At 59.8% G+C, this 229,492-nt stretch carries 246 protein-coding genes, 7 tRNA genes, 1 pseudogene and 2 riboswitches (2 of these 256 cut by a window edge); of the genes and pseudogenes, 44 read left to right on the plus strand and 210 right to left on the minus strand.

The features are described from left to right. Together secD and TC41_RS10205 are read right to left on the minus strand one after the other, a co-directional pair. On the minus strand, positions 1-48 hold the 5' portion of the coding sequence (secD, locus tag TC41_RS10200) for a protein translocase subunit SecD (RefSeq protein WP_014464969.1). It extends 1,254 nt beyond the left edge of the window; only the first 48 of its 1,302 coding nucleotides appear in the window; the start codon lies at positions 46-48; its stop codon lies beyond the left edge, outside the window. Between the two features lie 71 nt (positions 49-119). Further along, positions 120-395, minus strand: a complete 276-nt coding sequence (locus TC41_RS10205; RefSeq protein ID WP_014464970.1) for a post-transcriptional regulator — start codon at positions 393-395, stop codon at positions 120-122. 140 nt (positions 396-535) lie between these two features. On the opposite strand from TC41_RS10205, the gene TC41_RS10210 reads away from it, so the two are divergent. Continuing rightward, positions 536-1,621: a putative polysaccharide biosynthesis protein gene (locus TC41_RS10210; protein ID WP_041695320.1), complete on the plus strand. Its 1,086-nt coding sequence runs from the start codon at positions 536-538 to the stop codon at positions 1,619-1,621. Between the two features lie 356 nt (positions 1,622-1,977). On the opposite strand, the gene TC41_RS10215 is transcribed toward TC41_RS10210, so the two are convergent. Next, a complete protein-coding gene (locus tag TC41_RS10215) occupies positions 1,978-2,817 on the minus strand; it encodes a DUF421 domain-containing protein (RefSeq protein WP_041695321.1) in 840 nt (279 codons plus the stop codon). Positions 2,818-2,876: 59 nt separating this feature from the next. Continuing rightward, on the minus strand, positions 2,877-5,039 hold the full coding sequence (locus tag TC41_RS10220) for a diguanylate cyclase (protein WP_041695322.1): 2,163 nt from the start codon (positions 5,037-5,039) through the stop codon (positions 2,877-2,879). Positions 5,040-5,178: 139 nt separating this feature from the next. Between TC41_RS10220 and TC41_RS10225 the strand changes: the two genes are divergently transcribed. Further along, complete coding sequence (locus TC41_RS10225; RefSeq protein WP_014464974.1) at positions 5,179-5,580, plus strand: TIGR04086 family membrane protein; 402 nt, start codon at positions 5,179-5,181, stop codon at positions 5,578-5,580. Positions 5,581-5,645: 65 nt separating this feature from the next. Here TC41_RS10225 and yajC read toward each other — a convergent pair whose 3' ends face one another. The 16 genes from yajC to tyrS all read right to left on the minus strand — a co-directional run bounded on the left by yajC (position 5,646) and on the right by tyrS (position 19,160). Further along, positions 5,646-6,062, minus strand: a complete 417-nt coding sequence (yajC, locus tag TC41_RS10230; protein WP_041695323.1) for a preprotein translocase subunit YajC — start codon at positions 6,060-6,062, stop codon at positions 5,646-5,648. A gap of 2 nt (positions 6,063-6,064) precedes the next feature. Further along, positions 6,065-7,204 carry a tRNA guanosine(34) transglycosylase Tgt gene (gene tgt, locus TC41_RS10235; protein WP_041695324.1) on the minus strand — a complete coding sequence of 380 codons (1,140 nt, stop codon included), beginning with the start codon at positions 7,202-7,204 and terminating at the stop codon, positions 6,065-6,067. Next, complete coding sequence (queA, locus tag TC41_RS10240) at positions 7,182-8,249, minus strand: tRNA preQ1(34) S-adenosylmethionine ribosyltransferase-isomerase QueA (protein WP_041695843.1); 1,068 nt, start codon at positions 8,247-8,249, stop codon at positions 7,182-7,184. The genes tgt and queA overlap by 23 nt, the downstream gene beginning before the upstream one ends. Positions 8,250-8,371: 122 nt before the next feature. Next, positions 8,372-9,238, minus strand: coding sequence for an anti-sigma factor domain-containing protein (locus TC41_RS10245; RefSeq protein WP_041695325.1), 867 nt, complete (start codon positions 9,236-9,238; stop codon positions 8,372-8,374). Between the two features lie 4 nt (positions 9,239-9,242). Further along, a complete protein-coding gene (sigI, locus tag TC41_RS10250; protein WP_041695326.1) occupies positions 9,243-10,004 on the minus strand; it encodes an RNA polymerase sigma factor SigI in 762 nt (253 codons plus the stop codon). Between the two features lie 76 nt (positions 10,005-10,080). After that, a complete protein-coding gene (gene ruvB, locus TC41_RS10255; RefSeq protein ID WP_014464981.1) occupies positions 10,081-11,079 on the minus strand; it encodes a Holliday junction branch migration DNA helicase RuvB in 999 nt (332 codons plus the stop codon). Between the two features lie 23 nt (positions 11,080-11,102). Continuing rightward, entirely contained in the window at positions 11,103-11,729 is a 627-nt protein-coding gene (gene ruvA, locus TC41_RS10260; protein ID WP_014464982.1) for a Holliday junction branch migration protein RuvA, read from the minus strand. Next, positions 11,726-12,280 carry a crossover junction endodeoxyribonuclease RuvC gene (gene ruvC, locus TC41_RS10265; RefSeq protein WP_014464983.1) on the minus strand — a complete coding sequence of 185 codons (555 nt, stop codon included), beginning with the start codon at positions 12,278-12,280 and terminating at the stop codon, positions 11,726-11,728. Before ruvC ends, ruvA begins: the two co-directional genes overlap by 4 nt. A 111-nt stretch (positions 12,281-12,391) precedes the next feature. Further along, entirely contained in the window at positions 12,392-12,736 is a 345-nt protein-coding gene (locus tag TC41_RS10270; protein ID WP_014464984.1) for a hypothetical protein, read from the minus strand. Positions 12,737-12,806: 70 nt separating this feature from the next. Further along, positions 12,807-13,550, minus strand: coding sequence for a YebC/PmpR family DNA-binding transcriptional regulator (locus TC41_RS10275; protein WP_041695327.1), 744 nt, complete (start codon positions 13,548-13,550; stop codon positions 12,807-12,809). An 18-nt stretch (positions 13,551-13,568) separates the two neighbouring features. After that, a complete protein-coding gene (locus tag TC41_RS10280) occupies positions 13,569-14,420 on the minus strand; it encodes an NAD+ synthase (protein WP_014464986.1) in 852 nt (283 codons plus the stop codon). Further along, positions 14,404-15,285 (minus strand): nitrilase-related carbon-nitrogen hydrolase, encoded by an 882-nt coding sequence (locus TC41_RS10285; protein WP_014464987.1) that lies wholly within the window; start codon positions 15,283-15,285, stop codon positions 14,404-14,406. Before TC41_RS10285 ends, TC41_RS10280 begins: the two co-directional genes overlap by 17 nt. 88 nt (positions 15,286-15,373) lie before the next feature. Then, entirely contained in the window at positions 15,374-16,315 is a 942-nt protein-coding gene (locus TC41_RS10290; RefSeq protein ID WP_014464988.1) for an aminoglycoside phosphotransferase family protein, read from the minus strand. After that, entirely contained in the window at positions 16,315-16,884 is a 570-nt protein-coding gene (locus TC41_RS10295) for a LysM peptidoglycan-binding domain-containing protein (protein WP_014464989.1), read from the minus strand. The genes TC41_RS10290 and TC41_RS10295 overlap by 1 nt, the downstream gene beginning before the upstream one ends. 260 nt (positions 16,885-17,144) lie before the next feature. After that, a complete protein-coding gene (locus TC41_RS10300) occupies positions 17,145-17,852 on the minus strand; it encodes a sporulation protein YunB (RefSeq protein WP_237699906.1) in 708 nt (235 codons plus the stop codon). A 66-nt stretch (positions 17,853-17,918) separates the two neighbouring features. Next, positions 17,919-19,160, minus strand: coding sequence for a tyrosine--tRNA ligase (tyrS, locus tag TC41_RS10305; RefSeq protein ID WP_041695329.1), 1,242 nt, complete (start codon positions 19,158-19,160; stop codon positions 17,919-17,921). Positions 19,161-19,417: 257 nt separating this feature from the next. Between tyrS and TC41_RS10310 the strand changes: the two genes are divergently transcribed. Further along, positions 19,418-22,213 carry a transglycosylase domain-containing protein gene (locus tag TC41_RS10310; protein WP_237700112.1) on the plus strand — a complete coding sequence of 932 codons (2,796 nt, stop codon included), beginning with the start codon at positions 19,418-19,420 and terminating at the stop codon, positions 22,211-22,213. Positions 22,214-22,226: 13 nt separating this feature from the next. On the opposite strand, the gene TC41_RS10315 is transcribed toward TC41_RS10310, so the two are convergent. Continuing rightward, the gene (locus TC41_RS10315; RefSeq protein WP_041695331.1) at positions 22,227-24,557 is read right to left on the minus strand and encodes an endonuclease MutS2; all 2,331 of its coding nucleotides are present in this window, start codon (positions 24,555-24,557) and stop codon (positions 22,227-22,229) included. Between the two features lie 100 nt (positions 24,558-24,657). On the opposite strand from TC41_RS10315, the gene TC41_RS10320 reads away from it, so the two are divergent. After that, positions 24,658-25,008: a phage holin family protein gene (locus tag TC41_RS10320; RefSeq protein WP_014464994.1), complete on the plus strand. Its 351-nt coding sequence runs from the start codon at positions 24,658-24,660 to the stop codon at positions 25,006-25,008. 48 nt (positions 25,009-25,056) lie between these two features. Here the strand turns inward: TC41_RS10320 and TC41_RS10325 are convergent, their stop codons facing one another. The 4 genes from TC41_RS10325 to pheS all read right to left on the minus strand — a co-directional run bounded on the left by TC41_RS10325 (position 25,057) and on the right by pheS (position 29,428). Further along, on the minus strand, positions 25,057-25,605 hold the full coding sequence (locus TC41_RS10325) for a CvpA family protein (RefSeq protein ID WP_014464995.1): 549 nt from the start codon (positions 25,603-25,605) through the stop codon (positions 25,057-25,059). After that, entirely contained in the window at positions 25,602-25,889 is a 288-nt protein-coding gene (locus tag TC41_RS10330) for a cell division protein ZapA (protein ID WP_014464996.1), read from the minus strand. The genes TC41_RS10325 and TC41_RS10330 overlap by 4 nt, the downstream gene beginning before the upstream one ends. Before the next feature lie 103 nt (positions 25,890-25,992). Continuing rightward, a complete protein-coding gene (gene pheT / locus TC41_RS10335) occupies positions 25,993-28,404 on the minus strand; it encodes a phenylalanine--tRNA ligase subunit beta (protein WP_014464997.1) in 2,412 nt (803 codons plus the stop codon). A gap of 25 nt (positions 28,405-28,429) precedes the next feature. Continuing rightward, on the minus strand, positions 28,430-29,428 hold the full coding sequence (pheS, locus tag TC41_RS10340) for a phenylalanine--tRNA ligase subunit alpha (protein WP_049784429.1): 999 nt from the start codon (positions 29,426-29,428) through the stop codon (positions 28,430-28,432). Between the two features lie 239 nt (positions 29,429-29,667). Here pheS and TC41_RS17075 point away from each other — a divergent pair, with 239 nt between their 5' ends. Further along, positions 29,668-29,802: a hypothetical protein gene (locus TC41_RS17075; protein WP_008337629.1), complete on the plus strand. Its 135-nt coding sequence runs from the start codon at positions 29,668-29,670 to the stop codon at positions 29,800-29,802. A gap of 48 nt (positions 29,803-29,850) precedes the next feature. Here the strand turns inward: TC41_RS17075 and purK are convergent, their stop codons facing one another. From purK to TC41_RS10405, 13 genes are all read right to left on the minus strand, one after another. Next, complete coding sequence (gene purK / locus TC41_RS10345; RefSeq protein ID WP_014465000.1) at positions 29,851-31,035, minus strand: 5-(carboxyamino)imidazole ribonucleotide synthase; 1,185 nt, start codon at positions 31,033-31,035, stop codon at positions 29,851-29,853. After that, positions 31,010-31,519 carry a 5-(carboxyamino)imidazole ribonucleotide mutase gene (gene purE / locus TC41_RS10350; RefSeq protein ID WP_014465001.1) on the minus strand — a complete coding sequence of 170 codons (510 nt, stop codon included), beginning with the start codon at positions 31,517-31,519 and terminating at the stop codon, positions 31,010-31,012. Before purE ends, purK begins: the two co-directional genes overlap by 26 nt. A 25-nt stretch (positions 31,520-31,544) precedes the next feature. Then, entirely contained in the window at positions 31,545-32,612 is a 1,068-nt protein-coding gene (locus tag TC41_RS10355) for a class I fructose-bisphosphate aldolase (protein WP_014465002.1), read from the minus strand. 47 nt (positions 32,613-32,659) lie between these two features. Next, a complete protein-coding gene (gene pfkA, locus TC41_RS10360) occupies positions 32,660-33,619 on the minus strand; it encodes a 6-phosphofructokinase (RefSeq protein WP_041695846.1) in 960 nt (319 codons plus the stop codon). 92 nt (positions 33,620-33,711) lie between these two features. Beyond that, positions 33,712-36,432: a phosphoenolpyruvate carboxylase gene (gene ppc, locus TC41_RS10365; RefSeq protein ID WP_014465004.1), complete on the minus strand. Its 2,721-nt coding sequence runs from the start codon at positions 36,430-36,432 to the stop codon at positions 33,712-33,714. Positions 36,433-36,554: 122 nt separating this feature from the next. Continuing rightward, complete coding sequence (locus tag TC41_RS10370; protein WP_014465005.1) at positions 36,555-38,321, minus strand: methyl-accepting chemotaxis protein; 1,767 nt, start codon at positions 38,319-38,321, stop codon at positions 36,555-36,557. 164 nt (positions 38,322-38,485) lie between these two features. Next, positions 38,486-38,749, minus strand: a complete 264-nt coding sequence (locus tag TC41_RS10375; RefSeq protein ID WP_012811408.1) for an HPr family phosphocarrier protein — start codon at positions 38,747-38,749, stop codon at positions 38,486-38,488. Between the two features lie 18 nt (positions 38,750-38,767). Then, the gene (locus tag TC41_RS10380) at positions 38,768-39,922 is read right to left on the minus strand and encodes an ABC transporter ATP-binding protein (protein WP_012811409.1); all 1,155 of its coding nucleotides are present in this window, start codon (positions 39,920-39,922) and stop codon (positions 38,768-38,770) included. An 86-nt stretch (positions 39,923-40,008) separates the two neighbouring features. After that, the gene (locus TC41_RS10385; RefSeq protein WP_237699907.1) at positions 40,009-41,076 is read right to left on the minus strand and encodes a helix-turn-helix domain-containing protein; all 1,068 of its coding nucleotides are present in this window, start codon (positions 41,074-41,076) and stop codon (positions 40,009-40,011) included. Between the two features lie 163 nt (positions 41,077-41,239). Further along, positions 41,240-42,664, minus strand: a complete 1,425-nt coding sequence (locus TC41_RS10390; RefSeq protein ID WP_014465007.1) for an NAD-dependent malic enzyme — start codon at positions 42,662-42,664, stop codon at positions 41,240-41,242. Positions 42,665-42,797: 133 nt separating this feature from the next. Next, positions 42,798-44,291, minus strand: a complete 1,494-nt coding sequence (mqo, locus tag TC41_RS10395; protein ID WP_041695334.1) for a malate dehydrogenase (quinone) — start codon at positions 44,289-44,291, stop codon at positions 42,798-42,800. A 246-nt stretch (positions 44,292-44,537) separates the two neighbouring features. Further along, entirely contained in the window at positions 44,538-45,797 is a 1,260-nt protein-coding gene (gene odhB, locus TC41_RS10400; RefSeq protein ID WP_014465009.1) for a 2-oxoglutarate dehydrogenase complex dihydrolipoyllysine-residue succinyltransferase, read from the minus strand. A 32-nt stretch (positions 45,798-45,829) separates the two neighbouring features. After that, positions 45,830-48,655 (minus strand): 2-oxoglutarate dehydrogenase E1 component, encoded by a 2,826-nt coding sequence (locus TC41_RS10405; RefSeq protein WP_049784358.1) that lies wholly within the window; start codon positions 48,653-48,655, stop codon positions 45,830-45,832. Between the two features lie 217 nt (positions 48,656-48,872). Between TC41_RS10405 and TC41_RS10410 the strand changes: the two genes are divergently transcribed. The 4 genes from TC41_RS10410 to TC41_RS10425 are packed head-to-tail and all read left to right on the plus strand — an operon-like array spanning position 48,873 to position 53,325. After that, on the plus strand, positions 48,873-50,054 hold the full coding sequence (locus TC41_RS10410; protein WP_041695335.1) for a mannosyltransferase family protein: 1,182 nt from the start codon (positions 48,873-48,875) through the stop codon (positions 50,052-50,054). Between the two features lie 43 nt (positions 50,055-50,097). Then, the gene (locus TC41_RS10415) at positions 50,098-51,081 is read left to right on the plus strand and encodes an AAA family ATPase (protein WP_014465012.1); all 984 of its coding nucleotides are present in this window, start codon (positions 50,098-50,100) and stop codon (positions 51,079-51,081) included. Beyond that, positions 51,078-52,154, plus strand: coding sequence for a DUF58 domain-containing protein (locus TC41_RS10420; RefSeq protein ID WP_014465013.1), 1,077 nt, complete (start codon positions 51,078-51,080; stop codon positions 52,152-52,154). The genes TC41_RS10415 and TC41_RS10420 overlap by 4 nt, the downstream gene beginning before the upstream one ends. Next, a complete protein-coding gene (locus tag TC41_RS10425) occupies positions 52,141-53,325 on the plus strand; it encodes a hypothetical protein (RefSeq protein WP_041695336.1) in 1,185 nt (394 codons plus the stop codon). Before TC41_RS10420 ends, TC41_RS10425 begins: the two co-directional genes overlap by 14 nt. On the opposite strand, the gene TC41_RS10430 is transcribed toward TC41_RS10425, so the two are convergent. Beyond that, a complete protein-coding gene (locus TC41_RS10430; RefSeq protein WP_041695337.1) occupies positions 53,304-54,293 on the minus strand; it encodes a type I phosphomannose isomerase catalytic subunit in 990 nt (329 codons plus the stop codon). The genes TC41_RS10425 and TC41_RS10430 overlap by 22 nt on opposite strands. After that, positions 54,281-55,282: a 2-hydroxyacid dehydrogenase gene (locus TC41_RS10435; RefSeq protein ID WP_014465016.1), complete on the minus strand. Its 1,002-nt coding sequence runs from the start codon at positions 55,280-55,282 to the stop codon at positions 54,281-54,283. The genes TC41_RS10430 and TC41_RS10435 overlap by 13 nt, the downstream gene beginning before the upstream one ends. A 104-nt stretch (positions 55,283-55,386) precedes the next feature. Here TC41_RS10435 and TC41_RS10440 point away from each other — a divergent pair, with 104 nt between their 5' ends. Continuing rightward, the gene (locus TC41_RS10440; RefSeq protein WP_014465017.1) at positions 55,387-55,902 is read left to right on the plus strand and encodes an anti-sigma factor family protein; all 516 of its coding nucleotides are present in this window, start codon (positions 55,387-55,389) and stop codon (positions 55,900-55,902) included. Between the two features lie 105 nt (positions 55,903-56,007). On the opposite strand, the gene TC41_RS10445 is transcribed toward TC41_RS10440, so the two are convergent. The 7 genes from TC41_RS10445 to TC41_RS10475 form a co-directional block, all read right to left on the minus strand. Continuing rightward, positions 56,008-56,991, minus strand: a complete 984-nt coding sequence (locus tag TC41_RS10445) for a DMT family transporter (RefSeq protein WP_014465018.1) — start codon at positions 56,989-56,991, stop codon at positions 56,008-56,010. Between the two features lie 202 nt (positions 56,992-57,193). Further along, positions 57,194-57,331, minus strand: a riboswitch (FMN riboswitch). A gap of 54 nt (positions 57,332-57,385) precedes the next feature. Beyond that, positions 57,386-58,549, minus strand: a complete 1,164-nt coding sequence (locus TC41_RS10450) for a Gfo/Idh/MocA family protein (RefSeq protein ID WP_014465019.1) — start codon at positions 58,547-58,549, stop codon at positions 57,386-57,388. 21 nt (positions 58,550-58,570) lie between these two features. After that, on the minus strand, positions 58,571-59,614 hold the full coding sequence (locus TC41_RS10455; protein ID WP_014465020.1) for a Gfo/Idh/MocA family protein: 1,044 nt from the start codon (positions 59,612-59,614) through the stop codon (positions 58,571-58,573). A 15-nt stretch (positions 59,615-59,629) separates the two neighbouring features. Next, positions 59,630-60,598: a sugar phosphate isomerase/epimerase family protein gene (locus tag TC41_RS10460; protein WP_014465021.1), complete on the minus strand. Its 969-nt coding sequence runs from the start codon at positions 60,596-60,598 to the stop codon at positions 59,630-59,632. A 24-nt stretch (positions 60,599-60,622) separates the two neighbouring features. Beyond that, a complete protein-coding gene (locus TC41_RS10465; RefSeq protein ID WP_014465022.1) occupies positions 60,623-61,348 on the minus strand; it encodes a sugar phosphate isomerase/epimerase family protein in 726 nt (241 codons plus the stop codon). Further along, on the minus strand, positions 61,349-62,191 hold the full coding sequence (locus tag TC41_RS10470; RefSeq protein WP_014465023.1) for a sugar phosphate isomerase/epimerase family protein: 843 nt from the start codon (positions 62,189-62,191) through the stop codon (positions 61,349-61,351). Between the two features lie 92 nt (positions 62,192-62,283). After that, on the minus strand, positions 62,284-62,856 hold the full coding sequence (locus TC41_RS10475) for a CBO0543 family protein (RefSeq protein WP_041695338.1): 573 nt from the start codon (positions 62,854-62,856) through the stop codon (positions 62,284-62,286). Positions 62,857-63,033: 177 nt separating this feature from the next. On the opposite strand from TC41_RS10475, the gene TC41_RS10480 reads away from it, so the two are divergent. Then, entirely contained in the window at positions 63,034-63,327 is a 294-nt protein-coding gene (locus tag TC41_RS10480; protein ID WP_041695850.1) for a hypothetical protein, read from the plus strand. Between the two features lie 36 nt (positions 63,328-63,363). Here TC41_RS10480 and TC41_RS10485 read toward each other — a convergent pair whose 3' ends face one another. The 13 genes from TC41_RS10485 to infC form a co-directional block, all read right to left on the minus strand. Next, a complete protein-coding gene (locus TC41_RS10485) occupies positions 63,364-64,152 on the minus strand; it encodes a TrmH family RNA methyltransferase (protein WP_014465026.1) in 789 nt (262 codons plus the stop codon). A gap of 104 nt (positions 64,153-64,256) precedes the next feature. After that, a complete protein-coding gene (locus TC41_RS10490) occupies positions 64,257-65,180 on the minus strand; it encodes a DMT family transporter (RefSeq protein ID WP_014465027.1) in 924 nt (307 codons plus the stop codon). 53 nt (positions 65,181-65,233) lie between these two features. Continuing rightward, complete coding sequence (locus TC41_RS10495; RefSeq protein WP_237699908.1) at positions 65,234-65,854, minus strand: GNAT family N-acetyltransferase; 621 nt, start codon at positions 65,852-65,854, stop codon at positions 65,234-65,236. A gap of 1 nt (position 65,855) precedes the next feature. Next, on the minus strand, positions 65,856-66,743 hold the full coding sequence (locus TC41_RS10500; protein WP_014465029.1) for a proline iminopeptidase-family hydrolase: 888 nt from the start codon (positions 66,741-66,743) through the stop codon (positions 65,856-65,858). Between the two features lie 18 nt (positions 66,744-66,761). Further along, the gene (locus TC41_RS10505; RefSeq protein WP_014465030.1) at positions 66,762-68,129 is read right to left on the minus strand and encodes an APC family permease; all 1,368 of its coding nucleotides are present in this window, start codon (positions 68,127-68,129) and stop codon (positions 66,762-66,764) included. A 154-nt stretch (positions 68,130-68,283) separates the two neighbouring features. After that, the gene (locus tag TC41_RS10510; protein ID WP_012811435.1) at positions 68,284-68,853 is read right to left on the minus strand and encodes a manganese catalase family protein; all 570 of its coding nucleotides are present in this window, start codon (positions 68,851-68,853) and stop codon (positions 68,284-68,286) included. Positions 68,854-68,876: 23 nt separating this feature from the next. Next, positions 68,877-69,152 (minus strand): spore coat protein CotJB, encoded by a 276-nt coding sequence (locus TC41_RS10515; protein WP_014465032.1) that lies wholly within the window; start codon positions 69,150-69,152, stop codon positions 68,877-68,879. Between the two features lie 15 nt (positions 69,153-69,167). After that, complete coding sequence (locus tag TC41_RS10520) at positions 69,168-69,380, minus strand: spore coat associated protein CotJA (RefSeq protein ID WP_374952852.1); 213 nt, start codon at positions 69,378-69,380, stop codon at positions 69,168-69,170. A 100-nt stretch (positions 69,381-69,480) separates the two neighbouring features. Next, positions 69,481-70,080, minus strand: coding sequence for a divergent PAP2 family protein (locus TC41_RS10525; RefSeq protein WP_014465034.1), 600 nt, complete (start codon positions 70,078-70,080; stop codon positions 69,481-69,483). Positions 70,081-70,092: 12 nt separating this feature from the next. Then, complete coding sequence (locus TC41_RS10530; protein WP_041695339.1) at positions 70,093-70,878, minus strand: TrmH family RNA methyltransferase; 786 nt, start codon at positions 70,876-70,878, stop codon at positions 70,093-70,095. A gap of 61 nt (positions 70,879-70,939) precedes the next feature. After that, the gene (gene rplT / locus TC41_RS10535) at positions 70,940-71,305 is read right to left on the minus strand and encodes a 50S ribosomal protein L20 (protein WP_014465036.1); all 366 of its coding nucleotides are present in this window, start codon (positions 71,303-71,305) and stop codon (positions 70,940-70,942) included. A 75-nt stretch (positions 71,306-71,380) separates the two neighbouring features. Next, positions 71,381-71,584 (minus strand): 50S ribosomal protein L35, encoded by a 204-nt coding sequence (gene rpmI / locus TC41_RS10540; RefSeq protein WP_014465037.1) that lies wholly within the window; start codon positions 71,582-71,584, stop codon positions 71,381-71,383. A 71-nt stretch (positions 71,585-71,655) separates the two neighbouring features. Further along, positions 71,656-72,177 carry a translation initiation factor IF-3 gene (gene infC / locus TC41_RS10545; RefSeq protein ID WP_081442640.1) on the minus strand — a complete coding sequence of 174 codons (522 nt, stop codon included), beginning with the start codon at positions 72,175-72,177 and terminating at the stop codon, positions 71,656-71,658. 313 nt (positions 72,178-72,490) lie between these two features. Between infC and TC41_RS16915 the strand changes: the two genes are divergently transcribed. The 3 genes from TC41_RS16915 (at position 72,491) to TC41_RS10555 (ending at position 74,469) form a co-directional block, all read left to right on the plus strand. Then, positions 72,491-72,796 (plus strand): hypothetical protein, encoded by a 306-nt coding sequence (locus TC41_RS16915; protein ID WP_014465039.1) that lies wholly within the window; start codon positions 72,491-72,493, stop codon positions 72,794-72,796. Then, positions 72,724-73,545 carry a YeeE/YedE family protein gene (locus tag TC41_RS10550; RefSeq protein WP_237699909.1) on the plus strand — a complete coding sequence of 274 codons (822 nt, stop codon included), beginning with the start codon at positions 72,724-72,726 and terminating at the stop codon, positions 73,543-73,545. The genes TC41_RS16915 and TC41_RS10550 overlap by 73 nt, the downstream gene beginning before the upstream one ends. Positions 73,546-73,641: 96 nt before the next feature. Then, the gene (locus TC41_RS10555; protein ID WP_014465041.1) at positions 73,642-74,469 is read left to right on the plus strand and encodes a class I SAM-dependent methyltransferase; all 828 of its coding nucleotides are present in this window, start codon (positions 73,642-73,644) and stop codon (positions 74,467-74,469) included. A 21-nt stretch (positions 74,470-74,490) separates the two neighbouring features. Here TC41_RS10555 and thrS read toward each other — a convergent pair whose 3' ends face one another. The 9 genes from thrS to TC41_RS10600 all read right to left on the minus strand — a co-directional run bounded on the left by thrS (position 74,491) and on the right by TC41_RS10600 (position 86,430). After that, positions 74,491-76,437 (minus strand): threonine--tRNA ligase, encoded by a 1,947-nt coding sequence (thrS, locus tag TC41_RS10560; RefSeq protein WP_237699910.1) that lies wholly within the window; start codon positions 76,435-76,437, stop codon positions 74,491-74,493. A gap of 359 nt (positions 76,438-76,796) precedes the next feature. Further along, positions 76,797-77,756, minus strand: a complete 960-nt coding sequence (gene ytxC / locus TC41_RS10565) for a sporulation protein YtxC (RefSeq protein WP_014465043.1) — start codon at positions 77,754-77,756, stop codon at positions 76,797-76,799. Positions 77,757-77,840: 84 nt separating this feature from the next. Continuing rightward, entirely contained in the window at positions 77,841-79,589 is a 1,749-nt protein-coding gene (locus TC41_RS10570) for a M3 family metallopeptidase (RefSeq protein WP_237699911.1), read from the minus strand. A gap of 87 nt (positions 79,590-79,676) precedes the next feature. Further along, the gene (locus tag TC41_RS10575) at positions 79,677-80,666 is read right to left on the minus strand and encodes an aldose 1-epimerase (protein WP_041695342.1); all 990 of its coding nucleotides are present in this window, start codon (positions 80,664-80,666) and stop codon (positions 79,677-79,679) included. A gap of 204 nt (positions 80,667-80,870) precedes the next feature. Then, positions 80,871-82,400, minus strand: coding sequence for a xylulokinase (gene xylB / locus TC41_RS10580; RefSeq protein ID WP_237699912.1), 1,530 nt, complete (start codon positions 82,398-82,400; stop codon positions 80,871-80,873). Then, a complete protein-coding gene (xylA, locus tag TC41_RS10585) occupies positions 82,400-83,725 on the minus strand; it encodes a xylose isomerase (RefSeq protein WP_041695343.1) in 1,326 nt (441 codons plus the stop codon). Before xylA ends, xylB begins: the two co-directional genes overlap by 1 nt. A gap of 160 nt (positions 83,726-83,885) precedes the next feature. Continuing rightward, positions 83,886-85,298, minus strand: a complete 1,413-nt coding sequence (locus tag TC41_RS10590; protein WP_014465048.1) for an MFS transporter — start codon at positions 85,296-85,298, stop codon at positions 83,886-83,888. A gap of 27 nt (positions 85,299-85,325) precedes the next feature. After that, positions 85,326-86,099: a metallophosphoesterase gene (locus TC41_RS10595; RefSeq protein WP_014465049.1), complete on the minus strand. Its 774-nt coding sequence runs from the start codon at positions 86,097-86,099 to the stop codon at positions 85,326-85,328. A gap of 259 nt (positions 86,100-86,358) precedes the next feature. Then, positions 86,359-86,430 (minus strand) — tRNA-Val (locus TC41_RS10600). Positions 86,431-86,582: 152 nt separating this feature from the next. Between TC41_RS10600 and TC41_RS10605 the strand changes: the two genes are divergently transcribed. Further along, on the plus strand, positions 86,583-87,308 hold the full coding sequence (locus TC41_RS10605; protein WP_014465050.1) for a TenA family transcriptional regulator: 726 nt from the start codon (positions 86,583-86,585) through the stop codon (positions 87,306-87,308). A 64-nt stretch (positions 87,309-87,372) separates the two neighbouring features. On the opposite strand, the gene TC41_RS10610 is transcribed toward TC41_RS10605, so the two are convergent. Then, positions 87,373-87,816, minus strand: a complete 444-nt coding sequence (locus tag TC41_RS10610) for an acyl-CoA thioesterase (protein WP_014465051.1) — start codon at positions 87,814-87,816, stop codon at positions 87,373-87,375. A gap of 64 nt (positions 87,817-87,880) precedes the next feature. Beyond that, the gene (locus TC41_RS10615; protein ID WP_014465052.1) at positions 87,881-88,243 is read right to left on the minus strand and encodes a hypothetical protein; all 363 of its coding nucleotides are present in this window, start codon (positions 88,241-88,243) and stop codon (positions 87,881-87,883) included. A 163-nt stretch (positions 88,244-88,406) separates the two neighbouring features. Here TC41_RS10615 and TC41_RS10620 point away from each other — a divergent pair, with 163 nt between their 5' ends. Beyond that, positions 88,407-89,132 carry a 3-ketoacyl-ACP reductase gene (locus TC41_RS10620; protein WP_014465053.1) on the plus strand — a complete coding sequence of 242 codons (726 nt, stop codon included), beginning with the start codon at positions 88,407-88,409 and terminating at the stop codon, positions 89,130-89,132. Between the two features lie 56 nt (positions 89,133-89,188). Here TC41_RS10620 and TC41_RS10625 read toward each other — a convergent pair whose 3' ends face one another. Then, the gene (locus TC41_RS10625) at positions 89,189-89,443 is read right to left on the minus strand and encodes a hypothetical protein (protein ID WP_041695344.1); all 255 of its coding nucleotides are present in this window, start codon (positions 89,441-89,443) and stop codon (positions 89,189-89,191) included. Positions 89,444-89,547: 104 nt separating this feature from the next. Here TC41_RS10625 and TC41_RS10630 point away from each other — a divergent pair, with 104 nt between their 5' ends. Next, the gene (locus tag TC41_RS10630; protein ID WP_049784360.1) at positions 89,548-90,711 is read left to right on the plus strand and encodes a uracil-xanthine permease family protein; all 1,164 of its coding nucleotides are present in this window, start codon (positions 89,548-89,550) and stop codon (positions 90,709-90,711) included. Between the two features lie 667 nt (positions 90,712-91,378). On the opposite strand, the gene TC41_RS10635 is transcribed toward TC41_RS10630, so the two are convergent. From TC41_RS10635 to TC41_RS10645, 3 genes are all read right to left on the minus strand, one after another. Continuing rightward, positions 91,379-91,558 carry a hypothetical protein gene (locus TC41_RS10635; RefSeq protein ID WP_014465056.1) on the minus strand — a complete coding sequence of 60 codons (180 nt, stop codon included), beginning with the start codon at positions 91,556-91,558 and terminating at the stop codon, positions 91,379-91,381. Positions 91,559-91,571: 13 nt separating this feature from the next. Then, positions 91,572-92,918, minus strand: a complete 1,347-nt coding sequence (locus TC41_RS10640) for an NRAMP family divalent metal transporter (protein ID WP_041695345.1) — start codon at positions 92,916-92,918, stop codon at positions 91,572-91,574. A gap of 209 nt (positions 92,919-93,127) precedes the next feature. Beyond that, positions 93,128-93,291, minus strand: a riboswitch (M-box (ykoK) riboswitch). A 202-nt stretch (positions 93,292-93,493) separates the two neighbouring features. Then, the gene (locus tag TC41_RS10645) at positions 93,494-94,756 is read right to left on the minus strand and encodes an NRAMP family divalent metal transporter (protein WP_237699913.1); all 1,263 of its coding nucleotides are present in this window, start codon (positions 94,754-94,756) and stop codon (positions 93,494-93,496) included. A 241-nt stretch (positions 94,757-94,997) separates the two neighbouring features. Here TC41_RS10645 and TC41_RS10650 point away from each other — a divergent pair, with 241 nt between their 5' ends. After that, positions 94,998-95,654 carry a helix-turn-helix domain-containing protein gene (locus TC41_RS10650; protein WP_049784361.1) on the plus strand — a complete coding sequence of 219 codons (657 nt, stop codon included), beginning with the start codon at positions 94,998-95,000 and terminating at the stop codon, positions 95,652-95,654. Between the two features lie 101 nt (positions 95,655-95,755). On the opposite strand, the gene TC41_RS10655 is transcribed toward TC41_RS10650, so the two are convergent. The 5 genes from TC41_RS10655 to TC41_RS10675 form a co-directional block, all read right to left on the minus strand. Then, positions 95,756-95,839 (minus strand) — tRNA-Leu (locus TC41_RS10655). 55 nt (positions 95,840-95,894) lie between these two features. After that, positions 95,895-96,413, minus strand: coding sequence for a hypothetical protein (locus TC41_RS10660; protein WP_041695857.1), 519 nt, complete (start codon positions 96,411-96,413; stop codon positions 95,895-95,897). Positions 96,414-96,433: 20 nt separating this feature from the next. Beyond that, complete coding sequence (locus TC41_RS10665) at positions 96,434-97,090, minus strand: DUF1003 domain-containing protein (RefSeq protein WP_014465062.1); 657 nt, start codon at positions 97,088-97,090, stop codon at positions 96,434-96,436. Positions 97,091-97,095: 5 nt separating this feature from the next. Next, positions 97,096-98,454, minus strand: a complete 1,359-nt coding sequence (locus TC41_RS10670) for a GrpB family protein (protein WP_041695348.1) — start codon at positions 98,452-98,454, stop codon at positions 97,096-97,098. Positions 98,455-98,547: 93 nt separating this feature from the next. Then, positions 98,548-98,772 (minus strand): DUF1540 domain-containing protein, encoded by a 225-nt coding sequence (locus TC41_RS10675; RefSeq protein WP_041695349.1) that lies wholly within the window; start codon positions 98,770-98,772, stop codon positions 98,548-98,550. 336 nt (positions 98,773-99,108) lie between these two features. On the opposite strand from TC41_RS10675, the gene TC41_RS10680 reads away from it, so the two are divergent. Next, a complete protein-coding gene (locus tag TC41_RS10680) occupies positions 99,109-99,309 on the plus strand; it encodes a cold-shock protein (protein ID WP_008340254.1) in 201 nt (66 codons plus the stop codon). Between the two features lie 109 nt (positions 99,310-99,418). Further along, positions 99,419-99,730, plus strand: a complete 312-nt coding sequence (locus TC41_RS10685; RefSeq protein WP_014465065.1) for a hypothetical protein — start codon at positions 99,419-99,421, stop codon at positions 99,728-99,730. A gap of 47 nt (positions 99,731-99,777) precedes the next feature. On the opposite strand, the gene TC41_RS10690 is transcribed toward TC41_RS10685, so the two are convergent. Further along, on the minus strand, positions 99,778-100,875 hold the full coding sequence (locus tag TC41_RS10690; protein ID WP_237699914.1) for a G1 family glutamic endopeptidase: 1,098 nt from the start codon (positions 100,873-100,875) through the stop codon (positions 99,778-99,780). A 217-nt stretch (positions 100,876-101,092) separates the two neighbouring features. Between TC41_RS10690 and TC41_RS10695 the strand changes: the two genes are divergently transcribed. Further along, complete coding sequence (locus TC41_RS10695) at positions 101,093-102,037, plus strand: aldo/keto reductase (protein ID WP_041695350.1); 945 nt, start codon at positions 101,093-101,095, stop codon at positions 102,035-102,037. Here the strand turns inward: TC41_RS10695 and TC41_RS10700 are convergent. From TC41_RS10700 to TC41_RS10725, 6 genes are all read right to left on the minus strand, one after another. Further along, positions 102,029-103,330: an arsenic transporter gene (locus tag TC41_RS10700; RefSeq protein ID WP_041695351.1), complete on the minus strand. Its 1,302-nt coding sequence runs from the start codon at positions 103,328-103,330 to the stop codon at positions 102,029-102,031. The genes TC41_RS10695 and TC41_RS10700 overlap by 9 nt on opposite strands. Positions 103,331-103,347: 17 nt before the next feature. Then, positions 103,348-104,070 (minus strand): ThuA domain-containing protein, encoded by a 723-nt coding sequence (locus TC41_RS10705; protein ID WP_014465069.1) that lies wholly within the window; start codon positions 104,068-104,070, stop codon positions 103,348-103,350. Positions 104,071-104,225: 155 nt separating this feature from the next. Continuing rightward, positions 104,226-104,423: a hypothetical protein gene (locus TC41_RS10710; RefSeq protein WP_014465070.1), complete on the minus strand. Its 198-nt coding sequence runs from the start codon at positions 104,421-104,423 to the stop codon at positions 104,226-104,228. Between the two features lie 23 nt (positions 104,424-104,446). Further along, positions 104,447-106,060, minus strand: coding sequence for a sodium:solute symporter family protein (locus tag TC41_RS10715; RefSeq protein ID WP_041695352.1), 1,614 nt, complete (start codon positions 106,058-106,060; stop codon positions 104,447-104,449). A gap of 373 nt (positions 106,061-106,433) precedes the next feature. Next, on the minus strand, positions 106,434-107,351 hold the full coding sequence (locus TC41_RS10720) for an aldo/keto reductase (protein ID WP_041695353.1): 918 nt from the start codon (positions 107,349-107,351) through the stop codon (positions 106,434-106,436). Between the two features lie 93 nt (positions 107,352-107,444). Then, positions 107,445-108,227, minus strand: a complete 783-nt coding sequence (locus TC41_RS10725; protein WP_041695354.1) for a sugar phosphate isomerase/epimerase family protein — start codon at positions 108,225-108,227, stop codon at positions 107,445-107,447. Positions 108,228-108,359: 132 nt separating this feature from the next. Here TC41_RS10725 and TC41_RS10730 point away from each other — a divergent pair, with 132 nt between their 5' ends. Next, complete coding sequence (locus TC41_RS10730) at positions 108,360-108,554, plus strand: hypothetical protein (RefSeq protein ID WP_041695355.1); 195 nt, start codon at positions 108,360-108,362, stop codon at positions 108,552-108,554. 20 nt (positions 108,555-108,574) lie between these two features. Here TC41_RS10730 and TC41_RS10735 read toward each other — a convergent pair whose 3' ends face one another. From TC41_RS10735 to TC41_RS10760, 6 genes are all read right to left on the minus strand, one after another. Then, positions 108,575-108,868 (minus strand): 4a-hydroxytetrahydrobiopterin dehydratase, encoded by a 294-nt coding sequence (locus tag TC41_RS10735; protein WP_014465076.1) that lies wholly within the window; start codon positions 108,866-108,868, stop codon positions 108,575-108,577. Between the two features lie 4 nt (positions 108,869-108,872). Next, the gene (locus TC41_RS10740) at positions 108,873-109,427 is read right to left on the minus strand and encodes an NUDIX domain-containing protein (RefSeq protein ID WP_041695859.1); all 555 of its coding nucleotides are present in this window, start codon (positions 109,425-109,427) and stop codon (positions 108,873-108,875) included. A 167-nt stretch (positions 109,428-109,594) separates the two neighbouring features. Next, positions 109,595-109,668 (minus strand) — tRNA-Cys (locus tag TC41_RS10745). A 58-nt stretch (positions 109,669-109,726) separates the two neighbouring features. Further along, positions 109,727-109,801 (minus strand) — tRNA-Gly (locus TC41_RS10750). A 5-nt stretch (positions 109,802-109,806) separates the two neighbouring features. After that, positions 109,807-109,882 (minus strand) — tRNA-Phe (locus TC41_RS10755). Positions 109,883-109,895: 13 nt separating this feature from the next. Then, positions 109,896-109,970: transfer RNA gene (locus tag TC41_RS10760), tRNA-Ala, on the minus strand. Positions 109,971-110,148: 178 nt separating this feature from the next. Between TC41_RS10760 and TC41_RS10765 the strand changes: the two genes are divergently transcribed. After that, the gene (locus TC41_RS10765) at positions 110,149-110,631 is read left to right on the plus strand and encodes a PepSY domain-containing protein (RefSeq protein WP_041695356.1); all 483 of its coding nucleotides are present in this window, start codon (positions 110,149-110,151) and stop codon (positions 110,629-110,631) included. Positions 110,632-110,714: 83 nt separating this feature from the next. On the opposite strand, the gene speD is transcribed toward TC41_RS10765, so the two are convergent. The 7 genes from speD to TC41_RS10800 all read right to left on the minus strand — a co-directional run bounded on the left by speD (position 110,715) and on the right by TC41_RS10800 (position 116,586). Next, the gene (speD, locus tag TC41_RS10770) at positions 110,715-111,098 is read right to left on the minus strand and encodes an adenosylmethionine decarboxylase (protein WP_041695357.1); all 384 of its coding nucleotides are present in this window, start codon (positions 111,096-111,098) and stop codon (positions 110,715-110,717) included. 249 nt (positions 111,099-111,347) lie between these two features. Further along, positions 111,348-112,052 (minus strand): rhomboid family intramembrane serine protease, encoded by a 705-nt coding sequence (locus TC41_RS10775; RefSeq protein ID WP_041695358.1) that lies wholly within the window; start codon positions 112,050-112,052, stop codon positions 111,348-111,350. Positions 112,053-112,069: 17 nt separating this feature from the next. Then, positions 112,070-113,212 carry a glycosyltransferase gene (locus tag TC41_RS10780; RefSeq protein WP_014465081.1) on the minus strand — a complete coding sequence of 381 codons (1,143 nt, stop codon included), beginning with the start codon at positions 113,210-113,212 and terminating at the stop codon, positions 112,070-112,072. Between the two features lie 19 nt (positions 113,213-113,231). Beyond that, positions 113,232-113,447 (minus strand): hypothetical protein, encoded by a 216-nt coding sequence (locus TC41_RS10785; protein ID WP_237699915.1) that lies wholly within the window; start codon positions 113,445-113,447, stop codon positions 113,232-113,234. Positions 113,448-113,637: 190 nt separating this feature from the next. Continuing rightward, positions 113,638-114,846 (minus strand): ABC transporter permease, encoded by a 1,209-nt coding sequence (locus TC41_RS10790; RefSeq protein WP_041695359.1) that lies wholly within the window; start codon positions 114,844-114,846, stop codon positions 113,638-113,640. Beyond that, positions 114,833-115,519: an ABC transporter ATP-binding protein gene (locus TC41_RS10795; RefSeq protein ID WP_014465084.1), complete on the minus strand. Its 687-nt coding sequence runs from the start codon at positions 115,517-115,519 to the stop codon at positions 114,833-114,835. Before TC41_RS10795 ends, TC41_RS10790 begins: the two co-directional genes overlap by 14 nt. Then, complete coding sequence (locus TC41_RS10800) at positions 115,516-116,586, minus strand: efflux RND transporter periplasmic adaptor subunit (protein WP_014465085.1); 1,071 nt, start codon at positions 116,584-116,586, stop codon at positions 115,516-115,518. The genes TC41_RS10795 and TC41_RS10800 overlap by 4 nt, the downstream gene beginning before the upstream one ends. Before the next feature lie 118 nt (positions 116,587-116,704). On the opposite strand from TC41_RS10800, the gene TC41_RS10805 reads away from it, so the two are divergent. Together TC41_RS10805 and TC41_RS10810 are read left to right on the plus strand one after the other, a co-directional pair. Further along, positions 116,705-117,097 carry a hypothetical protein gene (locus tag TC41_RS10805; RefSeq protein ID WP_014465086.1) on the plus strand — a complete coding sequence of 131 codons (393 nt, stop codon included), beginning with the start codon at positions 116,705-116,707 and terminating at the stop codon, positions 117,095-117,097. Positions 117,098-117,166: 69 nt separating this feature from the next. After that, entirely contained in the window at positions 117,167-117,604 is a 438-nt protein-coding gene (locus TC41_RS10810; RefSeq protein WP_008340229.1) for a CBS domain-containing protein, read from the plus strand. A gap of 112 nt (positions 117,605-117,716) precedes the next feature. Here TC41_RS10810 and TC41_RS10815 read toward each other — a convergent pair whose 3' ends face one another. The 18 genes from TC41_RS10815 to TC41_RS10900 all read right to left on the minus strand — a co-directional run bounded on the left by TC41_RS10815 (position 117,717) and on the right by TC41_RS10900 (position 137,781). Next, positions 117,717-117,935 carry an alpha/beta-type small acid-soluble spore protein gene (locus TC41_RS10815; protein ID WP_014465087.1) on the minus strand — a complete coding sequence of 73 codons (219 nt, stop codon included), beginning with the start codon at positions 117,933-117,935 and terminating at the stop codon, positions 117,717-117,719. A gap of 189 nt (positions 117,936-118,124) precedes the next feature. Beyond that, positions 118,125-119,258, minus strand: a complete 1,134-nt coding sequence (locus TC41_RS10820) for a citrate synthase (protein ID WP_014465088.1) — start codon at positions 119,256-119,258, stop codon at positions 118,125-118,127. A 153-nt stretch (positions 119,259-119,411) separates the two neighbouring features. Further along, positions 119,412-119,957: a manganese efflux pump MntP gene (locus TC41_RS10825; protein ID WP_041695361.1), complete on the minus strand. Its 546-nt coding sequence runs from the start codon at positions 119,955-119,957 to the stop codon at positions 119,412-119,414. A gap of 130 nt (positions 119,958-120,087) precedes the next feature. Then, positions 120,088-121,341 (minus strand): bifunctional folylpolyglutamate synthase/dihydrofolate synthase, encoded by a 1,254-nt coding sequence (locus TC41_RS10830; RefSeq protein WP_237699916.1) that lies wholly within the window; start codon positions 121,339-121,341, stop codon positions 120,088-120,090. A gap of 106 nt (positions 121,342-121,447) precedes the next feature. Next, a complete protein-coding gene (leuD, locus tag TC41_RS10835; RefSeq protein ID WP_014465091.1) occupies positions 121,448-122,056 on the minus strand; it encodes a 3-isopropylmalate dehydratase small subunit in 609 nt (202 codons plus the stop codon). Continuing rightward, a complete protein-coding gene (leuC, locus tag TC41_RS10840; protein WP_014465092.1) occupies positions 122,056-123,471 on the minus strand; it encodes a 3-isopropylmalate dehydratase large subunit in 1,416 nt (471 codons plus the stop codon). The genes leuD and leuC overlap by 1 nt, the downstream gene beginning before the upstream one ends. Beyond that, complete coding sequence (gene leuB / locus TC41_RS10845) at positions 123,471-124,550, minus strand: 3-isopropylmalate dehydrogenase (RefSeq protein ID WP_014465093.1); 1,080 nt, start codon at positions 124,548-124,550, stop codon at positions 123,471-123,473. Before leuB ends, leuC begins: the two co-directional genes overlap by 1 nt. Positions 124,551-124,634: 84 nt before the next feature. Beyond that, positions 124,635-125,669, minus strand: a complete 1,035-nt coding sequence (ilvC, locus tag TC41_RS10850) for a ketol-acid reductoisomerase (RefSeq protein ID WP_041695362.1) — start codon at positions 125,667-125,669, stop codon at positions 124,635-124,637. Between the two features lie 97 nt (positions 125,670-125,766). Then, positions 125,767-126,297: an acetolactate synthase small subunit gene (gene ilvN / locus TC41_RS10855; protein ID WP_014465095.1), complete on the minus strand. Its 531-nt coding sequence runs from the start codon at positions 126,295-126,297 to the stop codon at positions 125,767-125,769. Next, positions 126,294-128,024: a biosynthetic-type acetolactate synthase large subunit gene (gene ilvB / locus TC41_RS10860; protein ID WP_014465096.1), complete on the minus strand. Its 1,731-nt coding sequence runs from the start codon at positions 128,022-128,024 to the stop codon at positions 126,294-126,296. Before ilvB ends, ilvN begins: the two co-directional genes overlap by 4 nt. A gap of 36 nt (positions 128,025-128,060) precedes the next feature. After that, positions 128,061-129,734, minus strand: coding sequence for a dihydroxy-acid dehydratase (gene ilvD, locus TC41_RS10865; RefSeq protein ID WP_014465097.1), 1,674 nt, complete (start codon positions 129,732-129,734; stop codon positions 128,061-128,063). 147 nt (positions 129,735-129,881) lie between these two features. Further along, on the minus strand, positions 129,882-130,769 hold the full coding sequence (gene ilvE / locus TC41_RS10870) for a branched-chain-amino-acid transaminase (RefSeq protein WP_014465098.1): 888 nt from the start codon (positions 130,767-130,769) through the stop codon (positions 129,882-129,884). A 293-nt stretch (positions 130,770-131,062) separates the two neighbouring features. After that, on the minus strand, positions 131,063-132,352 hold the full coding sequence (locus tag TC41_RS10875) for a homoserine dehydrogenase (protein ID WP_012811495.1): 1,290 nt from the start codon (positions 132,350-132,352) through the stop codon (positions 131,063-131,065). Between the two features lie 103 nt (positions 132,353-132,455). Further along, the gene (locus TC41_RS10880) at positions 132,456-133,415 is read right to left on the minus strand and encodes a carbohydrate kinase family protein (RefSeq protein WP_014465099.1); all 960 of its coding nucleotides are present in this window, start codon (positions 133,413-133,415) and stop codon (positions 132,456-132,458) included. Positions 133,416-133,457: 42 nt separating this feature from the next. Then, positions 133,458-134,069, minus strand: coding sequence for a carbohydrate ABC transporter permease (locus TC41_RS10885; RefSeq protein ID WP_014465100.1), 612 nt, complete (start codon positions 134,067-134,069; stop codon positions 133,458-133,460). Positions 134,070-134,285: 216 nt separating this feature from the next. Continuing rightward, entirely contained in the window at positions 134,286-135,233 is a 948-nt protein-coding gene (locus tag TC41_RS10890; RefSeq protein ID WP_041695363.1) for a carbohydrate ABC transporter permease, read from the minus strand. An 88-nt stretch (positions 135,234-135,321) separates the two neighbouring features. Next, positions 135,322-136,722 (minus strand): ABC transporter substrate-binding protein, encoded by a 1,401-nt coding sequence (locus TC41_RS10895; RefSeq protein WP_041695364.1) that lies wholly within the window; start codon positions 136,720-136,722, stop codon positions 135,322-135,324. 36 nt (positions 136,723-136,758) lie between these two features. Then, the gene (locus TC41_RS10900) at positions 136,759-137,781 is read right to left on the minus strand and encodes a LacI family DNA-binding transcriptional regulator (RefSeq protein ID WP_014465104.1); all 1,023 of its coding nucleotides are present in this window, start codon (positions 137,779-137,781) and stop codon (positions 136,759-136,761) included. A gap of 253 nt (positions 137,782-138,034) precedes the next feature. Between TC41_RS10900 and TC41_RS15415 the strand changes: the two genes are divergently transcribed. From TC41_RS15415 to TC41_RS10915, 3 genes are read left to right on the plus strand one after another with little or no spacing between them, the layout of a single operon-like run. Then, complete coding sequence (locus TC41_RS15415; RefSeq protein WP_237699917.1) at positions 138,035-139,099, plus strand: substrate-binding domain-containing protein; 1,065 nt, start codon at positions 138,035-138,037, stop codon at positions 139,097-139,099. 10 nt (positions 139,100-139,109) lie between these two features. Beyond that, a complete protein-coding gene (locus TC41_RS10910) occupies positions 139,110-140,135 on the plus strand; it encodes an extracellular solute-binding protein (protein WP_041695365.1) in 1,026 nt (341 codons plus the stop codon). A 4-nt stretch (positions 140,136-140,139) separates the two neighbouring features. Further along, positions 140,140-140,922: an ABC transporter permease gene (locus TC41_RS10915; protein WP_014465107.1), complete on the plus strand. Its 783-nt coding sequence runs from the start codon at positions 140,140-140,142 to the stop codon at positions 140,920-140,922. A 79-nt stretch (positions 140,923-141,001) separates the two neighbouring features. Here TC41_RS10915 and TC41_RS10920 read toward each other — a convergent pair whose 3' ends face one another. From TC41_RS10920 to TC41_RS10935, 4 genes and pseudogenes are all read right to left on the minus strand, one after another. Further along, positions 141,002-141,655 (minus strand): peroxiredoxin, encoded by a 654-nt coding sequence (locus tag TC41_RS10920; RefSeq protein ID WP_193352804.1) that lies wholly within the window; start codon positions 141,653-141,655, stop codon positions 141,002-141,004. Positions 141,656-141,782: 127 nt separating this feature from the next. After that, positions 141,783-142,194 (minus strand): annotated as a pseudogene (locus TC41_RS10925) (Rrf2 family transcriptional regulator). 44 nt (positions 142,195-142,238) lie between these two features. Further along, positions 142,239-142,757 (minus strand): DUF1722 domain-containing protein, encoded by a 519-nt coding sequence (locus TC41_RS10930; RefSeq protein WP_014465111.1) that lies wholly within the window; start codon positions 142,755-142,757, stop codon positions 142,239-142,241. 28 nt (positions 142,758-142,785) lie between these two features. Beyond that, a complete protein-coding gene (locus TC41_RS10935) occupies positions 142,786-143,007 on the minus strand; it encodes a hypothetical protein (RefSeq protein ID WP_237699918.1) in 222 nt (73 codons plus the stop codon). 183 nt (positions 143,008-143,190) lie between these two features. On the opposite strand from TC41_RS10935, the gene TC41_RS10940 reads away from it, so the two are divergent. Continuing rightward, complete coding sequence (locus tag TC41_RS10940) at positions 143,191-143,502, plus strand: hypothetical protein (protein ID WP_014465113.1); 312 nt, start codon at positions 143,191-143,193, stop codon at positions 143,500-143,502. 39 nt (positions 143,503-143,541) lie between these two features. Further along, positions 143,542-143,844 (plus strand): hypothetical protein, encoded by a 303-nt coding sequence (locus TC41_RS10945; RefSeq protein WP_148260181.1) that lies wholly within the window; start codon positions 143,542-143,544, stop codon positions 143,842-143,844. A 42-nt stretch (positions 143,845-143,886) separates the two neighbouring features. On the opposite strand, the gene TC41_RS10950 is transcribed toward TC41_RS10945, so the two are convergent. The 5 genes from TC41_RS10950 to TC41_RS16300 form a co-directional block, all read right to left on the minus strand. Then, a complete protein-coding gene (locus TC41_RS10950; RefSeq protein WP_014465115.1) occupies positions 143,887-144,138 on the minus strand; it encodes an AbrB/MazE/SpoVT family DNA-binding domain-containing protein in 252 nt (83 codons plus the stop codon). Positions 144,139-144,356: 218 nt separating this feature from the next. Next, on the minus strand, positions 144,357-144,821 hold the full coding sequence (locus TC41_RS16920; RefSeq protein WP_014465116.1) for a hypothetical protein: 465 nt from the start codon (positions 144,819-144,821) through the stop codon (positions 144,357-144,359). Positions 144,822-145,153: 332 nt separating this feature from the next. Further along, on the minus strand, positions 145,154-145,624 hold the full coding sequence (locus TC41_RS10965; RefSeq protein WP_041695366.1) for a gamma-glutamylcyclotransferase family protein: 471 nt from the start codon (positions 145,622-145,624) through the stop codon (positions 145,154-145,156). Positions 145,625-145,712: 88 nt separating this feature from the next. Continuing rightward, complete coding sequence (locus TC41_RS10970; protein ID WP_041695367.1) at positions 145,713-147,371, minus strand: amidoligase family protein; 1,659 nt, start codon at positions 147,369-147,371, stop codon at positions 145,713-145,715. Between the two features lie 61 nt (positions 147,372-147,432). Next, entirely contained in the window at positions 147,433-147,759 is a 327-nt protein-coding gene (locus tag TC41_RS16300) for a hypothetical protein (RefSeq protein ID WP_014465119.1), read from the minus strand. Between the two features lie 248 nt (positions 147,760-148,007). Here TC41_RS16300 and TC41_RS16455 point away from each other — a divergent pair, with 248 nt between their 5' ends. Further along, the gene (locus TC41_RS16455; RefSeq protein ID WP_158306738.1) at positions 148,008-148,418 is read left to right on the plus strand and encodes a hypothetical protein; all 411 of its coding nucleotides are present in this window, start codon (positions 148,008-148,010) and stop codon (positions 148,416-148,418) included. Between the two features lie 402 nt (positions 148,419-148,820). Here the strand turns inward: TC41_RS16455 and TC41_RS10975 are convergent, their stop codons facing one another. From TC41_RS10975 to TC41_RS11225, 52 genes are all read right to left on the minus strand, one after another. Beyond that, positions 148,821-149,348, minus strand: a complete 528-nt coding sequence (locus tag TC41_RS10975; RefSeq protein WP_158306739.1) for a hypothetical protein — start codon at positions 149,346-149,348, stop codon at positions 148,821-148,823. Then, positions 149,293-149,856, minus strand: coding sequence for a hypothetical protein (locus tag TC41_RS10980; protein WP_041695368.1), 564 nt, complete (start codon positions 149,854-149,856; stop codon positions 149,293-149,295). Before TC41_RS10980 ends, TC41_RS10975 begins: the two co-directional genes overlap by 56 nt. An 84-nt stretch (positions 149,857-149,940) precedes the next feature. Next, positions 149,941-150,336 carry a hypothetical protein gene (locus tag TC41_RS10985; protein WP_193352805.1) on the minus strand — a complete coding sequence of 132 codons (396 nt, stop codon included), beginning with the start codon at positions 150,334-150,336 and terminating at the stop codon, positions 149,941-149,943. A 41-nt stretch (positions 150,337-150,377) separates the two neighbouring features. Then, complete coding sequence (locus TC41_RS10990) at positions 150,378-151,268, minus strand: type II secretion system F family protein (RefSeq protein ID WP_014465124.1); 891 nt, start codon at positions 151,266-151,268, stop codon at positions 150,378-150,380. Positions 151,269-151,286: 18 nt separating this feature from the next. Continuing rightward, entirely contained in the window at positions 151,287-152,675 is a 1,389-nt protein-coding gene (locus TC41_RS10995) for a CpaF family protein (protein ID WP_014465125.1), read from the minus strand. A gap of 10 nt (positions 152,676-152,685) precedes the next feature. Then, positions 152,686-153,531 carry an SAF domain-containing protein gene (locus tag TC41_RS11000; RefSeq protein WP_014465126.1) on the minus strand — a complete coding sequence of 282 codons (846 nt, stop codon included), beginning with the start codon at positions 153,529-153,531 and terminating at the stop codon, positions 152,686-152,688. Next, positions 153,521-154,687: a ParA family protein gene (locus TC41_RS11005; RefSeq protein ID WP_014465127.1), complete on the minus strand. Its 1,167-nt coding sequence runs from the start codon at positions 154,685-154,687 to the stop codon at positions 153,521-153,523. Before TC41_RS11005 ends, TC41_RS11000 begins: the two co-directional genes overlap by 11 nt. Continuing rightward, positions 154,671-155,171 (minus strand): hypothetical protein, encoded by a 501-nt coding sequence (locus TC41_RS11010; RefSeq protein WP_014465128.1) that lies wholly within the window; start codon positions 155,169-155,171, stop codon positions 154,671-154,673. The genes TC41_RS11005 and TC41_RS11010 overlap by 17 nt, the downstream gene beginning before the upstream one ends. Continuing rightward, positions 155,168-155,773 carry an EAL domain-containing protein gene (locus TC41_RS11015; RefSeq protein ID WP_014465129.1) on the minus strand — a complete coding sequence of 202 codons (606 nt, stop codon included), beginning with the start codon at positions 155,771-155,773 and terminating at the stop codon, positions 155,168-155,170. Before TC41_RS11015 ends, TC41_RS11010 begins: the two co-directional genes overlap by 4 nt. Positions 155,774-155,777: 4 nt before the next feature. Continuing rightward, entirely contained in the window at positions 155,778-156,788 is a 1,011-nt protein-coding gene (locus TC41_RS11020; protein WP_193352806.1) for a ParM/StbA family protein, read from the minus strand. Positions 156,789-156,812: 24 nt separating this feature from the next. Next, complete coding sequence (locus TC41_RS11025) at positions 156,813-157,271, minus strand: hypothetical protein (RefSeq protein ID WP_041695206.1); 459 nt, start codon at positions 157,269-157,271, stop codon at positions 156,813-156,815. Between the two features lie 39 nt (positions 157,272-157,310). Then, the gene (locus TC41_RS11030; protein WP_014465131.1) at positions 157,311-158,540 is read right to left on the minus strand and encodes an AAA family ATPase; all 1,230 of its coding nucleotides are present in this window, start codon (positions 158,538-158,540) and stop codon (positions 157,311-157,313) included. Between the two features lie 18 nt (positions 158,541-158,558). Further along, a complete protein-coding gene (locus TC41_RS11035) occupies positions 158,559-159,500 on the minus strand; it encodes a hypothetical protein (protein WP_014465132.1) in 942 nt (313 codons plus the stop codon). Next, complete coding sequence (locus tag TC41_RS11040; protein ID WP_014465133.1) at positions 159,500-159,772, minus strand: HU family DNA-binding protein; 273 nt, start codon at positions 159,770-159,772, stop codon at positions 159,500-159,502. Before TC41_RS11040 ends, TC41_RS11035 begins: the two co-directional genes overlap by 1 nt. An 80-nt stretch (positions 159,773-159,852) precedes the next feature. Next, on the minus strand, positions 159,853-160,794 hold the full coding sequence (locus TC41_RS11045; RefSeq protein WP_237699919.1) for an Ig-like domain-containing protein: 942 nt from the start codon (positions 160,792-160,794) through the stop codon (positions 159,853-159,855). 90 nt (positions 160,795-160,884) lie between these two features. Then, positions 160,885-161,349: a hypothetical protein gene (locus TC41_RS11050; protein ID WP_148260182.1), complete on the minus strand. Its 465-nt coding sequence runs from the start codon at positions 161,347-161,349 to the stop codon at positions 160,885-160,887. Positions 161,350-161,429: 80 nt separating this feature from the next. Next, complete coding sequence (locus tag TC41_RS11055) at positions 161,430-162,035, minus strand: replication-relaxation family protein (RefSeq protein ID WP_237699920.1); 606 nt, start codon at positions 162,033-162,035, stop codon at positions 161,430-161,432. Positions 162,036-162,151: 116 nt separating this feature from the next. After that, positions 162,152-162,472 (minus strand): hypothetical protein, encoded by a 321-nt coding sequence (locus TC41_RS11060; protein ID WP_014465137.1) that lies wholly within the window; start codon positions 162,470-162,472, stop codon positions 162,152-162,154. Between the two features lie 67 nt (positions 162,473-162,539). Beyond that, entirely contained in the window at positions 162,540-164,963 is a 2,424-nt protein-coding gene (locus tag TC41_RS11065; RefSeq protein WP_237700113.1) for an ATP-binding protein, read from the minus strand. Between the two features lie 2 nt (positions 164,964-164,965). Next, positions 164,966-165,583: a methyltransferase family protein gene (locus tag TC41_RS11070; protein ID WP_014465139.1), complete on the minus strand. Its 618-nt coding sequence runs from the start codon at positions 165,581-165,583 to the stop codon at positions 164,966-164,968. Then, complete coding sequence (locus TC41_RS11075; protein WP_014465140.1) at positions 165,580-166,038, minus strand: hypothetical protein; 459 nt, start codon at positions 166,036-166,038, stop codon at positions 165,580-165,582. The genes TC41_RS11070 and TC41_RS11075 overlap by 4 nt, the downstream gene beginning before the upstream one ends. Before the next feature lie 14 nt (positions 166,039-166,052). Continuing rightward, on the minus strand, positions 166,053-166,499 hold the full coding sequence (locus tag TC41_RS11080; RefSeq protein WP_041695371.1) for a hypothetical protein: 447 nt from the start codon (positions 166,497-166,499) through the stop codon (positions 166,053-166,055). Positions 166,500-166,585: 86 nt separating this feature from the next. Further along, positions 166,586-166,888, minus strand: coding sequence for a hypothetical protein (locus TC41_RS11085; RefSeq protein WP_081462326.1), 303 nt, complete (start codon positions 166,886-166,888; stop codon positions 166,586-166,588). Positions 166,889-166,913: 25 nt separating this feature from the next. Next, the gene (locus tag TC41_RS11090) at positions 166,914-167,126 is read right to left on the minus strand and encodes a hypothetical protein (RefSeq protein ID WP_041695373.1); all 213 of its coding nucleotides are present in this window, start codon (positions 167,124-167,126) and stop codon (positions 166,914-166,916) included. A 74-nt stretch (positions 167,127-167,200) separates the two neighbouring features. Beyond that, entirely contained in the window at positions 167,201-168,058 is an 858-nt protein-coding gene (locus TC41_RS11095) for a type II secretion system F family protein (protein ID WP_014465144.1), read from the minus strand. A 3-nt stretch (positions 168,059-168,061) separates the two neighbouring features. Next, the gene (locus tag TC41_RS11100) at positions 168,062-168,964 is read right to left on the minus strand and encodes an HD-GYP domain-containing protein (protein WP_193352807.1); all 903 of its coding nucleotides are present in this window, start codon (positions 168,962-168,964) and stop codon (positions 168,062-168,064) included. Next, positions 168,951-169,751, minus strand: coding sequence for a GGDEF domain-containing protein (locus tag TC41_RS11105; protein ID WP_014465146.1), 801 nt, complete (start codon positions 169,749-169,751; stop codon positions 168,951-168,953). The genes TC41_RS11100 and TC41_RS11105 overlap by 14 nt, the downstream gene beginning before the upstream one ends. A 5-nt stretch (positions 169,752-169,756) precedes the next feature. After that, positions 169,757-170,989, minus strand: a complete 1,233-nt coding sequence (locus tag TC41_RS11110; RefSeq protein ID WP_148260183.1) for a transglycosylase SLT domain-containing protein — start codon at positions 170,987-170,989, stop codon at positions 169,757-169,759. Between the two features lie 15 nt (positions 170,990-171,004). Beyond that, on the minus strand, positions 171,005-171,676 hold the full coding sequence (locus tag TC41_RS11115; protein ID WP_014465148.1) for a hypothetical protein: 672 nt from the start codon (positions 171,674-171,676) through the stop codon (positions 171,005-171,007). Continuing rightward, positions 171,673-172,287 (minus strand): hypothetical protein, encoded by a 615-nt coding sequence (locus TC41_RS11120; protein WP_237699921.1) that lies wholly within the window; start codon positions 172,285-172,287, stop codon positions 171,673-171,675. The genes TC41_RS11115 and TC41_RS11120 overlap by 4 nt, the downstream gene beginning before the upstream one ends. Positions 172,288-172,351: 64 nt before the next feature. Then, entirely contained in the window at positions 172,352-172,963 is a 612-nt protein-coding gene (locus TC41_RS11125; protein WP_014465150.1) for a TcpE family conjugal transfer membrane protein, read from the minus strand. A 66-nt stretch (positions 172,964-173,029) separates the two neighbouring features. Then, complete coding sequence (locus tag TC41_RS11130; RefSeq protein WP_049784363.1) at positions 173,030-174,229, minus strand: RNA-guided endonuclease InsQ/TnpB family protein; 1,200 nt, start codon at positions 174,227-174,229, stop codon at positions 173,030-173,032. Next, positions 174,201-174,470, minus strand: coding sequence for a recombinase family protein (locus TC41_RS15925; RefSeq protein WP_237699922.1), 270 nt, complete (start codon positions 174,468-174,470; stop codon positions 174,201-174,203). The genes TC41_RS11130 and TC41_RS15925 overlap by 29 nt, the downstream gene beginning before the upstream one ends. A 14-nt stretch (positions 174,471-174,484) precedes the next feature. Beyond that, the gene (locus TC41_RS11135) at positions 174,485-174,739 is read right to left on the minus strand and encodes a hypothetical protein (RefSeq protein WP_014465152.1); all 255 of its coding nucleotides are present in this window, start codon (positions 174,737-174,739) and stop codon (positions 174,485-174,487) included. A 13-nt stretch (positions 174,740-174,752) separates the two neighbouring features. Beyond that, positions 174,753-175,367 carry a metal-dependent hydrolase gene (locus tag TC41_RS11140; protein WP_237699923.1) on the minus strand — a complete coding sequence of 205 codons (615 nt, stop codon included), beginning with the start codon at positions 175,365-175,367 and terminating at the stop codon, positions 174,753-174,755. Positions 175,368-175,415: 48 nt separating this feature from the next. Further along, positions 175,416-176,180: a phage repressor protein gene (locus TC41_RS11145; RefSeq protein WP_014465154.1), complete on the minus strand. Its 765-nt coding sequence runs from the start codon at positions 176,178-176,180 to the stop codon at positions 175,416-175,418. Between the two features lie 95 nt (positions 176,181-176,275). Then, the gene (locus TC41_RS15420; RefSeq protein ID WP_014465155.1) at positions 176,276-179,569 is read right to left on the minus strand and encodes a hypothetical protein; all 3,294 of its coding nucleotides are present in this window, start codon (positions 179,567-179,569) and stop codon (positions 176,276-176,278) included. Between the two features lie 119 nt (positions 179,570-179,688). Further along, positions 179,689-182,175 (minus strand): ATP-binding protein, encoded by a 2,487-nt coding sequence (locus tag TC41_RS11165; RefSeq protein ID WP_014465156.1) that lies wholly within the window; start codon positions 182,173-182,175, stop codon positions 179,689-179,691. Next, positions 182,153-182,758: a sigma factor-like helix-turn-helix DNA-binding protein gene (locus TC41_RS11170; protein ID WP_014465157.1), complete on the minus strand. Its 606-nt coding sequence runs from the start codon at positions 182,756-182,758 to the stop codon at positions 182,153-182,155. The genes TC41_RS11165 and TC41_RS11170 overlap by 23 nt, the downstream gene beginning before the upstream one ends. Positions 182,759-182,888: 130 nt before the next feature. After that, the gene (locus tag TC41_RS11175; RefSeq protein WP_148260184.1) at positions 182,889-187,010 is read right to left on the minus strand and encodes a hypothetical protein; all 4,122 of its coding nucleotides are present in this window, start codon (positions 187,008-187,010) and stop codon (positions 182,889-182,891) included. Between the two features lie 120 nt (positions 187,011-187,130). Continuing rightward, positions 187,131-188,552, minus strand: coding sequence for a hypothetical protein (locus TC41_RS11180; RefSeq protein WP_014465159.1), 1,422 nt, complete (start codon positions 188,550-188,552; stop codon positions 187,131-187,133). Between the two features lie 203 nt (positions 188,553-188,755). After that, positions 188,756-189,226 carry a disulfide bond formation protein B gene (locus tag TC41_RS11185; protein WP_374952853.1) on the minus strand — a complete coding sequence of 157 codons (471 nt, stop codon included), beginning with the start codon at positions 189,224-189,226 and terminating at the stop codon, positions 188,756-188,758. Between the two features lie 23 nt (positions 189,227-189,249). Further along, entirely contained in the window at positions 189,250-189,498 is a 249-nt protein-coding gene (locus TC41_RS16925; RefSeq protein WP_237699925.1) for a hypothetical protein, read from the minus strand. Beyond that, positions 189,495-189,629: a hypothetical protein gene (locus tag TC41_RS17080; RefSeq protein ID WP_258165035.1), complete on the minus strand. Its 135-nt coding sequence runs from the start codon at positions 189,627-189,629 to the stop codon at positions 189,495-189,497. Before TC41_RS17080 ends, TC41_RS16925 begins: the two co-directional genes overlap by 4 nt. Before the next feature lie 134 nt (positions 189,630-189,763). After that, positions 189,764-190,717, minus strand: a complete 954-nt coding sequence (locus TC41_RS11195; protein ID WP_014465162.1) for a phosphodiester glycosidase family protein — start codon at positions 190,715-190,717, stop codon at positions 189,764-189,766. A gap of 224 nt (positions 190,718-190,941) precedes the next feature. Next, positions 190,942-191,475 (minus strand): site-2 protease family protein, encoded by a 534-nt coding sequence (locus TC41_RS11200; RefSeq protein WP_014465163.1) that lies wholly within the window; start codon positions 191,473-191,475, stop codon positions 190,942-190,944. After that, the gene (locus tag TC41_RS11205) at positions 191,469-191,891 is read right to left on the minus strand and encodes a hypothetical protein (protein ID WP_049784365.1); all 423 of its coding nucleotides are present in this window, start codon (positions 191,889-191,891) and stop codon (positions 191,469-191,471) included. Before TC41_RS11205 ends, TC41_RS11200 begins: the two co-directional genes overlap by 7 nt. A gap of 115 nt (positions 191,892-192,006) precedes the next feature. After that, the gene (locus TC41_RS15930; RefSeq protein ID WP_014465165.1) at positions 192,007-193,059 is read right to left on the minus strand and encodes a ParA family protein; all 1,053 of its coding nucleotides are present in this window, start codon (positions 193,057-193,059) and stop codon (positions 192,007-192,009) included. A 206-nt stretch (positions 193,060-193,265) separates the two neighbouring features. Then, positions 193,266-193,370, minus strand: coding sequence for a putative holin-like toxin (locus TC41_RS15935; protein ID WP_081462277.1), 105 nt, complete (start codon positions 193,368-193,370; stop codon positions 193,266-193,268). Between the two features lie 77 nt (positions 193,371-193,447). Then, positions 193,448-193,927 carry a hypothetical protein gene (locus tag TC41_RS11215; RefSeq protein ID WP_014465166.1) on the minus strand — a complete coding sequence of 160 codons (480 nt, stop codon included), beginning with the start codon at positions 193,925-193,927 and terminating at the stop codon, positions 193,448-193,450. Positions 193,928-193,961: 34 nt separating this feature from the next. Then, positions 193,962-194,435 (minus strand): hypothetical protein, encoded by a 474-nt coding sequence (locus tag TC41_RS11220; protein WP_014465167.1) that lies wholly within the window; start codon positions 194,433-194,435, stop codon positions 193,962-193,964. A gap of 100 nt (positions 194,436-194,535) precedes the next feature. Beyond that, the gene (locus tag TC41_RS11225) at positions 194,536-195,900 is read right to left on the minus strand and encodes a ParB N-terminal domain-containing protein (protein ID WP_014465168.1); all 1,365 of its coding nucleotides are present in this window, start codon (positions 195,898-195,900) and stop codon (positions 194,536-194,538) included. Positions 195,901-195,997: 97 nt separating this feature from the next. On the opposite strand from TC41_RS11225, the gene TC41_RS11230 reads away from it, so the two are divergent. Beyond that, complete coding sequence (locus TC41_RS11230; protein WP_445595378.1) at positions 195,998-196,225, plus strand: type II toxin-antitoxin system HicA family toxin; 228 nt, start codon at positions 195,998-196,000, stop codon at positions 196,223-196,225. 12 nt (positions 196,226-196,237) lie between these two features. Continuing rightward, a complete protein-coding gene (locus TC41_RS11235; protein WP_014465170.1) occupies positions 196,238-196,648 on the plus strand; it encodes a type II toxin-antitoxin system HicB family antitoxin in 411 nt (136 codons plus the stop codon). Between the two features lie 47 nt (positions 196,649-196,695). On the opposite strand, the gene TC41_RS11240 is transcribed toward TC41_RS11235, so the two are convergent. The 17 genes from TC41_RS11240 to TC41_RS11310 form a co-directional block, all read right to left on the minus strand. Continuing rightward, complete coding sequence (locus TC41_RS11240; RefSeq protein ID WP_158306740.1) at positions 196,696-197,235, minus strand: hypothetical protein; 540 nt, start codon at positions 197,233-197,235, stop codon at positions 196,696-196,698. Continuing rightward, positions 197,216-198,064, minus strand: a complete 849-nt coding sequence (locus TC41_RS11245; RefSeq protein ID WP_158306741.1) for an ImmA/IrrE family metallo-endopeptidase — start codon at positions 198,062-198,064, stop codon at positions 197,216-197,218. The genes TC41_RS11240 and TC41_RS11245 overlap by 20 nt, the downstream gene beginning before the upstream one ends. After that, the gene (locus TC41_RS11250) at positions 198,028-198,339 is read right to left on the minus strand and encodes a helix-turn-helix domain-containing protein (RefSeq protein ID WP_041695383.1); all 312 of its coding nucleotides are present in this window, start codon (positions 198,337-198,339) and stop codon (positions 198,028-198,030) included. The genes TC41_RS11245 and TC41_RS11250 overlap by 37 nt, the downstream gene beginning before the upstream one ends. A 107-nt stretch (positions 198,340-198,446) precedes the next feature. Beyond that, positions 198,447-199,754, minus strand: coding sequence for a ParB N-terminal domain-containing protein (locus TC41_RS11255; RefSeq protein ID WP_014465173.1), 1,308 nt, complete (start codon positions 199,752-199,754; stop codon positions 198,447-198,449). A 277-nt stretch (positions 199,755-200,031) separates the two neighbouring features. Beyond that, positions 200,032-200,262, minus strand: coding sequence for a hypothetical protein (locus TC41_RS15945; RefSeq protein ID WP_158306742.1), 231 nt, complete (start codon positions 200,260-200,262; stop codon positions 200,032-200,034). A 135-nt stretch (positions 200,263-200,397) separates the two neighbouring features. Continuing rightward, positions 200,398-201,522, minus strand: a complete 1,125-nt coding sequence (locus TC41_RS15950; RefSeq protein WP_014465175.1) for a Druantia anti-phage system protein DruA — start codon at positions 201,520-201,522, stop codon at positions 200,398-200,400. Between the two features lie 18 nt (positions 201,523-201,540). Further along, positions 201,541-202,770 carry a DNA cytosine methyltransferase gene (locus TC41_RS11265; RefSeq protein WP_014465176.1) on the minus strand — a complete coding sequence of 410 codons (1,230 nt, stop codon included), beginning with the start codon at positions 202,768-202,770 and terminating at the stop codon, positions 201,541-201,543. A 73-nt stretch (positions 202,771-202,843) separates the two neighbouring features. Continuing rightward, entirely contained in the window at positions 202,844-203,434 is a 591-nt protein-coding gene (locus TC41_RS11270) for a hypothetical protein (RefSeq protein ID WP_012810525.1), read from the minus strand. Continuing rightward, entirely contained in the window at positions 203,434-204,702 is a 1,269-nt protein-coding gene (locus tag TC41_RS11275; RefSeq protein ID WP_014465177.1) for a ParB/RepB/Spo0J family partition protein, read from the minus strand. The genes TC41_RS11270 and TC41_RS11275 overlap by 1 nt, the downstream gene beginning before the upstream one ends. 48 nt (positions 204,703-204,750) lie before the next feature. Continuing rightward, positions 204,751-204,948, minus strand: coding sequence for a hypothetical protein (locus tag TC41_RS11280; protein WP_014465178.1), 198 nt, complete (start codon positions 204,946-204,948; stop codon positions 204,751-204,753). Between the two features lie 530 nt (positions 204,949-205,478). Then, positions 205,479-205,865 (minus strand): gamma-glutamylcyclotransferase family protein, encoded by a 387-nt coding sequence (locus tag TC41_RS15955; protein WP_014465179.1) that lies wholly within the window; start codon positions 205,863-205,865, stop codon positions 205,479-205,481. A 388-nt stretch (positions 205,866-206,253) separates the two neighbouring features. Next, positions 206,254-206,326 (minus strand) — tRNA-Thr (locus TC41_RS11290). Positions 206,327-207,040: 714 nt separating this feature from the next. Further along, positions 207,041-207,670: a sigma-70 family RNA polymerase sigma factor gene (locus TC41_RS11295; RefSeq protein WP_014465180.1), complete on the minus strand. Its 630-nt coding sequence runs from the start codon at positions 207,668-207,670 to the stop codon at positions 207,041-207,043. Between the two features lie 39 nt (positions 207,671-207,709). Then, complete coding sequence (locus TC41_RS16305) at positions 207,710-208,594, minus strand: type ISP restriction/modification enzyme (RefSeq protein ID WP_041695881.1); 885 nt, start codon at positions 208,592-208,594, stop codon at positions 207,710-207,712. Beyond that, on the minus strand, positions 208,575-209,576 hold the full coding sequence (locus TC41_RS17085) for a type ISP restriction/modification enzyme (RefSeq protein ID WP_374952854.1): 1,002 nt from the start codon (positions 209,574-209,576) through the stop codon (positions 208,575-208,577). The genes TC41_RS16305 and TC41_RS17085 overlap by 20 nt, the downstream gene beginning before the upstream one ends. Beyond that, entirely contained in the window at positions 209,563-210,315 is a 753-nt protein-coding gene (locus TC41_RS11305) for a hypothetical protein (RefSeq protein ID WP_014465183.1), read from the minus strand. Before TC41_RS11305 ends, TC41_RS17085 begins: the two co-directional genes overlap by 14 nt. 1,048 nt (positions 210,316-211,363) lie before the next feature. Next, a complete protein-coding gene (locus TC41_RS11310; RefSeq protein ID WP_237700114.1) occupies positions 211,364-212,365 on the minus strand; it encodes a DEAD/DEAH box helicase family protein in 1,002 nt (333 codons plus the stop codon). Between the two features lie 292 nt (positions 212,366-212,657). Between TC41_RS11310 and TC41_RS11315 the strand changes: the two genes are divergently transcribed. Both TC41_RS11315 and TC41_RS15960 read left to right on the plus strand, forming a co-directional pair. Beyond that, complete coding sequence (locus tag TC41_RS11315) at positions 212,658-212,927, plus strand: hypothetical protein (protein ID WP_041695386.1); 270 nt, start codon at positions 212,658-212,660, stop codon at positions 212,925-212,927. Positions 212,928-212,940: 13 nt separating this feature from the next. Beyond that, on the plus strand, positions 212,941-213,396 hold the full coding sequence (locus TC41_RS15960) for a type II toxin-antitoxin system death-on-curing family toxin (RefSeq protein ID WP_258165045.1): 456 nt from the start codon (positions 212,941-212,943) through the stop codon (positions 213,394-213,396). Between the two features lie 37 nt (positions 213,397-213,433). Here TC41_RS15960 and TC41_RS11325 read toward each other — a convergent pair whose 3' ends face one another. Then, positions 213,434-213,775 (minus strand): hypothetical protein, encoded by a 342-nt coding sequence (locus tag TC41_RS11325; protein WP_041695883.1) that lies wholly within the window; start codon positions 213,773-213,775, stop codon positions 213,434-213,436. On the opposite strand from TC41_RS11325, the gene TC41_RS11330 reads away from it, so the two are divergent. Next, positions 213,710-214,567 (plus strand): Dam family site-specific DNA-(adenine-N6)-methyltransferase, encoded by an 858-nt coding sequence (locus TC41_RS11330; RefSeq protein WP_014465189.1) that lies wholly within the window; start codon positions 213,710-213,712, stop codon positions 214,565-214,567. The two genes, TC41_RS11325 and TC41_RS11330, sit on opposite strands and share 66 nt — an antisense overlap. A gap of 147 nt (positions 214,568-214,714) precedes the next feature. On the opposite strand, the gene TC41_RS11335 is transcribed toward TC41_RS11330, so the two are convergent. The 10 genes from TC41_RS11335 to TC41_RS11375 form a co-directional block, all read right to left on the minus strand. Continuing rightward, entirely contained in the window at positions 214,715-216,142 is a 1,428-nt protein-coding gene (locus TC41_RS11335; RefSeq protein WP_041695388.1) for an ArdC-like ssDNA-binding domain-containing protein, read from the minus strand. Between the two features lie 290 nt (positions 216,143-216,432). Next, complete coding sequence (locus TC41_RS17310; RefSeq protein ID WP_374952855.1) at positions 216,433-216,597, minus strand: DUF6011 domain-containing protein; 165 nt, start codon at positions 216,595-216,597, stop codon at positions 216,433-216,435. A 24-nt stretch (positions 216,598-216,621) separates the two neighbouring features. Beyond that, entirely contained in the window at positions 216,622-217,479 is an 858-nt protein-coding gene (locus TC41_RS15435; protein ID WP_049784368.1) for a hypothetical protein, read from the minus strand. Positions 217,480-217,705: 226 nt separating this feature from the next. Further along, positions 217,706-218,278 carry a site-2 protease family protein gene (locus TC41_RS11345; protein WP_158306745.1) on the minus strand — a complete coding sequence of 191 codons (573 nt, stop codon included), beginning with the start codon at positions 218,276-218,278 and terminating at the stop codon, positions 217,706-217,708. After that, positions 218,251-218,667, minus strand: coding sequence for a hypothetical protein (locus TC41_RS11350; protein WP_014465193.1), 417 nt, complete (start codon positions 218,665-218,667; stop codon positions 218,251-218,253). Before TC41_RS11350 ends, TC41_RS11345 begins: the two co-directional genes overlap by 28 nt. Before the next feature lie 211 nt (positions 218,668-218,878). Continuing rightward, on the minus strand, positions 218,879-219,049 hold the full coding sequence (locus TC41_RS16570) for a hypothetical protein (protein WP_193352808.1): 171 nt from the start codon (positions 219,047-219,049) through the stop codon (positions 218,879-218,881). 22 nt (positions 219,050-219,071) lie between these two features. Beyond that, a complete protein-coding gene (locus TC41_RS11360) occupies positions 219,072-219,401 on the minus strand; it encodes a HepT-like ribonuclease domain-containing protein (protein WP_202797556.1) in 330 nt (109 codons plus the stop codon). Next, positions 219,398-219,679 carry a nucleotidyltransferase family protein gene (locus TC41_RS11365; protein WP_014465195.1) on the minus strand — a complete coding sequence of 94 codons (282 nt, stop codon included), beginning with the start codon at positions 219,677-219,679 and terminating at the stop codon, positions 219,398-219,400. Before TC41_RS11365 ends, TC41_RS11360 begins: the two co-directional genes overlap by 4 nt. 205 nt (positions 219,680-219,884) lie before the next feature. Beyond that, positions 219,885-220,712 carry a transposase gene (locus tag TC41_RS11370; protein ID WP_014465196.1) on the minus strand — a complete coding sequence of 276 codons (828 nt, stop codon included), beginning with the start codon at positions 220,710-220,712 and terminating at the stop codon, positions 219,885-219,887. Positions 220,713-220,770: 58 nt separating this feature from the next. Next, entirely contained in the window at positions 220,771-221,541 is a 771-nt protein-coding gene (locus TC41_RS11375; RefSeq protein ID WP_258165046.1) for a metallophosphoesterase, read from the minus strand. 243 nt (positions 221,542-221,784) lie between these two features. On the opposite strand from TC41_RS11375, the gene TC41_RS11380 reads away from it, so the two are divergent. The 5 genes from TC41_RS11380 to TC41_RS16315 all read left to right on the plus strand — a co-directional run bounded on the left by TC41_RS11380 (position 221,785) and on the right by TC41_RS16315 (position 224,085). Then, positions 221,785-222,051: a hypothetical protein gene (locus TC41_RS11380; RefSeq protein WP_014465198.1), complete on the plus strand. Its 267-nt coding sequence runs from the start codon at positions 221,785-221,787 to the stop codon at positions 222,049-222,051. A gap of 19 nt (positions 222,052-222,070) precedes the next feature. Continuing rightward, positions 222,071-222,415, plus strand: a complete 345-nt coding sequence (locus tag TC41_RS15965; RefSeq protein WP_148260191.1) for a sigma-70 family RNA polymerase sigma factor — start codon at positions 222,071-222,073, stop codon at positions 222,413-222,415. A gap of 230 nt (positions 222,416-222,645) precedes the next feature. Beyond that, the gene (locus tag TC41_RS11390; RefSeq protein WP_014465200.1) at positions 222,646-222,843 is read left to right on the plus strand and encodes a hypothetical protein; all 198 of its coding nucleotides are present in this window, start codon (positions 222,646-222,648) and stop codon (positions 222,841-222,843) included. Between the two features lie 20 nt (positions 222,844-222,863). After that, complete coding sequence (locus TC41_RS11395; protein ID WP_014465201.1) at positions 222,864-223,232, plus strand: sigma-70 family RNA polymerase sigma factor; 369 nt, start codon at positions 222,864-222,866, stop codon at positions 223,230-223,232. Positions 223,233-223,518: 286 nt separating this feature from the next. After that, positions 223,519-224,085: a hypothetical protein gene (locus TC41_RS16315; RefSeq protein ID WP_148260192.1), complete on the plus strand. Its 567-nt coding sequence runs from the start codon at positions 223,519-223,521 to the stop codon at positions 224,083-224,085. Positions 224,086-224,928: 843 nt separating this feature from the next. Here TC41_RS16315 and TC41_RS11405 read toward each other — a convergent pair. Continuing rightward, positions 224,929-225,912: a hypothetical protein gene (locus TC41_RS11405; protein WP_148260193.1), complete on the minus strand. Its 984-nt coding sequence runs from the start codon at positions 225,910-225,912 to the stop codon at positions 224,929-224,931. A gap of 280 nt (positions 225,913-226,192) precedes the next feature. Between TC41_RS11405 and TC41_RS11410 the strand changes: the two genes are divergently transcribed. The 3 genes from TC41_RS11410 to TC41_RS11420 are packed head-to-tail and all read left to right on the plus strand — an operon-like array spanning position 226,193 to position 228,098. Beyond that, positions 226,193-226,450 carry a hypothetical protein gene (locus TC41_RS11410; RefSeq protein WP_014465204.1) on the plus strand — a complete coding sequence of 86 codons (258 nt, stop codon included), beginning with the start codon at positions 226,193-226,195 and terminating at the stop codon, positions 226,448-226,450. Further along, positions 226,447-227,703 (plus strand): DNA polymerase IV, encoded by a 1,257-nt coding sequence (locus tag TC41_RS11415; RefSeq protein ID WP_014465205.1) that lies wholly within the window; start codon positions 226,447-226,449, stop codon positions 227,701-227,703. Before TC41_RS11410 ends, TC41_RS11415 begins: the two co-directional genes overlap by 4 nt. Continuing rightward, positions 227,700-228,098, plus strand: coding sequence for a YolD-like family protein (locus TC41_RS11420; protein ID WP_014465206.1), 399 nt, complete (start codon positions 227,700-227,702; stop codon positions 228,096-228,098). The genes TC41_RS11415 and TC41_RS11420 overlap by 4 nt, the downstream gene beginning before the upstream one ends. A 101-nt stretch (positions 228,099-228,199) precedes the next feature. Here TC41_RS11420 and TC41_RS17405 read toward each other — a convergent pair whose 3' ends face one another. Together TC41_RS17405 and TC41_RS15970 are read right to left on the minus strand one after the other, a co-directional pair. Beyond that, a complete protein-coding gene (locus tag TC41_RS17405; protein ID WP_445595379.1) occupies positions 228,200-228,436 on the minus strand; it encodes a DUF7309 domain-containing protein in 237 nt (78 codons plus the stop codon). A 188-nt stretch (positions 228,437-228,624) separates the two neighbouring features. Further along, positions 228,625-229,492: the 3' portion of a G1 family glutamic endopeptidase gene (locus tag TC41_RS15970; protein WP_014465207.1), read on the minus strand. Its footprint extends 587 nt past the window's final position; 868 of the gene's 1,455 nt are visible here — the last part of the coding sequence; the start codon falls outside the window, past its right edge; it ends in the stop codon at positions 228,625-228,627.

The following is a 229,492-nucleotide window of genomic DNA, read 5'->3' on the forward strand; positions in this document are numbered from 1 at the left end:
CACGACAACCACCATCGCGAGAAACGCCAAGAGGCGCCCCCATTTCATGATAAGTCCTCCTTGTCCGCCACTTCCACGCGCATAACATGAACCAGTATACCGATGGACGTTTTTCGAGGTCAAACGTCATCCGGCATACCGAGGTCCCCACGAAAGGCGCCGAGTGTCACATAGGTCATATAATCGTTAGGTTTGGCTGACAAAATCACGTCCACCAGGCGATGCAGCGACAGTGGCCTGGGCAGTCTTGTGCAGACGTAGGCCCAAAAAGAGTCGACGTCAATTGAATCGTAGCCCATCAAGCGGAACTCTTCGACCTTCGCCTCGCAAAGCCATCTCACCTGATCCGCGTAGGGCTGAAGCTCAGGGTGCATCAATGGATCGTCCACCGCCATCCCTCCGATGCGTGCGGAATAACAATTCCATCTCGCGCGTGAAAAATCCTGTCGGACCGCAAAAGTGGACTACCGTCATGCCTCTCGGCATAGGCAATAGCGTAGGCCACTTGCGGGCCATGGACGGGAGGGAAGGTCGCTTGAGCCGCCAAACGTTCCTGCAAGGCGCGCTGGTGCTCATGATAGCCGGCATCGTGACGCGCATCATGGGATTTCTATATCGAATCGTGTTGACGCGTCTCATCGGCGCGGAGGCGATGGGCCTATTTCAAATCGTGTTTCCCATTTTGGGACTTGCGCTCACCTTGGTCACGATGGGGTTTCCGCTCGCCATCGCGAAATTGGTGGCGGAGGCGGTGGCCAAGCGGGACGTCGACCGCGTTCGCCGCGTCATGCGCATCTCCGCCGCATGTGTCCTGACGTCCGCCGTCCTCTGCATGAGCCTCATGTACGCGTTCCGCGACGTCGTTGCGCAATACTGGCTCACGGATCCTAGAGCGTATCCGACCTATCTCGCCATGATACCCGTCGTAGGCGTGATCGCCGTGGCCAGCCTCTATCGCGGCTACTTTCAAGGCATTCAAGACATGACCCCGACCGCCTGGGCGTCCATTCTGGAGCAATCCGTGCGCATCCTCAGCATCTGGGCCTTGGCTGCGTACTTCGTGCGGTTCTCGTTAGGGTATGCCGCGATGGCGGCGATGGTCGGAATGGTGCTAGGGGAGTTGTCTGGCCTCTTGTTTCTGATTTGGCAACAGCGGAGGCGCGCGCGGATGGATCAGATTGTGCCGGAGCCTGCGCCCACGCGCACATCGGAGCCGATGCGAGCGACGCTACGGGCCATCACCCAGCTGTCGCTGCCGGTCACCGCGAGCCGTCTCATCTGGTCGCTCTTGTCTGCAGCCGAGCCCATCCTTGTCCTTCGCGCGCTGGAAATGGCCGGTGTGCCACTCAAGCAGGCCACGGCGCTGTACGGCGCATATTCGGGCATGGCCATTCCCCTGCTCGTGTTTCCGACCGTGGTGACGTCATCGCTCGCAACGAACCTGGTCCCGGCCGTGGCGGAGGCTCAAGCATCGGGGAACGTGGAACGGATTCGACATCGACTGTCGCAGAGCATCACCGTGACGACTATGGTCTCGTTTCCGGCCTCCATCGTGTTTACCTTTTTGCCGCGCCGCTCACCAGGGCCATCTATGGAGACGCGCACGTCGGCCCGATGCTAGCCATCATGGCACCTTTCGTGTTCATGCTTTGCCTTCAGGCGCCTTTGACAGGGATTTTACAAGGACTCAACCGCGCGGGAACAGCCATGATCAATTCCATCGTGGGCGGTGTGGCGCGTCTGGCCGTCATCCTAGTGCTCGCCACGCGTCCGTCACTCGGCATTCTCGGTGTGAGCATCGCTACCGCGTTTTCGTTTACCCTCACCACCGCGCTGCATCTCACCGCCGTCGTGCGGGAAATCGGGTTTCAAATGCGGACCTCTTCCGTCGTACGCATTGGCGTGGCGTCCGCCGCAATGCTCGCCTACATGCTCCTCATCACGTTCCGGGCAAGATCGTCCCTGTCTGGATCGGCGCTATTGCTGGCGGTCGTGGGCGGACTGATGCTTTACTTCGCGCTGCTGTGCTCGCTCCGCGTCCTCACCTCGCATGCCGTCCAGCGCGTGCCCAAGGTGGGGCCCTGGCTCGCCGCTGTCGTCCGGCATCTCCCTTTTGCCATCTAACCGCGCGGAGGCGTCCATGTCATCGATCCACCACTCTCCGCGCCCGTTGACGCGCGCGTAAAACACGCGCTCCAATTCACGCCCGCGAAGCCGAAGCTGTTCGCGCAGCCACGCTTCGTCTTGCCCCAATTGTTCGAGCGCACTCTGAACCGGTTTGCCGTCTACCACCACCGTGAGCGAGGGCCCACCGTCTTCAGCTCGTATGCCGAGATCGCGCGGCGTCAGCGGACGCGCTTCTGGCTTGGGCACGACGCTCAATTGGCCGGACGTCTCTAGGATGGCGAACTCCACGTCCGCCACATCCGCGTAGCCTTGTTCGCGCAACTGGGTTAGAAGGTCGTGTACGGTGTACCGGATGCGGCGCATTTCTCGATCGCAAATACGGCCATGCGCAATGAGCACGGAAGGTTCTCCTTCAATCCAGTGGCGAAACCGGTGACTTTTCATTTGAAGAAGGGCGACCGCAAGCTGAAAGCACACGAGCGAGCCGATGGAAATCACCGCTTCCCAAATCGGAACCCGCCGATCCTCCATGGGCAAGGTGGACAGCTCCGCGATCATGATGGAAACGACGAGATCGAAGACGGACAACTGGCCAATCTCGCGCTTGCCCATGATGCGGAGGGCCACCATCACGATCAGATAAAGAACCAAGGCGCGCAACGGGAACTGCCACAAAGGAATGTGCGGCATGGAGAAAAGCCCCTCCTCACTTTGGCAGTATGCCCGGAGAAAAGGCTTTTCCATGCCGCCTAGATGGTATGCGAGGGAGATTCGGGTTCACTGACATGCAGCGGGGCGTGAAGACGCGCAAACAGTTCCTCAATCCGGTTGAACAGATCTGCGCCGTCCTGAACGACGTCGTACACCTCCATACCACAGGCCACGCGAACGGAGAGGGTGTTCTCGCCGACGTGAAAGGGGTGTTGCTCAATCACCTGCGTGACTCGGCGGCAGATCCCCGCGAGCTCCAATTCCGAGACATTCGGGATAATGATGAGCATCTCATCTCCGCCATAGCGACAAGCCAGCTCGGAGTGCCGCAGCACCTGGCGAATCACGACCCCGGCCTGGCGGAGCACCTCGTCTCCAGCTTCAAACCCGTACGCGGCGTTAATCTCGCTAAACCTGACGAGATCGAGACAAATCACCCCCCAACACGTCGTGCCATGCGCCATCTCGTCCCGCACGCGAATGTTCACGAAGTGATGGGTGTACAGGCTTGTCAGCGGATCCACGAACAGCTGCGTATCAAACTCAGGGGCGTACATCGCCGTTCGATTGCGTCCGCGCTGTTTAGCACCCCAATACATGGCGCTGTCCGCCTTCACGAGAAGATCGCGGTCCGACTCGCTGTGATCCGGGCACGTCGCCATGCCGATGCTGACCGTGATGCCTTGGAGATGATATCCTTCGAAGTCCACGGCGAGCTTCCACACATCCTGTCGGATGGCTTCCGCAATTTCGTAGGCCTCGTGCGCACTGGCCCACAGGAGCACGGCGAACTCCTCTCCGCCGTACCGCGCCGCCACGCCGTCTGGTGCAGCGTGACGCTCAAGGATACGGCCGACTTCGCGAAGCACCACGTCTCCCGCGAGGTGCCCGTAGGTGTCGTTGAATCGCTTGAAGAAGTCCACGTCCACAATCAGCACGGAAACCGGGCGGTTTTCCCGCAGGGACGCCTGGACACGCCGAGCGAGTTCTTCGTAGAAATACCGGTAGTTCAAAAGCCCTGTGGCTTCATCGCGGAACGAGCGATCTTGAAGCTCCTGGTACAGTTTGGCGTTCTCAAGCAGCACGGAGACCTGATTCGCCAAGGCGTCCATGTATTCGTGCATGTGATTGAATGCCTTGGGGCGCTTCGCGTAGCAGACGATGGCGCCGTGCGCCTTCTGATGGGCGTGCATCGGAAAGATGGCCATGCTCAAAAAGGTGGGCGTTTCACCAAGAAAGCGCACGCGGGCGTCTTTGCGGACGTCAGGCACAATGACGTGATCGCGCTGGTGGATGGTCTTCCAAATCACGCCGCCCTCCGACTCCGGCCAGCCTTCCATCGAGAACTCGGCCTCGTACGAACGCGGGTAAACGGCGGCAGGGGCGAGACACCCTCGGCCATCGATGACGAACACCGCGACGCAGTCGGCCAAGGTCATCCTCTTCGCGAGGTGCGCGGCTTCGAGGGCAATTTGCCGCATGTCAAATTCAGTCGCGAGGTTCGCGAGGCACTCGTGAATCTCCTGCAAGTCCATGGCTTGCCGATGGGAGCGGAGCATGTAGGCCAACATGAGCAGCGGCAGCACCATGATAGGCGCGAGCCACGCGCTCGTGGAATCGAGCATGACGACGAGCAACGCAAACGGGATGCAGAGCGCGAGGTTGATGAGATCCGTGACGAGCGCGGTCCAAACAGATGACCAGAACAGCGCTCCCCGGAGCCACTGAATGATTTGCACAAACGCGTGATTGACCACGAGAAACACCGCCGCGGACAAAACCAGCGCGCCCACGGCGAGCGCATCGATGCGGCTCAATGGCAGGGAAATGAGCTGATGTAGTACCCACCACATCGCGAGCGTCGAGAGCGCATATTGCCCGGCATTGAAAAATACCGTCTCGAAGTCCCAATGGCGCCTCATCGCAGGGACGAAAGCGGCTGCAATGGCGCACAACATCGCCTCTTCTCGCCCATTCAGGGTCACATAAGAAAACAGGACCGCTGGGGTCAGACTGGCGGATCCGAGCCGGAGAGGCACCGGCATCGCCTCAACGAGGCAGGCGAGCACCAGCATGGCGATGAAAAACCAGAGATTCGCATGTCGGAGTTCCGGGAGTTCCACGAGCGCCGTTCCACACCCGAAGATTCCGACGATCAGACTGTACACGGTTTGTCGCTTGAGCGGTATGCCTTCCGCCATACCGACACCCCACCCAACCCGCGCCCGTTCGAATTCTTCAAGTTTCCAGTATAAACAGTTCATATCTCACCGGACAAGATCATAATCGCAGATCTCGCCGAATATCGTGTAGAGAAACTTGGACCAGGAGTGATGCGCCTTGTCGAGATGGAACGAAGGCCATCGATTCGACGTGCTGCGCGCCATCCCCGTGGTGTACGGCACCCTCTGGAGCCTGTGCGTCGCCCTTTGCGGCACGGTCGTCGTCTTTTTGATGGCGCACTATGGCGAATGGGGCCCCGAGCGGATCACGACAGCGGCGTACGTCATCCACTGCCTTGCCGTCCTGTTTGGCGCCATGGCAGCCGCGCGCCAAGGCCAGGGGCACGGATGGTTTCACGGCAGCGCCACCGGACTCCTCTACGCCGTCATCATGGTCGCCATTGGCCTCTTTGTCGACAACACCTTCACCTTCGACGCTGGAGGACTCTTTCGCATTCTTCTCATGTCGGTCATCGGCGCGTTTGGCGGCGTCATGGGGAGCGCGTGGGTTCGCTCGTAACACCCCCGCGGGGGATGCGGGAGGCCGACGGGCTGCAGACGCGCAACGACCTCCCCATCCAGCTTTTACGCCCCGCCGTGTTCTTTGTGATGCTCTCCGAATTCCCGCTCCGCCTCCGAAGGACCATCGTGACCCTCATCGGTCGCCTCGACATCGTGGTCCACGCCGCGATCCTCGGCCTCGTCCGCCTCATCCTCGGCTTCGTCGTGTTCCGCGCCATGGCCTTCTTCCACGACGCGGACAATGGCGCGCTGGTCCATCTCCACGTCCACGCCATCTGCGATGCGAACAATCGCGATGTCGCCCTGCATCGCGACGATCTCGCCGTACAATCCCGCGGCCGTCATCACGCGCGCACCCGGCCCCAGTTTCTTCATCATCTCTGCGCGGCTCTTCTGCTGGCGCCGCTGCGGCAACAGAATGAGCACGTAAAACACCACAATCAGGAGAATCAAAAACAGAATACTGCTGCTACCCTTCAAACTCACACGTCCTCTCGCTCGGATGTATAACCGTACCTACTGTAGAATTCGCGCTTGAACGCCAAAAACCTGTCCTCCTCGATAGACTTTCGAATTTCCCTCATCAGGTTGAGCAAAAAGTGCACGTTGTGATACGTGGTAAGCCGCACGCCGAGGATCTCTTCCGCCTTCAGGAGGTGCCTGATGTACGCGCGGGAAAACGTCCGGCACACGCGACACGAACACGACGGGTCGATCGGGAGAAGGTCGTCCCTGTACTGCGCATGTTTCATGACCATCTTGCCAGTCGATGTGAACACAGTTCCGTTGCGCGCAATGCGCGTAGGAAGGACGCAATCGAACATGTCGACGCCCCGTTCCACACCCTCGAACAGATCGTCCGGGCTGCCCACGCCCATCAGATACCTGGGCTTCTCTTCGGGAAGGAGCGGCGCCACGTGCGACAGAATCTCGTACATGAGGGACTTCGGCTCCCCGACGCTGAGCCCGCCGATGGCGTAGCCGGGCAGGTCGAGCTCTACCAGCGCCTCGACAGCTTGACGCCGGAGATCCAAATGCTCTCCGCCTTGCACAATCCCAAACAGCGCCTGCTCTTCCGGGCGCGCGTGCGACTCCTTGCATCGCTTCGCCCACGCAAGAGTCCGCCGAAGGGAGGTCTCTAAATACGATCTCGTCGCACCGTAGGGCGGACATTCGTCGAGCTGCATGATGATGTCCGCTCCCAACGCATTTTCGATGGCCATCACCGTCTCGGGGGAAAAGAACCGCGGACTTCCGTCGATGTGGGAACGAAATTGCACGCCCTCGTCCGTAATCTTTCGCAGGCTCGCCAGGCTAAACACCTGAAACCCGCCGCTGTCCGTCAGGATGGCGCCTTTCCACTGCATGAACCCATGCAGCCCTCCGGCGCGCTGAACAATGTCCTCTCCGGGGCGCAAGTGAAGGTGGTACGTGTTCGCCAGGATGATGCCCGCGCCGAGCTCCTCAAGCTCCCAAGGCGCCATCGTTTTCACGGTGGCCTGTGTGCCAACCGGCATAAACACCGGAGTGTCGATCACGCCGTGCGGCGTGTACAGCCTCCCCCTCCGCGCCTCCGTGCGGGAGCATCGCTTGAGGAGTTCATACCTCACGGGTACCTGCAATGTCGGCCCTCCTCTTGATGAACATGGCGTCGCCAAAGCTAAAGAACCGGTACGAACGCTCCACGGCCTCGCGGTACACGGCCTTCGCGTAGTCCGTGCCCATGATGGCGCACACCAGCATGAACAGCGTCGACTTGGGCAGGTGAAAATTCGTAATAAGCCCGTCCATGATGTGGAACTTGAAACCCGGATAGATGAAAATGTCGGTCTCTCCCTGCTTCGCCTCCAGCACACCGGACTGACCCGCCGCCTCGAGCGTCCGCAGCGCCGTGGTGCCGACGGCGATGACCGGCCTGCCGTCGGCCTTGGCGCGGTTCACCATCTCGGCCGTCTCCGGACTGACTTCGTACCACTCGCTGTGCATCCGGTGTTCTTCCACGTTTTCCACCTGCACGGGGCGAAACGTCCCGATTCCCACGTGCAGCGTCACGTGGCATAGCTGAACGCCCTTGTCCCGAAGTCTCTGCAGCAATCGCTCCGTGAAATGGAGACCCGCCGTGGGTGCGGCCACCGATCCCACGCGTTTCGCGTACACGGTCTGGTACCGCTCCTGGTCCTCCAGTTTTTCATGAATGTAAGGCGGAAGGGGCATCTCACCCAGCCGATTCGCGATGTCGATCACGGACTCCGTTGTGTCGAATCGCACAAGCCGTATGCCTTCGTCCTCCTCGCCCACGACTTCCATCTCGACGACATCTCCACCTTCGCCGAGCACCAGCCGGTGACCGACGCGAACCCGCTTCGCGGGGCGAGCCAGGCATTGCCATGTATTCGGCTGATGGTCGATCGGACGAACCAGCAAAAGCTCGACGTGTCCGCCCGTGTCGGGCTTCACAGCATGTAAACGCGCAGGCAGGACGCGCGAGTCGTTCATCACCAGGACATCGCCCGGATTCAACTCCTCGACAATGTCCGCAAAGATGCGGTGCCGAACGACGCGATCCACCGGATCGACCACAAGCAGCCGGGATTGGTCTCGCTCCGGCAGCGGCTGTTGCGCAATCAAATGCTCAGGAAGTTCATAATCAAAGTCTTCGACGCGCACGAACATTCCTCCCAACGCGTATCACAGGGTCAAAGCGAAAAAAGCTGCCCCATCACTGGGACAGCCCGTTTCGTCTCATGGTTTCGTGGCCCACGGACGATGTCGTGTGGGACGAACGAGCATCACCCATTATACCGAGGCTCACCGCGGGAATTCAAAGGCTGGCTCAAGGCCGCTTCCACGATGCTGGCGACTTCCTCGTAGTTGCCGGTGTTCAACCCTTCGAGCGCCGTGTGAAGGTCGTGGGCCTGCGCGACTACGGTCTGGACGTTGGCCGAGCTCAAATCGCTCAGGTGGACGTGCACGCCTACCTCTTGCGCCAGGAGATAGCTCGCGTACTGCGCAGGCGCCACGTGATTCGCCAGCGCCTGGTCCCACACGCTCCGCGACAGGGCCATGCTATAGACATTGCCCTGGCCCTGCGTCGCGCCCTGAACGGCGCTCGTCACAGCGCGATTGATGTCGGAGCCGACGTCGTCGCCGTCGAGCGAGGTGGTGGCCACCACGACACTGTCGTTTCGCGGCATCTTCCCCTCGGCCGCGAGCTCACCAACGAGCGATCGGACCGCGTCCGCGAGCGGTTTGCCCTTCACGCGCACGTGCGCGAGGATGGACTGGCCGACTGCGTTATACGCGCTCGCCGACACCACGCGCATGTGCTGGTCGACGGCAAGGCTCCACTCGGCATTGGCATCGACCGACACGAGCGCCTGGGGCCGCGCGCCCCACCCGGCCACGGACAGTGCGCCCCCTCCCATCGCGGCGCAGAGGGCGCAAGCCGCAACGGCCCCAATCGCCACACGGCGTCGGGCCCAAGCGCGCAGCAACCCTCCGCCCGCCCGTCCTCCGACGCCCATGTCGATCACGTCGCCGACCGACATGCCGGGCCTCGCGGTCACGTTCACAAAGGCTCCGTCGTCCGTGAGCAAAATGGCGCGATTGCCCTGGAGCTCCACCACGACGGCGCGACCCCGGACTCGCACACTCATGACGTCAATCCCCTTCCGCCCTGAGAAGAAACGACTTCAACATCGGAAAGTCACCGGACAGCAAGAGAACCATCGCAAGGATGTACTTGCGCTGGCGTTCGAGCGTCTTGCGCGACACGCGGACCCGTTCCTCCACTTGACGAAGCGGCAGCGCCTTGCGCCGATAGACGTACGTCACAAGTTCGGGATCAGACGCAATCGCATGGGCGCACAAGAGCGCGTTTCGGCGCGCGTCTTCGTGCTTGGGCGAAAGCTCCACCAACTCCCGAAAGGACAACCCAAACTCCTCGAGCCGACGGGCATACTCTTCGATCTCGTACGCCCGCATCGCGGCCTCTTCCCGGCGCTGATGCTCCGCGATGGAAGACGCCACCTCGACCCAGTTCGAGACGTGATCGTCCTCGTCGGCTTGATCGAATTCGCTCCACGGGCGCAGCCGCGCGCGATGCTGACGCTGCGCTCGAAAGAAATCGACGAGGCGCCGCCGGATCACGGTTTCCGCAAACGTCAGAAACGACGCCGCGCGCTCATCTTGATACCGATCGATGGCCTCGTTGAATGCCGCCAGCGACACGCTGTATTCGTCGTCCGCGTGTGGATCGATATATCGCTTGGCCGTTTGCGACGCGATTCGCAGGATAAAGGGTATGTACAGGGCAATGAGCTCATTGCGCGCGTGCGCATTTCCGGCTTTCGCACTTTGGAGCAGGCGGGCCAACTCGTTTCGTTCGTCTAATGACCTTCCGCGAAACGGGAGAACGCCCACGCTCCCACCTCACCTCATGAATTCGTTCCCGGCCCCACGTTTACGGGGGTGCGGATGGATAAGCCGGCGTTCTGCTTCAGCCTGAAGGCACGGAGCGCCCCAGGTGGCGATAGGCGGACGGCATGACGACGCGCCCGCGCGGCGTCCGCTTCAAGAAGCCAATTTGAAGCAAGTACGGTTCGTACACGTCCTCCAGCGTCGACGGCTCCTCGCCGACTGCGGCCGCGAGCGTGTCGAGCCCGACAGGGCCCCCGCCGAATTTGTCCATCGCCGCCTCTAGAATCCGCTTGTCGGTGGCGTCGAGCCCCAGGGGATCCACGTGCAGTTGCGCGAGCGCCTCGGCGGCCCGCGCCGCATCAATTTCCGGCCAGCCTGCGACCTGCGCGATATCGCGCACCCGCTTCAACAGCCGGTTCGCGATGCGCGGCGTTCCTCGCGCTCGGCGGGCAATCTCGGCGCATCCGTCCTCCGTGATGGCCAGTTGCAGAATCCGCGCATTGCGCTTGACGATCTCGGCGAGATCGCGCACCGGGTAGTAGTCCAGATGCAGCATCACGCCGAAGCGATCGCGCAGGGGGTGCGACAGGAGCCCCGCGCGGGTCGTGGCGCCAATCAGCGTGAACGGCGGAAGGTCCAGCCTCACGGAGCGGGCACTCGGACCTTTGCCAATGACGATGTCAATCGCAAAGTCCTCCATAGCCGGATAGAGGACCTCTTCGACGCTCGGCGACAGGCGGTGGATCTCGTCGATGAACAGCACGTCGCCCGGCTGCAGATTCGTCAGGATGGCCGCGAGATCGCCGGCGCGCTCAATGGCCGGACCGGAGGTCACACGGATTTGGACGCCGAGCTCGTTGGCGATGATCATCGCAAGAGACGTCTTGCCGAGACCGGGCGGACCGTACAGCAGGACGTGATCGAGCGGCTCTCCGCGCTCTTTGGCGGCCTGAATGAAGATCCTCAGGTTCTCCACGACAGCGCGCTGGCCGATGTAATCGTCGAGAAAACGGGGGCGAATGGTGTCAAGCTGCGCGTCCTCGCGCATCCATTCGGCAGAAATCAGTCGCTCGTCCATCCGGCCACCTCCTCATCCCTCGGCTACGGCTGCGACAGCGGCTCGGTCCGCGCGTCTCGCGCATACAGATACGTCAGCGCCGCCTTGATGGTGTCTTCGACGGACTGGCGACCTCCGCCGACCGCGGACACCGCCTCTTCGGCCTCCCGAGGGCGGTACCCGAGCGCGACAAGTGCTGACACCGCGTCCTGTGCCGCTGAAGCCTGCGGGCCAGAAACAGGAGCGGGAGCGCGCAAGGCAACGGGCGCCAAGTCGTCGAGCTTCTCGCGCAGTTCTACGACCAGCCGACTGGCGAGTTTGCGGCCAATGCCGGGCAGGCGACTCAGGCTGTCGGCGTCCTCCGCCAGGATGGCTGCGACAATTTCGCCGACTCCTGCAGCCCCAATGACCTGAAGCGCCAGCTTGGGCCCAATCCCCGACACCGCAACCATGCGTTCAAACAGAGCCCGTTCCTCGACGGTCTCGAAGCCGTAGAGCGCCCAGCCGTCCTCGCGCACATGATGGTGTGTATACAAGAATGCGGTGTCGCCGAGGTTCAGCGCCGCGTGCGTGCGATCGCTCACATGTACGCGATAGCCCACGTCTCGCACGTCGAGATCGACATACCCTGGCCCGAGGAACGTCACGCGCCCCCGCAAGAAAGCGATCACCGAAAACGCCCCCGTTCCCACATCCATCCCGTCCGCTTGCCTGCGGCCAGTCTCGCCTCCAGCTCGCCGATCCGTCCGGCATGCGCATGCGCGATGGCGACTGCCAGCGCGTCGGCCGCGTCATCGGGCTTCGGGACGCTCGTCAGCCTCAAAAGGAGTCTCACCATCTCCTGAACCTGCCGTTTGTCCGCTCGTCCGTACCCTGTCACCGCCTGCTTGACCTGCATGGGCGTATACTCCGTCACCGCAAGCCCCGCTTGCGCGCCCGCCAAGAGGGCAACGCCGCGCGCCTGGCCGACCGTGAAGGCGGTCGTGGCGTTGCGGCTGAAGAACAGCTCTTCCACCACCATGACCTCAGGACGATACGTTCGGCAGAGCTCCGTCAGTTGTTGAAAAATATGCTGAAGCCTCTCGGGCAAAGGCGTGTCTGCACCCGTCTCGATACAGCCGTGCGACACATGGCGGAGCGAATCACCCGGCCCTCGCTCAATGATGCCGAATCCCAGCCGGGCCAAGCCGGGGTCCACGCCAAGGATGCGCAAGGACTCCACAATCGCTCCTCCTCGTGTTCTCTATTTGTCATTCGCCACGAACCCTCGAAACTCCTACCCATACAGATATGGAAAATAGAAGGACAGGATGACAACAGGGCGATCGCTGCGTCACACCGAGCGATCGCCCGGAATCCGCCCACCGGGATCGCGCATATACACGGGCGTGAGGAAGTAACAGCTGAGGGGAATGTCAAGTCGCCACGCGGGCCTCGATCCGGCAAACGCCACCACCGCATCGTCCTCGACCCGCCGACGCTCGATCATCATCGCACCTGTGTTCGTCTCGTTGACGAGAATCACGCGGCGCGCAGGATGGTGGACGCGATGATGCGATCCGAAGTCCGTGCTCGCCGACGCTGCCTCGTGGGCCTCCACCGAGGCCCCCCACGCCATCGCGGCGCAGGCGGACAAGGCCGCAAGCACTGCGCGCATGCCACCCTTTCGCATGGCCATCTGAACCTGCCTCCCGCCTCATCGAGAAGGTTCAGAAGTTAGCGTGCGCACATGCGAGACCATTATGCGCCTACTCGTCTTCTTCCTCCTCGTCGCCCGTGTCGAGATTCGTGTACACGGTCTGTACATCGTCCAGCGACTCGAGGGCCTCGACGAGATCGTACACCTGTTCCAACGCCTCCTCGGGCAGATCCATCTTCGTCGACGCCTCGTACGTGAGGGACGCTTCCTCGTAGGGAATCCCTTTCTCCTCGAGACTCATTCGCACGGCGCGGAAGTTGTCCGGGGTCGTCTTCACGACGTACGTGCGGGATCGCTCGATCACGTCCTCAGCCCCCGCCTCGAGCGCCACCATCATCAGATCATCCCCGTCCACCTTGTACTTGGGGACGACGATCTCGCCGAACCGCTGGAACATCCACGCCACCGCGCCGGATTCGGCAAGATTCCCGCCGTGCTTGCGAAACAGGTGCCGAACCTCCGCGGCGGTGCGGTTGCGGTTGTCGGTGAGGATTTCGAGCAGAAGGGCCACCCCATGCGGGCCGTACCCTTCATAGAGCAACTCTTCGTAGGTGGCGCCTTCGATCTGCCCCGTGGCCTTCGCGATGGTGCGCTGGATGTTCTCCATGGGCAGGTTGTTCGCCCTCGCCCGTTCGATGGCGACGCGCAGCCGGAAATTCGTCTCGGGATTACCGCCGCCCTCGCGCGCCGCCTGGTAGATATCCTTGGACAGCTTGGTGAACAACTGCCCGCGAATGGCGTCCTGCTTGCCCTTTCGCCGCTGAATATTGTGCCACTTCGAATGTCCCGCCATGTCCATTCACTCCAAGCATCAAGTTCCCCAGTCGCGCAGATACCGAAAGTCGAGGCCAATGGTTCGCCCCGACAGCTTGGCGATGATCGGCATGCGCCGCTTGTACTGATTGTGTCGAACGCGCTCGACGATGGCCCGCACCAGGCGCTCTGGATAACCGCGGCTCACGATCTCGTCCGGCGACATCCGGAGATCCACCCACTGGTACAAGATCTCGTCTGCCTCGTCGTACGAGAAGCCGAGTTCCTTTTCATCCGTCTGATCCGCCCACAAATCCGCGCTCGGCGCTTTCTCGAGGATGCTGCTCGGCACGCCCAGATGCGCAGCCAACTGCCGCACCTGGCATTTGTACAAATCCCCAATGGGATTGAGCGCGCTCGCCATGTCGCCGAACTGCGTGCCGTAGCCGAGCAAGAGCTCCGTCTTGTTACTCGTGCCAAGCACAAGTGCGTTCATGGCGGCCGACAGATCATAGAGCGTTACCATCCGCTCCCGCGCCATTCGGTTGCCGCGCCGGAGCGCGTTCGCCTCGTATCCGAGGACCCGATCCACCTGCTCGAAATACGCATCCACGGGGGCGGTGATGTCGATGATCGTGTGCGGAATGCCGAGCGCCTCGACGACCTTGAGCGCATCCTCGAGGCTCTTCGGATGGCTCGTCCGGTACGGCATCAGCACCGCGTGCACCCGATCCCGCCCCAGCGCCTCCGCCGCCAAAAACGCCGTAAGCGCCGAATCGATCCCGCCAGACAGGCCAAACACGGCCTTTTGGAAGCCCACTTTCGTCACCTCGTCGCGGAGAAACCCCGTCAACACCGAGGTGACGAGCGAGGGATTCAACGCAAGCTTTGCCTCAATCTCCGGCCTCATCGGTCGACCTCCTGCGCACAGCCTCCTGCATCTCGGCGAGCACGAGGCGAACGCGCTCGTCGCGCAAGAGGGGCGTCGTGTAGCGCGCCCGCCGCACCATTCGAAAGTCGAGATCGGCCACGACCAACGCGCTCTCGGATGCGGGCCCTTCGGCCACCCACTCCCCATCCGGCCCCATCACGCCGCTGCCTCCGTAAAAATGGACGCCGTCCTCGTAGCCGACGCGGTTGGCGAAGACAAAAAAGCAGCCACACAGCTGCGCATACACCTGCAGCAACTGCCGCCAGAAAGCATGCGAACCGAAATCGGAAGCGGCCATGGTGTTGCGCCATGGGCTAGAAGCCGGAACATAGATGATGGACGCGCCCTGCACCGCGAGCAGATAAGGACTTGAAAGGTGCCAGGCATCCTCGCAGATCAAGACGCCAGCTTGTCCTCCCTGCGCGGAAAAGGTGCGGATTCTGTCGCCCGGCGCAAAGTAGCGACGTTCGTCGAACATCCCGTAGGTCGGAAGGTACAGCTTCCGGTGCCGGTGCACGAGGCGGCCGCCGGATGCGTAGGCCGCCGTCACAAAAAAGCGGCAGTCGTCCGCCTCCTCGACGAAAGAGAAGATCACATCCAGTTCCTGGCTCGCCTGAATGAGGCGTTGAATGTCGGGGTGACTCACATGGCGCGCCACCTCGAGCGTGAGATCCTGCGTCTGATACCCGGTGAGCCCGAGCTCGGGAAACACGAGCACCTGCGCGTTGACTTGTTTGGCCTCGTTCACATATTCGAGATGCCGGCTCAAATTCGCGGACACGTCGCCCAGTTTGGGCGCAAACTGCGCAATGGCGACGCGGAACGCCGACCAAGCCACGTCCATTCCCCCACCCGTCGACTTCGTACCCAAACAGTATACATGGTGCGCCGAGCAAACGGAAGAAAGCGCCTGGCGGCGGTCCGGACGCGTATCAGGCTTCGAGCTCGCGCAACCAGGCTTCGTGCAGGCGAGCGCGCTCCTCTTCGCGCCTGAGCGCATAGCGAAGCCGCCACATCCGGCTCGCGGATTGACCTCCGCGAAACGCTTCCGCGAGCGCGCGCAGCGCCATGTCCGGCCACGCACCGAGCCTCACGAGCGACACCAGGTGCTCCTCATGCAGTTCCGCCTCCTGCGCGTAGGCGAGCCAGAGCCGTTGATACGAGCGGGAACACAGAGGAACCAGGTATGCGACGTGGCTCACCCACTGAATGGGATCGGCAAACGGATCATCGTAGCCGGCGTGATCGAAGTCGATGAACATCACAGTCCCGCCTGGACCGACGAGCACGTTGTGGGGCGCGAGATCGCGGTGACAGAAGGCGAGCGGACGCGCTCCCTCCACGTAAGACGCGTACACCGCGCGAGCGCGAGCGGCGATGCGGCGGAGCAACTCGGCCATCTCGGCATCGGCCGTCACGGCCTTGAGCCGTTCGAGGAGCTGGAGTTTCGCCCGCCATTTGTCTCGCAACGTGGCGGTTTGCAAAGCGCGAAGGACCCCTTGGGTCGGCGCAGCGCGCTGGGCCCGCGCCAGCGCACGCGTGACCGCAAGGCGCTCCGATTCGTCGCTCGCGTCGACATGCCGGCCTTCGAGCCAAAGCTGGAGATAATACCACGCGCCGCGCCCGTCGGAGACGCGCATTGTCCCGCGCGCCGTCTCGAGCGGACTGGCGGCGGCAACGCCAAAGCGCGGATAGTGACGGAGGACGTCGGCGAGCGCCCGAAGGCGCTCCTCGCTGTCCTGGGGACGTGCGCGCTTTAAGATATACCGCGACGTCCCCGCGACAATCCCCCAGACCGTGCGCTTATGCACGATAGCCTCCGCTTCGATGCCGTACGCGCGGCGGACGAGGTCGGCCATTTCGCCGGCATCCATCACGCATCGTTCCCTACGCGCACGACAAACGGCTTGGACCAACCCTCTTCGTCGGTCTCCGGCAGCATCGACTCCGCCCACCTGTACAGCTGATGCATATGCGGGCCTCCGTCGCCTTCGGGACCAGGCAGCGTTTGTTCCGCTATCTCGCCCACAGGCCCACCATTCTCGTACGCCGACGCTTCTGCGTCAGGCGCGTTCCACGGCTCAACCCCTTCATCGGGCATCACTTCGGGCGGCTGCTGCAAGTGCCCCTGATGGCCCTGACCGCCGAGGAACACGTCGGGCGAACCTTCCGTGAGCGCCCCTTGAGATGGCGCAGCCCCAACGCCAGGAGCGGGCATCCAGGCGCCTGGAGACAGTTCGGGTGCCTCCGCAGGCATTTGCGGCTCGCTGCCGAGCGGCACATAGACGACAAGCCCGGGTGTCAGCTCGCGGGAAGCGAGCGCAGGATTCAGGTGCTCGAGGTCCTCCACGGTGACGTTGTAGCGATCCGCAATGCTGGCCCAGGTCTCACCAGGCTGCACCGCATGCGGCCACACGTAGCCGAAATAAGGTTTTGTGACCACCTTGCTCGACTTCGGCTGCGCTTTTTCGCCTTCGGCTTGGACGAGGTTCCTTTGCCTAGTTCAGGAATGATGATGGTCATGCCTGGCGTAATGTCGTTGGCGTTCTTGATCTGCGGATTCGCGGCGAGAATGAGCGGCAGGCGCACGCCTGTCTTGCGGCTGATTTGGTACAGCGACTCCCCTGGTTTGACGACATACTTTTTCATCCTGGCTCCAACCTCCTAGGCTTTCGCGGAAGCTAGAGCAGTATATGCGCAAGCCTACGAGGTGGCACTGGTTCCGCCGGGAAAGACGACATTCGGCACAGGACCGCTCATGACGATGTACACGACGGGCGATCTCGCCGTCACATGCACGGGCGATCGGACGAGCGGGGTGATCGTCATGACGTCGGCAGTGAGGTCAAGGTAGACGATGTGCACCACTTGATTCACGCCTTTCGAGGCCACGTCCGCGTCGAGGCGCGCATGAACAGCTCCGACGAGGGAAAAAGACACTGGGACCGTGGCGGTGTAGCCCGCAAGGATAGACCCCGAAAGCGCCTGGAGAACGGGGAGCGTGAGGGTCTGTCTGCGAAGCGTCTCGAGGCGGGTTTCGCTTGCGTGGATGGCTTCACTCTGAAGCTTGGCGAGCTTCGCCATGTTCAACGTGACGATGGAAAACGCCTGGCCGTTTACGCCGCGTTCCATGCGGATGCTGACCAAATCTTTCCCATCTGGGTAGGATGAGAGCACCTCTCCCATGGCCTGGTTCAGCGCTTCGGTGGCGACGCGCGTGGCGAGCGACGCCGATGCGGTGCGCACCATAGGCGCGAGCCTCCACTCCAGCCAAAACACCAAAAGACCGATGGCCGTAAAGCTCACGAGAGCAAAGCCGAACCATCTGCGCGCTGGCTGGCGCCGTCCCAGGGCGCGCACCGCTGGGGTCCGTCCGGTTCGCCCAGGGCGCGGCACAAACCATCTCGGCACCGCCCTCACCCCCTCGTCCATACGTACGCGGGTGTGAGGCGGCGAATGCCTCGCGATGCCGATATCTCATCCTTTCGTACGCAGTCGAACAAACTGCCGCTTGCCTCGCTGAAGGACGTCACCGTCCTGTGGGCAGTACTGCATATCCGTGTCGGTCACTTTCGTCCCATTGATTCGAACGGCGCCCTCCTGAATGGCGCGGCGAGCGTCGCTGTTCGACTGGGCAAAGCCGAGGTCCACCAGCCACTTGACAATCCATTGCGCCTCGCCGGTTACCCGCCGCTCGGGCATGTCCTCCGGCAGACCACCTTTTTGGAAGACGGTGCGCCAGTGTTCCACGGCTTCCCGCCGCGCCTCTGGCCCAAGAAATCGCTCGACGAGCTCTTCGGCGAGCTGCATTTTGGCGTCGCGCGGGTTCATCCGCCCGGCCTCGACCTCCCTGCGCATCGCCTCAATCTCATCCTGCGGCCGAAGCGATAGCAGCTCATAGTATTTAAACAACAAGCTGTCCGGCACGGACATCAGCTTGCCGAACATGTTGTTGGGCTCCTCATTCAAGCCAATGTAGTTGCCGAGGCTCTTCGACATCTTGTGGACGCCGTCTAACCCCTCCAATAGGGGCAACATCACCGCCACCTGCATGGGCTGGCCAAATTCGCGCTGAAGGTGGCGACCCATGAGCAGGTTGAACTTCTGATCCGTTCCGCCCAGTTCCACGTCCGCGCGCAGGTGAACCGAGTCGTACGCCTGCATGAGGGGATAGAATTCATGGACGTGAATGGGACGATTGTCCTGGAATCGCTTTTGAAAATCCTCTCGCTCGAGCATGCGGGCCACGGTGATGGTCGACGCGAGGCGAATGACCTGCGCGAAATCGAGCGGCGCGAGCCAATCTCCGTTGTACACGACCTGCGTCTTCGCCGGATCGAGGACCTTGTACAACTGTTCCACGTACGTCTTCGCGTTCTCGGCCACTTCTTCCGCCGAAAGTTGCTTGCGTGTCTCGGCCTTGTCGGTGGGATCCCCAATCTGGCCCGTGAAGCTGCCAATCACGAGGAACACCTGATGACCAAGGTCCTGAAACTGGCGCAACTTGTGCAGCACCACGGTGTGCCCCAGATGAATGTCGGACGATGTCGGATCGATGCCAAGCTTCACGCGCAGCGGTCTTCCGGTCCGCACGGATTCCCGCAGCTTCTGCACCAATTCGTCCTCCGGGACGATCTCGGCCGTCCCGCGCCGAATGATAGCCAGTTGGCGTGCCACTTCCGCCTCCTGGTCCGGAGTCAACACGGTCTCCACTGCCACCTGATTCGCTCCTCCTGCGTCCGTTCGATAGAGTGTCCCATCCTCGGCGCCTGAAGCGCCAAGACTCGGTGTCCCCACAATAGCATATCGCCGCCTGTTTTTCACCGGCCGGAGCGCCCCTGAGACCTGGTATGGTCCGCTTCGCTGCGCACATGCTAACGATACATAGACGCGGCCAGAGCGCCGTTCCCGGCGCGAACGACCGAGCATCATGTCTAAATTTGTCGTGTGATATAATCGTGCCACAAAGGAGGGCGATGGGTGTGCACGGCAAAAATCGCCGTCCTACGGACCGCGCCGAAAAGCCACCAGCGCAAGCGCGCTCCAAGCGCAGACATCCGGTTGTGCGCCACACGGTAAGGGCTGTCATGCTCGCCGTCGGCAGCGCGTGCGGCTTCGGTGTGGCCTTCGGCGTCGGGTACGTGGCGTCCATGCTTCGCGGACTGCCGAAAGTGAGCGCCGCGACGTTTACCAACAACAGCGCAGGTTCGGTGGTGTACGACGACGAGGGGCGCGTCATTGGCCAGTTTGCCGGCGACGGCGACCGCCAGCCCATCGCGTCCCTCCATCAAGTTTCGCCCTACCTCGTGCAGGCCTTTGTCGCTGCCGAGGACAAGACATTTTTCACTAATATAGGCGTAAATCCCCTGGCCATGGGACGCGCCTTCCTTCAGGATCTGCTTGGTCACCGCATCGAGTCGGGCGCGAGCACCATCACGCAACAAACCGTCAAGCTCGCGGTTTTCCCGGAGCAGGAGCGGACCCTAAAGCGAAAAATTCAGGAAATCGCGCTGGCACTTGAAGTTTCCCACGTCCTCAGCAAAGACGAGATCCTGACAGACTACATGAATTGGGTCTACATGGGGCGCATGGGCACCGATACGGTGTACGGGGTCAAGCGCGCATCCGAGATCCTGTTCGGCAAGGAGCCAGATCAGCTCACCCTAGCGCAGGCCGCCCTGCTCGCGGCTTTGCCCAACAACCCGTCCTACTTCTCGCCCTACCAGTTCCCACAGCACGCGCTGATGCGGCAGCACTACATCCTGGACCAAATGTTGGCCAATCACATGATCTCCAAAGCGGAGTATGACGCGGCGTATCGAGAGAACGTGCTGAAAACGCTCAAGCCTCCGCCGATGAGCGGCCTTCCGGCGCATCCGTACCTGCTCCTGGACGAGATCAAGCCGCTCGTGATCCAGGATCTTGTGCGCGCAGGCATTTACGACAACGCCCAGGAGGCGGAGTCGGCGCTTCCAGTGGCGGGGCTCAAGATCTACACGACCATCGATTTGCCGATGCAGGAGGACGTCGAGCGCGTTCTGAGCAACAACCAGCTCTTCGCGGGCACGGACAAGACTTATCGGCTGCCAAACGGCAAGACCGCTACGGACCTGTACGAGGCGGGCTTTGCCATCGTGGACAATCACACTGGCGCGATTCTCGCGGTGGGCGGCGGACGCGATTATCTCCGCGACGCCATCGATCACGCCGATCTTCCACGGCAGCCGGGATCGTCCATCAAACCGCTTCTCGACTACGGCCCGGCCATCGATACTGGGCTTATCACAGCCGCGTCCGAAATGTACGACGCACCCACACGCTTTCCCGGCGCAGCCGGTCAGCCGCCGTACGAGCCCCACGACGACGAACCCGGCTTCGCAGGGCTCATGACGGCGCGCGTGGCGCTGTACGAGTCGAGGAACGTGCCGGCCATCGACGTGCTCTCTGTGCTCACACCGCAGGTGGGATTCTCCTATCTCAGCAAGATGGGCCTCGGCCCAAGAGCTACCACCTGGCTCGGCCAGCCCACGGTCGTCGCCGACGACGAGCATCACCTAGCCGCGGCCATCGGCGGACTGGACAACGGCGTGACCGTCCTGCAGATGACGAGCGCGTACTCGACGTTCGCAAATCAAGGCGTGTGGCATCAGAGTTATCTGATTCGGCAGATCACGGACGGATCGGGCCGTGTCCTGTACCAGGTGGATCCGGCCACGCATCAGGTGTTCACGCCGCAGACGGCGTACATCCTCACGAACATGCTGCACGACGTCGTGTACCATCCCGGAGGCACCGCGACGGCCATCGGCGCGCGCTTCCCGGGCCAGTTCATCTCCGGCAAGACGGGCACCACCGATTCCTTGGGAGACGGCTGGTTCATCGGTTACACGCAGGATTACACAGCGGGCATCTGGATGGGATACAACAACCACGAGCCCATCGATCCGGCCAATTACAACCTGAAGTTCACGCTCTGGAGCGAAATCATGGCGCCCATCCTCGCGGCCCATCCAGCTAGAAAACCGTGGCCCGTTCCGCCAGGCATCGTCTTCCGCACCGTGTCGTCGACCAGCGGCCTCCTGCCGACCCCGCTGTCGAGAGCCTTCGGCGGCACAGAGACGGATCCCTTCGTGCAAGGGACCGAGCCCACGTCATACGACGATGTCGCGGTGGAAGCCAAGTACACCGTGGTGGGCGGAAAAAAGGTGCTGGCGACCACGCGCACGCCGGTCGCGGATGTCGAGGTGGGTACGTTCATGAAGCTGCCCACGTCCCGAATCGTGGACTGGGCGCATAAAATCCCAAATGGCGTGACCGCGGATACGCCCTATCTCCTCCCATCAGCGCTCGATCCGCGGGGCGGCACGCCGCTCGACGCCGGCACGGCGCCGGACATGTTCAGCCCTTCCCAACTCCAGCCTCCCACGGGCCTATTCGGGTACTTCGACGGCGCGGAGGTATGGCTCGGCTGGAACAGCGTTCCCGGCGCGACCCAGTATGCCATCTACCGCTCGACGGGCGTGGACAAGCCGTACCAGAAGATTGGCACGAGCGCGTCGACGAGCTTCGAGGATTCGACGCCGCCTCAAGGCGCGTCGGTGGTGTATTACGAGGTCATCGCCGAGTCCAATCTGTCCCTGTCTCCTCCGTCTCGGGCCATCGCAGTTTTTCTCCTGCCGCCGGGCGAGATGGGCGGGAATCAGAGCGCCAACGACCCTGGTGCAGCCCGTGGATCGAACCCGCCCGACACAGGGTCCAACGAGTTGCCGTGATGCGGTACGCCCGTCACGTTCGCACGTGGACGACGGTCGCGCCATCGCCACCCTCGCCTGGCCCGGCGGGCTCGCTCGATTTCACGTGCGGATGATCGCGCAGGTACCGGCGGATGGCGGTGCGTAGCGCACCCGTGCCCTTGCCGTGGATGATGACGACGCGCGAGATGCCGGCGACCACGGCGTCGTCCAGATACTTGTCGATCCGGCTGATGGCGTCGTCCACGCTCTCGCCGCGCACGTCGAGTTCCATCCGCACGTCTTTGGCGCCACCAAGCCGCGTCACCGAAGGGGCCGCCGCTGGCTGCGCATCGCCCACCACTTCCAGGTCGCTGGCATCGACTTTCATCCGCATGGCGCCCAATTGCACCACCGCCGCTCGGCCGTCCTGCGCCACCTCGACCACGTCGCCCTTTTGCCCCAACGACAACACGCGCACCCGCTGACCAGGGCGCACCTCGGCCCGCATTCGCCGCCGCGCTGGTGTGCGCTTCTCCCCCGGCTCCGCGGCCTCCAATCGCTTCCTCAACTCGACCAGCTCGTGGTCCTTGACGGCGGCTCTATCGCGCAGGCTCCGAATCTCCCGGATGACGGCATCCGCCTCCCGCCGGGCCCGCTCGATGACCTCGCGCGCTTCGCGCGCGGCCTGTTCCCGCATCGAGTCCTTCGAAGCCTCCCACGCCGCCTTCTGACGCGCGAGATCGGCCGCTTGGTCGCGAGCCTCCCGGAGCGCCCGCTCGGCTTCGTCCCTCATCCGCTCCGCTTCTCGGCTTGCGGCCTCGAGCTTGCCGATGAGGTCTTCCACGTGGATGTTCGATTCTGCCACGTGCGATCTCGCCCGCTCGAGGATCTCCTTCGGCATCCCCAGCCGTTCCGCAATGGCAAGCGCGTTCGAACGGCCCGGCACCCCCATCAGCAGCCGGTACGTCGGCCGCAGCGTCTCCACGTCAAATTCCATGCTCGCGTTTTCGGCCGCCGGATTGCGGAAGGCGTAGCCCTTGAGTTCGGCGTAGTGCGTCGTGGCCACGACGCGGGCGCCGACCGACGTGAGGTGATCCAAGATGGCGATGGCGAGTGCAGAACCTTCGGCCGGATCGGTTCCCGCCCCGAGCTCGTCCAACAGCACGAGGCTGTCTGGCGTCACGCGCTCGAGCATGTCGATAATCCGCCGCATGTGGGACGAAAACGTGGACAGATTCTGCTCAATGCTCTGCTCGTCCCCGATGTCGACGAACACGTGCCGGCAGAAGCCAATGTCGCTCTCCCGCTTGGTCGGCAAAAACAGCCCCGACATGCCCATCAGCGTGAGAAGACCGATGGTCTTCAACGTGACCGTCTTCCCGCCCGTGTTCGGCCCCGTGATGATGAGCAGTCGGAACCGATCCCCGAGCTCGACGTCGATGGGCACGGCATCTCGATGAAGCTTGGGATGCCGAGCGCCGTAAAGCCGCCATACGCCTTCCGTCAGCCGCGGCCGCTTTCCGTCCACACGCCGCGCATAGGCCGCCTTCGCGAAGACAAAGTCCACTTCAGCGGCTACGTCGAGCGTGCGCAAGAAGTCGTCCGCCACCTGCGCCACAGCCGCCGCCAACTGGTACAGGAGCCGCTCGACCTCGCGCTCCTCGAGCACCTCGAGCTCGCGCACCCGCTCACTCAATTCCACAATGGTGCGGGGCTCGATGAACACGGTCGATCCCGACGAGGACACGTCGCGCACGATCCCGGGGATCTGGCTCTTGTGCTCGACGCGCACCGGCAGACAATAATGTTCACCTCGCATCGCAATGACCGGCTCCTGCAGATATTTGGCCTGTGTGCGGAGCAACCGATCGAGCGCGGCGCGGATCTCCGCCTCGCGGCGCCGCTTCTCGTCGCGCAAGCGGAGAAGCGTCGGGCTCGCGTGATCCACCACCTGACCATCCTCGTCCACCACTTGCCGGATTTCCTGTTCGGTTCTGCGCAGATCCGCCATTGGCGCGACGGTGCTCGCCAAAAGGGGAAAATCGCCACCTTCGGCCGCTCGCTCCACGAACTGCCGCATCGCCCGCATTCCAGCAATGCATCGGGCGAGTCGATTCGCTTCGTCAGCCGACAGGGTCCCTCCACGTTGAGCGCGCTTGACCACTTCGGCCAGCGATTCAATCCCCGCAAACGGGGGCGCCCCGACGCGATACAGCATGCGCACCGCCTCGTCCAGACGGGCGAGCTCCGCTTCCGCGTCGGCGCGCACGGGAAAGGGCTCCATGGCGCGCGCCCGAGCCTGCCCAAGCGAGGTCTGCGCACACTTGGCGATTTCGTCGCGCACAGCTTCGTACTCCAACGCGTCCAGCGCGCGTTCGTCCATGTCCCGCACTCCTATACACTCGAATCCAAAATTCCCATTGATCTTACCACATAGGGTGGCGTCTCCCGAACGATGCTATAGGTCAGAAGGGGGGATATCCATGAACGTGCTTGGCCACGTCGTCCGTTTCATTGTGTCCGCTCTCGTGCTCCTGTTCGTCGGCCACATCGTGCCTGGATTCCGAGTGATGGGATTTTGGCACGCGATTCTCGCCGCCATCGTCATCACGTTGCTCGGCATGGCGATGGAGGCCATCTTCGGCCGCCGCATCTCGCCCTACGGCCGCGGCATCATCGGGTTCATCTGCGGCGCGGTCGTCATTTATGTCGCGCAGCTCATCGTCCCCGGCATGCATGCGAGCATCCTCGGCGCCCTGCTGGCATCGCTCGTCATCGGCATCATCGATTTGTTCGTGCCGACGAGCCTGCGCGGCAGTCGCCACGAGGAGTAAAGCTCGGATCGACGACGTCGGGCGCAGGTCCTGTCGCCTGCGCCCGCATCATGCGTTCATCTTCTCTTTTCCAGGCAAGACAGCCGCGAGCCACGCCGCCACCGATCGATCCAAAGCGCGGTTGTCGAACGCGCGGCAAATGGCGGATCTCGCCACTTGTCGTTCCATCGCGGGGGTTCTCACGTACGGCAACACCAGCGCGATCACATAGACAAACACGGCCGACAGGAGCAAACCCGCGAGGAGACCTGCCATCCGATTCAACGCCGAAAGCACCGGCAAGCTGAACAGCGCATCGACAAGCCCCGCCGCATACCGCAACATGAGGAACACGACCAGAAACACGACGGCAAACGAAATAGCGCCCGACAGGTTGCCTAATACGAACGAAGCGAGCGGAGACGGCGCCGCGCCAGAAGGAAGGCCCAGGTGGGCGATGGCGGGGGCGACGTACGGCCGAGCCCAATACGACACCAGGTACGCGATGACGCCGCCGAAAAGCCGCATCACCTGTCGAACGAAGCCGAGGCGATACCCATTCACCGCGCCAAGCAAGAGAACCGCCGCCAGGGCGACATCGAGCGCGTCCCACGTCACGATGACGAACGGCCTCCCGTCTGCTCTTCGAGCAGCGCCAACAGCTCCTTGTAATCCTTCCGCAACTGGTAAAGCTCGTCAGCCAAATTGAGGGCGGCCAGCACCGCGATTCGCCGCTCATCCATGTAGGAGGCCGTCGCGGCAATCTCATTCATCGTCCGATCCACCATTTTAGCCACTTCCTGGATTCTCTCCTCCGGACTCGTCCCGCGCACCGTGTATTCGACGCCATGGATGACCACCTTCACGCGATTGACCTTTGCGCCTTCTTGGTTGTTGTCCATCCATGTCCCGCCTTTCCGTCATGGCAGCGCAAGAACGGCCGCCGGAATCCTTTCGACAACATTTCTCGCCGAAATCCCAATCTCCTGCTTGTGACCGCCACGGTTAGGCGCGAAGCTTCGCGCCGAAAGCGTCCTCCCAAGCTCGGAGCACCGCCTCCACCGCTTCGTCGATCTCGGCGTCCGTCAATGTGCGCTCATCGCGCTGGAACCAGAGCGCGATGGCCAGGCTTTTGTACCCTTCCGGCACGCCCGCACCCGTGTACACGTCGAACACGCGGACCAGCCGCAGATCGCCGCGCTCGCGAAGCGCCCGCCACGCCGCATCGATCAGTGCCTGCGACTCGAGTTCCCGCGGCACCACGACGGCGAGGTCTCGGCGGCTTGCAGGATGGCGCGGGATGGGCAGCACACGCACGTCCGAAGAGGCGAGCGAGAACAGGCGGCCAAGATCAAACTCCGCGTACACAGCGCGCTCGACTTCGTAGGCTTCGCCGACGTCGGGATGCAGTTCCCCGACGAGCCCGACGGGCTCGCCGTTCACTTCGATGGACGCCTGACGGCCTGGATGGAGATACCCATGCTGACTGACCCGATACGCGGCCTGAATCCCAAGGCGCGCCAGAAGTGCGTCGCAGGCGCCCTTGGCGTCGTAGAAGTCGTAGCGGCGCGGGCGCTCGAAGGGATCGCCTTCCGTCTCGCCGAACCACAGCATGCCGAGGACAGCGCGCTCTTCCGGCAACACCTCCTGGGGCCAGGAGGCCGCCAGGAACACCTTCCCGACCTCAAAGATGGCGCCACCCGGAACTTGATGCGCCAGATTGTGCCGCGCCACCTCCGCGAGGCTTGGCAACAGGTGACGGCGCAAGGTGCGGCGATCGTCGGACATGGGCCGCAGGAGGGATACCGGGGCGCCGCTCGGCGAGACTGGTGCTTCGGCCTCGGGCGATGTGAGCGCGTACGTCCGCACCTCGCAAAGCCCCCAGTCGACGAGCGCACGCCTCACCTTGCGCACGAGCATGAGGTGGCCGGACGACTCTGGCGCTTCCACCGGCAGTCGCATGGACGTGGCGGGGATATGGTCGTACCCGTAGAGCCGAGCCACTTCCTCGTACAAATCGGCCGGCATCTGCACGTCCGGGCGCCGCGACGGCACCTCCACGCGCCACTCGTTTTCTCCTTCCGCAACGCCAAAGCCGAGGGCCTCGAAGCACGCGCGCATCTCTTGCTCGGGCACATCCACGCCGAGGAACTGAGCGCACAGATGCGGGGAGAAGGAGATGATGGTCGGCTTCAGCACGTCGGTTTGCGCCTTGACGCGGCGCGGCGCGCCGACGGGGTGCGATCCCGCCAGTTCAACGAGAAGCTCGGTCGCCCGGTGCAATGCGCTCGAGACGGCTGCCGGATCGACACCCTTTTCAAAGCGCTGCTGCGCCTCCGAGCGAAGCGAGAGGGCCTGGCCCGTTCTCCGGATGGAGGCGCCGTCAAAACAGGCGGATTCGAGCGCAATTCGCCGCGTCGAGGGGCCGATTTCACTATTTTCGCCGCCCATCACGCCCGCGAGCCCAATGGCCTTCTCCGGATCGGCAATCACGATCATATCCGACGTCAACACCCGCTCCTGGCCGTCGAGCGTCACGAGCCGTTCGCCGTCCCGGGCCTGCCGAACGACGATGGTCCCGTGCGCAATGGCGTCAGCATCAAAGGCGTGCAGAGGCTGGCCCCATTCCAGCATTACGTAGTTCGTCACATCGACGACGAGATCGATGGAGCGGACGCCCATGGCCAACAGCCGCATCTTCATCCAAAGCGGCGTCTCCCGGATATCGGCGCCGTCGAGAAGTTGAGCCTCGTAGCGGGGGCACCGGGGCGTCTCAAGGCGCACTTGGAGCGGAGATTCGCCGTCAGCCTCCGGCGCCGCAACCGATGCGGGGAACCGATGCGGCCGCCGCAGGATGGCGGAAAGCTCGTGCACCAGGCCCCGGATGGACAGGCAATCGCTCCGGTTGGGCGTGAGGTCGAGATCCAGCACCACGTCGTCCAGGTGAAGATGCGGGATAACGTCTGCGCCGAGCGGCAGGTCCGCGGGCAGGACGAAGAGCCCCTCTGCATCTCGCTTCGGCAGGTACCGCGTCTCGATGCCGAGCTCGTCCGCCGAACACAGCATGCCGTGCGACCTAACGCCGCGAAACTCGGCAATCCGGATCTCCACGCCGCCCGGCAGCTTCGCCCCGGGCAGTGCCACCGGCACCACGAGCCCCGGCGCGGCATTGGGCGCCCCGCAGACAATTTCGAGTTGTGGACCGCCCACGTCCACCTGACAGACCTTGAGCCGATCCGCCTGGGGATGCGGCCGCACATCGAGGATCTTGCCGATCACGACGCCCTCCACGCCGTGATTCAAGGGATCGACCGCGTCCACAGCCAGGCCCGCGCTCGTCAGGCGATCCGCGAGGTCAGCTGGCGATAGGCCCGCGAGATCGAGATATTCGGCCAGCCACTTGTACGATGCTCTCACATTGCCACTCCCTTATCGGCACGCGTCAGGCGTGACGGAACTGTCGTAAGAAACGCAGGTCGTTCTGGTACAGCATGCGGATGTCGGAAATGCCGTACCGCAGCATGGCGATGCGCTCGGCGCCGAGGCCAAAGGCGAAACCGGTGTAGCGCGCGCTGTCGTACCCCGACATGTCGAGCACGCGCGGGTGCACCATGCCCGCGCCGAGAATTTCAATCCACCCGGTCCCCTTGCACATCCGGCATCCTTCGCCTCCACACGAGATGCAGACGAGATCGACCTCGCAGCTTGGTTCCGTGAACGGAAAGTAGCTCGGGCGCAGGCGAACGCGCTGGGACGGGCCAAACAGCGCTTTGGCGAACGCCTCGAGTGTGCCCTTCAGATCCGACATGCGGATGCCCTCGTCCACGACGAGCCCCTCGATCTGCGTGAACTGGTGCGAATGCGTCGCATCGTCCTCGTCGCGGCGATAGACGCGGCCCGGCACGATGACGCGAATGGGCGTCCGCCCCCGCATGCGTTCCATGGTCCGAACTTGCATGGGAGACGTGTGCGTCCGAAGCAGCCATTCCTCCGTCAGATAAAACGTGTCCTGCATGTCGCGCGCCGGGTGATCTTTCGGAATGTTGAGCAGTTCAAAGTTGTAGTGGTCGGTCTCGACCTCGGGACCCTCGACGACGGAGAATCCGAGGCTCGTGAAGATGTCCTCGATCTCCTCGATCACGCGGGAAATGGGGTGCATCGCGCCGAGCGGCACGACTCGCCCCGGCAGGGTGACGTCGATCCGTTCGCGCTCGAGCCGCAGGGCCTTCTCCTTGGCTTCCACTTCGGCCTGCCGGGCGCGCCACGCCTGTTCGAGCTCCTGCCGCACGCGATTCAGTGCTTCACCGAGCGCGCGCCGTTCCTCGGGCGCAAGGCTCCCCATCGCTTTCGACATCTGGCCAAGCGCGCTCTTCTTGCCAAGGACCTCCACCCGCCAGTCGCTCAGCGCTTTCGAGTCCGAAGCCAGCGCCAGAGACGCCATGGCCTGCTCGCGGATGGCCCCCAACTGATGTGTCCAAGTGTCGCTCAACCCGTCATCCTCCTCACGCCGCTCATCGAGCCGCCTGACCTCACAACACAAAGAAGCAACTCGCCTGTGCGACGAATTGCTCCGCGCCATCTGGGTGAACGCCGTGGTGATTTTTCTACCCAGCCATATCGTAACATTGACCGGCCGCCCGCCTTGGGGCAGCCGCCAACGTTCAAAGGAGGCGCATGCGCATGTACGGGATCTTCGGCGGTTACACGCAGTGGGCAGTGGTGTTTCTGATCATCTTCGTGCTCTTCTTCCTGCTCGTTCCTGCTTACGGCGCCGTGGCAACCACCACCAGCACGGCTCCTGCTGTCGTGTACTGAGGCTCACGCCATCGCCAAGGGAAGCGCCCCCGCTCCCCTTGGCGCTCCTCACACGTCGGCCCACACGCCGGACAACTCGACCCACTGAAGCGCCCGCGCCACCTCATCCACCACGATATTCACGTGGCCCATTTTCCGATCCCGCTTCGCCTCCGCCTTGCCGTACAGATGCACCTTCACACAGGACGGAAGGTCGCTCATCCGCGCGAGCAGAGGTTCCACATGTTGGCCGAGGACGTTGACCATCACCACCGGCGAATACAGGGTCACGTCTCCGAGCGGGAGGTTACATATCGCGCGCACATGCTGCTCAAACTGACTCGTCGCGCACGCATCGAGCGTGTAGTGACCCGAGTTGTGCGGGCGAGGCGCGAGTTCGTTGATCAGGATCTCCCCGCCCTGAGCCACGAACATCTCCACTGCAATCAGGCCAACGACGCCGAGCGCCTCCGCCACCTGCCGAGCGACGTCTTCCGCGCGCGCGATCACGTCCTTCGGATACCGGGCCGGAACGATGGACATGTGCAGGATATGCCGCTTGTGAATGTTCTCGGCCGGCGGAAAGGCCCGAACCTCGCCGCGCCGGTTGCGCGCAACAATGACGGACAGCTCGCCCTCGAACGGCACATACGCCTCCGCGATCAGCGGCTGGTCGTCAAAACCCGCGGCTCGGTGGTGGTCGATGGCCTGAGCCCAGTCCTGCGCGTACCTCTCCAGGTCTTCTCGCGACCGGACCATCCACTGGCCCTTGCCGTCATACCCGCCCCGACACGTTTTGACCACCATCCGCCCGCCGAATTGCTCGAACGCCCCGTCGAGATCGCCCATGGAAGAAATGGGCGCAAAGGGCGTGACCGGAAGGCCGTGCTGCGCAAGGGTCGATTTTTCTCGCACGCGGTGCTGACAAATCGCCAACAGCTCGCTGCCCTGCGGCACGTCGCAGGTCTCCGCCAGCGCGGCGGCGACTGCGGCGCTCACGTTTTCAAACTCGTACGTGACGAGATGGCACTGCGATGCGAGCCTCCGCGCGGCGTCCACGTCGTCGAAGGCCGCGACGACCTGACCGTCCGCGACCTGGGCCGCGGGCGCATCCAACGTCGGATCCAGCACGCGAAACCGGTACCCCATGTGCCGACCGGCGAGGGCGATCATCCGGCCCAACTGGCCACCCCCGAGAATGCCGATGGTGGCAGGCGGCAGGACGGCGTCAGCGGGTTTCGGTCGCTTCGGCACCCGGATCGCCCCCCTGAAGCACCTGATCTCGGATGGACTGCCGCCGCGCTTCCAATCGAGCGGCGATCTCGGCATCCGTCACCGCGAGAATGCGCGCCGCCATGAGCCCCGCGTTGATGGCCCCTGCGCGGCCGATGGCCATGGTGGCCACCGGCACGCCACCGGGCATCTGCACGATGGACAGGAGAGAGTCGAGGCCGCCGAGCGCCGACGTCTGCACAGGCACGCCGATGACGGGCAACGTCGTCTTGGACGCCACCATGCCGGGCAAGTGAGCGGCGCCGCCCGCTCCGGCGATGATGACCTGAATGCCGCGCTCTCGCGCGGAAGCCGCATACTCGAACATGAAATCCGGCGTCCTGTGCGCCGAGACCACCTTGCGCTCGTGCGGAATCCCGAGCTCGTCCAACACGGCGCACGCGTGGCGCATCGTCTCCCAGTCGCTCTGGCTGCCCATGATCACGCCTACGCGCGGCTGTGTCATACCCATCCTCCTCGCGCTCGCTGCATCAGGCAAGGGTGACGTCCTTGCACAGATACACGTCCTGAATGAGATTCAGCAGCTTCACGCCTTCCGCCATCGGGCGCTGGAACGCCTTGCGTCCGGAAATGAGCCCCATGCCGCCCGCGCGCTTGTTGATGACGGCCGTGCGCACGGCCTCGGCGAAGTCGTTTTCCCCCGAGGCGCCGCCGGAGCTGATGAGGCCAATCTTGCCCATGTAGCCGTTCGCCACCTGATAGCGCGCGAGATCGATGGGATGGTCGCTCGTGAGTTCCGTGTACACGCGCTTGTCGATCTTGCCGTAGCTCGACTGGCCCATATTCAGCGCCTGATAGCCGCCGTTCACCTCGGGAAGCTTCTGCTTCACAATGTCCGCTTCGATGGTCACGCCCAGGTGGTTGGCCTGGCCCGTCAGGTCAGCCGCCGTGTGATAATCGACGCCGTCTTTGACAAACGCGGGATTGCGGAGATAACACCAGAGCACCGTGAACATGCCCAGCTCGTGCGCCAGCTGGAACGCCTCGCTGACCTCCTGGATCTGGCGCGTCGACTCGGGCGAGCCGAAGTAAATGGTGGCCCCCACGCCCGCGGCGCCGAGATTCCACGCCTGCTTGACCGACGCAAACATGATCTGATCGTACTTGTTCGGATAGGTCAGCAGCTCGTTGTGATTGAGTTTAACAATATAAGGAATTTTATGGGCGTATTTGCGGCTGGTCAAGCCCAGCACGCCGAGCGTGGATGCCACGGCGTTACAACCGCCCTCAATGGCGAGCTTGACGATGTTTTCCGGATCGAAGTAGTCCGGATTCTTGGCAAACGAGGCGCCCGCCGAATGTTCGATGCCCTGATCCACCGGCAGAATGGACACGTAGCCCGTGCCGGCGAGCCGCCCGGAGGACAATAGCCACTGCAAGGAACGAAGAACCTGATTGTTGCGGTTCGAATACAGGAACACGTCGTCCACCATGGTCGGCGACGGCGGCGTCAGCCGCTCCTTCGGAATCGTCTTGCACTCGTGATTCAACAGATAGTCCGCTTCAGCGCCCAGATACTCGCGAATTTTTTCAATCACGCAATCGACCCCCTGGCGTTGGTTGGATGCCCATTGGGCTATCCCGCTTAGTTGGATAGAATCTCGGCCAGCTCGCAAAGTTCCTGCGCAGGCTGGCGCACGGACGCGAACACCTCGTCAAACGGCACCGCCACGAGCGCCCCGTTCTGCGTGGCGGCCATGACCGCGGTCTCGCCTTTGAGGAGGAGTTCGACTGCGAAAGCGCCCAAGCGGCTCGCAAGGACGCGATCCGACGCGGACGGCGCGCCGCCCCGCTGCACGTGCCCGAGCACAGTCACGCGCGTGTCGAACCCGGTCTTCTCCTCGATATAATGGCCGACGTCCACGGCGCGCGCCGCGCCTTCCGCGACCACGATAATGGAGTGTTTCTTGCCCCGGGCCACACCGCGCTGCAGCTTCGCCACCACATCCTCGAGGTTGAATGGAACCTCGGGGATCAGCACGCTCTCGGCGCCGCCCGCGAGCCCAGCCGCCAGCGCGATATGCCCGGCGTGCCGGCCCATGACCTCGATGACGTACGTCCGCTCGTGCGACGTGGCCGTGTCGCGAATTTTATCGATGGCCTGAATGACCGTCTGCACCGCTGTGTCGAAGCCGATGTTCGCGTCGCACGCGCCGATGTCGTTGTCGATGGTGCAGGGCACGCCGACCGTCGGAATGCCCAATTCGCTCAGACGCTTGGCGCCTCGAAACGATCCGTCTCCCCCGAGAACGACGAGACCTTCGATCCCGGCCTCGACGAGCCGCTCATATCCGCGTCGCTGCCCTTCCTCGGTCATGAACTCCTTGCAACGCGCCGTAAACAGGCAGGTTCCGCCGCGCTGAATGATGTCGCCGACGGATTCGATAGGCATCGGACGAAAATCTCCGTCCAACAAGCCCGCGTATCCCCTGCGAATGCCGACGACCTCCAAGCCGTGGTAGATGGCCGTGCGGACCACGGCGCGGATGGCCGCGTTCATGCCAGGCGCGTCGCCCCCGCTCGTCAAAACGCCTATCTTTTGAATGGCCAACACCCCCAACGAGGACACCTTCATGGTAGACGACGATCGCGATTTGCGCAATGAACTGCGCTCGAGTGCGGTACCGCCTCGCCCACTCAGCCGGTATTCCGCAGTCCCGCGGCGATGCCGTTAATGGTCTGGAGCGCATCGGCCAGTTCCGCCTCTCGCTCTTCGGGCGAAAGGTCATCCCTGCGCAGCTCGGCCAAGAGGCGCACCTGGAAAAATGACAGGGGATCGACGTACGGATTGCGAAGCGAAATCGAGTCCCGGATCACCGGCCTGTTGTCGAGAAGCTGCCGGTAGCCCGTGATATCGAGTACGGCTCGCTCCGTCCGCGCGTACTCCTCTTCAACCAGCGGGAAAATGGCCTCTCCTGCCGCCCCAGCCAACTGCGCATATTCCCGTGCCACGAGCATGTCCGCCTTCGCAAGCGCCATCTGCAGATTATCGACCAGCGTGCGAAAGAACGGCCACACCTCGTACATGCGCCGCAGATCGTCGAGCGCGTGGGGATCTTCCCGCATCACGGCCTCCATCGCGCTCCCGAAGCCGTACCACGCGGGCAGCAGATGGCGGCTCTGCGTCCACGAGAAGACCCATGGGATGGCCCGGAGGTCCTCGATGCGCGCCGACTGCGAGCGCCGCGACGGCCTCGATCCAATGTTCATCCTGCCAATCTCGTCAATGGGCGTCGCGCGATGGAAGTACTCGAGAAATACGGGATGCTCGAACACCAGCTTCCGATAGGCGCGAAAGCTGATTTCCGACGCTCGGTCCAAAAGCTGAAACCACCTCGGGTGGCGCTCCGCCCACTCCTCCGTGTCCTCTCGCGTCGCGCCCACCAGCACGGCCGCCGCCGACGACTCGAGCGAGCGCTCGGCGATGCCGGGATGCCCATACCGCTGCGAGATGACCTCGCCCTGCTCCGTGATCTTCACGTGGCCTCGAAGCGCCTCCGTGGGCTGGGCGAGGATGCTCTGTTCCACGGGGCCGCCCCCTCGCCCCAGCGCGCCGCCCCGGCCGTGGAAGAACTTGATGCGCACGCCGTACGCTTCCGCCAGGCGAATGAGGTGCTTCTGGGCCATGTACAGCGACCAGTTGGCGGTGAGATACCCGCCGTCCTTGTTGCTGTCGGAATACCCGAGCATGATCTCCTGCTGCCAACCGCGCATCTCCAGGTGCCGCCGATACACGGGGTTTTCAAAGAGCGACCGCATGATGCCCGCCGCCGACTCCAGGTCTTCGATGGTCTCAAACAGCGGCACGACGTTGAGGTCGCTCTTAGGCGGCGCCTTCGGCCCGTCCGGCCAGCCGAACAAACCGGACTCCTTCGCCAAGAGTAACACCTCGAGCAAATCGCTCGCGCCTTGCGTCATGGAGATGAGATAGTCCTGCACGCAGCGAGGCCCGAAGGTCTCGTGCCCTCGCCGCACGCAATCGAAAACCGCGAGCGCCTCCGTAGTGAGGTCGGAGTACACGTGATACGGATTGCGAATGGGGCGCGGCGACGCGAGGCATTCAGACAGGATGCGCACGCGCTCTTCCTCGCCGAGTGACGCGTAGTCGTCCACGAGGCCCGCCGTCTGCAAGAGCTCCGCCACCGCCTGCTCATGGACGCCGGAGTGTTGGCGAATGTCGAGCGTCACCATGTGAAAACCGAAGATGCGAAGCTGCAGCAAGAACGGGCGCAACCAGGCATCCACCATGCGCTGGCCCCGGTGATGCGCGAGCGATCTCGCCATCCGCTCCACGTCCTCCATCATTTCGTCGGGGGACGCGTAATCGGGACCGTCCACCCGTTCCCCGTGCAGTCGCTTCCGCGTGTTGGAAAGTCGTTCCAACATCCGGTTGATGAGCGCGCGGTATGGCTCGTCGTTTTCGTGTCCCAGGGAAGCCAGGAGATCCTCGTCCGCGCCCGCCCGGTCCACGGACACGCTAAGATCGCGCCCGAGTTCTCGCAACTTTTGCTCATATTTGTTGAGGGCGAGATCGCAATGGAGGACGAGGGTCTGCCAGGTGATGTCGGACGTGACGTTGGGATTGCCGTCGCGATCGCCCCCCATCCACGAACCGAAGCGAATCAACGGCGGCAATTCGAGCAACTGACGGCCGAATTGTTCCTCGACCGCCTGTTCGAGCTTCTGATGGACGCGAGGAAGAACGTCAAACAGGATCTGGTCCAGAAAGTAGAGCCCGTTTCGGACCTCATCCAGGACGGTGATGCGCTGCTTACGGACGGATCGCGTCTGCCACAACGCGACAATCTCCGTGCGAATTCGTTCGCGGAGCACGTCGAGCTCTCTCGGCGTCTTGCGCGGATCGTCCATTTCCTCGAGGAATGCGGCGATCTTCGTGTGTTTGTCGAGTACCGTGCGGCGCAGCGCCTCCGTGGGGTGCGCGGTGAGCACGAGCTCAATCCCGACTTCCTGAAGCAGCGCCTCGATGTCGTCGGCGGTCATGCCGCGATGAGCTAGCGTGCGCATGGCTTCGCGAAAGGAACCGCGCAACACCTGTTGCGAGCGGTCGTAGTCGCGGTGCCGCCGGAGTCTGTGATTCTGTTCCGCCAGGTTGACCAGCTGAAAGTAGACCGAAAACGCGTGAATCACGTCATTCCGGTGCTCGGGCTCGACGGCGGACACGGCCGCCTGCAGCGCCGCGCGCGTTTCGGGCGACGGGTCGGCGCGAAAGGCCTTGGCCGCGAGGCGAATGGATTCGACGTGATCGAAGACGCGCCGGCCACACTGCTCGACCAGCACTTCTCCCAACAAATCCCCGAGGACGCGTATGTCCCGGTGCAAGGGTGCGTCGTTCGCCAACGAGATACCCTCCTGTCCTCTCCACTCCGAGTGTCGGTTTTCTCTATCGGTCTCCGTATCAGGTTACAACGGGCCGAAGCTTCGCGCAACGAACGCTCGTCCCAAAACTGAGAAACTTCGGCCTAGATCAGAAAACGGCCGATGAGAGATTGAAGATCCTGTGCTCGCGAACTGAGTGATGCAGCAGTAGATGCAATTTCCTGCATCGAACTCGCTTGTTGCTGAGAAGCGGCCACCACGCTCTCCGACTCGCGGGCGGCCTGTTGCGCCAGTTCCACCACCACGGCCATGTCGCTCGACATGTGATCCGCCTGGGCGACGATGGTTTTGGTGGCTTCTGCAACCTCTTCGGCGCCTGATGCCACTTCCGCCATGGAGGTCCTGATTCGCGCGAACGTCCGCTTCGTCTCGTCGGCAACGGACGCGCCGGCGTCCACTTCCGCGGTGACCGCCTGAATGGATTGGGCCACCTCGTTCATGGAGCGAACGACGCGATCGACAATGCCGTGAATCTCGCGCGCCGCGTCGGCGGACGCCTTGGACAGGCTCCTGACCTCCTCGGCTACGACGGCAAACCCGCGGCCGTGATCGCCCGCGCGGGCGGCCTCGATGGCCGCGTTCAGCGCCAAGAGGTTGGTCTCGTCGGCGATGTGCATGATGGCCGCAACAATCTGCCGAACGCTTTCCGAAGCCTCCGCCGTCTTACGCATGACCTCCGCAGCATCGGTGGCGCGTTGCCGGATGGCCTCCATCTGGCGCGCCATCGCGTCCATGACCTGCGTTCCCGCCTCCGCTTCGCCATCGGTCCGCTCAGCGGTCTGATGCAGACCTTCTGCGAGGCGCGACACCTTGCCGATCTCGGCCTGAACCTGGGACACGGCGCTTGACGTGTCCTCAATCTGTTTCATCTGTTCCTCGGCGCCAGCCGCCACCTGCTCGATGGACCGCGCGATCTCGGTCGTCGTGCGCATCAGTTCGTCCGAACTCGCCGATAGCTCTTCGGCGCTCGTCGCCACGTGTTCAGAAGCGCCCGCGATGGCGCCGATGAGCGCCCTGAGATTGCCGACGAGGTCGTTCCAGACGCGCGCGAGATCTTCGATCTCATCGCGTGTGCGCGCTTCGACGGGCCGGACGCGCAGGTCGCCCTGCGACACTCTGAGCGCCATCTGGCGGAGCCGCACGATGGGGCCCGATATCGTGATGGCGAGCGTCGCACTGCCGGCGAGACCTATGGCGATGGCGACCAGCGCCACGACCGTGCTCCAGACGAAGGTCTGCACGAGCAGGCGATTGACGTTCGCGGCGGCCGCGTTTTTGACCGCCTGCTCGTCCTGTGTGAACTCCGACAGGCTCTGGATCAAGGGCTGCAGCGTGTTGTTGGTGAACATCGCCTGCGCGTCGGACAGGCTCGTCGACGCTAGGCGGAAAGCGGTCTCATTTTGATCCAAGATCTGCTGCCACTCCGACTGGAACAGGTCGAGGATGGCCTTGTCGGTGGCATTGACGGGTTCGCGCTGCAAGACGCTCAGATCCTGTTGCACGCGCGCGAGATCGTTCTGGTAATCCTGAAGGTTGAACTGGGCGTTGTCGCCGTTCGGCGTGAGCAGATAAAGCGCCGCGTCGTTGTCCGCGGTCACGATGTCGTCATCAAACTGCCGAATGAGGTTTAGCACCGTGTCCGCCTGCTCGAGCTTTCGAACCGACTGGTGCAGTTGGCTGACCAGGATGCCGTTCACGACGCCGAGGGCGACGAGAAGGAGGGTCACGAGGCCGGTATTGACGAGGAACTTTTGACGAATGTTCAGCGTCGGCAACAGATCCACGAACCGCTGACCGAGCTTGCGAAGGCGCGTGTCTGCGCGCGCTGGGATGTCGTCATAGGTGGACATGGCGGACCTCCAACCGAACGATTCGTCGACGCCACCGGACCGATGCCCGGCGTGCCATCGAGCCCTCTCCACCTATTCGGGATGACCGCCGAAATTCCTCCTCACCGCCTCACACGATTCAAGCCCGACGCCGCGTGGCGCCGGGCTCGGATCCGTCAAGGCGTTCACTCGAACGTATCGCGCGACAGCAATTCCGCGAGTGTCTCTACCGCCCGCTCTGCGTCGCTCCCCTCGGCCTGCAGGGTGACCGATTCCCCGCGCGCAATGGCCATGGACATCACGCCGAGGACGCTCTTCGCATCGACGAAATGACCGTTTTTCCCAATCCGAATCTGACTGGAAAACGATGACGCCCGCTTGACAAACTCCGCCGCTGGCCGCGCCGCGAGCCCCTGAGGAAGATTGACGGTCAGGACCTTTTCCACCATGTCATCAACACCTCGACATCACACCAAAGCTTCTTGACGTTCACCCGCAGGACCTGCGGCGAAGCCGATGGACTCCTCCGTCTCCGCGTCGAAGATGTGGATCTTGTTCAAGTCAATCGCGAGCTTGACCGAGCTTCCGACGTGGTAGACGTGGCGCGGGTTCACGCGCGCGACGATCGTGTTCGGCCCGATGCTCGTGTGCAGATAGACCTCCGAGCCCATGTGTTCCACGACTTCCACCTGCATCTGCAGCACGGAGTCGGGATACGTCGTCATGAACACTTCCTCATCGTGCAGGTCTTCCGGCCGCACGCCGAGCACGACCGGCTTCCCAATGGCCCCCGACGCCTTCAGCACGCCGTAACGGCCCTCCGGCAGGCGCAGCGAAATGGAAGGCGCGCGGAAGTAGAACGCATCACCGTCCTGCACGATCTCGCCGCGAATAAAGTTCATGGCAGGAGACCCAATGAAGCCGGCGACAAACATGTTCTTCGGCTGGGAGTACACGACCTGCGGCGTATCCGCCTGCTGGATGACGCCGTCGCGCATGACCACGATGCGATCGCCCATCGTCATGGCTTCCGTCTGATCATGTGTAACGTAAATGACGGTCGTTTGCAAGCGCTGATGGAGCTTGCGGATCTCCGCGCGCATCTGCACGCGCAGCTTCGCGTCCAGGTTCGACAGCGGCTCATCCATCAGGAACACCTGCGGCTCGCGCACAATGGCGCGACCCAACGCCACGCGCTGGCGCTGACCGCCGGAGAGCGCCTTCGGCTTCCGGTCGAGCAGGTGCGCAATGTCGAGGATCTTCGCCGCCTCCTGCACCCGCCGGTCGATCTCGGCCTTCGGCACCTTGCGCAGCTTCAGGCCGAACGCCATGTTCTGATACACCGTCATATGGGGATAGAGCGCGTAGTTTTGGAACACCATCGCGATGTCCCGATCCTTCGGCGGCACGTCGTTCACGCGGCGATCGCCGATATACAGGTTGCCCTCCGTGATGTCCTCGAGTCCAGCGATCATGCGAAGCGTCGTCGTCTTACCGCAGCCAGAGGGGCCGACGAACACGGTGAATTCCTTGTCCTGAATGTCGAGGTTGAAGTCCTTCACCGTCGGCTCCGTCTGGCCGGGATAGGTCTTGTAAATGTGCTCGAGCAACACGCGAGCCACGCTATCAACTCCCTGTCAGAATGCTCATACCGAGCGTAGCAAAACGCTTTCACGATGGCCATGTGCAACTTGTACAGACCCTTGGCCTATTCGAGTGCAGATTGCCCCCGAAGAAGGGTCGCCGCGGCCAAGAGCGCGAACGCATCGGTGCCCCGGCGAACGTCGAACCCCGACACATCCCGCAGTTTCTCGATTCGCGCGAGCAGCGTGTTCCGGTGCATGTAGAGCGATCTCGCCGCTTCGCTGATGTTCAGATTGGATCGCACCATCGCCTCGGCGATCTCACCCCAGCCTGCGGGCCAGTCCTGGGTTTCTTCCTCCGAAATGGCCGACACAGCGCGCAAATAAGCCCTTCTCGACGGCTCGTCCAGCCATAGAAGGGCCATCCGCACAGGGTCGTCGCCAAACACTGCGGCCTCCGTGTTTCGCCGGACCGCCTCTCGCCGCGCTAGCTCGAGCGTCGCCACGCCGGCCGCTGCCTCCTGCGGTGTCCGAATGACGCCCGAGACGGCCACGCGCGCGTCAACCATCGCCTCACTTCGCAACGCGCTCGCGATTTGTTCCGCCAGCGCCGAAATTCCGCGGACGTCCATCTCCGCGTGCCCAAGGGACAGCCAGGCGTGGCGAAGCGCGGCTCGTGGAACCGAAGCGATGGCCATCGAGAGGTGGGAAGACAGGTGCCAAGCCCCGACCTCGACGTACGCCTCGGTGACCTTCTTCACCATTTCGGCGCTCTCTCGGTGCTCCGCTGCGCCGCCGACGCGGGTCGTCCACTCGATGGCCACGAGGTGAGCCGGGCACGCGGAGAGAGGCAAGGATGCGGCGACCTGCTCAATCGGCTCGGCACACGCCAGCCCTGCGGCGGCTGCGACGAGATCCTCCGCGGCGCATTGGCGAAGGCGTGCCACGGGCTCGGCATCCCCTTGCCCACGAGACGAAGACAGCACCCAGGTCAAAAACGCCCGTTCGCCGGGCGCGAGCGGCGTTCCGTCGACGCCGAGACGGTCCCCGACGCGCAAGTAGAGCGCGCCCTCCGGACTTTCCACCCATTCGCCGAGAGGCGCGTTGGGGAGCGACGGTGTCCACGAGATCCACGCGCAGGGTTTTCCCAAGGCAGCAAAGAACCGCGACACCAACTCTGCTTCGAATTCCATGTTCATCTTAGCTCCCACACGTCGAACGTTGGCATTTTCATCGATTCTAGCACGCCTGCGTTCAGCCGCACACATCTCCGAAAGCACGACGAGCGGGGCTCTCGCACCCCGCTCGCGCCCGTTCGTCTCTCGACAGGCTCCGTCCGCTCGATGCTGGAAGGAATCAATAGTTGTCCTTCGGCATGACTTCGCGCCGCGCCACGCCCGTACGGCGTGCGGCCTCGGCTACCGCGTCCGCGACTCGTTGAACAACCGCTTGGTTAAAGACAGACGGAATAATGTAGTCCTCGCGCAACTCGTTCTCGCGGATGATAGACGCGATGGCCTGTGCGGCTGCGAGCTTCATCTCCTCGTTGATGGTCGACGCGCGCGCCGCCAACGCCCCCTTGAACATGCCCGGGAAGCAGAGAAGGTTGTTGATCTGATTGGGGTAGTCGGATCGACCCGTGGCGAGCACGCGCACGTGCGGCGCCGCCAGTTCCGGTTCGATCTCCGGCGTCGGGTTGGCCATCGCGAAGACAATCGGATCCGGCGCCATCTTCTTGATGTGATCAACCGTCAGCACGCCAGGTCCCGACACGCCGATGAACACGTCCGCTCCCACGATGGCGTCGTCCAGGGTGCCCGTGATGTTGTCTGGATTCGTGTGCTCCTTGTACCAGTTCCAGATCTCGTTGTCGTACTGCTTGCCGCGGTGCAGAATGCCCTCGAGCGTGACGCCGATGATGTTCTTCACCCCGGCGGACAAAAGCATCTTGGTGCAGGCCACACCCGCGGCGCCGATGCCGACGATCACGACCTTCATGTCCTCGAGCTTCTTCCCGACGAGCTTCGCCGCGTTCATCAGACCAGCCAACATGACGACTGCCGTCCCGTGCTGGTCGTCGTGGAAGACGGGGATATCGAGTTCCTGTTTCAGACGCTCCTCGATATAGAAACATCTCGGAGACGAGATATCCTCCAGATTGATGCCGCCAAACGCTGGCGCGATGCGCTTCACCGTCTCGACGATTTCGTCTGGATCCTTCGTGTCGAGGCAGATGGGGAACGCGTCCACACCCGCAAACTGTTTGAACAACATGGCCTTGCCTTCCATCACCGGCATGGCCGCATACGGGCCGATGTCCCCGAGGCCCAGCACCGCCGTGCCGTCCGAGACGACGGCCACCGTGTTGCGCTTGATGGTGAGCTGAAACGCCTTGGAGGGATCCTCGTGAATCGCCTCGCACACCCGCGCTACATGCGGCGTGTACACGCGCGAAAGATCCTCGCGGTTCTTCACCTGGATCTTCGGCACGACTTCGAGCTTGCCGCCCAAGTGAACGAGGAAGGTCCGGTCGGACACCGCCACCACGTGGATCCCCGGCTCCGCGTCGAGCAACTCGGCGATCTGGCGGCCATGTTCGCGACTCGCCACGTTGATGGTCACATCTCGCACCACCACGTCCTGCGTCACGCGGATCACGTCCACCGCCGCGATATCGCCGCCGGCGTTCCCGACCAAGCTCGCCACCTTCGCAAACGTGTTGCCCTTGTTGGCGATTTCCAGTCGGTAAATCAGACTAATGCCACTCCGCTGAAACTCCATGCGCGACCTCCTCTTCGCCGTCTCGGCTGGATACGCCTAGTGTAACAGACGCTTGATTTTCAAGACAACGCGCCTTCCCGCCCGATCACAAAGGACGCGCCAGACATGCTGGCGCGCCCTCCTTGAGCATGGATCACGCGTCCGTCCGAGCCTCCATCTGATGGAGCCCCAGGACCTCGGCCGTTTCGGCCTGGATGGAGCGCATCAAATCGGGCCTGTCGCGCAGCGTGACGCCGTACGACGGGATCATTTCGCGGATTTTGTTCTCCCACTCCGGCAGCCGGTCCGGGAAACACTTGCGAATGACCTCCAACATAATCGACACGACGACGGAAGCGCCCGGCGACGCGCCGAGCAGCGCTGCGATGGACCCGTCCTTCGCGCTCACGACCTCGGTGCCGAACTGAAGCTCGCCGCGCGGATGGCGCTTGATGACCTGAACGCGCTGCCCCGCGACGACGAGGCGCCAATCCTCATCGCGCGCCGTGGGCACGAACTCGCGCAGCTCGTCCATGCGCTGCTTTTTCGTCAGCATAAGCTGTCGGATGAGATACAGCGTCAGAGAAGCGTTCTTCGCGCCCGCGGCGAGCAGCGTCGACAAATTGTGAAGCTTGACCGACTTGAACAGGTCGAGCATGGAGCCCGTCTTCAAGAAGCGCGGCGAAAACCCGGCAAACGGTCCAAACAACACGTACTCCCGACCGCCGATGACGCGAGAGTCCAGATGTGGCACGGACATGGGGGGCGCGCCCACAGGAGCCTTGCCATACACCTTGGCGCGATGCTGGCGGACAATCTCGGGATTCTCGCAAACCATGAAAAGGCCGCTCACTGGGAAACCGCCGATGCCCTTCCCCTCTTCAATTCCGGATTTCTGCAGAAGCAGTAGACTCCATCCCCCGGCCCCGACGAAGACGAACTTCGACACGTGCTCATAGGTGGTGCCGGTCTTGACATCGCGCACGCGGAGCTGCCACATGCCATCGCGCGTGCGCTTCAGGTCCTGGACCTCTTTCCCGCACTGCACGTCTACGCCTTCGCGCTCCAGGTAGTGGAACAGCATCCGGGTGAGCGCGCCAAAGTTCACGTCCGTTCCGGATGCAATCCACGTAGCGGCAATCGGGCGGTCCAGCTTCCGATCCTTCATCATCAGCGGAATCCATTCCCGGAGGCGCTCGGGATCCTCAGAGTATTCCATCCCTTGGAAGAGAGGGTGCTGAGACAACAACTGATGCCGTTTCTTCAAAAACGCCACGTTGGTCTCGCCCTGCACGAAGCTCATGTGCGGCACAGGCACGATAAAATCTCTCGGATGTTCGATGATGCCCTGTCGCACGAGGAACGACCAAAATTGGCGAGAAACGAGGAACTGCTCGTTCACCTGAATGGCCTTGGAGATGTCGATGCTTCCATCTGGCTTTTCGACGGTGTAGTTCAGCTCGCAGAGCGCAGAGTGGCCTGTACCCGCGTTGTTCCACTCGTTGGAACTTTCCACAGCCACCTCGTCCAGGCGTTCGAACACGGTGATGGTCCATTCAGGCGCAAGCTGTCGAAACAAGGTACCCAGCGTGGCACTCATGATGCCGCCACCAATCAGGGCGACATCCGATCTCGTCTTTCCGTCCATGTCGATCCCATCCTTATGCTGATGCGAGCCCGCCTTGACACGCGGCGCAAACCAAACTGTCCGACCTTCGGCGCTGCGACACCTTCGCGCCGAAAACAAGCGGTTTCCGCGCCATTCAACGGATTTCGACAATCCGTATAGAGTATAAATCATCAGCGCGCGATTCGCGAATGCGCGGCATCCTTGGAGGCGCCATAGAAACGGCGGGGTGCGGCCTGAGCCGCCCCCGCCGTCCAGGTTGGCATGTCAGCCTTCGAGCAACAGGGACTCGGGATCCTCGATCAGCCGCTTCACGGTCACCAAGAAGCTCACAGCCTCGGCCCCGTCGACAATGCGGTGATCGTACGAAAGCGCGATGTACATCATCGGGCGGATCTCGACCTGCCCATTCACCGCCACCGGGCGCTCTACGATGTTGTGCATCCCAAGGATGCCGACCTGGGGCGCGTTCAGAATCGGCGTCGAGAACAGCGAGCCAAACGTGCCGCCGTTCGTGATGGTGAAGGTCCCACCCTGCAACTCCTCGAGCGTCAGCTTGTTCGCGCGAGCGCGCGCGGCGAGATCGGCAATCTGCTGCTCGATCTCGGCAAACGTCAGGCGATCCGCGTTCCGAACCACCGGCACGACGAGGCCGCCCTCCGTCGCCACCGCGATGCCAATGTCGTAGTGGTGTTTCACAATCATGTCCTCGCCCTGAATCTCCGCGTTCAGGAGCGGGAACTGCTTCAGCGCGCCCACGACCGCCTTCGTGAAGAACGACATGTAGCCAAGCCCCACGCCGTACTTCTCGCGGAACGCGTCCTTGCGCCGCTTGCGGATCTCGATGACCCGGCTCATGTCCACTTCGTTGAACGTCGTCAGCATGGCCGCGGTGTGCTGCGCCTCCACCAGGCGCTTCGCGATAGTCGCGCGGCGACGCGACATCCTGATCCGTTCCTCATCCGGGCGCAGCGCCGACGGTGTCGCGGGCTGAGCGCTCGGAGCGGAAGTCGCCTGAGGCGCCGCAGGTGCCGATGGTTGGGCGCCCAGGCCCAAAGCGCCGGCCTGCACCTGACGGAGATCAATCCCCTGCGCGGCCGCAGCCCGCCGCAGCGACGGCGTCGGGCGCACCAGAAGTTCGCCCGGCACGGAGACCTGAGGCTGCGCCGAGGATGGCGCAGATGACGCGGACGGCGCCTGTGGTTGCACCTGCGGAGCGCTCGGCGCCGACGGCTTGACCTCCTGCGCCTGCGCTGCCGGAGCCGACTCCGAGGCAGGCGCAGACGGCGCCTGGCCCTCCGCAATCACAGCAATGACATCCCCTATCGCCACGGTATCCCCGACCTGCTTGAGGATCTGCGCCAGGACACCCGACTCCTCCGCTATGACCTCCACGTTGACCTTGTCCGTCTCCAGTTCCGCGATAGCCTCGCCCGACTCAACCGCATCCCCTTCGCGCTTGAGCCACTGTCCAATCGTCGCTTCCACAATCGACTCGCCTAGCGATGGAACCTTGACCTCTGCCACAATGGCTTCCTCCCCGTATTCGGCATGCGCCCTTAGTGGATATCGTTTGCCAACGCCTGCGCCAAAATTTCAGCTTGCACGCGGTTGTGCACGTCCGGCGATCCTTCCGCCACGAAGCCCTGCTCGGGACGGCCGATATAACGGAGTTTCACCGACGCCGGAAGAAGTTCCTGCAACCTCGGCCGCATGAAGTTCCACGGCCCCTGGTTCTCGGGCTCCTCCTGGAGCCACACCACCTCTTGCAGGTTGGGATACGACGCGATCACGTCCTTCACGCGATCCGCCGGGAACGGGTACAACTGCTCGACGCGCGCGGTAGCCACGTGCGCGCACGCCTCCTCGCCCCGCTTGGACATCTCCGCGGCGAGATCGACGCCCACCTTGCCACTCGAGAGAATCAGGCGGCGAACCGCCTGCGCGCCCTCCCCGATCTTGGCGAAGTGAAGAACCGGCTGGAACCGGCCATTGGTCAGATCTTCCGGCTTCGAGGCCGCAAGCGGGTTCCTGAGCAAGCTCTTCGGCGTCATGATGACGAGCGGACGCGGGTTTTTGAGCCGTGCCGCCTGGCGCCGCAGCAGATGGAAGTACTGCGCGGAGGTCGTCACGTTCGCCACGACGATGTTGTTGCGAGCGGCGAGCTGCAGGAAGCGCTCCACGCGGCCACTCGAATGCTCGTGCGCTTGCCCCTCGAACCCGTGCGGCAAAAGCAGCACCAGCCCAGAGGTCTCCCCCCACTTCGACCGCGCGGCCACGATGAAGTTGTCAAAGAGGGGCTGACCGACGTTGGCGAAGTCGCCGTACTGCGCTTCCCACAACACGAGCGCGTCCTTGGCTTCCACCGAATAGCCGTATTCGAATCCGATCACGGCCGTCTCCGAGAGCGGACTGTTGTACACGACGAAGCTCGCCTTGGCTCCCGGCAGATGCTGGAGCGGAGCGTAGCGAGCATTGGTGTTCGCGTCGTGGAGCACGAGGTGGCGCTGACCAAACGTTCCGCGCTCCGAATCCTGGCCGGACATGCGGATGGGCGTGCCGGATCGCAGGATGGTTCCAAACGCCAAGGCTTCGGCGTGCGCCCAGTCGATGTCGCCTCCGTCGAGCGCGTCTCGGCGCCGCTCCAGGATACGCTTCAGCTTTGGGTACACGGTGAAGTCGGGCGGCGTCTCCAGGAGAGCCCGGTTGATCTCCTTCAGTTCCTCCAGAGGTACGGGACTTGCGTCCTCCGTGGGCTCCGAGAAGTCCGTGATGGCCGCAGGCGTGTGGATCTCCGGGTATTTCTTGTAGGCCTGCAGCAATTCCTCGTCGATGGCCTGATCGATTTTCTGCAGATCCGCTGCCGTGAACGCGCCCCGCGAGACGAGCTCGTTTGCGTAGATTTCCATCACAGTCGGATGGGAGGCGATTTTCGCGTACATCACCGGCTGCGTCATCGCGGGATCGTCCGACTCGTTGTGGCCCCAACGGCGATACCCGACGAGGTCAATCACGACGTCCTTCTGGAACGTCTCGCGATACAGGAAGGCGAGGCGTACCGCACGCAGGCAGGCTTCCGGATTGTCCGCGGAGACGTGAACCACCGGCAGATCGTAGCCTTTGGCGATGTCGCTCGCGTAACGCGTCGACCGGCCCTGCTCCGGGTCCGCGGTGAAACCGAGGTGGTTATTGGCGATGATGTGCACCGTTCCGCCGGTGTAATAGCCGGGGATCTTCGAGAAGTTGAGCGTCTCAGCCACGACACCCTCGCCAGTGAACGCGGCGTCCCCGTGAACCAGGATGGGAAACGCCTTGTGCACGTCCTGGACGGGCTGCCCGGGACGCGTGCGGTCGTCCTGCGCCGCGCGCGTCATGCCTTCGACGACGGGATCGACGAATTCCAGGTGGCTTGGATTGTTCGACAACACATACCGCGCCTTTCGGCCGTTCGCAGTCTCGAAAGTGCGCGTCCAGCCCATGTGGTACTTCACATCGCCGCCCCAGCCGAGCATGTACTCCGCGAGTTCCTCGTCCGAAGCCATGCCATTGCCGGCGTGGAACTCGGAGAAGATGCGCTCGTAGGGCTTCTTCAGCACGTGAGCGAGGACGTTCAATCGGCCGCGGTGTGCCATGCCGATGAAGACGTGATCGAAACCGGCGTCTACTGCCATCTTCGCAAGCGCATCCACCATGGGAACGAGCGCGTCGACACCTTCGACCGAGAACCGCTTCTGGCCTACGAAGCGCTTGTGCATGAACCGCTCGAACAGCTGCGCGCGCGCCAGCAACTCGTAAAGCGCCTTCGCTTCGTCCAGCGTGAGCGGCTGATGGAAACGCCGATTTTCAATCTGATCCTCGAACCACGCCCGTTCTTCGCGGCTCGAAAGATGGGCAAACTCGTAGCCGAGGTCACTGCAATACGCCTTCCGCAGCGCCTCGATGGCCGCGAGTGCGTTAGGCGCGGTTTGCGCGATGGGGCCTCCCACCACCGAAGCGGGTAGAGAGGCGAGATCGGCTTCCACAAGGCCGTACGTGGACGGCTCCAATTCGGGAGAACCTTCGGGAGCAAACAGCGGATCCGTATCCGCCGCAAGATGGCCGTTCGCGCGGATGGCTTGCGCCAGCTGGTAGGCCTTTGCCGCGGCCTCCAGCGTGCGAGGCGACAAAGCGGAAACCTGAGGTCCGAACACCGGTTGTGTCTCTATCGGTGAAGCAGATACCGCCTGAGCCGGATCCCCGTATTGCGCGAATAAGCTGCGCACGTCCTCCGGCACGGCGTTGGGATCCGCGAGATACTGTTCATACTGCTCAAGCAGGTAGGCCAAGTTCGGCCCTGAGAACTGATGCCAGAACGTCTGCAATGATCCAGGTTGTTCGTTCGCCATTGTGAACCCCTCTTCCACGCGCACTGGGCATGACGGAGCACCCGCTTGGGGCGCCTTGGGACACCCGGGGATCCCAAGCAGGAATTCCGGCCTGGTGTCAGAGAATGAATAGACGGGTAGGACAAACCCTATCCTTTTCCGATTTCTATGTATACCACAGTCGGAATTCCCGCGCAAAACTTCGCGCGCAAAGCACACAGACGGGAGCGAAGTTTCATTGAACGTTCAAGAGCGGCTCTCTCGAGTCCCCCTCGTCCGGCACGTCCTCACCGCTTGGGCGACGCACTGGATCATTGTGCTCATTGGGCTCCTCGGCCCGATTGGCGACGCGCCGGCCAGGCTCGCCGTCACTGGCACGTGGCTCGACAACTTCGTCCAGTGGGACAGCCAGTGGTTCGTGGACATCGCCCGCTACGGGTACGTGTTTCCCTTGACCGTGCAGAAGACGTTCATCCCGACGGGGAACTCCGTGCCCTTCGTCCCCTACGACAAAGCGGCTGCCTTCCTGCCCGGGCTGCCCATCCTCGTTCACGCGCTCGGCATCGAAGGCGCGTGGGTGCTCACCAATCTGCTGTTTCTTCTGGATCTCGTGCTCGCCTACACCATCGCGGAGCAAGAATGGAAGGGCGCGGGGTTTCCAGCGGCCATGCTGCTCGCCGCCAACCCGTGCGCCATCATCTTCAGTTCGCTTTATACCGAGACGTACACGTTGACGGCATTTCTTGTCATCCTCTGGGGCCTTCAGCGCCCACGGGACAAGCGGCGCCTGGCCGCGGCCTGCCTCGGCGCCTTCCTCGCCCCATCCTTTCACGATCTCGGCGCATTCGCCATTCTGTTTGTCCTGAGACTGGTCAGATTCCGCCGCTTCCTCGCGGCCATGGGCTTCACGGCCTCCTTCTGCATCACGCCCGCAGCCTATGCGCTCTATATGTGGCACCGGTTTGGCACGCCATTCGCAATCTTCGCAGCCGAATCGAGCTGGCACCGCCATTGGACTTGGCCATTTGTCAACGTGCGGGACGCCCTGGCCGAGCGCGCGTTCACCTCGGTGGGCCTCGTCACCGTATTCGTCGTAGGACTCCTCTGCGTGCAAGGCGGACTGGCCATCTGGCGAGATCGCTTTCTTTTGGCGCCCCAAGATGGCAGAATTATCGATAGTCTGGAAAGCGGTCTGTGGATGTGGGGCTTGGCAGTCATCGATCTTTGCGCCAACATGCCGCACAATCCGCTCGAGAGCACGCTCCGCTTCGCTGCCGTCGCGTATCCCGCGGCCGCCGGCATCGCCCGCAGCTTCGTCCAGCGCCCCACTGCGCCGCTCTATTGGATGGTGTTTTCGGCGTTCGCCACGGTGGGGACGCTCGGCGCAGGGTTGTTCAGTCACGGATGGTTCTTCCAGTGAGCGTGGCAGGCGCCATCGAAGGATACAGAAAGGAAGGAATGACATGCACGAGACGTGGACGTCGGAATCGGTCGCGCAGGCAAAGCCGGACCTCGACGCCGTCATCCGAGAAGTGTGCCATTGCGTCGTGGGCCAAGATCAGGCCGTGAAGTTGCTCGTCGCCGCGTGCCTTGCCGGAGGCCACGCGCTCCTTGAAGACGTACCCGGAACAGGCAAGACAAAACTCGCCTCCTCCCTCGCTGCTGCGCTCGGGCTGTCGTTCGCCCGGGTGCAGGGTACGCCGGATCTCCTCCCCGCGGACGTCATCGGAACCACGGTGTACCATCCGCGCGAGGAGGCGTTCCGGTTCCACCCGGGTCCCATCTTCACGCAAGTCCTGTTGTTTGACGAGATCAACCGGGCCACTCCCCGTACGCAGTCGGCGCTTCTTCAGGCGATGGCCGAACGCGCGGTGACCGTCGACGGCGAAGAGAGACCCCTGCCGCGGCCGTTCTTTGTCCTCGCGACCGCGAATCCCGTCGAGTCGCAGGGCGTCTTCCCCCTCCCCGAGGCGGAACTCGACCGGTTCCTCGTGCAGGTATCCCTCGGGTATCTGCCGGAATCCCTCGAGATTGAGATGGTCAAGCGCGTCATGGCCGAAGGGGCGGACGGCCCTGCCCCGGCCCCCGTCCTTGGCGCCGACCGGCTTGTCAAGCTGCAACACATGACCCAGAGGGTCTTCGTGCACGACGACGTGGTGCGCTACGCCGTATCGCTCGCCAGGCGCACGCGCGATCACGACCAAATCTCCCTCGGTGCAAGCCCTCGGTCGGCTGTGTGGCTCGTGCGGCTCTCGCAGGCGCTCGCCCTCCTCGCGGGGCGGCACTTCGTCACTCCCGACGACGTTCAAGAGGCGTTTGTTCCTGTGATGCGCCACCGACTCGTGTATGACATCGCGTGGGCGGATCGCGGGGAGCGAGATCGTCTCCTCGAATCCATCCTCGGCGACACGCCGGTGCCGCACGAACGCGAAGTGAGTTCGCCGTGATCTGGCTGTGGCTTCCCTTGCTCATCGTGATGGCCCTTTGGCTATGGCCGCGCGCATTTGCTCGCGCAGTCTCGGGGCGCGTCGAGGGCTTCCTGACCGCCAGCCGCGCGGAGATGAACCCCGGTGATGAAGTGAGTCTCTGCGTGACGCTCGTCAATCGGTCCTGGATGCCCATCCCCTTGGCCGAGGTCGAGATCGAGCTGCCGCCACAGCTGTCCTTTCATTGCGAACAAGCGTCGCGCCTTGGGCGTGTGGCGCTCTCCGTCCTCCCACGTCGCCAAGCAGACATCGAGTTCCGCGCGTACGCTTGGCGTCGGGGCCCAGCCCACCCCGTTCAGGCGCGCGCGGCACTCAGCGAGGGATTAGGCCTCCTCGACACCCACATCGCCCTGGACAACCGGGTGTCCCTCGCGGTGCGGCCCCGCCAACTACGCGTGGGACCACACTTTCCATTCGCCCCTTCCGGGTGGATGACCCGCGAATCCCGCGCGTTTCCTGATGAGACCGCGCTGCGCAGCGTGCGACCCTACGTCATGGGCGATCCTGTCCGCCACATCCACTGGCGCGCATCGGCGCGGCTCGGCCAACTGATGGTCAAGGAATTTTTCACCACCGAGGCGCCGGACTGGGCCATCGTCCTGAGCGCCCAGGCGACCGATCCTTATTGGGCGGGCGCGCTCCATCCCGACACGTTTGACGCCATGTGCGAGCAGGCGCTCGCCATCGCGCAGTGGCTCACGCGCGGCGGCGGGCGCGTGGATTTCGCCACCAACGCCGCCTGTGGGAATCGGCAGCGGGCGACCATCGCGTGGCTCTCTGCAGAGGGCGTCGCATCCCTGCTCGCGCACGCCCAGCCCATCGCGACGTGCGATCTCGACGCGCTGGCGACCGCATTGGCGCGATCCCCTTCGTCGCCGCGGCACTGGATTGTCCTGAGCCCACGCGCAGAGGGCGCCGCAAAAAGCTGGACGTCCCGTTTTGGGGTTCAGGTCACATGGATTTCGGCCCGTCCATCCGCGGAAGAAGATCGTCAAGACGCAACCGTGGAGGCTTCACACGATGCGAACAGGTAATCGCGGCAGCTTTCAATCAGGGAGGCGGTCGTACATCGGCCTCGCGGACGCGCCTCTCACCTTTCGCGCGTTGATGAGTGGATCTCAGGGGATGATGGCCGCGTGGGCCATCGCGAGCTTGTTCTGGAGTCGCTCGGGTGACTTCGGGGATCTCATCTGGCTCACCGTTTCGGCATGGGCGTCGAGCGCCTGTGCGGCCGCCGCGGCGCGGCGCCCCGCTCCACAGGCCGCTGCCCTTGGCGCCGTCGCAGGAGCGGTGTGCAGCGCAGCGGGCTTTGTTCCGCTTCACCGGCCGGGCTGGCTCGCCGCAGGCATCGCTGCATCCATCCTCGCCGCAGCACTGTGGCTCCCCTTCGCGACCTACGGCGACATCGCCCTCGCGAGTCGCGGCTTAGTTCGCGCCGCGACCGGGATCGTCGTGACGGGCTGGGTGACCTACCTCGTCTTCGTACGGCCGCTGGCCGCGCCGACCCCTGCAGGGCAAGCCGTGGCCACGGCTTATCCGTGCCTCACCATGCTCGCAGCCGTGGCGACGGCGCGGGCCGCGCATCGGCTGACTTACGGCTCGCGCTTGGAACGCGCATGGTTTGCGCCCATCGCGCTCGCCGTGGCCTTCCGCGACGTGCCTGTCCGGTTGCTCAAGGCGGTCGTCCGCCTGTCCATCACGACGGCCGGCCTGGTCGCAGCGGGTGCGGCGCTCGTGGCCATTTTGCCCCGAATCGCTCGACCACGCGCCGTGACAGGCAGGCCGACCGCGGCAAACCACCCGCCGCTCGGGCTCCGGCAGCCCGCGGCCGCGGCGCACACGGCCGTCCCCATGCCGCTCGTGTTGACCGCAGCCGCCGTCGCCGTGGCCCTGCTCGTGGCGCTAGGGTGGATGGCGCGCGGGCTCGTTCGAAACCGCGAGCTTTCGCGCACCCCAGAGGCTGTTCCTTCGCGCATCACCCAGCGGCGAATTGAAGATGGGTTTCGGCTCGTGCCCACATCCGAGCCCGTGCGCGTCCGCATGCAGCAGCGCTTGCGCGCCTGGCACCGCACAGGGCACACCCTCGCACGAGCCGAGACCATCCGCTCGTTGGTCGGCCGCCTGCCCGACGAACTTCGGGATCCGGGCGATCCGGCCCTACTCCGCGCGTATGAGCAGATCCGTTACGGCCCGGACGAGCCGTAGAACGCGCGGATGACCGTGAGCGCCTCGTCCGCCTCCCACGCGTACCGAGGCACGTCCGCCGGGATGACGAGCGCATCCCCCGCCTTCACGGGCAGACGCATCTCCTCGCCCTCCGCGACACAGCGAAGGTGCCCCGATCCTTCCACCACCATCGCGCAGTCCGGATTCCCGCGCACGCCCTGTTCCATCTCGGCGGCTCGTTGCGCCACGCGGACGCGATCGATCGTGAAATACGGGCACGAGACCAGTCGCACCATTTCAAACCCGGGTTCGTCCACCACCGCCATCGGCTTTGGCTCGGGCGGCTCTGTGCCGTAGGCGATCACGTCCGCCGCCTTTTCGATGTGCAGCTCGCGCGGTTTGCCGTTGGCATCGACCCGATCCCAGTCGTACACGCGGTACGTCACGTCGGAGGTCTGCTGCACCTCGAGCACCTTGGTGCCCCGGAGCAACGCGTGCAGCGTGCGGGACGGCACAAAGACGAGATCGCCCTTCCGAATGGGGCGATAGGTCAAGTAATCGCGCACCCGGCCCTCCCGCACGGCGCGAAGGTAGGTCTCCCGGTCGGGGAACGAGTGGCCGAGAATCACCCGCCCGTCCGGCGGAGCGTCGAGCACGTACCAGGCCTCCGTCTTGCCGGCGTCGCCCTCGTGGGCTTCCGCGTAGGCGTCGTCCGGATGGACCTGAACCGACAGATCATCGTGGGCTTCGATGAACTTGACGAGCAGCGGAAACCGCTTCTGGGGCGAGTGCCGGCCGAGATAGGCTTCCGGATAGGTCTCGACCAACTCCTGCAGCGTCTTGCCATCGAGCGGGCCGCCATCCACCACGCTCATGCCGTTCGGATGTGCGGAGATCACCCAGTATTCGCCGATGGGGCGATCCGTCGTTACCCCAAACATCGGCTTCAACTCATCGCCGCCCCAGATCCGCTCCATGGCGACCGGCTTACATTTTACAGGCCACATGTTGATCCCTCCTCTTCCAGGCCTTTCAGTTCCGGCACGATATACGCATCCTTCGGCCGGCCCTCTAGCACGGCAATCAAGTTGTCGATGGCGAGATCGAGCATGGCGGTTCTCGTCGCTTGCGTCGCCGAGCCGATGTGAGGCACACAGACGACGTTGGAAAGAGAGAGGAGAGGGTGATCCGATGGAACGGGCTCCTGGCGATACACGTCGAGCCCAGCGCCGCGGATCCAACCTTCGCGCAAGGCTTGAACCAATGCGTCCTCATCCACCGTCTTTCCACGCGAAAGGTTGATGAAGATGGCGCTTGGTTTCATCAACCTGAATCTATCCTGGTTCATGAGGTTCTCGGTCTCCGGTGTGAGCGGCGTCAGCAAGACCACGAAGTCTGAAGCCTGAAGGAGATCCGGCAGGTCCGCGTAGCGCGCGCCGAACGCCTGCTCCACGTCGTCGTGGCGGGATCGCGCGTGGTATAGGATGTTCATGGAGAATCCGAACTTCGCGCGTTTGGCGAGCGCGCGGCCGATGCGGCCCATGCCCACGATGCCGAGCGTCCGGTGATGCACGTCGACGCCGTAGAGGACCTCTTCGTCGCCCTTCTTCCAGTCGCCTCTGCGGACGTAGGCGTCCAACTCGACAATGCGGCGGGCCACTGCGAGCATGAGCGCCATGCCGAGATCGGCGACGGTGTCGTCGAGCACATGCGGCGTATGTGCGCCGAGGATGCGCCGCCTCCGCATGGCGGCGAGGTCGAAATGATCATAGCCCACGGAGGCCGTGGATGCCACCTTGAGATGCGGCGCCTGTTCGAGGAGCGTCTCGTCGACGCGCGTGCCGAATGTGATGAGCCCCACGGCGTCGTGAAGCGCAGAGAACAGTTCGGCCTGCGAGAACCGCTGACCTTCCTGCGGGCAAGCCACGTCGCCGAAGCGGGACAGCTTCTCGCGTTGCGCCGCGCTGAGCGGCTTGGTGGAAACAATGCTTGCCATATGCGCCCTCCCTTTGAATGCCGTTGCCAGTTTCACTGTACCTTGAACGGCGACTCGAAGAAAGGGCTTCTCAATCGCGCTGGATCGTGGTTTACTGAAAAACGATGGGGTATGGATTCCGTCAAGAGGGTGAGAACCATTTGGACAACCCGTCCATCTGTTCCTATTGCGTCGATTACGCGCTGAACGAACTGAAAGACGAGCTGGTGAAGAAGCGATTCGAACGCCACCTCGCCACGTGCCCAGCGTGTCGCCGCGATGTCGCGGAGTTTCGCGAGCTCATCACAATGTTTCAGCCGAAGGGACAGGCCGATGAAGAACACGCATCGAAGAAGACGACCGTGAGGAGCGCGCAGATTATTGCCTTTCCCGCGCAACCCAAGGAGGACTTGCAGCCTATCTCGGCCAAGGGGTATGTGCGGCGCAAACGGCTCACCGCCCTCAGCCTGAGCTTTGCGCTTCTCCTCATGAGCTTCGTAAGCCTCGCGGGCGATCACGGCCGATACTCGAAGGCGTTTGGCACCTCTGCGTGGCACAGGATTTCGCACGTGTCTCGGGCCATCGTGCATCGAGGCGAGGAAATCACGGACAAGTGGCATTGGAAGAAGGGCCTGTTGTAGTCAGCGGCGGCGGATCTCCTCAAGGGAGAACCGCCGCCTTTGCTCTCGATACTCGCCCTTCCTCGGTGGAACGTGCATGGACCGGCGGACGATGACATCTTCCGCTCAGGCCGCCGTGCCCGCCGACGCCTCCCGAACGCTCCTCTCACCGAGATCCGAGCTATCCGCCATGCGCGAGAGCGCGTACACCGCCATCCACACGAGCGCAAAGCCCACCCACTGGGCCGCATGCACCGTCTGATTCAAGAATAGCGCGTTCACCGCGAGTCCCGTGGCCGGAAACGCGAGCTCCGCCAACGTGGCATACGAAGCCTTGACGCCACCAAGCCCCCGATAGTACACCAACAGGCTGAGCAGGCTCGGCACCACCGTCTGGTAGATCAGGTTGCCCATCACAGCCCAGTGCCCCAAGCCGTCTGCCACCCGGGACCAGTTCGGGTGACCGAAGAGGGTGAGCGCCACGAGAAGCGGCAGCGCGGATCCGAAGCGAAGGGCCGTCATCGTGGGAAACGAAACCTTTCGCATCACGCGCTTGCCCATGACGGTGGATCCGCCCCACAGAAACGCCGCCCCGAGCGCACACAAGCCGGCCCACGCGCTCGCATGGGTCAAGGAGGGCCATGTGAAGCCGAAGGTCAGGATGTACGCGCCTATGAGAGCCACCGCGAACCACGGCCAATACGCGCGCCGGACCCGCTCGCCCAGCACGATGGCGGCCAACAACAGCGCGAACACCGGCTGAAGCTTCTGCAAAAGCAGGACCTCATTCACGGCGTCGGATCGGATGCCCACGGCGAGCCCGACGTTGAACAGGATGGAGGCCACGGCCGAGCCGCCCCACGCGACAAACAGGACGGCGAGCCAATCCGCGGCGCCGAGCTCCAGCCATTCCCGCCGCCTGCGGACGAGCACCGGGATCGCGTAAAGCGCGAGCAACACGTGCTCGAAGCAGACGATTTCAATCGACGTGAACCAGTGCTGAAGCGCGAGAATGAAAAGCGCGTCGAGCCCCCACAGCGCGGCTCCGCACGCGATGAGCCAGAGCGAACCGTGGTTGCTCGCGCGAGACGAAGTGGATAAGTCCTTCACAGGGCGTCCCTCCGCGTTCTATCGTTTCTCCGGAGGAACCCTGGGAGCACATGGAGAACTGGGTGCCGCAAACGCGCGAAGCCCCGAGGAACCTTCGTCCCCCGGGGCTGTTGGACCGCAACAAGACACGGCGTACGCCACGAGCGCACACCGAAGGCTGTCTCTCACAGCCATGACGGCGCACCTGCGCGCTGCGACCACCGCGAACCTTCTCCCATCCGGACTTTCACCGTCGGCTTTGGAATCTCACCAAATCCGTCGCCACAACGTGGCGAGTCGCGGGCTTAGGCCAAAGGCCATCACCGCCGGTCGGGAATTTCACCCTGCCCCGAAGGTTCCTGTTCACTTGTCGCCATTGTACTGCAAATTCGTAAGTCCGTGCAAGGCCGTCCGCTCAGCGGTACTCCACGTTTTCCCACGACCTCGACGCCGCGGCCTTCTCGACTGCCTCCAACACACATTGATTGCGAACGCCGTCCTCGAAGTCGGGCTTCACAGGCTGGTCTTCGACCAAACCCTTGAAAAACGCGCCAAACAGGTTCAAAAACGTGTGCTCGTAGCCGATGATGTGCCCCGCGGGCCAGTACCGCTCCGCGTACGGGTGTAAGGGTTCCGTGCAGTTGATGCGGCGGAACCCTTGCAATCCCGGCTCGTCGCTGTGGAAGTAGACCTCGAGCCAGTTCATGTCCTCGAGGTTCCAGCGAAGAGATCCCTTCTCGCCGTTAATCTCGAACTGATTGCCGTTTCGATGCCCGCCCGCGAAGCGCGTGGCCTCGAACACGCCCATCGCCCCGTTGTCGAAGCGGGCGAGGAAGGCCACGGCGTCGTCCACGTCGACGTGCCCCGTGCCGCCAGACGCTCTCGCCTCAAGCCCGCCGGCCATCTCGCCCAGGGGCCGCTCCTTGATAAACGTCTCCATGCAAGCCGCGACTTCGCGGATTTCGCCGACCAAAAACCGGGCGAGATCCAGAATGTGCGCCGCGATGTCGCCGAGCGCTCCCGATCCCGTCACGTCCTTGCGCAGGCGCCACACGAGCGGAAAGTCGGGGTCCATGATCCAGTCCTGCAGATACTGCGCCCGCACGTGGTAGATCCGCCCCAGGCGCCCGTCGTCGATCAGCCGCTTCGCGAACTGTACAGCCGGCGCGTACCGGTAATTGTGGCACACGAGGTGACGGACACCTGCCGCCTGCACCGCGTTGCGCATGCGGACAGCCTCGTCCACCGTCATGGCGAGCGGTTTCTCGCAGATCACGTGCTTGCCGTGCTCCGCCGCGGCGATGGCGATCTCGGCGTGCGCGTTGTTCGGCGTCACGATGTCGATCACGTCGATGTCGTCGCGCTCCACCAACCGCCGCCAGTCCGTCTCGTACGACGCGAAGCCGTACGCCTCGGCCGCCCGCCGAAGCGGCTCCTCACTCCGCCCGGCGATGGCCTGCAGCACCGGCGTGACGGGGAGCTCGTCGAAAAAGAAGTCGAGGTCTCGATACGCGTGGCTGTGGGCTTTGCCCATGAATTGATAGCCCACCATGCCGATTCGAATCGAACGCTTCGGCATCCCGATTCCTCCTATCCCCGCCTACAGCCTCACGGGTTCGCCCCGCTCCGCGGATTCGTAGAGGCCGTTCAAGATGCGCTGCAGCTTGACCCCCTGCTCGGCCGTGGACAGCGGCGGCTCGCCCGTCAGGCACGCGTCAACCCAGCGGCGGATCTCGCGCTCATAGGGCGAGATTTCCGGCAAGTACGCAGGCGTGACGTCGATGAGCGCGCCGTGCTTCTCCTGGTAGATTTCGAGCGGGAAGACGTTGGCGCCGCCCACATCGCCCATCAACTTCACATTCATGACGTCGCGCTCCTTCACGTTCGCCGCGAACGCCGACTCGATGACGAGCGTCGCCCCATTCGCGAATTGAATCATGCCGCGCGCCATGTCTTCCACGGTGAAGTGTTCCCAATCCCAGTCGCCGAGAAGCCCGACGCCCTTGCGCGTGCCGAGCTTTTGATACGTTGCCCCCCACACCATCGTCGGCTCGGGGTAGCCCATGAGGTACAGCGCCGTGTCGAGCATGTGGCAGCCGATGTCGATGAGCGGCCCGCCGCCCTGCAGCTCCTTGTTCGTGAACACGCCCCAGCCCGGGATGCCGCGGCGCCGCACCGCGATGGCCGTGCCGGCGTAGATCTCGCCGAGCTCCCCTGCGTCGATGAACCGCTTCAGGCAGTCCACCTCGCTCGTGTGCCGATAGTGGAACCCGTACGACAGGTGTCTCCCGCTCTTCTTCGCCGCTTCCGCCATCGCCTGCGCCTCTTCCACCGTCATGGCCGGCGGCTTCTCACACAGCACGTGACAGCCCGCCTCGAGCGCCTTCACTGTCGCATCCTTGTGGAATTTGTTGGGTGTGCAGACGCTCACCACGTCGAGCTCTGCCTTTTCCAGCATCTCATCCACGGTCTTGAAAAAGTGCGGAATGCCCCACCGCTTGGCCGCCTCTTCCGCGCGATCTACCGCCACATCGCAGACGGCCACGATTTCCACCTGTTCTCCGCACTTCTTGTAATTGGGGATATGCACCTGCTGGGCAATGCCGCCCGCCCCCACGATACCGACGCGAATCTTGTCTGTCACTTCGATGTCCTCCTCTTAGGCCCACCACATCTGCTGAAGTTTTTCGCGGATCACGAGCGGCCGCAAAAACGCGACGGCCTTCTGGAATCCCTCTTCGATGGACATGAGGCTGTCCTCGTGCTCGATGGAGATGACACCGTCGTACCCGTTCATCTGCAGGGCGCTCAAAAGATCCGCCCAGGTCTGCTGATCGTGTCCATAGCCTACCGTGCGGAAGATCCAGGCCCGTTTCAGCTCCTCGCGGTACGGCTTCGTGTCGAGCACGCCGTCGCGCGCCACGTTGTGCTTGTTGAAGCCCGTGTCCTTCGCGTGCACGTGGAAGATGCACCGGTGCGGCGCGAGGGCATGCACAGCCTCGACGGGATCAATCCCCTGCCAGAACATGTGGCTCGGATCAAAGTTGATGCCGATTTGCTCGCCGCACGCCTCGCGCAGGCGCAGGAGCGTCTCTCCGTTATACACCACGAACCCAGGGTGCGCCTCGATGGCGATGCGCACGCCGTGATCGGCCGCGAACCGGTTCATCTCCGTCCAGTACGGAATGACTTTCTCCTTCCACTGCCACTCGAGCACGCGCGAATACTCCTCTGGCCACGGGCAGGTGACCCAGACGGGATTCTCCGAGCGCTCCGATTCTCCGGGGCAGCCGGAGAACGTGACGACCGTCTTCACGCCGAGTTCCGCGGCCAACCGGATGGTCTCGCGCAGCTCCTGATCCGCCTTCTGGCGCACCTCCGCGTTCGGATGGAGCGGATTGTTGTGGCACGAGAGCGCCGAGATCTCGAGCCCGCGCGAGGTGATGGCGTTGAGGAATGCGGACCGCTTCTCCGGAGAGGCTAGGAGCGCTTCCCGATCGCAGTGCGCGTTTCCGGGGTAACCGCCTGTGCCGATCTCGACCGCATCCACGCCCGCCGCGGCGACGTGATCGAGCATCTCTTCGAACGGCATTTGGCTGAAGAGCACGGTGAAAATGCCGAGTTTCATACAACAGCCTCCCTTCGTGCCGCGTCACAGACGCGACTGCAAAAATTGGAGCGAGGTGGCGATGGCCTCGAACGGATCGCCCGGACAGACGTCCTGTTCGACGATCACGTACCGCACCCCTGCTTCCGCGGACGCCTGGAAGATGGCATCCCAGGGGAGCACGCCCGTCCCTACCGCCGCGAAGTGCCCATCCGGCGTGGCGTCTTTCGCGTGCAGGAGATCCAGGCGTCCGCGATAGCGCCGGATGATCTCGACGGGATCGAACCCCGCGTGATGCGCCCAGTACACGTCGAGCTCGAGGCCCGCATCGGGCACGCGCCCAAGCAGCCAGTCGAGCGCCGTCTGCCCCTCGTAAGGCACGAATTCGAAATCGTGGTTGTGATACGAGAAGCCAAGCCCTGCCGCGCGCAGGCGCTCCGACGCGCGGGCGAGCACGTCGGCCAAGGCCGCGTAATCTTCGCGGCGCTCGGCGGGAAGCCACGGACAAACGACGTACTCGAGGCCAAGCGCCCGCGCTTCTTCGAGCACGCCATCCATCTCGGACTCCAGGCGAGCCAACGGGACATGGGCGGAAATCGCGCGAAGCCCCAACTCGTCGAGGCGGCGACGCAAATCCCCCGCGGTATAAGGCCCGTAGTGGTGAAGCTCAATCAGGCGGAAACCGATTTCGGCCACGCGGCGGAGCGTCCCGTCGAAATCGTCCTCCAGCGGTTTGCGCAGCGTGTACATCTGCAGCGCGATGTCGGGCATTCAGTTCTCTCCCTTCGCCAACGCGATGAACTGTTCCAGGCGCTCTCGGACGAGGCGCACCCGCGACTCCCCTGTGCCGTCAAGCGGCGCCTCGTGCAACACCTCGGCCGCCACCGGCCCGCGGTAGCCGGCGCGATACAGCCCGCGCAAAAAAGGCACGAGCGGAATTCGGCCATCGCCCGGCAGGAGGCGCCTGCCGTCGTGCGCGTCCTCCGGCGCGTCCTGGGTGTCGTTGATATGCACGTAGACCACCTTTTCCGGCGGAAGCTGGGCGAGATCGTCTTCGTGCTCTCCCGCGGTGTACCAGTGGTAGCTGTCGACGAGCGCGCCGACGTTGGGCGCACCGATGGCTTCCCAAAACGTTTTCAGGTCCGCGAGCGACTGCACGAACGGATACCTCCGGTGGCGCAAGTGGTGCGGGCCGACGTACTCCAGGCCCACGCGCATGCCGAGCGGCAAGAGCTCCACCGCCACCTGGCGGATGCGGCGCGCGAGCTGAGAAATGTAGCGCACCGGCTCCTCGTCCATCGAAGGCCACAGAAACGCCGTCACGCTGCGCGCGCCAAGCCTCAGGCACAGACGGGCCCGATCCGGCAGAAGCGAGAGATCGCGCAGGAACGCCGGTTCTGCGTCGTACAGATTGAGCGGGAGGCCGAGGTTGGCGAGCACGAGGCCGCGCTTTTGAAACATGGCTTCCACGGCCGCGTCGCCGCGTCGCTCCGCCTCGGCTTCCAACCAGTGAAACGGGACGTCGACGTAACGGTAACCGGTTTCACGCGCGAGGTCAAGATACGGGACGAGCGAGGTCTCGTCAACGAGGGTCGGATGCAGACAGGGTTCCATGTGGGAATGGGCTCACCTCTTTGTCTGGGGGTCAAAGTCCAATCCCATTGAACCACAATGTGGCCTCGAGGGCCATCACCAATGTGGTCACGTTATTTCGGATCTGGCTGCGACGTTCGCAACCGATGGCGCCGCTCCGATGCCGTCAAGGCGTCCAACATGAACTTCGCGGCTGACGCGAGCGCCAGATAGATGGGGATGGAATAGAGAAGATTCCAGTGATATGAGACGTAGATGTCGAAGCAGTGAAAAACGGGTTCCATCAGGGCGTCCAGGATGCTGAAAACAAGCGTGACCGGCGCGAACGTCCACCAGCGCCTGCACGCCTGGTAGATGAGCGCGAACGTGACCGGAATGATGGTCATGTCCGTACAGAGCAGCGTCGGATACACAAACCAGAGGAGGCGGACCTTGTAGCCCCAGAGCATCAGATCGGAGCCGATGATGTCGAGCACGGAACTTACCAGGCCTACCACCAGCGCGTAGAGGAGCACCTCGGTCAGCCGGGCGCGATCGACAAATCGGACAAACACCAGCCATGGTACGATGGCGAGGCTGACAAAGAGCCACCACTGCCAGGTACCCAAATTGTGCTCCAGCCAGTACACGCGCGTCATGTCCGTCAATTCGCGCCTCAGACTCTCCATCAGGTCGAAACTCGTCACGAAGGGCCCTCTTCCTCTCCCGCGGGATTCGCGCGTCTCGTTTGGGATCACCCGGGTTCTTCGCACGCGACGCACCCTGCTTCGATCAACTTGCGCAGTTTGGGAGGAATTATGTCTTGGCGCCGCGAAGATCGGGGTGAGCGCCCCATGCCGATGGGCGCCGGAGGGGAGAAGATCATGGGGTTTTTTGATATGTTGCGCCGCGCAGCGGAAGGCCTCGGCCAGGACGGCCAGTATCACCACGACCATCTCTGCGTTCGCTGCCAGGTGCCCATGCAGTACCACGGGGCGCACGCGCTTCGCACGGGCGGCCTGAGCCGCGGCGCAGGTCTCTTGACCGACCTGTTCCTCGGCGAGCGCGACGAGGAGTTGCTCAACACCGCTTTGGAGCGAAACGTCGCCGTGCACGTCTTTGTGTGTCCCGAATGCGGATCCATCGACTTCATCAATGATCCGCGCCACGGCTTCTGACCAAGCGAAACGGCCCGGGCTTCTCGCGGCCCGGGCCTAGACACGCGCCCCATCCGGTTCGCTTTCGCTGAAGTCCCTGGTATCCTCGTCGAATAGGTCCTCGTCGAGCGCAAATCCGCTCGCCTCCAGCCTGCGGCGCGCCTCTTCACGGGTGGCGCCATGAAGAGAACGAAGGCACCACGTCACATACAGCTTGTGGCGCTCGTCTGCGCCGAGCGCGTACCGGTCGCCGGCTGCCTCCCGAGCCCTCCGCGTCAGTTCGTACAGGGCGATGGCCGCAGCCACCGACACGTTGAAGCTCTGAACGAACCCTGCCATCGGGATATAAAATCGCCCGTCGGCCCGCTCGCGCGCCTCCGCCGACACGCCGTCCTTCTCGTTGCCGAACAGGATGGCCGTCGGGCGGGCGAGATCGACCGCGTCAAGAGGCTGTGCGCCCTCGCCGAGATCCGTGGCGTACACCTGGAATCCGCGCGCGTGCAGCAAGTCAATGGCGCGGCCGATGTCCGGCATGCGGTGAAGGGTCAGCCACTTGTGCGCGCCCTGCGTCACGCCCTTCGACGGCTGAAATGGCTGCTTTCCCTCGATCACGGCTACATGTTGCACGCCAAACGCCTCGGCGCTCCGCAGGATAGCGGCTTGATTGTGCCCGTCGTCCACCGCTTCCAATGCGATGGCAAGATATCCCGTTCGCCGCAAGAGCACGTCGCGCAGCCGGAGCAGTCGCTCCGGGCGAAGCCAATCGGCGAGCCAGAGCTCACGTTCGGAAAGCAAGCCCTCGGCCAGGAGCATCTGTTGGATGTCGGAATGCACGTGTTGATGCACCTCCCGCTCCTCGTCTTCGGTCGCGGGCTCGGACCCGTCTCCCCATCATAGCCGATTGTCCCGTAAAATGCAGCGTTCTGGGGACGAGTGCCGGGTAGGTGCTCTCACTCCCCGCCGTCGGATGAAACATGCCGCGCCGCCATGGCCAGCCCGTGAATCACCAAGCCGACGACGACAGTCGCCACGCCCAGGGCGCCAAGCAGTCCGACGCGATCGCCCGGGAGCACAGCGAGTTCGAGGATCAGCGCGAACACCACTTCGCCAGCCTGCGTAGCCTCGACCGCGGCCAACGCTCGCGGGGACTCGCGCGCCATGTCCGTGGCCCGAAAGAAGAGCGCTGTGGCGATCACGCCCGAACACACGGCGACCAGGAGCGCACCGGCGATCTGCCGCGGTGTGGGCCACCCGACCGCTGCGGCGCTCACCGAAGACCAGGCGAGCCAAAACGGCAGGCTTCCGAGGGTCATACCGAGCATCCGCTCCAGCGCGTCGAACTCCCCCGCGTAGGCGCGCATGGCCATCCGGTTGCCGGCAGGATATGCCGTGGCCGCTATCAAAATACTGGCCGCACAAAGCGCCGCCCGCCCCCACGACATCTGGGAAGCGTCCGCCATCTCCATGAGCATGGCACCAGCCACGATGCCGAGCGAAGTCACGAGCTCCCGGACGGGGATAGGGGCGTGGCGCCCGTCGGGCCTGCGCGCGCTCAGCCAAGGCGTGAGCAATACGCCGCACACGATGGTGGTTTGCCAGACGCCCGCCACGAGCCACGCAGGCCCGTACGCGTTCGCGAGGCAAAGCGGGGCGTAAAACAAGCCGAATCCGAGTGTTCCGAAGGCCACCCAGCGCCAGAAATCGCCCCGAAGGGACTTTAAGAGCGCGCCCAAGCGCCCCTTCCAGGCGACGTAGGTGAACAGAATCGGCAGTGTAAGAAAGTATCGCAGCGGCGCATTCCAGGCCCACGATCCGCCCGTGCGGCTCACCACCTCGTTCGCCACAAACGTCACCGCGAAAAACAAAGAGGCCATAAGCCCCAGGAACCATGGCCGCCATCGTGCAGTTCTGAAGGTGGCCAGCCAAGTCATCCGGAGTTCCCCCTCGATCTACCGCACGGCCCTAGCGGCACACAACTGTCGATCTCGCCACGTAGGGCGCCTCGCTTCGCCCGCTCGCGAAGCTCCTCGACGTCCGACCAACAATACACGACTTCCGGCAGGGCCACGCCATCGACTTCGAACGTCTTTTCCCCGGCGATCCTCCCACCCAGTCGCTCATAAAATCGCCGCCATGGATTGGCCCGGAAGGTGACCACGGCGACCGACTGATGCCCCTGCTGCTTAAACCAATCGGCGAGTTGGCCCACGAGGCGCCGCCCGATGCCCCGCCCTTGCCATGAAGGACATACGTACAGCGTGTAAATCTCCGCATCCGCCTCGAAATCCGCCAAGCGATTCGGGCCACCGCTCGCAAATCCGACGACGTCCTCACCCGCAAGCGCCACCCAGAAAGCCTGCTTCGGATCTGACAGGCGCTTTCGAAATCGTTCGGCACTCATAGCTGGATCCATGCGAGCGAGAAACGAGGATGGCACGACACCGCGATACGCCTGACGCCACGTCTCCACGTGCACACGCCCCACGCCTTCGAGGTCCGCCGGGCGGGCGGCTCGAAAGGTGATCACGTCCATCTCCCAAGAGGACACCTCAGACCCGCCCCTCCTCTACGTCGCGAACGAAGCCCACGATGGCGCCGAAATACGCGCCGCTGTCGTCCCACATCGACATGTGGCTTCCGTTGGGACAGATGGCTGAACGCGCACGCGGGATCCGACGAGCCATCTCCTCGATGTCGGCAGGGTCCATCGTGTCGTAGCGAGCGCCAATGACGAGGGTCGGCACGCTGACCTGGCGGAGATGGGCCCAGCGGTCCCAGTCCTTGAAGTTGCCGGTCACCACAAATTCATTGGGTCCCTGCATGGTGTGGTATACCTGCTGGTTCATGTGCGCGAACGTCCGCACCACGGCGTCCGGCCACGGATCCAGGCGGCACAGGTGCTTTTTGTACAGGTGTTCAATCAGAAGCTCTTGGTAAGCCTCGGATTCGTAGTCTCCGCGCTGTTCGTGCGCCAACAGCTGTTCTTGAATCTCCTTCGGAAGCTGTTGGCGCAACCCCTGGATATATCGCACATACGAAGGAATGCTCGCCGTCATGTTCGAAATGATGAGCCCCTTCAACCCGTGCGGATGGGCGAGCGCGTATTCGAGTGCCAGCATGCCACCCCAGGACTGTCCCAACAGGTAGAAGTCCCCCAAACCGAGCGCACGTCGCACTTCTTCCACTTCACGGCGGAAGCGGTCGAGCGTCCATAGGGACGGATCGTCAGGTTGATCTGAAAAGTACGAGCCTAGTTGGTCGTAGAAGTATAGCTCGATCCCGGCCTTCGTGAGATATGGCTCGAAGATCTCGAAGTACTCGTGGCTCGCACCGGGCCCGCCGTGTAACAGAAGCATTCGAATGGGGCTCGTCCCCACTCTGCGCGTCCACACGTGGTGTCCCGTGGACAGCGTGATGATTCGCGTCTGCGCCTCCATGTTTTCTCCTCCGCTTCGTCACATGTCCTTCAAAACGGGCGGAACTTCCCGATAGCCTTTCGATTTGACGGCCCCAATCAGGATCCCGAGCGCCATCCAGCTCAAGCCGAAGATGAACGTGGTCCGATCAAATCCGAGCCACACATAACCGATGACCACAAAACCGCAGAGAGGAAACAACAAATACCTGAACACGTGCCGAAAACCCCGCTGCCGAATGGAAAAGTACACGAACACGGTTGCGTTCAACATTAGGAAAGCAGTCAGTGCGCCAAAGTTGACCAGCGTCGTGATGGTCTCTTGAGGCACGAGGCTTGCCACCAACAGCGAAATCACCGCGACCAACAGCGTCGCATTGACCGGCGTTTGGAATCTCGGACTTACACGGGAGAAGAACTTCGAAAAGGGCAGCAGATTGTCGCGGCCCATGGAATACAGAATTCGTGAGATGGCCGACTGCGCGGCCAGTGCATTCGCAATGCCTGACGCCACCGCGTTGACTAACAGGAGGACGACGTAGAGGAACGTGCCTCCCGCTTCTTTCGCAATTTGGAAGAACGCCATGTTCGGATTCAGGTCCGCGTAGTTCGGATGGACGAGCGCCGCCATGTACGTCTGTACAACAAACAGGAGGCCGATGATGACAAGCGACGCGATGGTGGCATTCCCCACCGTCTTCTCCGGTCGTTCCGTTTCCTCTGCCAAGGTGCTAATGGCGTCGAAGCCGAGGAAGCTTAACACCGCGATAGAAGCGGCGTTTTCGATGAACTTCAAGTTGAAGTGACCGGGTTGGTCAAACGGCTGAAACGAAAGATGCCCCGCTCCGTGACCCAGAACAAACACAAACCGCACGGAAGCGATGAGAAAGATGAGAAGACAGACGAGCTCAATCGCCAGAAGAATGAAGTTGGTTTTCGCCTGCAGCGTGATGCCCAGGACGTTGACTACGGTGTTGAAAAGGACGAAGAAAAGAAGCCATACGAAGGTAGGAACGCTCGGCACGAGCCCGTGAAGCCAACCCGCCGAGAACGCGTACAACAGGGACGGTGCGAGGAGGTAGTCCGCGAGGATCATCCATCCGGCGACGAAGCCGACGTGCGGATTCAGGCCTCGTTGCACATAAGAATACACGGATCCTGCGATGGGAAATTGGGCACTCATCTGCTTGTAACTGAGCGCGGTGAAGACCATGGCGACAATCCCGATGATGTACACGAGGGGAACCATGCCAAAGCTCTGTTGCGCCACATAGCCATAAATCGCCATAGGCGCAATGGGAACCATGAAAATCATGCCGTAGACAATGAGATCCCGCAAGTGAAGGGATCGCTTCAATTCCTGGCGATAGCCGAACGTTGAGGGGTCCCGATGCCCTGGAGCTTCCATGCGCCACGCTCCTCTCCTGGATGTCAACGAGGCTATTATCCTGAAACTCCTCGAGCAACGTCAATGAAATAAGAAATCGCCCTCAGCCAGCGGCCGAGGGCCAAGGAGAAGGGGACAATCGCCTGAGCGTCGTGGCATCGGGTCAAGCTGCGCTTCAGAACACCTTCTTGCTACCCTGATACTCTTTGAGAATCTCAACCGCCTCGCGAAACCGAAGCGAGTGAATCACCTCCCGCTCGCGCAGGAACCGAAGGCTGTCCTTGATGTCCGGATCGTCCGTGTTGTCGATAATCCACTGGTAGGTAGCCCGCGCCTTTTCCTCCGCTGCGATGTCCTCATACAGGTCGGCAATAGGATCGCCTTTCGAGGCGATGTACGCCGCCGTCCAAGGATTCCCCGCCGCGTCGTGGTAAAACAGCGAGTAGCCGTGATTGACGTAGTGATCGCCGAGCCCCGCCTCCCGGAGCTGCTCGGGCGTCGCATCCTTCGTCAACTTGTAGACCATCGTCGCAATCATCTCGAGATGTGCGAATTCCTCGGTGCCGATATCGGTCAAGAGGCCAATGACCTTGTCTGGGATCGAGTACCGCTGGTTCAAGTACCTGAGTGCGGCGGACAGTTCCCCATCGGCTCCGCCGTACTGCTCGATGAGCATCTTGGCGAGCCTGGGATCGCACTTGCTCACGCGAACCGGATACTGGAGCTTTTTCTCATAGATCCAGATGACCGCCTACCCCCCACTCCGAGCTAGACCTGCCACGGCCACGGCGTCTCAGACCAAGCCCAAGACGCCCCCGTGGCGGGGCTCAAGCCGTACTGATGCAGAGGACCGAACGCGGACTCGAACTGGGTCATGAGGTTGTGCTTCCGTTTCTGAAACTGCTTGAATTGGGCGAGCGCCTGCTCGTCGTCCGGGTGCGTGTCCAGATACAGCGTCAAATCGACCAGCACGAAGTCGATTGCCTGAAGCTCCTGAAGATACTGATAGTAAGCCTTGGGAAGAGGCTCTGCCGTCTCACTCACGCCATCACGTCCTCCTCACGCCGGCGGATATGGGCTGTCGTATTCCGGCCACAAGGTGCCCTTCCGAAGCGCTTCCTGTGGTGCGAACTGCTTGCGCGCGCTCTTCTGCACCGGATGCATCACTTCAGGCGGGACGTCGAACCATTTCACCCGCGGGGAGCACGGGTCAAATGGGCTGCGATAGTTCACATACGAGCGCCACTCGGGCGAAGTTCCATCCACCGTCACCCCATCCCTCCTTCAGCACGATTCGAGAACATCTATATGCGCCGCTGCACCGTTTCAGACGTTTGGACAATCGGGAAATTCCGGGGAACTCGCCGCCGCTTCAATGGTTCAACGCAAGCGCCACGAGGATGCCGACAATCGCGCCGCCCGCAATCTCGCTTGGCTTGTGGCCCACTTGTTCGTTCAGCACAGGCCAATCGACGAGCCACCATGGCCCCTTGGCGACGCGAAGCGGCTCCACAGCGCGCGATGGACCTTCGGGCGGGATGGCCGAACGGGAGGCCGCACGCAGCGAAGCCTGCGCTTCTTCCGCTGCACCTTCGGACGACCCTTCGGAGGACGCCGCCTCTTCCTGGGGTTGCATCAGCAAGTGTTGACCGCGCAGGTCGTGCAGCAGGCGATTGAGGACCGCGGCCTGCCGTCCGGTCTGCCAGCGGACGCCAGCTGCGTCGTACATCACAACGGCAGCGAGGAACAGGCCAATGGCGACGACCGGATCCGAGCCACCCAGATGTAGCCACAGCTGCACGGCGAGCGCGACCACCGCGGCCGTATGCGAGCTCGGCATGCCACCCGAGTTTTTGACCTGGCTCCAGTCCCACGATCGCATCTGGATCATGACGAAGATGGGCTTCAGCCCCTGGGCGACCACCATGGCGAGGAGCGGTGCCGCCCACAAACTCGACACGATGTGAAGCAACGCGCCCCCTCCTCAGATCGCGCCGTTCGAAGCCTGCCGATAGGCTTCATACAGAAGGATGGTTCCGGCCATCGCCGCGTTCAAGCTCTCGGCCTTGCCCGCCATGGGGATGGCCACGCACCGCTGTGCCCATTGGCGCACAGCGTCGCTCACGCCGCGGGCCTCGTTGCCAATGACCACCGCGACTTCGCCCGCCATTGGCGCCTCGTCGCACCGCTCCCGCGCATCCGCAGCCGTCGCCACGACGACCCCATCGGGATGGCGATCACGCCACGCCCTGAGATAAGCCTTCGCATCGCCCGCGACGGCATTGACGCGAAACAGCCCCCCCATGGAGGCTCGGACGACCTTCGGTGCGTACGGATCAACCGTTCCCGTGCCAAATACGATTTCCCCAAAGCCGAACGCTTCAGCGCTGCGCACGAGGGTGCCCACGTTCCCCGGATCCTGGATGGCATCGAGGACGAGGACGCGAGGACCATATCGTGGCTCAGCTTGCGGAATCGCCGCCACTGCCATCACGCCCTGAGGCGTCTCGGTGTCGGCCACGGCCGCAAAAGCCTGAGGCGACAACTCGTACCGACGGCCGTCCGCCTTCGGATGGCGCCACAGGGGCCCTGGAGGCTCGTCCGATGCGACGTTCCACAGGAGCGCCTCGAGGCGAAGGGGACTGTGCAGCAGTTCCGCCACGAGGCGCTCGCCCTCCACGAGGAACAGGCCCATCCGTTCGCGACCTCGACGCGTCTTGAGCCGCGCCCATGCCCGAACACGGTCGTTGTGGGCAGATTCGATGTACACGATGACAACCTCCGAGGACGAGATCGACAAAAAAGCCCGGTCATACGACCGGGTGTGTCTGTCACGCGTGGGCGTTCAGGCGCTCGCGAGCAACGGAGACCAACTGCGAGAACGCCTCCTTGTCCGTCACGGCGAGATCCGCGAGCATCTTGCGGTTCACTTCGACGCCCGCCAGCTTCAAGCCGTGCATGAAGCGGCTATACGACAGCCCGTGGGGCCGAACCGCTGCGTTGATGCGCTGGATCCACAGCCGGCGAAAGTCGCGCTTGCGCTGCTTGCGGTCCCGATACGCATACATCAGCGACTTCATGACCTGCTGCTTCGCCGTGCGGTACAGCGTGTGCTTCGAACCAAAATAACCCCTTGCCAGCTTCAAAATCTTTTTATGACGACGGCGTGTCACCACGCCACCCTTGACGCGAGCCATGTCCAACAGCCTCCTCGAATGGTGTTCCCGTCACGGTGCCGCACCGCGCATCACCGGGTGCGAAAGACCAGTTCGTCACTTATAGGCGACGAGCTGCTTAATCCGCTTCAAATCGCTGCGCGACACAAGCGTCATGCCGCGCAGGCGGCGCTTGCGCGCGGGCGACTTGTGCTCTGCCTTGTGGTAGGCAAACGCCTGGGTACGCTTGAGAAGCCCAGTTCCCGTGCGCTTGACGCGCTTCTTCAGACCGCTGTGTGTCTTCATTTTCGTCTTGGCCATCTCTTGTGTCCTCCTGTCTCCAATCGCCGTTCCCGCAGTCGACGACAGCCAACCGCACCAGGTCACGAGGTTCACGCACTCGGCTGTTTCGGCGCTAAGATCATCACCATGTGACGACCTTCGAGCTTCGGCGCCCGTTCGACAATCGCGTGCTCCTCCGCAGACTTCGCCAGCCGTTCAAGCAATTCCTGACCGATGTTCTGGTGGGTGATCTCTCGTCCGCGAAAGCGCACAGACACTTTCACCTTAGAACCTTCGCTCAGGAATTTCAGGACGTTCTTGAGCTTGACGTTGAGATCATGTTCATCGATATTGGGCGTCATCCGAACTTCCTTGAGCAGAACGACCTTCTGGTGCTTGCGCGATTCCCGCTCGCGCTTGCTCTGCTCATACTTGAACTTGCCGTAATCCATGATGCGGCACACTGGCGGCTTCGCGTTGGGCGCAACGTTAACCAAATCGAGATTGCGCTCCTCGGCCAATCGCAGCGCTTCGCGCAAGGGCATGATGCCCAACTGCTGGTTGTCCGCGTCCACGACGCGCACTTCTCTGGCGCGAATGCCCTCGTTGACCTGATACCCTTCTTTGCTTATGGGGTGTCACCTCCACCGATCTGCCCCACCACACCAATACGCAAAAAACGCAGGCAACGCCTGCGCTCGATTCGCCTTCGCCCAGCCTTGGTTTGACCGTCCGGCAACCACACGCTGGATTCGGGACCCGTCAGCTTTCGCCGACCAGGTGAGAAGCGGCAGGCTTCTGCTTGGTGTGCAACGGAACGCTTTCATGGTAGCGACACAGCGTGGAAATGTCAAGGGATGAGGACGATGCACAAAAAACGTTGTATTCCGATATGTTTTATACTAAAATCATTTTTCGATCGCGACATTCTCTGGAGGTGATTCCATGGCCAGTTCCGAGGTTCGCATCCTCGATCTCGAAGCGCGCACGCGCGCACGCCAACCCGAGCAGGCGCAACGAGCGTGGACGGCGGCCGCACTCATCGTCTTCGTTCTCGGCTTCGTCTATCTATGGAATTCCGTTTCGCCGACCCACGCCGTCCTGTTCCTCGTGACGGGCGTGCTCGGCGTCGCGCTCTATCACGCCCACTCGTGGGCTCGTTCCTTTTCGGCGTCGGCATGCAGCTTGGCGACGGGTGCGCCTCAGGCACCTTGTACCATACCGGCGGCGGCGATGCCCGCGGCATCCTGACCCTCGTCGGGTTTATTGTTGGGTCGTTCATCGGGTCCATTCACTATGCGTGGTGGATGAACACGCCGAGCCTCGGCAAAATTTCGCTCATTCAGTCCTTCGGTCCGGTCGGAGGCCTCGCTGTGAACTTCGCCATCATGGCGTTCATTTTCGCCGTCGCACTTTGGCTGGAGAGACGGCGCAACGGCGACGTGGAGCCTCTCTTCAGCCGTCAGCCGTGGAATCTGAGCCGGGTGGTCAAGGGCCCTTGGTCGTGGGTAGCAGGCGGCGTCGTGCTCGCCGCCGGCAACTTCGTCGTGCTGGCGCTCTCCGGCAAACCTTGGGGCATTACGTCGGCGTTCGCGCTGTGGGCCGCGAAGCTGAGCGCCCTCGTGGGTTATCCTGTGCAGTCGCTGCCGTACTGGCAGACGCCGCAGAACGCAGCCGCCCTGCATCACAGCGTGCTGCAAAACCTCGAGACCACGGATGACATCGCCATCATGCTCGGGGCCCTCCTCGCCGCAAGCCTCGCGGGCGCACTGACCAAACGGTACCTGCGCCCCATGCCGTGGCAGATGATCGTCGGCGTGCTGGCCGGAGGCATCCTGATGGGCTACGGCGCGCGCATCGCTTTTGGCTGCAACATCGGCGCCTACTTCTCCGGTGTCGCTTCGTTCAGCCTGCACGGTTGGGAGTGGTTCCTCGGCGCGCTGCTCGGCAGCCTTCTCGGGGTGCGTCTGCGACCCGTGTGCCGCCTGCAGAATCGTTGACACGCACCCCTCGCAAGTCCGGCGCCTCTGGACCCTGAGATCCCCGGGGCGCCTTTGTTGTAGAATGAGGGCAGTTCCATCGCGAGGGGGACGCCTGTGGACGACGTGGTGCGCAACAACATCGAGCGGTTTTCGGGTTTCGCCAGCCTCTATGATACCTACCGGCCCGAAGCGCCGGAAACGGTGCGCGCGCTGCTCATCGCCTATCTCGGGCACGAGCCCGACACTGTGATCGATCTCGGCAGCGGCACAGGTCTCTCGACCTTCCCTTGGCGGCACGAAGCCCGGCGCGTGATCGGCGTCGAGCCGAACGACGACATGCGCGCTCGGGCCGAGCGCCGTGCGAAGGACCTTGGCGCCGACAACGTCGTCTTCCTCCCCAGTGTATCCACCGCCATTCCCTGTACCGACGCATCCGCCGATCTCGTCACGTGCTCCCAGTCCTTTCACTGGATGGAGCCCCAGTCCACGCTCTGCGAAGTGGCACGCGTACTTCGGCCAGGCGGCGTATTCGCCGCGTACGATTGCGACTGGCCGCCCTCCTGCTGTCTGGAGACCGACGTGGCCTACGACGCACTTTTGCGGTGCGCGGAGGCGTCCATCGAGCGGCACGTACCGAAGCAAGATCAGGCGCGCAAGTGGCCGAAGGAGCAACACCTCGACCAAATCCGCGCCTCAGGAGTCTTTTCATTCGCCAAAGAAGTGGTCTTCCACGTGGAAACGCGCCTTGGGGCCGACGCGTTCATCGGCATCGCGCTCAGCCAGGGACAGGTGCAAACCGCGTTGCGGCGCCGCCTCCCGGACATCGAGCAGGAACTGTTGGCATTTGAAACGCGCGTCCGCGCCGCCTTCAGAGATGGCGAGAAGCCCGTCTGGTTCTCCTACCGCCTTCGCCTCGGGGTGAAGGCCGCCGCCTCGACGTGACGACGGCCGAGCGTGATCCATTCACGCCTCCACAAGTTTTGCCTTCCGCGCGATCTCGTCCTGGATCTGCCGCACGAACTGATCGAGCGGCATCGCGCCGAGATCGCCCGCGTGGTACTTGCGGACGGAGACCGAGCCCTCTTCGCGCTCGCGCGCGCCGACGACGAGGGTGTACGGGATTTTGTGCGTCTGCGCTTGGCGGATTTTGTACCCGATTTTGTTGTCGCTCACGTCCGCTTCGGCGCGGATGCCTAGCTCGCGCAGTTTGGCTGCGACTTCTTCGGCGTATCCCGCGAATTCATCGGCGACGGAGGCCACCACCACCTGCGTCGGCGCGAGCCACGTCGGGAACGCGCCCTTGTACTGCTCGATGAGAAACGCCACGAACCGCTCCATCGTGCCCACGACGCCCCGGTGAATGACGACTGGCCGATGCCGTTCGCCGTCCTCCCCCACGTACTCGAGGTGAAACCGGTTCGGGAGGTGAAAGTCGAGCTGAATCGTGGACAAGGTCTCGTCCTTCCCGAGCGCCGTGCGCACCTGCACGTCGAGCTTCGGCCCGTAAAACGCCGCTTCGCCCTCCGCTTCGACGAACTCAAGGCCGAGATCGAGCATGACCTTGCGCAACGTGCTCTGCGCGAGCTCCCACATCTCGTCGTTCTGGACGTATTTCTCCGTGTTCTTCGGGTCGCGGTAGCTCAGGCGATGATAGTAGTCGTCGATCCCGAAGTCCTTGTACACGCGCTGGATCAGGCGGACGACGCCGGTGAACTCTTGCTCGATCTGATCCGGGCGGCAGAAGATGTGCGCGTCGTTCAGGGTCATGGCGCGCACGCGCTGCAGGCCGGCGAGCGCTCCGGACATCTCGTACCGATGCATGGTGCCGAGTTCAGCAATGCGAATGGGCAGTTCGCGATAGCTGTGCAGGCGATGCTTGTACACCATCATGTGGTGGGGGCAGTTCATCGGCCGCAGGACCAGTTCCTCGTTGTCAATTTTCATCGGCGGGTACATGTCGTCCTTGTAGTGCTCCCAGTGCCCGGAGATCTTGTACAGCTCGACATTCGCCAGATGCGGCGTGTACACGTGCTGATAGCCGAGCGACTCCTCAAGATCGACGATGTAGCGCTCGATGATACGGCGGATCTTGGCCCCGTTTGGCAACCAGAGCGGCAGGCCCTGGCCCACCTCGGGCGACAGCGTGAAGATCTCGAGCTCCTTGCCCAGCCGCCGATGATCCCGCTCGCGAGCTTCCTGCTGGAGGCGGTTGTACTCGTCGAGATCGGACTTCTTCGCGAAGGCGACGCCGTACACGCGCGTGAGCATTTCGCGCTTCGAATCGCCGCGCCAGTACGCGCCCGCGAAGTTCTGCAACTGGAACACCTTGATGCGGCCGGTCGACGGCAGATGTGGTCCGCGGCAGAGATCGACGAATTCGCCCTGTCGGTACAGTGTGAGCGTCACGTCCTCCGGGAGATCTTCAATGATTTCAACCTTGAACCGGTCGCCGCGATCGCGGAAAAACCGAAGTGCCTCCTCGCGCGAGATGACCTCCCGTTGAATGGGCAGGTCCTCGGCGACAATCCGCCTCATCTCTTCCTCGATGCGCGGGAGATCCTCGGGATGGAAGTCGTGATCGGCGAAATCATAATAGAACCCGTTTTCGATGACGGGCCCGATGGCGCACTTGGTGCCTGGGAACAGGCGTTGCACGGCCTGCGCCATGACGTGCGCACACGTGTGGCGCATGACGTATAGCCCCTCGGGATCCTGCAAGGTGAGCAGCTCGACCTGCGCGCCATCCTCCACTTCGCGGCTGAGATCGACGAGAACCCCGTTCACGCGGGCGACGACGGCTTCCTTGCCGAGCCGAGGACTGATGGACTGCGCGAGTTCCGCATAGGTCGATCCGGCCGGCACCTGCCGCTCGGATCCATCTTTCAACCGCACGGTGATCGCTTGTGACACGGAACATCCCCTCCACATCGTGGTTCTTGGGCATACAAAAACGCCACCGCCCCAATGGGACGACGGCGCTCGCCTCGTGGTTCCACCCATCTTCCCCGCGCTCCATCAGCGACCAAGCGCGGGCTCAACGCCTTAACGCGGCGGACACGGTTCGCGTTGTGACCCGCGAACGGCTTGGGAAGTGGTGTCTTTTGCGCCATCGCGGAGGTGCTTTCAGCCACGGCATCCTCTCTCTGGGCACGACGTGACCGCAAAAGCGCGTCTTCCCGCATCGCCTGAGCTTTGTTCCATGTGACGGGCCCGCCGACGCCGGCGCGCCTTCCCTTATGTATGAAACTACACAACGATTCGGGACGATGTCAAGCGAGCGAACCACCCTGACCTTCTCCCAGTTCGTTCTCCACCGGGGCGTCCGAAGTCCGCTCCGCTTCGGGCGTCAGGCGTCGCCGCACGGCGCGCGGCGACCCAAGGTCGGACGCAAATCCTTCGCAACACGCGGCAGGTGACCAATTCGGGCGACAGGTGGGGCAACCGGGGCACGGGACTGCGCGATGGCCGAAGACGCGGGTCACCGTTTCGGAGAAGCTCGGCCACGGCGCCTCGGGATACGCGTCGTGCACGACAATCCGCCACGGCGACTTGGTGATGAGAAGGGTCATCGCGAGATCTTCGCTCGTCACATCGTCATCCTGCAGCGCCACCAGTTCAATCTGTTCATCCGTGACGATCCCGCCCTCCGCATCGGTAATCCAAACGCCGTCCGGCGTGACGTACACATGCATCTCGGCTTCGCAGAGCGGATGTTCGTCCAGCATGTACCGCAGCATGGAGAGCGACTCCTCATACTCGTCCTCGAGCGCAGAGGCCATCATGCGATCCCGCACGCGATGCGCCAGGTCCACAACCACCCGATGCAGGCGGAAGCGGACAAACGGTTCCAATGCAATGCAGACGGATCGCCGGAAATGGCTCACGAGCGCACGAGCGAGACTCGCCTGCCACTCGTCAAGCGTATGACCCGCCACCGGGCGGCTCTTCAGGCGCGACTCGCAGATCTCAACGAGCGCATGAAACTGGACTTCTTCCGCGGGCCAAAGCGGCTCCATGCGGCACACGCGCTCGACCACGCGCGCCTGAAGCCACTCGCGAGTCAGGACACCCGCGACGAGCTGCGCCACGCGCGAATGAAGCGCGGGCCCGCACTCGCAGACGACGCTCGGGCCAGGGCTCGACACCACGTAGCTTGCCGCACCGCATTCGGTCAAGCGCCCCGCGAGACCCAGACTGTCCATATCGGCTGTCAGTTCGAAGATGAGCAACGCTCCCGCCCCCGGACAACAGATTCCCATTTACATCCATTGTTCCTTCGGGTCGGGAGCTCTATACGCCGGGTACGTCTCCGGTCAGGAGAACGCGCGCTCCAACTCGTCGACGATTTCGCCCACTTTGCGAATGGCTTCGCGGTACGGCTCGGGTTGTCCCATATCGAGGCCGACGTGCGCGAACAGCTCAAGCGGCGTCTTGCCGCCTCCCACGCGCAACACCTCGATCCAGCGCGCCAGGACCTCGCCGTCCCCCGCGAGGATTCGATCGGCGAGGAGGGTGGACGCCGCGAGCCCCACCGCGTACGTATACGAATATAAACCCATGTAGTAGTGTGGCTGGCGCATCCAGTAGAGATCCGCCCCTTCGTCGAGATCGACCGCGTCCTGCCAGAAGTCGGTCAGCACCTCGCGCGAGACGCGGCGAAAGACGTCGGTCGACAGCGGCTCCCCTCGATCCGCGATGGTGTAGAGCCGCCGCAGAATCTCGGCCTCCGTCTGGTGCGTGACGAAGTCGTGGTGGAACGTGAACATCTGCATCATGCGCACCTTGGCGCGGGCGGCGTCGTCCTCCGCACGCCGGATAAGCGCGTTGGCCACCATGTGCTCCATGAGCGTGGACGGCGTCTCGATGAACAGGTTCGAGAACGACAGGTTGGAGGGGCGCGCGTTCTGACACGCGAGGCGGAGGTGAACGGCGTGGCCGAGCTCGTGCGCCATCACGAAGACGCCATACATGCCGCCTTCAAACGGCGAAAACACGTACGGATGGACGCTCGACTCCCCGCAAAACGCGCCGTTCCAGTTGCCGCGGTTGCGCGCCCAGTAAATCCACCGTTCCTCAAACGCGCGCCGCAGAATGTCGCTGTATGTGTCCCCAAGCGGGAGGGATGCCTCCAAGATCAACGACCGCGCGTCGTCAAACGTGAGTTCTGCGTCCGTCAGGCGCACGAACGGAGCCTTCGTGTCGCACAACCTCACCTTCTCGAGGCCCATCACCCTTTTGCGAAGGTGCGCCAGGCGGCGCATGTGAGGGGCGAGTTCCTTCATCATGACGTCCTGGACCATGAAGTAGTGCTCCGGAGGCACCTGATTAGCCGCCATCGTGCCGCCGAGCCTCGTGCTCTGCAACATCTCGAACACACTCGAGAAGCCGCGCAATCGCGCCGCCACCACGTCGTTTCGGATTTTCGCCCCAAGCGACCGCGCGAGCGTATGCTGATACGGCCGGAGCCCATTCACCACGCTGTCGTAGGCTCGATGGCGGAGCACCGTATCGTGAGACGTCTCGATGTGCATGAGAAGCGCGGATGGCGTCACCCCCACTTCCCGCCCGTCGCTGTCCAGGACCGGCTCAAACCGCATATCCCCGCCCGTCGCCGCTTCGTAAATGCCGGAAGGCAGCGAAAAGGCCGACGAATTGGCGGCAAGCACCTTCTCTGCTTCATCGGCGAGCCGATGTCTGCGCTCGCGGTCGATCTCGCCAAAATACGGGGCATACGGCCGCAAGGCTTCGTCCTCCCGCCAAGCGGCGAGGCGGTCCTCAGGAACTCGGCATAGCGCTGCCACCAGCGATTCCGCCGCTTCCCCTGCGCGATCCAGTGCGAGCTGGGCCATCGACATCAGCCGCTGCGCCCCCTGGTCGGTGGCGTCCTCCGCGAACTTGCTCATGGCGTACCGTTCCACGTCGGTGCCGATGCGCAGCATGTCGTCGTGCAGCGCCAACGCGTGAGCCACGTCCGCCGGGCCACCGAATGACTTCGAGGCCACTTCGACAAGATCATCCGCCAACTGGCGCACGCGCCGGACCGCCGCTTCCCACGCCTCCACGCTGGCGAAAAGGGGCGTCAAATCCCACGTCTCATAATCCGGAACTTCACTTCGCGACCTCAGCGCCATATTCGCTTTGCGCTCCCTTCAGTGGCTGACCTCTTCCACGTACATGCGGCTTCGCGCCGAGAACGATTCCCCCGGCGCAAGGACAATAAGGCCGGTCACATCCTGTGGCAGATCCATGTTCGGCGCGTTCACCATGTTCGTCTGCGGCTCCGGGCAGAAAAACGTGCCGCAGCAGTTGTTGTTCCACACCATCCAGTGCCGGTACTTCAGATCCACGTCGTACACGAACGCGAGCCCGAGACGCGCGTCCGTCAGGACCATGCGGTTGTGCCCGTCTCGCGGGCGCGCGGTGTAATGGTTGTCCATCGGCTCATAGAACGGATCTGCGCCGCCTGTCGGCATCTTTTGTTCGTTCTCGTTCAGTGGCTGAAACCGCCCCGTCGGCAGCTTGCGCTCGTCGAGTTCCCAGCGCTCGCCGATAGTCAGCTGAATGGAGCAGGCGTCGGCCGACGACGCTGCGGAGAACGGCACATTCACCGCGGTGTGGAAGCCAAGCATCACCGGCATCGGCTCGCCGCCGCGGTTGTCAATGTGGACGCGCTGCACGAGGCCCGCGCCCGACAGCTCGTAGCGGATGGCGAACCGGAACGTGTGCGGCCAGTGCGCGTACACTGGATGGCCTTCTCCCACCTCGTGGGCCATCTCGACGTACGCGCCCCCTTCGTCTTCGCCCATGTCGACGACAGGCCATTCAATCCGCATGAAGAAGCCGTGCAGGTGATTGTGCGTGGCCTCCTCATTCACCGGGAGGTGATACGCCCTGCCTGCGATGGTGAATTTGCCGTCCCGATATCGGTTTGGCGGGTACAGCACAGGAATGCCATATCGGCCAGGTGCCTTGCGAAACTCGTCCATCTCCGCCTCCGGCTCGCGCAGAAACCGAAAGCCGCGCGCGGTGTCGCGCAGCGCCACGAGATTGCCCCACCCCGGCAACAGGTAGGCCTCATATGGGCCGTGCGTCAGGCGGATTGCGCGCTCACCGCCGTACGTCGTCTCGACTGCGGGCATGTTCGCCACCCTTTCTCATGATGTTCCCTTCGTAGCTATACGCTTTCAAGTCGCGAGATCCTTCTTCTCCGCGTGCCATCTTGCCCGCTCATGCGCGCCCGCTAGAACAAAGACGACGCCCACGCGAACCCCGGAGGGCCGGGGCGCCATGGGCGTGATCGCCAAACCCTATTCTGCTCCGAATCCATCAATCGGCGTCATCGTTCAGGCCCGGTACAGGGACCATACAGCCGGATACAACGCCTGGTACAGCCGATATGCACGCTGGTAGGCGGCCTCGTCCTCGACGACCGGGGGCGTGGTGGACTCGACGCGCACCCACGCGTCCACCGCGGTCACCACGTCGTCGAAAAAGCCCGCGGCGACGCTCGCCAGGATGGCCGCGCCAAAGGCGGGCCCCTCGTTCGCCTCGATCACGGCGACGGGACGTCCGAACACGCCCGCCTGAATCTCGCGCCAAACCTCGCTCTTGGCGCCCCCGCCGGAGACCCGGATTTCTTCCACCGGGAGCCGAAGATCCTGCATGAGCGAGAGCCCGTCAAGCAGGCTGAAGGCCACCCCCTCCATGATGGCGCGGACGAAGTGCGCGCGCGTGTGGCGCGGCGTGATGCCAAAAAAGACGCCTTTCGCCTGAGGGTCGAGGTGCGGCGTGCGCTCGCCCATCAGGTACGGGAGAAACACGAGCCCCTCGCTGCCGGCTGGAACTCGCCGAGCCTCCTCGCTCATGAGGTCATACACATCTCTCCCGGTTTGTGCCGCCACCGCGCGTTCCGCGTCCGCAAACTGGTTGCGGAACCACTGGAGCGAGCCCCCGGCAGACTGCGTCACGGCCATCACGTGCCACTTGCCGGGCACGGCGTGGCAAAACGTGTGCAACCGCCCCTTCTCATCGCGGACGATCTCGTCCGCATGTGCGAACACCACGCCCGACGTGCCGATGGTGCTCGACACAACGCCTTTGCGCACAATGCCGTTGCCGACCGCGCCCGCGGCTTGATCGCCGCCGCCTGCCGCGACAGGCGTACCTGGGCGGAGTCCCGTCCGCGCCGCGGCCCCCTCGCTCACCCGCCCCGAAACCTCGGGCGACTCATACACCTCGGGCAGCCAGGACCGCGGCACTTCGAGCGCCGCCAACATCTCGTCGGACCATCCGCGCCGCTTGACGTCAAACCACAGCGTTCCAGACGCGTCCGACACATCCGACGCAAATTCGCCCGTGAGCCGGTATCGGATGTAGTCCTTCGGGAGAAGCACGTGGCGAATGCGCGCGTAGTGCTCGGGCTCACGTTTCCGGACCCACAGGAGCTTCGTGGCCGTGAAATTCGTGAGTGCCGGATTCGCCACCCACTCGATGGTCTGCTCGAATCCGACAGTCTGATGAATCTCCTCGCACTCCTCCTCCGTGCGCTGGTCCGACCAGAGAATCGCCGGCCGGATGACCTGCCCCGCCTCGTCGAGCAGGACCAGGCTGTGCATCTGGCCCGTGAGGCCGATGCCCGCGATGTCCTCGCCGCGCCGGTTGCTTCGCGCGAGCGCGAGCTGGATGGCCGCGCACGTCGCCTCCCACCAATCCTCCGGGTTCTGCTCCGCCCAGAGCGGCTGCGGCTGTGACAACTCGTAGCCCACGGTGGCCTGGCCGAGCGTACGGCCCTCGCGGTCAATCACGACCACCTTCACGCCGGACGTCCCGACATCGATGCCAAGGAGCGCGTTGCGGTCTGTCGCCATCGCCATCATTCCGTTTCCAGCAGATACTGATTCAATTTCGCCAAAAGGACCTCCTGGCGGCCGGATCGCGTCGCCGTCACGCGCTTATCCAGCACGTAAGACTCAAGGGTTTGCAGGGTCGCGCGCCCTTCCACAATGTCTTTCCCGATGCCGGCCCGATAGCTCTCGTATCGCTCCTCAATTTCCCGCTCGAACACGCGGTCCTCAAGCAGTTTAGCCGCCACCTTGAGCCCGCGCGCGAAGCTGTCCATTCCGGCGATGTGGCCATAGAACAAATCGATGGGCGTCATCGACGCGCGGCGAACCTTGGCGTCAAAGTTGAGGCCGCCCGGCGCCAGTCCGCCATTCAGGAGGATCTCGTACATCGCGAGCGTCGTCTCGTACAGGTTGGTCGGAAACTCGTCCGTGTCCCAGCCGAGCAGCGGATCGCCCTGGTTCGCGTCGACAGACCCAAGAAGGCCGTTGATCCGGGCGAAGCGAAGTTCGTGTTGGAACGTGTGGCCCGCGAGCGTGGCGTGATTCGCCTCGATGTTGAACTTGAAGCGGTCCTTGAGCCCGTAATGATAGAGGAACGCGAGCCCCGACTGAACGTCGAAGTCATACTGGTGCTTCGTGGGCTCCTTCGGCTTCGGCTCAATCAGGAATTGCCCGGTGAAGCCGATCTCGTCCGCGTAGTCCACCGCCATCTGCAGAAGGCGCGCGTAATTGTCGAGCTCAAGCTTGAGATCCGTGTTGAGGAGCGTCTCGTAGCCCTCGCGGCCGCCCCAGAACACGTAGTTTTCCGCCCCGAGCTCCTTCGCAATTTCCAGGCTCTTCTTCACCTGCGCGGCAGCGTACGCGAATACGTCCGCGTCCGGAGCCGTCGCGGCGCCATGCGCAAACCTTGGATTCGAGAACAGGTTCTGCGTATTCCACAGGAGCTTGATGCCCGTCGACTGCATGTATTCCTTGATGAGCGCGACGATCTCGTCCAGATTGCGATTGGTCTCGCGCAAGGTGTCACCCTCGGGCGCAATGTCGCGATCGTGGAAACAGAAGTACTCGACGCCGAGCTTGGTCATGAACTCGAACGCCGCCTCCACGCGGCGCTTGGCCAGATCCATCCCCGTCGCCCCGTCCCACGGCCGGATCATGTTCGGCAATCCGAACGGATCCGCGCCGGACAGCGTGAACGTGTGCCAGTAGGCCACCGAGAAGCGGAGATGTTCCTTCATCGGCTTTCCCAACACTGTCTCTTCGGGGTTGTAGTACTTGAAGCAGAGCGGATTGTCGGATCCCTTGCCTTCGTATGCGATGCGCGTCACTTCGGGAAAATACGTCGCCACGTCCATCACCTTCGCCTCAAGTTCGTTTGCCCAACAAACATATTCTGATCCTAGCAGAGCCCTGTTGGCTTTGCAAGGGGTTTCAATACACCCTCGCATGGCGAGCACAAAGCCCGAGAATGAAGAAAAGGCGCGGAACGACCGCGCCTGGCACGGACTAGCTTACTCAGTGACGCGACAGCCTGGGCCGAACCCGTTTGAGTGGCAGGACGCTCGAGGCGTATTCCAACTGCAATTGGGCGGTCTCTCGCCCAAACGCCACAAACGGAGCCGTGAACGCGAGCAGCACAACCGCAATCCCCAGAAACACGACGCGATCGCCCCCCACGGAGATTACGAACGGGATGAAATAGGTGGTGACGATGCCGCTCATCCCGCGCGCGATCATCTCGGCCAGATACACGCCTCGTCCACGCACCTCGGTCGGATACTGTTCCGCGACGGACAGCTTGGACACGGGGAAAATCCCAAGCCCAAAGAAGGCGGTGAGGAATCCAGCCACGAGCGTCGCCTCTCGCGTCTGCACCCACGCGAAGAGTAGGCAACCGAGCGTGGCGAGCGCAGCGTAGGCGGCGAGCACCCGCTTGCGCCCAAATCGATCCGACAGATACCCCTGGCACACCGAGCCGAACCCCGCGAGGAGCATCATGAGGCCGGTGTCCAGAATGGAATTGGACACGCCGAGTCCCCGCTTCGCCAAGAGCGCTGGTCCAAACACCTGTAGGATGTAGAACAGGATGAGGGCAGCCGTCAGATGCAGAATGACCATGGCACTGCGAGCCAAAAGTGGCGGCCGAAAGATGGCTCTAAGCGTCCGAAGCATGTCGTGTGGCGTCTCGTCCAGCGTCTCCGCAATCACTTCGTCATACAGCGATTCGTCGTGCGGCAACGCCGCCTCTTGCTCCAGGGCCTCCACGAGGCGAGCCACCGGGCCTTGACGCCCCTTGTCGAGCAGATATCGCGGTGACTCCGGGAGCCAAAGGGCAATCGGAACGAGCATGAGGAGGGGCACCCCGCCGAGCAGGAATGGGACACGCCACGCCACGTCCTGTGCATAGTGGTGAAGGGCCCAGACGGACACGAGACTGGGTACGACGTACGCGGCCGTCAGGATCCCGTTGGCGTACCCCACGCTGACGGCGCGCCGACGGTGATTGGTGAATTCGGACAGGATGAGATACGGCATCGGCAACACGGCGCCCTCCCCGATGCCCGCCACCAGCCGCACGAGAAAGAGATCCGCCACGTTCCGCGTGAGCGCACCGAGCATCGTGACCACCGAAAACCACGCGATGCCCATCAGGATGACGCGCCGTCTCCCAAAGCGGTCCGCCATCATGCCGGCGGGGATCATCCCAATCACAATCCCGATGGTCGAGGCGATGGCCAAAAGCCCCGTCTGCCACGTGGCAAGGTGCCACGCCTTTTCGAGCGTCGTTAACACAGGCCCCACAATGCCGATATCAAACGCCTCCGCAAGCCACACGAGCGAGAGGAGCGCGATGATTCCCACCACGCGCGGCGTGATCGGCAAGCGATCCAGCCTGGTCAGGAGATTCACGTCACGAAAATTCGCCATGCTTGTCCCTCCTCGGCAGCGCCGTCATCAGAACCGGTGGACCGTCACTTCGCTCCGCACGAAAAAGCGCAGATTGATGCCTGACTGACCTACACCTTTCGAGATATAATAAGGCCCGGCCTCCGCACGATGCATCCCGGCGTAAATGCCGCGTTTGGCCAGCGGTCCCATCGGTTTCAGATAGTAGAAAAATGGGAGTTGAAACTGTTTGCCGTGCAGATGCCCAGCCATCAGAGCGTCGAACCGCCGCTTGGCCGTCAAGACAAAGGTCGGATCGTGCGTCATCACGATGACGGGCAGATCCTTCTTCACACGCCGGTACGCCGCCCGTTCATCGCTGTTTCGCGTCTGATAGTCGTCGATGCCAACCAGGTTAAACCCGTCGAGCACCACCGATTCATTGCGCAACACCACTACGCCGTGCGCCTGAAGACAGTCGATCAGGGCACCAATCCGGTTGCGGAGCTTGTAATCGTGGTTGCCAAGCACAGCGTACATGGGCACCCCCGCCGTCTGCAGAGCACAGAGAAACGGCAAGAGACGCGCGATAGCCCGCTCCGAATCGACGTAGTCTCCGGTCAGGCAGATATAGTCCGGTCGCTCGGAACGGCAAAGGGCAGCCAATCGCTGCGGCGAGACGCGGTTCCGTTCCACGTGAAGGTCACTCACCTGGAGAATGGTGCGCTGCAGCCCGAGCTGCCAGTTCACCCGCTCCACCTTGAGCCACTGCGTCGGAAGCACGGTGCACGCATAACCCAAGCCGCCAAGTACCGCAAGACCTGCGGCCGCCCACGTCCACATCGGAAGCGTCCCTCCAGCACGAGGAAAAGTCTGTCTTTGCCCAGTGTATACGCCTCCGATGCCAAGCGCTACTCGCGCTCCAGCGGATGGCGCCGCTGTGTTCCGCTTCACGCCTCCACCGAATTCGACGCGCGCTGCCGCTCTCCCTCTATGGATCTCAAAGAAAGTTCAAAAACCGCTTGAATTCTGCCAACAAGGGTCATGGAGATGCGCAGATAGCAAAAGCCGCCAGACCCAACGCCCGGCGGCTTCCAACGAATGCGGCTGACAGGAATCGAACCTGTGACCCCTACCGTGTCAAGGTAGTGCTCTCCCTCTGAGCTACAGCCGCGCACAGCGCTCCCATTGTAACAATCGGAAGATCGGGTGTCAATTCAAAAAGACGTTGATCGCCTTTGCGGGATTCTCGTATGCTATCGACGCGACTCGGATGCTGCCATGAGGCTGGCACATCGGACCGCGACAGCGCAAAGGAGGATCCTTGTGACGACACGCCACAGCTTTTCTTGTTACGCCGACGTGGAGCAGGCGATGCTCGAACTCGTTCAGCGTCATTTCTTTGAGGGGCACTTTCTCCAGACCCTTTGCAGCGGCGGATACAGGGAACCGCAAATTCGATATTTCGCGCTCCAATACGGGTACTACAGCCGCCATTTTCCGCGCGTACTGGGCGCTGCCGTCGCAGCGATGCCGCCCATTGACACGTGGTGGGTTCCCATCGCCGACAACTTGTGGGACGAGGCCGGCCGAGGTCAGCCGGGCCGAGCACACGAGAAGCTTTACCTCACTTTTCTGCGCACCGTCGCCCCGGACGCACGACTGGATGAGCACGGCATTCCCGACGTTCCTATGTCGAGAGCCGTGGAAACCGCCATTGATACATTCATTCAATTTTTCCGGCAAGCCACGCCGCTCCAGGCCATGGCCGCGGTTGGTCTCGGATCCGAGCTGTTCGCCGGTCAGGTGATGGCGCGAATCGGCGAAGGTTTTCGCCATCCCCAGTATCAGCGGTGCGGCCCGGTCAACACCTTGTTCTGGGATGTCCATGCGGACGAGCACGAGCCACGCCATTATCAACTTTGCAAGCAGATCCTGGAGACCTTCACTTCGCCGCGCGATCTCGACGACATGTACGAGACCGGTCGATACATCGCGCTCTCCGAAGCCCGAATGTATGAAGAACTGCACGAGGAAATGATGTCCCTGTAAGAAAACCTTCGCAAAGAAGGGGTGCGCGAATCCGCTCACGGATGCCGCGCCCCTTGTCTTGGGATCACGCCGTCGAATCCCCTGACGTGACCGGCAGGTCCGCTACGCGACCCCAGAGTTCCGGCGCAAACTTCGCGAGATTCACCGGACGCAACGTGTCTCGATCGACAAACGCGTGCCGAGTCTCTCCCCACGCGCACAAGTCGCCCGCCCCATCTGTGACCTCGTAGCGGAAAGCGAGCCGCGCTCGGCTCATCTCCACAAGCCTCGCGGTCACGTGCGCTGTATCCTCAGCGCGCAACGCCTTTTGATAGTGGCACGCGACATCCGTCACGACGACCGTGACCCCGCGATCGTGAAAGTCGTTCATGTAGTGGATGCCGTTTTCCTTTAAAAAGTGCATGCGAGCGATGGAGAACCAGTCAATGTACGACGGGTGATACACGATCCCAGCCGGATCGCACTCTCCCCAGCGGACTTCTAGGGTGGTGACGACGCGCTCTGGCATTACGCATTCCTCCAGGCCTATCGATGCCCTTCGATTCTACCAGACGCGCGTCGCAGGCTCTACGTCACGCCCCCGGAGGACGCGCGAACCCATCGGACGCCTGTTGCGGCGACTGGACAGGACTGGAGCCCTCCGTCCCGGCTCCCGCCACCGAACCGGCCGACGAAGCTCCGGATCCACCCCCGGCTGCGCTGCCGCTCGACGGCGAGGCAGGTGGCCCAGACGTCGCTTTATTGTGCGTCATGAAGATCGCGATCACGGTGACGACCGATGCCACCGCGTTGGCGATGGCGTTGATCTCAGGATCCGTGATGAAAGGAAGGCCGAGTGCGTCCGTGATGAGCTTGGCCGACGCCAATAAGCCGATGATGAGCGTGCTCAGCCGTTTGGTCTGAGCCAGTTGGACCAACGTGTTCCAAACTCTCATCGCGCTTCACCCCCTTTGCCATGTTCTCGTGTATGTCACATGCGCTTTCGGGGTGCAGGCGTTGACACGAGGCGCCGGCACATCTTGCGCTCTCTTTTTGAAAGTGGCTTACGCATCTTCTATAATGAGGTCGCGCCGAGATATACAGGGGAGGGAATCAGACATGGCACAATCGCTCAAGGGATGGAGCGCCATCGTCACGGGCGCTGGCAAAGGCATTGGCAAGGCCATCGCGGAGCACCTCGCGAAAGAGGGCGTGCACCTCGGGCTTATCGCCCGAACAGAAAGCGACTTGAACCGCGTGGCGGATGCCATTCGCAGCGCCTATGGGGTTTCCGTCTACACGCAAGCCGCCGACATCGCTGACCGCGTATCCATCGAATCGGCCATCGGCCGCCTCAAAGAACAATTGGGATCGGTCGACGTCCTGGTCAACAACGCGGGTACAGCGAGCTTTGGCACTGTCGTGGACATGCCCGTGGAGGAATGGGAGCGCATCATTCGCGTCAACCTGCTGGGGACGTATTACGCGACGCGCGCCGTGTTGCCGCACATGATGGAGCGCAATCGCGGCCACATCGTCAACATCAGCTCGACGGCAGGCGAAAAGGGCTCTGCCACGACGTCGGCGTACTCGGCATCCAAATTTGGCCTGCTTGGTTTCACGGAATCGCTGATGTATGAGGTGCGAAAGCACAACATTCGCGTCATCGCCCTGTTGCCGAGCACCGTGAACACGGATTTGGCCCGCAATGTGGGTCTCAAACTGGGGGACGAAGATCATCAGATGCAACCGGAGGATGTCGCCGAACTCGTGGTCGACGCGCTCCGCTTGCCGAACCGCGTGCTGCTGAAATCGGCGACGCTCATCATGACCAACCCACAGTAAAGCGACCCCCCGCCTCAAACCTGAGCGTTTGAGCGGGGGCTCTGCGTCTTTTTAGCCTAACCGCGCGACGTGCCGCTATCGCTTGTAGGTTGATGCTGACTTCCTCCCAGCGCGTTGCCTGTCTCTGCACTGTTACTTCCCAATGCCCGATTGCCGAGATCGGTCCGATTGGTGCCGGAAGCGGCCTCGGAACCGTTCACGGATTGGTTGGTGCTCTCGCCAATGAAGTTCCCGCCGTGCTCGCTGACGGTGTCACACCCGGCGAGGGCGACGGCCACAAGCAACGATAGCCCCGCAACTCCCCAGCGCACGCCATCACACTCCTTTGAGTTTTAGCGAGATCGTGGTTATACTTGCCACGGATTGCTCCGCACATGCGGATTCCGCGCCATTCATCACACAGGAGGTCATCCCATTGAGCGCTGTCCTGCGAAAGCTTCCGCTGTCTCTGCAGCACGTCTTCGCCATGTTTGGCGCAACGGTGCTCGTGCCGATTTTGACGGGATTGAGCCCTGGTGCAACTCTCGTGGCGAGCGGCCTGGGGACGCTCGTGTTCCACGCCATCACACGCGGCAAGGTGCCTGCGTACCTGGGATCTTCCTTCGCCTTCATTGCGCCTCTCACGCTTTACGTCACGCGGCACCACGCACCTGGGCAGGCGGTCACTGGACTTGTGAGCGTGTCCGTCGTGTACTTCCTCTTTGCCCTCATCGTTCGCCTGGTGGGTTTCGATCGCGTCCGCCGCGCCATCCCGTCCGTCGTCGTGGGCCCTGTCGTGTCGATTATCGGCCTGTCGCTGGCGACGACAGCCGTCACAGTGGATGCGTCGACCCACTGGGACGTCGCCATCGTGACGCTGGCCGCGGCCGTGGCGTGCGCCATTGCGGGGCCGCGCGCCTTGCGCATCATTCCCATTCTCGTCGGCATCGTCATCGGATACCTGTACGCCCTGGCCCGCGGATTGGTTCACCTCGGACAAGCCGCCGCGCAAACGAAGTGGATTGAGTTCCCCACCTTCCACGTCCCAGAGTGGAGCCTGGCCGCGATTGCCAGCATGGCGCCCATCGCGCTTGTGACCATGGTGGAGGATCTCGGCCACATGTTCGTCCTGAACGAGATCATTGAGCGAGACGTCACGCGCGATCCGGGGTTCGGCTCCATCTTGTTTGGCAACGGACTCGCGACCCTGATTTCCGCGCTTCTCGGCGGACCTGCCGAGACGACATACGCGGAGAATCTGGGCGTCCTGGCCATGACAAGGAACTTCTCAAGCCGCATCATTCAGGGCGCAGCCGTGATCGCCATCCTTCTCGGCCTTGTCGGCAAGGTAAGCGCGGTGATTCAGTCCATCCCGCCAGCGGTTGTCGGAGGTGTCGGTATCCTGCTGTACGGCATGATCGCGGCGATGGGCATCCGGCACATGATTGAGGCCAAGGTAGACTTGACGAAGACCAAGAACCTCATCGTGGTGGCGGTCATCTTCATCATCGGAATTGGCGCACCTCAAAACGGAATTGCGATGGCAACGGTCGCCGGCCTGTTGATCTACTGGCTGCTGCCCGACCGCACAGCATCCTAAGAAAAGAAAAACCGCCGTATTGCCACGGCGGCCACAATGAAACCCAGGGGGAATGGAAGGGTTCAATATGTAGCATACGCATTTTCGCTTGAAAGTCCATTGAAATTTTGTGACGTCGCACGACAGGGCAGGACAAGTACGCACGAATGCGCCAGGCATATTGGGAAAAAGTTGCCACCGCGTGTGCGGTGGCCAAGATCTTCAGGGGGTTTCAGGGGGGTTCCGCACTTTGACGATATCACCTTCAGCTTGAAGAACGCTCGAAATCCGATTGGGTATCCCGAGATGGTTGCAGCCAACGCCAATCGCCACGCAGACACCCTTCACCTTTTGCACGCATACCCTACAACAAAGTTTTGCCTTGAGGAAACGAAGTGTCCTCCAGGAAACTCATGGACATCACGGGCATCTCAGCGAGGGGGTCCTAGCGATGAAATGGATCTTAGGCGCAGCTGCCGTCGGTGCCGTACTCGCAGCCCGCTCCGCAATCCTGCATGCCACAGGGCCTAGAGTCCGCGTCAGCGGCCGTCGTCGAGAATCCATGCGCCACAAAGGCCTGTGAAATACAAGAGGCCTGCTTCCCACACCCACGCGAGTTGGAGAAGCAGGCCTATGAACTGTGAGGCTGCATTCGTGGCTTCACTCCCTCGATGGATCCAGCGACGCCTCAGAAGCTTCCTTTCACCAGACCGATGACGACCAGGACAAGCATGATGGCGATGTACACCCGGAGTCCCCAGAACACCGCCTTCACCCACCCTTTCACCTGAGCGCGCGCCAGTGGCTCTGTGGGCGAGATCGGCGCTCGAGAGGTGAAATCCATCATCACGTTTTCCTTCCGGTTCATGATTCACACCCCCTCAGAATAAGTGCGGAAAGATCACCGTCAGGCCATACAGACCGTTCAACACGACCAGAAGGCCAATGATGACGAAGCCAGAGACGTTCTGCCACGTGCGGTTGACGTGTTGGCCCATCACCTCGCGGTCATTCAGCAGAAGCATCAGGAACATGAGCGCCGCCGGCATGAAGATGGACGCGATGACCTGCACAATCATGTTCAAGAAGCCAAGGGGCGCGTGTGGAATGAGGACAATCGCGGCCGCAATCACAGCGCTCGCGATGCCGGGCACATAAAATTTCCAGGCCAGGCGCGCCGGCATATTGATGCTCTTCGGCCAGTGGAAGGCCTCTCCCATTGCCCAAGACGTGCTTGCCGTCAATGCGATGGCGGCGATGAGCCCCGCTTCGACCAGCCCGAGCGCGAACAGGCGTTCTCCGACTGGGCCAATCTTGGCGCCAAGCAGATTCAAAATGCCGGTGATGTCCAAGTTCATGCCGTGCGAGCCGTGCATGACCGTGCCAGTGAGGACCATGATGGCGCAGGCCACCACAATCATCGCCAGTGTGCCGAGCGCCGTGTCCAGCTGACCGTGCCGAATGTCCCGCTCGGTGAGCCCTTTGTCGACCACGGACGACTGCTGGAAGAACAGCATCCACGGCGCAATGGTGGTGCCGAAGTTAGCCAACACAATGAACAAAAACGAAGCCGTGAACCCACCGGGTATGTTCCAATTGACAAAAGCATCAGCCACAGCCGACCAGTGCGGCTTTGCCATAAACATGAGCGGGATAAAGATGAGGTTCCCCGCCGCAATCCACAGCGCGATGCGCTCCCACGTGTAGTACCGCAAGACGAGGAGCGCGAACACATCGATAGCGAGCGCAATGGATTCGCTGAGCCAGCCCGGTACACCAAACACGCCCATCCCGATTTTAATCCCGATGAACTCGGTCACGAGCGTGAGCACGTTCGCCACGACGAGATCGATCAGGGAAAACCAGCCCCAGAAGGCCCCGTACCGCCCCCAGATCATCTCCGCATGGCCGCGGCGCGTCACGGCGCCCAACCGGACCGTCATTTCCTGAACAACGTAGGCGATAAACCCTGCGATGATCAGCGACGGGATGAAGAAGCCAATGCCGTACGTGGCCCCTGTCTGCGCGTAGGTAATGACGCCGCCAGCGTCGTTATCGGCTATCATCGTCAACACGCCCGGGCCTATCAGCACCAACAAAAGACGAAGGCGCGCCCAAAAGCCGCGCTTGCTGTAGAGGCGGGCCACTCTGGCCATATCCTTTGCCCGGAGCTCGCGCTCCAGTTCATGCAAATCCTGAGTTGCGTACACATTTGCGTTGCGAGCCATGACAATCCCCCCTGGACGGGCGATGGGCAGGAAGTCCCCACGCCCCAATATGATGCAATCCATAGAAAACCACACAACCACCTGTTTCCAGCACTGCGAACATGGGGCGACTACTCGACGGACTGTCCATACCCATCACCTCCTCCAAGGTTTTGATCATGGCCCAATGAAAAACCCCCTGGCGAACCAGGGGGCACACGCAGCCGTATGCACATCCCCCTGGTTGAGCTTTGGCACTATACGACGTAGGGATCACCCAGCCACGTTAGGTAAAGCCTTAAGCCGGCCATACCTGTTCTACCCATTGGCGTGTCTCCACGTTTCCGGGCAGTGGCTTGTGTTCGTATAGTAGCCTCGCCTAACGAGGAACGCATCTTCACGATTTAGCGTATGTTTCACGCGGTGCGCTGTCTGGACGAACGTCCATCACCGACAACCGCAATTCCTCTGCTTTTGTATCATTCGCCGTCCCATCTGTCAAGATTTCAGCGTGTCAAGAAAGCGTTCTCCCGAAAAAATTCTTTAGGAAACGCTTCAGTAGCACGAACCGAGTCCGTGAAGACAAGACGACGCCATCACGCCTGAAGAGCCGTCTGAACGAGCGTGGCCAGCGTGAGTGCGACGAGCAACCCTACCATCGCCCATCCCCAGATGCGCCCCCACCATTTCGTGCGATACGGCCCCATCAGATCCCTATCACTGGTCATCAGGACCAGAAAGATGAGGAGCGGCGTCATCAGCACACCACCCATGACCTGCGTGACGATGGAAATCAGATTGAGGGGCAGGTGCGGAACCAAAATGGCTAGTGCGGCGATCACCAAACTTCCTGCGTAGATGGCATAGAATTTGGGCGCTTGCCGTACTTTGTCATTGAGGCTCTTGGACCAGCCAAACAGTTCCGCGATGCTCCAGGACGACGAGAGCGACACCGTGATCGAAGCTAAAAATCCCGCGTCAAACAATCCAATTCCAAAGAGCGTTGCACCCACACGCCCCACCGTATGCGTCAGACCGCCGATAATGTCCGAAGGTCCAAGGCTCGTGACATGCTGCAGATGGCCGTACAGAGACGCACCACAGACAATGATGGCAGCGGCAATCACGGCCTGCATGATACAACCGAACGCCGTGTCGATCCGGCCCAACCTGAGCTCGCGGGCGCTGACCCCTTTGTCGATAGCCCCGCTGCCCTGGAAGAAAATCATCCAAGGCGCGATGGCGTTCCCCACCGTCGCAATCACAAACCAGGTCACATCCCCCCTGAGGGAACCAGGGACGTTCCAAGTCGCAAACGCCCTCCCTATCGCCTCAAGACTTGGATGCGTCATCCCCGCTACCACAAGAAAGACGACGTTCAACGCGCCAATGACGAGGGCGATGCGCTCTTTCGTGAAGTAGCCGGTGAACACCACGAACGAGATCACAAAGATCAAGCACAGGAGGTCGGCAATCCACATGGGAATTCCAAGCATCTCAAGCCCCGCGGACATGCCGATGAATTCAGTGATGAGCGTCAACAAATTTTCCAACGCGAGGGTCGTCACGTGATAGTATCCCCAAAACTTTCCATACCTTCGTTGTGCGAGTCGCGAGATGCCTTCCTGGGTCACCGCGCTGAGGCGCATACTCATCTCCTGAACGGTGAACGTGAGGACCGCAAGACACAACACCAGGGGCACAAACAGCCCGATGCCAAACTGGACACCTGTGGCCGTGTAGGAGATGACGCCACCTGCGTCGTTGTCCGCCAATGCGGCTAGAAATCCAGGGCCCAAAAGGATCCAGAACGACCACAGATACCGCCGTACCCCCTTTTTCGGACTCGCTAAGGACATCTGCTGGCCTCTGGACGCGGCATCCGATCGCGCCTCGGCACGCGATGTTGCAGAGCTTATCTCCATACTTGCCAACCCCCTGCTGTTCGCTCCACGTCCACTGGATTGCGTGGTCCATTGAACGGTCTGCCGACGTATCCTATGCACAGGAGAAACATCGCGTGATCCTTCCGTTGCGAAATTCGAAACAAGCGAAACAAGAAGGACCCATCTTCTCTGACATGGTGGATGAAGGTGAAGCATGATGACATCCCTGGAAGAGGCCGTGAAGACCTTGCTGAGACGCCGCTCGATGTCCATGCGCCAGTTGGCCGCCGCTACGGGGATCAGCGTCAGCACGATTTCGAAGATGATCACCGGGAAACAGAGAGTGAACTTGGACTACCTGCGGCGCATCGCAGAGGCACTCGGCGTGCCACCGCTCTCCCTGGCGGAAGCCGCTGGGCTCCCCCTCATCACGGAGCCAATGGCGCCAGCCGATGGCGATGGCCAGGCCTTGATGAACGCGCTTCTCGAGTACCTAGGTCTTGGGAATCTGAATGTTCTACGGACAGAAATCGAACGGGAGCTTGAAAAATATGAAGCATACGCGCAGACGGAGGAGGGGCAACAATTCATTGCAGAAAAATACGATGCCAAACGAGGTCAAATTCAAGGCATCGGGCACTTTCTCCGCGATCTCGACGACATCTACGATCGATTTTCTCGGCCGGACACACCTGAGGATGAAAGGCGAATCTTGGCGAGCGGCATTCTATACTTCTTGCTCGCCACAGACGCCATTCCGGATTATCTGTTTCCTGCGGGATATTTAGATGACGCGATCGCCATACAAATGGTGCGCGAACGACTTGTGCGCCGCCGGGAAATGAAGAGCCAGGGCTCAGACGGATCCTGAAGAGGTTGTCACGAAATGAAAGAAGTTTGAAAGAAAGCCGGCGCTTCACAGAAGCAAACGCGAGTTCCCAGACAGCGTGGAAACCCGCGCCACACAAGGAATGCCGGGAGCGGGACTCGAACCCGCACGGGGATACCCCCAGCAGATTTTAAGTCTGCTGCGTCTGCCTGTTCCGCCATCCCGACAGCTATCGAATGTGTCTCCATTATCCGACGCTCGGGCGAAATGCGCAAGTCCTGGTCAACCTCTGGGTCGCCCGTTGAAACTCCGAAGGCCGGAGCATTCGTCTTGCTTCTCCAACAGCGCGTGGAGGCGTTCGGCATGGAGCAGGAGTTCTTCCGCAGCTTCCATCTCCTGCTCGCTCTGGTCCCGCAGGGCCCGAAGCCCGTCCTCCAATTGTCCAACCGTTTGTTGCACTTTCGCCAACAGACTTGCCATAGAACGCGCCGATTCGGCCATCCGCTCCGACCATGTCCACAGATCGCGAGCCACCGTTCCCACCAAATTCTCATCGAGGCGATGGCGGCTGATCTCCACGCTCAACGTGACCGCCATCTTCCGCAAAGCGTTTGACGCGCTCGCAATCGCCTGACTGCTTTCCCGAACGGAGGCGGAGAGCGGAGAGAGACGCTCCCACAAGCCCCACAGATCTTGCAAAGCGGCTTCAGTCGTTCGGCGGCGCTCAAGCAGAGGCTCCAGGGCCAAAACGAAATCCCAGACGGCCGCGTCGAACGCCCGACAATCCATGGAGGGTTCCATGCCCATCCCGCCCTTTGGGCTCAAGTGTTTTCCTGTTCCGAATTCTTCACCTCGTTTTGACTTCCTTCTTCAACCCTTTGTCCGCTTCCAACCACTGCACGTTTCGCATTCGATCGTTCCTCCTGTTGTTGGAGCACCACGGCATCCAAACGCTTCAGCAGGCGCTCCAACTGCAGCAACTTACCTTCAATTCGGTGCAAATGGCTCTGCATATCATCAATTTCTTGTTCAGCCTTATAGTTAATCGCGAAGTCGATGATGGCTTCGTGTTTGTCACGAGCAGCCTGTCGATTCTGACTCATCATGATGATGGGCGCTTGAAAGGCGGCCAAGAACGACAGGCAAAGGTTCAGGAGAATAAACGGAGGCGGATCGAAGTGAAATCTCCGCGTGCCCGGTACCGCGTTCCACACCATCCACGAAACGAGCAGTGTCGCAAAGATGATGATAAATGTCCAACTTCCTCCAAATGCCGCGATGCGATCCGCCAACTTGTCAGACCACTTCGTCTTGCGCTGATACTCCTCGTCCAACATGGACAGGATGTTTTCTTCGTATAAGTTGACCAGCCGCGCGATGCGCTTGGCGTCGCCCTCATTAATCGGGATGTCGAAACCTTCCAAGTTGGCGTTGTCGTCATCGTGATCCGTGTATACGTAGTAATACCGCTTGGCCATCCACCTCACCTCCATCGTTGAGAGCGGTTCATACGCTTCCAGAGCGCATAAACCGTCCGTTTGCCTTCCATATATTGATCAAGCTGCACGCGGTGGTACTGGTGGACCCATCGCTCCTTATGAGATTCCCAATGCCGCAAAGCATCCGGCTGTGCCTGCAGGCGCCTCGTCCACGCGATGGCGGCTCGGCTATATCGATTTCCCGACTTCGCAATCTGCAAATGCACCGCAGGCCACGAATCCTCCGCCTCGCGCACCCAAAGCAAACGCCCTTTGACCCCGGCATTTCCGCAGAATTGATAGCCGCATTGCTCGAGCGCTTGCCACTCTTCCCTGTGCAAGACGGGTCTGCGTAGCAAGACCAAGACATCGATGGCGTCGTTCGCCATGGCGCCCTCGATCGCGGTCGTGCCGATGTGCCGGATCGAACAATACACGCGCCGATGAAACACGCGGGAGATCAACTCCCGCTCCCGTTCGAACGCCAAAAGGTGCCTCGTGCTGACTACCGTGAGCTCAACGGGCACGCGAACAGCGCCCGGCGCGCGAAACCCGAATTGACGACGGACGAGCGCAACGCCGAGCCACGATAGAAATGCGACAAACGAAGCCGTGATGAACGCCGCGGAGACCGTCTCGTTCTGCGTCGACAGCCACGTGACCCAGGCGTCGTACACGCTGTGCACGACCATGATCAGAAGAATGCGGCCCGTGAGAATGGCCATGAGCGCCAAGATCAAGCCCAAACTGCTAAACATGTACCACGCTTGAAGGCGTTCTTGGGTAAACTCGAGGATGTGGCCGCTTCCGAACGCCAGAGCACTCAGCAATAACGCGGTCACCAGCGCTGACATTCGGACGCTTGGCGTGTCCCACCACCGCCTTAACACAGCGCGGAAGAGCGCGATCACGGCAATCACGCAACTCCAACGCCACATCTCCTCGAGGCCAGCCACCACGCTCACCGCGTAGTCCACCCATGTCACATGGGACGTCACGTTGCTTTGATTGAACCTTAGCGCTGCGCTCGCAGCATCTGCGGTTAGCTCCAAACACCCCATGAATGCAAGGGGAGTCAAACCGTACAAGTAACACCGCGTGATCATGCGCGCAAGGGGGCGCCTGAGTAAAATGCGAGATCGCAGCGGATCCCATGTGCGGAACAGAGCGCGCCGAAGGGAGGGGAGCAAGATCAACAAGCTCAGCACGCTGAGCCCGAGATACACCTCAGCAATCCACAGCACCTGGCCGCCGTCAAACAGATTGGCGAACGTTGCGAACGACGCAAAGAGGATGGCGTAACCCACCTGCCACCCACGCATCTCCGCGACCAAACGTTCGCACAACTCATATAGGCGAGTCACCCAGTCATCCTCCAGCCTCCCCCGCACCCGCGAGGGAGGTTCAACCAGTCTCCGCAACCCATTATACAAGAGCACGCCCTTGCATGTCGCCTGTCACGAGTTCCACTGATGCCTCGGTTTGAACGTCTCGCAACACGTTTCCCTGGACGATCGCGCGTAACTCTCACGCTCCATAACGGCGAAATCGCGGCCGAATTCCTCCCGGAATGATGCGTCGCCGCGCCGACCCACGGACACCATGATGGATGGAGCCGCGCATTCGTCCCCTTCGTGCCAAAAGAGACAGTTCGCAACCGTACACTTTACATCGACCTTCATCTTGCGTTCCCTCCTTCAATTCACTTTCACGCTTAGTCTGGCGCGCATCCCGGCCCCATCATCCGCACAGTGATTGACAAGCGATCCACAAGAAGCGATGCTTGACAGGCATGACGTGGAGACGTCTGCAACCTTTCTCCTCAGAACGCTTGACATCCCGAGTGAAGGGTGTATAATAACCTCAACACCGAACTCCATACGATGGAAGTCTGGATCTTTGAAGCCGGTCGTTCGGCCTCAACGGGTCGGGCGGCTGGCTTTTTCGTTCAGCGTCAGCGCACGGGAGTTCGGAATCTAAAGCAAGTGCTTCTGGTAAGCACCATGGAGGAATTTCGGATGTACGAAGGTACGGTCAAGTGGTTCAACTCGGAGAAGGGCTACGGTTTCATTCAGGTGGAGAACGGGGACGACGTGTTCGTTCATTACAGCGCCATCCAAGGCCATGGCTTCAAGACGCTGGACGAAGGGCAACGCGTGACGTTCGACATCGTTGAAGGGCCCAAGGGTCCGCAGGCAGCGAATGTCGTGAAATATTAATCGGTCACTCAAAAGCCCATGTTGCGACATGGGCTTTTTTTGTGCCATCATTTAGGCGTTGGACAGCTGAATCGTCCCTCAAGGGACGAGAAGTGGGGAGAATGAGCCGATGATCACGATGTTGCTCGGCATTGTGGCCGGCATGATCGGCGTGTTAGAAACGTTGCTCGACGTGGTTTCCCAGCAGGGCTATACGCCAACTGCCGACTGGCATGCGTACGGCGCCATCGCGGTGTCCGCGGTGGGCATCGTGGTTTCGCTGTTCGCTCGTCGTCACCCCAGGATCGCGGGTGTGCTCCTGTACACGTGCGGGGTTCTTGGGTTTATCTTTGCGAAGTGGTCCTATATTCCACCGGGCATCGTGTTTTTCATCGCCGCTACCATCGCGCTCTTTTTTGATATGCGCGAACAGCCGTCGTGACATCAACTCTGATGTAAAACGGGCGGCTTCACCCAGCCGCCCGTTCCTTACCATATCCAGGAAAACTGAACCTCGAGGCTGGATCCGTTCCCCATCGGGATGTCGATGGCCCATTGGTGATGGCCCTTTGGCCAAATCCACTGCGTCCAACCGGAAGTGTCGCCAGGAATCGAAATGGACCACGTAGTTTGGTTTTGCCACCCACTTCCGTTCCCCAAACCCCAGTTCTGGTCCGTTGGAAAGGGGAAACCTGATGCCCCTGGCCACGCACTGGATGGACCCGTGGAATTCGACCATCCGCCACTCGATCCCGGCCACGACGGAGACTCTCCTCCGGAATACGTGGTCGTTGTGAACGACTCGCCGTCTGACCCGATGGAAGATGGTGCGATGCGGACATTCCCGAAGGCGTCCACCATCGCGACCGGCTGAACCTGATTCGAAGACGCATCCAAAGGTTGCCCGTTCACGGTAGCGTCCGTGAATTGAACCGTGCCCGAATCTGCAAGAGGGTACAACCCGCCCCGCACCGTTGACGGATCCTCGCTGATCCATTCCGCGGATGTCCCTATCTTTTGCGCATATACGCTCGAGAGATTCACCGAGATACGCTTGGACAACGTTTGACCCGACGGCGTCACAGCCTGTAGGGTCAGCAGCCACATGGAACCGGTTTGCTGCTGAATGGCTGCCGAGATCTTCGATCCCACAGGGACCGTCATGACCGTGTTGGCCGCAGCAGGGAGCTTCTCCCAAAAAACTTGCACCTGTGTCTGGCCATTTTCGATTTGTTCCAGCGTCCCAATCTGCAACAGGTCTTCCGTCTGGACACCGCCCAAGCCTATCCACTGCGCCGCCATCGAGCCATCGCGGCCTGTGAGGCTGGGCACCGTCCATGCGCCCGTGATGCTCGTGTACAGTTGCGATCCGGCCGGCGTATCGATGTAACCGCCCCAATTCTCCGATGTCTGCGTTCCTGCCGGCATGCTCGTCTCGCTGGTCAAAAACACGTCGCCAGCCTTTTCAGATGCGCCGTCGACCGCATGAACGTGTGTCCAAGCCGCGCCGACGCCCCCCAACAACACGAGGGCTGCCATCCAGCGCCCACGGCGCGGCCGCCGAAAAGCGCGTTTTCTTGCCCCCATGGTACTCACATCCCCTTCGCGAAATCGTTTCTCCTTGGAGCCCTGTCATCTTCAGTCTAAGTCATCTTCCTCGAAAATTGCTAGAAGTGCGAGCCTCTCACCTCGGCGGATCACGAAGGTCTCCGTTGAACGTTAGAAGCGTTGAAAGAAGGATTCCAACCGTTCTTGTTGAAAACGTTTTGATGATGTGAGTCCGCGGGAGGAGGAACGGAAGGTCATGAACTATCGTCTATTGTCCAATGGTATTCGAGTCTCCGAGATCACGTTTGGCTGCTGGGAACTGGGAGGCGGTCAATGGGAAAAGAAGGATGATCACGTGAATATTCGTGTGCTGCAGCGCGCCTATGAACTGGGCATTCAGTCGTTCGACACGGCCGAAGGATATGGACAAGGCCATTCTGAAGAAATCGTGGGTCAAGCACTCGAAGGCGTTCGCAAGGATTGCGTGATCGCCACGAAAGTTTCACCCGGTCATCTACGAAGGGACGACATCCTTCGTTCAGTCGAGCAAAGCCTGAAGCGCCTGCGGACGGACTACATCGACATCTATTATGTCCATTGGCCGAATCGCGACATTCCTCTGTCGGAAACGATGACCACCTTTTCCGAACTGCGAGATCAGAGCGTCATCCGCAGCGTCGCGGTCTCGAATTTCTCGCGGGAACTTCTTGAGGAAGCCATGAGCTACACGCGCGTGGACTGCATTCAGCCCGAATACAGTCTTTTGGAGCGGAGTATCGAAACCGACGTACTTCCCTACTGCCGCGAACACGGCATTGGCGTTCTCACGTACTCGTCCGTGGCAAAGGGAATCTTGACAGGAGCCTATCACTTCGGCGGCTTGAAGCTTTCGCCGAACGACTTTCGTCAGGGCCGCCGCCTGTTCAAGCCCGAGCACCTTGAAGCGGAGAAGCCCCTCGTGCAGTGCGTGAAGAAGATAGCCGATCGCCACGGCGTGAAGCCCGCAGAGGTGGCCATCGCCTGGATCCTCCACCAGCCCGGCATCACGAGCGCAATTGTCGGAACCCAAAGCATCGCGCACCTAGAGGAAAACGTTCGCGCGGTGGACCTCCACCTGAACGAAGATGATCTCCGCGAACTAGATGAAGTGAGCCGCAGCGTGTTGGCGCAAATCGACGGGCCGGCCTCTAGCTCACGATAGGTGGCGGACGAGCCACAGCCAACCATACATGCTTGCCAAGACCGTCAACAGCGTTGGCCACGTGAAGGCAAGCCCCGAGCGCATAAACGCGGAGACCGTGATTCGCACGCCGCGGGACTCCAACACATGCAACCATAGCAACGTGGCGAGTGAACCGATGGGCGTCATCTTCGGGCCGAGATCGCACCCGACCACGTTTGCAAGCGCGAGCGCCACTTGGTCGGAGACGGGCAGTCCAGTATGCTGAATCGCCAAGAGCCCGAGCATCACGCTCGGGAGATTGTTCATCACGCAAGATAAGCACGCCGAGAGCACGCCCATAGCCATCACGCCCCAGAACAGGTTGGCGTGCGACGTCATCTGGACGAGGCGGGTCAACCAATCGGTCAGATGAGCGCGTTCCAGCCCATACACCACCAGATACATGCCCACGGAGAACACGACGATCGACCACGGCGCTTCTCGAAGGACGCGCCGTGGATCGGCCGTCCGCGTGCGCCAACCGGCAATGAGAAACGCAATGGCGATAGCGCCCTCAACGGCGGACACCGGAACATGCGCAATCTCGCTCGTGACATAACCCACCATCATGAAGCCTAGCATCCACCACGAAAATCGGAACATGGTCCTATCGCGGATGGCGCTAGACGGGGCGGGTAAAACCTCGACATCGTAGGACAGGGGAATCTCGCGGCGAAAGTAGAGATAGGTCACGCCGAGACTCGCCCCGAAGGAGATGAGATCCGGCACAAGCATGCGGAGCGCATACCGCAAGAAACCCAGGTGATAGTAATCCGCGGAGATAATGTTGACGAGATTGCTGATGATGAGGGGAAGAGAAGTCGAATCGGCGATGAAGCCGCCGGCGAGCAAAAACGGGATCATCTGCCGCGTGGAGAACCGCAACCGTTTCATTTTCTCGAGCACGATGGGGGTGAGAATGAGCGCTGCTCCGTCATTCGAAAAGAACGCCGAAACCATGAAGCCAAGTGCCAAAATCAAGACGAATGCAAGCCGACCGCGCCCCCCGGCTCGATGCGCGAGGGTCAGTGCTGCCCACTCAAAGAATCCCGAAGCGTCGAGGACGCTGGATACCACGAGAATACCCACAAATGTGAGCGTGGCATCCCACACGATATTCCAGACAGTCCACACGTCGTGCAGCCGCACCACCCCGGCGGCAAGAGCCAAGAGCGCGCCGAGAAGCGCGCTCCAGCCCACGGGTAAACCTCGAGGGCGCCACACGACAAGGACCAAAGTGACGAGGAAGATCGCCAGCGCCATGAAAGCCACGTGTGTCCTTCATCTCCTCATCGAGCACCCTCGGGGCTTGGCGCGTGACCGTACGCTGGAACAGGGCCGCGGCTCGGCGCTGCCCACCGGCAAGCGTTCACAATCACCCGCTGGATGTTCGAGTCGTAATACGTGGGATACGTCTCATGTCCGGGTCTGAAGTAGAAGATTTTCCCTCGCCCTCTCCGAAATGTGACGCCCGAGCGGAATACATCCCCACCCGAAAACCACGATAAGAAGACGATCTCGTCGGGGACCGGAATGTCGAAGTGTTCCCCGTACGTTTCCTCCTTCGGGAGCTCGAAATTCGGCGGAAGTCCTTCGGCAATGGGATGTGTGGGATCGATCACAAACAGCCGTTCCTTCTCATCTTCTTCACGCCAGCGCAGGTCGCAGGTCGTGCCCATAAGGGTTCGAAACACCTTCGAAAAGTGTCCCGAGTGGAGGACAACGAGCCCCATGCCTGCATGAACGCGGCGTATGACGCGATCGACGACGGCGTCCTGCACCTCGTGATGCGCCACGTGGCCCCACCACACGAGCACATCGGTCTCGCTCAGCACAGCCTCGGTCAACCCATGGTCCTGCTCATCCAACGTCGCGGTGCGCACCTGCATCCCCGCGTCGGACAGTGGTTTCGCGATGGCTGCGTGAATGCCGTCCGGATACACCTTGCGAACGGCCTCATCCCGTTGTTCGTGGCGAAATTCGTTCCAGACCGTCACTCGAATGCTGTCCAACAGAAAGCCCTCCCTTGACCGATACCCTCCCCATGATACCGAAACCCTGATCTCGGGACAAAGCCACGAAGTCCCAGAATCCCCGCGAACGGGCCTGAAACCATCGAAGGGCAGCTGGGTAGAAACCCAACTGCCCTTTCATTTTCTTCGCGCCGTCACTCACTCGGTTTGGCGAACGACGCGATGAGGAACAAGATTCCAAACAAGAGGCACACGCCCCCCCACCAGAGGTCGATGTTGGTGTGCAAACTCGGCGTGTGTGGATCGGCCACAGCGCCGTAAAGCCCGAGCACGACCCCATACACGATGAACAGGACGCCAATCATGAACCGAAGATCCAAAAAGCGATTCATCTCATCATCTCCCCGGGATGGGATCACCAGAACGCGATATTCAGGCCCACCAGGATCACGAACACGATGGCCGCCAGGTAACCTGGGCGCTTGTACCACGGATACCCGCTGTAGTCAGGCCGCTTGCTGAGGCCGTACACGAGACCTTCCAGCTCTTCGGGCTGCTTGCCCTTGGTCACCAGGCTCACCAGGACCGTCACGACGACCGTGATGACCCACGCCCACCATGCGCGCCAGAAGTTCCCTGCATCCGGACTCGAGAACATATGCGCTGGCAGGAAGAAGTACATGGCGAACGCACCGACGATACCTGCGAGCAAGCCCCAGAAACCACCCCAGGGCGTGGCCTTTTTCCAGAACATCCCCAGCAAGAACGTGCCGAACAGCGGCGCGTTGAAGAAGGAGAACAGGGTCTGCATGTAGTCCATGACGCTCGGGAAGCCGGCCGCGAAGTACGCGGTGCCAATACTGATGATGACACCGACGATGACCGCCCAGCGCCCCATGTTCACGTAGTGCCTGTCCGGCGCGTCCTTCTTAATGTACGCTTGATAAATGTCATACGTCCAAACGGTCGTAAACGCGGTGACATTGCCCGCCATGCCGCTCATGAAGCTCGCGAGCATGGCCGTCAATCCAAGCCCGAGCATGCCTGGCGGATAGTACTTGGCGATGAGCAGAGGCAGCGCCAGGTTGTAGCTCATGTTCGGCGAATGGCCGATCTTCGGAAAGATGGCCAGCGCAATCAGTCCCGGGATGATCACCAAGATGGGAACAATCATTTTAAAGAACGCTGCGTAAATCGGCGTCAATTGAGCGGCGCGCAGATCCTTCGCCGCGAGCGTGCGTTGAACGACGAGGAAGTCCGTCGTCCAGTACCCAAACGAGAGCACGAAGCCAAGGCCGAGGACGACGCCGAGCCAGCCGATTCCCATCGGGTTGTGCGAGGGAGAACCAAGATTTGCCCACAGATGCCCGAACCCTGCGGGCAACCGGGACATCATGCCTTGCCAACCGCCCAAATTGTGCAGGCCGATGAGCGGGATAGGCAGCAGGCCAGCCCAGATCAGGAAGAACTGCACGACCTCATTGAAGATGGAGGACGTCAGGCCGCCGAGGGCGACGTAGATCAGGACCACGAGCGCCGACACGAGAATACTGGTGTCAAACGACCAGCCAATCAGGATCTGGAAGATCAACGCCATGGAGTACAGGCTGATGCCCGACGTCAACACAGTCATCACGGCGAACGCGATGGCATTGAGCGCGCGGGTCGCTTCGTTGTACCGCAGTTTCAAGAACTCCGGCACCGAGCGCACCTTCGACACATAGTAAAACGGCATCATGTACAGGCCGAGAAACAGCATAGCCGGGATCGCGCCGATCCAGTAAAAGTGAGTCGTGAGCATGCCGTATTCGGCGCCGCTCGCAGTCATGCCGAGAATCTCGAGCGCCCCGAGGTTGGCGGATAGAAACGCCAAGCCCGTGATCCAGGCCGGGATGGATCGGCCGGACAAAAAGAAATCCTCTCCAGTGTGAACGCGGTTACGAAGGACGAATCCGACGCCGAGGACGAAAGCGAAGTAGACCAGGATGATGATGTAGTCCACGGCGTTCGCATGAAATAGCGCGTGCACCCGATGCACCTCCTAGAAATTGGGTTTCGGCCGATAGCGATTTCAAGCCGTTTACATGCACTCGTGACCACATTCCATCGGCGGGCGTGTACAGGGTCAGTATGCGCCCCGAGGAAGCGGCCCATGTGCGGCGGCGTCCATCGCCATCAGCATGAAGACGTGTACAGCGCCGTTGCCATCGCACGACCGCCTCCGAATATAGCAATTTGGACAAAGAAAGACAAGCGACGATGAGATGTTGACCACGTTTGAAAGGACGTGAAAGTGCGGCGAACCTCGTTTTGGGGCACATGGCGCAAATCAAGATGGTTCACAGCACACATAAAAAGAGGACCGGCATTCGAGCCGATCCTCGTGTACTTGCCGGCCTCGCTCAGGGCAACTGGTAGCCTGCCGCGAGGTAGATCTCGTACCACTCCTGCCGCGTGAGCTGAATGTCCGCCGCTTGGCACGACGCGCGCAGGCGATCCACGTTCATGGTACCGATGATGGGCTGCATCTTCGCCGGATGGCGCAGGAGCCACGCGATGGCGATGGTCACATTCGACACGCCGTATCGAGACGCGATCTCGTCCAGCTTCCGGTTCAATTCCGGAAACTTCGGATTGTCCAAGAAGACACCTTCGAAGAAGCCGTAGAGGAACGGGGACCAAGGCTGAATCGTGATATCGTGGATCCTGCAGTAATCGAGTACGCTCTCGTCGCGATCGACCGCCCACTCGTTCCCCATGTTCAGATTCATGCCCTGCGCAATCATCGTGGCATTGGTGATGCTGAGCTGCAACTGGTTGGCCACAATAGGTTGGTGGACAAACTTTTTCAGCAGCTCGATTTGCATGGGTTTGTGGTTGGAGACGCCGAAGTAACGAACCTTGCCTTTCGTTTGCAGGATTTCAAACGCTTCCGCGACTTCTTCGGGTTCCACCAGCGCATCCGGCCGGTGCAACAGGAGCACGTCGAGGTAATCCGTGCGGAGGCGGCGGAGGCTGCCGTCGACGGCCTCCAGAATGTGTTCCTTCGAAAAGTCGTACATCCCTTTGCGGATGCCACACTTCGATTGCAAGATGACGCGCTCGCGCACGTCGTCGTTCATGTGAATGGCGTCGGCGAACCTCGATTCGCACTCGCCTTCCCCATAGATGTCGGCGTGATCGAAGAAATTTGCGCCGAGTTCAAGCGCTGTCTGGAGATATCGCTCGGCTTCCGCTTGGCTGAGACGATGGATGCGCATACAGCCAATGCCGACAACGGGCACCTCCAGATGCGTGCAGCCAAGTTTCATCGTTCGCATGTAAACCATCCTCCTCCGTGACCTTCTCGTCGTGCGCCCTCGAGTTCACATCTCGCAGGGGCGTGCCTCCGCGAGGACACCGCCCCAAGCAGCCTATCGCCCTGAGCCGCCCGAATAACTGAGCCTGCGAATGGCTTCCCCGGCTTGCCTCAGTTCGGGGATGGGGTCTTCGAAATTGCACTCGATGGAGATGGGACCCTGATAGCCGATCTCCCGGAGCATCGCAAACCATTCTCGGACGGGAAGCGAGCCGCTGCCCGGCCATTTCCGCTGCTCGTCCGCCACGTGCACGTAACCAATGCGCTCCTCCGCCTTGGTCAACTCGCTCACGGGCTCGCCATTATGCACGAGGTGGTAGAAATCGACGAGTAGGTCGACGCGGTCGTGAGCAAGCTCTTGCACAAACGACAGCGCGTCTTCCACCGTGTTGATGAGATTCGTCTCCGCACGATTGAAAAACTCGAAGTGCACCCTCATCCCGTGCGCAGCGGCGAGATCGCCCGCCATCCGCACCACTCGGGCCAACTGCGCGCGCGCCTCGTCCCGCGGAAATCCGTCCGGCACACGGCGATTCTTGCCTGCCCCGAAGCCGACGTGTTGACCGCCGAGATCGGCCATTCGCGCAAAGGCGATAGCCAAATACTGCGCGATCTCGTCGATGTCCACGTCCGGGCCCACGATGGGCATGTCCGGCGGAAACAGACGGTTGAACGCGAGTAACGGCACCTGGTTGCGCAGCAATTCGTCGCGAATCGCCCGCCATTCGGCGTCCGGCATGCTCGGTTTGGTTACCTTCGCGTTCAACTCGGCGTAGTCAAACCCCGCTTCGCGGACAAAACGCAGCTCTCGAGGCCCCACGCAGCACCCTAGGAGCACGCCATTCCCTCCTCGCAAGCGCTTGCCTTGGGTCCAAATCCGACCCGGCACGCGCCAGTTTCACTTTGATCCTTCCACAGGGTACAATGATTTCAGGCGATCTCGCCCGACGGACGAAAGGAGATTCGCGTGATGAGCGACATTCAGTACGTGATCAGCGTCATTGTATACGAGGACGGGCACTGCGACGTCATGTGGGATTCCTCGGTGCCCATGGAACACTGCTATGAAGCGCTCAAGCAGGTCACCGATGATATGGCCGCCGCGCTGGGTCCTAAGCCCCCGGCTCCGCAGAACCAAAGGGCCAAGATCCTGCGTCTGAAATGACGTGACAGCGCCCTGCGCTCTCACGTCGCCTCATTCGAGGCGTAGAGGCTTTCAATCTCCTTGGCCTCATCGAAATCCTCAGAGGTCAGCCCGCCGGCGTGCCACGTCGTGAAACGCAGTGTCACGTACTTGTAGTCAATCGAAATGAACGGATGGTGGTTTCTGCGCTCTGCGATCTCCGCCACGCGATTGACGAATGCGATGGCGTCTGGAAAGGACGCAAACCCGAACCGCTTGCGGATGAACTGGTCTTCGCGCTGCCACCCCGGCAATTCCGCCAGTCTCTGCTCTATCTCATCATCCGACAACTTCACCTTCTCACCCCCGTTCCAGCCAATCCTTCTCCGTCCACAGGAACGCTTTCAGCAGCCCTATCACACTCACGGCATCCGTGATTTCACCGCGCAGGCACATGTGGACGGCATATTCCAATGGGATCCATACCATGGTCATTGTCTCCGTTGGCTCGCGATCCGCTTCTCCGATGGACAAATCTTTGGCGAGAAACAAATGGGTCTCCTGTGTCGAGATGCCTGCACTCAGGTGAGCGACCCCGAGCGGCGTCCACGTACGTGCGACGATGCCGGTTTCTTCGCGAAGTTCCCGAGCCGCGGCGGCCTCCGGACCTTCATCGCGAAACTGGCCGCTCGGAATCTGCCACAGAAACCTGTCAACCGGAAAAACGAATTCATGGAGCAGTGCGACGCGGGCCTGCTCATCCACCGCCACAACGCCCGCGTTGTGCCCAGCGTCCATCACGCCATACAGGCCAGGCTGCCCGTCGGGCCGAAGCACGTCGTACTCGATCACCCGGATCCAGGGATTTTGATACGCAATGCGCTCCGAAAGGATGGTCCACAGGTGTCGCTTCAACGGCGTGCCCCTCTCCCATGACAGGATCACAAGGATTCGAAAATCACTGAAAAGATTATAGCACACGTTGTCCCCGCGTGACGCTGAGCCTTCGCCGAAGGATGCGCGCAAAAACAAGACGCGGCCGCGAAAACCTCGCGAGCCGCGTCACAACAAGCTTTTTCACCTGGAGGCGCCGGCCGGATTCGAACCGGCGATGAAGGTTTTGCAGACCTCTGCCTTACCACTTGGCTACGGCGCCATGAGGCCGCGCAACCCGGACAGAGACTCGCCCCGTCCGGGTCTCGCAGCGAATGCCCTGGAGCGGAAGACGGGATTCGAACCCGCGGCCCTCGCCTTGGCAAGGCGATGCTCTACCCCTGAGCTACTTCCGCATGGCTGGTGGCTCGGGACGGAATCGAACCGCCGACACGAGGATTTTCAGTCCTCTGCTCTACCGACTGAGCTACCGAGCCGCCGTGCATCAGATGGTGGAGCCGATGGGACTCGAACCCACAACCCCTACGCTGCCAGCGTAGTGCTCTCCCCTTGAGCTACGGCCCCGCAACGCACGAGACTGATTATACAGCTTGTCGGGCCATCGCGCAAGTACAATTTCGCGTTTCCTTGGCACACATCCCAAATCTCTCGCGTTCTCCAGAACAAAAATTCCATAATATGTATTGTTTTGCTGACATTGGACATCCTAAGGTCGACAAGCCCAAGAAAAGGAGTGAACCCCATGAAACGTTGGTTCCTCACTGCAGCCGCGGCGGCCTGCCTCATATCGACCGGTTGGTGGCAAGCGCCCGCGCACGTCCTCGCTGCTCCGGCCGTGGAATCCGCCGAGCCGAACGCACCCGTCAACGGGCCCTCCCACCAATTCGAAATCCATTCCAGCGTTCAGGTCTCACGCGAGATCCTTCGAGAAGCATACCAGGCCAGCCACGACGCCTATACGAAGAAATTACAGAAATACGCCAAGTGCACCGAGGCTCAGGCGCGCAAGGCCGTGATGTCTGAACACCCAGGTTGCAAGATCGAGGACATCCAACTCCGCAACATCCGCACAAACTTGGTGTATATGGCCATTGCGCGCGATGACGAGGACAAATACCTGGTCATCGTGGACGCGGGCAACGGCAATATCCTGCTAGATCGACGCATTCCGACACACCACGAACGCGTGTTTGCAGGCGCACCGGTCCCGAGCAGGAACGAATAAACAGGCCATCTTTCCCGCCTTGCGCATGCGCGGGGGCGCCGGCGAGCCGGCGCCCCTTGTTGGCCGAGCGGCACTCCCTTGCGTTACAACGCGCGCACCTTCACATCATGCACCTGTATCTGGCCTACGCCGCGAGGAAGCTCTATTGCTTCAAGGCGCTTCGCGCCCAGGTACTTCGTGATATAGTCGCACGCCACATTTGGATCGATGCGATCCCCGCAGGTGTACACATCGATACTCGCGTAGCCATGCTCGGGGAAACTGTGAATGGTGAGATGCGACTCCGAAATGATGACGACGCCGCTGACGCCCTGCGGTGCAAACTTGTGGAACGCAACTTCGCGAACCTCCGCGCCCGCCTCCAAGGCCGCGGTCACCATGGCGCGCTCGATCCCGTGAACGTCGTTCAGACGCTCCGGATCACACTCCCAAAGCTCTGCAATGACGTGACGCCCCATCGTGTCCATGAAAAAGTCCCCCTTTACAAACAAATCGGCCATGCCGTTCTTGAGAAAAAGGCATGTGGAATCGCACTTACACCACGGGGGAAAGTTAGTCCTCAGAGGTCCTAACCCTTTAAGTGTAAGTCCTCTTCCATTTGCAGTTGACTGCACTCGCCATGGCGCACGTGGACATCATGCGCCGTCCGACAGGTCAACACTACGATGAGTAGTATACGGCCTCCCTAGACAATTTGCAATCAGGAATTGAATGCCTCACCAGGACAGTGGCAACGGGGTCGCCAGATCCCACACGAGACTGAGGCCACAGGCCAAGCTGCATATCCAAGCGAGCACTGTCCAAAACCGCGGATTCCGGAGCCATTTCGCAAATCCGTACGTCAGGGCCATTCCGGTCGCAAGCCCACCCAAGTGCGCCATCCACCCGATGGTCCCCAGGTTCATGATGTCGATCACGACATTGACCGCGAGCACCATCAGCAACTGGTTGCGGACATACGGCGGAAACATGCCCATCAAGGCGAGCGCGAGCATCGCCCCGAACAGGCCGAAGATGGCCCCCGACGCGCCCGCCGAGACCTGATCCGGTGAGATGGGCAACGTCAGCAAACTGCCGACCGCCCCTGAGATGACGTACAACGCAATGAATACAGGCGTCGACAGCGCCTGCTCCACCGCAAACAACGTCCACAGCGAGATCATATTCACGAGGATGTGCCAGAGGCTCACGTGGACAAACATCGTGCTCAGGACGCGAAACCACTGGCCGTGCTCCACGAGCGGCGGGTAGAGCGCGCCAGCGCGGAGAAGTCCAAATGTGGATTTGCCCGTGATGGTTTCCACGATGAGGTACCAGAACACAGTGACCAGCAAAAAGGTCCAGCCGGCAGGGGCGGGATCGCCATAAGGGGTCGGGGGTAAGAAGCGAACGCGCCACACGCGCCGCCGACGCCACATCATGCATTCACCTCGTCTATTCAAGAGTTCGCCGGAAGCTTCCAGCCGCTTCGCACCGCATCTTCCTCGAGAACGGTGTAACCCCGCTCGTACGCGACGATCATGCGCTCCGGCGTATACCTCGGCAGCACGAGCCGCTGAAACCGCTCCACGTAGACATCCCGCGCCTGAGTGTCCATGAGAAGTCGCCGCACCGCATCGGCAAGAGCCTGTACATCGCCAGGCGGCACAAGCACACCAGCCTCTCCATCAAGCAGCATGCGCCGAATCCCAGGAACATCCGATCCGATGTTCGCGGCCCCGTAATAGCCGGCCTCCAACACGGAGGTCGGAGCTCCTTCACTCTTCGAAGGCAACACGTGGATGTCGATGGCGCAATACACGTCGCGCACATCCTGCAGATGACCTAGAAAATGAACTCGGTGGCGGATACCACACGCCTCGGCTGCCGCTTCTAATCGGGTGCGATCTCGTCCGTCACCAGCGACGAGCAGGTGAACGTCCAAGTCCGAGAGACGCGCCAGGGCGGCGATGGCGACGTGGATCTGTTTCACAGGATCGAGCCGAGCCACGACGCCGATGAGTCTCGACTCTGGTTTCAGCCCCAACCGATTTCGCCACTCCGCTGCGCACACGTCGCGCGATGCCCTGGGGGGCCGTGGAAAAAACGCGTTGGGAACCTCGAGGATGGTCCGGCAGGGAAGCACGTCTCCGAGCGCGGGCTGAACCACAAACAGGCCCCGCGCGCGAGACAGACGCCACAGATGTAGGCTGGGAAACAAAGCGGCTTTGAAGGGGTGCCCCTCGAAGTCGTATCGAGGATGGCTGTGAATCGTAGCGGTCCAGATGACCCCCGCAGTCGATGCGGCGAACGATGCCAACATATTCATGCGCGGTCCGTGGGAATGGAGAATCCACGCGCGCTCGCGCCGGAGCACACGAGCCAAATCGCGTATGGCGCCAACCGTGCCTGCCACCGCCCCGTGCAACATCCCCAACTGCCGCAGTTCGTTCGCCAGCGGTCCGTCGCCCAGGCTGATCAAGCGGTAGCGGTAGTCGACCTGCGCGCCCTTGAGCGCCTTCGCCCAAGTCATGAGGTGCGTGGCAGCGCCTCCCACTTCGTTCCCCGCAAAAAATACGATCACGGTGCGCTCCGAAGCCAACCGAGTTCCTCCAAGTCTATCAACAGGGACGGTAACCCTGCATGGTATGTGACTGAATGTATCGGTCCAAATCCTCTTCGTCGAACCAGAACGGCCCTCGATACAGAAACACGTAATCGACCGGCGTGTGAACTCGCTCCGCCGTAAACGCGAGGATGTGATTCCTCCGAACCGTCACATCCGGCCAAACGTCCTCAAAACGCCGATTGATCCGATTGTACTGCTCCGGTGTCATGCACGGCAGAAGGCAAACAAACGCCTCATTTGGAAGTTCTAACACATCATAATTTTTCCGTCGTACTCGATGTTCAACCCCAAGCGCATCCGCAACCATCCTTATCAAGCACAACCTCGATGTCGCCTATCTTCACACTCTCTGCACTCAGTATACTGGACAGCCCAGATAGGTACAAACAGTGCGCAACTTATTCGTACCGCAGGGCGTCAATCGGATTGAGATTCGCGGCCTTCACGGCCGGATAGAGTCCACAGACGACGCCGATGGCGGCCGAGAAGACGAATGCCAACACGCCAATCGGCCAGGGCACGAAAGCCGGAATGCCAGTGAACGCGCGCAGGGCGGTGCTCACCGCAAGCCCAGTCGCAATGCCGGCGACACCTCCTAACGAGGTGATGGCCATAGACTCCACAAGAAACTGGAGCACGATGTCACGTTTCCTAGCACCGAGCGAGACGCGAATGCCGATCTCCTGCGTGCGTTCGGTGACCGACACCAGCATGATATTCATGACGCCAACCCCGCCCACGAGGAGCGCGATCCCCGCCACAGCGCCGATCACGGCCGTCAAGATGGTCGTCACCTTTGCGATCAAAGCCGCGACGCTCGCGACGAGCCCTGACGAGTCGACGAAGGCCGTCGGATCGCCCGCATGGATGTTGAGCGCAAGCACGATTCGTTTCGCCAGGCTCTGGACATTGACGCCGGGACTCACCACGACATCCATTTCAGACGCTGTCCAGTTGGGGAAAATATCTTGGCACGTGGTATCGGGGATGTACAGATTGTCGCTCCCCATCACCAACGAATAGAGGCTTGCCTGCTCCGGCTGCGCCACACCAACGACCTCGAGCGGCACGCCGGACAGGGTGATGATTGCACCAAGCGGATTTCCGCTCCCAAAAAGCTTATTCGCGAGCGACTCACTGATGACCGCAACGTTACGGTGAGACAGCACGTCCTCCGCAGTGAACATGTGACCGCGAACGACCATGAAACGGGCAAGGCGGTCCAAGTCCGCTGGACCTGCGAACAGCGTCACATTGTCCGACTTGTCTCCACTCTGCACCACGGCGGTGCCATAGAAGGTCTCATTCACGCTCTCCACGCCGGAGAAGGACGCGGCGATGGCGAGATCGGAGTCGTCGATGGAGAGCACCTGCCCTGGCTGCGGCAGGCCGGGCGCAACGAGTTCCCTCGGCACAATTTGAATGACGTTCTGCTGACTTCCGCTTGAGATGGCCCCAATGACCAGCGCTTTGCCTCCGTTGCCGATGGCGACAATGGCGAGGATGGAAGCCACGCCAATCCAGATGCCGAGCATCGTGAGGAATGCTCGCGTCTTATTGGCGGCAAGCGAAGCCAAGGCCATACGGAGCATCTCATCGAGGCTCATCCGGTACCTCCTCTCGGACGATCTCGCCATCGACCATGTGCAGGATGCGCTGGCCGGCGCGCGCAACGTGGGGATCGTGCGTGATGACCATGACGGTCCGCCCGGCCGCGTGCAAATCCCGGAGAATGCGGAGGATCTCAGCGCCCGTCTGCTGGTCGAGCGCGCCGGTGGGTTCATCGGCGAGCAGGACGGCCGGGTCGTTGGCGAGCGCGCGGGCAATGGCGACGCGCTGCCGCTGACCTCCCGACAGCTCATTGGGCAGATGATGGGCTCGATTGGCCATACCCACCATCTCGAGCAGTTCCATGGCGCGCGCTCGCCGCTCGGCGCGAGGAACGCCTGCGTAGACCATCGGAAGCTCCACGTTGCGCACCGCAGACATGCGCGGGATGAGGTGAAAATTCTGAAACACAAACCCGATGTTCTGATTGCGCAGGCGGGCGAGATCGTTCGAAGGCAGGCCAAGCACCGACGCACCGTTCAGCTCATAGTCGCCCGAGCTCGGCCGGTCCAAGAGCCCGAGGATGTGCATGAGCGTGGATTTGCCACTGCCCGAGGGACCCATGACCGCGACGAACTCGCCCCGCTGAACCTCGAGGTCGATGCCCTTCAGCACGGGAATGACCTGCTCGCCGACAGTGTACGACTTTGTCACGCCCACGAGGCGAATCATGATGTGCGCACTGCCTCTCCGTTCACGAGATTGTCTGGCGGATTGATCACGACCCGATTGCCAGGAGCGACTCCGGACAGCACCTGCACCGCCGTATCGCTCGTCATGCCGAGCTTCACTGGCACGAGATAGACGTGGCCGTTCCTCCACTCGTACACCGCATAGCCGGTACCGTTCTGCACGATGGCGCTGTAGGGCACCGTGGGCACGGGCGATGGCGAGCGGCTGAGGATCCGGCAGGTGAGTTGATATCCATATGGAACCGGAAACGATCCGCGCGGCTGCACAGTCACCTCCACGACCGGCGCCCCGCTTGACGAGAGCTCCGCGTACGGCGCGATGGACGTCACCGAGCCGGTAAACGTCTGATTGGGATATGCATCCGTTTGCATCGTGGCCGTCATGCCCACCTTGATTTGAGCTGCGTCGACTTCCGACAGATCCATGACGACGTCCTTTGCTGGGCTCGCCACCTCGACGACCGGCGTCTGATTCCCGTCCGCGTCCACGCCGTTCGGGTTTGCGATGAGCACGATGCCCGACATCGTCGCCGTGATGGTCAACTGGGCCTCGTTGGCCTCCGCCTGTGCGAGCTGACTTCTCGCTGACGCCACCGAAGCCTCGGCCGCGTTCAGCTGCGGAAGAAACAGCGCCTTGAGCGCCGTCGGCGCCTGGTTATATTGCGCCAGCACGCGCTGATACGCCGACTCGGCATCGGAGAGCGCCAATTCCGCGGCCTGCACGCTGGCTTCCGCGGAAGCCGTGCTCAACTGAATGAGCGGTTGCCCCGCTTGCACGCGCTGCCCCACGTGCACCAGCACGCGCTCGACAGGAGCCGACAGGTTGTCCAAATTGACGATCTGGCGGGCCACCGGGCGCACCGTGCCTGCCGCCAGGGTCACCCGCTCAATTCGCTGCAGCGACACAGGCGCCGTCTCGACCACAGGCAAGGCGTGTCGAGATTTCCACACGACAAGCGCCCCCACGAGAAGCGCCAGAAGGGCCAGCACGAAGCCGATCACGGCGCCGACACGTCGGCCTGTCCGCTTTTCCGACGAGATGGCCAACGACAACCCCTCCCCGACCAAGTCACGTATTAACATACCACACGGGCGCTTGAACGGACATCGAACGACATGGCCGGTTTGGGACTCGCATACACATGGGACAAACAGGTGAAGTGAGGTGCGGTTCTTGAAACCGAGATGGGTTTGTCGAATCGTCGGGTGGCTCTACGCCGCACTTGGCGCGGCAGGCACCTTGAGCCGGGACCTTGGCCTTTATTTTCGATTCACGCCCGTGGAGGCCTACCTGTACCTTGGGCTTGGCGTCTGGGCCATTTGGGCGGCGCGCCAACGCACTCGCACCAGCGTCCTGGCGCTTCTGGGCGTCGGGATGGTGTCCTTCGCGTGGGCCCTGTCGCCCTGGATAGGGCTCCCTGCCCCCGTTCTCCGCGCGTTGGGCTCTCAACAACCGCTTGACCTGCTGATCCGAGAATTGGTCGCTATCTGGGGCATCGGCACCGCGGTCAAGGCCGTGACAGACTGGCGCGCATCCCATCGATCCACTACCTCCTGACCCTTCGTGCACGTCGCTCATGGGACATACTACGGCGTGTGAACCGATGACACCAAGGAGGGACTGGGCATGAAAGTTCAGCAGATCATGACCACAGACGTCGCTTGCTGCTCGGCCACCGATTCCATCCAGAAGGCCGCCCAGGCGATGAAACGCGAAAACTGTGGTTCCATCCCTGTGTGCGAAAATCGACGCGTGGTCGGTATCGTGACGGATCGCGACATCGTGCTGAAGGCCGTGGCGCAGGGCAAATGCGACGCCCGAGTCGAGGACTGCATGACCAAAGCGGTTGTCACCGGGCGGCCTGACATGGACGCGCACGAAGCTGCCGATCTCATGGCGCAGCACCAGATCCGGCGCCTGCCCATCGTGGACGAGCGCGGCGACCTCTGCGGCATCCTGTCCATTGGCGATCTCGCCACCGTCGACATCCATGTGAACGAGGCGGGAGCGGCGCTCAGCAAAATTTCCGCACCCACCGAAGCCCAGAACAATATCGTCCACTGACGAACGACATCGGTTCGCCAACACCCCGCACCGGCGGGGTGTTGTTGTGTCCCTAGAACATGCGGAAGGCTGGGGTCACGACCCCAGCCTTCGCTCGCCGCCTTCCCGAGCCTCACGGCGAACCCGCGTCTCCCTGCGCCAAACGCTCCTGCGCATAACGGACAAGCCTTTTGGTTATATTGCCACCGATGGAACCGTTCTCGTACGATGAGACGAAGCCCCAGTACCCGTCCTCGGGGGGTGTGATGCCGAGTTCTCCGGCTATCTCGTACTTCATGTCCTGAAGCGCCCGCGACGCTTGCCCGAGCAACAGGCGATTGCTTTTCGCCATGATGCATCCCTCCCTGGCGGTAGCATGCCCCGGGAGAGCAGATTGCGCACTGCGAATTCGCGCCAGCGGGCGAAGGCGCTGGGACTGGTACACGGTCCGATATGGGCGGAATGCTGGCTCGAAAAAGCGTCAAACGGCGCACCCCAAAAAGAGGTGTGCCGCCGTCCGCCGAAGCCTTGCAACACCTGCTCAGCGCTCGCTGAGCGGGACAAACTTGCGATCCGTCGGTCCAACGTACTCGGCCCGCGGGCGGATGAGTCGATTGTTCTTATATTGCTCGAGCACGTGTGCCGTCCACCCCGAGATACGGCTGCACGCGAAGATGGGCGTATACAAGTGCGTCGGAATGCCGAGCGAATAGTAGAGCGACGCCGAATAGAAATCGACGTTCGCGTGCAGGCCCTTTACCTCGAGCATGTGCTTTTCAATGGCCTGGGACATCTCGAACCATTTCGTTTCGCCCTTCAACTCGCCCGCCTGTTTGCTGAGCTGGCGAAGGTGCGTCGCGCGCGGATCTTCCGTCCGATACACGCGATGGCCAAAGCCCATAATCTTCTTCTTCTGCGCGAGCGCCTCGTCAATCCAGGCGATGGCCTTGCTGGGTTCGCCAATTTCGAGCAGCATGCGCATCACCTGCTCGTTAGCGCCGCCGTGCAGAGGTCCCTTGAGCGTCCCAATGGCCGACGTGATAGCGGAATACATGTCCGACAGCGTGCCCGCCGTGACGCGCGCCGAGAACGTCGAAGCGTTCAATTCGTGATCTGCGTGCAGGATCAGTGCGGTATTGAAGGCCTTCTCCTCGAATTCGGAAGGCTTCGTGCCACGGAGGAGATAGAAGAAGTTCGCAGCGGCGCTCAGCGATGGATCCGGCTCCACGGGGTCCAGTCCTTGGCGAATGCGCTCGAACGAGGTGACGATGGTCGGAATCTTCGCGACGAGGCGGGCGGCTTTCCGGTAGTTCGCCTCTAGGCTCTCGTCGCCGTCATCCGGATCGTACAGACCGAGGAAGGAGACTGCCGTGCGAAGAACCGCCATCGCGTTCGCGTCCTTCGGAAGCCGTTTCAACAGGTCGAGCACGGGTTCAGCCAATGCCCGCTCACGGGCAAGTTCCTCGGTGAACGCTTTCAGTTGCGACTGATTCGGCAGATCGCCGTGCCACAGAAGGTACACGACTTCTTCAAACGACGCGCCGCCGTCGACGAGATCGTGGATATCATACCCGTAGTACAGAAGGCGACCCTGTTTCCCATCCAAGAAGCAGATTTCGGACGTGTTGGAGACCACGTCTTCCAGCCCGGCTTTGAATGTCGTTTCCGCTGCCATGAGCAGAACCTCCTCATCCCTCGCGATCTCGCCCGCATCCCCTGGGTCTCAGCGAGATCGCCCAATGCCGTATTTTGTACTCGGTCATTATACTACATCCGTCGGTGCGCTCAAAAACCGTCAAGTTTCGGCAAGACAAGGATACGCGGGCTGTCATGCCATGGCGGCCATCCAGCCCGCGACGGCGAGGAGCACGAGGCCCGTCAACCGCTCCGCCGGCAGATGCTCCAACCGTGAGGCGAGGAAGCGCCCCGCCTCGAGCCCAGCGACGGTGAGAAGAAAACTCACGGTGCCAAACACGACGCCGGCGAAGGCGAGCGGCGCGCGCATCATGCCTAGACTGAATCCGACGGTCAGGTTGTCGATGGACAGCGCGATAGCAAGTAGGATGATCTGCAGACCGCGGGCGCGCTCCACGGCGTCCATTTCGTCCTCGTCCTCCCGCCGCTTGAAGAGGCTGTAGAGACCGAGCAGGGCCAAGAGAGCGATGCCTACGATATGCGCGCTTCGGCCGAGCACGCTCGCCACCTCGCGACCCACCCAGATGCCCAGGACAGGCATCCACGCCTCGAAGATGGCAAAGAGGATAGCGACGCGCCACTGCGCGCGGCGGCTGAGCCCGGACGCGCCGAGTCCGACAGCGGCGAGTCCGTTGTCGAGGCCAATTCCGAGGCCGATAAGAAGCAGCTGAGTCAACACGCCGTCCCATCCTCTCCAGACCGCGTCCAGATACATCCCGTAGGCACATCGAAGTAGCGCAGTGCATCGCCCACGAACGACTGGGTGCCGACGAGGAGGACGAGATCGTCTCGGGACGCATCCGCGAGCGCTAGGCGGATAGCGTCCTCTGGATTCGCTTCGCGGGACGCGGCATACCCAAGCGCCGCCGCGAGCGATACCAGGTCTCGCGTGAAATGGAGCGCTGGGTTCGTGGTCTCGGTGAACAGGATGCGATGCGCGATGGGCCCGAGTTCTCGAAGGACGCCCTCAGCGTCCTTGTCGTCGGGCAGGGACAGGACAAGGTGAATGCGGCCCCCTCACTTCGCCGCGCGCGCCAGGCTTCGGCGAATCGGCGCACGTACGCCGCGCTCAGGCTGTGGATGGCGCCGTCGATCACGACGTCCGGCTCGCGCCGCACGAGCTGCAGCCGCCCCGTCAGCACGAGGCCGCGCAGATCTACGGCGATTTCCCTCGCCGACCGGCCGAGATCGCTCAACACCCGATGCGCCGCAGCGGCGGAAGCGGCAAGGTTGTCTGCGTACGGCACGAGGCGCTCGTCCACCTGGATGTCCGCGGTAAATCCGGGGCCGCGGACCTGCACGCGCAAACGGGCGTCGTCGAGGGACCACTCGAGGTCGTTGCCGACTTCGTGCACCTCGCCGCCCTTGGCCCGAAACGCCGTCAAAAAGGGCGCCATCACCTTGCGCGACAGCGGCGGCTGTAGACTCAACGACGCCCAGGCCGTGTGCTCCGTCAGAATGCCCATTTTGGCGATCACGACATCTTCCCAGGTCGGCCCCAGCCTGTCCAGGTGTTCGCCGAAGATGGGCGCGATGATGGCCCCGCGGTGCACCACCTGGTTGACGTCGTCGTGGCGCGCGCCGCGGCCGAGTTCGTACACGGCGGCCTCGACGCTCTGTTCCTCATACCATTTGGCGGCCATGACGGCCACGAGTCCAACGGGGCCGATATATTGATCCTCCGGCACGGGAAGCGCCGACGCAGCCGCACGGACCAACTCGCCGACGCGCACAAAGTCTTCTTCTGGAATCGGCACACCCTGTAGCCGAATTCGCTCGAGAAAGTCAATCAAGTGAGGGCTCGTGAAGAGTCCGACGCGCACGCCCACCTGCTGCAACATGGCAGCGGTGAGGATGGCGTGTGAGCCCTTTCCCTTGCTCCCGGTCACAGCGACGCTGTACACGCGCTCGTCCGGCCGACCCATCGCGTCCAGCAACTGCCTCGTCCACTCGGGATGCCGCACGTCGCGATCGAATCCCTGCCTGCGCTCGCGCGGTACGCGGCTATAGGAGGAAAAGATCCAGCGAATCATCTCGGTCACTTGCTCCGCCATTGGCGTCATGACATGAACGTCCCTCGCTCTCCGCGGGTAGTGTATCACAGGGCGAGGCGCGCGCAAACAGAGGCCGCCGGGCGGCGATACCCGGCGGCCGAGCGCAAGTCCTTTTTTACGCGTAGACGAACTGATACGGACGGCGCGAAGCCTCGTACGCGGCGATCTCGGCCTCGTATTGAAGCGTGATGCCGATGTCGTCGAGCCCATGGAGCAGCATGTGCCGCTTGTGCGGATCGATCTCGAAGGAAAAGGTCACGCCGTGATCGGTCGCGGCCGTCTGCTGCTCGAGATCCACCGTCATCCGCCGCCATTCGCCGCGCGCGTGCGACTCCGAGAGTTGTTTATATAGCTCGCGCGGAATGCGAATGGGCAGAAGCCCATTCTTGAAGCAGTTGTTGTAGAAGATGTCAGCGAACGACGGGGCGAGGATGACCCGAAACCCGTAGTCGCGCAGCGCCCATACCGCGTGTTCGCGAGAAGATCCGCAGCCGAAGTTGTCGTCGACGAGCAGGATGGTCGCGCCTTGGGCTTCCGGCCGATTCAGCTCGAAGTCGGGATTGGGCGATCCATCCGGCAGGTACCGCCAATCGAAAAACAGGAACTCGCCGAACCCATCGCGCTCGATCCGCTTGAGGAACTGCTTCGGGATAATTTGATCCGTATCCACGTTGACGCGGTTCATGCAGACCACGAGGCCTTCGTGCTTGACCAAGGGCTCCATCACGCCGTCACTCCTTCCGAGGTCAGCTCACGCACGTCGACGAAGTGCCCAGCGATGGCCGCGGCGGCCGCCATGGCCGGGCTGACAAGATGCGTGCGGGCTCCTTTGCCCTGCCGTCCTTCGAAGTTGCGGTTGGACGTCGATGCGCACCGCTCCCCAGCCGGGATGATGTCGGGATTCATGCCGAGGCACGCGCTGCAGCCAGGCTCGCGCCACTCGAAGCCCGCTTCGAGGAAGATCTCGTGCAACCCCTCGGCCTCCGCCTGCTGCTTCACCTGCTTCGATCCCGGCACCACCACCGCGCGCACGCCGTCCGCGACGCGCCGGCCTTTCACGATGCTCGCGGCCAAGCGCAGATCCTCGATGCGGGCGTTCGTGCACGAGCCGATGAACACGTGCTGAATGGGGATCTCGGAGATTTTGGTTCCCGGCTTCAGGTCCATGTACTCAAGCGCCTGACGGATGGCCAGCGCCTCCTCCTCGGACTTCGCGTCCTTCGGATCCGGCACGACGCCGCTGATGCCAACCCCCTGTCCCGGATTGGTGCCCCATGTCACCTGCGGCTCGAGGTCATTCACATCGAAGACCACGTCGACATCAAAGGCGGCGTCGGGATCGGACTTCAGTTCACGCCACGCGGCGACGCACGCCTCCCAATCCGCGCCCTTCGGCGCGTAGCGCCGGCCCTGGACGTAGGCGATGGTCGTCTCGTCCGGCGCCATCATGCCCGCACGGGCGCCGAACTCGATGGACATGTTGCAGATGGTCATCCGCTGCTCCATGCTGAGCTCTGGGATCAGGCCGCCGGCGTACTCCACGACGTGACCCGTGCCGAAATTCACACCGTATTTCGCAATCAGGCCGAGGATCACGTCCTTGGCGGTGACACCCGGTTGTAGCGAGCCATTCAGCTGAATGCGCATGGTCTTCGGTCGGCTCTGCCAGAGGCACTGCGTGGCGAGCACGTGCTCCACCTCACTCGTGCCGATGCCGAAGGCGAGCGCGCCGAACGCGCCGTGCGTCGACGTGTGGCTGTCGCCGCAGACAATCGTCTTCCCCGGCATGGTCAGGCCGAGCTCCGGTCCGATGACGTGTACGATGCCCTGGAAGGGACTGTCGAGCCCCGCCAATTGGACGCCGAAATCGCGGCAGTTCTGCTCAAGCGTTTCAATCTGCTTGCGCGCAATGGCGTCTCGGACATCTTTCGGATTCACCGTCGGCACGTTGTGATCCATGGTCGCAAACGTCAGCTCGGGCCGGCGAACCTTGCGCCCCGCGAAACGAAGTCCGGCAAACGCCTGAGGCGACGTCACCTCGTGGACGAGGTGCAGGTCAATGTAGAGAAGCGTCTGTCCATCCGGCAGTTCCTTGACCACGTGCGCGTCCCAGACTTTTTCGAACAGAGTCCTCCCCATCAACCGAGCCTCCTTTTCACGTCTTCGCAAACCATCGCACTGACTTCAGCGGTTTTGACAAACGCCTCGCCACTCTGGGCGAGATCGCGCGTTCGGATGCCGCGCTCGATCACGCCATGCACGGCCTGCTCGATGGCGTCCGCAGCCTCGGGAAAGTGCAGAGAATGGCGCATCATGAGCGCCACAGACAGAAACGTGGCCAGCGGATTGGCGAGGCCCTGACCCGCGATGTCCGGCGCCGAACCGTGCACGGGCTCGTACAGGCCAGGCCCCCCTTCGCCGAGGCTCGCGGAAGGCAACATGCCGATGGATCCCGTGATGACGGCCGCCTCGTCGCTCAAGATGTCCCCAAACATGTTCTCGGTCACGATCACGTCAAACGTCTTCGGCCTCGTGATGATCTGCATGGCGGCGTTGTCCACCAGCAAATGCTCGACCGAAACGCCTGGGTATTCGGGCGCAACCTCTTCCACCACCTCGCGCCACACGCGGCTCGATTCGAGCACATTCGCCTTATCGACCGACGTCACGCGCCCCCGCCGGCCTTTCGCGAGTTCAAAGGCCACCTTCACCACGCGGCGGATCTCGGCGCGCGTGTAGTGAAGCGTGTCCACCACCGCTTCGCCGCCATCGAGGCGGGCCTTCGGCTGGCCGAAATAAAGCCCACCCGTTAACTCCCGCACGATGATGAAATCCACGCCTTCGACAAGCTCCGGCTTGAGCGGCGAGGCCAGCAACAGCCCTGGCCAGGTCCGGATGGGCCGAAGATTCGCGTAGACCTCAAGCGCTTTGCGGATGCCGAGCAGCCCTGCCTCGGGGCGCTTGTCTCCAGGGAGATGATCCCATTTTGGCCCGCCTACCGCGCCGAGCAGCACAGCGTCTGCCGCGCGACAGAGCCGCACCGTCTCGTCTGGCAACGGCGAGCCGGTCTGGTCGAACGCAGCGCCGCCAATCAGGCCCTCTTCGAGGTTCCACGTCTCCCCCCGGCTCGCGGCGACGATCTGGATCAGCTTGACCGCCTCCGCCGTGACTTCTCGGCCGATGCCGTCACCGGGCAAGATTGCAATGTTCTTTGTCATGCCATCCGTCCCTTTCAGCTCGCATGTTGCAGAATGCGCAGGCGAGCGCACGCTGCGCCCGCCTGGTGTCGAAATGCCGCGCCATCACGCCCGGTCCGCAGTGGCCGGGACGCGATCGTCCCCCGGCCGCTTCGCCTTGATGAAGGGCATCATGCTGCGCAACTTGCGGCCCACCACCTCAATGGGATGCTCAAGCTCGCGCCGGTTGATGGCGTTGAACATCGGCCGATTGGCCTGGTTCTCGAGAATCCAGCTCTTGGCGAACGCGCCGCTTTGGATGTCAGCGAGAATGCGGCGCATCTCCTTCTTCGTCTCTTCCGTGATGATGCGCGGACCCGACGTGAAGTCGCCCCACTGCGCCGTGTCGGAGATGGAATACCGCATGTACTCCAAACCGCCTTCATAGATGAGATCCACGATGAGCTTCATCTCGTGCAGGCACTCGAAATACGCAATCTCCGGCTGGTAGCCGGCCTCCACCAGCGTCTCGAAGCCCGCCTTGATGAGCGCGGACAGCCCTCCGCAGAGAACCGCCTGCTCGCCGAACAGATCCGTTTCGGTCTCCTCGCGGAACGTGGTGGTGAGGATGCCCGCCCGCCCCGCGCCAATGCCGCGCGCATACGCGAGTGCGAGATCCTTCGCTTGGCCGCTCGCGTCCTGATGCACGGCGATGAGCGCTGGCACGCCGCCCCCCGCTTCGTACACGCGGCGCACGAGGTGTCCAGGCCCCTTTGGCGCCACCATGAACACGTCCACTTCCTTCGGCGGCTGGATCTGCGAGAAGTGAATGTTGAACCCGTGGGCAAACGCGAGCGCCTTGCCCGCCGTGAGATACGGGCGGATTTCCCGCTCATAGACGGCCGGCTGCCGCTCGTCCGGCAACAGGATCATGATCACGTCCGATTCTTCCACCGCCTCGCCGACCGCCATGACGCGGAATCCATCGGCCTCCGCTTTGGCCCAGGACGAACCTGGCCGAAGCCCAATCACGACGTCAAAACCACTGTCCCGGAGGTTTTGCGCGTGGGCGTGTCCTTGGGACCCGTAGCCGATGACAGCGATGCGCTTGTCCGCCAGGGGTTGAATCGAGATATCGGCGTCATAATAAATTTTCTCCATTTCATCCACTCCTCGCATATGTAGAGATTGCGGTTAGAGAATCCAGGTGGTTACAGGTGCGTCTCGGCGGGGCTTCACATCCCACCCCGCCGCCCATCTAGATGTGGAGGACCTGCGCCTCTCCGGCGCGCTTCGGGTCGGCCGAGGACGCCGCCTCGCGCGGCAGCGCCGTCAGCCCCGTGCGTGCCAATTCGCGAATGCCATACGGCCGGAGCAGGGCAATAAGCGCGTCGATTTTCTCCGCATCGCCCGTCACCTGCACCGTCACCGTCTCGCGCCCGACATCGACGATGTTCGCCCGGAACGGCTCGATGAGCGAATGGATAATCGCGCGCTCGGCGATGGGGCTCGACACCCGGATGAGCGCCAGCTCTCGCGCGACCATCGCCTGATCCGTGAGATCCGTCACCTTCAGCACGTCAATCTGTTTGTGAAGCTGCTTGATGACCTGCTCCAGCGCAGCCTCGTCCATGTCGCTCATGACAATCGTCATGCGCGAAATCTCCGGGTTTTCCGTGATGCAGACGGTGAGGCTCTGGATGTTAAATCCCTTGCGCATAAAGAGCGCCGTGATTCGGTTGAGTACGCCGGGTTTGTTGTGCACGAGCACGGACAGGACAGGCGTCATGGCCTCACCCCCACCATCTGGTGGATCCCGGTGCCCGGCGCGACCATCGGGTACACGTTCTCATTCGGATCCACCACGCACTCCAGGAGCCCTGGCCCCGGTTCGCGGAGAAACGCCTCAAGCGCTGCGGTCAGTTCCTCGTCCCGCTCCACGCGCGCCGAGGGAATGCGGTACGCCTCGCCCAGCTTCACGAAGTCAGGCTGCCATGGAAGCAGCGATTCCGAATACCGCTCGCCGTGAAACAGCTCCTGCCACTGCCTCACCATGCCGAGCGCGCTGTTGTTGACGATCACGACCTTGATGGGAAGCCGGTGCTCGCCAATCACGGCGAGTTCCTGCAGCGTCATCTGGAACCCCGCGTCGCCCAGGATAGCCACTACGAGCTTATCCGGCTGTCCAAAGTGGGCACCAATGGCCGCCGGCAAACCGAACCCCATGGTACCCAGTCCGCCCGATGTCACCCACCGATCCGGCTGATTCAGCGGGAAGAATTGCGCAGCCCACATCTGGTGCTGGCCGACGTCCGTCGTGACGACGACGTCCCCTTTCGTGATCCGCGCAATTTCCGCGATCAGCCGCTGCGGCTTGATGTGCTTCCCATCTTGCACCCACCAAAACGGAAGTTCCCTTTTCACCCGCAGCAACTCTTCGCGCCACGCCTCCGCGTCCGGCGGTGGAACATCGATGCTGAGCATCATGGACAGCGCCTCGCCGACGTCGCCCACCACCGGAATGTCGGTAGGCACGTTTTTGCCAATCTCGGCCGGATCGATGTCGATGTGCGCCACCACCGCGTGCGGCGCGAAGTGCTCCAACTTGCCGGTCAGGCGGTCATCAAACCGGGCGCCGAGATTGATGAGGAAGTCCGTCTCGTAGAGCGCTTTGTTGGCCGCCGCGCTTCCGTGCATCCCGCCCATGCCGAGGCACAGCGGATGAGACGCCGGAAAGCTGCCGAGGCCGAGCAGCGTCTGTACCACCGGAAGCTGATACTTTTCGACAAACGCCAGGAGCTTCTCGGTCGCCCTCGCATGCAGCACGCCGGCTCCCGCCAGCACCACGGGCCGCTTGGCGTGTTGCAGGCCGTGCATCAACTTCCGAATCTGCATGTGGTGAGGCACCACGGTCGGCTGATATCCAGGCAGCTGCGGCGGATCATCATACGCGAACCACGCCTCTTCCCCTGACACGTCCTTGGGAATATCGATCAGCACAGGCCCTTTACGGCCCGAGTTGGCGATGTGAAACGCCTCTTTGAAGACCTTCGGAATTTCCGACGCGTGCCGGATTTGATAGTTATGCTTGGTGATGGGCGTCGAGATGCCAATGATGGACGTCTCCTGAAACGCGTCGGTGCCAATCACGGTCTTTGCCACCTGACCCGTAATGGCGACGAGCGGAATGCTGTCCATCATCGCGTCGGCCAAGCCGGTGACGAGATTGGTGGCGCCTGGCCCACTTGTGGCAATCACGACGCCCGGCTTCCCCGTTACGCGAGCGTAGCCCTCCGCAGCGTGAATGGCCCCTTGCTCATGGCGCGTCAAGACGTGGCGAATGCCACATTGGTAGAGCGCGTCGTACAGCGGTAGCACCGCCCCACCGGGATACCCGAAGATGACCTCGACCTGCTCTCGGCGCAGCGCCTCTACGACCATGTCGGCACCTTTCATCCACATGGCTCCGCCTTCTCCCGAGCGCGTCAGCGTCTCGTCATCTGCCGGTTTTGACATTCCAGGCATCGCGTTTCCTCCTCTCCACAAGGGTTCTCATGCGTCCACCGTCAGTACTGCACCGGTGTTCGCCGACGTGACCAGCTTCTGATAACGAGCGAGGTAGCCCGTGAGCTTCTCTTTCGCGGGCGGCTGATAACGCGCCCTGCGCGCTGCCAGTTCCTCATCCGACACCCTCAGGGTGATGGTGCGGTTTGGAATGTCAATCTCAATCTCGTCTCCATCCTCGACGAGCGCAATCGGCCCCCCAACGCCCGCCTCAGGCGAGATATGGCCGACGCAAATCCCTCGCGTGGCCCCTGAGAATCGGCCATCCGTGATGAGGGCCACCTCGCGGCCGAGGCCCCGTCCCACGATGGACGACGTGGGCGCCAGCATCTCAGGCATCCCCGGCCCGCCCTTCGGCCCTTCGTAGCGAATGACCACAACGTGACCCGGTTGCACCTTGCCGCTGTTGATGCCCTCCATCGCCTCGTCCTGCGAATTGAAGCAGATAGCGCGGCCCACAAACCGCTGGATGTCGGGATCGACCGCACCGACTTTCAGCACCGCCCCGTCTGGCGCGAGATTGCCGAACAGGATGGACAGACCGCCTTCGCGGCTATACGGGTTCGAAGCCGGGCGGATGACGCGCTCGTCAAGGATCTTCGCGTCCTTGACTTGCTCGTACAGCGTCTTGCCCGTCACCGTGATGCGATCCGGGTGAACCACGTCCGTGTGTTCGCACAACTCCCGGATGATGGCCGAGACGCCGCCAGCGCGGTGCACGTCCTGGATGCTGTACTCGGACGCAGGGCTGATCTTTGCGAGATACGGAACTTTTTTGGCAATTTCGTTGATATCGCTCAGGGAATAGTCGATGCCCGCCTCGTGTGCAATGGCCATCAGGTGCAGGACGGTATTCGTCGATCCGCCCATGGCCATATCCAGCGCGAACGCGTCATCAATGGCTTCGCGGGTGATGATGTCGCGCGGCCGAATGTCCTGCTCCACCATGCGGATGAGGTGTTTGGCGGCCTCATAGATGAGCTCGTGCCGCTCCTTGGACGTGGCGACCAGCGTGCCGTTGCCGGGGAGTGCGATGCCCAACATCTCCATGATGCAGTTCATAGAGTTGGCGGTGAACATGCCGGAACACGAGCCACACGTGGGACAGGCATTGCGCTCCAGATCCAGCAGATCGTCTTCGGAAATCTGGCCGCTCATGTACTGGCCCACGCCTTCGAAGACGGAACTGAGGGAAAGCGGACGACCCGTGCGGGATCTGCCCGCTTCCATCGGACCGCCGGACACGAACACCGCCGGCACGTTGCAGCGCACGGCCGCCATGAGCATGCCAGGCGTGATCTTGTCGCAGTTGGGGATGAAAAAGACGCCGTCAAACCAGTGGGCGTTGATCATCGTCTCGGCCGAATCGGCGATGAGCTCACGGCTCGCGAGCGAATACCGCATGCCGATGTGCCCCATCGCAATCCCGTCGTCCACCCCGATGGTGTTGAACTCAAACGGAACGCCGCCGGCCTGGCGGATGGCATCTTTCACGACCTCCGCGAATTCACGGAGATGAACGTGGCCCGGAACGATGTCGACGTACGAGTTGCACACACCGATAAACGGTTTGGACAGATCCCTGGGTTTAACGCCCGTGGCATACAGCAAGGCCCTGTGTGGCGCCCGGTCCACACCCTTCTTGATCATGTCGCTTCTCATAGATTTGCCACTCCTCGCAAAACCTTGTCTATCTCTTTTTTCGCGTCTCTACGTCGCTTAGACCGATCTCGACTCCATCTTCCGTGCCATCGCGTTCAGCGCATCAACCACGTCGCCAAGAGTGAACCTCGCGCGGAAGCGCTGGGTTCAGACGTGGGCTGCTTCAATTCGCACACCGTCCGTGCGTACAATTTCCTGGAACGCCGCATGCACCCGCTTCGTCACCGGCCCCGGAACGCCTTGACCAACGGCGCGGCGGTCCACCTCGACCACCGGGACAATCTCCGCCGCTGTCCCTGTGAGAAACACCTCGTCCGCCACGTACACGTCGTGCTGGGTGAACGGCTCTTGCCGCACCTCAAGGCCGAGTGAAGGGGCCAAATCCATCACCGCTTGGCGCGTGATGCCCTCGAGCGCCCCGAGATAGGCCGGAGGAGTAATGAGAACGCCATCGCGCACGATGAAGATGTTCTCGCCGGAACCCTCTACCACATAGCCCTCGTTGTTGAGGACAATCGCTTCATTGGCACCCGCATGAATCGCTTCCATTTTAATGAGTATATTGTTGAGATAGTTGAGTGACTTGATCTTCGGATTGAGCATGTCGCCCCGCGTGCGCCGCGTGGCAGCCGTGATGGCGCGGATGCCCTGCTCGTACAGCGCCTTCGGAAACATCGAGAGCTGTTCCGCGATGATGAACACGCGGGCCTTCGCGCAGTTGTATGGATTCAGCCCCAGGTCCCCGCTGCCGCGCGTGACCACGAGACGGATGTACGCCGAAGACAGATGATTGCGCCGAACGGTCTCGCATACGAGCTCTGTCAATTCGTCCTGCGTATACGGAATCTCGAGAAGAATAGACTTGGCCGAACGATAAAGTCGTTCGATGTGCGGTTTGAGGCGGAATACATTTCCGTCATATGCGCGGATTCCTTCGAAGACGCCATCGCCGTAAAGGAGGCCGTGATCGAACACCGACACGCTGGCTGCGTCGCTGGAGATAAAATCGCCGTCGAGAAAAACCTGTGATGCCACGTCCAACGCCCCTCTCTCGCCCCATCGGCGAGTTTCTCTCTCGCGTGTCCTCGTCGGTTGGCAAAGATCGATTGACGAAATATTCCGTCAAAATGAGACCGCCAACTCAAGTGCCTGAAGCACTCGAATTGTCACGCGAATTGGATGACTTGCTCGTCATTGTAGTACGCTCGGCCCCGGCTGTCAATTGCCGAACGCCTCTCCAAATGAATGAAACCGCTTGCACATCGATTTTGAAAAGGCTTGATTGTTCCCAGCCCGGTGGAGGAAAAAGCGGGTGTCCAAGCACCCGCTCACTCGTTGACCGGCTCGACCGGCATGACTGCTTCCACCGCGATATTCGGCATCGAACGAAGCCGTGTGGCCACCTCGTGCGCAAGCTTACCCGGGATCTCGTGGGACACGATGACAATCTCGGCCTGTCCGCCCGCCACACGCTTCTGCAAGACCGTCTCCATGCTCACCCGCAGTTCCCCAAACAGGTGCGCCACTTGCGCAAAGACGCCGGGCTGATCGGCTGCCATGAGCCGGAAGTAGAACTTGTAGAGATCGTCCTCGAAGTCGACCACCGGCTTGCGGCTTCCCGCGAGCGCGTACGGCCAACTCGTCACGACGCCCAGTTTGAGGTTGCGCACGAGCGCGATGATATCGCCGACCACGGCGCTCGCCGTGGGCATTCGACCGGCGCCGCGGCCGAAAAACATGAGATCTCCCGCGGCGTCCCCGCGAACGAACAGGGCGTTGAAGGCGTCCGAGACGTGAGCCAGAGGATGGCTCTTGGGAATGAGCGTCGGACGCACGGACAACGACAGCCGTCCATTGCGATCCCGACCGTCGGCCAGCAGCTTGATGACATATCCGGCCTCATCCGCATATCGCACGTCGCTGGCCGTCACATGTCGAATTCCTTCGACGCGGACGTCCGACAAATGCACCTCGGTGTGAAACGCAATGGAAGCCAGAATGACGAGCTTTCGCGCGGCGTCGAGGCCGTCGACGTCGCTCGACGGATCCGCCTCTGCGTAGCCCAGCTCCTGCGCGAGGGCCAGCGCCTCGTCGAAGTCAAGACCCTCTTCCGTCATCTTGGACAAAATGAAATTGGTGGTTCCATTGATGATGCCTTTGAGATCCGTGACCTCGTTTGCGGTGAGGTTCTCCTGCAGCGGCCCCAGGAGGGGTATGGCGCCGCCCACCGACGCCTCAAACAGAATGCTGACCCCATTCGCCGCGGCTGTCTGGAGAATCTCCGGGCCGTGAAGCGCGATGAGATCCTTGTTCGCCGTGACGACATGCTTTTTGCGCGCCAAAGCCTCAAGAATGTAGGTGCGCGCAGGCTCAATACCTCCGATGGTCTCCACGACAATTTGGATGTCGGGATCACCCAGGATGTCCTCGGCGGACGTCGTGAGTTGTTCGTGTTCAAAGTGCACGCCGCGGTCCTTATGAAGATCGCGCACGAGGATCTTCTGAATCACAGGGCGCAAACCGGTCATGTTGGCGACGCGGTCCGCCCTTCTGCGCACCAGCGATACCACGCCTGCGCCTACGGTGCCACATCCCAAGAGGCCGATGGGTATCTGCATCTGCCACGCATCCTCCCTGACTCTGTCGCCGGTGCCCCCAGAGGAGCCTCGCCTGACGTTTCTGGACATTTTGCTCCTTTATACCGTCTCTCTCGACGACGTGTCAAGCAGGCATATGTTCCAAAATGTCGGAAAGGGTCGGAAGGGCGTCGATGGCGCCACGGCGAGAGGCCGTCAGTGCGCCCGCGACATTGGCAAAATGAAGCGCGGAAAGCCAGAACGCATCGTCCTGGAGGCGCTTTCGGACCGCCTCGGGATCCGCGTCGTTTGTCATTTGGTAGAGGAGAGCACCAAAGAACGCGTCGCCCGCGGCGGTCGTGTCCACGGCCTGGACGGGAATGGAAGGGATATGGCGGCATTCGCCTTGGATGACCGCGAGGGACCCGGCCCGGCCGAGGGTACCCAAGAACCGCGTTCCGGGAAACGCGTGGGTCAACTCAAGGAGAGCTTCTTCCGGGTTGTGTCGTCCGGTGAGCAAGCGCAGTTCTTCCTCTGAGCATTTCACCACATCCGCGAGGCCAATGACGCGGAGCGACTGCTCCACCGCTTCGCGAGGGTCCGGCCACAGGGCAGGACGGTAATTCACATCGAAGGTCACCACGCGATGGGAATGGCGGGCGAGATCGAGCGCATGGTGGGCAGCGGAACGGGCAGGTTCGTCAGAAAGCGCGAGCGATCCGAGGTGCACCAATTTCGTCTGCTCGAACCACTCGGACTGCAGATGTTCGGGCCGAAGCTTAGTGTCTGCGCCTGGATGGCGATCGAACGAAAACGAGCGCTCGCCGTCTGGTGCGATGTGAACAAACGCCAGCGTAGTCCGGGTCCCAACGCGTACCACGCCACTGTCGTCGATGCCGACGGCCTTGAGCACGCGGCAAACGAAGTCGCCGAACGCATCGTCTCCCACGCCTGCCACCATTCTGCATCGACCACCGAGCTTCGCCACGGCCGCGAGCACGTTCGCGGGCGCGCCGCCTGCCGAGCCGAACATCTGCGGTACGTCTGTCGACGTCACCACGCTAAAGTCAATCAACACTTCACCAATGGCCAATACGTCGTACATCACGGGCCCTCCATCGCCTTCATGGATATAGACAGGGCCAACTTAGCCTTTGACCGCGCCCTGCGTCAACCCCGAGACAATCCAGCGGCGGAAGATGACCACGAGAATGACGATGGGAACAATCGACACGACGGAACCCGCGAAGATGGTGCCGTACGGAACCGTGTACTGCCCGCTGAATAGCGCAATCCCAACCGGAATGGTGCGCATAGTGTTGTCAGGGTTGAACACGAGCGCCATGAAAAACTCCGTCCAGCAGGCGACGAACGTGAACACCGCTGCCGTAAAGAGCCCCGGCGTGGTGAGCGGCAGGAAGATGCGCCAATACGACATGAACACCGATGCTCCGTCCATCTTGGCCGCTTCAAACAAGGCGCCTGGCACCTGCAGAAAGTAGTTGCGGAGAATCCAAATGGCGAATGGCAAGTTGAACGCTGTGTAGGGGATGACGAGCGCCTGATAGGAATCGAGCCATCCCACGTCTCGCAACAACATGTACAGCGGCGTAATGACGACGAGCGGAGGAAATACTGAGATGATGAGCAGAAAGATGAGCATCGGCTGCTTCCCTTTCATGGGAAGCCGAGCAATGGCAAAGCCCGCCATGGATCCGAACAGAAGCACGAAGAACGTCGATGTGATGGAGACAATCACGCTGTTCAGGATGTACCGTCCAAAGTGAAATTGGCCGAATGCCTCTTCATAATGAGCAAGCGTCCAGTGATGCGGGAAGTACGCTGGCGGGTAAGCGCTGATGTCGGAATTGGGGCTCGAACGACGTCACAAACATCCAATAGAATGGGAGCAGGATCACCACGAGAAAGAATATGAGCACGACATAGCCGATGACGCGCTGATACAATGGCTTTCTCATTGCGCTTCCTCCCCGACCATCCCACGAAAAGCAGACAGGAAAATTAGACAAGCCCCTAAAATGAGGATTACTGTGCTGACGGCGACAGCTGCTCCCAAGCCAAAGTGCAGGTTCGTGAATAGCGTTTCCTCACCCAGCATGGCGAGCGACGTGGTCGCCGAACCTGGGCCACCCTGCGTGAGCACGAACGGCAGGTCGAAGATGCCGAAAGCTTGCAGAATCCGAAACAGCCCTGCAATGGCAATGCTGCCGCGCAATTGGGGAAGCGTTACATTCCAGAAGATTTGCCATCCATTTGCGCCGTCGATGCGCGCCGCCTCGTAGTAGTCTTTTGGGATCATCTGCAACCCGCTCAATAGGATGATGACGACAAACGGCGTGGTCTTCCAAATATCCGCCGCCATGAGGGCGATCACAGCCGTCACTGGCTCACCGGTCCAGTTGACAGGGCTGTGGATCACACCGAGACCCTGAAGGATGGCGTTCAGCACACCATAGACGCCGTTGTAGATGTAACCCCACATCTCGGCGGAAATGACCGTGATGAGCGACCATGGAATGAGCATCACCACGACTGAAACGCTCTTGAGTTTCTCCACGTTCTGGATGGCAAGCGCAATGAGCAGCCCCAAAAACAGTTCGATGGCCACAGTGACAATGGCGTAATACACAGTGAACCACACACTGTGCCAGAACAGCGGGGCGGAATACACATCCACGTAGTTTTGAATTCCATTGAACGTGAACTGAAATCCGTTCTCCGTCAATTGAATGTTATTGAAGCTCATCCACACGGAATAGAGGATGGGGAAAATGGTCACGGCCAGGATGACAATGCCGGCAGGGGTCAACATCCCAAAGCCCGCGCGAACGTCGTGGCGAACGACGCTCGCTCGCCTGCCATCGGTTTGAAACGATGCATGTCCTTCCATCGCCTTTGACATGCGCGCTCGCCTCCCTTCTCCTTCACTTGCGAGCATCGTAGACACAGAGGTACGAAATGGGCGGGCGGCAACCGCCCGCCTTGTGTCATCAGAGACCGCCCGAACCGCTGCCGCTCAGAGCCTGCTGAATTTGCTGGTTCGCGTTCTTCAGCGCCTGCGCTACAGACACACTGCCAGCCAGCGCCGCGTTGACGTTGTCGTAAATGGCCTTGGAGACCGCCGGATAGTTCGGTGTCTGCGCCGGCCGCGAGACGAACTTCACCTGTGGCAACAGGGCGAACACCGGGCTGTACTTGGCGAGCGACGGGCTGTCCGCCACAGCCTTGATGGTGGGCATCTCCGAGTTGGCCGCCAGAATTTCCTGAGCCTGCGGGCTCGTCATCCAGTCAATGAACTGAAGGGCGGCTGCCAGATTCTTCGTGTGCGGGTTGAGGTACAGGTCCCAGCCACCGACCGTGCTGTAGCCGCTCGAGCCGTGTCCAGCAAATGTCGGAAGAGGCGCTACGCCGACCTTGCCCACGACCTTCGAGCTCTGCGGATTCTGGGAATCCGACCACGCGTAGGACCAGTTGCGCAGGAACACGGCATTCCCTTGCGTGAACACATTCTCAGACTGGGGCTCCTGGAACGTGTCCACCGATTGGGGCGTGACACCGGACGTGATGAGCCCTCGCATGAACGAGAGTGCCTGTTTCGCAGCCGCTGTGTTCAGCGTAGCTTTGCCGTTCGTCAGCACGCTGCCGCCTGCATCCGCCAGGTACTCGTCGAAGTCGCAGGTGAGCCCCTCGTAATCAGCGCCCTGCCAGACGAACCCATACCTCGCTCCACCGTGCTTCACGATGTAAGAAGCCTCCGTTTGCAGTTGCTGCCACGTCTTCGGCACGGGCAGATGATACTTGGCCAACAGGTCCTTGCGGTAATAAAGGAATGCTGTATCGGCAAACAGCGGCGCCGCGTAGACCTTTCCGTTATACGTGGCTCCTGCCACCAAGCCGTTCGAAAAGCGCGTCCAGAAGGACGTGGGCAGATAATCCGAGAGCGGCGCCGCCAACTGATTGTGGGCAAACTGAGCGGGCCAGATCACGTCGCCCATGTAGACGTCTGGCGTGGAAGATCCGCCGCTGATGGAAGCCGTCAGGTCGGCGCGGTTGGTGTCGGTGTTCGAGGGCTGAACCTGCAACTTCACTTTGATCTTGGGGTATTTCTTTTCAAACGCCGAGACCAACTCGCTGGCGGTGGGGCCAGTGGTGAATGACTCCGCCCAGACAATCGTGCCCGAGGCGTTCTTATAGTTCACAAGGTGGGTCGGCTTCGCGATCCGCACCCCGGCCACGCTCACCGTGCTGGCGGACGACGCCGCAGTGGATGCGCTTCCATTCGTGTTGGCCTGGGACGCCGTGTTGTTTGGCTGTCCGCATCCAACGACCAGTGCCGCGGCTGCCGAGCTCGCGAGCGCGACGCTTGTCCAACGCTTGACCTTGCTCTTCATCTGCACATACCCCCATTGTGTCTTAAAATCGATCCGTCAGGAAACGGAACGAACGGACTCGCGTTCTACTAGGCGATGCGGCAACAAGTAATCCCCAATCTCAGAAGGTGACGGAGGCTGTGACGCCGCCCGAATCAACCATTTGACAGCTTCCTCACCGATTTCATGAAACGGCTGAGCGACCGTCGTAAGCCTCGGTGTCACCATGCGCGCGATGGGCAGATCGTCAAATCCCATGACAGAGATGTCATCTGGCACGCGATAGCCGTGATCGTTCAAACAGCGTATCGCGCCGAGCGCCATTTCATCCGACGCGGTGCACACCGCTGTGAAGGGCACGTCTCGGATCCGCTCCAGCAAGCGCTGCATGGCCTGATAGCCGTCATCAAAACGATACTGCCCAAACTCCACGCGCGCCTCGCAATACTCGATTCCGAAATGGCGAAGCCCCTCCCGATACCCTTCCAAGCGCAACTCGCCAGTCCAGTCATCCCATATCTGTCCAGCGATCATCGCAATCTGCCGATGTCCTCTGGACACCAGGTACGCCACGACGTCGAACATGGCTCGCACTTCATCGATGCGAAAGGCGGTGAGCGGCGTCTTCGCGGCGCTCTGCGTCAGCGTGAGGACGACAGGGATGTTGAGCCGCTGAAGAATGGGGTCGTAGTCCTCCGTCACCAGTTTGCTGGTGAAGATGATGCCCGACACCTGGTAGCCGCTGAGGATGGAGAAGCCCTCAAACGCCCGCTCGCGCGAATGCTCAGAGTCGTACAGCAAGACCTTCATGCCGTACTGTTGACTGGCACGATCAATGCCCTTGTAGAGCTCGTTGAAAAAGAAATCCGTGATGCCGGGCACGATGAGCCCCAGCGTGTCGCTTCTTCGCGCGGATAGTCCTCGAGCGATGGCGCTCGGCTGATACGACATCTCTTCCATCACCTTGCGAACGCGTTCGAGGGTCTCGGGATCGACCAGGTCCGGCCGATTCAGGGCGCGAGACACGGTCGCGGCAGACACCCCCGCCGCCTTGGCGACGTCGCGGATGGTCGCTCGCAAGCTGCGTCACCTCCTTGTGCAACAGTTTCATAAAACGGTTACACAAACTCGAACATCGTCATCATACGAGAACACACGCGTCATGTCAACGCTTTCAATGTTGAAATGTATCGTTTTCATTCGGTGTCGCTTTGATGCAATCTCCTCGTCTCGAACCGAATGGCGTGGGACACGCGGTGTGGCTTCAAACATACTTTCATTGATGGTCAAAATGAGCTATCTTGAAATTATCCTTTCAAGGCAGGCGATCCGCATGAAATTCCCGAATGCCGTGAGGCTTCTGCGCGAGATGGCCGGGCTCAGTCGATCCGAACTCGCCCGACGCGCAGGGATCACGCCACAAGCATTGGGCCTCATTGAACAGGGGAAAGTGAGTCCTTCGACGCACGTCGCCTTACGCCTGGCCAAAGCGCTCGGCACCACGGTGGAGTCGCTTTTTGATCCGGAACAAAAGGCGGCGCACCACGCTGGCGCGGGTAGCTTGCGCACAGAACGCGTGGCGCTCGCGGAAATTGCGGGCGTGCGCGTGGCGAGATCGCTCGAGGACTCGGCTCAACCTGTTCCTTCCGACGGCCTACGCGACGAGAGTGGATGCACGGACTGGATCACGACGTTCGACGGTTGGATGGCGCGCGTCTTTCTGTCGGGATGTGACCCAGCGCTCTCGCTGCTGGCCGCCTGGGTGAATCGCCGATGCCGCGCGTGCGAAGCGGTCCACTTTCTCTCGACCAACGAGGGCGCGATGGCGGAACTTAAGCTAGGGCAGACGCACATTGCGAGCGTCCACGGGACGAGCGACGCCGTCCGCTCGCTCGCGAAAGGAAAGGATTGGGTCATTGTACCGTTGGCGCAATGGCGCATGGGCTGGATAGTCCCTCGTCACAATCCCAAGCGCTGGATGGTGGAGACTGGGTTTCGGGAGGCGCGTCCGCGCATCGTCAACCGCCCCCGCGGAGCCGGTGCCCGCGCGCTGGTGGACGAGGCACTTCGTCGAGAGGGCGTTTCTCCGGATGATATCTGCGGCTATGACGTGGTGGCGAAGACGCACCATGAGGTAGTGCGGGCGGTGGCGTTTGGCGGCGCAGATGTCGGCATCGCGCACGAGGCCGCCGCGACGCCCGAAGTCGCCTTTCTGCCCATTCGCGAAGAAATCACCTGGCTCGTCGTTCCGCGCGCCAACCTCCATCATCCTGGCGTGCAGCAGGTGCTCGATGTACTGCAGTCGGATCGGTTCCGCCGCGATCTCTCGGCCTTTGGCCCGTACGACGTCTCCGTGACGGGCGCCCGAATGAGTGTACTGTCGAAACGCGGGACCTAGGGGGATGGATATGAGGATGTCGATGCGTTCCACCGTGAGCGGCGCCATGGCCGCTCTGATGCTCCTGGCCACAGGTTGTGGCACGTCCACGACCGCTGAGAATACCGCCGGCGGAGCCGCCTCCGCAGCGCCATCAAAGCCGGTGCCGTTATCCGTGTTTTACGCGGGCTCCATGACGCACGTGATGGAACAGGTGATTCGACCGCGGGTGGACCAGGCGCTGCACATTGACTTTCAAGGCGAAGGGGCTGGCTCGGCAGAACTGGCCCATATGATCACGTCCAAACTGGCGAACCCAGACGTGTTCATCAGCGCCTCTCCTGCTGTCGACGTGAACGATCTCATGGGCGCGTCCAACGGCAACGCCGCGCGCTGGTACGCGACCCTTGCGACCGACGAGTTGGTCATTGCGTATTCGCCGAAGAGCAAGGAGGCAGGCGAGTTCAAACTCGCGGCGGAAGGCAAAGTGCCTTGGTACAAGGTGCTGGAGATGCCCGGCGTTCGCTTTGGGCGCACGGATCCCAAACTGGACCCGAAGGGCGCCAACACCATTCTCATGATGAAGCTGGCGGAGACGTACTACCACCAGCCGAACCTGGAGAAAACCATTCTCGGCAGCGACGAAAACCCGGCTCAGGTGTTCCCGGAAGAAGATCTCATCGCGCAACTGACCAGCGGACAGATGGACGCCGTGATCGCGTACAAACACGAGGCCATCGAGTGGCATGTGCCGTACATCACCCTGCCAAGCGCTATCAACTTGGGCGATCCGGCCCTGGCCAAAGACTACGCCAAGGTCTCGTGGACGCCCGATGGCGGCGGAAAGACGGTGAAAGGTGCGCCCATTCTTTTCACCATCACTGTACTCACCCATGCCCCACACCCCGAGCAGGCAGCCGCGTTCGTGCGATATATGACGGTGGGACCAGGCCATCAGATCTTGATGCAGGACGGCTTCACCCCAACACCCATCCGGTTCTACGGCGACCTGCGAAGCGTGCCGGCCAGCCTGCGAGCCATCGAGGAGCACTCGTGAGCCGATGTTGCGGAGCCTGAGAACGTCTGCGCTGTACGCCGCGGGTGCCGTGTCCGTGGCGTACGCGCTCTGGCCCATCATACGGCTCGCCGCCGACGCACCTCCCGACGCTATTGTCCAGGCGTGGCGCCAGCCGGAACTGCTGCAGGCCGCGGCCACGTCCCTGATGAGTGCCGCCCTTTCGACGGCGCTGTCCGTGGTCCTTGGCGTGCCTGCGGCGTTCCTGCTTGTCAGGTTTCGCTTTCCGGGCAAGTGGTTGCTCGAAACCCTGCTGCTTCTGCCGCTCGTGCTCCCGCCCATCGTCGGCGGCGTGGCCCTCATGGACGTGTTTGGCCCCTATACGGCCATTGGCAGCTTCGCAGCGGCGCACCACTTGCCGCTCACCCTCTCCGTGGCCGGCATCGTGCTGGCCCAGTGGTATGTCACGAGCCCGTTTCTCGTGTTCACATCGCGCGCGGGATTCGCGGAGATCCCGAAGGAGTTGCACGAGGCGTTTCGCCTCGACGGGGCCGATGGCTGGACGACGTTTTGGCGCCTGTACGTACCGCTTGCGGCGGGCTCTATCCTGACCGGCGCCGCGCTGACCTTCGCGCGCGCCCTTGGCGAATTTGGCGCCACCATGCTCATGGCGTACCACCCGTACAGCCTGCCCGTCTACATCTGGGTGCAGTTCACGGCCGGCGGGGTGGCGAGCATGGTGCCCATTGCGTCCGGCATCGTGATGGCGCTCGCCGTGGGCGTGGCGGCTGTCCGACTGGTGGGCTCCAGGTTCGTCCGCAGAGGCTGACGGCAAAAGCGTCTCCCGCGAAACGCGAAGGCCGCCCCGGCGCCTACCGCGCGCGGGACGGCCCATCGTGGCGTCGCGCTTAGATCTTCTTCATGCGCAGATACCAGGTCTTGTACTCGAGCCCTTTGGCCGCCGCCTCTTCCTCGCTCTCGATAGCATCGAGCGTCGCAGGCGCAGGCACTACGACCGGATCCCCGGGCTGCCAGTCGGCCGGGCAGGACACGCCGTTCTTGTCGGCTGTCTGCAGCGCATCGATGACCCGCAGGATCTCCGAGATGTTGCGGCCGACGTTCATCGGATAGTAGATCATGGCGCGGAGAATCCCCTTGTCGTCAATGAAGAACACCGTCCGCACCGTCGACGTGTTGTTGGCCGCCGGATGGATCATCCCATACAGGTTCGCGACCTTCATGTCCAGGTCAGCGATGACCGGGAACGGGATTTTCACGCCGAACGCCTTCTCCAAGTCATGCACCCAAGCCAGGTGCGACTGCACGCTGTCGATGGAGAGGCCAATCAGCTGGACGTTCCGCTTCTCGAACTCCTCGTAGCGACGAGCAAACGCGCCGAACTCCGTCGAGCAGACGGGCGTGAAGTCTGCCGGATGCGAGAACAGCACCACCCATTTTCCGCGCAGGTCGCTCAGTTTGATCTTCCCATGCGTGGTGTTGGCCTCGAAATCCGGAGCAGGCTCGTTGAGGCGAGGCAGCGTGTGCACTTCGGACATGCGCATCTCTCCCATTCTCCAACTTCGATTATCGGATTACTAAGTATACTGTACCACGCCGCTGCGGCGGGTACAAGCGGTCTGCCGGTCTCACCATCTCTTTTCCACGCCATTGCGCCGAATCCTGCCGATCCTAGGTGGCGCGAAAGGCAGGAGCCGCGATGTCCGCGAGCGTGTATTGATTTAACGTCTCCAGGAAGGCGTCAACCGCTTCACCGAGCGCGCGCCGCAACTTGCAGCCTGGAAGCAGCACGCAGCTATCGTTCGCAAAGCACCCCACTACGGCGAAGTCGTCTTCCATCGCGGACAACGTCGCCAATTCGAATGTCGTTGGGCGGCATCGCTAGGCGCATGCCACCTCCGCGACCGCGCACCGTCTCCAGATAGCCCACTTGCCCGAGTCGATGCACCGCCTTCGTCAAGTGATTGCGCGAAATCCCGTACACGCGCGCGATCTCGTCGACCTGCACGAGCTTCCCCGCTGGCTGATTGGCCGTGTATATGAGGACGCGCAGTGCATAATCCGTGAACAAGGTCAGGTTCACAGCGTCACCTCCTGCTGGAGCTCGCATCCGAGCTTGTCCAAATCTCACGTCGCTCGTTCGGGCTCCTCTCCCAACGATTGAATACGGATGAACACCTTCGACGGATCGCCCGCCGACAACGCCTCCTGCGCATCGACCGTCATCCGATAGACGCTTCCTCGATAGCGAAACACAGCCTCGTTCCAGGGCTCGTCGCGAAACACGTAGGACGTAGCGAGATACACAAGTCCGTCGCGGCGGACGCGATAGCCGAGTTCTGCGATCACGCCCGCCGGATCGTCCAATGCACGCTGCGCGAACCTCCGCCGTTCCTCTGGCTGCAACCGATCCTTCCAATAGCCCAGGAGGTGATGCGCTGTGTTGCGAAGCGCTGGAAGCGTCGTGGGTTCCTGTTCCACGCGCTTCAGGCGATAAAGCCAAGCGCGGAGGGCCTGCTCATCGCCGCGCGCTTGGCGAAGCGACGCGGACAAGTCGCGAACGTACGCGTAGTTTCGCGCCATGACGGCGTATTTGGTGTCGCGCCACAGCGCTTCGCACCCTTGATACAGCAGTGGAACCGACACGCGACTCGCCCCTCATCTGGATGGGAATTCACTTCTTCTCCAGCTTATACCCATCCTTCAGCAGATACCAGAGCTGAGGAAACTCATTTCCGAGCACCCAGAGCGATACTCCCCGAAGCCCGTACGCGTCGACGATCGAGAGCTTGACGGCGGCGCTCAGAGCGTCATCAAACCAAACTTCGTGCTTCGTCCCCACCGTTTCGTAAGTAAAATGCGGAGAGGCGGCCCTCAAATCCCATTCGACCGGCACACGCTCTGCGATAGCGAGATTCTGAGCATCATTGTTGGCGATGCTTGCCGCCCTCGTCCTTCCTTTCACGTACGGCAAGGGCCAGTCGTATCCGTACAATTATCATTCATATTCCGCATCGGGCATACCGAGAGGACTAAATTCATACATATCGTCATCCCGCAATCCAGGAGGTGCCCGACGATGACTCTGCGCGAACTCACCCTCGTCGAAATCGACGCGCTCTGGCACGCCGCCGACAAGTCCGGCTATCCTCCGGAGGTCGTGCAGTCCGCATACGCATCCATGATCTGCGGCGTCGGCCTCCGCAACAACGAATCCACTTGCCTGGCGACTGGCACTGGCCGCAGGCCCAACGTGTGCCCCTTCCGTTGGCCGCGCTTCCGATACGGTTTGCCCGAGCGCCTGATTGAGACGACCATCCCCTGGCTACTCCAATTCACCGCCCGACTGCATCAGCAACACTTGGAGTATCTTGAGCGAAAGCGCACCTGATATACGAACACATGTTTGCATTTCGAGTCCGACTACGGTATGATTTTCTCAAAAGTCACTCTTCTTTTGGGAGGGAACGTCATGCCCAAAAAGAAGCTGACCACCGTCGTCGAAGACCCCGAACCTCGCATCAACGGTTTTACCGAAGCGGAGTGGCACGAGATCTCCGTTCTCATCGGCGAAGCGATTGAAGCGGAGAGCCCGATTCGGATCACCCTCAAAGAGCAAGCTTGGCGACAAAGTTCTCGAGGGCGTGCCATTCGTGAAGGATTCGAGGTTGTATCTGCGCTCAGCGGAAGGTTCCTCCGTTCAGGTGCCGCTGGAGCGGATGGCCAAGGTTGAGGAAGCTGTGCGATATTGAAAGGCCCGCATTCACCGCGGGCCTCAGCTCACCTTACTCTTCGCCTTCAACTCCTCCAAGCACGCCTCGCAGACGGCTCGTTCGTGAAAGACCTTTTCAGCCTTCTCGCCACAGAAGATGCATTTGGGCGCATACTTGCTCAGCACAACGGTGTCGCCTTCCACGTAGATCTCGATCGAATCATCTTGTCCAATGGCCAAGTCCTTCCTCAGGCGCTTCGGGATCACGAGTCGCCCGAGATGATCGATTTTCCGAACGTACCCTGTCACAAGCATCCGACATCCTCCCCCTTAATATCTCCGCCTCATGATCATCCATCCTACACCTAACACGACAACTATGAGAAGCAATAGCGCAAACGGCAAATGTCTCGCCAATTGCCAGCCGATGCCCCAACCGAACCCGTGCACGATGGAGCGCCCGAACTCGTGGAGCAATGGGTGATACGCATAGTGCGAATATGAGTGATAGTGGTGAAACATGGCCGATCACCTCAGTCCGTCTTCAGACCCTTATCGCGGATCTCCTGCTTCAGTTCTTTAAGCCACCCCGTCTCGCTTCCGTCTGCCTCAAACAACGCATTCGCCGTGTACGGCGGGATGTAGATGTCGTCGGCCTCCAACAGCACGTATCGATCTGAGGGTGACTTTTCTTTCTCGGGCCGCGGATAGAAGTCCGTGCACGAGCGGCCAATGGGCGCGTTTTCACTCGTGCGCTGATAGTACGCCGTGCAGAGACCGTCCCGCCAGTAACGGCAGCTCCCGCAATGCCCCTCTTTGACCTTCCGCAGCGCCGCATCGCCTCTCAGCACGAACACGTCCGCGCGCTCCATCAGGACGAGTGCGCCGTTGCGGATCAAGGACTGGATCAGCGTCCGGTCGTTGAAGATGTTCCACTCGACCTCCTCGTCGCTCCACTCCATCTCCTCGTACTCCTCCGCCTCCTCGGGGGTCCGCATACGGCGGCGGTTGCGTGTTATCGAGAATCAACACCGGCCCGTACACGATCTTCGACCGGACACCCACCATTGTCATGTCGTGATGGAGGGGTTTGACGATCTCCAAGCGCATGAGGGCCTTCGTGATCTCGTCGTCCGTGTCAAAGAACGGGTAGTCCATGACATAGGTCAGGATCCCCACAGGACAATGCGTCTCCGCCGCCTCACGGTCGAGAAACTTCACCATGTACTCCTTCGTGGGAACCTCACCTTCGCGCAGAGGCGTCCAGAACTTGGCCCGCCACGCAGTGTCAAAGGTGCCGTCCATGATTCGTTGCATGACTGCTTCCGGGCTAGAATCCAATGGTTTCATCAAAAAACGCCTCCTTTTGCAGATTGGCAATATGCTTTTCTACCTTTTTGCGGTAGTTCGGATTGACGATCCCGCTGAGTACAATTCGCGCGTACTCGTCACTTGGTGCGATTTCGTATGGCAGCGGATGGACAAGCTGATACGTCACCGCCTCTTCCCACATGCCACAGCAGCGCACCAATACGAGATTGCGGTGATAGACATGCGGCGCGCCTTCGCGGCGGTCGAGCCGCTTCGCCTCGTGGTCCGGCACGTACCACAGCACCCCGTGAACCGTTTGCCCTCGCGCTGGGACGATGTTCGCCACGCCGCCATTTCGATGTGCCGAATACCCGTTGAATGTGAGCCGATGCCCGAACAAAATTGCGTCCTCGCAGAGCATGTGGGCGGTCGGACACGTCCGCCGGAAGTCACGTTCGTTCATGCAACTCCCATAGGCAAAGTAGAACATCCGTACCGCCCTCCTTTTCCCTCACTTAGCAATTCCGTCATAGTTTGCACCAATCATACTATACGTCGCCTTGCATGTCAACGATTCCCTACTGTCGATAGGACGCCGGGATCTCGCCGCGCACCCAGAGGCTCGTCGCGATGCGACGCAGGCGCTCACTGCCGAGCGTGTCGAGGAACTGGCGGAATCGACCTTCGGAGTCTTGAGCCAAGGTGTCCGACTGGTCGCCTCGAAAGAGCGCTGGCAGACGTTCAGCACCCGGCATGTGCCGACGAAGGTAGGCTGCTTGCATCATCGTCGCGTTTGCGAGTTGAACCTGACGCTGGATCATGATCGGGTCAACGCTCCCATTCGGGTAGCGGAACTCGACGGTGGGGATGTTCGACTCCACGAACTTCGCCGTATTGATGATCTTGTAGCGAGAATCGTGGCCTCTGTACCCGATCAACTTTCGGGACGCCTCCATCGCGTTGTCGTTGCGGCGGAGTTTGCGGATGTGCGCCACCTGCAACGGCGCGGCATACCCCAGCCCTCGGTGCGTCGTCACGCCTTCGCGTTCATTGGCCGCTCCCATCTGGTAGTATTCCGGCCCGAACCAGTAGATGTACCGAGCCAGTCGTTGCCACCGATAGCCACGATCGTCGAGGATGGTATTGCCCATATGGATGTGCAGTCCCGTGTGTCGCGAAGCGCGGCCACCATGCTGTTTCACAATGCGAGTGATCTCATGAATCGCTGCCCAGGTTTCTGGTGTATCCGTTAATGGGGGAGAGACGATTTCACAACCATACGGCACACTGCCATCGCGTTTGACCGTCCACCCATCCCCTTCACCCACACGGGTGGAGTAGCTTTGTACATAGCGGTGTGCAGACAACCCAAGCGCGTGTAATTCGTGTGCGACACGATCACCGCTTACGTCGTCCACTTCGAGCTCCAGTCCAAATGCCAGGCCGGAACCGTCCAGCACATGCTCCGTCTCGTACTCGCCCAGGCCCTCTAATGTCGTCGCGGACTCCCGCAGCGCCTGCCACCGCACATCGTCCTGGCTCATGTACACGCCGTCGTGGCGGTGCAGCTCGTGCCAGGCGTAGAGCGCACGGTCGCGCTCGTTGTCCCACGCGACCTCGCCGTCGACGATGTGGGTCAGTATCGTCGGCGCGCCTGTTATGCGGTTCGTGGTCTCCAGTGGCACATCGGCACCCGTCTCGGTTCGCATCGCCTCCGCCACGCGCTGACGCTCGGCTTCGGACTGCTCGGCCATCCGGCGTTCGGCGGCGAAACGATTGTAGCCCTCCATGTGCCGGCAGACACGATGACGATGCTGGCAATCCGGACAGGAGCACGCGACGGCAACAGTCCCCGTTCGATCGGTGGTCAACACATACTCGCGCCCCGATTCGGAGTGCACCTGGACCGCCGCGTCGGCAAACTGATAGAATTCGAGAACCTCTTCCTGCTGTCGGGTGCGCGAAAACTGATCGGCGATCATGCCACTGTACGTCGGCACCGTCGGCTGTCGACGAATGCGCGCGAGAAACCGGGCCTTGGCGTTCGCGATTGCCATCTCGTTCACGCCGACCATTTCGTCGCGACGACGCGCCCACGACTGACGAATGCGCTCGGCAGTCTGCGCGGAGATCGCAGCAATGAACTCGGCCACGTGCTTAGCGCAGACAGGGCCGGTGCCGCGTGCGACGGACACAGGGTGCGTGAGACGTCTGCTGCAAACGGCGCAGGTGGTCATAAAAAAACCCCTCCTTCATGTAAGGGAGGGGTGGAAGGCAAATGGCGGATGTTTCGTCCCATCAGTTCGCAACAATCTGTCCATCAGGCAGGCGAATGAAGGATTGCAATTTGGCAAGCGCGTCGACGGTGGGGCGAAGCTTGATACGAACCCCTTTCTCTTCAAGATAGGCCGCAACAACCCAAGCATATGCGAGGGCTTCTGCCGCATGTTGTTTTGACCGCAGATGAGGAAAATCAAAGTATCCTCTGCCTCGGCCAGTGACCTGTGCAATAGGAAGTACATCCTTTGTTAAATTTGTCTGGAGTTTCACTTTGATTTCAACCCCGAGGTTTGAATACTCCCAAAGCGGCACCACTTCGCATTCTTGGATTCCAGGTTTTTTCACGAAGCCAGGCGTCTATTTTTCGAAACAACTCGGTTGTGTTAAATTGGTATGAATCATACATCATTTAAGTTCACCCCCCTTGATGGGCCGTCGCCTGCTCATATACAGCAGGAATTTTAAAAACGAATGTCTAAATTAGCCTTCTGTATGAAGATGGACAGAATCTTTTTTGGAAAAGAACATTGACGTCAACGGCCAATAATGAACTTCGAAATCGACCATCTAAAGTAAATGAACGGATTTCTTCAGTGGAATGGAACGTTTTCTTTGAAAAGTTGAACCAAAACGCTGATTCTCTTTTACACGTAGGATTTGATAAAGAAGGAACGCCGTTCTTCGTAAAGGCGAGGGAATCTGGAAATTACATTTACATTGAATGTTGTTCACCACATTTTAACTACGCACCAAGGGCTGTACGCGCTGATCTTCGTTATAACCAGGAAGATCAGCGCGTAGGGAGACTGTACATGATGCTTATTGATGTTCCCATTCAACACATCAGCAAAATTGGGAAAACGAAGAACAGCGCCAGCGGCAAATATCGTATTACTCAAAATATGGATTTGATTTTATTCGTGACCCCGAGTTGCGTAAGACATACCTCCGTCTTGATCTCCGAAAAGGGATTGAGCCGACAGATTAGTTCGACCCGCGGTTGATGATACGGACATTGTGCCGCCGTTTCCTGAACATACAGGCATATCAGCCATGTGTAGGCGAGGACTTCCATCTCGTCCATACGTCTTGAGTTTTCGCGGGCGTTCCAGTCTTCGCCGAGCTACGATCATGTGAAGACGTTCCGTAGGTTCGGGGCCATTATCAGGCATCAAGTCCACCACAAACTCTTTGTATGGCGTCTGTCGGAAACGGTGATACACGACTTTCCCTAGCACACACCACGAATCCGAAATAGGTTCGCGAGCTTCGATCCAAGCACTGAGGGTATCGAACACAATTTCTGGGTTGAACGGGATTTCAGGTGGCATGTGTGATATCACAAACAAAAAAATCCCCCCTTCACATCAAGGAGGGGTGGAAGGCAAAAAGGGCATTCCATTTTACTAGATGGCATCCGTCTTTCTTACCCTATTCATCAGAACCGCATACATGATATACTCGTCAAAATCCCATAACCAACCGGCCGCCATCATGTCACTGAACGTCTCACGTTTCTCATGGAACCATCCCAAGAATCCCTTGCACCCGTTATAAACACCATGTTGGATAGCGTGGTTGATCGCGTCCAGTGTATTCACGCCATATCGAGATATGAAGTGATTCCGATATGGATGTTCAAAAGCATTGAACAGTTCACAAATCGCCAATAAATACCCGCCTGGTCGAACATTTTCATACAATCGGTCCAGCACCATTCGTGATGCAAGATCAGACAGGTACTGTATTTCTGTGTGAATTTTATGCACTGGATAGCGATGATCTCGCAACCAAACCCTACCGTTCTGCTCTTCGCTGAGCAAATAGGGTGCTACAAGTTGAGTAAACAAGGGAAGAATGATAACCGCATCGAACATTTCATCTACGCTTTGTACGGAACGACGAAATTTCTTTCGGGGCTTGCTTGAACGCACGAAGAATCTCTTGCGTATCTCCCTGGGCAAATACTGCTTTGATGGATTCAAGCGTATCATTCCATCCCAAAATGTCCATTTGTATGATATTTGCTTTTTGAAGCAACATGGGTTCCCGGTCTTCAATTGCTCGACGTGTTGCTTCAGCGTCGATGTCGATGAATGTGACAACGACCTCATGCTCGTTGAACACGTGTAAATCGAGATCGTAGCAATTACCGGATCCGACGACTAAGATTCGCTTGATGTCAGAGAGACTTAATAGCTCGCGGATGTATTTGGCTAATATGGAACGGTGTTTTTCCCATCGTGTAAACGTTTCGGCATCTTCTACAAAGGATTTGTTCATGCGCTCATAGAATTCTTGCAGTCTCATCCGTTCTTCCTCGACTAGCTTTTGAACTTCTTCGACAACGCTTCGACATTCTCCAACTATCAAGCCATGGATGCACACGTTTCGCTGCTCAGTCGCCGAAAAAGGGATGATAGTATGATTCGACACGGGCATATGATTTCCTCCTCGTATGCTTCATCGTTTAGGGATGATCCAATGATTCGACATGTGCATGCTCACTCCTGAGTACGTCCCGGTTCACCCAAAGCGCTCGACAAACGTCGCCCAATCCATCGTCCCCACGTGGACGACTTCCCGGTGGAGAAGGCGCATCAACTTTGGGATGCGGCTCACGCGCCAGTTGTGGACATTGAACAGCCAGAGAAAAGTCAGCCCCATCTGGTCACGCCAGAACTGCGCAGGCTCCTCGTGCTGCTGAAATCCGTCCCGCGCATACTCGATCCAGAGGCTATACCCGCGCACCTCGCGGATGTCCGTTCGCCCGCTCTGCGCAAGCTTTCGGTAGGCCCTTTGCCGCTCCCGCATGAATTTTTTGGCGTCCATCCAGTACCACGGCCACCACGAGGATGGCGTGTGATGCAAGACCGCGACGCCATCCTCGACCGTCACGGTGTAATGCCGTGTCAGCCGCATGGATGCGCGTTGTTGCGCGATCGCTCCGCTCTCCTGCAACATCAAACCTCGATCACCTCGCCAGTCCGCCAAATCCACCACGTGCATCCAATGAGAATGAGCAACGTGATCCAGAATCCGTCTTTCGCGAAAGTCGTCATATACGCTTGCGCACGCGGATAGACCAGGCCGAACATCGACAAAACGATCCCGGCATAGATGAGACCGTTGCGTCGCCCGGCCAACGTCTTCGCCCGAAGCACGCGCCGCTTGTCCTCATCGCGCTCGATCTGATCTCGGAAGCGAAGCCACAACTGCGCGCGGTCTGCCTGGTACCGCGTGGCAACCTCCGTTGCCTTGGCGAGCTGCACCATCTCTTCGATCTCCCACCGTGAGGCGGCGAGGACAAAAGCTTGCTCAGGTGTGATCCGCAGCCCGCGCCAGCTCTGCGTGATCAGTTGAAACTCGCGGCGCAGAATAGGGCTCCGTGCAATCCGCGCCACGTCCTCAAACGCCTCGTCCAGTCGATCCGTCGCTCGGAGGGTCGTAATGACGATGGGAATCGCCTCGCGTACAATCGACTGAAGAAAGCGGTACTTCTGCTTCTTGTATCGCGAGCGGATCCATGTCACCGCCCCTGCGATCGTGCCGCCGAGGCTCACCAGGACCCCGAACAACACCGACTTCTCTGCGAAACTCAGGAGAACAGAAAGGGCCACGAACGCGAACACTGCCATAGGCAGCAAGGCGGACATGCGAATGCCCGCCTCCTGCGCTTCGAACCTCAGGCGTTGCAATGCCTTAAACCGTTGGATCTTGGAGGACGTGTCTTGGTAGCGTTCGCGGATGGACGATAGCCACAGCGTCTCTTCGTGGGCGCGCCGCAAGTCAGCTTCAATGAAAAAGCAGAGCATCGCGAGCGCCATCAGGACACCGCTGAGTTGCCCCAACACGGCTTTGCCTCCTCCCTATCAGAGATACACGTACTGCACGTTGGGATGAGTCTGGATCGGAAGTTCGGCAATCGTATGCCCCAGAAGACTGGCTTCTTCCACCATTTGCTCCGTGATGCCATGGAAGGCCCAAGTGTCCTTGCGCGGATCCCATTTCGCGATCACGACATACGGAATGCGCTGCTCGCGCGGTTCATACGGCAGCACCTCGGCGATTTCGACCACGCGCTTGCCGCCTTTCTCCGGCACCGACCGCATGCTGATGATATGGCGCACGCCCATCGTGATGAGATCGCCCACCATGGCTGGGGTGGGCCGAGACTCATGACTGGACAAAAGCGCCGCCATGCGCCGGATCGCCGCGCCCGCGTGTGCGAAGCCCGCTACGTGCAATGTCGTGCCCGTTTGGTACGTGACGGTCGCTGCGGCCTGAAAGTATTCCCAGATGACAGGCGTCGTTCGCACCTCGCCGATATAGACGTTGTCGAACATCATCCGCAAGGTGTTGACGATCTGCTGCGCCATCCGCACAGCGCCTCGGCCTTCCGCGTTCGGCGCGCGCTCGTAGAGTCTAGCGGCCCAGGCGCAGAGCGGCTGAAGCTCCGGCATCTCCTCGATGATGCACGACAGCCTGTCCTTCGGCACCAAGCCGAGGAGCGCGGCCATCAGCGTCGACTTCGAGGACCCGGTGCCGCCGACCACGACAAACGACCGCGCGAGGCGTTGCATCCACTGGAAGAAGAGCAAGATCAGGTCGTCGAAGGTGTGCAGGTCGCGCAGTTCCTCCAGCGTGAAGTTCCGGAGGGGTTTGCGGATCGTGACGATCAGGCAGTCCTTTTCGAGTCGCCTGCCGTCTTCGTCCTCAGGCAGCGTCCAGCCCGCCGGGCCGCCGACCACGTGCATCCGATACCCGTCCGGAAGAATGGCGTCGGTGGACGGGTTCGTCATATCAAAGCGGTAATTCGTCCCGGAGAGCTTCTTCTGCACGAAGGCGTAGACCTCTTCGTTCGTCATGAAGCCTTCCGTGGAGATATGCCGCTTCCCCGCCTTGGTGTAGAACGTGAAGTGGTCTCCATACACCTGGATGTCGGAGACCAGCGGATCGTCGATAAGATGCTGAATTTTCCCATACGAGTACATATCGTTCAGCGCCATCGTGATGACGTACTCGCGGTACTTGGGCGGGATGCCGACTTCACCCGCCACCTTGCCGAGATACGCATACGCCGCGCGGCGGGGCGGGAGATCCCGCCACCATTCCTGCCTCCGGCGAATGGCCTCCATGAGTCGTTTGTGATATTGGTTGACTTCTTCGTAGAACCCTTCCTGGTCTTCCCGCGGATCACCCTTGAGCATCTGTTCCATATGCTGCTGTATTTGTTCGATGTCTCGCACATTGACGGACATGCAAATCACCTCATTTGTGCTTGGGTTGGACTGCTTTGTGCTGCACCGATGGCGACGGCGTGGCGGGTGTCGATGAAGAAGTCGAGATGTGCGTGCTGCCCGGCATGACCGGCGCCGTGGGGTTGCTGTTTGTACCGGATATTGCGTTGGACGACGCAGACGATGCGGACGGCACCGTGGATGTCGACGGCGCAGACGATGGAGATGACACGTTCGGCAGCGTCATGCCGCTCGGCAGAAAGACCACATGGGCGCTTCCCGACAGGATCGCCGACGATACGGCGTCATACTCCGACATCGGGATGAAGAGATAGATCACCTTCGACGACGAGGACGAACCGCCCAGAGACGAGTTGTTGCTTGGCTGCGGCACCGACACCGACAGCACATACACCGGATAGAGCTGGGGCACTGCGCCCTGTCCCTGGGGCGTGACGGTGATCGCGATCGTCTGCCCCGGCTCCACCAAGTTCGCCAGCGCCGTATTCGCCGTGAAGTCCATCAGCACACCCTGTTCTCCGTGGGCGGCGGTGTACTGATTGAGGAGGGCCTGCAGATCGTTCGTCGTGGAGATCATGTTCGCACTGATCGGCTCGCCGGGCACTGTCGAGACCGACAGATAGTGTCCGACGAGCGCAGAGGGCGGATCAGTGATAAGCCCAGCCTGCTCCGCGAAGTGCCTGGGGACGCGCGTGGTGGTCAGTTCATCCGCCTGCACGGGAGTGTCCGCCGGGATAGCTGTGCTGGCTGTGAGGACCGGCACCGTCGCCGTGGTCAGGCGATAGCCCACAGCGAAGAGTGCGCCCGCAGCCAGCGCAAGGCCAACACCGGTCAACAAAAACGCACTACGCTTCACGAGGTTTCGCCTCCTTTGAGATGATCGAGAGCGTGTTCACAAGTTGGTGGATCTTAGTGTTGGTCTTCCGGGAGCCAAGCGGCGTCAAACCCTGTTGTACCCGGCGATAGAGCGTGTCGTCTTCGTGGACGATGGCCGCAACCCGAAAGCCGATTTCCCGCTGTAAAAACGCGCCCACAGACGCCGCTTTACGCGGGCGTTCCCGGACGCGGTTCAGCACGAGATAGGCCGGGCGCTCACTCATTTGGAGAAAGGCGCGTAGATCCGTCCACGTCGTGCGGTCGGTCGTCGTGATCCCCAACACCACATCCGCCTCGCGCATGGCGATGACCGTGGAAACGAGGTGCCCGGCATGCGTGTCCACGATCAGAACGTCGGCGTACATCCCCACCAAGTGGATCAGCCGGGATACGCCGTCTTTGCTCAACCCAAGCGGTCGATCCCCTTTGGGAATAAGCCACCATCCCGCTGGGGTCCTGAGCATGTTTTGCTCCAACTCGGGCTCGGTGAGCGCATCCGGCAAAGTCTCATACCGATCCGTCGTGACCGTGCGCTCCAGGCGGAACAGATTTGCGAGATTCCCGTAAGGGTCGAGCTCCGCCACCACAATCCGCTTCCTTTTCGCCACCAGCGCATTGGCGAGGAGGACAGCCGTGGTCGTCTTGCCGACTCCGCCCTTGACCCCCGTGATGCAAATCACCTTCGCCTTCCGCGTGATCGGCGTAGACGGCGGCGCGAACGGCGCGGTTTCACGAAGTTCCGTATAGGAGCGTTTGCGCCGCCCCGCCACGAGCTTTTCGAGCGCGGTGGTTCCGCCACGTTCCTCGTCTGAGGCCGTGCGCTCCCAGTGCCGCACGTAATCGACGGCCGGCGGGTACGGCACCACGTCGTCATACCCCTGTTGCCGCAGTTCCTCAAACCGTTCCGGGCGCACGTTCTCGGCGGTGCAGTAGAGGACCGAGACCCCCAGCGTCTCTTTCACGCGCCGCACCGTCGCCGGATTCCACTCACCCAGAAACAAGGCGAGCTTGTACGCGGAGGACGCCTCCGGGATCTCGTCTTCCTTGGTGGCAATCTGCGAAGGGACGTTCTGTTTGTCCAGGTATCGGTGCAACCGCTCGCCGCGAATCGGGTCGTGGTCACATAGAAGCCACATGTTGTATCTCCCTCCACAACGTCTCGAACTTGACCCGCCACGTTGGATCGCGGCGTGTCAGCGGTGCCCCGACCAGCGCGCAGGTGGCTTGACGCATGTCCCACGGGAGGATGAGCGTCGGTCGAAATTCAGCCGGGAAAATCCACGGCACCCCGGTGTCTTCGTAGCCCACAAGCACCAACACAGTGGGGCGCGACGCCTGTTGCAAGGTGTGTATCGCGGCTTGCACGCGCGCCAAATCCGGTGTCACGCCGTACACCACGACTTCCGGCGTCACGTCGGACTCCTCGTGATCCACGCACACCAAGGCAGGCGACGGTTGCAGGCGTTTGACGTCGAGCCAGTGCTCGTAGATGCGGATATGGCGATTCCAGACGCGATACGGCGCGCGAGGGTCGGCGTAGATCACGCTCGACTCGACGGCACCCGCGAGGTTCCAAGCCAAAAAGCTTTTCGCGAATCCTGCAAACCCGACGATCTTCATGAGGCCGTCACCACGGGCGTCGGCTTCCCGTACAGAAATCCCTGGCCGAACCCGATCCCGAGTTCCCGTAGCCAACGCTCCTGCCCCGGCGTCTCCACGCGCTCCGCGATGATGGTGGCTTCAAGCTCTTCCGCCGCGCGCCGCAACAAGGGAAAAAAGTGCGCCATCTCGTTCGTCAGGGCGACTTTGATGTAATCCGGGCGCAGCGTGCCCCAGCGCGACAGCCCGTTAAAACCGGTGCCGAAATCATCGAGCGCCACCTCCAGCCCGCGCGCGCGAAACGGGGCCAAATACGCAGCAACCGCCTCCATATCGAGGCGGCTGCGCTCGGTGATCTCCAGCACGACGCCTGAGAGATCGTCGCATTCTGAAAACGGCAGGCGCTGTTTCGAGAGAAGCTCCGACGTCGCGTTGACGAAAATGCGGGTACGCTCCGTCCTGGCGAGACTTCGCGCCGTTTCGAGAATGTATCGGTCAAGATCCCCGAGAAGTCCCGCCTCCGCCATCAGGCCCAGCGTGTCTTTGGGGTGTGCCAATAGCAGTTCGTATCCATACAGTTCGTGTCCTGGAATGCGCACAATCGATTGCTTCCGCAGCGTCATGTCCTCAACCTCCGATCCGCGTCAGGCCGTAGAGGCGATATCCTTCGGCGTTCGCCATTTGCGGGTCCGGCACCAGATGGACGTGCGGGAACATCCGTTGCAACACGCCCTGCGTCATGCGATACCCACCGCCCGCAAGGAACACCGTGTGGATGCGCTTCAACCCATCCGCCCCCAGATGCTCTTGGATGCGCCGCGCGATGAGCTGCCCCATGCGCTCGATGTGCTTCGACCGCTCTGGTTCCACCGAGACCGTGTGCCCGCCGTAGTACACCTCGCCGCGCGCGTAGAGTTCATCGTAGAGGGGATCGGTGAGCGGCGGTGTCTCCCCCGTGCGCTGGCGGAAGATCCCGGCAAGCGCCAGGTACAAGTCGTGCACCCCGACGTCCACCGAATCCGACAAGCGGCTGATGAGCCGAAGCTCCGGTTGCGTTTCAAACGTGACAAAGCCCGTGGTGCGCGTGCCCACGTCCACCAGCAACAGATAGCCTCCTTGCTCGATCCAAGCCGGATTGCGGAGCTCCATCGTGACCGGATCGAGCAGAGTGCCGATCATCGCGCCCATTGCCTGCGGGATCACGCGCACGCTTTGCGGCGCGACCTCCATGGTTCGATCCTGCACGGTCACTCGTCCGCGCAGATGCAGCAGGCGCTCCTTCAACGCTTCCCGTTGCGATTCGAAGTGCGCGAGCGGCAGGCCGGTCACGACATGCAGCGGCTCTCCTTCCTGCGCCAGGAGTGAGAGCGTCACCAGCCACAGGGCCTCCGTATCCGCGTCCTCGTACTTCTTCGTTGCCAGATTGAGCGCCGTCACCCCTTCGCGCCGCGCCAGTTCCCCGACAAACACCCGCCGAGCGCCAGATGCCGTTTCGAGGTGCGCTTCATACTCCGGCGCCTGGAAGACGTCGCGCATGAGGAGATCGTGCGCATCGCACACCAAAGCCGGGAAGCGCACTTGGCGCTCCCCGTTCGTGGCTTTGATCCACCCGTACCCCAGATCCACACCCACAATCATCGGTTTCTCCCCTCTCATCACGCATCAGGACACGCTCGTTGGAACCCACGAGTAGACCGGCTGCGAAACGTATTGGGTCTGTTGGATGTAAACGGTCTGGCACTCTTGCTCTGTGGTATAAATCGGAATTGAATAGTTATAAACATATGCGTATCCATTACTACCGTAGGAAGTTGTTACATACGTCAGCGATGCATCTTCGGGGCAATAATTGAAGGTAGTTCCTTCAAGCACTCCATTTTGATAGAACGTGTAGTACCCCATCGCGCACTGTCCTGTTTGAGCCCCGGTTTGAACTTGCACATTCTGGCATTGCTCTTCCGGTACCTCAACTGTTTCCGGCACGGTTTGTGTTCCCGTTTGCACGTAATGCCCCGCCGTGACCGTAACGGTGTTGCTTTGAACCGTTTGCGCGCTTGCGACGGGGGCAAACGCCAACAGCCACGCTCCACCAATCCATGCACTAAGGACGGCCCGTTTCATGTCTCGCTCCTCCCTTAACCAAATGAGGACTGCATGGCATTAAGCGCGCGCGCCGAACCAACGGCGTTTGGCTTTGACTGCCGAAAACTCAAACACTTCATCCCAAAACGGCTTCATCGCCTGCACAATGCGTTTGCCGTTCAGTCCGCCTCGTTTATCGATCGTGGGATCAAACGGAACCACAGCGCGCACAGTGTAGGGCGTCAGATACTGCCGCATCGCGCGTTCATCCGCACGCACACGCTTGGACTTGTTGACGAAGGCCGACACCCCAGACGCGTCTAGGCCCGAGAACGCGAGTTTGTCTGCATGTTCCTGGATTCTGGCTAACTGGTCGACGGCGGGGTTGACCACCAGCATGACTTTCGTGGTATACGGCAACACCGCCTGATGGATCGGGGTCCAGCCCTGCGGCATGTCAAGCAGTACCGCATCCATCTCTTCGAGGCACAGGTTCACCAGATACTCCGCATCGTCCGGTGACTGAAGCACCACTTCGGGGCTTTGCGGCGACGGGAAGATGTGAAGTCCGGACTCGTGCAATAAACACACCCCATCTCGCACAGCCTCCTCCACCGATCCGCCGCGCCAACCGCGCACATCCTCGGCATCGGCAAAGCCGAACTTTTGCGCGATGTCGCCGTTGACGTCAAGGTCAATCACCGCGACGCGCTTCCCGCGCAAAGCGGCGTAATACGCGGTGTGCGCGCCGAGCGTCGAGCGCCCCGCGCCACCCTTGGGGCTATCGAGCATGAGCACGGGCACGGTGCGTCGGCGCACGACGGGGGTCGTGGTGTGCCGAAGCGTTTCGACTGGATTGTGAGGCGCCACAGACGGTTCGGACACGGTTGGCGTCACCGGACGCTCGACTTGAGGAGCGGCCATTGGTTGGACACTCGGTTGCGGTGGATCCTCCGACACGGGCGGCGTAGGCACAGAGGGCGCAGGCTCCGAAGTTTTCGTCACCGTCGTCTCTGGAACAGATGACGAGTCCAGGGGCGCGCTCCTCTGCGTGCGCAGTTGCTCCTCCCAGCGCATGACCGCCGCCAGATCAAACGGCGCCGTGAATTCATACACCGGGATCTGGGGCAACCGCTCGCGTATGGCGGCGGTCACACCCAGCCGGGCGTCCACCAAGATCCCATCCACATACCCTGTGGCCGCGTATTTCCGTAACTCGCTCATCGCTGTCATGAGCCGAACCTCCAAGATCCCCTCGCACTGCGCCAGGATCTCCTCCGCTCCGTTCGCACAAAGAAGCGCCAGCATGAGGTCCCTTCACCCCCCTTACTCATCCAAGACGAAGCCGACGGGTTCGGCTTCGCCGTCGGCCGTTTCATCGTCCATGACAAAACCCACGTGGGCTTCAGGAGCAGCTTCTTCGTGTTCTAGTGCAACTTCGAGTCGGATGTGGCGTTCGTACTGATCGATGGCCAGCCAAAGTTCCCACAAGGCCGAGGCGAACGAGGTGTGCTTGGCAGCCACCGGAACCCCGGTCGTCATGGCCTCATACGCCGCTGCGCCAAAATCGGGGATGACCATGTGCGCTTCCGAACCCACTTCAAGCCCGTACGGCACGCGGTTCACTACGAGCCAATACGTGTCATCGTTCAGTGCAGGAAGGGCCTTCGCGGGATCGCAGTCCTGCACCAGGATCACGGCGTCCACATCGAGCTGCACCGTGGTGTCGGACGTGTCGATCACCCAGACCTCTCCGCCACCCGCCTCGATAGCGCCGAACACCATGTCTCGGTAAGGCGGCGATACCCACGTCGCCAGCGGGCTGGCACTGGAAGCGCTGAGAAGCTTCGCTTTCACTCCGCGAGACACAAGCACGTGGAACAGGTTCCAGGCCAGAAACGTCCCGCCTGCCTGTCGGCTCGACACCACCTGCACCTTGAACGGCGCGGGTGTATAGCGGACAGGCGGAGCCTCCAGATCGCGCACCATAAACGCAAGCACATGCGCCGCCGTCAGCCGATCGAGAACCGGCACCACCATCACGCGATCATCCGAAAGCCCGAGTCGCCGTGCCTTCCGGGCGATCTGCTGGGTCCCCGCCACCAGTTTCACAGGCACCCGTGCCTGCAGCGCCGCCTTGGCCGATGCCAATTGGGTCACGAGCGCCAGGTCTGCACCGTCGAAGTCGTCCACCCACTCCACCGAGGGAAGCGTGGCACGAATCCACGCTTCCGCGGCGGCGTCCCCCAATGCCAGGTACACCCGCATCAATTCACACGTCCCTTCAGCGCGCTTGACGGCAGGAAGCGCACCGTCGCTTTTTCGGGGATTTCGATGGTTTCACCCGTTTTCGGATTCCGCCCCTGCCGCGCGGCGCGCACCACGTAGCGAAACTTGCCCAGTGGAGGCAAGGCTACGTCCTCGCCCGCCTGCAATCGCTCCGTCGCGACTTCACAGAGAGAATTGAGGGTTTGCCATACCTGGGATTGCTTCAAACCTGTCCTCGCTGCGATTTCCGCGACCAACTCCGTCTTCGTCATGCTGACTCGCTCCTTTCGACATGGGCCTCATCCATAGGCGGGGTGTAAGACAAAACGAAAAAAAGCCGCCCGAAGGCGGCTCAGTTCGTGTTCAGGTACGCGACAAATTGGTTCGTCGCCCCCTGCGACAGCGTGTACGTCGTCGTAAGGGTCTGCTGATTGGACGGCCCGGCGATCGTCTGCCCCGTCGTCACATCCACAATTGACAGCGTCTGATTCGGCGCAAGGGGTGCGTTGGCCTGTGCGGTGAGCGTCACCGTCGTGTTGCCCGGCGCGGTGGAAACCGGCGTTGCCGTGAGTGTCACCGCCGTGGCGCCCTGAACCTGTACGGTTGTGGTCGTACTTTGACCATAGACGGTCGCCGTGAGCGTGTAAGTGCCCGGTGTCGTCGCCGAAAACGTCGTCGACCACTGCCCCTGCGCATTGGTCGTGACGTTGGCCGCTGCCAAGTTCCCGCCGCTTGCCTGCAACGACACAGGGATATTCGGCACGCCGCTGCCGCCAGCCGTGACCTGCCCGCTCACGGTGATGGTCTGACCGATATCGGCCGGAGACGGTGAAGCTTGGATGCTGACTTGGTACGCCTCCCACGTGATCTGCACGGGTGACGACGACTGGATCGGCGCTCCACCCGGCGTCCCAAGGTACAACACGTAGGTATGGGTTCCCGGCGTTTGTTGGTTCACACTGGCTGAGATCGTTTGTTCGCTGCCACCCGTGACCCACTGCCCCGTCGACTCGTCATAGATGCCGAGAGTATATCCGTTGGTCGATTCGCTCGCGCTCCCCGTCAACGTGGCTGTCTGCCCGACCAGAAGCTGTGTGGGATTGCCCGTGAGCGAGAGCGTCATCCCGATGACACCCGTCTCCGAAACCACCGCATTGCCCTCGTTGATGGAGACGGTGTATGCCGGGCTGTGCTGTCCCCACAGTTCATAGGCGTCACTATCCAGCGTTTGTGTGGCCTGCGAACTGCCGTGAGCTGTCAACACCCAGTATACGGCCACTCCTGCTCCTGTCATGAGAATCGCAAAGATCAGAATCAGGATGCGTGGCATCATGTTTTCCGGTCCTGCACGTCGCCAGCGCCACATCGGCTGTTCACCTCTCGTTTATGGCCGTAAAACCGCCATACTTGCTAGAATGGTGCAGACCAACCCCAAGAAAAAATACACGCCCATTGGAGCCAACGGGCGTTCTTCAGCGTTGACTTGAGGGCCTGCCAACACAGGCCAAAGGGGTCGGGTTACCAAGGCCAGGAGCAGGGCGAGAAACAGGGGCACGAGCGCCAGGACACCGAGACCCAGCCCCATCACCCCGACCATCTCCGCATCCCCGAGCGCGTGGTCACGATCCACCATCCACCAGAGACCGCCGAGACTCACGCCCGATAGCACCAAGGCAAGAAGCAGCCACCAAGGGGCGCGGCAGTCCACATCGGCCACGAGGATGGCGACAGCGCCGAGGATAAGGACGGTTTCGCTGACGCGGCGGTAGAGCACGTCCGTGACGGCGCATATCACAAAGATGCACAACATAAGGATCATGTTGATGTCCAGACCAAGTTCAGCTTTCAAATCCAGCTCTCTCCTTGTTTTATTCCTGAATCCACCCGACGGAAATCTTACGGATTTTGGACAATGTTTTTACGCCGTTTTCACGCTTCAAAGACCTCGCCCCCCTCCACAAAGAATTGCATTTGAACGTTGCTTTCCGAGAATTTCGTCCATATCATTTCCATAGCCCGTCGTCGCGCCTCGTTTTTGGTGACCCACACCACCTTGCGAAAGGACTCGTCCAACACGCTGAGGTTGGTGATATACATCTGATATTTTCGCCATAGCTGTCTGGAGCTTTCGGTGGCATTGTCAAACTCCACCCACCAAAAACCCTCGGCGGTGCGCAAGGCTGCGTCCGGGCGAATGGCCGAAGCGCGGAGTTCTGTGTCGGGTGCCCCCGTCGCGAACTTGCGTAAAAACCAGAGCTCATCGGTTGCTTCTCGCGTGTTGAACCATCGGACACCGTCAAATCCGTGCCTGTGCAGATAGCGCATGAGGATCGCGTTCAGCCCCAGCGCGTGCCCCCACTGTGCATCCATCACGACCACTTTGCTTTCGATTCCCAACATGTGATGGACATATCGCACGCCGGGCGCTGTTAAGACCAACGCATATCGTCTTCCTTCATGCCCTTTGGCCCAGATCCCGCGAAGCAAGGGGTCATCATGCGAATTTCTCGCTCGAAAGAGATACTTCTGAAGCATGAATTCGCTCCAATCCAAGAGAAACAAGACATCCGAGCGCAGAATCACGCCCGCGTCATACACCACACCCAACAATTTTTGTTCGGGCGGAAACTCGCTATCTCGCCACGACAAAATCAATCCAGATCCCACCTCTGCAAGAACGCCGTCACCGGGTTGCGCGGAACCGTTGGTTGTGGCTGTTGTATAGCCACAACGCCCTTGTGCTCCTGCAGCCCCTTCAGCACCTCATCCGCAATGCGCTTGACCCAATCCTCCATGTCCGCACTCGGGCGCTCAGGCTCCGAGCGATCGAGTCCCCGCCGCAGCATCGCTTCGATGGCCCGAGACCGTTGGCGCTTTGGTAGACGTTCGATCCAAGCAATGAGTGTTGGATCGCGGATGTAAATGTGGAGCGTGTACGGCTTCGCACGCCACGCTTGCGATTCTTGGGACATCGCAGATTCCTTCCTTGTCTAAGGGAGTGGTGTAAGGCAAAGCGCCGTCCCATGACGGGAACGGCGCTCATCCATACAACTCATCGGCCGTGAGTCCTCTCGTGCGCTTGCGTTTCATCTTCTGCACCCTCGCGTCCTCATCCGGCCAATACCCGTTCTCCAGGTAAAAGTTCAGTCGCTCTTCCGCTTCGGCCGCCGGACGCCCCAGCTCCTGCTGCAGCTCATACCCGAACGCGCGAAGCTCCTCATACCGCTTCCGAAGAGCGGGCTTGTCGAAGAAATTCACGACTTTGGCGTTGGGCGCAAAGCCTTCATACACATCCGGCGGCGGCGCTTGTGTTTCGCAGGAGTGCGCCTTGCCACCGACAATCGTGTACACCGCAGCCACGTTGTCCGGGAGCGCGCGCAGGTACTCCGGCGTGAAATGTCCTTGCGTCAAGTCCGCCATGATCCGCGCGCTGTCCGCACCCACGCGGAGCGAGAAGAAGTTCCCCAGCACGTCCTTGATCGCCTTTTTGAGTTCCCCGCTGAATTGCTCCACCGACTGCGTGATCATACCGAGTGACAGCCCAAACTTGCGCGTCTCGGCGATGATCTTGGCCATGATGTCGGTCTGCACGCGGTGACACTCATCGACCAGCAGGAAATGCGTGAGTGACGTGCTTTCTGGGCGTGTCAGCGCGATCTGGTAGTATTGCTCGATGAGCCCGCCCATGATGAGGCTCATGAGTTCTCCACTCAGCGCCTTCACGTCAATGAGCAAAATATGTCCTTCATCCATCCACTCGCGAATCGGCAAGGCGTACTCCGGTTGCCCGAAGTAAAGGGCGGTACTGCTCGTCACGAAGGGACGCAGGCGGCGTTCGACCGGCGCGTAGTAGTCGGGGTTTTTCGCTTGCGCCGGGAACGTCTGCTCCCAGTACGTGCGCACCAAGGGTGATTTCAGCCGGCGCAGGACTTGCAGCCGCCAGTTCTCGTCTTTCAACATCGGGATCATGCCGGCGAGGACGTGCTGTACTTCGTCGTCTTCCTTGAACGCCTGCACACACATGTCGATGATCTCGTCGATGCGCGCGCCGCCGCCGTACGCTTTGCTCAATGTCGCCACAATGGCCTCCGTTGTCAGGACTTGCAACAGATTCAGCGCCACAGGATAGTCGCGATTGGAAAACGAGATATAATGGACTTTCTTCCAAAGCGGGCTGTCCTTCGGCAGCGCGGCTTGGAGACGGGACAGGAAGATGAGCGTCGTTTCCGCCGCCGGGTCTATGAGCGTGAGTCCAGGCTTGGGATTCCCAGGCGTCTGTTGCACCCAGTCGTCCAAAATCGACTGCAGCAAGAACATGAGCGTCGTCGATTTCCCGGCGCCCGTCATGCCCGTCATCAGGAAGTGGCGCGTGAATTGTGCATACGGGATGCGCACCAACCGCGAGGCTTGCGTCGGGTGACGCAGATAGCCAATGGCCACGCCTTCTGCAAATTCGTCGTCTCTCAGTGTTTTTGCGTGCTCTCGAATGATCGGCATCTGCGGCCAGGTTTCTGGAGACGGCACATGCACGAGTTGCGCCAATTCATCCGCCGACATGACAAACGGCTTCAGGGATTTCGAGGCTACGAGTTGATTTTCCGCCGCCAGATCCCGCAAGGCGCCGAGCATCCCTTGAAAGAACGGCTGCGCCCGATGCTTCTCGTCGCCCTCAAAGCGCATGGTGACGTGAAACAGGTCGCTTAACTCTTCGTACCGTTGCACGATCCCGCCAATCTGCCGCTTTTGGTGTGGAAGCACTCGCGGCTTTTGGGGTTTGGAAGTTGCCCCTTTGTTGGCGGATTTGCCCGTGAACGCCGCACCGAGTTCCGCCGCTGTATCCGCCGCGATCTTGGCCCACGGATTCGCCCCGGATTGACGCAGTTCGGGATCAAGGCGCTGATGTTCCCGCTTCACCCGCCGTAACGCCTCGCCCTCCTCCATGGGGCTGAACGCGATTTCGACTGCCGTGTTCTTGCCCATCGCCCGAAGGAGCGTCACCAGCGGATCCCGCTTGTCATCTCGCGCAAACGGCAAGAGCGCGTGCCTCGCGGTGACCTCCATCCGCACCTTCGGGTTCAGGCGGATGGTCGGTTTTCGTTCTTCTGGCACTTCGTGCAGCTCCAACGTGGGCGAAAGCGTCCCCTTCACGCCTTGCTCGCGATCTTCCGGCACGATGAGCCAGAACCAAACCTCGCCGTTTGTGTCTTTCTCGATGCGCAGGCGGAACCAAACCGGGCCTTTGTTCCGACGCTCGGCTTTTGTGCGGCGAAAATGCGAGAGACGCGCCAACCAAGCGCTGGCTTCGCGCAGGTCATACGTGTGGTGACTGCGGGGAATGAGCGCTTTGGGCTGTCCTTCGTAACGTTTGCGCTCCGCCTGCACTTTGTCCTTGTCCCGCCATACGCCATAGCCTGCGGCGGCTCCAAGCCCCACTGCCGCCACGCCCATGAGGGTGTGTTCCACATTCAGCAACGCGCACCGCCTCCTCGCCAACGCGGAAACCACATGCCCGTTTCCGTCTGGTACACCCGGTAAGTCGGAAACACGCCTGCCAGCACTTCTTCCTCCGCTCGCGCCCGCAAGACCTCCATACCCACAAACAGTAACCAAAGCCCCCACAATACCGGTCGGTTCACACCGATACAGCTTCCGAACATCCCAATGCAATACGCGAGATACAACGGATGGCGAACATAACGATAAGGTCCGCTTCGCACCACACAATGCGCCTCGGCGAGTTGCGAGAAACAGAGCCGAAGCGCAGTGAGCGCCCATACCTCAAGCAACAGCGCCAGGAGTTGCAGACTATAGGAGAGACCGAAACGCCACAAAGATTCATGAATCGGGCCGTGAACCCAAAACGCCACAACCACCGGAAACACAACGATCCCAACGGACGCCGCCCATGCCCACCAGCCGCGATGGATCTCCTTGGGACGTTGGCTCAAGTTCCAAAGGAGCATCATAGCTTCGACGACGAGTAACGCCGCAAACGGCCAAAAGGGTGGCACATGCCCCAATCGCCAAGCGTTCCAAAGAAGAACGCCTGCCGCAAACGCCTGAACACCGATGCGCAACATCATGCACTTCCCCCGGTGACGCTGACCGTCATTGGCACCTGAAAATCCGTGGTGAACGCTCCGCCGAAGATCGCCTGGGTCGCTTCCTGGATCCACGGCACATGGAACGTACCGCTTACGGTGACGGTGACTTCTTCGTTGTTCACGATGGCGTTCTCTTGAAGGTTGTCAAACAGGTTGGACAGATGTTCACTTTGTGCGCTGGCTTCAAACTGTTGCTGCGCAGCTTGTACAGGATCCCCGACGGTCTGCAGTGTCGTCGTGAAATAGCCCTGTACCCCCGATGAGTTGACCACTTCCTGTTGAATCTGCGACTGCGCTGACCACGCTGCCGCCTCCGCTGCGGCGCGCAACTCGAAATATCCAGCCACTGTGGCCCCGAACGTCATCATGACCGTAAAGAGCAGCAACCCGATCGTGGTATAGACCAGCCCTTTGAACAGTTCGGCTACGGCCAAGAGAGTTCGCCTCCTCAACTGGAGGTGAAGTACGCTTCGTTGACATCTGAGGCGGTGACGGACATCGGGATCGTCGCTGGGAAACTGTTCGGTGCACCAATCGCCGCCAACAGATCCGGAAACAAAAACGGCGCATCGTATTGCACCGTCACTTGTGCCTCGGGTGTCGACACATCCGCGCTCACTTCCGTGGACGAAACGCTCCATAGGGTTTGCCCGTTGTAAGTAAGCGGCAACCCCGAGGCTTGCAGCGTGTCTTCAACCGCTTGCTCCGCCGCAGACGCATCTCCGGTAATCGCCGCCACCCGCGCGCCGTTCTCCGCAGCCGTCACGAGGATGCTCCGGACGTGAATCAAGGACGTGAAGGTCAGAATCAGACCCAGGATCACCAACCCGACCCCCGTGGTCACCAGTCCTGCGAACAACGTACTGACGCCCGTACCGCCTCGTAACCATCTCATGCGCACTCACCTCCAGACCCGCCGTCCAAAAACTCCGTTCCTCCAAAAAAAGGGTGAGCGCATGGTCACGCCCACCCTTCGTCACTTCACGATCCCGTGCTTCCCGACGTCGAGCTGAAGTTCGGCAGCGTGAAGTTGCCGTTCCCCGAGTAATCGGCCGAATAGCCGCCCGAAGACGCCGTCCCCGAGCTTTGCGTGATCGAGTTCAGCGCGTTCTCCCCAGAGGACTTGGCGGCGTTGAATCCGTGGAAGAGCAACACCCCAAGCACCGTGAACAGAGCGATCGTAAGCAGGATCCCGAAGATCATGAAGAGGGTTCGATTCAAGTTCGACTGTTCGGGGCCTGCCTTTCGCCAGCGCAGCAAGTGCGAACGTACCCGTGTGGTCATGTTCACAGATTCCCCTTTCGTTGGTTTACGAACCAAACATCGCCATAAACGCCTTCAACGCCGCAGGAACAACGCCGTGCTGCAGCGTGTTCGACAACAACAGAGCCGTACCGGTCGCCATGCCGACCCCGGCGATCATCCAGAAGATGCTCACCAGGTTAATCGTGCTGCCCGTCCCGGCTCGACGCCCACGCCAAAACGTGGGGCTGCGAATCACGCAACTGAGGAGGCGTTGCATGAGACTTCACACTCCCTTCCGAGGGCATTAAAAAACCCTCCTATCCCTAGGAGGGGTGTCATGCAAAAACGAACTCAAAACGCGATCCCGACGCCAAAACCACTCGCGAAGAGTTTCATCGCGTACGACAGGACCGCGAAGAAGATATAGCCGAAGACCGGAATCCCCATCCCCAACGTGGAGATGAGGCCGATCTTAGCCACCGCCGAATTGTGGAGATGTTCGGCCTCCGCATCGCGGATGCGTTCCTCGATTTCAAGCGACGTCAGCATCATGTCCACAAGCGGCGTGTGATACCGTGTCGCTTGCGACAAAAGCTGCGCGAACTGCGTAGCCTCCGGCAAGCGCAGGCGCTCCGCCATGGTCATAAACGCTTCCACTACCGTCTCCACACGCATCGAGACGTTTTCCATACCCTCCGCCGCGCCGATCGCGATGCACACGTCACGAAGATACGGCTTCAACGGATAATTCGCGACCGATTCCGCTGCCAGAATCCCGCGTTCGATCGGCGCGCCCGCCTCCGTGAGCAGCGCAATCAACAGACGCGCTTGACGCAACTGCTTCTTCAGCAGAAGCCGTGCACGCTTATATAGGCGACTCAGATACACGTAGGGTAGAAAAAACGCGAACGCCGCGAATGGAAAAGCCCAGTAGAGGCCGAGGAGCAGAAACAACGCCAACACCAGCACCGGCATGGCGAAGGACACGCGATACGCAAGGTCCGCCCACTCGGGATGTCCGATCTCTCGCGCGAAAAACACCAAGTTTTGATGCAGGCTTTCGAGAAACCCTTGCTTGGGCTTCGGACGCCGAAACGTACCGTGCACGGACTGACGGAACAGGCGCTCCTGTTCCTGATCGGCGAGGTACGTCCCGACCACGCCGATGAGCACCGCAAGGGCCATCAGCACACCGAGCGCATACGCCATCGACTATCCCTTCTTTCCCGTCGCAATGTTTTGCACGAACGCCCAGTCCTGCGCGAGCAACCACTCCGCGAGATGGGGATCGAATTCAACGCCCTTCTTTTGGTCGATCTCGCGCTTGACCTGCTCCGGCGGCCACCCCTCTTTGTAGGGCCTCGCCTCCAAGAGCGCATCCAGCACGTCCACCAGTTTGACCACCCGCGCCACCAGCGGGATCTCTTCGCCCGCCGCGCCCGTGGGGTAGCCGGTACCGTCCCAGTTTTCATGATGATGGAGTGCGACTTCCTTGGCCCACCGCCAGCTTTTCTCGTCATACAGCCAAGCGTTCTCCTGTTGAATATAGCTTTCGACCTCTTCCAACACGTCGCGCCCCTTTTGGGTGTGCGTCTGCACCAGCTTGTACTCTTCCGGGGTCAGCTTGGCGGGCTTATACAGGATTTCGCGCGGGATCGCCGACTTCCCGACATCGTGGACATAGGCAGCCAGGGTAATGCGGGACACATCGGGCTGCTCCCAGCGTAGTGCCTCTTCGGCGATCCAGATCGTGTATCGTTCGACTCGCGACAAATGGTTTAGCAGTTCAGGGTCCCCGTACTCCGCTGCAAACGCGAGACCGCGAAAGAGCGCCGATTGGTAGGCGAGCTTCACCTGGATGGTGTCTTGCTCGAACACATGCGCGAGATACACTTGCGTGTGCGTGTCGTGAGGGATGGAAAATGCATGGAGCAGCGCCCGATCGCCATTCCTGCGCCGAACCCAGAGCGTGTGAAGGCCCGCTTCCGTGATCTGCGGATGCAAAAAGGCGCTCGGCACCCCCCTTATCTCGTCGGGCGCAAAGTCCAAGAGTTCGTCCAGGTTGCCTCGAACCGCTGCAATCGCGCCGTCCTGCCCGATCTCAAGCTCCACCATGGGCGCTGTCCCCCCACACGATCTCGCCACCGCCGCGATGTTTGCCGTGATAGAGATGCAAATCGGCGTGCGCCAGCAGTTGTTCCAAGGTCTCCCCGTGCTTGGGAAAGCACGCCGTGCCAAATGTAATGTCGAGGCCATACTGTTCGAGCGGCAAGCGCGCTTTGAGTTGCCTCAACCGATCCACCATGCCTTCATGACACGCGCACGCTTCAAAGATGAGTACAAACTCGTCCCCGCCCAGTCGAGCCAAGACATCCGACGCACGCTTCTCGGCTTGGAGCGCTTGCGCAATCGCGCACAGCGCCTCGTCCCCCTTCGCATGGCCCTGGGTGTCGTTCAGGCACTTGAACTTGTCAAAGTCCATGAGCACCAGCACAAATTCGAGGTTGTTGTACCGCCGTTGCCGACGTTCAAACCATTCTTGCAGCCCCTTGCGGTTCAAGCATCCCGTCAATGGGTCGTGCGTGGCTTCCTGCTTCAAGCGTTCGTGGTCGTGAAGAAGACTGTCCGCCGCCAAGACAAATTCAACGGCCTGCTCCTCTTCCGGTGTCGGGTCCCCGCGAAAGTAGACTCGATAGAGGCCGTCCGCACAGGGGAGCTCGCGGACACGAAGCAGGGATTTCCATGCCGGCGACCCCGTGGTCACGCCGCGCTCAAACACCCCGTCTGGCGTTTCGACCTCCACGCCGAATGCCCGCATATCGAGCCAAAACTGCATGTGCGCGTCGCGCCAGGATGCACCTTGGGCGAGGCGCTGAAGAAAACGGACATAGGCTTCTAGCATGCTCCTCACACTCCTGCGTGAACGGGATTCCCAGGGGGCGTCACCACACCCGCCGAGATCCCCGGATCAAGGCCTGCGATGTCGCTCGATACTTGAAACGGCTCCGTGGCGTTGAGAAACCCCACAATGTCCCCAGCGCTCACCGGCCCGATGGCCTGATTCTCCGCAAGATCCCACTTCATCACCTGATCCGAGGACGCTCGGATCATCACGCTGCTTCCGTTGGGAAGGGGAAGCGTGATCGTGGCCACTTGATTGCTGGGATCGACAGTCCACGTCACTTCCCCGTCAGCCGGCGCGATGATCGGCAGCGACGGCAACCATTGAGCGACGAGTGCGGAGTTCTTGTCCTCCTGCTTGGCCTGCACCGTCCATCCTCCCGTCGAAGACGGCGTAAAGGTGAGGTTGGCGTCGCCGAACAGCCAGTATCCGCTGTGATCAGGCAGTTGGACAGGCGGCGTGTCCAGCACATAGGCCGCCGTCATGCGCATGAGCGCGTTGATGTAATCCTGCACCGCCGCCTCGTCACTCGAACCATAGTAATGCGCACTGGCGTTCGGCCAACTCCCATACATGAGATAGAGCACGTGAAGGTATTTCGCCCCAGCATTCAGCGCATCATCGGGGTCGTAGGGCGAAGCGTAAGGCGCACACCCCTGATCCCCGTTGGCCGCGCATTGTTCGTCCAAAGCCAGGAGTTCCTGGGGTTGAAGCGCCGCTTCGGCGGGCGTACCGATCGGCGCTTCGAGATGATCTGCGTCCACGCCGAGTCCCCCGTATTTCTGGATGCGAAGCGCGTCGGTGTCCGGCTCATCGATCTGCACATACGGGTCTTCCCACCCACTCCAGGTCTCCGGCTCAAACTGCATGAGGCCCATCGCGTGGCTGCCGTCGTAATCCGCATACGCATTCGGCTCCCATGACGATTCGTGGAGCGCCGTGGCCGCGATATACTGCATGGGCACTTGGTAGGTCTCACTGGCCTGTTGCACGTAGGACACAAACGGCGTCGGGATCCCATCTGCCGGAGACACGTCCGTGGGAATTTGGCCGTTCCAGGACGAGGGCACCGCCGTATTGAGCGCATTGCCACCCGCAAGCACCGCCACCAAGAGAAGCAGGAAAAACAAGCATGGGATGCTCACAAGAAACATCGCCAGAAGGAGAAGGAGCGGCCAGCGGCGGCGAGCGAGACGCAGCCCCATCCGCAGTCCGATTCTCCCCAGGATCGCCGTCAAATCCCGCCTTCCTCCTTATCCCAGAATAGCCCGCCAGAACGCCGCGTTCTCCACGTAACCCGGCTGCAAATACCAACGCCCGTCGTGCGGGACGAACACGTCCGGAAAACCTCGGATGGCATTCGCAAGCGCGCTCCCTGGCATCGCGTACAGGACCCGTTCCGGCATCGGTACCCCCAAGGCGGCGAACGCTTGTTGGACCTTTTGTTGGGCCTCAGCCAGCGTGAAAGGCATCGGAACTTGCAACATGGTCTCATTTTGCGTCATCGGGTATTCGTATCGCTCGAACCCCGCGGCAACCCATGTCGCTCGGCTCAAAAGTCCTTCCTGCTTCAAGGTCTGGGCCAGCTCGTGGCAATACTTGCACCACGGCGCGAAAACAATGACGGGCCGATCAAGCGGAAGAACCACGGTCTGGCCGGATGCCGTTTCGACTCGCGCCGTCTCAAGCACTTGCAGCATCGAGCTTGGAACAGGCGATAATCCGTGCCAAGTCTCTGAACCCAAGACGGCGTGTGGCGACGGGAGCACGTTGACCCCCGTCACTTCCCTGGACGAAGCAGGATGCGATGAAATTCTCGTTGTCTCTTGAACGTCAGACGGTTTGGATACGCTCGTCGCCGCACCGCAGCCCGTCACGAGCAAGGCTGCCATCCCTATCCCAAGCCACGTCACTTTGCGATTCACGGTTTCGCCCCCTCAAAGAATGCCAACCAGTCATGCACTTGCGAGGCAGGCAAGATCCCCGGCACGGCTTCCCAGCCGTTCGCCACGCGGTGATAGGCGATGGGGACAGGCAGAGACGTATCCTCGTACAACGTGACAGCGCTCGGCAACGGATCACCTGCATAGCCTGCCTGTTTCCACACACGCTCCGTTTGCGCTTGCGTCAGTCCCACCCACACGACGGCGGGCTTGTCGTGCAGTTGCGACCACACGCTCTGAAATTGTGGGATCGCATAGGCCGTCAACGCGCTGATGACCAGCACATTCTTGGTCCCGTTCGGCACCGTGACCGGAAGCGACGTCACATGTTCCAAACGGCTCGCATAGGGTTTTAGATGTTGTGTGATTTGCACAGGCAGGGCTTTGGTGGGCACTGGAACTTCTTTAACCGGTGGAATTTTGTAATTCGACGAGACTGTGTTGGAAGCGTGCGTCCCCACGCTCGGTCCCGGAACCGGTTGAGTCGGCGAAGGCGCCGTGGACGCCGTGGTTTGGGTCGCGTGGGTTCCACACCCCGTTAACGCAAGACTCCCCAGCACGACCATCGCGATCATGAACGTTCCCTTCTTCAACGTACATCCTCCTCGGTACCTTGGTCTCCTCATAGAAGTGTGGTTTGTCATGCAAAATCAGTGATTATCGGTCCAGCCGTGTGACCTTGCGCCCCGACACCTCGTACATCCCAGGCCGAAGCCCGATGATCCATCGCCCGCTCGGCCAGCGAAGACGCCGAGGCTGTCGAAAGACCGCTTGCCGACGCCCAATGCTCACGTCTACATGTACAGCGTTGGTGAAAGTCCACGGTTCCGCAGAGCGTGTCCGCACTCGCGTCGGCAAAAGCAACGCTCCGCGCGTCCACCACACGCGCGCCTGAGCGTGAAACACCGTGCGACGTCCTCGATGCCAAACCAACGTGCGGGGTTTGCGCACAAACCCATCGCTCACATGGCTGCGAAACGGGTAGGCTACGAAACCATACAAATACTTGACGAGCGATTTCCCATCCGGGTCGAGCTTGCGCGCCAGCCAAGTAAATCCTGCGGCGCTCAGGGTAACGACCACCCAACGATTCATGAAGAGGTTGAACAGCCGATAAGGTGTGAACGCGTCGAAGAAGAAAAAGAAGATCCAGGACAATGCGAACGTGACGAGATCGTCCCAGTAGAGCCGAAACCCCAAGTGAATCTTCCGGTCAATGTTGGTCACAACCACTTTCTGCTTGAACAGTTTTTGGTAAGTTCTCGGCATCTCAACTTCTCCCTTACACATGTGGCGAGGAACACTCCTCGCCACATGCCTTATCCGTTCTGCAATTCATGGACAAATGTCCACTTCTCGCTTCCTGCTTCCACGACCCATGACTAGCAGCCCAAGGCCGCCCCCGCCAGAGGGATCTCCACAGGCGTCACTTCCCGCGGAACTCGCGGTACCAATTCTCAAAAGATTTTTCGCTGCGTTGATGTCGCGGTCATGCCGCGTGCTGCACGCCGGGCACGTCCACTCCCGCACCGACAATGGCAGCTCGCTTATCACGTACCCGCACGCCGAGCACGTCTTGCTGCTCGCGTAAAACCGTGGTGCCACGATGAGTTCCGAGCCATACCACGCACACTTGTACGTCAACATTCGCCGAAACTCGCCAAAACCCACGTCCGAAATGGCTCGCGCCAACGCTCGATTCTGTACCATGCCTCGCACATGCAGGTCTTCGATGACGATCACTCGCTTGGTTTTCGCGAGCTCCGTCGTCACCTTGTGCAAAAAGTCCTGACGTATGTTGCGGATCTTCCGGTGCAGCCGGGCAAGCGCCAGCGCCGACTTCCGCCGATTTCGCGAGCCTGGTTTCTTTCGGCTATGCCGCTTCGACAGCCGCCTTAAGCGGCGAAGGTATCGGGCGAGCGGCTTTGGCGCCTCGATTTTCGTCCCGTCAGACAACGCGAGAAAGCACGAAATACCCAAATCTACACCCACCGGCTCGCCCGAAGGTGGAACAGGGTCCGGAATCTCCGTTTCTGTGGCCAAACTCACATACCAACGGTCCGCCTCCCGCTTGACCGTCGCCGACAGGATTCGGCCTTCGACATGCGGTTTCTCTTTCAGCCGAACCCGCCCGAGCCGAGGCAGTTGTATAGCGTTGTCCAAGACGCGAATCGAACCCGTCAGGCGAAACGAATCGTCGCGACCTTTTTTCTTGAACCGAGGGAATCCGGCCTTGCGCCCCTCCTTCAACCTGCGAAAAAAGTGTTGAAACGCGCGATCCAAGTCCCGCAACGCTTCCTGCGGGGCGCATTTGGAGACCTCGTACATCCACGGGAAGTCGGTTTTCTTCAGGCGGTTGAGTTCCCGGTGCTGTTCGATGGCGTTCGTGCTTTGCCCCGTCTCTTCATAGAGCGCGATGCGTCTGGCAAGCCCCCAATTGTACGCAAATCGGGCCGCACCTGCGTGCTTGGCAAGCAGGTTCCGTTGCATCCGATTCGGCGCCAACTCATACCGATACGCCCGATGAATCTTCATGCTCGAGAACCTCTTTTTGGTCGGCGCTTGACACGCGCGCATACAAGGCCACGGCATTCTCCGTGGAAGGCTCGGGTTCGTGAACAAGAATGGTGCCCGAAGGAGTTTGTTCAAAAGGCACGGGCATCCGGCCTTCTTTGACCCAACGCCAGGCGGTCTTGTACGTAATTCCGTTCTTTCTTGCCCAATCACTGAGTTTAATAGAAATAAAATACACTAAATGTACATGATTGTCCATCATTCAGTGAGCAGTTCTCAACCCCCGATCTTTCCGATAAACCATTGGATAATGGGGAAGAACACCGTCGGGGCAAGCAAAAACAATAACGCCACCATCCCAAAGACCACGGTGACCATCATGTTGCTGTGGGCTCCCCTGAAATAGTGCATGAAAAGCCGCACCACCATGACCGCCAGCGCCACGACTCCTAAGATCGAAAAGATCGGATCCAACAAGCTCCACAGAGGATTGCTGGTGATGTCGTTAAGCGTCGTTCCCGTTCCGTTCATGGGAAAGCCTCCTTTACTGAAGATGCAAAAAGCGGCATACGGCTCCGAACCACGGCCAGGTGCCCCATCCCACCACGCGCCGAGCATCGGACAAGACTCCTCCTGCCGCGTGCTGGATTTCAAGTGGCGCGTGAAGGAACAAGTACGCGAGAGCAAACAGCACGGCAAACGCGGTCAATGCCACGCGAATGACGGTTTCGCCTGTGCTCTCGACCTCAATCGCAAGCCAGGGCACCGGCGGTTTCACCCACCAGGGCAGCGGATAGAAAAGCTGCACGCCGCGCGGGTTCACGAGATCGATCACCCAGTGGCTCACCCAGCCCACCCAGATCCCCGTGGCCAGCCAGTCGGGGATGCGAAGCCCCAGGCCGAACAGCACGAGGTACAGGAGCGTCGAGACCAGCAGGCTGTGGGTCAGCGTGCGGTGGCGCACGAACATCGACACCACCGAAGCGCCCGGTATGTGTCGAGAGATCCAAGATTCAGGCTGATCGATGTCCGGCACGGGTGCGACCGCGTATGCCACCGCAGCCGTGGCGACAGCTTGCCACGTGATCGGCGCGTGTTCTGAAGCCAGCATCACCTCCGTCAGGGCCACCGCGAACACTGCGTGAGTCGTATGAATCAAAAAGCCACCTCCTCTCTACGAGAAGCGGGGTGGCATGCAAAAAAAGCCTTAGTGCTGAAGTAGCTCCTCCGTTTGCAGGCCAAGCAGTTCCAACAGCTTTGCCTTGCCTCGGGCGTTATACCTGAACGTTGACACCTGCTTGTCGCTATACGGCGATTTGTCTAACACAAACTCGCCATATTCTGGCGTTTTGAGCCCGTACTGATTTGCGATACGGCCAATGAGATTTGCGCTGACACCGGCTTCTTCCGCGATCTCCGTGGCCGAGTATAAACGTTCCTTGGCAGGCGGCTGCAAGAGTTCGCGTCCAGCCGCGATATTGACCGCTGCAAACAGCAACGACTCAATCGCCGTTTGGGAAATTTGATCCCGGAACTTCTGTGCGGCGTCGAGCACAACTTTGGCCAGTCGCGCTTGCGCGTTCATCCGCATCACAGCCAACCGCTCGCGCTTCATTTCTTCGTCTTCGGTCGACTTGCGATTCGGCAGTTCGTACCGGCCTGTCTTACGGAGCGTCGGCAGGACCTCGTGGGTGATCCAACGCTTGAAGCCCTTAGCTTCAGGTTTGCGACTACGCAAAATCAGAGAGTACAATCCGGGTTCGTTCACAACAAAGGTTTCTTGCTGACGCCCAAGTGCATCGGTGACCGGAACAGTATTCCGCTCATCCTCATCAAGGAGACCAACCGACTTCCGGGCGTCCACGATGCCCAATACGTCACACACGTCCTTTGCCACCCACCACGGCTCGCCATCGACCATGACAACCCGCACCTGCTTGCCTTCGTACTCAAACGGCAACAACGTATCCATTCGCTCGACCTCCCGAAGTTTCAGGCGGAATTCCCCGCTCTACTCAGAAGGGGGACGGCATGCAAAAAGGCCCGCATTCCCAGGCGAGCCTAGTCTCAGGTGTTGTCTCTCGGATTCCGATTACGCCGCGGGTCAAACCGGAGGGGCTGCCCCATGCGCGCGCGTTGACGCAGATTCGTGGCCCTGCGCGAAGGTGTGACAGGCGGTGTACGTCGAGAAGCTTCCGGCCGCTCTTCGCGCCGCTGCGTGTTGCGTGCAGGCGGGTGCGCTGCGGGTTTCGTTCGAGTGGTTTGCGAAGAAGCCTGGGAAGCCTTCGGTTGCAACCGCACCACCGTGTTCGGCGTGTTCTTGGACTCTGCGGCCCTGGGGGGCGTCGATCCTTGCTCGCCCTCCGCTTGTTTCGCGTTCGCAGAAGCCTCAGATTCATGGGTACCCGCGATACGGCGAAACGTTGCGGGGTGGACGGAAGGCGCAGCAGGCTTCACGGCGTCCGATGCCTGGGTGAACTCTGCACCGATGGACGTTCCCGTGGCCTCTCGTCCGTCTGCCGGCACATGAGCTTCGTCGTGTGTCGTCGGGCGAAGCGTGATGTTGCGTCCTGAATCATCGGCCTGCCGTTCGATCGCTTGTTCGCGAGTTTTGGTTGCCGTCGTATCCGAAGCCGATGTCTGTGCTTCGGCAAACGATTCAACCTGGACCGCAGGGGCGTCGTCGCGCGTACCAGTTTCTTCAGTCGCCATGGTATGCGTTTCATCTTGCTCCAACGAGGCAGGCGTTTCAGGCACTCCCCGCCGGCTCGCTTCCGCCGCCGTCTCTTGCACAGGCGCAGGCGTGTGAAAGCTTCGCTCCAACGCGCCGGCTTCCGCATCGTCCACTTCCACTTCCGGCAACTCAGAGCGGTTCGCCGCACGAGACTCTGCGCGCGCTCCCTCGCTTCCGGGGCCTGAAACTGAGTTCGTTTCGCTGTCCTTGCGCAGCGTCCCTGGATTCACTGCGGAGGCTTCAGGTTCAGAAGCCCTTGAAGCACTTTCCACCCGTTCTCCTGCATCGACTTGTGGTGCCACAAACGCTTCCGAGACCAACTGCGGAGATGGCACATCCTGTTCTTCTGTCGCCACGGGTGACGATTCGGTCACGTCCTCTGCGGACACCTGCTGTTCCGCTTGCTCCGGCGAAGATTCGTCCGTCACGCGACGTTGCACAGACGAACTTTCGGGTTGGGATGTGGGTTCGGGTGTCGCAAAAGCGTCCGCCAAGGAGGACATCGCCACCTCGTCATCCGCTCCACGCCGCATGGGCTCGTCTTCGCGCCTTACCATCCCATCTGCCGTACTCTTCGAAGGCACCGTGTCAGGCTCGGACGCTTCGCGATCTTCATCACGCTCCGAACGCGCATCACGCGACTCTGAGGCTCCGTCCGTGCTGGACGATACAACCTCTTGTTCTGGGACTTTCTCCTCTCCATCGTTCGATTTCGCGTCCGCGCTTGGACGCGATTCGGCTTCGGGTCCTGGATGTTCGTCCACGGTAGATTCTGGTGTACCCTTCTGCGTCTCGAGCGTTGCGACCTTGGTTTCATCGTCGGTGTCAACAGTCGACTGTCCATGTCGTATCGACTGTCCACCCGCAGTGGACGTGCCGGACGACGAACCGCCTTGCGGCGCACGACTTGTGGAAGAATCTCCTGACGGCGCTCCATTGGAACTGTTTCCGCCGGCCGATCTCCCTCCCAGCGGGGTTCCACCAGAAACGCCGCCAGCCGCATTCCCCGGCGCGGTCCCGCCATAGGAGGAAGACCAGCGCGAAGACCTAGTGTTTCCCGCGCTCCCTGCAGGAGGCGCGCCGAAAGTTCCGCCTCCCCCTCGCTGCATCGCACTGAATGCTGCGCTCAAGGTCTTCTGGGCAAGAGAGCCGCCGCCACCGCTCTTGTTGTCTTGGTCGTCGTCACGCTTGTCACGTTGATCACGCCGCCCCCACGCTTCGCGGGTGCGCTGACGCCATTCGTCCATGAGGCTTCGCGGTTTGCCATCTTCGCCCGTGATCGCTCCGTTTTGAATACGGGCGACGACCGGCTCGACGTAAATCGAGAAGAGCTGATGGCGCATCATGAGCGCCCCCAGAAAGATCAGCCCGCTCGTGATGGCTCCCGTGATGAGCGTTGCCTCGTCACCGGTCAAGGAAACGGAATCCATCACGATCGTCACGAGCAGAAACGTGATCGCCATATACACCACATTGGCCAGCTTCAAGAGCAGAAAGCCAACTGATTTCTTCGCCCAGTTCTGCACGATCCCCCAACCGACTTCGGGGACAAACCCGAGTGGCAAGACGAAAATGCCCATGAACGCACTGAACAAAAACGCCAACTCAAATCCGAAGAGAATAAACGCCATGAACGCCAGAAACGCGAGACATGGCAAGCCCAGGATGAACATCACCAACAGGAAGATGATGTTGTTGTACGGATTGGCGTTCTTCACACTCGTACTCGTCCACGACGATTTCGCAAAGGGCTGAGACGTACTCAAGATGTCATTCAGCAGGCTGTCTCGCGCCTGGGACGTGGTGTTCTTCATGAAGAGAACTACCCAATTATCTCCCGGCTGGATCGTTGCGGAAGCCCCGCTATCCGTCGTATAGCTCTCTCCGACCGCCGCGTTGGATACGTTAAATTTGGCGAGGTCGTTCGACTCATGTCCGAATTGCGCCAGTTCCCAAGGCTCCAGCACATAAATATTCCAGGCGGCGTCGTAGATCGTGCTGGCACTGAGATCGGCCACGGATTCGATGGCCTCACTCACGGTGTTATCCAGGTTTTCCGAGAGGTTGTTCACAACCTGGAAGATCGCTGCGAAGTGCATAAAAATACAAACAGCAGCCCGCCCATCGCCGTGGTGGTGAGAAACGCCGTCAGGATCTTGGTGTGGTGTCCTCGGAGATAATGCCACACCATGTAGATCGCTACTGCCAGGCACAGGAACGGCAGCAAGCGTAGAAACACATTCGAATACGCCTGAGAGAATGAAACTCCCATGCGTTGAGAGATGGGGTTCACGAGCCACGCTGGATTCGTGAAGTCCACCGCGATCATGATCACGATATGGAAAGCCCACGCCAGCCCCCTGCGACACCAAGTCCGCGATGAAGTTCGCGACTTCCTTGATGGCGCCGCCCCCCGAAGAGCGTGTTCCACCACCCTTCTGGCGGCAGCGTGAAGGTATAGTCGTTCGGAGACGGATGCTGCCAGCCGGGAAATGGGGACGTGGGATTCGAATAACCAAAGAGCGTATTCGAAGCGGCGGCGGACGTGACCACCTGATGAATGCTCGGAAGCGCGTTGCCGCTAGTGATCGCGGTTGAGGACGCCTCGGTGGGTGGGGTTCCGCCACTGGCCATGACAATCATAGACTAATCCCTCCTATCCCGTGGCAAGTTGCAGGGCAAACGAAGAGCCGCACCACCAATCCAGTTGGCGAATGCGGCTTGAGCCTATCAATGTGAATCGTGCTCATAACACTTCCGGCGTGGTATTGAACGCTTGGAGGAGCCCCGCATCCACCACGTCAATCTGCACCTCGCCAATGCGCCCTAAAGGATCGCGCAAAAACCCGCGCCCTTTCTCAAATGCCTGGAAGGTTTCGATGTACTGATTCAGTTGCTCTTCGTTCTCAAGCGGCAACCCGAGCAAGCGAACCGCGTGCTCGACCTGGATCCGCGATGTAAGCCGTCCGACAAACGTCCATCCGAGGCTCGCCGCCACGTCGTCGTTTTCCTGCCCCGGTTTCGGCAACAACACGTCAGGGTTCTGCACCGCCATCATCAGGACCAGGTTCATGCTTCGCCCAAGAAGCAACATCCGGTTGAGGAGCGCCCTGCCTTCTGGAATCGAGCGCAGGATCCATGCCTCATCCACCGCGAAGAATTTGCGCACGTTTTGCGGAGCCATGATGAGACGTCGAAACGCGATCTGCGTAACCAGGTAGAGAATGGCGACCGCGAAACGCTGGCTCTCACGCCATGCATCCGGCGAACTCCCCGGGTCCGGAAAGTCCAGGCCCATAATCGACGCCACCACCAGCCTTGCACGGCTATCCATGACGTTGTCTTCCCCGTCTTTTCCATAGAGCGCACGGCCCAACTCGCTTGTGCGGTAATGTTCGAGCAGTCCGAGAAAGAGATCCGCAAGGTTGCGTTCTTCCTCCGGCCGTTGCGCGTTGTTGCGCTCGGCGGCCAGACACATGAGGAAATGGTCCATGTCCCACCGTTCACCTTGATACAGCGCGTGCAGGGCGCGTTGGATGACGAGCGACGCTCGCTGATCCTCGCGGCGCGTGGTGACGTTGAGAAGAACGCCCAGGAAGCCTTCCGCAATCAACTGTGATTCACTCGCGTCCCGCCCCAAGCGAAATGGAGAAAATCGCAACGCGCTCCCTGCGCCAAACGTCCACCACACGCTCTCGTTCGGCCACAACTTGACCAGGGATCCGTATTCGGCCTGTTTCGGGTCAACCACAGCACCGATTGCGCCCCATTGAAGCATGGTGTCCGCCGCATACTTCATCCCCACCGACTTGCCGCTTCCGAGTGTGCCCGCAAACGCCACAGCACCACTGCGGTTGAGTTCGCGCATCGCGCGATACCAATTTACATACACGGGCCTTCCGCTTGGCACCATCCGCGCGAACCACTGCCCAGTCGGATCACCGACCCATGCGGTGCCGAGTGCACCGGAGGTCGCGAGCACCGACGGATCCGCAGGAATCGCCCACGCTTTCTCCACGCCGCCTGTCGTGCCCGGGAAAAAGGCTTGCCAGAGTCTCAGCGCGTCACCGGGCGGATGGACGAGTCGAATCGAACCCTGGAGCCGCTCTTTCAGCATTTCTTCACGCCGCAACATCTCAAGCTCGCTGTCTGCTCCCACCGCAAAGAAGGCGTGGAACGTCGCAAACGCCATGCCCGCCTTCAGCTTGGCTTCAAGGGCCTGCGCGTCTTCCAGTCCGTCGTAGATGTCCCACGGCACGTCACCCTCTTCGGCGTACTGTTCGCCCGTGCTGGCGACCTCTTTTCGGCGGCGATAGACGATCTCTCGCGCGCGTTGCGGGGAGATGACTTCAAAGTGCACACAGGCATCGACAGGGAACGCAAGTTTTTCAAGCGGTTGATAGATCCACTCGTCGCCGATGACTTCGAGCCGTTCGCGCATGCTCGCCACCGCCATGACCGACTGATACGATGTGCGCTTGTCGTCATGCTCGACGCGAACGCGGAACGTGTCTTCCCGCACCGCCGCCGACACGAGTGGCAGACGCAAGGGACGAGGCCGAATCACGACATCCCGGCCTTCCACCGTCAGCGTTTTAGGAAGCGGATCCGGCAAGGCCAGGGGCCATGGGGTTAGGCCGCGCCAGTACGGCGCGCGATGCAGTCGTTCGATGTCCTGGGGCGCCGCTCGCTCCAACATCGGGATGATGGCCTGCAATCGATTGAACAGCCGCTGCTCCGCTTGCTGTGAGACCAACAGATCGTGCCGCGTGAGGACGGGCGCTTGCACACGCGCAACCCTGCGCTTCGCAAATCCCCACAACCTCGCAAACTGTTCCGACACGCGCTCACGCAACTGGTCGGGGCGATCCAGCACCTGCGACCAAGCGGTGCCGAGAGGCGAAGCCAGCGGCAACACAAGCACTGTCAATCGCTCGAATGGCGTGAGTCCCTTCAGTCGTTCCGCGACCATTTCCATGTGCGCTCGCCAATGCGGGTGATCCCCGAAGCTGCGCATGCGGGTAAGCACTTCTTCGCTCGAGATCGGCACCGAGATGCTCAACAACTGCCCGTACCCGCGGTAGGTCTGGAAGAACACTTCAAGCTGTCGATAGATGCTCCGCTTGACCGCCTCCGGCTGATGCTCGTACGGCAGGGCTGGAAGCCGGTACACCGCAAAGGAAGAGCCATTCTCCAGAAAGAGCAGATTGTCATACCAGAAGATTGTGCGCATAAAAAAATCCCCCTCTATCCCGAGGGGGTTGGCAGGCAAGTTTTCGCTCTCTGCTCATGCACCAAGGTCGGGTGCATCGTCGAAAAGACTGAGTTGCACAGCCTCTGCTTTTTCGAAGTTTCTCACGCGCGCGGCGAATGTACGAATGCACCGCCCCGCGCGTAATCGACAGCGCTTGCGCAATGCCCGTGTACGTCATGCCTCGTTCATAGGCCAACAGGCACGCCGCCTCGCGCAAGCTCAGAATGCTCCGCCACGACACCGGCAAACGTTCTGACCACAGTTCCTCGTGCCCCTCGTCCTCTTCGTCCGCATCCCATTCGCCGCATCCGCACAATCCCCGTTTCGCCGCCAGCCGATCCAACACGCCCATATCTCCAATGGGGACTTCCCGGTGTTCCACCCTCACGGTGCCTTCCATGAGCCCCAGGGCATACTCCGTTGTCCGGATCATGCTTTCGCAGTATTTCACAGCCAAGTAGCTACCGGGATCATCTTGCTTCTGGTGATGGCGCTTGATCGATTTCACGCCTTCCAGGCTCGCTTCGTATTCCTCAATCAGATCGGCGAGATCGTCTCGCATGGTCCCACCTCCAAGAACCATCGCTTGTTGTCTAGTTTACCAAACCGCTCTATCGAGAGCGGCTTGCCATGCAAAAATCGCCCGCCCGCCGCGTTTGCGGCAGACAGGCGGGCGATTTTTGCGCTCTGGATCAGTAGCTCTTTCCGCCGATGCTTTCGCTGATGATATGCGTGAACCAATACGCAGGCCAGCCGAACGTGCACGCCACATTGTTCGCCGTGACGGTGATGTTGCCGGCAGGCGTGTCCACCGTCATCACGAACGAGATGTGCGCGCCGTCCTCATAGGCGACGGTCGGGTTCGAACTGATGCTCCAGGCCGTAAGTTCCGGTTTGCCGTCCAGATACACGCCCTTCGGCACGTTCGTCCAGCAGGACACGACTTCAGACGCCATCTCCGGCGCCTGCGTACCGTTCGGCGTATCGCCGACGTCGTACAAGGTATCGGAATTGACGGTCAGCGGCTCCGTCCATGTGATGCTCCCGCCGTCCGGGTTCGTCATCGTGAACGTCACCGTTCCGCCCGTTGGCAGCGAATTGGGCGGTCCTTGCCACACATACCGGAAACCGAATCCAGCATCCGGGCGCACCCACACCGTCGGTGTCTGATCGCCAATCGGCGGGCCGTAGGTGTGGTAGGTTTGGCCGTTGATATCGAGCGTGCTGGAGATCTGGTTCGCGGTCGGCCCGCCGCCTTCGAGCCCCGTGAAGCCGTGCTCCTGGAAATACTGACAGAAGAGCCCCGGACATTGCTCGCTGTCCCACTCACCCGCCGGCACCGGGAGCCACATGTCCTCCGGCGTACCGGGGTCATAGGACAAGCCGGAAATCTGGCCGTCGTTGACGGAGGCCGGATAGTATTGGGACTCCTGCGTCGTAACGTCCACACACTGCCACGAGTTGGTCTGCGCGTTGTACTCCGGTGTCGGTACGTTGTACACCCACGTCAGCTCTTCCGAACCGTTGCCATAGCTCGTCCACTGCTCGTCCGAGTCATACGGCGAACCGCAGTTGGGTTCCGGTGGCGGTGTGGGTTGTGGATTCGGTGTCGGCGTCGGAGTGGGTTGTGTTGTGCCGTTTGTCCAGGTCACCGATACCGGATTCGACTGATAGGCGTCGTTCTGAATGTCGAACACGCCGCCCCCGGGCGGAATATACGACACGTATGCGATAAACGTGTCCGTTCCCGGCACGTTGCTTGTATAAGTTTCCGACGCACTCGGTGTGAAGATCTCGCCCGGCCCCACCGTCTGACCCGTGGTCTCGTTCACGATGGTGATCCACATATCCCCGGTGTTTTGCCATCCGCTCGTCACGTTGACGGTCAGCGTGGTAGCCTGACCCACAGGCAACTCCGTAGGGTTGGCAGCAAGCGTCAACGTGACACCGCTGCTCGGATTCGGCGTTGGTGTCGGCGAAGGTGACGGCTGGGGCGTCGGTGTTGGACTCGGCTGTGTCGTGCTCTGCGGAGGCACCCATGTGGGTGTAATTTCATTGCTCGTCGCCAACAACTGCCCATCTGCATTGACGACTTCCGCCTGATACGTGATTGTGAGCGTGTCTCCCTGATCCGTCACCGAACCGCCTATGCCAGCCTCCAGCGTGACCGGCTGCTCGCTTTCGTTATGGCTCGCAGATGGCTCAGTCAATACGGCTTGATACACACACCCCGACGCAGTACAATATCCGCTCGAATACCAGCCATTGGGGAAATACGTTCCTGATGCTTCGGCAGGCGTGGCTGGACTCTCATTCACAACCTGGATGATGACCTCATCCCCAGGCTGCCAGCCCTGCACGCTGTACGACTCCGTAATCGTTCCGCCATAGGTTGTCGATCCCGGCGTCGCCATGAGCGTGATAGACACACCTGTGTTATTTCCCCATGCCACCGTGACAGTGGGCGATGTCGTGCCTTGTCCCACGTCCGTCGGGCTAGGCGGATTCGGCGGCGTCGTGGTTACCCAAAACTTCACCACTTGCGCCGTGTTCGACACCGCTTGAAGCGTCGTCGTGCCAGTGTCATTCACCGTGATTTGATAGTTACCATTCGAATGACACCCTTTGGTTGTGCAAGTTTCCGACGGTTGTTCACCCTGGATCACGGGGGCCGTGCTATATAGTGTCACCGTTCTCCCCGGCGCATTTGCATTGACTGTGATGGTCGAGACCTGTCCCACAGGCAATTGCGTCGGAGACGCGCTCACGGTTGCACCTGCCCACGTGATCTGGAAAGTTTCACTCGATTCCATAACCCCTTCGGGGTTGATGAGACTCGCGGTGTAGGTCACCGTCTGTGGCGTTTGCGTGCTGACGCTCACCGTTCCAGTCGAAGCGCCGTTATAGAACGTCTGATTCAGTGACGCTCCACCCGTTCCTCCGTTCGAGACCAGCGTCACGCTCCAACCCGTGTTCGTTGCCGCAGGCAAGTTCCCGTTGTTAGGAGCCTCAAAATCGGAATAGTAGATCGCGGGCTGGCCAGTTTGCAGAAATTGCACATTGAAATTGACACTCGTGCCCGCATCCACCGTCACATTTGGCCCGGCCGCGTAGATACCAGCCCCGCCACCCATGAGTTGGGTGTACTGATCGGACACAATTGCGCTTACGCTGCCCGTTTGAATCGGTGTGCTGCCATTCGCAGATAAGGTTACGGTTGTCGACACGGTGCAATCCGTTGTGGTATCCGTAGCTGTAACCGTGTAACTTTCGCCAGGCTGCCCTGTCAGGATCACGCCCACGCTCTGTTCACTGCCACCGACGCCCGGCACGCTCAGACTCCCGCCATTGTTCACGGTGAATGCGTACGTATCGCTGTCATCGTGGGTAAACGTCAATCCCGCGCTGTTCGAACCGACACTTCCCACTGACCAGCTTGCCTGGCTACACTGCCCCGTGGTAGGCTGTGTCTGAACCTGGCCCCACGTCACTTGGACAGGCGTCGACTGCGCGACGACCGTCTGGCCGTTCGACGTGTCGATCACATACGCCTCGTATTCCGCCGTGTACGGCTGCGCAGAAGTAACTTCCTGCGTGTACGAGGTGACGTTGCCCAGGTTTTCAGTATCGCTTCCGGCTAACGTAGTACCATGATCTGCGTCAGCCAGTTCGACGATGTAGTGATCGCCGTTGGGCAGTTCACTGCGTTGATTCGGGCCCTGAATCGTCCCGTTGACGTTCACCGTCAAGGTGCTGTACTGCCCAACCGTCAATTGCTGGGGAACGGCGCTCAGCGAAACGCTGACGCCGTTCCCTGAACCTGTTCCCACGCCTCCACCGCTGCCGCTTTGGCTGCTCCCAATGGTAAAGTTGGCCGTCACAGGCCCCGAAATGCGATCCACACCGTCTGCCACCCACGCCTGAGCCTCGTAATTCCCCGGCGTCAGGTAACTCGCGGAAAACGTATCCGTGTACGTTCCCTGACTTCCGACTTCATTCTGCATCTCGGAAATGTCACTGAATCCTGTCCCCGCGAGCCACTCCGTCTGCCCAGTGCCGAGATTCGTGATCTCCACCGCGTCATAGTGATAGTTCGCGAGCGAACTCCAGAGCGGCACGTTGACGTTGAACGTCAGCGTGACGTTTGTGCCCTGCACCTGTGCCGTGAGGCTCTGGGCAGTAGGTGGCTTGGACGGGATCACGTAGAATGTCGAATGCTCGATCGGATCATTCCCGTAATAGTTCCCGGTCGGCGTCACAACACCCCCGGATGGATCCATCTCTGCGCCAGATTCGCTGGCGACGTAGGCAAAGGGGACGAGATATTGAGTTGGAACATTTCCGTTAGTGTCATAAAGCTTGTACTCATACGGTTGGACCTGATTTTCTACGAATTGAGCATTACCACCGAGTTCACTAGCAACGGAGTCTATCTCAGTGATCGGCAACCCCAAGTACCCGTTGCCATTCAGGCTGTTGTCGCTCACGATGTCTGACTGCACAATGTCGTTACTCAGCGTTGCACCCGAAATCTCGTCCGCCGCACTGACGAGAGCGGAGTAGAGATAAGGTCCAAAAAACCCCGACCAGCCTGGATATATTTGAGTGCCTGGATATTGATATGCCATAAACTTGTCGCTTCCGTAAATCGCGAACTCTCCGACCACGCCGCCGAACTGGGTGTACACCGTATTCACTGCAACGATGTACCCATAGCCGCTTGTCCCTCCTCCGGGTTGAATCACTTGTGCGGCAAAAGCATTCGGCGACAAAGCGGAAAACGCTGTGAGTGCCGCCGCCCCTGCCAGTCCCATTCGGGACGCATTCAATTTCCAGCGCACACAACCACCCCTTCCTACTCATAGGAAGGGTGACATGCAAAACAGGCAAAAAAATTGCGCGCCTCGACTGAGACGCGCGGTACGGTGCAAAAGTCAACGCGACGAATCCACTGTAATGTCGGGGACAACATCAGGATAATTCATGGTAACTTGCCCCATACCTATGGTAATACCAAATAATCCAGTCGGCTTCGCAAACGAAATTGTCGTTCCGCCCTCATACTGGCTCGCGTTGGAGAGACTGACCGACGGCGCATAATACTCCGTCGTCACATCCTCCGGCACATGGGCAGCAGCCACATTGTAATAATCCTGTGAGTCCCCCGTATACGGAAGCTCCACATTCATCTGATTGCCGACAAGCCACAACTTAATTTGATTAAAAGCACGCACTGCAATTCGATAAGCCTGTTGATTCTCTGGCGACAATCCGCCCGCTACCCCATACCCAATCGGCGCATGGAGCGTGTACACGCCGTTCTGCTCCTTGTACCCGTCCAGCCACCACTGGAGATTGCTCAAGACCGTCTGCGCCTCACTGGTGGTCAACTGGGCATTTGGATCGGTAATGCCGGTACCCTGGAACAGATCATTGTCCTCCGCCCACGTGAACGGATCGGTGACACCTTGGTACGTCAAGAACGTCTGGACATTGCCGCTTGGAGCGAGTCCCCCATTGGTATACGGCACCGCATACGCCGCCCAGTCCGCCAGCCACGTCGCCACCTGCCCCGTCGTCACGGGCGCATTCGGATCAGGCGTCACCCCAACCTGTTGCATCGTCGGATATCCGGTGACGACGCCCGCACCGCCGTACGTCGTCTCGTCTTGAATCGTTGCATTTCCGTTGACAGTGACTAAACTCGGCACGTTCCACTCGTGTTCCATCTTCGGCAACCCATCAAACAGTTGCCACATCGCATCCGCCATCTGCTGCTGCGTCTCATACGTAGCGGACTGATTCGAGCTGGCCGCGACGCTCTGGAGCGTCATGTCCCACTCCGACCCGTTCTGCCAATCGGTCTGCACGCCCATGTCGCCAAGGGCCTGCTCCAGGTAGTAGATCGGCACAAACGTCGTCTCGTCCTTCGCCCCGTAGTCCTGATAGGTGATCCTCGGCGCGTAGATCACAGGCTTCCCATTGACCTCAATCACCATCGTCCCGCTCGTGATCGGAACCGACTCGACGCTGCTCGGGTAGCTCACCTTCACCGTGCTCGGCGCGACCAGGTTCAGCACGCCCTTACCGCCGTTCCATTCCGCCTGAATGCCGAGTTGCGCCAGCGCCTTATCCACGTAGTAGATCGGCAGGAACGACGTCGCCTGACCAGTCCCGCCGCCGAACGGGTCGGGCGCGACGATGTGCTCCGGCGTGCTCTGCGGCACGTCGTTCACCACGATCACCGTCGGGTAATACTTGTACGTCTGCTGCGCCGCAAACACCGTTGGCCCCATCGCCGCCATCGGCGCGGCAGCCGCAAGCGCCAGCGCGGTCTTCCAAGCCATCTTCTTCATCGTCTCTCACTCCCATTCAAAACAATATTCTTTATTATCCATCCTTAAATGGATCATATTATCTTTTCCTGTTATTAGGATAATCCAAATGGGTGAAAATTGCAATAGGAGGATTGAAAATTTTCCTCTTTTGGCTCTGCGGCTATTATACTACGGGCAGGAGGCGCAGGAACCGCAGCCCGCAAAGGACAATCCACAGTCGCCTATTCCGCCTTGCGTGGAAACGGAATCATCTCCGCTCGCTTCGGTCGATGCGCGAATGAATCCACGCCAAGCAACAACAGCAGAAAGAATACGAGATCAGCGAGTCCGGCGGTCGTGAGCGGCCCCAGGTGGAGGTATGAGACATCGCAAGGAGTCGTCACAGAACAGAAGAGCGCGCGTACCGTGTGCAACTGCATCCACCACTGCGCCGACGCGATCCCGAAGCCAAGGAGCGGTGCGAACAGCACCATCCACCGATTGTTGGCGAACCAACCGAGGAGCGCCGCGACCAGCAATAGACGCTCCGACCAGCACATCGCACACGCCCGCCAGTGGAGCAGCAAGCTCCAGTATGCGCTCACACTCAGCGCGACCGCCGGAATGAGGATACCGAGCGCACGGCGTGTAGATGCTCGCCATCCGAAGAACCTCACCATCCGAAGATCACCCCTTCTCGTCGCGCAATACATCCGCCACAGCCGTCACAAGGCGCTCAACCGCCTCGTCGGAGAGTCGTTCTTGGAACGTGGTGAGGAGATCGACGAGAAGCGCGGTCTTTTTGCGCCCGCAATTTCTCCTCGCCGTACTGAGATTCATCGTGAAGTGCGCTTGGCAGGACCTCGCGCAGCACCCAACGCTGGAACGCGCGCGCGTGCTCGTTCTTCCCCAACAACGTGAGCCTCAGCATGCCCGATTCGCGCACCACGGGGATCTCCTCGCGTCCGCCCGGCCCTTCGATCACCACCGCGCCCTTCTCATCGTCGTCCGAGCCTTTCGGAGTGCCTTCTCGACATTGCGCATCCCCACCGCCTCACAGACGCCCGCTGCGTCGAAGAGCGGTTCACCGTCCACCCAGAAGACACGAACCTGCATACCGTTTGCGAAGACTGCCCAGGTTTGTTGCATGAGAGATCGCCCCCTCCGAAGAGCGATGTCTGCAGGGCAAAACGGCATAAAACAGCCCTGCGCCACCTTTCGACGCAAGGCTGTTAATTGGAGTGCATGTGTTACCTCTCTTCCACCACGATCGCAGTCGCCAAGGCTCGCTGCGGAACCGTCAAGTAGCGCCCCTCATACCACAGTCCTGTTGAACTCCCCCCGTCAAGGTTCATCGCGTATGTCAAACCGAGCGCTTTGGCGATCTGAGCTTCCTGGTATACATTCGCGTCGTGAATCGTCAAAAACACCAACTGCCCGGACGAATTGAAGCCGACCACCGAGCGCAGTGTCACCGCGTCCACGACTTCGTAGTTATCCAGTCCTTCTTTTGCTGGCTCGATGTCGATGCGGCCATTGTTGAGCAACATGGGGCCAGCACCGATGGCGTTTGGATAAGCACTGAACGGTACAGTCTTTCCTGTGTCCAGTGAAACTACAGTATCTCCCCACACCGCCCGATCCCCCACGTGCACCCGCTGCATGATGGGTGTTTTCGCCTCGCCCGCACCCATCTCGATGTCGTAGCCATTGCTTGGAATTGGCGTGATGCCATCGTGGATCGCAACGATCTTGTTGTTCTCCACCTCCGCCACGACAGACGACGATTCGCGAGTGCGCGGCCCGTAGAACGGCGTCAACACGCTGATCCGCATAGGGTTGGTGCTCAAGGTGTTGAGAAACCAAGGCCACATGTTGCTGATCGTATTCGTAGGATCGTAGACGTTCAGCGACAGCTCTTCGGTCGCCCGCAGCATCGTAAGCTGGCCCTGAGCGCCAATGCCGAGAAGCGTGCCTTTGTCGTTGTACACGAATTGGCCGTTCAACTCCAAAGCCCCGGCCGGGAAGTTATCGCCACCCGCGTCGAAGAACGTACCGTTGATCGCGGCGATGGCATGATTTTGTTTCGCAATGGCGGCGAGCGAAGCCGTCGTGCCTAAGTGGTTGTTCGCAATGGCTGGCTTGACCTCGATGCGGGGATCCCGCACGTCGATGATGACTTCATTAACGGGCTGTCCGTCCACGACAAGCGACCGCGTAAGAACGGGGTGGGGATTCGAGACAGCAGAAACACTGCGCACAGCGGCATACGGTGGCGGTAGGCTGTCCATCGTAGGTGCAACGAACACGAAACCACTCCTCTATCTCTTGTATGCAATTCCAAATTAGCTACGATTCGCGTTCCTTGCAACCATCAATGAGGACAAACAAAACCCGCCAAAGCGGGCGATTTCAAGAGCCCCTTATCTCAAACCATTGGCGGCATTTTACAGGGATCGACCCCCTCCGGCAACCGAAACCTCCCCCGAAGCAACGCAATCCACGCGCCGTCGGAAACGTATCCCGTCTCCTGTTGCACGGTGACACGCGAATCCGTCCAGATTGCCCACAGGTTGATGAGCACCCAGAACGGATTCCGGATCCACAACCACATCGTGAGAAAATTCGCCAACATGCCCGCACGATACACCCAGATTTTCTTCTTTACGGAGATCTCCGAGCAATACGTATACGGAAGGTTGTATCCGCCCATGGGAAGTGGCCGAAACTCAAAACGCCCGATTCGCAGGGCTCTCTTGCCGCTGCCGAATATTACTCGCTCTGTGGGCACGCCAAACACCCGCCGCATCACGTAATGGCCGAATTCGTGGATCATGATCCGAACATATAACTGCGGCCACACTGTTGCTGACGCCACAATCCAGCCGACAAGCGTTCGAGGGAAGGTGCAGAGAAACGTGTGCAAAATGCCAGCCAACACGCACAAAATCCCGCTTAACATGCCTTCTTCCCCAAATCCTCCAGATGGAAATCTTCCCACACCACCACGTGTGGGAACACGACCACCGCCAGAATCTCTAACTCATTACCGCCCTTCTTTTCGAACGCCAAGTGTCCCGCATAGGACGTGCTGATCCAGCCCCAAACGAAATAAATCGGAATCAGAGCTGCCACAGGGATGCTCGGAGCAATCGCCAGCGAGAGAAAGAACATGCCGTAGGGACCCAGTACATCCAAGACACCGCGCGGATCTGTGCGATCCAAATTATTGACGCGCACCGACAAAAAGAACAGCCACGACAAAAATAGATACGCCAAACCGCACAACACTCGCCCCCAGACGCTCAGATGGACAAAATGTCCGACGACCCAAATACCTCCAAGCGCCATGTACCACAGTTCCATTTTCGCTCTCAAGTTCGAGCCTCCTCCTTATGATTGCTTTTAGGTCTCCACTCCATAGCGTCATGCAAGGCAAAAAGAAAGCCCGCCGAAGCGGGGCAGCACGGACAGCCTTCTCAGTTTTGGTCAATTACAACGTCGCCGCCAAAAACTTAAGTTGATTTTTATATCGTTCTACCGACTCATTTACATTAAGCTTTTGCCCACGAATCGAAAACTGTTGCCCTGGTTGCAACTCGCAAATTGGAATGCTTCGCTCACCGCTTATTTTCCCTGCAGAAAGAAAATCATCCAACAAAAACACATGATCCTCTGGACGTCCGGTACCGAATAGCGACGGATACTGCATGGCAAGTTGTAGCGCTGCGTTTAAGAAGTGCCTCGTTGCCGCATCGGGTTCAAACCGTTTGCGACGTGACCAGTTCGCATGCGTCACCACGATGGAATGGATCTTGGGCAAGTTTTCGATGCCGCTCATTCGCATGTACTTAATCAAATCCATTGAAGGGTCATTGAGCATTCGAAACACAAGGCTCAATCCCACAATGGATGCATGATCCACTCGAATCGGCACAATGAGTGCATCTGCCGCCATCCAGCTTAATTGCGTTGCGCCGTTAAAAAATGGGCTTGTGTCAAAAAGGACACGATCGATCTCATGTGCCACTTCCTCACGCTCCGCGATCCGAGACAATGAAAGAAGGATATGGCGGATGACCGAAGAAGCCTGCGAATGCATTAACGATGCCGCTGTGCTCAACTGCGAATGAAGCGTCCCGGCAAACAGGTACAATTCCGTTGACCCTTTCAAAAGATAAGCATCATGTCCCGCGAACGCCGGGCAAGTCCCCCCAACCCGTGCTGCCATTCCGACTTGCGATGGAGTTTGTCCTGTAGGCATGATTTCCGAGATAAGGGCACCATATAAATCTGGTCCCACAGAAACATTATCGCGCAAAAGAATCTCAGATAGATTCATCTGCGGACAAGCATCGACAAACAAGACCTTCATCTGACGCAGTGCCAGTTCATATCCCAAATTAAATGTCAACGACGTCTTTCCTACGCCTCCACGAAAATTGGTGATGACGTAGCGACGAAACGACGGAATATTCACTCGACCGTTCTGACCGCTGGTGTAGTCCTCATACCGGCTCAAAACCACTTCCAATGGATCTGCCATCTATGCATCCCTCCGATTCCATTCTTCCAACCCAACATTCTTCCCATCCAACATTCTTTCCTTCTTAGCTTCCATATTATCAAATGGAGAACACGAAACACCAAAAATCAATCGCTCCTTATAGAGGCACGCCAACTGCTCGGCGGCGCTGGTGCCGAGCTTGCCAGATCACGTACCGCCCCATCGGCGCGAACCTCAGGGGGCGGTCACTTGTGTTTCAGCAAGGTGACCAATGCCACGACGAGCGTCAACAGTGTGACGACAAATGACCCGAATTGGATCATCAGCGACAGCTCTTCGGCTACGCTCATGGCCCCACCCCCTCCCTTTCGGGCAGGGGGTGCCCCCAAAGGTTGATGCCAACCTTAGTTTACCATTTTACGAATAGTTAAACCAGAGTGTTCCTCTTCTTCGGCATTTTCGTGACAAACTCGTAGGCGCGGTCATCGAAAAGCATTCGCGTAAGTTGTTCGTTATGCGCATCCAGAAGACGTCGAATTTCCACATCGATCTCGTCAATCTGAGTCTCCAGCTCCTCTAACAACCGCCGAGCTTGCGGCAAATCCCATCCGCGTTCTTCAAACATCGCAAGAAAATCGGTGTACAACGGCTCCACATCCGAAGGGATGCGATCCTTGTTCTCCAAGTACCACACAACATATTCGAGCTCGACTCGCGCCTGTTCGGCCAAGCTTCGCGTATACTCCAATTGCGCATAGCGGGCCAGCGGATCCGCATCCATCAGTTTTCGGAAGTATTCGTCTGCGAGAGGCTCCCCAAGTTTGGTGATCTCCTCTTCGGTGGCATCGGCATGCGCTCGCACCAACTCATACGCCTTTTGATGGAATTCCAGAATGACCGACTCCATATCTCTGATCATTCTTCATCCCTCCGACCACGGTTTACATCGTCAGCGAGAAGGGTTGTTGCCCATCCAGCAAATCCGCAATCCTGCCGTCCACCAACACGCCCGCGGGCTTGCCGTGCTGGACTTGATAGGCAATCAGATCGTCGATGTATTTCGCTTCGTCCATGAAGGCCGCGATCATGGTTTCCAAATACTGCTTTTGCTTGACCAACGTCTCCAAGTCGGCAAACGGCAAAGTCGCGTGCGCGAACTTCGCGCCTTGTTGCCGATACGGTACCATCGCCCGAACCTTTCGACCTAAAACACGTATCCTGCGCAGCGCTGTGCAGTAGTAGTCATTGTAAAATGCGTTCCATCCCTTCTCGGGCGTGAACACTCTGCGTGCATACGGCTCCACGAGATCGCGATTCTGCTTCCCGGTCTTCTTGTCGGTGAAGGTGATGCGATACGACAACTCCTGCAACATCTCCATCGGATACACCAGCATTTGCTCTTGTGCTTGCGCCATCTGGCGATCACACCCCTTTCACCAGATGGGGAGTTGCAGGACAAAACAAAACGGCGACGATCCCGATGACATCGGGAACGCCGCCGATATGTCCCACGTGTCATTTCAACAGCCTCGGTCGCTGAGTGGCGTGGAGCGCGTCGACGATTTTGGCCATAAACGCGCTGACTTCCTCAAACCCGTCCATGCCGTTTGGCCCGACTCGTTGCTGTCGATAGAACTCGTCCACAACCCAGTCCACCTCGCCGCCCGTTTGATGACAGACCGTCCAAATGTCCATGACCGCGCGTTCCAGTTTCGTATAGAGTTTGCGACGTTGAACACGCGCCTCGTGCTCATCTTCGATCTTTTGCAGCGCAGGCGGCACTTGGAGTTGTACGACCGGCGCGCCTTGGCGCAGCTCCTGGATCTTTTGCTCATAACGCGCCAGCAACTGTTCGGTGGCTTGATACTTCGACTCAAGCTCTCGTTTCTGTTGTTCAATCTCCACCGCCCGCCGCTTCCACGCCTCGATCTCTTGCTTCACAGCGTCAGGCACCACTTCGACATATTCGACAGGTCGATTTCGCAGATCCTCGATTTGCCGCTCCAGTTCCTCAATCCGAGCTCGATCCTCTTCACGCCCCTGCCGCTGCAAAGCATCCAACTCGCGCCGGAGTGTCGCAACCTGACCACTCTGCTCTTGGAGCTCCCGTATGCGATTCTCCAGCTCCTCAATTCGCACGCGGTCTTCTTCGCGCCCCTGCTCGCGCAATTTCGCGAGCTCCGCCTGCAAGCGCGCTGTTTCCTGATCACGGCGTTCGGCCTCTTCGAGGCGACGCCGCAACTCTTTGGTCTCGGCAAACGTGCGGTTCGCGATCTCCTCACCAAGAGCTTCGTACAAGCTGCGCTGGATCTCTGGACTCAGGTACGCCAACTGCTCGGCTGCGCTGGTGCCGAGTTTGCCGGAAGAGACCAGTGCTTGGAGTTCGGGGATGAGATCGTTTAGTTTGAGTAACCGCTTTGTGGTACGCACATCCTCACCAATCTGTTCTCCTACATCCTCGATCGATTTCAAAGGGACAAATTGTCCCTTTGCTCCTTCGCCCCCCGAAACAACTCTTCTCGCCCCTCCTCGGCGAATGCCCCAATACTCCGCCAAAAACTTTGCCCTTCTCGCTTTCCGCATCGGGTCATTGTCCTCGCCGCGTCTCTCCTCGTTATCGGCGATCAAAAGATACTCCGCCTCTTCAGGCGAAACGTCGTAAATCGCCACCGGCACCTGTTCAATTCCGAGCTCCTTCGCGATGCGATACCGTTGGTGTCCAGCCAGGATAGTGCCGTCGGGCAGGATCTTCAGTGGGTCTCGAATGCCATGGACCTCGATGCTGCGCTTCAGTTCCTCGTACTTCTCGCCCGTGAGATCGACATAATACTCCGCGTTCTTTGGGTGGGGTCTCAGTTTGTCGATGTGGATCAGGTTCATGTGGATCGCCTCCTCATCGATGCGTCAACTGCACGACAAAACACAACGCTGATCAAGCGAACAACGCCGATTGACATTGGTCAGTAACCAATGTACCATGCTCCATGAGGTGATCCCCCCCGTGAAATCGTACTCATCTCGCGAGGTCATTCGCATGCTCGAAGAAGACGGCTGGTTTCTTGTTGCGGTGCGCGGGGATCACTATCAATACAAGCATCCAACGAAACCCGGAAAAGTCACCGTGATTCATCCAACCAAGGATTACAAGAGGAAAACTCTCCTTAGCATCTTGAAACAAGCCGGAATCGAACCACCGACCTCATAGGGAGGCTCGCTCATGGATAAGCGCATGTACTTCGCTGTGTTTGAACCCGACGACGAAAGTGAGGGCTATACGGTCACGTTTCCCGATCTTCCTGGTTGCATTACGGAAGGAGACTCCTTTGAGGAAGCCGCAGCCAACGCGCGTGAAGCGCTTGAACTCCATCTCTGGGGGATGGAGCAAGACGGAGACGACATTCCGACTCCGAGCAAGCCCGAATCCATCACGACACCTCCAGGCGCATTTTTGGTTCCTGTCGAGGCGTGGATGGATCTTGTTCGCAATGAAATGGCGCAGCAATCGGTCAACACGATGGTCACCATGCCTCGCTGGTTGAAGGAGGCCGCACAACAGGCTGGAATCAACTTCTCACAACTGCTCCAAGAAGTCGTGAAAGAACGTTTGGGAATTTTGGATCATCGTTGAACAAGCCGCCCAACTGGGCGGCTTATCATCTTCACATCCAGCACGCATTATTCACCAAAAATCTCTGGAAATGAAGACTTAAATCCCTGCTTCGTCGATTCACTGTATCTTGCGTTAGGAAGAGAAAACAGTTTGTCCACCAACGACCTGAACGTTCCCTCATTGACATGCCCGTGCTGATAGGCGCATGCCAAGACGCCAAGTGTTCCGATTCGCCGAACTTGATAGATATCGCAAGTCTTCATCATAGCCCTGTCACTCGTACAACAAACCAGTGATCGTTCGATGGCGAGGGCAATGACTTCGGCATCGTAACGGCTTAGCACCTTTCGCTTGGTCATAATTTCTGACCAACAACGTAATCCATGTTCAGTGTCAAGTGCAATATGAATGGGTGCCAACTCGTCAAAAGCAGCTTCAGCATTTGGAAATCGAACCTCGTCTCGAATCATATTTTCAGCCATGTACACAGGAGCAAAAACGAGTTTCAGTAGTTTCACAGCACCGAGGGCGGCAAATTCGTTGAGAACGCTGTTGTCGATGATGGCAGGTGTGCCGTAGACGTCCTCAGAATTCACTGCCATCATCTTCCCTTTCCCATTCAGCAAGCAACCGAGCAGCTTCGTCATGCGAGATACCCAGCACAGCCGCTACCTTTGATGCACTAACGCCCTCTTCGGCATGGAGTTGTTGCAACATGCGCATTACACGACGGTTCTTTTCTACATAAGGCATCGGGTGAGGCTCTTGAACTCCGTATCTTTTCTCCAACTCCTTTCTCAAATATCCATATTCAGGTCCATTCAGAACTCCCTCGTCGTGTAGTGCATAAAGCAAGGCTTGCACACTAACACCGAACTCGTGTTTCAATTGGATCACGTCGCGCAACTTGTTGCGTGAACGTTTTATGACTATTTTGCACTCGTCTAGACGATTTCGAGGGATCAGGAAGTAACTCGCAAACTGATTTGCGATTCTTTCATCCAGATTCCCGCGGGATTTGGCGTATACGACTCCCTCTCCCCGATACTGATCGCGATGAAAGAGAAGGTGTCCCAACTCATGTGCCGCACTGAAGATTTTGCGCTCCTCTGAAATAGAACGATCGTCATTGATGATGATGAAGGCGCCTCGCCGCTCACTATAGGCAGAAAATCCGTCAAATGAATGGTCTAACTTCCATGCAAGAACATGGATATGCCAGTCTTCAAGCATTTGAAAGATGAGTTGCCCCACATAACCCTCTAGCCCCAATACACTACGAGTCCGATCGGCGATGTCTTGGATTTGAGCCTTGATCCAGGAATTCAGTGCCCCTGGCTTCCGCTCCAATCGATAACTTGGAGGTACCATAATCACACGATCCTCGCCCAAAGCTTCTACAACACTCCAATACTCATCAAGCCGTTCAAGCAAGGCACGCCGTACTTCTTGCGTANAGTTCTCCCGTGGATTGTCGGCCCGAAAAGGAACGACACCCCTTCATTTTCTTCTGAAAAAATCTGCCGTACAGAAACGCCTAAAGCACCGCAAATCTTTACCAGCTTTGCACTATCAATCGGTTGTTCACCCCGTAGATATTTGTACATCGTCGGTCTGGTCACACCGACGACCTTCGCAAGTTGATCAACGCTGATGTTCCGTTCCACACGAATTCTTTCGATGTTCTTTGCAACAATTTCTGGCGTCACATCTCTCCCTCCCCTTTCTAAGAATTATACGCTCTCCATCTCATTCTGGATACCGAATGTAAATTTTATTTTACACCCTATATCCAAGAACGGAACCCGCTCGTGCATTACGATTTGACAAGCCTTAACTTCGTATACTGAAGCTCTAAGCTGTTTGCCAAACGCTCCATCGCCATCGCCGCTTGCCGGAGAACCAGGGCCTCAGACTGCCAGGTCTCCGCCTTTTGCGGATACTCGCACATCAACTTCTGGATAAACGCTTCGGCCTCCTCGTCTGAAACAAAGATGAAATCCGCTGCCGCACTGACGATCTTGTGCAGCGTTCGATATGCCTGCATGAGTTCGTGGAACGATTCTTTCTCGCGCTCGATGCGCTGCCACTCAGGATCCACGGTCTTCGCCGTCGAAGCCACCCGGGGCTGTGCGAGTTCGGCACCTTCCTTGAGCCTTGTGTTCTCCGCTTTGAGTCGTTCGATGCGCTCCTGGTGTTGTTGCAAGACCACCTTCAGCGATTCGTATTTTTCCTCAAGCGCCTGCCGCTCCCGGTCGATTTCGACCGCTCGGCGTTTCCAGTCCTCGATTTCGCGTAGCACCGCATCGGGCACCACCTCGACACGCTCGGCGGGCCGGTTCTGCAATCGCCGGATCTCTGATTCCAACTCCGCAATGCGCGCCAGATCCTCATCGCGTCCGCGTTCGCGCAGCGTCGCCAATTCCTGCTGCAACCTGGCCGTCTCGCGATCCCGTTGTTCGGCCTCTTCGAGTCGCTTACGCAGTTCCTTCGTCTCCGCCACGGTGCGCGAGGCAATTTCGTCACCCAAGGCCTTGTAGAGGCTGCGCTGAATTTCGGGACTCAAATAAGCCAATTGCTCAGCGGCGGTGGTGCCGAGTTTGCCGGAAGAGACGAGATACTGTAGCTCTGGGATGAGGTCGTTCAACTTGAGTAACCGTTCTGTCGAACGTTGAGGCTCGCCAATCGCTTCGGCAACATCCTTGATCGTTTTCAAACCGCCATTTTGGCGGTTTGCTCCTTCGGAATCCGAAACGTTCTTTCTCTCTCCTCCCCGCCTGATCTTCCAATACTCCGCCAAAAACTTCGCCCTTCTGGCCTTTCGCATTGGATCGCGGTCTTCTCCGCGTCGCTCCTCGTTATCAGCAATCAACAAGTACTCCGCCTCTTGCTCCGAAATGTCGTAAATCACAACAGGCACGCGCTCCAACCCAAGCTCTTTCGCAACGCGCCAGCGCTGGTGACCCGCGATAATCGTCCCATCCGGCAACACCTTCAGCGGATCCCGGATCCCGTGGGCCTCAATGCTACGCCTCAGCTCTTCGTACTTCTCACCCGTCAGGTCCGCGTAGTACTCCGCATTCTTCGGGTGGGGCTTCAGACGGTGGATGCTCATCTCGCTCATATCGTTCGACCTCCTCACCTTGAGGGTGGGATGCAGGACAAAGACCGGACCAAATCAGTAGCGATTGTACAGCCTGCGCCTGGCGAAGGACAAAAACCGCCCTGCATCCTTTGCAGAACGGCGTAGATCATTTAAACGAGCGCAGGAATTCGCCTGGCGCAACGTGACCAACCTGTAACCGACGAAAGTGCTTCTGGTTCCAAGTCAAGACCGTCGGACACTTGCTGTGTCGCGCTTTCGCGGCAATGTATGCGCAGGGGGGGCACCTCTCTCCACATCAACAATTGCCCGAATGAAACGTGCTCAACGGATTCGCTGGATTGAGCGGGCTGAGTGGACTGGCCGGATTCGCTGGATTGAGCGGGCTGAGTGGACTGGCCGGATTCGTCGGATCAAGCAGGTCAAATCGGTCGCTACGTTTCCGTTGATTATGGGTATTTGGCTTGCGCGTGTTTCCGTTGGTCGACTTCCCGTTTGTTGACTTTTGGGTGTTGTCCATATCGAGCATGCCTCCTCACCGGGTTTTGTCCTACGTATTAAGAGTGTTTTATGAACCTCCACCGCCTGTCGCTTCGCGCATGGGAAGGAGAATGCGCGGACAGAGTGATAGAATATACCAACGGTGAGATTGTAGATATTCCACCTAATTCCATAGTCGCCATGTCTCTTTCCTGAACAACTGAAAACGGTTATCGCGCGATGCACGCGGCAGTGCCCATCGTTCCTTCCACCAACTAGCGAGATCTGAGAAAGGAAAATCAAAGAAATCTATAACATCTGTTTCGCCTCGTAGAAACTCAGGTGCGTTCTTGGCTAAGGGAGCCACAAAAATTTCCCTAGCAACGCCATGATATATTAGAGTCTGTGGTAATTCGAGTATTTTCAGTGCTTTCAGAATCACTTCACGTCTATTTCGAAAACCGGATCCCCAATCTTTGTGTTTGGCTGTTGGCGCATACGTCTGTTCTACAATCGTTATGATCTCCTTATATAAACCGTTGATGTAAGGAAATTCGCCGGATCCGCTCGTAAATCCGACCGAGTGCATCACAAGAAGATCTCGGTATTTTACGCGATTATAAATAGACGATTTACCAAGGGCGGATGTAGTCGTGACCAAGACAAGCGGCCCGGTTAACTTTTTGCTAATACGCGTGATGCGATTTGCATATCGACGCTCGAATACTTCACGTACCTCGTTGCTAACCACTGCTAACGCAACCAATTTGCCTCCTAAAAGATGGTTGTACGGTGGTACGGCTCCTAACACGAAAGCATCCATCACATTTGCCAGCCGAAGCCGACGCTGTTCTTTCGACCATCCGATCCACTGGTCTCGGTCAGCTAGTGCAAAGACAGGGTCACATAACCCGAAGATCCCTATCAGTCGGTCGTGTGCTGCATCCCAAACAAGAAATCTCAGTCGCCTGCCATACCCAGCAGATACAGGTATACTCCAATGAAGACGCACGTAGCGAAATAGAAGTTCTTCCACTGTATCCGGTTTGACTTCTATCAACGTTGGGGTAATAATGGCTGGATTTATCTCATTCCCGTTAGCAATCCAGCCAAGCAACTCATCTTCATGTCGCTGAAGATTTCGCTTTGCTCGTTCAATGTTGTAAGCGCAAGCCTTGGCATGCAATGCACGTAAGGCATTTTTGTCCGACGCACAAAAATAAAGTCTTCTTCCATCCCAGTAAAAGCCCTGTCTTCGAAGAACATCAAGAATTTTTCGCCTAAGAACTTGTTTCTCAACTTCTGTCATTCTCCAGAAACACCTCCCCTAATGGGAAAGGCACTTTTTTATATCTTTGACGATAAAAGTGGCCAACCTCACCGGAACTGCGTTCCCCAATTGGCGCATGCTTTCCGTCCAGGACCCGCTGAAATGGTATTCGTCCGGGAAAGTCTGTAGGCGTGCGCTCTCACGAACCGTAAAGTAACGTACGCTACCATCCGGTTTCACAAGCATGTTTTCTCCTCCGGGAACACCGTGATCCCCGGCTTTAAGTGTTTTCGCTGGCTCGTCGAGCGGACTCCCGGTGTGACCCGGATAGATGCGAGCTCCTGGGTTGAAGCGATGATCAGGTATGACGTTATCGTATTCGTTTTCCGGGTCTGGAAGATCGGAAATGGCATCGCGTACCGTCATCCAAGGTGCCCCCTGTACTAATCCCAACCCTCCTCGAAGACGTTCGATTCTCTTCTTAAGTTTGTCGGGCATTTCAGGGCGATGCTTTTTCGCCACTCGATGTCGTTCCCAATAATCTCCAGTGACCCATTGATCGTACAAGAGAGCGTCGAAGGAATGCGTGGGTTCAGGAAAAGACCATTCGATATTCAAATCGCTTCGAAAACCGACGATAAACACCCGTTCCCTCTTTTGCGGCACCCCGTAATCGGCAGCGTTAAGCAAGCGAAATACCACATGGTATGTAAGACCCTCGTGATGTCCTTTGGTATGATGCCGTTCCAATCGAGATAAGTGATCCGTCCAGTCTTCGTTTTCCTTGGAGGCAATTTCCGGATAAGAAAGTTGAAGAAGTATGTATTCGAAATACTTTGCGAAGGTATCCCGAAGCAATCCTTTCACATTTTCGATTAAGACGACTTTCGGTTGAATTTCCCGAACGGCCCTGATCATTTCCGGAAACATATTCCGATGATCCTTAAAGCCACGGTGTTTTCCGCCCAATGAAAACGGCTGACACGGCGGGCCTCCAGCTAGAAGGTCGATGCCTTGATATTGGGTGAAATCGACATCTCTCACGTCGCATTGATGAATCGGCCAATTTTGTACCTGAGCCACGTTTCTCTCTTTATTGAGACGAATGGTGTCACATGCGTCTCGGTCCCACTCGTATAATCCTACATGCCGAAATCCGGCATTAGATATTCCCATCGCTAGGCCACCGGCTCCAGCAAAAAGTTCAACTGACCTCTCGCGAAGGTCACCGTAATCCTGGCGGATACGCTCGTCTACGCGAATGTCCTCAATGCGGAGCTTCGTCATGCAATCGCCTCCTCAACTGAGAGGCGATTGCATGACAAAAAAGCCGCCCCACCACGCCGGCAGGGCGGCTTCCTCATTGCGCTACGCGATGTTGCCCATCGTCCAGATTCGCCAATGTCCACATCCGCGCCTCGATTCGTTCTCGAAGGACGCGGCTGATCTCTTCGCGTAACACTACCAGGACGGTCTCTTCGTCGACATTCGAAACTTTCGCCATCACCGCTTTGACGGCAGGCACCACCAAACCATAGAGCTCCCGGTCCAACTCGTATCGAATCGTCGCGACGGCAAATCCAATGTCGAAAAAACACCCCCTGGAGATTTTCTGCAGCGACATGGCTCGTTCTGCCAACGCCATCACAGCCACCTTGGTCTCGTCCGGGTGTTCGTTCGCAAACTGAGCCGTCTTGGACTTCGATCCCAGCATCTCGATTCTCCGCAAGACCGCCGGAACAATGTCGCTCTCAACAAACCGAAGGGACGGCTCAACTGCGCCGTCTTCGAGGAACGCGTTGGTCTCGCGCCAGACCATCTTGGCTAACTGATTAAGAATCCCTTGGGGCACGACACGGCCTGTGAGTTCCGACAACGTACGCATGGCAAATCGTCCCGCAGCTCGCGCTTCGAGACGACGTTCCTGCTCGTAGAAATCGTAAGCGCCCATCAGCGGTCCCTCCGGAACATCAGGACATTGTTCGACTTGACGCCTTCGCACTTCTTCGCAAGGTTCGTCAACGCCTCAGCAGTCACATAGAGCACGGACACAAAGTGATCCCGAACTTCGTCTGAGACGGATTCCGGTTCCCAAACCGCAAGCATGCCCGCGACGTCTTGACGCACCTCGTACAGCTTGGATTCGAGATTACGCAGCGCGGCATAGCTCGCTTCGGAATTCCCCGCCGACTCGAAGGTCTTCTCCAATCGCTGGCGCGCAAGGCGTTCCTTGATCGCCTCGTCCTCCGCCTGACGTTTGGCTTCCAACGCGGCGGCCTTCTCTTTGCGAAGCTTGTCTGCAAGACGTTCCTGCTCCGCGAGTGACGCTTTCAGTTCGTCATTCTGCTTACGCAGATCGTCGAGCGCCCGCTTGATCTCCTCTGACACAACCTCGATGCGCGGCCGCTCAGCCAGTTCCCGCCGCGCCTGTTCCAACTCGCGCTGCGTGTCCTCCAGCGCCGCTCGAAGCGCAGCGGGTTCGTCTTTTGCCGCTTCAATTTCGCGGGTAAGTCGCTGAAGCGAGCCTTCCAGTTCGCGTACCCGCTTTTCTGCAGCTTCCCGCAAACGACGTTCCTCTTCGATCTGACGACGGATCTCCTTTGCTTCTGCAACCGTGCGCTCGCCAATGGCCTCGCCAAAGGCTTGAAATAACGCGCGTTGCTCATCGGGCGTCAGATGGGCAAGCTGTTCTGCGGCGGTTGTGCCGAGTTTGCTTGCGGACACGAGAGTTTGGAGTTCTGGAATCAGATCGTTAAGCTTCAGCAATCTCGGTAAGTGCGCAGCATCCGTTCCCACAGCCTCTGCGATGTCCTTGCTCGTCTTGGGGGATTCACCATTTTGGTTAACCCTCGAATACTGATTGACGCCGCGGTGTACTCCCCAATACTCCTTGAGGAACTTCGCCCGCTTCGCCTTCCTGATCGGGTCGTTGTCCTCGCCCCGGCGTTCCTCGTTGTCCGCGATCAGCAGGTATTCGGCCTCCACTTGGCTTACGTCGTAGATCACAACGGGCACTTGCTCGATCCCGAGTTCCCTCGCGATTCGGAATCGCTGATGGCCTGCGATGATGGTCCCATCCGGCAAAATTTTGAGTGGATCGCGGATGCCGTGCGTCGCGATGCTCCGCTTCAACTCCTCATACTTCTCTCCGGCAATGTCGGTGAAGTATTCGGCGTTCCTGGGATGCGGTTTGAGCCTGTCGACATGGATCGTGCTCATAAAAAATCCCCTCCTACTGGAGGGGTGTTTGCAGGGCAAATTGTACTTTTACTTCGAAGTCCCGCTGGCAGTTCGCAGATACTCGCCCGGCGTGATGGAACGCACACCTAATCGCCTGAAATGCTTCTGATTCCAAGTCAGCACATCCGAACTCCCGCTATGCTTTTCCTTGACGGCAATATAAGCGTCGATATAGTCCACGTGCTGCTCGTCGTAGTCCCGCAGTGCCTCTAATCGGATTCGCACATAGAAAAACCCCCTCTCTACTTGAGGGGGATTGCACGACAAAACGCCGCGTTGCTGTACCGCGATGACCGTTCGCCAAACTTCCAAGAGCCGGTCATCAACACACCGCGATTCTCCCATGTCGCGACAGGAACAACCGATCACGATTGGGAGATTCCGGACACACCAAAACGCCCACCGCAGCGCAAGCACGATACGCTTTCGCCGAGACAAGCTCGTATCACACCATATGAGACGTGCACCGACATACGGATACACCACCAACGCCCGGAAGAGCACGGAAGGCACAAGCCTTAAGCTGTAGAACCGTCGCGTCTCCTCGTAGAGTCGTATCATCGTGCCGACCACAAGGGCGGCAAGTACACACACTGCGCTCCAACACAAGACAAACGCCAAGCCCATCGCACCATCGCCCCCTATCTGGGCGGCGCGCGCAGGACAAAAACCTCAAACTGTTTCCGCCTTGGGCCTGCGCGAGCGTGCGGAAAATTACAACCCCCCGAGTCGTCGGCGACGTATCTGTTGCCCACTTATCTCCGCGCCACCAACCTGTTCGCCTGATACACCACCCAGTCCCCGCTCTCCACGCGCGCGTTGCCGTTAACCTTCTGCTTTGGCACGCAGTACACCCAACCCCGCAACCCATTCGCCAAATCCTTGACGATCACGCGGTCATAAAGCTGTGGGTATCCCTCCAGCCGATCCAGTGCCTTGAGCCCTTCCTCCGTGACCTTCACCCACTCGCCGACGACCACGCCGTCTTCTTCCAACGTCACCGCAGGAAACGCGCCCCAGTCGTACATCGCGCCGCGAATTTGCCCCATACCAAGTTCGCTGACCAAATACGGCTCGACTACCGTGCGATTCGGCTGATCTTTTCGCAAGGTTCCGTACACAAAGAACGTATGCGTGTGCATATGCACATTCCTCCCCAAACACATTCTAGCTTAAATTCTAATATAAACCTTTCTATGGGTCAAGAAGACAAGCTATCCAAATTATATTGAAAACATTGAGTGTTCGTGATAGGCTTGTACTGGGAGGGAAACCTCTCTTGGGCACCCCCTTCGTGGGAAGGGGGTGAGAGGGATGCTGCACGGAATCGCCTGTGTGCTCGGAGTGATTCTGTGGGGCTAGCCCGTGTGGGTTATGCCATCGCGGACATCATTCGGGTCTTACATGGCGAACCCCGCCTGGGCCGCAATCCAAAGGCGGGGAAGCCACATCGACCTCGCAGGAGGGGTTAACCCTCCTGCTATGTTCATGATTATCGTACCACACAAATCCATATGCGTCTACAGGCTAAGCCCGCGACAGGACTCGAACCTGCAACCGGCCGCTTACAAGGCGGCTGCTCTGCCTGTTGAGCTACGTGGGCATGATAAAGGCCCGATGCTCGCGAAACACCGGACCAAAACAAACCGTCCCCTTGCAGGAGATTGACCTCGAACGACACGTAGCAGGGTCTGAACATAACTGCGGAAACTCCGAAAGCATGAGCGAAGCCCAGGCGGACGGCCGGCGGAGGTTGGGAGACCGGAGCCGGCCGGACGCCTGAGCCCAGCCCATCGCAGAGGAATGACCAACGTCGTGCGATGAGCAACGCGCGCGTCTCTGGAAAACTCCAGAGATGATCTTGACCTAGGCAAACCTAATTATAGCACATCTGTTGGACAGAGACTATAGGGACACTGTGCAATCGATGTCAACTTTTATGGTCCACTCTTAGGCACTGATTACCAATTGCCTCCATACATCATAAACACGCGCTACACCTTGGGTAGGATCTTGGAGCCAACGACAAGCTGCGTCCACCGTGATCGACAAATATCGATAGCACCAGAGCACCCATCGCACACACAACGCCCCGCGTTGGCGACGCTGCATGTTTTGCTCCCGCCACAACAACTTGACTCCAACGATCGGATACCAGAAAACCACTATTCCAAATACATACGGTGTGTATCTTGTGTATCGTATGTCCTGATACGTCAACTGCAACCGAACCGCGATTCCCACCATCAGCGCGCCGAAAACGAGCGCTGCGGTCCATGTCGTCACAAAACGAAGTCCCATAGATCCGTGACCTCTCTCAGGCCAGAACTGCATTGGGCTCGCGACTTCTCGCGATTGCCTTTCTCGCTTTTTTCCGCAACCGCTGCACCGCATTGTCCACCGTTTTATACCCGCACTGTAAGATACGCTGGATCTCCACGTATGAATGCCCCTCGAGCCGCAACCGCCACACCGCGCGTTCGAGCTCCGTCAATCTCAGCCCCCAATGCCGCTCTGCCCATGCCACGAGTTCCTCTGGACCCGCACTTTGCGGTGGCCCAAACACCATATCGTCCACACTCGGTGCCGTACGATCAACGAACACGTCCAGCACCGTGCGCTCCGAGTCCTCGATCCATGGGCACTCCGCGTCGAGCGACAGAGCCGTCAGATGCCAGAAGTGCTTTTGCCGCCGCGCCATCTTGAGCACGGTGACGAGTTCTCGCTTGACGCACATCTTGGCGAAAGCCAGGAACGGCGTTTGCCCGTCGTACCCACGCACCGCTTTCCAAAACCCAATCAGAGCGTGCTGCATCACGTCGTCGCGTTCTGCTCCGGGGATCCAATATCCATGCGCCCAGCGGCGCAGTCTGTCGCGAAATTCTTGATAAAGCGCCATGAAAGCGTCTTGGTCACCGGATTTTGCTGCAAGCACCAACGTGTCCATAAGAATCGCCCCCAACAGTGGGGGCGGTGCAGGGCAGTTTTATTCTAATGCTGGCGGCAATTGACGAATGACCTTTAGCGTCTCCACCGCCACACGCACTGCTCGTTTCACCAAGTCCACAATGTACCGAGGATCTTGAGCCGTCTCACGAGCCCAGGCGTTCGGATCATTCACGATCCCGCTTGCTCGATCTCGCTTGATTTGATACTGCTCCACAATCCATTCAATCGGCGACCGTCCATTCACCTGATAGTGGAACGCTTCTTCCGGAATTCCACGAAGCGTTATCCACTCGTTGACAACCAAGTCTCTCTTGTCCCTAGCAAACCTCATCTTTTTTACACGGTAACGTTCCCAAGGATCCTCTGGTGCATTTGATGAAATACTCTCTTCCAATGGAAAAGGGTCAACCTTCTCGTAGCCTATGTGCAACTCCGCAAGCTTGCGACCAGCTTGACTGAATGCCCAGAAATCTGATGCAAACGGAATTCGCGGTAGTTCACGGCGCAAATCCGAAGCAAAGCGTTCACGATAGTCTGATGCGTGAAGCACGCCATAGACGTAATAGAAAATATCTTCCTTTGTAATGGAGGTGTCCCCATATTGCTCTTGAAATGCTCTAAGTGTTTCATCCGTGATTGCATAGTCTTTTGGAGCAATCAAATCAAGCGCAACCTGAACCTCCACATCGCCGTCTTCCCCATCATATACGTAAAGCGGAAAACATTGAGTGGTCCCTACTACATGAAGATCTGGCAATTCATCCGTCACCAAACATGTGAAGTTCCGATTATCTCCGGGTGCTTGTAGAATAATCACCTTGTTCTCCGCATCTGGACGCGGGAAAAGACGCAGTTGTTGGTAGATCATATCGTTAAAAGCGCGATCAAAATACAACCAGCGCTTAGAGAACGGACGGTACAACGCAATTCGAATCGCATCCGGCCGAAACCCATGAATCGCCCCCCCGTGTAGCATCACGCCGCAAGCCACGGCTCCAACTAATTTGGCTGGGGTCGTTTAGTTGTTCGTTGATACCTCTCCTAACCTGACTGTTGTATACCGCAATCATTCTCTGCATATTATTCGCGACCGTTTCATGAGAAAAATTGTACACCCATGCGTCACGACTGGTTGCCACACCCCTTGAACGAATGTTAAATATTCGATGCTCACTTTCTGCTTGCTCTCCACCAAGCGGCATAAGCGACACGAATTCATCTGACCGTTGATGAATCCAATCCCCTGCTTCATTAGGTGTGATGCGAGTCCATGGTACACCTTGTACATCTCCGAACGCCTTGACTTTCGCGAGTTTCTCTTCACGGCTTAGATAGTCACCAATGTCGTGATAGAAAATCTCTGCGGGCCCAACGTGGGAGTCGTCTTTCACCAGCACAACGAGGCATACGGCAGCACGACTCCCTTGAGAAAATACATTATCACCCTCCCGTCTCCTGAGTTCGCCTTGCGTTCTAGCATTTCCGCGAAGATTGATTAGATAAATCGCCGCACACTCGTTTGCGAGTTCCTTGCGCATCCCGTCCATGGCATTGCCGTCGATCCAGCCAGCGTTGGTCACGAACGCGACCACGCCTTGATTCCCCACTCGGTCCATTGCCCAGCGAATTGCTCGGATATAAGCGTCATAGAGGCTGTTCCTATTTCTTGAAGACGTTTCAGCCGCAAACGTGCTTCGAATTCTCTCATCCAACCGTTCGTATTGCAGATTTTGGTTAGCGTCGTTTTCATCTCTTTGTCTTGAACGCCAAGGCGGATTTCCCACCACAACCGTAATCGAAGCATCACGTTGAGTACGCATCAACTCAGTGTAATCGTCAGCGAAAAACTGCGTACTCCAAGATCCGTGCTCCTCTTGAAGTTGGAATGAGTCAACCCACAGCACTGGCAGATTCCAGCCGGGGGTCTTCGCCGGTCATTTCTCGAATCGTCCAACGCAGGTTCGTCAGAAGCATGTAATAGGCAAACAATTGAACATCGTTCGCCCAAAACTCTCTGGCCTGTAACTTCCGAAGTATCGTCTCCTTATCCCAGCGTTGCAACATCAGAGCAGGGAACGTTCCAGTGCCCGCAAATGGGTCAATGATCGTCACGCCTGACGAAGCCGTGGTCTTTCCAAAGTGCTTTTGCAACACGACATCGACGCTCTTCAGAAGAAAATTCACGAGCTCAACCGGCGTGTAAACAATCCCCAAACGACTCGCTGCTTTCGGAAAGACGGCCTTGAACAGCATTTCAAATAACAGACGCAAGAAATCTTGTCGTTCCTCGGGAGTGCGAATGCCCTGTGCGCGAATACGAACACTTACATAAAACTCCTCTAGCACGTGTCGCTCGCGGTCTAAAAAGGCGCGAAAAGCCTCGGTGACTTGCTCGAAGGACCTCGCGACTGGAGTTTCCGTGAGATCGTCACCGGGAAACAACGACGAAAACACCGGTGCCATGATCCAATGCTGAACAAGGAAATCCTTAGCATCCTCTTCAGAAATGTTGGGATGTAGAACTTCCCGCAGTGCCGTAACGTAATTCTGAAAAGCAGCCTGAGCTTCCTGATAATGCTCGATCGGAAGTGCACCCAAAATCGTATCAAGTTGTGTCCGCAGGCGTCGCGCAACTTCCTCCACAGTCGCAGCAAAGACACCAAATACGAACGGTTGTTAGCCGGTGCCACCAAGCGCGTCGTAATCGTCTTTCGGATCTGTTCTTCAAGCTCTTGTGGTAACCCAAGGTCAAATCTTATTTGAACCGTATTTGACGGTTCGCGGTTGCTACCCTCATGCGGAGACAACAACTCACGAATATATACATCCACCGCAGTATCGATGGCGCGAAGCGCGTTAATGATTTGGACAAGAGTACGGAAGTTCTCTTCTTGCGGCAGCAAGAGTGCTTCAATCTGCTCTTCAGAAATCGGTGCATTAGGTTCCAACCTATCAACATTCAAAACGATCGGGACCAAAATTGTTCCGACCTTGTTGGGGCGATGCGGCGGCTTACGCACAACTCGACCGATCGCTTGGATCACATCTACCCTGCTCTTCGTGGCTCCAAAAACACCACGGCGTCCAAGTCGGGAACATCGATACCTTCGGTGAGCACTCTGGCATTCGTAATAAGAACGTGATCTACAGAATTCCCTTCGCGATCCGTCAGTGTTTCAAGACAGCGAAGCAACTTTGCTCGCTCACGCATGGACATCGTGCCATCCATGTGTGCGACAAAACTGGGCGTGACATTCCGAAGCGTTTCTCAAGCTTGTTCCAAGTATCCACAATCGCTTGCGATTTCGCTCGCGAATTGACAAAGTAATGAGCCGTTGTAGAGGCGGCTGAATGTCTTCATCCATGAGCGCTCTGGACAAAGCATACGCCCTGACCAAATCTGGAACTTGAGGAGCGTCTGTTTCCTGCACCCAATCAACGAACATCTGTTGTACTCTTCGCTCGCTAAAGAACATTACGCGGACGCAATAATTTGCCAAATACCCCTCTTCAACGCCTCTACGAAAGCTATATCTGAAAAATTCGGGTCCGAACGTTTCAAGATTGTCCATGCCATAAGTCCGCAGTCCTTCACGTTCAAGTCGATTTCGATGGGCTTCGGTAAAGAGGCGTGGCGTAGCTGTCAAATACAATCGACGATGTGCATGAATCCGATCATCGTCATGGAACATCAAAAGTCAGATGGATCTTCCTCTTCTTCATACGCCACGCCTGTCGTCCGGTGCGCTTCATCCGCAATGGCCACACGAAACTCAGGCAAACCTTGCTGTTGGGCATCTGCTACGACGTGGAGGGATTGATAAGTGCTTACCACAACGATGATTGCGTCATCTACGGGTTGAGCGGCACGAACCAACTCTTCATGATTCGTAGTTGGTGGGATAATCAGCGAAATGTCTCCTGTGTCCTCGTCGCGCCCCACCCCTCGGTCGGAAGTTACGGCAACAAAACGAAGCTGCACCGTCGCGTCGCGCTTCCAAGCTCGTATCGTCTGATTGACTAAGGCGATTGAAGGTGCGCAGAAGAGAACAAGGTCTCTTGGTTGTGCGAAACGTTCAACAGTTCGAAGCGCCACTAACGTCTTTCCCGTCCCTGGCGGCATAATGCACTTTCCACGATCGTTTGCTTCCCAGCCAGAGAGAATGGCTGCAACGGCTTCCTCTTGGTATGGACGCAGACTCACCGGCACATGGCGCGTCATTGCTTCAGACGCTTGCCAGGTGAACTGTTCCCAATCTATATCGGCAGTTTCAAAATCCTCCCCAGTCCAAACAGCGATACCACGTTCTTGACAGCGGGCTTCCGCCGTGCGGGTAACGCCACCAACTGCAACTACTAAGAACTTCGTGAACGAAAACCGCGGTGACGTTGCGGACGCAACAAACGTCGAAAGTTCACGCCAGTCCACCGGGTCACGATGGTCCTTGGATTGGATTGCCCACAAATGGTGCTCAGTGTCTTCAGCCACCAAATCGATACCTTCGTCTTGCTGAGAACGCTCTGGTTGCGTGTCCATAATCCAATCTCGATATGTCTTAACCCACACAAACCGGGCACCTGGGTAATGCCCGTCGCGCAGGAACGCAAGCAAAAATCGTTCGAATAAGCGCCCGCGCTCTTGTGGAGACGACGCCTCATTCTGCAAGTTTTCGTATTGCTCCCAAAACCCCATCTTGATCACCCGTTCAACACCTTGGATTCCAAGCAAATCTTGTGCTTTCTTCGATATTCGAATGCGAACTTCCTTCTTGATTGGCTAACCTCCGCCTCATCCGCGACGCCGGAGTACAAATGCACCACGCTTTGCTGCAAACACCAGTGTGTCCATGAGAATCGCCCCTCCGACATAGAGGGGCGGCGTAAGACAAAATGAAGCCACGGATTGATCCCACACCTTCTCCGGCAACAAGCATATACATCAATCAGTTAGGCAAAACTGGTGATGGTAAATGATGAGGTGTGGAATGATGAACTTTCACAGGAAGATCGCCAAGAAAACATTGCGTCTCGCCAGCAGACGATACTATGATAAGGGCAGCCCTAGCGAAACGGAGGGAAGCGACATGACGGCGATCCTCAAGGAATTAAATCATCTTGAACTTCCTCCTTCTGTGGTTCGGGAACTTGGATTGTCGAACGACTGGAAAAGCAAGATCGATCCTTCGTTCGCGAAAAAGGCCATAAAGACAGCTTTGAAGTACGAGAAGGCTCTCAAGGAGTTGTCGAAGCATTAAAGCGATACGTTATCTGTCAGTCGAGGAACTTGTATTTCTGCATTTTATTGCCGCTCATTTTTATGATAATTACGAATACAGTGGCACACAGGAGCAATTCGGAATCAAGGATCCGAATTTGCTCCTGTCGGCTCTCAATGAGATGCGCCAGACATTCGATGGTCAGGAATTATATCCGACCATTTATGACAAAGCGGCCTGTCTTGTTCGTTCCATCATCCAAAACCATCCTTTTCATAACGCGAACAAACGAACCGCCGTTCTGGCCATGATTGTCTTCTTGGATCTCAATCATTATAGAGTGAAAGTCAGTCAGAAAAAACTGGTGGACTTCGCATGCGATATTGCTGTCCATAAGCCACCTGTCTCGCGAATAGGCCGTACGATTAGAAAATGGATCAGTTATGCCCCGTTAGAAAGAGGGAGATGGAAACAAGTTTTATCTGAGTTCAGAAACACGGATGGGTAAAGATGGACTCACCCTATGGACAGCGTTGGCTCCATCATCACATACGCTCCAGATCCTCGAATAACTCTTGTCGCACCTCTTCTTCGTGCTCCTTCCAAGCACCAGCCACCGTACGGACATCTCGAAGCGGCTTCCGTCGCCCAACCCGCCTTAGACTTAGCAGTTCTTCCTCCAGATCCACGTCCAGGCCATACGCACGAAGGTCAAGGCCAAACGCCTCAAGCGTGTTCCGCAGCGAGTTCAGCATTTCGTAGTACGCAATGACAGCGCCACCTTCGTACTCGTTAGATGGCTGTCGCACCCGCTTGCGCTGATGCTGTCGTGCATTTTCCAACATCTCTCGAATCCATTCTTGCAGAATAGCTTGCTCGATCGACATGTGATCGCCTCCCTTAACAAACTTCTCCCGCCCGGTCGTCGCCTCATCGAACCGTTCGTCGGTGCCGGCGCGGTGTTCCTGAACTTAGATTATCCCGAGCACCTGCTCGGCGACGTCAACCGCGACCTGATCCTCGCGCACCAGATGCTCCAAGCGCACGGCGAAGCGTTCATTGAGGCCTGCCGTGAGCTGTTCGTGCCCGAGAACAACACTCCCGAGCGGTACTACGAACTGCGCGATGAGTTCAACAGCACGGCGGATCCGTGGCACAGCACGGCGGATCCGTGGCGCAGAGCGGCGCTCTTCGTCTATCTCAACCGTCACAGTATCCACGGCTTGATCCGATACAATCGACACGGTCGTTTCAACGCACCGTTCGGGTATCGGAAGAGAATCTACTTTCCTGAAGCGGAGATGCGCCACTTCGTCGAGCGGTCGAAGCGAGCGGCATTCGTCCACGCCGACTTTCGCGACCTGATGAAGCAAGCGCGCCCGAATGATGTCGTCTACTGCGATCCGCCCTACGTACCGCTCTCCGACACGTCGAACTTCGTGGAGTATTCGCCAGGCGGCTTTTCGTGGTGCGATCACGAGGTGTTGGCCGACTACGCTCGGGCACTTGCAGAGCGCGGCGTCACCGTTGTGATCTCGAATCATCGAACGCCTGCGGTCGAGTCCTTGTATCGGGGCGCGGAAATCCACGTCGTCGAGGTACCAAGAAATATCGGGAGTCAGCATCGGCAGACGGCGCGTGTGGTCGAAGAGTTGATCGCGGTCTTTCGAGCATTGTGAGTTGCAGAGTGCATGGATATGTTTTACACTCGCGTTCGAGCGCAAGCTCAATTCCCGCCCGCACACGTGCGTATTCGCAGAAACGCCGCGCCAGTCCCCTAAAGAGTGGCGCGGCGGAATCGTTTGATTTAGAACAACGCCTGTCCGTCACGGCCTCGCCGAGGAAACTCGTTCGATCTCCTCGATGATTTGTTGTGCCGTCTTCGTGATCCGTTCGAGGCTCGCACGCAGTTTGCGCTTGTCGCCCCCGGACCACGCCCACACATAGCTGACCGAATAGTCGCGGGTGTCGAACCCAAACGCCGACGCCACGCAGTACGCGACCGCCTCCGCCTCGATCTCCATCTGCTGACGCTCGGGCGATGGTCCGCCTCCCTCAACAACCGTGAACCGATCGTCGAAATCGGCATGCATCAGCGCATGGGCGTATTCGTGGATCAGCGTCTTCGCCTCCTGATCCGGCGACAACCCGTCGGACAGGCTGATCTTTCGGTCCTCTAGGTGGTAGATACCGTTCGCGCCATGCAGTCGCTGTCGCGATTCGTAAGAAACCGGGATCCCCTTGCTGCGAATCACACTCATCAGCCGATCCCGGAGCTCCACATGCCGATCGCCTTCGATTCGCTCATCCAGCACCGGAATCGGTTCGCCATCTGTCTGTGAGATGTCGAACACCGTCACTGTCTTGAACCCAACGAGCTTTTGCTTAAGGACAGGTTCACCATTCTCGTCCAACACCGGATTGCCGTGTTCGTCCTCTTCCGGCACCTTCTTGATCAGCGGTGCCAGGATGCTGATGCCCCGCTCGCCGCGCATGACGTGGCGCCCGAACTCCTGCCACTTCTTGTAGCCCATGACGCACGACGCGTTCGGGCGTTGAGCGTAAATCAGCATGACATTGTGAAAGCTGTACCGCGGCACGCGCGCCGCAAACTCCAGGTAGCGCTTGAATTGCTCGCTGTCCTGGAACGTGTCCAACAACGCGTTGAGCCGCTCGAACGCCTCCTGCACCTTCGGGTTCCGGCTGTGCGTCACAAACGCGCGCTGCTCCGTCGCCTCGCCCTGAGCGTCGTCCGGATTGTCCGCCGTCGCAGGCCCACCGAGTGGAACTTCATCCTCCGTCTCAACGGCTTGAGGCGGCGATCCCGTCTCCGCCCACCGGGCCGCGCTGGACTCATTCAGCCCCAGCGCCCGCGCGCGTTGATAGAGTTCGCGATTCGTACCGTCATAGTCCTCGTTTCCGTACTCCGCTGCAAGGTGACTGGGCACCCGAACCACGGCCTTACGCAGTTCCTCCGCCGAATACGACTCCAAGGGCCTGGCTTTCGGCGCGATCGTCTCAAGCGCACCGTGCGTGCTGATGAGGGGCGCCTGGTCATCCGGAATATCCGGCGACAACAGTGGTCGCTTCAGAAAGCGCTGGACGCGCTCGTCCGACATGACGCTCCAGCCTTTGGGCACACGCCCCGTCCAACCGACCTGACGCAGCAACCACTTGGCGCACACCGGGCCGGCACCACGGCGAATGCTCGGTTCCGCCCGCAGTGTGCGCGTGCAACGAACGCAGTTAGTCATGGAAAAACCCCCTTCGACGAGAAAGTGCTCTCGTGAGAAGGGGGCTTGCAGGGCAAAATTTGCCCAAAAGTCGTGTCTCCAGTTCCTCGCCTCTATTGCTGAAGCCGTACTCGCGAGTAACGTGAGGCAACCCGGACAGCAGGAATTCCCGATGCCGAGCAGGAACATCCGCATCCATCATCATTCGCTTGGCCGCCGTGGCGGTAACACGCGCAAACTGCGGCGTGGCAACCACCGCATTGGAAGACGGACTGTGAGTCAACGTCGGCGCATCAACTCGATCTCCCGCATTAAAGAGACGCTGCACCCGCTCGTCCAATGACGCGGAACATCCCCGTGGCATCCGCCCCCCCCCGACCTTGTCGCAACAACAACTTCGCGCACGCAGGCCCAGCACCGCGGCGAATGCTGGACGGTGAACGAAGAGGGCGACCGCAACGCACACACGTGGACATAAAAAATCCCCTCCCACGAGTCGGTCATCGATTCATCAACTCCTGCAACACCGTCAGCTTCCACCGAATTGCATACTTCGTCGTCGACACATTTTTATCAGGACGGAACATCTCTACCGGTAACAGTTTCGCATACGGCTTTCCGGCGTCCGTCAGCACCCACGCCCGCGCCGCCTCGTCCCATCGTTGCAATCCGGCTTCGGCGAGCAACCGATTCATGCGTTGCGCCGACACGGGCGGCGACATCCGCTTGCCGAGTTCCGTCGGTGAAAATGTCTCGTCCAGGTCGTCGTCGCGAATGTGCCGCTTGTACTCGCTGAGATCGACACCGAACTCGCGCTCCGTGTGCGACAACGCCAAGAGCGTTGCGGTGCCGTCGGACAACCCAATTAGTTTTCCAAGCTTCTTCTTGTAATTTACAGTCGAGTAAACCTCACGCCACGAAATGCGCCTAACCGCTCGATCCACGACCTGCGGTGCCTCGATACGCGCCTCTTCCTCGACGTTCAGCAAGTACGTGCGAACCGTCTTGGCAACCTGGCTGTCCCGAAGAAGCATACCGATGCGGAGAATGGCGCGGCGGGGTACAATCGTAAGGGAAGCTGTGTTTTTGGGAACTACACCCATCTCCTTAAAGGAGATCAGTTCAGCGCCCGATATTGTCCGCAATCCGTCCTGTTCGAGTTCGTCACGATGGTCTAAAATCAAACTGTCGATCGCCTTCTTCGGTACCTCATAGTAGGAAGCCACCAGCGCTACAGTGGCATGGAGATCGTCCGGCAACAACGTCAACGCCTTGACCTTCTCCAGCACATCCGTCCTGTCCGCCAGTCGATCCCGCAGTTCGCGAACCTCCAACAACAGATCCGTGTTCACGTTCATCGCCTCCAAGACGAAGATTGGTGTCTTCGTCTATAGGGCGTTTGCAGGACAAAAACGTCATCTGGACCACACGACTGTAACCCGCGTCTCCGAGCCTTGGTCAATCTTGAGCTCCTTCGGATGTCGGAACGTCTGGAGGCGCTGTTGAGTGCCCGTCAAACACGGTACCGTGCCATAAAATGAACACCGCCGCGCCCTTGCCTTCCTTGGAAGCGACGCGGCGAATTCAGCCTTCTTGCGTACCTTCAAATCCCGAATCCTCTGTGCATGGCTCAAAACCTTCCGGCAACCGAAAACCGCCGCGAAGCAATGCGATCCACGCACCATCCGTCATCGTGCGTTTTTCACGAAAGACAACCACCCGGGTGTTTGCCCAAATCATCATCAGACCGCACAGAACCCACACTGGGTTCTTGAGCCACAGCAACATCGAAACGCCGTTTGCCAGGATTCCACCCCTGTACACCCACAGCTTGTGTCGGACTGGAATATCCATGCAGTATACACCCGGCCCCACACTACCACTCGTCGGAATCCATCGCACCTCGAAGCTCTTGATGCGAAACATCAGAGGGCCTGTTCCAATGACCATTCGTTTGGTCGGAACCACGAAGATCTTGCGAAACACATAGTGTCCGAGTTCGTGAATGAGGATTTGAACATGGAGGATGAAGGGTAACGACACCGCGACGGCAATCCACCCCTGCCATGTATGAGGAAGCAGATTCCACGCCAGACAAAACAGGCCGACGAGCAACCCTTTCATTCCGCTTAACATATGCCTCGTTTCCTCAGCCACCAATCTTCCCAGACGACCACATGTGGAAAGATCACCACGGCCAGCATCTCAAGTCGGTTGCCCTCCTTTTTGCGAAACGCAAATCTCCCAGCGTACGAACTGGCCGCCCACGCCCACAACATGTACCCAACGACGAGCTCCTGAATCGGCACCAACGCTGAAAACGCCAACCCCAGGCACACGGCTGCCGTGTACCCTGCACCCATCAACGCGCCGAACGGGTCGCTGACTGATGGATCGTTGCGGCGTAGCGACAGATACCAGAGATACGACAAAACCAGATAACCCATCCCGGCCAGCACACGCCATTCGACTGCAACATGGAAGTAGTGAGAACCGACGATCACAGCACCAATTACGACGTACCAAGCGATCAGTTCGAGCACCATCCAGCAATCCCTCCCTACAAGGAGGGCGTTTGCAGGGCAAAAATTACCGCGCCCCTGCCACCTTCGGCAAGCTGCGCGGCGACTCTCCGCTTTCTTGTTCGGCACCACTTGCGTCTGCGGCTTTCTGAACCACGTCCCTCGCGCAATCGTCGGGTCCAGTCCACCTTCGCGAATGCGCTTCGCGCGACCATTGCGGGCCTTGCCCATGGGATCACGCCTCCCCTCGAACCCGCCTCAGCACCTCCACGGCCTCCTGCTCCGAAAGCCCCGTCAACTCGACGACGTCTGCGACGGACGCGCCATCGCGGAACATCCGCTCGGCAATTTCCTTGCTTCGCTCATCCTTTGCTTCTTCCACAATCTCCTTCAGCAACTCCGTCATCGCCAAACCACCACTTCGCTTCTTACTCATCAATAAGTTCCAACAATTTCTTCTTCAAATCTGGAACATCTTTGCACACAGTATCCCAAACCAAATGAATATCAACATTCCCATAGTCGTGTATCAGAACGTTTCGCATGCCCCTTATTTCTTTCCACGGAATATCTCTTCTAAGATGAGCAATCACCCCTAATCGCCCAGCAGCTTCTCCTATAATCTCAATATTCCGAATAACCGCATCTTGTATCAGGGTAGAGGAGAAGAATGCTTCTCTCCCACCGCGAGTGTATTCTTCGATACGCCGAATGGCTTCCAGCATATCACGAAGATGTTTTTCGTCATACTTATTCACAGGCTTTTCGCCTCGCGCATGACATCTTGCAATTCACATTCCGAAAAAGAGCGTTTCGACACGACATGTACGTCACAATCTAGAAGTTCCGACAACTCTTCGCGAAGAGCACTCAAATCAAGAAGCGTTGCCCCTTCCTGAAATTCGGCCAGAAAATCCACATCGCTGTACTCGTCGGCTTCCCCCCGAGCGACAGAACCGAACACCCAGAGGTTTTGAACACGATGGCGACGTGCGATATCGAGAATAGAGTCCTTGAGGGGCTTCAGTTTCTTCATTGTCCATACTGGACATTCGGATTGGAATATGTTTCTTCCTTTCTGTAACGCTTCATAATATCGGCGCGTCTTGAACAGGTCTGAAATTGGAATGACATCTAGAAGACAATGTATATCCTCTCGAACTGAACTCATAAACTCGACCCCCATGGAATCGTTTAACACCCGCCTGTGCTCGCCAGCAGTTGCGGCCTTTGCGCATCGATCAAGTCTCCCCTCGGACGCGCCTCAGCACCTCCTGCGCTTCTTGCTCTGAAAGCCCTGTCAACTCCACTACATCCGCGATTGACGCGCCTTTGCGGAACATCCGCTCGGCGATTTCGCGATCTCTTTCACGCCGAGCACGATTTTGAGCCTCTTCAACAATTTCCTTCAGCAGTTCCGTCATCTCCAACACCCTCCTTAAACGCGCTTTTTGCTCATCTGCTAAAATTCGTCCGCTGAATCCCAGAATGAGCGCCGCCAAATCGTTCTGCTCATGTCGATCCGGAATGCTCTGCACGGTCTCGACAATCTCCTCAAACGCCTCATCCCGCGTCCTTCGCTCAAACCGCATATGGAACGCAAAGGCTAGACGCACGCGGTCTTCCGCCGTCCACTCATGCACGGCCAAGTGTCGTTTGACCGTATCTAACGCTCCGTCGCCGTCCAGCCGATTCAAATACACGTTTTCCACAGCGTAGCGAAAACTACCCGCATCCAACTCCGACGGCGCACTCTTGACATCGCCCGTGTAGAGAACGACGGTGCGAATCGGACGCCGATAGCGTTCCGCGATCGCGACGTCGTACGCTGCAAACCGATACAGATTCGGCTCGCGCGTGGTCTGAAACTCCAGATGCAAGAGCCGACCGTCGGCGAGTTCCAGCATGATATCCGTGAACTCCTGCCGCACTTCGACCTTCGGAATCTCCGTTGGAACCGCGCGCACGACGTTTGCATGGGTGATACCGATCACCGACAGCACATCGCCTGGCAACGCGTTCGTCAGATGCTTCGCGACAATATCATTCGCGTTCCTCGCTAGTTTCATCGTGACCTCCGTTTGTCTTCAGTATACTGCCGCTCTGTGCGAGCGGCCAACTGTTCTTTCACCACGGTACTCGCGCTTCTTGGAGATACGCCCGGATCTTTGGCACCTGCCACTCCCTCTTCGGCGAGTCCACAATCACCACGCGCTCGTCATTGAGACAAAACGCCGCCAGTCCGATCTCGTTTGCCGTCCCGAGGTCGATGTGCACGCGGTCTGGACGAATCACAGGTTCTCCAATTCGTCCGAATAAGAACGTCTCACAATGCCCGACCACCAGTCGTTTGCCCATTCGCGCCACAGTTGGGATTTCACCTGGATAGTCCACAAAGCCGCGAGTGACCCAGGTTAACGTGTCGATGTCCTGCTCTTCGAACGGACGATTCGGATCCACGCCTGCATGGACAATCAGATAGTCGCCAATCACAATGGCGTGCGGCAACGACGCCAGGTACTCCAGCCACTCTTGCGCAGGGAACTGCCCAAACCGAAACTGGCACAAGGTCGCCATCTGCCCATTTTCCCAGAAGGCACAGGTCCTAGTTGGAGAGTCCCATTTAGGATTCAATTCACCGGACTCGTCGTACGGGAGACCGTGCTCTGCCCAAAAGTTCATCCACATGTCCTCGTGATTGCCTCGGACGGCGTACCCGTTCTTCTCAAACCAGTGCACTACAGCAGGCGAATTTTCGCCCCGATTGACCAGATCGCCGACGCTCACAATCACATGAGTCTCAGGCCGATAGTCGATTCGCTCCAACAGTTCCGCGAACATGTCCCAATAGCCATGGATGTCGCCGACAACCCAAACTTCCTTGTGCCTGCTTGCGATGTAAGGTCGAGAACCCGAAACCTCATGCGCACGATCACACCTTTCATTTCACAAAACGTTCACAAATCGACCTCACTGCCCCGTCCGATTCCTTGTTGTCATTGCAATGAAGTCCATAGAAGGACATGGCGGATGATGCCACATTTCGGCTTCCTCCTACGTCCATCTAGGCAAAGCGAGGCGATCGGCATGACGCCAAACGCTTTCACACCGTCGTCACTTCACACAATTGCAGGGGCGGCAATGGCCACCTTGCTTCTGACACAGATGGCTCATCGCCTGCCCGGACTCAAACAGTTGCCTGACTACTGGCTTGACGTCGGTTTTGGAGAGTTGGTCTTTGGTCTCTCCTCACCGGTGTTGCCATCGGGTGTCGCCGCTTGGGTTGCCCTGTTGCTCAACGGTCTCCTGGTCGCTGCCGTTGCCACCGGCAGTGTACATCTCGTGTCGTCATCCATTTTATTACAGGAGACGATCCAGCGTGACGATCACAAGTACACGAGCAGATAACGTTACTTATGCGCTGGTCTTGACTCTGAAGGCGATTGCGCGTAATCAGGCTCGAAGCCACGCGCGCAGATACCGACGATGGCAACGCGAGCAGTGGTTGCATCCGGAACACAACGAAGACGTCGAAGAAGATTGGATGGAACGTCAACCTTGTCCTGATGCGCACCGAGCCTTCGATGACGCGGATGTCCGATTGATGATTGATCAGTTGCCGTCGCCGGAACACGAGGTTCTGTTCGACCTCATTGTGTTGGGCTGGTCTCAAGCCGAGGTTGCTCGACAACTTCGCCTCACGCCTCGGCGTGTGCGCCAGATTCGACAACGAGGTCTCGACACGCTACGAAAAGGCTGGTTGGAACCATGAATTTACCCGACGACCTCTTGCAACAGTTGCAAGAGATGGATGCCGAAACTTTCGAACGGTTGTTAGCTAGTTTGGAACCAACCATCCGCGGGGAGAGCCGTGCACGCGCACCTGGCTGGCAAGATGACCTGGCCCAGGACGTTCGCATGGCCCTCTACCGCTGGTGGCTTCGACATCGGGGCGAGGCGTGAACCTCGTCCCGAACCCAATCTGTGAAAGGGTGAATCTTCATGATCTGCAAAGAACGATTGATTGACGCGTTAACTCAAACCCACCGCGCACTTCTCGCGTACGTCGAGTGCGTCGACTTGTGTGAGACGGAGGAAGAACGCGAACGCTTGACGGAAATTGCGACTATTCTCGCGGAACAGGCTAGACGGATTCAGGAGGAATTGCTGGATCACGTCCCGAGCAAATATCAGGCATGACAAAAGGAGCGTCACAAGGAATGACAGCTTACACGCCAGAGCAAGAAATCGCGTGGATCCGAAAAATCATCCACAACGCGGTCATAGACGAGTATCGACGCTGGAAACGCTGGAACCGAGAGTTGCTGATTCTTAACGCTCCCCGAGACTACGAAGAGGATGACGAACTGATCGAGACGATTGCCGCACAGAAAACGTCGGAGGACAACATTGAGCTCCATTGGCTAGTCGAGCAATTGCCAGCAAGGGAACGTGCCGTGATTCGCGCGTTATACTTTGAAGGTTTGAGTCAGCGAGAAGTGGCGAACCGAATGAACCTGAGTCAGAAAATGGTGAGCAAGCTTCATCGATCTGCACTTCGAAACCTTAAGGAGTCGATTAGCACATGAGATGCACCAGTGAGTCTGTTCACAACTTTTTAGAAACCGTACGAAAAAGAGACCTCAGGACTTGGTCTCTACGCATGCTTTTCCGATGAGATAAGGTGTCAGTGCTGAGTATCTCGAGATGACTGGCAACAAGAAGTGTGCCTCCGCTTGCTCGTACGAGCTACGAAGATAATTTACAACGATGGTACTCAAAATGGCATGTCAGAACGTTATTAAGCAGTAGAGGGATAAATCAGAAGGTCCCTTGCTCGAACAGGGCATAATCACGGTTTGAGGAGGAATCAGAATGGCATCTACAACACCAGTAATCACAAGGTTGGATTTTACAGAAATCGAACAGATTCAAAGCGCACTGGCTATTCAAAAGTTACCAGATGGCACCCAAGATCAGCTGATTAAATATTGCAACCAATGTAAGATCGACTTTTCGCGTCCATTGTACTCCAAATTAGCGTCCGACTCAGGCAACATTTACTATGTTTCTTATCCTATTGACGGAGCTCCAGATAGTTACCTTATCCTTACACTCGATTCAGAACTACAGATACAAGGATACCAGTTAATCTTAACAGAAAAGATCGATTCAGACGAATATCATGTATTGATGATTGACAATGGAAAAGTGATGCTCGACACCAGTATTAGCCGCCCTGAAATATCGTCAAGTTCAAAAACTCCGGAACAAGGCCAATTCAAACCCCACATAGACTGGAACTCTGTCTTTTGCAGCCTTGTTATGTATGCAGCAGGAACGTATTCATGCACCGCGCTGTCTTTAATTAACCCTGCGGTTGGTGTAATTTGTTCCGCGATTTACGGCATCGGTGGTTCATTTGCCTGCGGAACCGTCTAACATTTAATCCATACTTAGCTCACACGAATGAATCGCGACCATTCTCTTCTCTTGTCGCGATTCATTCGTGTTCTCTATTTTCCCTTTCCTGCCCTGTGTCAACTAGTAGTCCATAACAAAGCGAAATAATAATCGCAGAAGCACACAGCACTAATGAGACAAATGGAATCACGTGTTTCCACAAAACGTAAACAAACAAAGAAGATAATCCATATATTACATTAAGGATCACAAAATACATAACTGCTTTATTTCTAAACGCTCTCACCATTTTCTTCCCTCCAAACACCCGTTTTCTGTTCCATATTATGCATCGAACAGTTGATTGGTTGTCAACAGTGGACAGTACCCAAAAACTCGCGCCAGATTCCCAAAATCATCGCGATTCGTTCCCCGCACATACGTTCGCTTCGCCTCGTGTTCCCTACAATGCGTGCGCAACGCCAACTCGTAGCCCACATTTCGCGCCCGTTTTTCGGAATTGTGTTCATTTTCGAGCCGGAGCCTCTGCGGGCATGATTCCGCGTCATTTGGGACGTCATTGCGTTTTTCTACACTTTTATCGGCAATTTGCTATTCCCTCTTCGGGGAGTCCACCTTCAATCCCGCCGTAATGGCTACAATCGCGGCAATCGTCATCCCAAAACTCCCGCTCCAGAGTAGCAAATGAACAGCCGGAGGCAACGAGCGAATCCCCACGGACACTATCATCATCGACGAGCCCAACAACAGAAATGAAACTCCGATCTTGCGTCTCTTCGACACGATTCGCACCTTCTTAAACCGCCTTAAGCGAACTGTTATCGCGTTGAGTTGGTTCATATCGCGACAGCTTCCCTGCCGTCAGGGGCTTATTTGCTGAATGTTCCTTAGCACGGTTAGAAGGACGCCCTTCTCATTCAATTGCCACACCGAGGTTCCTTTTTGCCAAACCGCATGGACGTTAAAGATGTTTGTGGATTCATCGTTCTGCGTAATCACGACCAATCCTCTCGTGCGGACATCGGCTAACGCACTATCCTGAATGTCCATGACGATTGACTTTAACGTGTCTTGCGTAGTCGATGGTGCACTATAGAGTTTAACGATAAAAGTCCAATCTCCTTCATTCCACTCATAAGCACTCTGCCCAGCTCCACCTTTGAATTGGGCCTTTACACCCGGTGCGATGGAGACTGGAGGATTTTGAGAAGTCCCTCCCCAGTATGATGCCTCAAGCTTTTGGATATCAGCAACAGCGGCCGATTCGCTTGAAAATCGCATCTGAGACACGGTATACGATTTCGACTGATTCGAAGAAGACGTGGGGTTTGGCGCATTCAAGGACAATTGTTCACCATTCCAAGCGACTTCGCCTCCAGCGGCCTGCACTGCCTCCATCACGTAATACACTGGCGCATACGTCGTTTCTGAATGGCCCCACGGATCCTTCGCCACAAGCTTCGGCGCGATTTCGACTTCTTTGCCGTCGATCACCAACTCCATCTCCGAAGCCGTTGGCATCTTGTCGATGGTGTTCTTCACGTCGGCGCGCCATGAGCTTGGTGTCGCCATGGTCCACACACGACCGTTCCATGTGCTTTGGACCCCCAATTTGGATAAAGCTGTTTCCAGGTACCAAATGGGCAACCAACTCGTTTTCTCATGCGAAAACGGATCCACCGCAACGATGTACTCGACGTGACTTACGACTTGTCCATTCGCCTCAATCACCGTTGGAGACCATATCGATGATGAGGCGTTCGCCCAAACCACAGGGGTTGCTACGAGCGTCCCCAATACGATGCCTACACCCATGGCGCTTCTCGTCCATGCCTTTCTTGTCATCGCTGCTTCATCCCCTTCGTAAAATATGCTTAGTCTTCACAATGAAGACGCATCAGTTCCGTTCTCTGTGACATCCATATTCTGCAATACCGACTTCAAAGAGATCGCAAAGAGCATCATGTGGATACGCCAATTGGCTCATGATTGAGGCGTCAACCTATGCGCAAACGCACCCTAGGCACATCAATCGGGCATCGGGCGAGGGGGCGCCGGGATTGTCGTCGACCTCCAGACTCGATATACTCTACACAGGAACATACGTTCGTATCTGAGGTGCCCTATGAACCGACCGACCGCTCTTCTTCGGCAACTCCTCATCCTTGAACTCATCCAATCGCACATCAACCGCGAACTTTCGCGACTCAAGGCACAGATGCGCGCGGACGGCTTGCACATCATCGAGCGCCAGGACGGGAACATGGACGTCCGTGTCGAGTTCTGCATCGGTGACCGCTACGACGAAGCGGTCTTCATGCGCAAGATGCTCGAGGCCGAAGCCGCGAATCGCGCCAGACGGACGGGAATGATCTCGCGATGACTAAGCTCATCTACGGCCTGGTGGATATGCAGAGCTTCTACGCCTCGTGTGAGGTGGCGAGCCGCGAGGAGTACGCGGCCCGGCGCAAGGAGTTCGATGACTCCACCGACCCACCGCTTGTCGTATCCGGTGATCCGGCCAGGCGTTCGGGCATTATCCTCGCCGCGACGCCGACGGCGAAGCGATACGGTGTGGAGAATGCGATGCGCTTGGGAGAAGCGCTCCGGCTGTACCCACGACTCATCGTCGTACGACCGCACATGGCCTTTTACCTGCACGTGTCGGTTCGAATTCAGATGCTCATGCAGCAATGCTTCCCATTCCAAGAGCAGTTCTCGGTCGACGAGGGCTTCATCGCGTTCCCGTACCCATCAAACTTGTTCCCCGACCCGATCGCGGCGGCACGTAACCTCCAAGCGCGCATCTGGGACCAGTTTCGCATCCGCGCGCGCAATGGGCTGGCGCCGAACAAGTGGCTCGCGAAGATGGCGAACAAAGCCGCCAAGAAGACGCCTGGTGGCATCGTGTGGTGGCGGGAAGAGGACATTCCGACGGTGCTCCATCCTTTGCCCGTCGAGGAGATGTGGGGCCTGAAACGGCGGGCGGAAGTCCTACGGCACAAGTTCAAGTGCGAGACAATTGGCGACGTCGCGCGCCTGCCCGTCGGGGTGCTCAAGGCTGAGTTTGGCGTGTGGGGCGAAGTCATTCACCGTTGGGCGAACGGGATCGACGTGAGCGACATCAACCCGCATAGTTACCGCACGCCGCACAAGGGCTTCTCCCATCGCACGACGCTGCCGCGGGACTTCTACGAGCGCAGTGACATCGCGGTCGTCATCCTGGAGTTGCTGGACGAAGTGTGTCATCGTCTCCGGCAGGCGCATCAAGCCGGTCGGCGTGTGGGACTTGGCCTCACCTACGAGGGATTGACAGGCGGGTTTTACCGTGCAAAGACCTTGCCCCGCGCCACAAACGATCCGGGCGAGCTGTATCCTGTGCTCCTGGCGCTACTGGACCAACACTGGGACGGTTCCGGTGTGCGCGCCGTGTCGGTGAGCGTGGACATGCTACAGTTCCGTGAGAGCGTCCAGTTGTCACTGTTCGAGAACGTGCCGGCGCAGACACGGTTGTACGAGACGGTGGACGAGATCCGCGCACGCTTTGGCGAGACGTCGATCATGCGCGCGGTGAGCCTGACACGCGCTGGGCAACTGCGTGAACGGAGTCTGCGAATCGGAGGTCACTACGCATGAACATCCGGGACGGAAACATCTTCGAGGCCATGCGACTGGTGCTGCCCGAGCATCGGGAACTTATGGCGAAAATCCAGCGTGAACGAGCGAAACGCAAGCGCCCGGTGCTCGCCGAGGAACGCTTGGACGAAATGCAGTATGTGCTCAGCGAAGCAATTCGCGAGAGGCGCGCCGTGCGGATGACGGTATTCATGCCGGAACGCGATGTGGTGCTGATGGGCCGCGTGTCGGTGTGCGGACGGGAACTTCGTGTGAGAACCACCGACGGCGAGCGAGCAAGTCGTGAGATTGGACGACGTGATCGAGATCGAATGAGAATTGCTACAGGAAGCGGCGCATGCCTGTGGATAAGTCCGACAAGCCGCGCCGCGATTGGGTTCCAGTTTCGTCCATGAGTCTACATGCTCGATCCAACTGTCGAAGCCGGGTTTTAATGAACATATATGGATCTCTTCCTCACATGCGATCGCCCATATGAAACCCAGCAATTCTCGTGCTACCGCAGTGATTGCAACATTGTGAGACTTGCCTCGCTCCGCTGTTCTTCGGCCTGGTATGAATCGTCGTCATCCCTAAGCAATTGAAGAGATCTCCATCCGGCTTCCCCTGGAAAGACCGCCAGTCCATGAAACTCGCCGAGGGCACCCATCATGGAACAATAGCGGATCTCCGCGGTATCAGGATCCTCGGCGGCGAACAGGGCATCATCATGCTTCCATTGCCACGGAGCCAAGTGACGGAGCTAAATAGCGGCAACATAGAGTTCCTGCCATTCGCTCAACGTAGGTGCGTTTGAAATGATGAAACCCTCCTTGCATATGATTCCTTGACAGAACAACATCACGTTTGGCCTTGGCCACGCCAAAACCAACGATTCTCATGACAAAAGAGGGCCACACGCCCCCTTTGTCATGAGAATCGTCAGTCACAACGATGCCAATAATCTGTGAACGAAGAACTAGTAGTGAGACTGCTGGATGCGGACATCACATTCCCGCTGCCGTCATACATATAGATTTGATTATTGGCCAATGCACCGATTGGATTCCAATATCCGTATATGCTGTATGTCTGCGCATTTGTCCACGGGTTCTGTTGGTAATTCGCCAGCGCGGAAAGTGAACCATTCACCTTCGGTCGCTCATCGATCCACTCGGCCGTCGTTCCATCGTAGTAATTGGAGTTCAGATTGACCAAAACCGACTGGGACGTGCCAGTGGTATTGTCAGCCACATAAAAATCCGTTTGACCAGTGGAAGATTCATACGAGACGTACACGTAGATGTTATCTCCAGGGTTTACTGTGACGTTTGGCAACAAGATTTCATTCACACCTGATCCGTCTTTTCCGAGGTATTCGTACCATGCGTAAGGCGAATTATAGTTCAATTCGGTTCCTGCCTGTATTAATCCTCCCGAATTTATTCCCCCTAGACCGGCCCACGCTGATTCATAGGCTGGCGAACATGTGGTGGGGCCCATTGTGGGTTGGGTATAGCTCCCCTGAACAGCTACCCATTCATTGTAACTAGAATAGTTGTAGTAACCAGACCAGTTACTTGCTGCGAATACACCTTCAGAAATATTCTCGGCAGTCCCTGTATACGGAATGAGACGATGTGAAATATTTGTCATTACCACCTTGGGCGGAAGCATCCGTTTCCAATGACTCATTTCCTGCTCCCACTGTTGAAGGTTCTGGGGATCAGAAGGCCGTGGCGGGAACCCATATTCTCGAAGTTGTGCATCCGTTGCCGTCAGCGGATTAAATCCTTTGGGTGGTACCGGG

Origin of the sequence: Alicyclobacillus acidocaldarius subsp. acidocaldarius Tc-4-1, from assembly GCF_000219875.1 — a bacterium.
Taxonomy (GTDB): domain Bacteria; phylum Bacillota; class Bacilli; order Alicyclobacillales; family Alicyclobacillaceae; genus Alicyclobacillus; species Alicyclobacillus acidocaldarius_A.

Coding starts and splice junctions, on each gene's coding strand:
- TC41_RS10205 (WP_014464970.1), bottom strand. CDS start 395: ATGGCGGTGGACGATCCATTGATGCACCCTGAGCTTCAGCCCTACGCG.
- TC41_RS10215 (WP_041695321.1), bottom strand. CDS start 2,817: ATGCCGCACATTCCTTTGTGGCAGTTCCCGTTGCGCGCCTTGGTTCTT.
- TC41_RS10220 (WP_041695322.1), bottom strand. CDS start 5,039: ATGGCGGAAGGCATACCGCTCAAGCGACAAACCGTGTACAGTCTGATC.
- TC41_RS10245 (WP_041695325.1), bottom strand. CDS start 9,238: ATGAGTGTGCGAGTCCGGGGTCGCGCCGTCGTGGTGGAGCTCCAGGGC.
- ruvB (WP_014464981.1), bottom strand. CDS start 11,079: ATGGACGAGCGACTGATTTCTGCCGAATGGATGCGCGAGGACGCGCAG.
- TC41_RS10270 (WP_014464984.1), bottom strand. CDS start 12,736: ATGGCCATGCGAAAGGGTGGCATGCGCGCAGTGCTTGCGGCCTTGTCC.
- TC41_RS10275 (WP_041695327.1), bottom strand. CDS start 13,550: ATGGCGGGACATTCGAAGTGGCACAATATTCAGCGGCGAAAGGGCAAG.
- TC41_RS10280 (WP_014464986.1), bottom strand. CDS start 14,420: ATGAGGCCGGAGATTGAGGCAAAGCTTGCGTTGAATCCCTCGCTCGTC.
- TC41_RS10285 (WP_014464987.1), bottom strand. CDS start 15,285: ATGGACGTGGCTTGGTCGGCGTTCCGCGTCGCCATTGCGCAGTTTGCG.
- TC41_RS10290 (WP_014464988.1), bottom strand. CDS start 16,315: ATGGATGCCGGCGAAATGGCCGACCTCGTCCGCCGCGCGTACGGCATC.
- TC41_RS10310 (WP_237700112.1), top strand. CDS start 19,418: ATGGGTGTGCACGGCAAAAATCGCCGTCCTACGGACCGCGCCGAAAAG.
- TC41_RS10315 (WP_041695331.1), bottom strand. CDS start 24,557: ATGGACGAACGCGCGCTGGACGCGTTGGAGTACGAAGCTGTGCGCGAC.
- TC41_RS10320 (WP_014464994.1), top strand. CDS start 24,658: ATGAACGTGCTTGGCCACGTCGTCCGTTTCATTGTGTCCGCTCTCGTG.
- TC41_RS10330 (WP_014464996.1), bottom strand. CDS start 25,889: ATGGACAACAACCAAGAAGGCGCAAAGGTCAATCGCGTGAAGGTGGTC.
- pheS (WP_049784429.1), bottom strand. CDS start 29,428: ATGGCGTCTCTGGCGCTGGCTTCGGACTCGAAAGCGCTGAGCGACTGG.
- TC41_RS17075 (WP_008337629.1), top strand. CDS start 29,668: ATGTACGGGATCTTCGGCGGTTACACGCAGTGGGCAGTGGTGTTTCTG.
- purE (WP_014465001.1), bottom strand. CDS start 31,519: ATGACACAGCCGCGCGTAGGCGTGATCATGGGCAGCCAGAGCGACTGG.
- TC41_RS10370 (WP_014465005.1), bottom strand. CDS start 38,321: ATGTCCACCTATGACGACATCCCAGCGCGCGCAGACACGCGCCTTCGC.
- TC41_RS10375 (WP_012811408.1), bottom strand. CDS start 38,749: ATGGTGGAAAAGGTCCTGACCGTCAATCTTCCTCAGGGGCTCGCGGCG.
- TC41_RS10385 (WP_237699907.1), bottom strand. CDS start 41,076: ATGGAATTCGAAGCAGAGTTGGTGTCGCGGTTCTTTGCTGCCTTGGGA.
- TC41_RS10390 (WP_014465007.1), bottom strand. CDS start 42,664: ATGGAGTTTCAGCGGAGTGGCATTAGTCTGATTTACCGACTGGAAATC.
- mqo (WP_041695334.1), bottom strand. CDS start 44,291: ATGGACGGAAAGACGAGATCGGATGTCGCCCTGATTGGTGGCGGCATC.
- TC41_RS10405 (WP_049784358.1), bottom strand. CDS start 48,655: ATGGCGAACGAACAACCTGGATCATTGCAGACGTTCTGGCATCAGTTC.
- TC41_RS10415 (WP_014465012.1), top strand. CDS start 50,098: ATGCACGAGACGTGGACGTCGGAATCGGTCGCGCAGGCAAAGCCGGAC.
- TC41_RS10425 (WP_041695336.1), top strand. CDS start 52,141: ATGCGAACAGGTAATCGCGGCAGCTTTCAATCAGGGAGGCGGTCGTAC.
- TC41_RS10430 (WP_041695337.1), bottom strand. CDS start 54,293: ATGTGGCCTGTAAAATGTAAGCCGGTCGCCATGGAGCGGATCTGGGGC.
- TC41_RS10435 (WP_014465016.1), bottom strand. CDS start 55,282: ATGGCAAGCATTGTTTCCACCAAGCCGCTCAGCGCGGCGCAACGCGAG.
- TC41_RS10440 (WP_014465017.1), top strand. CDS start 55,387: ATGGGGTATGGATTCCGTCAAGAGGGTGAGAACCATTTGGACAACCCG.
- TC41_RS10450 (WP_014465019.1), bottom strand. CDS start 58,549: ATGCCGAAGCGTTCGATTCGAATCGGCATGGTGGGCTATCAATTCATG.
- TC41_RS10460 (WP_014465021.1), bottom strand. CDS start 60,598: ATGAAACTCGGCATTTTCACCGTGCTCTTCAGCCAAATGCCGTTCGAA.
- TC41_RS10465 (WP_014465022.1), bottom strand. CDS start 61,348: ATGCCCGACATCGCGCTGCAGATGTACACGCTGCGCAAACCGCTGGAG.
- TC41_RS10470 (WP_014465023.1), bottom strand. CDS start 62,191: ATGGAACCCTGTCTGCATCCGACCCTCGTTGACGAGACCTCGCTCGTC.
- TC41_RS10480 (WP_041695850.1), top strand. CDS start 63,034: ATGGGGTTTTTTGATATGTTGCGCCGCGCAGCGGAAGGCCTCGGCCAG.
- TC41_RS10490 (WP_014465027.1), bottom strand. CDS start 65,180: ATGGCCTCTTTGTTTTTCGCGGTGACGTTTGTGGCGAACGAGGTGGTG.
- TC41_RS10500 (WP_014465029.1), bottom strand. CDS start 66,743: ATGGAGGCGCAGACGCGAATCATCACGCTGTCCACGGGACACCACGTG.
- TC41_RS10505 (WP_014465030.1), bottom strand. CDS start 68,129: ATGGAAGCTCCAGGGCATCGGGACCCCTCAACGTTCGGCTATCGCCAG.
- rplT (WP_014465036.1), bottom strand. CDS start 71,305: ATGGCTCGCGTCAAGGGTGGCGTGGTGACACGCCGTCGTCATAAAAAG.
- rpmI (WP_014465037.1), bottom strand. CDS start 71,584: ATGGCCAAGACGAAAATGAAGACACACAGCGGTCTGAAGAAGCGCGTC.
- TC41_RS16915 (WP_014465039.1), top strand. CDS start 72,491: ATGGCCAGTTCCGAGGTTCGCATCCTCGATCTCGAAGCGCGCACGCGC.
- TC41_RS10550 (WP_237699909.1), top strand. CDS start 72,724: ATGCAGCTTGGCGACGGGTGCGCCTCAGGCACCTTGTACCATACCGGC.
- TC41_RS10575 (WP_041695342.1), bottom strand. CDS start 80,666: ATGCCCGCAGTCGAGACGACGTACGGCGGTGAGCGCGCAATCCGCCTG.
- xylB (WP_237699912.1), bottom strand. CDS start 82,400: ATGGCGATGGCGACAGACCGCAACGCGCTCCTTGGCATCGATGTCGGG.
- xylA (WP_041695343.1), bottom strand. CDS start 83,725: ATGGACGTGGCGACGTATTTTCCCGAAGTGACGCGCATCGCATACGAA.
- TC41_RS10590 (WP_014465048.1), bottom strand. CDS start 85,298: ATGGCGAATTTTCGTGACGTGAATCTCCTGACCAGGCTGGATCGCTTG.
- TC41_RS10595 (WP_014465049.1), bottom strand. CDS start 86,099: ATGTGGACGTGGGCGGCCGCAGGTCTTGCGGTACTTGGCGGCTTGGGT.
- TC41_RS10610 (WP_014465051.1), bottom strand. CDS start 87,816: ATGCCAGAGCGCGTCGTCACCACCCTAGAAGTCCGCTGGGGAGAGTGC.
- TC41_RS10615 (WP_014465052.1), bottom strand. CDS start 88,243: ATGAGAGTTTGGAACACGTTGGTCCAACTGGCTCAGACCAAACGGCTG.
- TC41_RS10620 (WP_014465053.1), top strand. CDS start 88,407: ATGGCACAATCGCTCAAGGGATGGAGCGCCATCGTCACGGGCGCTGGC.
- TC41_RS10635 (WP_014465056.1), bottom strand. CDS start 91,558: ATGAACCGGAAGGAAAACGTGATGATGGATTTCACCTCTCGAGCGCCG.
- TC41_RS10640 (WP_041695345.1), bottom strand. CDS start 92,918: ATGGCTCGCAACGCAAATGTGTACGCAACTCAGGATTTGCATGAACTG.
- TC41_RS10645 (WP_237699913.1), bottom strand. CDS start 94,756: ATGTCCTTAGCGAGTCCGAAAAAGGGGGTACGGCGGTATCTGTGGTCG.
- TC41_RS10650 (WP_049784361.1), top strand. CDS start 94,998: ATGATGACATCCCTGGAAGAGGCCGTGAAGACCTTGCTGAGACGCCGC.
- TC41_RS10660 (WP_041695857.1), bottom strand. CDS start 96,413: ATGGAACCCTCCATGGATTGTCGGGCGTTCGACGCGGCCGTCTGGGAT.
- TC41_RS10665 (WP_014465062.1), bottom strand. CDS start 97,090: ATGGCCAAGCGGTATTACTACGTATACACGGATCACGATGACGACAAC.
- TC41_RS10675 (WP_041695349.1), bottom strand. CDS start 98,772: ATGAAGGTCGATGTAAAGTGTACGGTTGCGAACTGTCTCTTTTGGCAC.
- TC41_RS10680 (WP_008340254.1), top strand. CDS start 99,109: ATGTACGAAGGTACGGTCAAGTGGTTCAACTCGGAGAAGGGCTACGGT.
- TC41_RS10685 (WP_014465065.1), top strand. CDS start 99,419: ATGATCACGATGTTGCTCGGCATTGTGGCCGGCATGATCGGCGTGTTA.
- TC41_RS10690 (WP_237699914.1), bottom strand. CDS start 100,875: ATGGGGGCAAGAAAACGCGCTTTTCGGCGGCCGCGCCGTGGGCGCTGG.
- TC41_RS10695 (WP_041695350.1), top strand. CDS start 101,093: ATGAACTATCGTCTATTGTCCAATGGTATTCGAGTCTCCGAGATCACG.
- TC41_RS10710 (WP_014465070.1), bottom strand. CDS start 104,423: ATGAATCGCTTTTTGGATCTTCGGTTCATGATTGGCGTCCTGTTCATC.
- TC41_RS10720 (WP_041695353.1), bottom strand. CDS start 107,351: ATGCGAACGATGAAACTTGGCTGCACGCATCTGGAGGTGCCCGTTGTC.
- TC41_RS10730 (WP_041695355.1), top strand. CDS start 108,360: ATGAGCGACATTCAGTACGTGATCAGCGTCATTGTATACGAGGACGGG.
- TC41_RS10765 (WP_041695356.1), top strand. CDS start 110,149: ATGAAACGTTGGTTCCTCACTGCAGCCGCGGCGGCCTGCCTCATATCG.
- speD (WP_041695357.1), bottom strand. CDS start 111,098: ATGGACACGATGGGGCGTCACGTCATTGCAGAGCTTTGGGAGTGTGAT.
- TC41_RS10775 (WP_041695358.1), bottom strand. CDS start 112,052: ATGATGTGGCGTCGGCGGCGCGTGTGGCGCGTTCGCTTCTTACCCCCG.
- TC41_RS10785 (WP_237699915.1), bottom strand. CDS start 113,447: ATGACACCGGAGCAGTACAATCGGATCAATCGGCGTTTTGAGGACGTT.
- TC41_RS10790 (WP_041695359.1), bottom strand. CDS start 114,846: ATGAGCCTCGATGAGATGCTCCGTATGGCCTTGGCTTCGCTTGCCGCC.
- TC41_RS10795 (WP_014465084.1), bottom strand. CDS start 115,519: ATGATTCGCCTCGTGGGCGTGACAAAGTCGTACACTGTCGGCGAGCAG.
- TC41_RS10810 (WP_008340229.1), top strand. CDS start 117,167: ATGAAAGTTCAGCAGATCATGACCACAGACGTCGCTTGCTGCTCGGCC.
- TC41_RS10815 (WP_014465087.1), bottom strand. CDS start 117,935: ATGGCGAAAAGCAATCGCCTGTTGCTCGGGCAAGCGTCGCGGGCGCTT.
- TC41_RS10820 (WP_014465088.1), bottom strand. CDS start 119,258: ATGGCAGCGGAAACGACATTCAAAGCCGGGCTGGAAGACGTGGTCTCC.
- TC41_RS10830 (WP_237699916.1), bottom strand. CDS start 121,341: ATGACGCCAATGGCGGAGCAAGTGACCGAGATGATTCGCTGGATCTTT.
- leuD (WP_014465091.1), bottom strand. CDS start 122,056: ATGGAGCCCTTGGTCAAGCACGAAGGCCTCGTGGTCTGCATGAACCGC.
- leuC (WP_014465092.1), bottom strand. CDS start 123,471: ATGGGGAGGACTCTGTTCGAAAAAGTCTGGGACGCGCACGTGGTCAAG.
- leuB (WP_014465093.1), bottom strand. CDS start 124,550: ATGACAAAGAACATTGCAATCTTGCCCGGTGACGGCATCGGCCGAGAA.
- ilvC (WP_041695362.1), bottom strand. CDS start 125,669: ATGGAGAAAATTTATTATGACGCCGATATCTCGATTCAACCCCTGGCG.
- ilvN (WP_014465095.1), bottom strand. CDS start 126,297: ATGACGCCTGTCCTGTCCGTGCTCGTGCACAACAAACCCGGCGTACTC.
- ilvB (WP_014465096.1), bottom strand. CDS start 128,024: ATGTCAAAACCGGCAGATGACGAGACGCTGACGCGCTCGGGAGAAGGC.
- ilvD (WP_014465097.1), bottom strand. CDS start 129,734: ATGAGAAGCGACATGATCAAGAAGGGTGTGGACCGGGCGCCACACAGG.
- TC41_RS10875 (WP_012811495.1), bottom strand. CDS start 132,352: ATGCAGATACCCATCGGCCTCTTGGGATGTGGCACCGTAGGCGCAGGC.
- TC41_RS10880 (WP_014465099.1), bottom strand. CDS start 133,415: ATGTACGACGTATTGGCCATTGGTGAAGTGTTGATTGACTTTAGCGTG.
- TC41_RS10890 (WP_041695363.1), bottom strand. CDS start 135,233: ATGTCAAAGGCGATGGAAGGACATGCATCGTTTCAAACCGATGGCAGG.
- TC41_RS10895 (WP_041695364.1), bottom strand. CDS start 136,722: ATGAAGAGCAAGGTCAAGCGTTGGACAAGCGTCGCGCTCGCGAGCTCG.
- TC41_RS15415 (WP_237699917.1), top strand. CDS start 138,035: ATGAAATTCCCGAATGCCGTGAGGCTTCTGCGCGAGATGGCCGGGCTC.
- TC41_RS10910 (WP_041695365.1), top strand. CDS start 139,110: ATGAGGATGTCGATGCGTTCCACCGTGAGCGGCGCCATGGCCGCTCTG.
- TC41_RS10915 (WP_014465107.1), top strand. CDS start 140,140: ATGTTGCGGAGCCTGAGAACGTCTGCGCTGTACGCCGCGGGTGCCGTG.
- TC41_RS10920 (WP_193352804.1), bottom strand. CDS start 141,655: ATGCGCATGTCCGAAGTGCACACGCTGCCTCGCCTCAACGAGCCTGCT.
- TC41_RS10940 (WP_014465113.1), top strand. CDS start 143,191: ATGACTCTGCGCGAACTCACCCTCGTCGAAATCGACGCGCTCTGGCAC.
- TC41_RS10945 (WP_148260181.1), top strand. CDS start 143,542: ATGATTTTCTCAAAAGTCACTCTTCTTTTGGGAGGGAACGTCATGCCC.
- TC41_RS10950 (WP_014465115.1), bottom strand. CDS start 144,138: ATGCTTGTGACAGGGTACGTTCGGAAAATCGATCATCTCGGGCGACTC.
- TC41_RS16920 (WP_014465116.1), bottom strand. CDS start 144,821: ATGCGGACCCCCGAGGAGGCGGAGGAGTACGAGGAGATGGAGTGGAGC.
- TC41_RS10965 (WP_041695366.1), bottom strand. CDS start 145,624: ATGTTCTACTTTGCCTATGGGAGTTGCATGAACGAACGTGACTTCCGG.
- TC41_RS10970 (WP_041695367.1), bottom strand. CDS start 147,371: ATGACCACCTGCGCCGTTTGCAGCAGACGTCTCACGCACCCTGTGTCC.
- TC41_RS10980 (WP_041695368.1), bottom strand. CDS start 149,856: ATGCCCGTGTCGAATCATACTATCATCCCTTTTTCGGCGACTGAGCAG.
- TC41_RS10985 (WP_193352805.1), bottom strand. CDS start 150,336: ATGCGGCTGACACGGCATTACACCGTGACGGTCGAGGATGGCGTCGCG.
- TC41_RS10995 (WP_014465125.1), bottom strand. CDS start 152,675: ATGTCCGTCAATGTGCGAGACATCGAACAAATACAGCAGCATATGGAA.
- TC41_RS11005 (WP_014465127.1), bottom strand. CDS start 154,687: ATGTGGCTTCTATGTGACCACGACCCGATTCGCGGCGAGCGGTTGCAC.
- TC41_RS11010 (WP_014465128.1), bottom strand. CDS start 155,171: ATGAAGATCGTCGGGTTTGCAGGATTCGCGAAAAGCTTTTTGGCTTGG.
- TC41_RS11015 (WP_014465129.1), bottom strand. CDS start 155,773: ATGACGCTGCGGAAGCAATCGATTGTGCGCATTCCAGGACACGAACTG.
- TC41_RS11020 (WP_193352806.1), bottom strand. CDS start 156,788: ATGATTGTGGGTGTGGATCTGGGGTACGGGTGGATCAAAGCCACGAAC.
- TC41_RS11025 (WP_041695206.1), bottom strand. CDS start 157,271: ATGAAACGGGCCGTCCTTAGTGCATGGATTGGTGGAGCGTGGCTGTTG.
- TC41_RS11030 (WP_014465131.1), bottom strand. CDS start 158,540: ATGCTGGCGCTTCTTTGTGCGAACGGAGCGGAGGAGATCCTGGCGCAG.
- TC41_RS11035 (WP_014465132.1), bottom strand. CDS start 159,500: ATGCGGGTGTACCTGGCATTGGGGGACGCCGCCGCGGAAGCGTGGATT.
- TC41_RS11040 (WP_014465133.1), bottom strand. CDS start 159,772: ATGACGAAGACGGAGTTGGTCGCGGAAATCGCAGCGAGGACAGGTTTG.
- TC41_RS11045 (WP_237699919.1), bottom strand. CDS start 160,794: ATGACAGGAGCAGGAGTGGCCGTATACTGGGTGTTGACAGCTCACGGC.
- TC41_RS11055 (WP_237699920.1), bottom strand. CDS start 162,035: ATGCTTCAGAAGTATCTCTTTCGAGCGAGAAATTCGCATGATGACCCC.
- TC41_RS11060 (WP_014465137.1), bottom strand. CDS start 162,472: ATGTCCCAAGAATCGCAAGCGTGGCGTGCGAAGCCGTACACGCTCCAC.
- TC41_RS11070 (WP_014465139.1), bottom strand. CDS start 165,583: ATGATGTTGCGCATCGGTGTTCAGGCGTTTGCGGCAGGCGTTCTTCTT.
- TC41_RS11080 (WP_041695371.1), bottom strand. CDS start 166,499: ATGAGATGGTTACGAGGCGGTACGGGCGTCAGTACGTTGTTCGCAGGA.
- TC41_RS11085 (WP_081462326.1), bottom strand. CDS start 166,888: ATGACCACACGGGTACGTTCGCACTTGCTGCGCTGGCGAAAGGCAGGC.
- TC41_RS11090 (WP_041695373.1), bottom strand. CDS start 167,126: ATGCAACGCCTCCTCAGTTGCGTGATTCGCAGCCCCACGTTTTGGCGT.
- TC41_RS11095 (WP_014465144.1), bottom strand. CDS start 168,058: ATGGCGTATGCGCTCGGTGTGCTGATGGCCCTTGCGGTGCTCATCGGC.
- TC41_RS11100 (WP_193352807.1), bottom strand. CDS start 168,964: ATGGTGGAGCTTGAGATCGGGCAGGACGGCGCGATTGCAGCGGTTCGA.
- TC41_RS11105 (WP_014465146.1), bottom strand. CDS start 169,751: ATGCTAGAAGCCTATGTCCGTTTTCTTCAGCGCCTCGCCCAAGGTGCA.
- TC41_RS11125 (WP_014465150.1), bottom strand. CDS start 172,963: ATGCCGAGAACTTACCAAAAACTGTTCAAGCAGAAAGTGGTTGTGACC.
- TC41_RS11130 (WP_049784363.1), bottom strand. CDS start 174,229: ATGAAGATTCATCGGGCGTATCGGTATGAGTTGGCGCCGAATCGGATG.
- TC41_RS15925 (WP_237699922.1), bottom strand. CDS start 174,470: ATGATGGACAATCATGTACATTTAGTGTATTTTATTTCTATTAAACTC.
- TC41_RS11135 (WP_014465152.1), bottom strand. CDS start 174,739: ATGAACGGAACGGGAACGACGCTTAACGACATCACCAGCAATCCTCTG.
- TC41_RS11145 (WP_014465154.1), bottom strand. CDS start 176,180: ATGGATACGTTGTTGCCGTTTGAGTACGAAGGCAAGCAGGTGCGGGTT.
- TC41_RS11165 (WP_014465156.1), bottom strand. CDS start 182,175: ATGCGCACAATCTTCTGGTATGACAATCTGCTCTTTCTGGAGAATGGC.
- TC41_RS11170 (WP_014465157.1), bottom strand. CDS start 182,758: ATGCGAGACGATCTCGCCGATCTGATTGAGGAATACGAAGCGAGCCTG.
- TC41_RS11175 (WP_148260184.1), bottom strand. CDS start 187,010: ATGGGACTGGCAGGGGCGGCGGCACTCACAGCGTTTTCCGCTTTGTCG.
- TC41_RS11180 (WP_014465159.1), bottom strand. CDS start 188,552: ATGAAGAAGATGGCTTGGAAGACCGCGCTGGCGCTTGCGGCTGCCGCG.
- TC41_RS11185 (WP_374952853.1), bottom strand. CDS start 189,226: ATGTATTGCGCGACGAGAAGGGGTGATCTTCGGATGGTGAGGTTCTTC.
- TC41_RS17080 (WP_258165035.1), bottom strand. CDS start 189,629: ATGCAGGTTCGTGTCTTCTGGGTGGACGGTGAACCGCTCTTCGACGCA.
- TC41_RS11200 (WP_014465163.1), bottom strand. CDS start 191,475: ATGTTAAGCGGGATTTTGTGCGTGTTGGCTGGCATTTTGCACACGTTT.
- TC41_RS15930 (WP_014465165.1), bottom strand. CDS start 193,059: ATGGCAGATCCATTGGAAGTGGTTTTGAGCCGGTATGAGGACTACACC.
- TC41_RS15935 (WP_081462277.1), bottom strand. CDS start 193,370: ATGAGCGTAGCCGAAGAGCTGTCGCTGATGATCCAATTCGGGTCATTT.
- TC41_RS11215 (WP_014465166.1), bottom strand. CDS start 193,927: ATGGAGTCGGTCATTCTGGAATTCCATCAAAAGGCGTATGAGTTGGTG.
- TC41_RS11220 (WP_014465167.1), bottom strand. CDS start 194,435: ATGGCGCAAGCACAAGAGCAAATGCTGGTGTATCCGATGGAGATGTTG.
- TC41_RS11225 (WP_014465168.1), bottom strand. CDS start 195,900: ATGAACCTGATCCACATCGACAAACTGAGACCCCACCCAAAGAACGCG.
- TC41_RS11230 (WP_445595378.1), top strand. CDS start 195,998: ATGCTCCATGAGGTGATCCCCCCCGTGAAATCGTACTCATCTCGCGAG.
- TC41_RS11235 (WP_014465170.1), top strand. CDS start 196,238: ATGGATAAGCGCATGTACTTCGCTGTGTTTGAACCCGACGACGAAAGT.
- TC41_RS11240 (WP_158306740.1), bottom strand. CDS start 197,235: ATGATGGCAGTGAATTCTGAGGACGTCTACGGCACACCTGCCATCATC.
- TC41_RS11255 (WP_014465173.1), bottom strand. CDS start 199,754: ATGAGCGAGATGAGCATCCACCGTCTGAAGCCCCACCCGAAGAATGCG.
- TC41_RS15945 (WP_158306742.1), bottom strand. CDS start 200,262: ATGCTCGATATGGACAACACCCAAAAGTCAACAAACGGGAAGTCGACC.
- TC41_RS15950 (WP_014465175.1), bottom strand. CDS start 201,522: ATGACAGAAGTTGAGAAACAAGTTCTTAGGCGAAAAATTCTTGATGTT.
- TC41_RS11265 (WP_014465176.1), bottom strand. CDS start 202,770: ATGACGAAGCTCCGCATTGAGGACATTCGCGTAGACGAGCGTATCCGC.
- TC41_RS11270 (WP_012810525.1), bottom strand. CDS start 203,434: ATGGGCGCTTACGATTTCTACGAGCAGGAACGTCGTCTCGAAGCGCGA.
- TC41_RS11275 (WP_014465177.1), bottom strand. CDS start 204,702: ATGAGCACGATCCATGTCGACAGGCTCAAACCGCATCCCAGGAACGCC.
- TC41_RS15955 (WP_014465179.1), bottom strand. CDS start 205,865: ATGCACACGCATACGTTCTTTGTGTACGGAACCTTGCGAAAAGATCAG.
- TC41_RS11295 (WP_014465180.1), bottom strand. CDS start 207,670: ATGGACACGTTGGTGCTTGCAGCAAAATCCGGTGACCAAGACGCTTTC.
- TC41_RS11310 (WP_237700114.1), bottom strand. CDS start 212,365: ATGGGGTTTTGGGAGCAATACGAAAACTTGCAGAATGAGGCGTCGTCT.
- TC41_RS11315 (WP_041695386.1), top strand. CDS start 212,658: ATGATGAACTTTCACAGGAAGATCGCCAAGAAAACATTGCGTCTCGCC.
- TC41_RS11330 (WP_014465189.1), top strand. CDS start 213,710: ATGCTGTCGTGCATTTTCCAACATCTCTCGAATCCATTCTTGCAGAAT.
- TC41_RS11325 (WP_041695883.1), bottom strand. CDS start 213,775: ATGTCGATCGAGCAAGCTATTCTGCAAGAATGGATTCGAGAGATGTTG.
- TC41_RS11335 (WP_041695388.1), bottom strand. CDS start 216,142: ATGACTAACTGCGTTCGTTGCACGCGCACACTGCGGGCGGAACCGAGC.
- TC41_RS17310 (WP_374952855.1), bottom strand. CDS start 216,597: ATGTCCACGTGTGTGCGTTGCGGTCGCCCTCTTCGTTCACCGTCCAGC.
- TC41_RS15435 (WP_049784368.1), bottom strand. CDS start 217,479: ATGAACGTGAACACGGATCTGTTGTTGGAGGTTCGCGAACTGCGGGAT.
- TC41_RS11350 (WP_014465193.1), bottom strand. CDS start 218,667: ATGGTGCTCGAACTGATCGCTTGGTACGTCGTAATTGGTGCTGTGATC.
- TC41_RS16570 (WP_193352808.1), bottom strand. CDS start 219,049: ATGACGGAGTTGCTGAAGGAGATTGTGGAAGAAGCAAAGGATGAGCGA.
- TC41_RS11365 (WP_014465195.1), bottom strand. CDS start 219,679: ATGAAGAAACTGAAGCCCCTCAAGGACTCTATTCTCGATATCGCACGT.
- TC41_RS11370 (WP_014465196.1), bottom strand. CDS start 220,712: ATGAAACTAGCGAGGAACGCGAATGATATTGTCGCGAAGCATCTGACG.
- TC41_RS11380 (WP_014465198.1), top strand. CDS start 221,785: ATGGCCACCTTGCTTCTGACACAGATGGCTCATCGCCTGCCCGGACTC.
- TC41_RS11390 (WP_014465200.1), top strand. CDS start 222,646: ATGATCTGCAAAGAACGATTGATTGACGCGTTAACTCAAACCCACCGC.
- TC41_RS11395 (WP_014465201.1), top strand. CDS start 222,864: ATGACAGCTTACACGCCAGAGCAAGAAATCGCGTGGATCCGAAAAATC.
- TC41_RS16315 (WP_148260192.1), top strand. CDS start 223,519: ATGGCATCTACAACACCAGTAATCACAAGGTTGGATTTTACAGAAATC.
- TC41_RS11405 (WP_148260193.1), bottom strand. CDS start 225,912: ATGACAAGAAAGGCATGGACGAGAAGCGCCATGGGTGTAGGCATCGTA.
- TC41_RS11410 (WP_014465204.1), top strand. CDS start 226,193: ATGAACCGACCGACCGCTCTTCTTCGGCAACTCCTCATCCTTGAACTC.
- TC41_RS11415 (WP_014465205.1), top strand. CDS start 226,447: ATGACTAAGCTCATCTACGGCCTGGTGGATATGCAGAGCTTCTACGCC.
- TC41_RS11420 (WP_014465206.1), top strand. CDS start 227,700: ATGAACATCCGGGACGGAAACATCTTCGAGGCCATGCGACTGGTGCTG.